This is a genomic window from Pseudoxanthomonas winnipegensis (assembly GCF_004283755.1).
Lineage (GTDB): Bacteria > Pseudomonadota > Gammaproteobacteria > Xanthomonadales > Xanthomonadaceae > Pseudoxanthomonas_A > Pseudoxanthomonas_A winnipegensis.
In genome coordinates this window covers 1-225,448 of the sequence record NZ_SHMH01000008.1, presented here as the reverse complement: position 1 = coordinate 225,448, position 225,448 = coordinate 1, and the positions used below count along the sequence as shown (strand labels likewise).

At 69.4% G+C, this 225,448-nt stretch carries 206 protein-coding genes, 10 tRNA genes, 1 other RNA gene and 3 pseudogenes (1 of these 220 cut by a window edge); 83 read left to right on the top strand and 137 right to left on the bottom strand.

Going from position 1 to position 225,448, the window contains the following annotated elements; all coding sequences use genetic code 11:
- The 3 genes from EAT51_RS16360 to EAT51_RS16350 form a co-directional block, all read right to left on the bottom strand.
- A protein-coding gene (locus tag EAT51_RS16360) for a hypothetical protein (RefSeq protein ID WP_130519194.1) crosses the window boundary here: on the bottom strand, positions 1-329 show its 5' portion. 313 nt of this gene lie to the left of the window's left edge; only the first 329 of its 642 coding nucleotides appear in the window; it begins with the start codon at positions 327-329; the stop codon falls past the left edge of the window.
- A gap of 124 nt (positions 330-453) precedes the next feature.
- On the bottom strand, positions 454-1,125 hold the full coding sequence (gene msrA / locus EAT51_RS16355) for a peptide-methionine (S)-S-oxide reductase MsrA (RefSeq protein WP_130519196.1): 672 nt from the start codon (positions 1,123-1,125) through the stop codon (positions 454-456).
- Positions 1,126-1,217: 92 nt separating this feature from the next.
- Positions 1,218-1,484: a putative signal transducing protein gene (locus EAT51_RS16350; RefSeq protein WP_130519198.1), complete on the bottom strand. Its 267-nt coding sequence runs from the start codon at positions 1,482-1,484 to the stop codon at positions 1,218-1,220.
- Positions 1,485-1,893: 409 nt separating this feature from the next.
- Here EAT51_RS16350 and EAT51_RS16345 point away from each other — a divergent pair, with 409 nt between their 5' ends.
- From EAT51_RS16345 to EAT51_RS16320, 6 genes are all read left to right on the top strand, one after another.
- Positions 1,894-3,672, top strand: coding sequence for a glutamine--tRNA ligase/YqeY domain fusion protein (locus EAT51_RS16345; RefSeq protein WP_130519199.1), 1,779 nt, complete (start codon positions 1,894-1,896; stop codon positions 3,670-3,672).
- Positions 3,672-4,115 carry a hypothetical protein gene (locus EAT51_RS16340; protein WP_130519201.1) on the top strand — a complete coding sequence of 148 codons (444 nt, stop codon included), beginning with the start codon at positions 3,672-3,674 and terminating at the stop codon, positions 4,113-4,115. The genes EAT51_RS16345 and EAT51_RS16340 overlap by 1 nt, the downstream gene beginning before the upstream one ends.
- A complete protein-coding gene (locus EAT51_RS16335; RefSeq protein WP_130519203.1) occupies positions 4,115-4,672 on the top strand; it encodes a nucleoside deaminase in 558 nt (185 codons plus the stop codon). The genes EAT51_RS16340 and EAT51_RS16335 overlap by 1 nt, the downstream gene beginning before the upstream one ends.
- Before the next feature lie 53 nt (positions 4,673-4,725).
- On the top strand, positions 4,726-5,235 hold the full coding sequence (locus EAT51_RS16330; RefSeq protein WP_228257968.1) for a GNAT family N-acetyltransferase: 510 nt from the start codon (positions 4,726-4,728) through the stop codon (positions 5,233-5,235).
- A 49-nt stretch (positions 5,236-5,284) separates the two neighbouring features.
- A complete protein-coding gene (gene rlmM / locus EAT51_RS16325) occupies positions 5,285-6,337 on the top strand; it encodes a 23S rRNA (cytidine(2498)-2'-O)-methyltransferase RlmM (protein ID WP_130519207.1) in 1,053 nt (350 codons plus the stop codon).
- A 151-nt stretch (positions 6,338-6,488) separates the two neighbouring features.
- Positions 6,489-7,208 carry a hypothetical protein gene (locus tag EAT51_RS16320; RefSeq protein WP_130519209.1) on the top strand — a complete coding sequence of 240 codons (720 nt, stop codon included), beginning with the start codon at positions 6,489-6,491 and terminating at the stop codon, positions 7,206-7,208.
- 481 nt (positions 7,209-7,689) lie between these two features.
- Here the strand turns inward: EAT51_RS16320 and EAT51_RS16315 are convergent, their stop codons facing one another.
- From EAT51_RS16315 to EAT51_RS16280, 9 genes are read right to left on the bottom strand one after another with little or no spacing between them, the layout of a single operon-like run.
- A complete protein-coding gene (locus tag EAT51_RS16315; RefSeq protein WP_130519210.1) occupies positions 7,690-8,868 on the bottom strand; it encodes a UbiH/UbiF family hydroxylase in 1,179 nt (392 codons plus the stop codon).
- Positions 8,865-10,082, bottom strand: coding sequence for a 2-octaprenyl-6-methoxyphenyl hydroxylase (gene ubiH, locus EAT51_RS16310; RefSeq protein ID WP_130519212.1), 1,218 nt, complete (start codon positions 10,080-10,082; stop codon positions 8,865-8,867). The genes EAT51_RS16315 and ubiH overlap by 4 nt, the downstream gene beginning before the upstream one ends.
- Before the next feature lie 45 nt (positions 10,083-10,127).
- Positions 10,128-10,541, bottom strand: a complete 414-nt coding sequence (locus EAT51_RS16305; RefSeq protein WP_130554036.1) for a type IV pilin protein — start codon at positions 10,539-10,541, stop codon at positions 10,128-10,130.
- An 18-nt stretch (positions 10,542-10,559) separates the two neighbouring features.
- Positions 10,560-12,086 carry a pilus assembly protein gene (locus EAT51_RS16300; protein ID WP_165421966.1) on the bottom strand — a complete coding sequence of 509 codons (1,527 nt, stop codon included), beginning with the start codon at positions 12,084-12,086 and terminating at the stop codon, positions 10,560-10,562.
- A complete protein-coding gene (locus EAT51_RS20340) occupies positions 12,083-15,271 on the bottom strand; it encodes a pilus assembly protein (RefSeq protein WP_165421967.1) in 3,189 nt (1,062 codons plus the stop codon). Before EAT51_RS20340 ends, EAT51_RS16300 begins: the two co-directional genes overlap by 4 nt.
- Positions 15,268-15,747, bottom strand: a complete 480-nt coding sequence (locus tag EAT51_RS16295) for a pilus assembly PilX family protein (protein ID WP_130519218.1) — start codon at positions 15,745-15,747, stop codon at positions 15,268-15,270. The genes EAT51_RS20340 and EAT51_RS16295 overlap by 4 nt, the downstream gene beginning before the upstream one ends.
- A complete protein-coding gene (locus EAT51_RS16290; protein WP_130519220.1) occupies positions 15,737-16,930 on the bottom strand; it encodes a PilW family protein in 1,194 nt (397 codons plus the stop codon). The genes EAT51_RS16295 and EAT51_RS16290 overlap by 11 nt, the downstream gene beginning before the upstream one ends.
- On the bottom strand, positions 16,927-17,412 hold the full coding sequence (gene pilV, locus EAT51_RS16285) for a type IV pilus modification protein PilV (protein ID WP_228257966.1): 486 nt from the start codon (positions 17,410-17,412) through the stop codon (positions 16,927-16,929). The genes EAT51_RS16290 and pilV overlap by 4 nt, the downstream gene beginning before the upstream one ends.
- The gene (locus EAT51_RS16280) at positions 17,409-17,987 is read right to left on the bottom strand and encodes a GspH/FimT family protein (RefSeq protein ID WP_130519222.1); all 579 of its coding nucleotides are present in this window, start codon (positions 17,985-17,987) and stop codon (positions 17,409-17,411) included. Before EAT51_RS16280 ends, pilV begins: the two co-directional genes overlap by 4 nt.
- Before the next feature lie 246 nt (positions 17,988-18,233).
- Between EAT51_RS16280 and EAT51_RS16275 the strand changes: the two genes are divergently transcribed.
- From EAT51_RS16275 to EAT51_RS16235, 9 genes are all read left to right on the top strand, one after another.
- Positions 18,234-18,854, top strand: a complete 621-nt coding sequence (locus tag EAT51_RS16275; RefSeq protein ID WP_130519224.1) for a hypothetical protein — start codon at positions 18,234-18,236, stop codon at positions 18,852-18,854.
- 16 nt (positions 18,855-18,870) lie between these two features.
- Positions 18,871-19,434, top strand: coding sequence for a cob(I)yrinic acid a,c-diamide adenosyltransferase (locus EAT51_RS16270; protein ID WP_130519226.1), 564 nt, complete (start codon positions 18,871-18,873; stop codon positions 19,432-19,434).
- The gene (locus EAT51_RS16265; protein WP_130519228.1) at positions 19,431-20,339 is read left to right on the top strand and encodes a histone deacetylase family protein; all 909 of its coding nucleotides are present in this window, start codon (positions 19,431-19,433) and stop codon (positions 20,337-20,339) included. The genes EAT51_RS16270 and EAT51_RS16265 overlap by 4 nt, the downstream gene beginning before the upstream one ends.
- 113 nt (positions 20,340-20,452) lie before the next feature.
- Positions 20,453-22,882, top strand: coding sequence for an LPS assembly protein LptD (gene lptD / locus EAT51_RS16260; protein ID WP_130519230.1), 2,430 nt, complete (start codon positions 20,453-20,455; stop codon positions 22,880-22,882).
- A gap of 8 nt (positions 22,883-22,890) precedes the next feature.
- Positions 22,891-24,324 carry a peptidylprolyl isomerase gene (locus EAT51_RS16255; protein ID WP_130519232.1) on the top strand — a complete coding sequence of 478 codons (1,434 nt, stop codon included), beginning with the start codon at positions 22,891-22,893 and terminating at the stop codon, positions 24,322-24,324.
- Between the two features lie 10 nt (positions 24,325-24,334).
- On the top strand, positions 24,335-25,315 hold the full coding sequence (pdxA, locus tag EAT51_RS16250) for a 4-hydroxythreonine-4-phosphate dehydrogenase PdxA (RefSeq protein ID WP_205953571.1): 981 nt from the start codon (positions 24,335-24,337) through the stop codon (positions 25,313-25,315).
- Between the two features lie 282 nt (positions 25,316-25,597).
- On the top strand, positions 25,598-26,410 hold the full coding sequence (rsmA, locus tag EAT51_RS16245) for a 16S rRNA (adenine(1518)-N(6)/adenine(1519)-N(6))-dimethyltransferase RsmA (protein ID WP_130519234.1): 813 nt from the start codon (positions 25,598-25,600) through the stop codon (positions 26,408-26,410).
- Between the two features lie 20 nt (positions 26,411-26,430).
- Positions 26,431-26,811 carry a Co2+/Mg2+ efflux protein ApaG gene (gene apaG, locus EAT51_RS16240; RefSeq protein WP_130519236.1) on the top strand — a complete coding sequence of 127 codons (381 nt, stop codon included), beginning with the start codon at positions 26,431-26,433 and terminating at the stop codon, positions 26,809-26,811.
- A gap of 5 nt (positions 26,812-26,816) precedes the next feature.
- Entirely contained in the window at positions 26,817-27,662 is an 846-nt protein-coding gene (locus EAT51_RS16235) for a symmetrical bis(5'-nucleosyl)-tetraphosphatase (RefSeq protein WP_130561839.1), read from the top strand.
- 141 nt (positions 27,663-27,803) lie between these two features.
- Here the strand turns inward: EAT51_RS16235 and EAT51_RS16230 are convergent, their stop codons facing one another.
- From EAT51_RS16230 to EAT51_RS16190, 9 genes are all read right to left on the bottom strand, one after another.
- Positions 27,804-28,340, bottom strand: coding sequence for a dihydrofolate reductase (locus tag EAT51_RS16230; RefSeq protein WP_165421968.1), 537 nt, complete (start codon positions 28,338-28,340; stop codon positions 27,804-27,806).
- Positions 28,337-29,131 (bottom strand): thymidylate synthase, encoded by a 795-nt coding sequence (locus EAT51_RS16225; RefSeq protein WP_130519240.1) that lies wholly within the window; start codon positions 29,129-29,131, stop codon positions 28,337-28,339. The genes EAT51_RS16230 and EAT51_RS16225 overlap by 4 nt, the downstream gene beginning before the upstream one ends.
- A complete protein-coding gene (lgt, locus tag EAT51_RS16220) occupies positions 29,131-30,030 on the bottom strand; it encodes a prolipoprotein diacylglyceryl transferase (protein WP_130519243.1) in 900 nt (299 codons plus the stop codon). Before lgt ends, EAT51_RS16225 begins: the two co-directional genes overlap by 1 nt.
- A gap of 108 nt (positions 30,031-30,138) precedes the next feature.
- Positions 30,139-30,708, bottom strand: coding sequence for a hypothetical protein (locus EAT51_RS16215; protein ID WP_130519245.1), 570 nt, complete (start codon positions 30,706-30,708; stop codon positions 30,139-30,141).
- A 368-nt stretch (positions 30,709-31,076) separates the two neighbouring features.
- Positions 31,077-31,565, bottom strand: coding sequence for a TPM domain-containing protein (locus tag EAT51_RS16210; RefSeq protein ID WP_130561838.1), 489 nt, complete (start codon positions 31,563-31,565; stop codon positions 31,077-31,079).
- Entirely contained in the window at positions 31,565-32,467 is a 903-nt protein-coding gene (locus EAT51_RS16205) for a TPM domain-containing protein (RefSeq protein ID WP_130561837.1), read from the bottom strand. Before EAT51_RS16205 ends, EAT51_RS16210 begins: the two co-directional genes overlap by 1 nt.
- Before the next feature lie 19 nt (positions 32,468-32,486).
- Positions 32,487-33,155, bottom strand: a complete 669-nt coding sequence (locus EAT51_RS16200) for a LemA family protein (protein WP_130519249.1) — start codon at positions 33,153-33,155, stop codon at positions 32,487-32,489.
- A 94-nt stretch (positions 33,156-33,249) separates the two neighbouring features.
- Complete coding sequence (locus EAT51_RS16195; RefSeq protein ID WP_130523597.1) at positions 33,250-33,987, bottom strand: TerC family protein; 738 nt, start codon at positions 33,985-33,987, stop codon at positions 33,250-33,252.
- A 16-nt stretch (positions 33,988-34,003) separates the two neighbouring features.
- Positions 34,004-34,405, bottom strand: coding sequence for a diacylglycerol kinase (locus EAT51_RS16190; protein ID WP_130519253.1), 402 nt, complete (start codon positions 34,403-34,405; stop codon positions 34,004-34,006).
- Positions 34,406-34,673: 268 nt separating this feature from the next.
- Between EAT51_RS16190 and EAT51_RS16185 the strand changes: the two genes are divergently transcribed.
- Entirely contained in the window at positions 34,674-35,417 is a 744-nt protein-coding gene (locus EAT51_RS16185) for an SGNH/GDSL hydrolase family protein (protein WP_425599586.1), read from the top strand.
- Positions 35,418-35,421: 4 nt separating this feature from the next.
- Here EAT51_RS16185 and EAT51_RS16180 read toward each other — a convergent pair whose 3' ends face one another.
- The 8 genes from EAT51_RS16180 to nudE form a co-directional block, all read right to left on the bottom strand.
- On the bottom strand, positions 35,422-36,351 hold the full coding sequence (locus EAT51_RS16180) for an isoaspartyl peptidase/L-asparaginase family protein (RefSeq protein WP_130561836.1): 930 nt from the start codon (positions 36,349-36,351) through the stop codon (positions 35,422-35,424).
- A gap of 12 nt (positions 36,352-36,363) precedes the next feature.
- Positions 36,364-37,626, bottom strand: coding sequence for a sensor histidine kinase (locus EAT51_RS16175; protein WP_130561835.1), 1,263 nt, complete (start codon positions 37,624-37,626; stop codon positions 36,364-36,366).
- 60 nt (positions 37,627-37,686) lie between these two features.
- Positions 37,687-38,388, bottom strand: a complete 702-nt coding sequence (locus EAT51_RS16170; protein WP_014159900.1) for a response regulator transcription factor — start codon at positions 38,386-38,388, stop codon at positions 37,687-37,689.
- 179 nt (positions 38,389-38,567) lie between these two features.
- Positions 38,568-38,870 (bottom strand): Mpo1-like protein, encoded by a 303-nt coding sequence (locus EAT51_RS16165; RefSeq protein ID WP_130519258.1) that lies wholly within the window; start codon positions 38,868-38,870, stop codon positions 38,568-38,570.
- Positions 38,871-38,943: 73 nt separating this feature from the next.
- Complete coding sequence (locus EAT51_RS16160) at positions 38,944-39,267, bottom strand: YnfA family protein (RefSeq protein ID WP_130561834.1); 324 nt, start codon at positions 39,265-39,267, stop codon at positions 38,944-38,946.
- Positions 39,264-40,085: a nucleoside triphosphate pyrophosphohydrolase gene (gene mazG, locus EAT51_RS16155; RefSeq protein WP_130561833.1), complete on the bottom strand. Its 822-nt coding sequence runs from the start codon at positions 40,083-40,085 to the stop codon at positions 39,264-39,266. The genes EAT51_RS16160 and mazG overlap by 4 nt, the downstream gene beginning before the upstream one ends.
- A 39-nt stretch (positions 40,086-40,124) precedes the next feature.
- Positions 40,125-40,919, bottom strand: coding sequence for a 3'(2'),5'-bisphosphate nucleotidase CysQ (cysQ, locus tag EAT51_RS16150; protein WP_130519264.1), 795 nt, complete (start codon positions 40,917-40,919; stop codon positions 40,125-40,127).
- Positions 40,916-41,464, bottom strand: a complete 549-nt coding sequence (gene nudE / locus EAT51_RS16145) for an ADP compounds hydrolase NudE (protein ID WP_130519266.1) — start codon at positions 41,462-41,464, stop codon at positions 40,916-40,918. The genes cysQ and nudE overlap by 4 nt, the downstream gene beginning before the upstream one ends.
- Positions 41,465-41,582: 118 nt before the next feature.
- Here nudE and EAT51_RS16140 point away from each other — a divergent pair, with 118 nt between their 5' ends.
- Positions 41,583-42,317 carry a 16S rRNA (uracil(1498)-N(3))-methyltransferase gene (locus tag EAT51_RS16140; protein ID WP_130561832.1) on the top strand — a complete coding sequence of 245 codons (735 nt, stop codon included), beginning with the start codon at positions 41,583-41,585 and terminating at the stop codon, positions 42,315-42,317.
- Positions 42,318-42,568: 251 nt separating this feature from the next.
- Here the strand turns inward: EAT51_RS16140 and EAT51_RS16135 are convergent, their stop codons facing one another.
- From EAT51_RS16135 to pilG, 8 genes and pseudogenes are all read right to left on the bottom strand, one after another.
- Positions 42,569-43,039, bottom strand: coding sequence for a chemotaxis protein CheW (locus EAT51_RS16135; protein ID WP_130519269.1), 471 nt, complete (start codon positions 43,037-43,039; stop codon positions 42,569-42,571).
- A gap of 4 nt (positions 43,040-43,043) precedes the next feature.
- The gene (locus EAT51_RS16130; protein ID WP_228257965.1) at positions 43,044-44,591 is read right to left on the bottom strand and encodes a chemotaxis protein CheB; all 1,548 of its coding nucleotides are present in this window, start codon (positions 44,589-44,591) and stop codon (positions 43,044-43,046) included.
- Positions 44,578-51,120 carry an Hpt domain-containing protein gene (locus EAT51_RS16125; protein ID WP_486659960.1) on the bottom strand — a complete coding sequence of 2,181 codons (6,543 nt, stop codon included), beginning with the start codon at positions 51,118-51,120 and terminating at the stop codon, positions 44,578-44,580. Before EAT51_RS16125 ends, EAT51_RS16130 begins: the two co-directional genes overlap by 14 nt.
- Positions 51,094-51,456 (bottom strand): annotated as a pseudogene (locus tag EAT51_RS20955) (FimL-related protein); the annotation flags it as partial. The pseudogene EAT51_RS20955 and the gene EAT51_RS16125, both read right to left, overlap by 27 nt.
- Positions 51,428-51,933: pseudogene (locus EAT51_RS20925) on the bottom strand (Hpt domain-containing protein); the annotation flags it as partial. The pseudogenes EAT51_RS20925 and EAT51_RS20955, both read right to left, overlap by 29 nt.
- A 60-nt stretch (positions 51,934-51,993) precedes the next feature.
- Entirely contained in the window at positions 51,994-54,027 is a 2,034-nt protein-coding gene (locus tag EAT51_RS16120; RefSeq protein WP_130519273.1) for a methyl-accepting chemotaxis protein, read from the bottom strand.
- Between the two features lie 76 nt (positions 54,028-54,103).
- Complete coding sequence (locus EAT51_RS16115; RefSeq protein WP_130519341.1) at positions 54,104-54,634, bottom strand: chemotaxis protein CheW; 531 nt, start codon at positions 54,632-54,634, stop codon at positions 54,104-54,106.
- Between the two features lie 348 nt (positions 54,635-54,982).
- On the bottom strand, positions 54,983-55,384 hold the full coding sequence (pilG, locus tag EAT51_RS16105) for a twitching motility response regulator PilG (RefSeq protein ID WP_130561830.1): 402 nt from the start codon (positions 55,382-55,384) through the stop codon (positions 54,983-54,985).
- A 196-nt stretch (positions 55,385-55,580) separates the two neighbouring features.
- On the opposite strand from pilG, the gene gshB reads away from it, so the two are divergent.
- Both gshB and EAT51_RS16095 read left to right on the top strand, forming a co-directional pair.
- Positions 55,581-56,531, top strand: coding sequence for a glutathione synthase (gshB, locus tag EAT51_RS16100; RefSeq protein ID WP_130523588.1), 951 nt, complete (start codon positions 55,581-55,583; stop codon positions 56,529-56,531).
- An 8-nt stretch (positions 56,532-56,539) separates the two neighbouring features.
- The gene (locus EAT51_RS16095) at positions 56,540-57,415 is read left to right on the top strand and encodes an energy transducer TonB (RefSeq protein WP_130519280.1); all 876 of its coding nucleotides are present in this window, start codon (positions 56,540-56,542) and stop codon (positions 57,413-57,415) included.
- A gap of 287 nt (positions 57,416-57,702) precedes the next feature.
- On the opposite strand, the gene tsaB is transcribed toward EAT51_RS16095, so the two are convergent.
- From tsaB to sucC, 3 genes are all read right to left on the bottom strand, one after another.
- Positions 57,703-58,422 (bottom strand): tRNA (adenosine(37)-N6)-threonylcarbamoyltransferase complex dimerization subunit type 1 TsaB, encoded by a 720-nt coding sequence (gene tsaB, locus EAT51_RS16090; protein ID WP_130561829.1) that lies wholly within the window; start codon positions 58,420-58,422, stop codon positions 57,703-57,705.
- A 400-nt stretch (positions 58,423-58,822) separates the two neighbouring features.
- Positions 58,823-59,698 (bottom strand): succinate--CoA ligase subunit alpha, encoded by an 876-nt coding sequence (gene sucD / locus EAT51_RS16085; protein ID WP_130519284.1) that lies wholly within the window; start codon positions 59,696-59,698, stop codon positions 58,823-58,825.
- Between the two features lie 23 nt (positions 59,699-59,721).
- Positions 59,722-60,891 carry an ADP-forming succinate--CoA ligase subunit beta gene (sucC, locus tag EAT51_RS16080; protein ID WP_130519285.1) on the bottom strand — a complete coding sequence of 390 codons (1,170 nt, stop codon included), beginning with the start codon at positions 60,889-60,891 and terminating at the stop codon, positions 59,722-59,724.
- Between the two features lie 188 nt (positions 60,892-61,079).
- On the opposite strand from sucC, the gene EAT51_RS16075 reads away from it, so the two are divergent.
- The 6 genes from EAT51_RS16075 (at position 61,080) to EAT51_RS16050 (ending at position 69,265) form a co-directional block, all read left to right on the top strand.
- A complete protein-coding gene (locus EAT51_RS16075; RefSeq protein WP_130561828.1) occupies positions 61,080-62,708 on the top strand; it encodes a sensor histidine kinase in 1,629 nt (542 codons plus the stop codon).
- Between the two features lie 91 nt (positions 62,709-62,799).
- Positions 62,800-64,263 carry a sigma-54-dependent transcriptional regulator gene (locus EAT51_RS16070; protein WP_130561827.1) on the top strand — a complete coding sequence of 488 codons (1,464 nt, stop codon included), beginning with the start codon at positions 62,800-62,802 and terminating at the stop codon, positions 64,261-64,263.
- 351 nt (positions 64,264-64,614) lie between these two features.
- A complete protein-coding gene (locus tag EAT51_RS16065) occupies positions 64,615-65,061 on the top strand; it encodes a pilin (RefSeq protein ID WP_130561826.1) in 447 nt (148 codons plus the stop codon).
- A 208-nt stretch (positions 65,062-65,269) separates the two neighbouring features.
- Positions 65,270-66,994 (top strand): type IV-A pilus assembly ATPase PilB, encoded by a 1,725-nt coding sequence (gene pilB / locus EAT51_RS16060; RefSeq protein ID WP_130561825.1) that lies wholly within the window; start codon positions 65,270-65,272, stop codon positions 66,992-66,994.
- Positions 66,995-67,135: 141 nt separating this feature from the next.
- Complete coding sequence (locus EAT51_RS16055) at positions 67,136-68,398, top strand: type II secretion system F family protein (RefSeq protein ID WP_130561824.1); 1,263 nt, start codon at positions 67,136-67,138, stop codon at positions 68,396-68,398.
- Positions 68,399-68,401: 3 nt separating this feature from the next.
- Positions 68,402-69,265 (top strand): prepilin peptidase, encoded by an 864-nt coding sequence (locus tag EAT51_RS16050; protein WP_130561823.1) that lies wholly within the window; start codon positions 68,402-68,404, stop codon positions 69,263-69,265.
- Positions 69,266-69,502: 237 nt separating this feature from the next.
- Here EAT51_RS16050 and EAT51_RS16045 read toward each other — a convergent pair whose 3' ends face one another.
- The 6 genes from EAT51_RS16045 to gap form a co-directional block, all read right to left on the bottom strand.
- Positions 69,503-70,507: a class I fructose-bisphosphate aldolase gene (locus EAT51_RS16045; protein ID WP_130561822.1), complete on the bottom strand. Its 1,005-nt coding sequence runs from the start codon at positions 70,505-70,507 to the stop codon at positions 69,503-69,505.
- 70 nt (positions 70,508-70,577) lie between these two features.
- Positions 70,578-72,047 carry a pyruvate kinase gene (gene pyk / locus EAT51_RS16040; RefSeq protein ID WP_130561821.1) on the bottom strand — a complete coding sequence of 490 codons (1,470 nt, stop codon included), beginning with the start codon at positions 72,045-72,047 and terminating at the stop codon, positions 70,578-70,580.
- 185 nt (positions 72,048-72,232) lie between these two features.
- Positions 72,233-72,895, bottom strand: a complete 663-nt coding sequence (locus EAT51_RS16035) for an HAD-IA family hydrolase (protein ID WP_130561820.1) — start codon at positions 72,893-72,895, stop codon at positions 72,233-72,235.
- 75 nt (positions 72,896-72,970) lie between these two features.
- Positions 72,971-74,146, bottom strand: coding sequence for a phosphoglycerate kinase (locus tag EAT51_RS16030; RefSeq protein WP_130561819.1), 1,176 nt, complete (start codon positions 74,144-74,146; stop codon positions 72,971-72,973).
- Positions 74,147-74,864: 718 nt separating this feature from the next.
- Positions 74,865-75,377, bottom strand: a complete 513-nt coding sequence (locus EAT51_RS16025) for a hypothetical protein (RefSeq protein ID WP_130520191.1) — start codon at positions 75,375-75,377, stop codon at positions 74,865-74,867.
- A gap of 230 nt (positions 75,378-75,607) precedes the next feature.
- A complete protein-coding gene (gap, locus tag EAT51_RS16020; RefSeq protein ID WP_130520189.1) occupies positions 75,608-76,612 on the bottom strand; it encodes a type I glyceraldehyde-3-phosphate dehydrogenase in 1,005 nt (334 codons plus the stop codon).
- Between the two features lie 224 nt (positions 76,613-76,836).
- Here gap and EAT51_RS16015 point away from each other — a divergent pair, with 224 nt between their 5' ends.
- From EAT51_RS16015 to amaB, 3 genes are all read left to right on the top strand, one after another.
- Entirely contained in the window at positions 76,837-77,460 is a 624-nt protein-coding gene (locus EAT51_RS16015; RefSeq protein ID WP_130529316.1) for an OmpW/AlkL family protein, read from the top strand.
- A 194-nt stretch (positions 77,461-77,654) separates the two neighbouring features.
- Positions 77,655-78,482 (top strand): S1/P1 nuclease, encoded by an 828-nt coding sequence (locus EAT51_RS16010; protein ID WP_228257972.1) that lies wholly within the window; start codon positions 77,655-77,657, stop codon positions 78,480-78,482.
- 337 nt (positions 78,483-78,819) lie between these two features.
- Complete coding sequence (amaB, locus tag EAT51_RS16005) at positions 78,820-80,352, top strand: L-piperidine-6-carboxylate dehydrogenase (protein ID WP_130561818.1); 1,533 nt, start codon at positions 78,820-78,822, stop codon at positions 80,350-80,352.
- An 81-nt stretch (positions 80,353-80,433) separates the two neighbouring features.
- Here the strand turns inward: amaB and galA are convergent, their stop codons facing one another.
- From galA to EAT51_RS15985, 4 genes and pseudogenes are all read right to left on the bottom strand, one after another.
- Positions 80,434-83,001 (bottom strand): beta-galactosidase GalA, encoded by a 2,568-nt coding sequence (gene galA / locus EAT51_RS16000; protein ID WP_130561817.1) that lies wholly within the window; start codon positions 82,999-83,001, stop codon positions 80,434-80,436.
- A gap of 11 nt (positions 83,002-83,012) precedes the next feature.
- Positions 83,013-84,140 (bottom strand): annotated as a pseudogene (locus tag EAT51_RS15995) (glycoside hydrolase family 53 protein); the annotation flags it as partial.
- A 13-nt stretch (positions 84,141-84,153) separates the two neighbouring features.
- Complete coding sequence (locus tag EAT51_RS15990; RefSeq protein ID WP_205953591.1) at positions 84,154-86,835, bottom strand: TonB-dependent receptor; 2,682 nt, start codon at positions 86,833-86,835, stop codon at positions 84,154-84,156.
- Between the two features lie 301 nt (positions 86,836-87,136).
- The gene (locus EAT51_RS15985; RefSeq protein WP_130520181.1) at positions 87,137-88,054 is read right to left on the bottom strand and encodes a LysR substrate-binding domain-containing protein; all 918 of its coding nucleotides are present in this window, start codon (positions 88,052-88,054) and stop codon (positions 87,137-87,139) included.
- 284 nt (positions 88,055-88,338) lie between these two features.
- On the opposite strand from EAT51_RS15985, the gene EAT51_RS15980 reads away from it, so the two are divergent.
- From EAT51_RS15980 to EAT51_RS15920, 13 genes are all read left to right on the top strand, one after another.
- Positions 88,339-89,079: an SDR family oxidoreductase gene (locus EAT51_RS15980; RefSeq protein WP_130561816.1), complete on the top strand. Its 741-nt coding sequence runs from the start codon at positions 88,339-88,341 to the stop codon at positions 89,077-89,079.
- Between the two features lie 4 nt (positions 89,080-89,083).
- The gene (locus EAT51_RS15975) at positions 89,084-89,710 is read left to right on the top strand and encodes a 2-dehydro-3-deoxy-6-phosphogalactonate aldolase (protein ID WP_130534396.1); all 627 of its coding nucleotides are present in this window, start codon (positions 89,084-89,086) and stop codon (positions 89,708-89,710) included.
- Complete coding sequence (gene dgoD, locus EAT51_RS15970; RefSeq protein ID WP_130561815.1) at positions 89,707-90,855, top strand: galactonate dehydratase; 1,149 nt, start codon at positions 89,707-89,709, stop codon at positions 90,853-90,855. Before EAT51_RS15975 ends, dgoD begins: the two co-directional genes overlap by 4 nt.
- 4 nt (positions 90,856-90,859) lie before the next feature.
- Positions 90,860-91,759 (top strand): SMP-30/gluconolactonase/LRE family protein, encoded by a 900-nt coding sequence (locus EAT51_RS15965; RefSeq protein WP_235872449.1) that lies wholly within the window; start codon positions 90,860-90,862, stop codon positions 91,757-91,759.
- Positions 91,756-92,631 carry a 2-dehydro-3-deoxygalactonokinase gene (locus EAT51_RS15960; protein ID WP_130520172.1) on the top strand — a complete coding sequence of 292 codons (876 nt, stop codon included), beginning with the start codon at positions 91,756-91,758 and terminating at the stop codon, positions 92,629-92,631. The genes EAT51_RS15965 and EAT51_RS15960 overlap by 4 nt, the downstream gene beginning before the upstream one ends.
- Before the next feature lie 82 nt (positions 92,632-92,713).
- Positions 92,714-94,276, top strand: coding sequence for a sodium/sugar symporter (locus EAT51_RS15955; protein WP_130520170.1), 1,563 nt, complete (start codon positions 92,714-92,716; stop codon positions 94,274-94,276).
- A gap of 272 nt (positions 94,277-94,548) precedes the next feature.
- Entirely contained in the window at positions 94,549-95,322 is a 774-nt protein-coding gene (locus tag EAT51_RS15950) for a class I SAM-dependent methyltransferase (protein ID WP_130520168.1), read from the top strand.
- A gap of 12 nt (positions 95,323-95,334) precedes the next feature.
- Positions 95,335-95,619 (top strand): DUF4190 domain-containing protein, encoded by a 285-nt coding sequence (locus EAT51_RS15945; RefSeq protein WP_130520166.1) that lies wholly within the window; start codon positions 95,335-95,337, stop codon positions 95,617-95,619.
- Between the two features lie 17 nt (positions 95,620-95,636).
- Positions 95,637-96,692 (top strand): quinone-dependent dihydroorotate dehydrogenase, encoded by a 1,056-nt coding sequence (locus EAT51_RS15940; RefSeq protein WP_130520220.1) that lies wholly within the window; start codon positions 95,637-95,639, stop codon positions 96,690-96,692.
- Entirely contained in the window at positions 96,689-97,732 is a 1,044-nt protein-coding gene (gene murB / locus EAT51_RS15935) for a UDP-N-acetylmuramate dehydrogenase (RefSeq protein WP_130520164.1), read from the top strand. Before EAT51_RS15940 ends, murB begins: the two co-directional genes overlap by 4 nt.
- Positions 97,732-98,643: a DMT family transporter gene (locus EAT51_RS15930; protein ID WP_265937038.1), complete on the top strand. Its 912-nt coding sequence runs from the start codon at positions 97,732-97,734 to the stop codon at positions 98,641-98,643. Before murB ends, EAT51_RS15930 begins: the two co-directional genes overlap by 1 nt.
- Positions 98,644-98,862: 219 nt before the next feature.
- A complete protein-coding gene (locus tag EAT51_RS15925; protein ID WP_165421865.1) occupies positions 98,863-99,927 on the top strand; it encodes a TPM domain-containing protein in 1,065 nt (354 codons plus the stop codon).
- Positions 99,928-100,013: 86 nt separating this feature from the next.
- On the top strand, positions 100,014-100,703 hold the full coding sequence (locus tag EAT51_RS15920) for an aspartate/glutamate racemase family protein (RefSeq protein WP_130520161.1): 690 nt from the start codon (positions 100,014-100,016) through the stop codon (positions 100,701-100,703).
- Here the strand turns inward: EAT51_RS15920 and EAT51_RS15915 are convergent, their stop codons facing one another.
- On the bottom strand, positions 100,704-101,420 hold the full coding sequence (locus EAT51_RS15915; protein ID WP_425478177.1) for a phosphatase PAP2 family protein: 717 nt from the start codon (positions 101,418-101,420) through the stop codon (positions 100,704-100,706).
- Entirely contained in the window at positions 101,398-102,675 is a 1,278-nt protein-coding gene (ispG, locus tag EAT51_RS15910; protein WP_425478153.1) for a flavodoxin-dependent (E)-4-hydroxy-3-methylbut-2-enyl-diphosphate synthase, read from the bottom strand. The genes EAT51_RS15915 and ispG overlap by 23 nt, the downstream gene beginning before the upstream one ends.
- A 244-nt stretch (positions 102,676-102,919) precedes the next feature.
- Between ispG and xseA the strand changes: the two genes are divergently transcribed.
- Entirely contained in the window at positions 102,920-104,260 is a 1,341-nt protein-coding gene (gene xseA / locus EAT51_RS15905; RefSeq protein WP_130520157.1) for an exodeoxyribonuclease VII large subunit, read from the top strand.
- Here xseA and EAT51_RS15900 read toward each other — a convergent pair.
- The gene (locus EAT51_RS15900) at positions 104,232-105,461 is read right to left on the bottom strand and encodes an AcvB/VirJ family lysyl-phosphatidylglycerol hydrolase (RefSeq protein WP_130561814.1); all 1,230 of its coding nucleotides are present in this window, start codon (positions 105,459-105,461) and stop codon (positions 104,232-104,234) included. The genes xseA and EAT51_RS15900 overlap by 29 nt on opposite strands.
- Positions 105,462-105,613: 152 nt before the next feature.
- Entirely contained in the window at positions 105,614-106,852 is a 1,239-nt protein-coding gene (locus EAT51_RS15895; RefSeq protein ID WP_130561813.1) for a virulence factor family protein, read from the bottom strand.
- 177 nt (positions 106,853-107,029) lie between these two features.
- Here EAT51_RS15895 and EAT51_RS15890 point away from each other — a divergent pair, with 177 nt between their 5' ends.
- Positions 107,030-108,769 carry a vWA domain-containing protein gene (locus EAT51_RS15890; protein ID WP_130561812.1) on the top strand — a complete coding sequence of 580 codons (1,740 nt, stop codon included), beginning with the start codon at positions 107,030-107,032 and terminating at the stop codon, positions 108,767-108,769.
- On the opposite strand, the gene EAT51_RS15885 is transcribed toward EAT51_RS15890, so the two are convergent.
- Positions 108,766-111,666 (bottom strand): EAL domain-containing protein, encoded by a 2,901-nt coding sequence (locus EAT51_RS15885; RefSeq protein ID WP_130520149.1) that lies wholly within the window; start codon positions 111,664-111,666, stop codon positions 108,766-108,768. The two genes, EAT51_RS15890 and EAT51_RS15885, sit on opposite strands and share 4 nt — an antisense overlap.
- 234 nt (positions 111,667-111,900) lie before the next feature.
- Here EAT51_RS15885 and EAT51_RS15880 point away from each other — a divergent pair, with 234 nt between their 5' ends.
- From EAT51_RS15880 to nfi, 7 genes are all read left to right on the top strand, one after another.
- Positions 111,901-112,455: an RNA polymerase sigma factor gene (locus tag EAT51_RS15880; protein ID WP_130520148.1), complete on the top strand. Its 555-nt coding sequence runs from the start codon at positions 111,901-111,903 to the stop codon at positions 112,453-112,455.
- Positions 112,452-113,618, top strand: a complete 1,167-nt coding sequence (locus EAT51_RS15875; protein WP_130520146.1) for a hypothetical protein — start codon at positions 112,452-112,454, stop codon at positions 113,616-113,618. Before EAT51_RS15880 ends, EAT51_RS15875 begins: the two co-directional genes overlap by 4 nt.
- Positions 113,615-114,211 (top strand): IMPACT family protein, encoded by a 597-nt coding sequence (locus tag EAT51_RS15870; RefSeq protein ID WP_130520144.1) that lies wholly within the window; start codon positions 113,615-113,617, stop codon positions 114,209-114,211. Before EAT51_RS15875 ends, EAT51_RS15870 begins: the two co-directional genes overlap by 4 nt.
- Before the next feature lie 150 nt (positions 114,212-114,361).
- A complete protein-coding gene (locus EAT51_RS15865; RefSeq protein WP_130520141.1) occupies positions 114,362-116,149 on the top strand; it encodes an ABC transporter transmembrane domain-containing protein in 1,788 nt (595 codons plus the stop codon).
- 99 nt (positions 116,150-116,248) lie between these two features.
- Positions 116,249-116,440, top strand: coding sequence for a DUF3606 domain-containing protein (locus EAT51_RS15860; protein WP_130520139.1), 192 nt, complete (start codon positions 116,249-116,251; stop codon positions 116,438-116,440).
- A 61-nt stretch (positions 116,441-116,501) separates the two neighbouring features.
- Positions 116,502-117,014 carry a histidine phosphatase family protein gene (locus EAT51_RS15855; RefSeq protein WP_130520137.1) on the top strand — a complete coding sequence of 171 codons (513 nt, stop codon included), beginning with the start codon at positions 116,502-116,504 and terminating at the stop codon, positions 117,012-117,014.
- A complete protein-coding gene (nfi, locus tag EAT51_RS15850; RefSeq protein ID WP_130520135.1) occupies positions 117,011-117,715 on the top strand; it encodes a deoxyribonuclease V in 705 nt (234 codons plus the stop codon). Before EAT51_RS15855 ends, nfi begins: the two co-directional genes overlap by 4 nt.
- Positions 117,716-117,981: 266 nt before the next feature.
- Here the strand turns inward: nfi and EAT51_RS15845 are convergent, their stop codons facing one another.
- Both EAT51_RS15845 and EAT51_RS15840 read right to left on the bottom strand, forming a co-directional pair.
- Positions 117,982-120,258, bottom strand: coding sequence for a CocE/NonD family hydrolase (locus EAT51_RS15845; protein WP_130520133.1), 2,277 nt, complete (start codon positions 120,256-120,258; stop codon positions 117,982-117,984).
- A gap of 150 nt (positions 120,259-120,408) precedes the next feature.
- Positions 120,409-121,311, bottom strand: a complete 903-nt coding sequence (locus tag EAT51_RS15840) for a LytR/AlgR family response regulator transcription factor (RefSeq protein WP_205965177.1) — start codon at positions 121,309-121,311, stop codon at positions 120,409-120,411.
- Between the two features lie 198 nt (positions 121,312-121,509).
- Between EAT51_RS15840 and EAT51_RS15835 the strand changes: the two genes are divergently transcribed.
- Positions 121,510-122,373 carry a pirin family protein gene (locus EAT51_RS15835; RefSeq protein ID WP_130520131.1) on the top strand — a complete coding sequence of 288 codons (864 nt, stop codon included), beginning with the start codon at positions 121,510-121,512 and terminating at the stop codon, positions 122,371-122,373.
- Positions 122,374-122,624: 251 nt separating this feature from the next.
- Entirely contained in the window at positions 122,625-123,083 is a 459-nt protein-coding gene (locus tag EAT51_RS15830; protein ID WP_130520129.1) for a hypothetical protein, read from the top strand.
- Between the two features lie 88 nt (positions 123,084-123,171).
- Here EAT51_RS15830 and EAT51_RS15825 read toward each other — a convergent pair whose 3' ends face one another.
- From EAT51_RS15825 to rlmD, 7 genes are all read right to left on the bottom strand, one after another.
- Positions 123,172-124,026 (bottom strand): pirin family protein, encoded by an 855-nt coding sequence (locus EAT51_RS15825; RefSeq protein ID WP_130561811.1) that lies wholly within the window; start codon positions 124,024-124,026, stop codon positions 123,172-123,174.
- Between the two features lie 720 nt (positions 124,027-124,746).
- Complete coding sequence (locus EAT51_RS15820) at positions 124,747-124,953, bottom strand: cold-shock protein (RefSeq protein ID WP_130520125.1); 207 nt, start codon at positions 124,951-124,953, stop codon at positions 124,747-124,749.
- A gap of 91 nt (positions 124,954-125,044) precedes the next feature.
- The gene (locus EAT51_RS15815; RefSeq protein WP_130520123.1) at positions 125,045-125,791 is read right to left on the bottom strand and encodes an S-methyl-5'-thioinosine phosphorylase; all 747 of its coding nucleotides are present in this window, start codon (positions 125,789-125,791) and stop codon (positions 125,045-125,047) included.
- Entirely contained in the window at positions 125,788-126,354 is a 567-nt protein-coding gene (locus EAT51_RS15810) for a hypoxanthine-guanine phosphoribosyltransferase (RefSeq protein ID WP_130520121.1), read from the bottom strand. Before EAT51_RS15810 ends, EAT51_RS15815 begins: the two co-directional genes overlap by 4 nt.
- Positions 126,354-127,355, bottom strand: a complete 1,002-nt coding sequence (gene nagZ, locus EAT51_RS15805) for a beta-N-acetylhexosaminidase (protein WP_130520120.1) — start codon at positions 127,353-127,355, stop codon at positions 126,354-126,356. The genes EAT51_RS15810 and nagZ overlap by 1 nt, the downstream gene beginning before the upstream one ends.
- Before the next feature lie 103 nt (positions 127,356-127,458).
- The gene (locus EAT51_RS15800) at positions 127,459-127,986 is read right to left on the bottom strand and encodes a CYTH domain-containing protein (RefSeq protein WP_130520118.1); all 528 of its coding nucleotides are present in this window, start codon (positions 127,984-127,986) and stop codon (positions 127,459-127,461) included.
- A gap of 201 nt (positions 127,987-128,187) precedes the next feature.
- Positions 128,188-129,528: a 23S rRNA (uracil(1939)-C(5))-methyltransferase RlmD gene (rlmD, locus tag EAT51_RS15795; RefSeq protein WP_130520116.1), complete on the bottom strand. Its 1,341-nt coding sequence runs from the start codon at positions 129,526-129,528 to the stop codon at positions 128,188-128,190.
- Between the two features lie 92 nt (positions 129,529-129,620).
- On the opposite strand from rlmD, the gene EAT51_RS15790 reads away from it, so the two are divergent.
- Positions 129,621-130,322 carry a response regulator gene (locus tag EAT51_RS15790; protein WP_130520114.1) on the top strand — a complete coding sequence of 234 codons (702 nt, stop codon included), beginning with the start codon at positions 129,621-129,623 and terminating at the stop codon, positions 130,320-130,322.
- A gap of 156 nt (positions 130,323-130,478) precedes the next feature.
- Here the strand turns inward: EAT51_RS15790 and recO are convergent, their stop codons facing one another.
- The 9 genes from recO to rpoE form a co-directional block, all read right to left on the bottom strand.
- The gene (gene recO / locus EAT51_RS15785) at positions 130,479-131,228 is read right to left on the bottom strand and encodes a DNA repair protein RecO (RefSeq protein WP_130520113.1); all 750 of its coding nucleotides are present in this window, start codon (positions 131,226-131,228) and stop codon (positions 130,479-130,481) included.
- Between the two features lie 128 nt (positions 131,229-131,356).
- The gene (gene era, locus EAT51_RS15780) at positions 131,357-132,265 is read right to left on the bottom strand and encodes a GTPase Era (RefSeq protein WP_130520111.1); all 909 of its coding nucleotides are present in this window, start codon (positions 132,263-132,265) and stop codon (positions 131,357-131,359) included.
- A 104-nt stretch (positions 132,266-132,369) separates the two neighbouring features.
- On the bottom strand, positions 132,370-133,050 hold the full coding sequence (gene rnc / locus EAT51_RS15775; protein ID WP_130520109.1) for a ribonuclease III: 681 nt from the start codon (positions 133,048-133,050) through the stop codon (positions 132,370-132,372).
- Positions 133,037-133,420, bottom strand: coding sequence for a DUF4845 domain-containing protein (locus EAT51_RS15770; protein ID WP_130520107.1), 384 nt, complete (start codon positions 133,418-133,420; stop codon positions 133,037-133,039). The genes rnc and EAT51_RS15770 overlap by 14 nt, the downstream gene beginning before the upstream one ends.
- A 29-nt stretch (positions 133,421-133,449) precedes the next feature.
- The gene (gene lepB, locus EAT51_RS15765; RefSeq protein ID WP_130520105.1) at positions 133,450-134,244 is read right to left on the bottom strand and encodes a signal peptidase I; all 795 of its coding nucleotides are present in this window, start codon (positions 134,242-134,244) and stop codon (positions 133,450-133,452) included.
- A gap of 109 nt (positions 134,245-134,353) precedes the next feature.
- Positions 134,354-136,147 carry a translation elongation factor 4 gene (gene lepA / locus EAT51_RS15760; protein WP_130520104.1) on the bottom strand — a complete coding sequence of 598 codons (1,794 nt, stop codon included), beginning with the start codon at positions 136,145-136,147 and terminating at the stop codon, positions 134,354-134,356.
- Between the two features lie 139 nt (positions 136,148-136,286).
- Complete coding sequence (locus EAT51_RS15755; RefSeq protein WP_130520102.1) at positions 136,287-137,825, bottom strand: Do family serine endopeptidase; 1,539 nt, start codon at positions 137,823-137,825, stop codon at positions 136,287-136,289.
- Positions 137,826-137,897: 72 nt separating this feature from the next.
- A complete protein-coding gene (locus EAT51_RS15750; protein WP_130520100.1) occupies positions 137,898-138,731 on the bottom strand; it encodes an RseA family anti-sigma factor in 834 nt (277 codons plus the stop codon).
- The gene (rpoE, locus tag EAT51_RS15745) at positions 138,728-139,345 is read right to left on the bottom strand and encodes an RNA polymerase sigma factor RpoE (protein ID WP_130520214.1); all 618 of its coding nucleotides are present in this window, start codon (positions 139,343-139,345) and stop codon (positions 138,728-138,730) included. Before rpoE ends, EAT51_RS15750 begins: the two co-directional genes overlap by 4 nt.
- Positions 139,346-139,578: 233 nt before the next feature.
- On the opposite strand from rpoE, the gene EAT51_RS15740 reads away from it, so the two are divergent.
- Complete coding sequence (locus EAT51_RS15740) at positions 139,579-141,642, top strand: 3-hydroxyacyl-CoA dehydrogenase NAD-binding domain-containing protein (protein WP_130520098.1); 2,064 nt, start codon at positions 139,579-139,581, stop codon at positions 141,640-141,642.
- 368 nt (positions 141,643-142,010) lie between these two features.
- Positions 142,011-142,184 (top strand): hypothetical protein, encoded by a 174-nt coding sequence (locus EAT51_RS20335; protein WP_165394575.1) that lies wholly within the window; start codon positions 142,011-142,013, stop codon positions 142,182-142,184.
- A 134-nt stretch (positions 142,185-142,318) separates the two neighbouring features.
- Here the strand turns inward: EAT51_RS20335 and EAT51_RS15735 are convergent, their stop codons facing one another.
- From EAT51_RS15735 to EAT51_RS15670, 14 genes are all read right to left on the bottom strand, one after another.
- Positions 142,319-142,666, bottom strand: a complete 348-nt coding sequence (locus tag EAT51_RS15735) for a PilZ domain-containing protein (protein ID WP_130520096.1) — start codon at positions 142,664-142,666, stop codon at positions 142,319-142,321.
- A complete protein-coding gene (locus EAT51_RS15730; RefSeq protein ID WP_130520094.1) occupies positions 142,663-143,622 on the bottom strand; it encodes a DNA polymerase III subunit delta' in 960 nt (319 codons plus the stop codon). Before EAT51_RS15730 ends, EAT51_RS15735 begins: the two co-directional genes overlap by 4 nt.
- Positions 143,619-144,266, bottom strand: a complete 648-nt coding sequence (gene tmk, locus EAT51_RS15725) for a dTMP kinase (RefSeq protein WP_130520092.1) — start codon at positions 144,264-144,266, stop codon at positions 143,619-143,621. Before tmk ends, EAT51_RS15730 begins: the two co-directional genes overlap by 4 nt.
- A complete protein-coding gene (gene mltG / locus EAT51_RS15720) occupies positions 144,263-145,396 on the bottom strand; it encodes an endolytic transglycosylase MltG (RefSeq protein ID WP_425478178.1) in 1,134 nt (377 codons plus the stop codon). Before mltG ends, tmk begins: the two co-directional genes overlap by 4 nt.
- Positions 145,397-145,516: 120 nt before the next feature.
- On the bottom strand, positions 145,517-146,875 hold the full coding sequence (locus tag EAT51_RS15715; RefSeq protein ID WP_130520088.1) for an aminodeoxychorismate synthase component I: 1,359 nt from the start codon (positions 146,873-146,875) through the stop codon (positions 145,517-145,519).
- Positions 146,876-146,956: 81 nt separating this feature from the next.
- A complete protein-coding gene (fabF, locus tag EAT51_RS15710) occupies positions 146,957-148,195 on the bottom strand; it encodes a beta-ketoacyl-ACP synthase II (protein WP_130520086.1) in 1,239 nt (412 codons plus the stop codon).
- Between the two features lie 128 nt (positions 148,196-148,323).
- Positions 148,324-148,563, bottom strand: a complete 240-nt coding sequence (gene acpP / locus EAT51_RS15705; protein ID WP_130520084.1) for an acyl carrier protein — start codon at positions 148,561-148,563, stop codon at positions 148,324-148,326.
- Positions 148,564-148,679: 116 nt separating this feature from the next.
- A complete protein-coding gene (gene fabG / locus EAT51_RS15700) occupies positions 148,680-149,429 on the bottom strand; it encodes a 3-oxoacyl-ACP reductase FabG (protein WP_130520082.1) in 750 nt (249 codons plus the stop codon).
- Entirely contained in the window at positions 149,426-150,373 is a 948-nt protein-coding gene (gene fabD / locus EAT51_RS15695) for an ACP S-malonyltransferase (protein ID WP_130520080.1), read from the bottom strand. Before fabD ends, fabG begins: the two co-directional genes overlap by 4 nt.
- Before the next feature lie 109 nt (positions 150,374-150,482).
- Positions 150,483-151,274, bottom strand: coding sequence for a BUD32 family EKC/KEOPS complex subunit (locus tag EAT51_RS15690; protein ID WP_130520078.1), 792 nt, complete (start codon positions 151,272-151,274; stop codon positions 150,483-150,485).
- A gap of 239 nt (positions 151,275-151,513) precedes the next feature.
- Complete coding sequence (locus EAT51_RS15685; protein WP_130520076.1) at positions 151,514-152,509, bottom strand: beta-ketoacyl-ACP synthase III; 996 nt, start codon at positions 152,507-152,509, stop codon at positions 151,514-151,516.
- Positions 152,510-152,595: 86 nt separating this feature from the next.
- Positions 152,596-152,790 (bottom strand): 50S ribosomal protein L32, encoded by a 195-nt coding sequence (gene rpmF, locus EAT51_RS15680; RefSeq protein WP_130520075.1) that lies wholly within the window; start codon positions 152,788-152,790, stop codon positions 152,596-152,598.
- A gap of 45 nt (positions 152,791-152,835) precedes the next feature.
- Positions 152,836-153,342 (bottom strand): YceD family protein, encoded by a 507-nt coding sequence (locus tag EAT51_RS15675; RefSeq protein ID WP_130520073.1) that lies wholly within the window; start codon positions 153,340-153,342, stop codon positions 152,836-152,838.
- A gap of 160 nt (positions 153,343-153,502) precedes the next feature.
- Positions 153,503-155,368, bottom strand: a complete 1,866-nt coding sequence (locus EAT51_RS15670) for an ArnT family glycosyltransferase (RefSeq protein WP_130520071.1) — start codon at positions 155,366-155,368, stop codon at positions 153,503-153,505.
- A 41-nt stretch (positions 155,369-155,409) separates the two neighbouring features.
- Between EAT51_RS15670 and EAT51_RS15665 the strand changes: the two genes are divergently transcribed.
- From EAT51_RS15665 to EAT51_RS15650, 4 genes are read left to right on the top strand one after another with little or no spacing between them, the layout of a single operon-like run.
- A complete protein-coding gene (locus EAT51_RS15665; protein WP_130520212.1) occupies positions 155,410-156,363 on the top strand; it encodes an AAA family ATPase in 954 nt (317 codons plus the stop codon).
- 9 nt (positions 156,364-156,372) lie between these two features.
- A complete protein-coding gene (locus EAT51_RS15660) occupies positions 156,373-157,329 on the top strand; it encodes a DUF58 domain-containing protein (protein ID WP_425478179.1) in 957 nt (318 codons plus the stop codon).
- Positions 157,330-157,340: 11 nt separating this feature from the next.
- A complete protein-coding gene (locus EAT51_RS15655) occupies positions 157,341-159,308 on the top strand; it encodes a transglutaminase TgpA family protein (protein ID WP_228257970.1) in 1,968 nt (655 codons plus the stop codon).
- Between the two features lie 26 nt (positions 159,309-159,334).
- Positions 159,335-159,862 (top strand): Slp family lipoprotein, encoded by a 528-nt coding sequence (locus EAT51_RS15650; RefSeq protein ID WP_130520067.1) that lies wholly within the window; start codon positions 159,335-159,337, stop codon positions 159,860-159,862.
- A gap of 586 nt (positions 159,863-160,448) precedes the next feature.
- On the opposite strand, the gene EAT51_RS15645 is transcribed toward EAT51_RS15650, so the two are convergent.
- The 4 genes from EAT51_RS15645 to dnaX form a co-directional block, all read right to left on the bottom strand.
- On the bottom strand, positions 160,449-160,805 hold the full coding sequence (locus EAT51_RS15645; protein ID WP_130520065.1) for a histidine triad nucleotide-binding protein: 357 nt from the start codon (positions 160,803-160,805) through the stop codon (positions 160,449-160,451).
- 108 nt (positions 160,806-160,913) lie between these two features.
- The gene (gene recR / locus EAT51_RS15640; RefSeq protein ID WP_130520064.1) at positions 160,914-161,510 is read right to left on the bottom strand and encodes a recombination mediator RecR; all 597 of its coding nucleotides are present in this window, start codon (positions 161,508-161,510) and stop codon (positions 160,914-160,916) included.
- An 89-nt stretch (positions 161,511-161,599) separates the two neighbouring features.
- Positions 161,600-161,920: a YbaB/EbfC family nucleoid-associated protein gene (locus tag EAT51_RS15635; RefSeq protein ID WP_130520062.1), complete on the bottom strand. Its 321-nt coding sequence runs from the start codon at positions 161,918-161,920 to the stop codon at positions 161,600-161,602.
- Between the two features lie 7 nt (positions 161,921-161,927).
- Entirely contained in the window at positions 161,928-163,790 is a 1,863-nt protein-coding gene (gene dnaX / locus EAT51_RS15630; protein WP_130520060.1) for a DNA polymerase III subunit gamma/tau, read from the bottom strand.
- Positions 163,791-163,968: 178 nt separating this feature from the next.
- Between dnaX and EAT51_RS15625 the strand changes: the two genes are divergently transcribed.
- Both EAT51_RS15625 and ffs read left to right on the top strand, forming a co-directional pair.
- Positions 163,969-164,061 (top strand) — tRNA-Ser (locus EAT51_RS15625).
- A gap of 75 nt (positions 164,062-164,136) precedes the next feature.
- Positions 164,137-164,233, top strand: an RNA gene (gene ffs / locus EAT51_RS15620) — signal recognition particle sRNA small type.
- On the opposite strand, the gene EAT51_RS15615 is transcribed toward ffs, so the two are convergent.
- The 9 genes from EAT51_RS15615 to EAT51_RS15575 form a co-directional block, all read right to left on the bottom strand.
- Complete coding sequence (locus tag EAT51_RS15615) at positions 164,220-164,720, bottom strand: GNAT family N-acetyltransferase (protein ID WP_205953589.1); 501 nt, start codon at positions 164,718-164,720, stop codon at positions 164,220-164,222. The two genes, ffs and EAT51_RS15615, sit on opposite strands and share 14 nt — an antisense overlap.
- 142 nt (positions 164,721-164,862) lie before the next feature.
- Positions 164,863-165,717, bottom strand: a complete 855-nt coding sequence (locus tag EAT51_RS15610; RefSeq protein ID WP_130520058.1) for a helix-turn-helix domain-containing protein — start codon at positions 165,715-165,717, stop codon at positions 164,863-164,865.
- Positions 165,714-166,154 carry a molybdenum cofactor biosynthesis protein MoaE gene (locus EAT51_RS15605; RefSeq protein ID WP_130520056.1) on the bottom strand — a complete coding sequence of 147 codons (441 nt, stop codon included), beginning with the start codon at positions 166,152-166,154 and terminating at the stop codon, positions 165,714-165,716. The genes EAT51_RS15610 and EAT51_RS15605 overlap by 4 nt, the downstream gene beginning before the upstream one ends.
- Positions 166,155-166,156: 2 nt before the next feature.
- Positions 166,157-166,399, bottom strand: coding sequence for a MoaD/ThiS family protein (locus tag EAT51_RS15600; RefSeq protein WP_130561810.1), 243 nt, complete (start codon positions 166,397-166,399; stop codon positions 166,157-166,159).
- Complete coding sequence (gene moaC / locus EAT51_RS15595) at positions 166,396-166,884, bottom strand: cyclic pyranopterin monophosphate synthase MoaC (protein ID WP_130561809.1); 489 nt, start codon at positions 166,882-166,884, stop codon at positions 166,396-166,398. Before moaC ends, EAT51_RS15600 begins: the two co-directional genes overlap by 4 nt.
- 25 nt (positions 166,885-166,909) lie before the next feature.
- Positions 166,910-167,290: a nuclear transport factor 2 family protein gene (locus EAT51_RS15590; protein ID WP_228257964.1), complete on the bottom strand. Its 381-nt coding sequence runs from the start codon at positions 167,288-167,290 to the stop codon at positions 166,910-166,912.
- Positions 167,291-167,293: 3 nt separating this feature from the next.
- Positions 167,294-168,319, bottom strand: coding sequence for a GTP 3',8-cyclase MoaA (gene moaA / locus EAT51_RS15585; protein ID WP_130561808.1), 1,026 nt, complete (start codon positions 168,317-168,319; stop codon positions 167,294-167,296).
- 1 nt (position 168,320) lies between these two features.
- Entirely contained in the window at positions 168,321-169,076 is a 756-nt protein-coding gene (locus tag EAT51_RS15580; RefSeq protein WP_130534571.1) for an MBL fold metallo-hydrolase, read from the bottom strand.
- Positions 169,077-169,084: 8 nt separating this feature from the next.
- On the bottom strand, positions 169,085-169,834 hold the full coding sequence (locus tag EAT51_RS15575) for a 3-deoxy-D-manno-octulosonic acid kinase (RefSeq protein ID WP_130523513.1): 750 nt from the start codon (positions 169,832-169,834) through the stop codon (positions 169,085-169,087).
- Between the two features lie 18 nt (positions 169,835-169,852).
- On the opposite strand from EAT51_RS15575, the gene EAT51_RS15570 reads away from it, so the two are divergent.
- The gene (locus EAT51_RS15570; protein WP_130561807.1) at positions 169,853-170,896 is read left to right on the top strand and encodes a glycosyltransferase family 9 protein; all 1,044 of its coding nucleotides are present in this window, start codon (positions 169,853-169,855) and stop codon (positions 170,894-170,896) included.
- A gap of 58 nt (positions 170,897-170,954) precedes the next feature.
- On the opposite strand, the gene EAT51_RS15565 is transcribed toward EAT51_RS15570, so the two are convergent.
- Positions 170,955-171,362, bottom strand: a complete 408-nt coding sequence (locus tag EAT51_RS15565) for a DUF6165 family protein (protein WP_130529152.1) — start codon at positions 171,360-171,362, stop codon at positions 170,955-170,957.
- A 111-nt stretch (positions 171,363-171,473) separates the two neighbouring features.
- A tRNA-Ser gene (locus EAT51_RS15560) sits at positions 171,474-171,563 on the bottom strand.
- Positions 171,564-171,771: 208 nt separating this feature from the next.
- Between EAT51_RS15560 and EAT51_RS15555 the strand changes: the two genes are divergently transcribed.
- Positions 171,772-172,476 carry a PP2C family protein-serine/threonine phosphatase gene (locus tag EAT51_RS15555; protein WP_130520013.1) on the top strand — a complete coding sequence of 235 codons (705 nt, stop codon included), beginning with the start codon at positions 171,772-171,774 and terminating at the stop codon, positions 172,474-172,476.
- 326 nt (positions 172,477-172,802) lie between these two features.
- Here the strand turns inward: EAT51_RS15555 and dnaQ are convergent, their stop codons facing one another.
- The 4 genes from dnaQ to EAT51_RS15535 are packed head-to-tail and all read right to left on the bottom strand — an operon-like array spanning position 172,803 to position 175,140.
- Positions 172,803-173,558, bottom strand: a complete 756-nt coding sequence (gene dnaQ / locus EAT51_RS15550; RefSeq protein ID WP_130520011.1) for a DNA polymerase III subunit epsilon — start codon at positions 173,556-173,558, stop codon at positions 172,803-172,805.
- A 3-nt stretch (positions 173,559-173,561) separates the two neighbouring features.
- On the bottom strand, positions 173,562-174,113 hold the full coding sequence (locus tag EAT51_RS15545) for a GNAT family N-acetyltransferase (RefSeq protein ID WP_165421867.1): 552 nt from the start codon (positions 174,111-174,113) through the stop codon (positions 173,562-173,564).
- Positions 174,110-174,559: a ribonuclease HI gene (rnhA, locus tag EAT51_RS15540; RefSeq protein WP_130520007.1), complete on the bottom strand. Its 450-nt coding sequence runs from the start codon at positions 174,557-174,559 to the stop codon at positions 174,110-174,112. The genes EAT51_RS15545 and rnhA overlap by 4 nt, the downstream gene beginning before the upstream one ends.
- A 17-nt stretch (positions 174,560-174,576) precedes the next feature.
- Entirely contained in the window at positions 174,577-175,140 is a 564-nt protein-coding gene (locus EAT51_RS15535) for a methyltransferase domain-containing protein (RefSeq protein WP_165421868.1), read from the bottom strand.
- Between the two features lie 119 nt (positions 175,141-175,259).
- On the opposite strand from EAT51_RS15535, the gene gloB reads away from it, so the two are divergent.
- The 3 genes from gloB to EAT51_RS15520 all read left to right on the top strand — a co-directional run bounded on the left by gloB (position 175,260) and on the right by EAT51_RS15520 (position 178,065).
- Positions 175,260-176,036, top strand: coding sequence for a hydroxyacylglutathione hydrolase (gene gloB, locus EAT51_RS15530; RefSeq protein ID WP_130520003.1), 777 nt, complete (start codon positions 175,260-175,262; stop codon positions 176,034-176,036).
- Positions 176,037-176,056: 20 nt separating this feature from the next.
- A complete protein-coding gene (locus EAT51_RS15525; protein WP_425478180.1) occupies positions 176,057-177,208 on the top strand; it encodes a lytic transglycosylase domain-containing protein in 1,152 nt (383 codons plus the stop codon).
- Between the two features lie 65 nt (positions 177,209-177,273).
- Positions 177,274-178,065 carry an enoyl-ACP reductase FabI gene (locus tag EAT51_RS15520; RefSeq protein WP_130519999.1) on the top strand — a complete coding sequence of 264 codons (792 nt, stop codon included), beginning with the start codon at positions 177,274-177,276 and terminating at the stop codon, positions 178,063-178,065.
- 262 nt (positions 178,066-178,327) lie between these two features.
- Here the strand turns inward: EAT51_RS15520 and EAT51_RS15515 are convergent, their stop codons facing one another.
- The 9 genes from EAT51_RS15515 to tig all read right to left on the bottom strand — a co-directional run bounded on the left by EAT51_RS15515 (position 178,328) and on the right by tig (position 187,719).
- Positions 178,328-180,298: a SurA N-terminal domain-containing protein gene (locus EAT51_RS15515; protein WP_130519997.1), complete on the bottom strand. Its 1,971-nt coding sequence runs from the start codon at positions 180,296-180,298 to the stop codon at positions 178,328-178,330.
- A gap of 428 nt (positions 180,299-180,726) precedes the next feature.
- Positions 180,727-180,803 (bottom strand) — tRNA-Asp (locus EAT51_RS15510).
- An 84-nt stretch (positions 180,804-180,887) separates the two neighbouring features.
- A tRNA-Asp gene (locus EAT51_RS15505) sits at positions 180,888-180,964 on the bottom strand.
- 27 nt (positions 180,965-180,991) lie between these two features.
- Positions 180,992-181,066 (bottom strand) — tRNA-Val (locus EAT51_RS15500).
- A gap of 16 nt (positions 181,067-181,082) precedes the next feature.
- A complete protein-coding gene (locus tag EAT51_RS15495) occupies positions 181,083-181,355 on the bottom strand; it encodes an HU family DNA-binding protein (RefSeq protein WP_130519995.1) in 273 nt (90 codons plus the stop codon).
- Positions 181,356-181,565: 210 nt separating this feature from the next.
- Positions 181,566-184,007, bottom strand: a complete 2,442-nt coding sequence (lon, locus tag EAT51_RS15490; RefSeq protein ID WP_130519993.1) for an endopeptidase La — start codon at positions 184,005-184,007, stop codon at positions 181,566-181,568.
- 145 nt (positions 184,008-184,152) lie between these two features.
- Complete coding sequence (gene clpX, locus EAT51_RS15485) at positions 184,153-185,439, bottom strand: ATP-dependent Clp protease ATP-binding subunit ClpX (RefSeq protein ID WP_130519991.1); 1,287 nt, start codon at positions 185,437-185,439, stop codon at positions 184,153-184,155.
- Positions 185,440-185,671: 232 nt separating this feature from the next.
- A complete protein-coding gene (clpP, locus tag EAT51_RS15480) occupies positions 185,672-186,298 on the bottom strand; it encodes an ATP-dependent Clp endopeptidase proteolytic subunit ClpP (RefSeq protein ID WP_130519989.1) in 627 nt (208 codons plus the stop codon).
- Positions 186,299-186,426: 128 nt separating this feature from the next.
- Entirely contained in the window at positions 186,427-187,719 is a 1,293-nt protein-coding gene (tig, locus tag EAT51_RS15475; protein WP_130519987.1) for a trigger factor, read from the bottom strand.
- Positions 187,720-187,981: 262 nt separating this feature from the next.
- Between tig and EAT51_RS15470 the strand changes: the two genes are divergently transcribed.
- The 6 genes from EAT51_RS15470 (at position 187,982) to EAT51_RS15445 (ending at position 189,552) form a co-directional block, all read left to right on the top strand.
- Positions 187,982-188,058 (top strand) — tRNA-Pro (locus tag EAT51_RS15470).
- A 44-nt stretch (positions 188,059-188,102) separates the two neighbouring features.
- Positions 188,103-188,179 (top strand) — tRNA-Arg (locus EAT51_RS15465).
- Between the two features lie 36 nt (positions 188,180-188,215).
- Positions 188,216-188,292 (top strand) — tRNA-His (locus EAT51_RS15460).
- A 73-nt stretch (positions 188,293-188,365) separates the two neighbouring features.
- Positions 188,366-188,441 (top strand) — tRNA-Lys (locus EAT51_RS15455).
- Positions 188,442-188,656: 215 nt separating this feature from the next.
- A tRNA-Leu gene (locus tag EAT51_RS15450) sits at positions 188,657-188,742 on the top strand.
- Positions 188,743-188,775: 33 nt separating this feature from the next.
- Positions 188,776-189,552: a Bax inhibitor-1/YccA family protein gene (locus tag EAT51_RS15445; RefSeq protein ID WP_130519985.1), complete on the top strand. Its 777-nt coding sequence runs from the start codon at positions 188,776-188,778 to the stop codon at positions 189,550-189,552.
- A gap of 119 nt (positions 189,553-189,671) precedes the next feature.
- Here the strand turns inward: EAT51_RS15445 and EAT51_RS15440 are convergent, their stop codons facing one another.
- The 3 genes from EAT51_RS15440 to grxC all read right to left on the bottom strand — a co-directional run bounded on the left by EAT51_RS15440 (position 189,672) and on the right by grxC (position 192,191).
- Complete coding sequence (locus EAT51_RS15440; RefSeq protein WP_130519983.1) at positions 189,672-190,679, bottom strand: isocitrate dehydrogenase; 1,008 nt, start codon at positions 190,677-190,679, stop codon at positions 189,672-189,674.
- Positions 190,680-191,529: 850 nt separating this feature from the next.
- Positions 191,530-191,925 (bottom strand): carboxymuconolactone decarboxylase family protein, encoded by a 396-nt coding sequence (locus EAT51_RS15435; protein ID WP_130519981.1) that lies wholly within the window; start codon positions 191,923-191,925, stop codon positions 191,530-191,532.
- Positions 191,922-192,191 carry a glutaredoxin 3 gene (gene grxC, locus EAT51_RS15430; RefSeq protein WP_130519979.1) on the bottom strand — a complete coding sequence of 90 codons (270 nt, stop codon included), beginning with the start codon at positions 192,189-192,191 and terminating at the stop codon, positions 191,922-191,924. The genes EAT51_RS15435 and grxC overlap by 4 nt, the downstream gene beginning before the upstream one ends.
- Positions 192,192-192,359: 168 nt before the next feature.
- On the opposite strand from grxC, the gene EAT51_RS15425 reads away from it, so the two are divergent.
- The 8 genes from EAT51_RS15425 (at position 192,360) to EAT51_RS15390 (ending at position 202,582) form a co-directional block, all read left to right on the top strand.
- Positions 192,360-194,003, top strand: coding sequence for a M48 family metalloprotease (locus tag EAT51_RS15425; RefSeq protein ID WP_130520203.1), 1,644 nt, complete (start codon positions 192,360-192,362; stop codon positions 194,001-194,003).
- Between the two features lie 96 nt (positions 194,004-194,099).
- On the top strand, positions 194,100-194,789 hold the full coding sequence (gene phoB, locus EAT51_RS15420) for a phosphate regulon transcriptional regulator PhoB (RefSeq protein WP_130519977.1): 690 nt from the start codon (positions 194,100-194,102) through the stop codon (positions 194,787-194,789).
- A gap of 139 nt (positions 194,790-194,928) precedes the next feature.
- On the top strand, positions 194,929-196,263 hold the full coding sequence (gene phoR / locus EAT51_RS15415) for a phosphate regulon sensor histidine kinase PhoR (RefSeq protein WP_130519974.1): 1,335 nt from the start codon (positions 194,929-194,931) through the stop codon (positions 196,261-196,263).
- Positions 196,260-198,341 (top strand): polyphosphate kinase 1, encoded by a 2,082-nt coding sequence (ppk1, locus tag EAT51_RS15410; protein ID WP_130519973.1) that lies wholly within the window; start codon positions 196,260-196,262, stop codon positions 198,339-198,341. The genes phoR and ppk1 overlap by 4 nt, the downstream gene beginning before the upstream one ends.
- Before the next feature lie 58 nt (positions 198,342-198,399).
- On the top strand, positions 198,400-199,932 hold the full coding sequence (gene ppx / locus EAT51_RS15405; protein ID WP_130519971.1) for an exopolyphosphatase: 1,533 nt from the start codon (positions 198,400-198,402) through the stop codon (positions 199,930-199,932).
- Complete coding sequence (locus EAT51_RS15400) at positions 199,836-200,249, top strand: EAL domain-containing protein (RefSeq protein ID WP_228257963.1); 414 nt, start codon at positions 199,836-199,838, stop codon at positions 200,247-200,249. Before ppx ends, EAT51_RS15400 begins: the two co-directional genes overlap by 97 nt.
- Before the next feature lie 658 nt (positions 200,250-200,907).
- A complete protein-coding gene (locus EAT51_RS15395) occupies positions 200,908-202,053 on the top strand; it encodes a glycosyltransferase family 4 protein (protein ID WP_130519967.1) in 1,146 nt (381 codons plus the stop codon).
- Complete coding sequence (locus EAT51_RS15390; protein WP_130519964.1) at positions 202,037-202,582, top strand: phosphatase PAP2 family protein; 546 nt, start codon at positions 202,037-202,039, stop codon at positions 202,580-202,582. Before EAT51_RS15395 ends, EAT51_RS15390 begins: the two co-directional genes overlap by 17 nt.
- Before the next feature lie 16 nt (positions 202,583-202,598).
- Here the strand turns inward: EAT51_RS15390 and hflX are convergent, their stop codons facing one another.
- The 6 genes from hflX to acnD all read right to left on the bottom strand — a co-directional run bounded on the left by hflX (position 202,599) and on the right by acnD (position 210,262).
- Positions 202,599-203,957, bottom strand: a complete 1,359-nt coding sequence (gene hflX / locus EAT51_RS15385; RefSeq protein WP_130519962.1) for a ribosome rescue GTPase HflX — start codon at positions 203,955-203,957, stop codon at positions 202,599-202,601.
- 141 nt (positions 203,958-204,098) lie between these two features.
- Positions 204,099-204,383, bottom strand: a complete 285-nt coding sequence (gene hfq / locus EAT51_RS15380) for an RNA chaperone Hfq (RefSeq protein ID WP_130519960.1) — start codon at positions 204,381-204,383, stop codon at positions 204,099-204,101.
- A 149-nt stretch (positions 204,384-204,532) separates the two neighbouring features.
- Positions 204,533-205,489 (bottom strand): tRNA (adenosine(37)-N6)-dimethylallyltransferase MiaA, encoded by a 957-nt coding sequence (gene miaA, locus EAT51_RS15375; protein WP_130519958.1) that lies wholly within the window; start codon positions 205,487-205,489, stop codon positions 204,533-204,535.
- Positions 205,490-205,768: 279 nt separating this feature from the next.
- Positions 205,769-206,956 (bottom strand): 2-methylaconitate cis-trans isomerase PrpF, encoded by a 1,188-nt coding sequence (gene prpF / locus EAT51_RS15370; protein WP_130519956.1) that lies wholly within the window; start codon positions 206,954-206,956, stop codon positions 205,769-205,771.
- Positions 206,957-206,994: 38 nt separating this feature from the next.
- On the bottom strand, positions 206,995-207,636 hold the full coding sequence (locus EAT51_RS15365) for a 2'-5' RNA ligase family protein (RefSeq protein ID WP_130519954.1): 642 nt from the start codon (positions 207,634-207,636) through the stop codon (positions 206,995-206,997).
- Positions 207,637-207,652: 16 nt separating this feature from the next.
- Positions 207,653-210,262 (bottom strand): Fe/S-dependent 2-methylisocitrate dehydratase AcnD, encoded by a 2,610-nt coding sequence (acnD, locus tag EAT51_RS15360; RefSeq protein WP_130519952.1) that lies wholly within the window; start codon positions 210,260-210,262, stop codon positions 207,653-207,655.
- Positions 210,263-210,469: 207 nt separating this feature from the next.
- On the opposite strand from acnD, the gene EAT51_RS15355 reads away from it, so the two are divergent.
- The 3 genes from EAT51_RS15355 (at position 210,470) to EAT51_RS15345 (ending at position 213,384) form a co-directional block, all read left to right on the top strand.
- On the top strand, positions 210,470-212,155 hold the full coding sequence (locus tag EAT51_RS15355; RefSeq protein ID WP_130519950.1) for an electron transfer flavoprotein-ubiquinone oxidoreductase: 1,686 nt from the start codon (positions 210,470-210,472) through the stop codon (positions 212,153-212,155).
- 161 nt (positions 212,156-212,316) lie between these two features.
- Positions 212,317-213,039, top strand: coding sequence for a glycosyltransferase family 2 protein (locus EAT51_RS15350; RefSeq protein ID WP_130519947.1), 723 nt, complete (start codon positions 212,317-212,319; stop codon positions 213,037-213,039).
- Between the two features lie 3 nt (positions 213,040-213,042).
- Positions 213,043-213,384: a lipid-A-disaccharide synthase N-terminal domain-containing protein gene (locus EAT51_RS15345; RefSeq protein WP_130519944.1), complete on the top strand. Its 342-nt coding sequence runs from the start codon at positions 213,043-213,045 to the stop codon at positions 213,382-213,384.
- On the opposite strand, the gene EAT51_RS15340 is transcribed toward EAT51_RS15345, so the two are convergent.
- The 13 genes from EAT51_RS15340 to EAT51_RS15280 form a co-directional block, all read right to left on the bottom strand.
- Positions 213,344-213,748, bottom strand: a complete 405-nt coding sequence (locus EAT51_RS15340) for a DUF4189 domain-containing protein (RefSeq protein WP_165421870.1) — start codon at positions 213,746-213,748, stop codon at positions 213,344-213,346. The two genes, EAT51_RS15345 and EAT51_RS15340, sit on opposite strands and share 41 nt — an antisense overlap.
- A gap of 160 nt (positions 213,749-213,908) precedes the next feature.
- Positions 213,909-214,424: a DUF4189 domain-containing protein gene (locus EAT51_RS15335; RefSeq protein WP_130519940.1), complete on the bottom strand. Its 516-nt coding sequence runs from the start codon at positions 214,422-214,424 to the stop codon at positions 213,909-213,911.
- A 419-nt stretch (positions 214,425-214,843) separates the two neighbouring features.
- On the bottom strand, positions 214,844-215,356 hold the full coding sequence (locus EAT51_RS15330; RefSeq protein ID WP_165421871.1) for a DUF4189 domain-containing protein: 513 nt from the start codon (positions 215,354-215,356) through the stop codon (positions 214,844-214,846).
- A gap of 91 nt (positions 215,357-215,447) precedes the next feature.
- Complete coding sequence (locus EAT51_RS15325) at positions 215,448-216,554, bottom strand: TrbL/VirB6 family protein (protein WP_130519937.1); 1,107 nt, start codon at positions 216,552-216,554, stop codon at positions 215,448-215,450.
- 57 nt (positions 216,555-216,611) lie between these two features.
- Positions 216,612-217,358, bottom strand: a complete 747-nt coding sequence (locus EAT51_RS15320; protein WP_130519935.1) for a hypothetical protein — start codon at positions 217,356-217,358, stop codon at positions 216,612-216,614.
- A gap of 40 nt (positions 217,359-217,398) precedes the next feature.
- Positions 217,399-219,858 (bottom strand): VirB4 family type IV secretion/conjugal transfer ATPase, encoded by a 2,460-nt coding sequence (locus EAT51_RS15315; protein ID WP_130519933.1) that lies wholly within the window; start codon positions 219,856-219,858, stop codon positions 217,399-217,401.
- Between the two features lie 64 nt (positions 219,859-219,922).
- Entirely contained in the window at positions 219,923-220,234 is a 312-nt protein-coding gene (locus EAT51_RS15310) for a VirB3 family type IV secretion system protein (protein ID WP_130519931.1), read from the bottom strand.
- 3 nt (positions 220,235-220,237) lie between these two features.
- Positions 220,238-220,648: a TrbC/VirB2 family protein gene (locus tag EAT51_RS15305; RefSeq protein WP_228257962.1), complete on the bottom strand. Its 411-nt coding sequence runs from the start codon at positions 220,646-220,648 to the stop codon at positions 220,238-220,240.
- A gap of 80 nt (positions 220,649-220,728) precedes the next feature.
- Positions 220,729-221,574 (bottom strand): lytic transglycosylase domain-containing protein, encoded by an 846-nt coding sequence (locus EAT51_RS20875; RefSeq protein ID WP_425478154.1) that lies wholly within the window; start codon positions 221,572-221,574, stop codon positions 220,729-220,731.
- A 190-nt stretch (positions 221,575-221,764) separates the two neighbouring features.
- Entirely contained in the window at positions 221,765-222,808 is a 1,044-nt protein-coding gene (gene virB11, locus EAT51_RS15295) for a P-type DNA transfer ATPase VirB11 (protein WP_425478155.1), read from the bottom strand.
- Between the two features lie 17 nt (positions 222,809-222,825).
- Positions 222,826-224,049, bottom strand: coding sequence for a TrbI/VirB10 family protein (locus tag EAT51_RS15290; protein ID WP_130519927.1), 1,224 nt, complete (start codon positions 224,047-224,049; stop codon positions 222,826-222,828).
- The gene (locus EAT51_RS15285) at positions 224,046-224,831 is read right to left on the bottom strand and encodes a TrbG/VirB9 family P-type conjugative transfer protein (RefSeq protein WP_130519925.1); all 786 of its coding nucleotides are present in this window, start codon (positions 224,829-224,831) and stop codon (positions 224,046-224,048) included. The genes EAT51_RS15290 and EAT51_RS15285 overlap by 4 nt, the downstream gene beginning before the upstream one ends.
- Entirely contained in the window at positions 224,828-225,310 is a 483-nt protein-coding gene (locus EAT51_RS15280) for a VirB8 family type IV secretion system protein (RefSeq protein WP_130561806.1), read from the bottom strand. The genes EAT51_RS15285 and EAT51_RS15280 overlap by 4 nt, the downstream gene beginning before the upstream one ends.
- Positions 225,311-225,448 lie beyond the last annotated feature (138 nt).

Here is a 225,448-nt window from a genome sequence, read left to right as displayed (position 1 = left end):
AGGCCCGGTGAAAACCGTCGCCACTGCAGCCAGCCGACGCTGCCCGCGAACAGGACCACCAGCGCGATGGAAGCCCAGCCCAGCCAACGGTGCACGCGCGGCCTGCCCGCCTCGATCAGGAAGGGCTGCACGATCAGCAGCGCAAACCAGGCGACGCAGACGAGCGCGTGGAAGTGGACCGCGGCCGGCACGCCCGCGAAGTCCGGCGCGCGACTGAGATAGCCGAAGAACGGCGTGTCCGGGATACGCGGCGTGAAGCCGGCCAGGACCAGTGCCAGCAAGCCCAGGAAGAAGAAGCCAAGGTGGCGGTACGGGCGGCGCGTGGTCATGACGGAGAACTCGAGGGCTCGATGACACCAACGCCGCCTTGAGGCGGCGCAGGTCAGCCCCGGTTGAGCCGCGTCACCGGCATGGGCGGCCGATGACGCGCACGCGATCCGGCCAGCGGACGGATCAGGCCTCCAGGCCGATCGGGCAGCTCACGCCGGTGCCGCCCAGGCCGCAATAGCCGGCCGGGTTCTTGGCCAGGTACTGCTGGTGGTAGTCCTCGGCGTAGTAGAACGGCGGCGCCGGGTAGACGATCTCGGTGGTGATCTGGCCGTAGCCCGCCTCGCCCAGGCGTTGCTGGTAGGCGTCGCGGCTGGCCAGCGCGGCGTCGTACTGGGACTGGGTTTCGCAGTAGATGGCCGAGCGGTACTCGGTGCCGCGGTCGTTGCCCTGGCGCATGCCCTGGGTGGGATCGTGGTTTTCCCAGAACGTGCGCAGCACCTCGTCCAGCGACACCTTGGCCGGGTCGAACACCACCCGCACGACCTCGGCGTGGCCGGTCATGCCGGTGCAGCTTTCCTCGTAGGTCGGGTTGGGCGTGAAGCCGCCCTGATAGCCCACCGCCGTGGTGACCACGCCCGGCAGCTGCCAGAACTTGCGTTCGGCGCCCCAGAAGCAGCCCATGCCGAAACCGATCGTCTCCGTGCCCGGGAACTCGCCCTTGAGCGGCTGGCCGTTGACGAAATGCACATTGCGCAGCGGCAGCGGGGTCTGACGGCCCGGCAGGGCTTCTTCCGCGCGCGGCAGGCGCTGCTTGAACGCGCCGATGCCGAGGCGGCTGGTGAGGGACTCGAGCATGGGAAACCTCCTTGCGACGATGTGGATGGCGGGCGGCGCGGGGCCTGTCTTCGCGCTCCGGGGGCGCCTGGACGCCGCGCGGACGGCCGGCGCTAGGCCGGCAGCAGGTCGGGAGCGTCCAGATCCCCACAGATGGGGTCGGACGGCGGGTCGAGCAAGCCCGCCGCCTGCAGCGCATCGCGGGCCTGCGGCAGGGCCACGTCGGGCACGCACACGCGCAGCACGCCGAACAGCGGCAGTTCGCCGCCGGCGCCCAGCAGCGATTCGCCGAACACGAAGGCCGGAATGCCCGCGTCTTCCAGCGCATGCCGCGCCAGATGGGCATCGAACAGGTTGTCGGCGCGATAGGCCACTTGCATGCGGACCTCCAGCAAGGCGGGATTGGCCGCGAGCATACGCCCGGCGCGGCGGGTGGCCTGTCGATGTGCCGCTCTGTCTCCTCAAACCTCGCAGCGGCCTGCCTGTAGAGCGGAGCTTGCTCCGCTGCTTTTCGTTCGGTTCGCGGGGACAGCCCCAGCGGAGCAAGCTCCGCTCTACAGGTAGGAGCCGCCATGGCGGCGATGGGGCCTTATCGAACGTCTCCAAGCCCTCTGGGTAGAGCCTCATCGCCGCCATGGCGGCTCCCACCGAGCCTCCACCAAGCTCCCGCAGGGCTCAAACAAGGCGTCGACTGCAGCGCCCACGGCGCGCGCAGCGCGAGACTTCAGGCAGAGGGCCTGCGGCCGCTTGGGCTAGACTTGGCGTTTGGATCTCGTCTTGCCGCTGCCCATGTCCGATACGCCTGCCGCTTCCGCCGATTCCGCGCCCGAAACCCGCGCCCCCGACGCCCAGGCGCCGGCGGAGAAGCGCGATTTCATCCGCCAGATCGTGCGCGAGGACCTGGCCCAGGGCCGCCACCAGGGCGTGCGCACGCGCTTTCCGCCCGAGCCCAACGGGTATCTGCACATCGGCCACGCCAAGGCGATCTGCCTGGACTTTGGCGTGGCGGCCGAGTTCGGCGGGGTGTGCAACCTGCGCCTGGACGACACCAATCCGGCCAAGGAAGACCCCGAGTTCGTCGCCGCCATCCAGGACGACGTGCGCTGGCTGGGCTTCGACTGGGCCAACCTGCGCCATGCTTCGGACTATTTCGACGTGCTCTACCTGGCCGCCGAGAAGCTGGTCCAGCAGGGCGACGCGTTCGTCTGCGACCTCAGCGCCGAGCAGGTGCGCGAATACCGCGGCACGCTGACCGAGCCGGGCCGCAACTCGCCCTGGCGCGAGCGCAGCGTGGAGGAGAACCTGGACCTGCTGCGCCGCATGCGCGCCGGCGAGTTCCCCGACGGCGCGCGCACGCTGCGCGCCAAGATCGACATGGCCAGCGGCAACATCAACCTGCGCGACCCGGCGCTGTACCGGATCAAGCACGTCGAGCACCAGAACACCGGCAACGCCTGGCCGATCTACCCCATGTACGACTTCGCCCATTCGCTCAGCGATGCGGTGGAAGGCATCACCCATTCGCTGTGCACGCTGGAGTTCGAGGACCATCGCCCGCTGTACGACTGGTGCGTGGAGAAGGTCGACCTGGTCGGCCACCCCGAGCTGCTGCAGCCGCTGCTGGACAAGGGCTTCCCCAAGGAAGCCGACCGGCCGCGCCAGATCGAGTTCTCGCGCCTGAACATCAACTACACGGTGATGAGCAAGCGCAAGCTGACCACGCTGGTCACCGAGGGCCTGGTCGAAGGCTGGGACGATCCGCGCATGTACACGCTGCAGGGCCTGCGCCGCCGCGGCTACACCCCGGCGAGCCTGCGCCTGCTGGTCGATCGGGTCGGCATCTCCAAGCAGAACTCGGTGATCGATTTCTCGGTGCTGGAAGGCTGCCTGCGCGACGACCTGGACGCCAGCGCGCCGCGGCGCATGGCGGTGATCGACCCGCTCAAGCTGGTGCTGACCAACCTGCCCGAGGACCACGCCGAGTCGCTGACCTTCGCCAACCACCCCAAGGACGAGGCCGTCGGTACGCGCCAAGTGCCGTTCTCGCGTGAGCTGTGGATCGAGCGCGAGGATTTCGCCGAGGTGCCGCCCAAGGGCTGGAAGCGCCTGGTGCCCGGCGGCGAAGTGCGCCTGCGCGGCGCCGGCATCATCAAGTGCGAAGAGGTGATCAAGGACGGCGATGGCCGGATCGTCGCCCTGCACGGCACGCTCGATCCCGAGTCGCGTCCGGGCATGGAAGGCGCCAACCGCAAGATCAAGGGCACGATCCACTGGGTCGATGCCCAGGCGGGCGTGGCGGCGGAAATCCGGCTGTTCGACCGCCTGTTCTCGGTGGCCAAGCCGGACGACGAGAGCGAGGGCAAGACCTACCGCGACTACCTCAACCCCGAGTCCAAGCGCGTGGTCGCCGGCTTCGTGGAGCCGGCCGCGGCCCAGGCCGCGCCGGAGCAGTCGTTCCAGTTCGAGCGCACCGGCTACTTCGTCGCCGACCGCCGCGACCACACCCCGGACAAGCCGGTGTTCAACCGCAGCGTGACCCTGCGCGACACCTGGGCGGCGCAGGCGTGATGCGCACCTGGCGCGCCCTGCTCGCCCCGCTGCTGGCCGCCGCGCTGCTGGCCGGCTGCGCCGCGCCGGCCAATACCCAGGCCGTGCCGGCCAACCGCGCTCCGGCCCCGACTCCCAGCGCGCAGAGCGGCTCGAACGCCACGCCCGCGCCTTCGCGCCCCCCCAGCACGCCGGCCAAGGTCCAGACCCAGTGCACCAGCGATGCGCAGTGCGTGGTCAAGAACATCGGCAGCTGCTGCGGCGAACTACCTGCCTGCGTCAATGTGGACAGCCCCACCGACCCGGCCGCGGTCCAGGCCCAGTGCCAGGCCAGCGGCCGCATGGGCATCTGCGGCTTCCGCCCGATCAGCGCCTGCCAGTGCCAGGCCGGCACCTGCCAGCCGGCGGGCGACGGCGCCGGCAGCCTGAATTCTCCCGCCCCCGCACCGCTGCAGATCCGCTGATGCTTTACGCCCAGGTCCATCTCACCCTGCCCGCCTGGGTCCACGACGCCGTGGACCTGGGTCGCGCCTACGCCAGCGATGCCGACAAGGTGGCGCTGGCCATCACCCTGTCGCGGCTGAACGTCGAGCACGCCAGCGGCGGCCCGTTCGGCGCGGTGGTGTTCGACGGCGACCGCATCGTCGCGGCCGGCGTCAACCGCGTGGTGCCGCACAACACCTCGCTGGCCCATGCCGAGAACATGGCCTACATGCTGGCCCAGCAGCGCACGCAGAGCTTCCGCCTCAACGCGGTGCTGTCCGGCCCGGTCGCGCTGGCCACCTCGGCCCAGCCCTGCTGCCAGTGCTTCGGCGCCACGGTGTGGGCCGGCATCGACCGGCTGCTGATCGGCGCGCGCGCCGAGGATGTCGAATCGCTGACCGATTTCGACGAAGGCCCGCTGCCGGCCGACTGGGTCGGCGAGCTGGGCAAGCGCGGCATCGAGGTCGTGCGCGACCTGCACCGCGACGACGCCCGCGCCGTGCTGGCCCACTACGGCCAGCACGGCCCGCAGTACTGAAGACCATCGCTTCGATGTCCGCGAACGCAGCCGCCGCCCGCGTCCGCTCGGCCGTGACGATCCGCCCCCTCACGGTGGCCGATGCGTCCGCGCTGAAGGCGTGCCGCGTGGCCGGGCTGCAGGAAACGCCCGAGGCCTTCCTGTCGACGGCCGCCGAGATCGAGGCCACGCCGGTGGTGCAGTTCGAGGCTGAGCTGGCCGATGCCGATATCCGCTATGCCGGCGCCTTCGACGGCGAGCGGCTGGTGGGCTTCATGCGCACGGTGCGTTTCTCGCGGCGGGCGCGGCGCCACGTCGCCGAGGTTCGCAGCGTGGTGGTGCGCGCATCGCATCGCCGCCAGGGCATCGCCGGCCGCCTGCTCTCGCACCTGATCGCGCAGGCGCGCGACAGCGGCATCGAGGCGCTGCTGCTGACCGTGGTCGCCGGCAACCTGCCGGCCCGCCGCCTGTACGAGCAGGCCGGCTTCGCTGTCTACGGGATCGAACCGTGCGCCGTGCGCCGGGACGGCGTGGATGAGGACCAGCTCCTGATGCGGCTGGCGCTGCAGGCGCCGGGCCCATGAGCGGCCACGCAACGGCCGGCTCGCAGCCGCGCGCACGCCGGAGGCAGGCATGAAGACCAGCGGCCTGCTGTGCTACTGCCGCCAGGGCTTCGAGCCGGAGCTGGCGGCCGAGCTGACCCAGCGCGCGGCCGAGGCCGGGCTGGCCGGCTATGCGCGCACCCAGCGCAACGACGGCTATGCGGTCTTCGCCTGCGAGGACGCGGGGCTGGCCGAGGCCCTGCCCTGGCGCACGCTGGTGTTCGCGCGCCAGAAGCTGGCGCTGATCGCCGAGCTGCGCGGGCTGGACCCGGCGGACCGCATCACGCCGATGCTGGCCGCGCTGGACGGCCTGCCCCGGCTCGGCGATGTGTGGGTCGAGCACCCCGATTCGGACACCGCCAAGCCGCTGGCCGGGCTGGCGCGCAGCTTCGGCAATGCGCTGCGTCCGGCGCTGCGCAAGGCCGGCCTGCTCAGCCCTAAGGAAGACCCGCGGCTGCCGCGCCTGCACGTGCTGTTCGTCGGCGGCGATCACGCGCTGCTGGGCCTGGCCCGGCCCGGGGACGCCGCGCCCTGGCCGCTGGGCATCCCGCGCCTGCGCCTGCTGCCCGAGGCGCCGTCGCGCTCGGCGCTGAAGCTGGAGGAAGCCTTCCTGGCCCTGCTCGATACCAACGAGCGCGCCGCGCTGCTGCGCGCCGGCATGCGCGCGGCCGACCTGGGCGCCGCCCCGGGCGGCTGGACCTGGGTGCTCACCCGCCAGCAGCTGCAGGTCACCAGCATCGACAACGGCCCGCTGCGCCAGCACGTGCTCGACACCGGCCTGGTCACCCATGTGCGCGCCGACGGCTTCCACTGGAAGCCCGCCCAGCCGCTGGACTGGATGGTCTGCGACATGGTCGAGCAGCCGCGCCGCGTGGCCGAGCGCATGGCCACCTGGCTGCGCGAGGGCTGGTGCCGGCACAGCGTGTTCAACCTCAAGCTGCCGATGAAGAAGCGCTGGGACGAGACGGTGTTGTGCCTGGAGATCCTGCGCACTCAATCCGGCGGCCTGCGCACCCTGCGCGCCAAGCAGCTGTATCACGACCGTGAGGAGATCACGGTGTTCGCCTCCAAGGGCGAGAAGTGAACGCAGCGAGGTAGCAGCGAGCCACGGTGTTTGGCGCGTGGCTTGACGCATTGCCCATTTCGCTCGGCTCCTCATCGCCCGCCCCGACGGTCTCAGCCGCTGCAATCGCCGCATGCGATGCTGGCTTCGACGTCAAAGGGAGGGCCGCGCCATGCAACCGATCCAGCTCAAGGACCCGGCCGGGTTCGCCGAGGAGTTCCTGCGCCTGTCGCTGATGCAGGGCTTCGGCTCGCTGAACAAGCGCGACCTGGAACTGCTGACCTTCGTGCTGCTCGAGCGCGATGGCGCGATCCCGCGCGACAGTTCCAACGCCGCCGCCGCGCTGCAACTGCGCATCACCGCCACGCGGGTCAAGAGCCTGCGCCGCGACGGCTATGCGCGCTGGCGCGCCCTGGTGCCCGAGGAACCGGACGCGGCCCTGCAGCGGATCGTGGCCACGGTGCTGACCGAGGACAACCTGCGCTCGGGCGCCAAGCACGTCAGCGAGCGCGCCAAGAAGGAGGGCTTTCTCGCCATCCGCGTCGAGCATCCCGACGATGCGCAGCAGTTCGAGCAGGCCATCCTCGAGGTCGGCGCGCTGCCGGTGTACGAGCGCAACCGTGAGGTGGTCGCGGTGCGCTTCGACACGCTGCTGAAGATCGCCGAGAAGTGGGGCTATCTGCAGCCCGACCCGGCCGCGATCACGCGCGAGCTGAAGAAGCTGCAGCCGACCGCGGCCGAGGTGGCCGACCTGCTGCAGAAGGACGTCACCAAGCTGCGCTGGGTCGATGCCCGCAACGCGCTCAACAGCCTGGGCGCCAAGGCCATCGCCTCCACCGCCGAGGGCGGGCTGAAGGGACTGCTGAAGCTGGTGTTCCCGTTCCTGCCGTAATTCCAGCGGACGGCAGATGCCAACGCCTGTAGAGCGGAGCTCGCTCCGCTGAGGCTCTCCAAGCGACCTGGCCGAAAAACAGCGGAGCAAGCTCCGCTCTACCAACAGCAACGCCGCGTCAGAGCCCCGCCGCGCCCCGCAACGCGCTCAACAGTCTCGGCGCCGACGCCATCGCCCCCACCGCCGAGGGCAGGTTGAAGGAACTGCCGGTAGAGCGGAGCTTGCTCCGCTGAGGCTTTCCACCTGACCCGGCCGAAAAGCAGCGGAGCAAGCTCCGCTCTACGAACAGCAGCGCCGCGTTGGAGCACTGCCGCGCCCCGCAACGCGCTCAACAGTCTCGGCGCAAAGGCCATCGCCCCCACCGCCGAGGGCGGGTTGAAGGAGCTGCCTGTAGAGCGGAGCTCGCTCCGCTGAGGCTTTTCCAAGCGACCTGGCCGAAGAACAGCGGAGCAAGCTCCGCTCTACCAACAGCAGCGCCGCCTCAGAGCCCCGCCGCGCGTCGCCACAGCAGATCGGTCAGCGGCGGCAGCCTGCCGGCCAGGCCGAGCAGCGGGCCCCGCGCCAGGGTGGTGTGCAGCTCGTCGGTGGAGAACAGGCGGTTGATGCCGTCGAAGGTGTAGGCGGCCAAGGCGTTCTCGCTCAGGCGCATGCGCGCCCAGCGCTGCAGCCGGTGCGCACCGTCCCACGGCGCCTGCCGCGCCTGGGCCTTGGCCACGTTGTCCAGCAGCCCGGCCACGTCGCGCAGGCCCAGGTTGACGCCCTGCCCGGCCAGCGGATGCACCGCGTGCGCGGCGTCGCCGACCAGCAGCAGGCGGCCCTCCACGTACTGGCGCGCCAGCTGCAGCCGCAGCGGGAAGGCCGCGCGCGGCGAGTCGATGACCATCTCGCCCAGCCGCCCGGCGAAGGCCTGGGTGAGCTCGCGCGAGAACGCGTCCTCCTCCAGCGCCAGCACGCGCGCGGCCTCGGCCTGCGGCAAGGTCCACACGATCGAACTGCGCCCCTGGGTGCAGGGCAGCACGGCCAGCGGCCCGGTTGGCAGGAAGCGCTGCCAGGCGGTGTCCTCGTGCGGGCGTTCGGTGCGGATGTAGCCGACCACGCCGCGCTGGCGATAGTCGTGGCCCTGCGTGCCCAGCCCGGCCAGCGCGCGCAGGGTGGAGGCCGCGCCGTCGGCGGCGATCACCAGCCGGGCCTCCAGCCGCGCGCCGTCGTCCAGGGTCAGGCGCACACCGGCCGCGTCCTGTTCCATCGCCTCCACCCGCGCCGGGCAGCGCAGCTGCACGCCGGCCGCGGGCAGCGCGGCCCACAGGCGGTCGGCCAGCAGGCCGTGTTCGATCAGCCAGCCCAGCTCGCGTCGACCCAGGCGGTCGGCGTCGAACATGAGCTCGCCGCCGCCGGCCGCATCCCACACGCGCATGCGGCGGTACGGCTGGGCGCGCGCGCGGCGCACCGCGTCCCAGACGCCCAGGCGCTGCAGCAGGGCCGCGTTGTCCGGGGCGAAGGCGTAGACGCGCAGGTCCGGCGCCTGCGCCGACCAGGGGGACGGCGCCTGGCCTTCGATCAGCACCACCTCCAGCCCGCGCTGGGCCAGGCCCAGCGCGCAGGCCGCGCCGACCACGCCGCCGCCGACCACGATCACATCGCTGCGCGCGCGGCGACTCATGGCGCCGCCTCCCGACACAGCGCCGGCACGTCGCCGGCGAAGCCCATCGCCCCGCCAACGAGCATCGACTGCAGGCTCGGCATCCGGTCGATGGCCAGCAGCCCGGCGCTGCGCAGCGGCCGCAGCAGCGGCGCCGCATTGCTGGTCACCCGCGCCAGGCCATCGGAGAAGCGCAGCGTGCGCTCGCGGTCCGGACCACGCCGCGCGGCGTAGTCGGCCAGCAGCGCGTCCTCGCCCGGGTCGTCGCCGGTGGCGATCAGCTCGGCCAGGGTCAGCGCATCGCGCAAGCCCAGGTTGAAGCCCTGCGCGCCGAGCGGATGGATGGTCTGCGCGGCATTGCCCAGCAGCACGGCGCGCGGCGCGACGGTGCGCTGGGCCAACACGCGCACGATCGGATAGCCGCTGCGCGGTCCGCTGGCCATGAAGCGCCCGGCGCGCCAGCCGAACACCGCCTGCACCCGCGCCAGCCACGCCGCCTCGTCCAGCGCGGCGACCGCCTCGGCGTCGTCTTCGCGCACCGCATGGATCAGCCCGTAATGGCGATCGCCGCGCGGCAGCAGCGCGGTCGGGCCGTCGTCGGTCAGCCGCTCCCAGGCGCTGCCGTCCGGGGCGCGGCTGGTGCGCACGCGCGCCACGAACAGGCGCTGCCCGTAATCGTGACGCTGCGCCTCGATGCCCAGCGCGTCGCGCACGCTGCTGGCGCTGCCATCGGCGCCGACCAGCAGCGGCGTGCGCAGCTCCTGCTCGCCCGCGTCGGTGGCGATGCGCAGCCGGCGCAGGCCGTCGGCCAGGCCGGCCAGGCCGGCCAGGGCGACGAAGCGCGCCGGCCGGTAGCGGGTCACATGCGAACAGGCGTCCAGCGTCTCTTCCAGCGCCTGACCGAAGTCGCGCGCGACCACCACCTGGCCGAAGGCCTCGCGCCCGTAATCGGCCGCGTCCAGCAGCACCCGGCCGAAATCGCCGCGGCGGCTGACGTGGATGCGCCGGATCGCGCCGGTGGGCGCGTGCAGCCGGGACATCACGCCCAGCGCGGTCAGCGCATTGACCGTGGCCGCGGCGAAGCTGAGATTGCGCTCGTCGAACACCGCCGGCATCTGTCCCGACGGCGTCGCCTCGATCAGGGCGACATCGCGCCCCAGCCGGTCCAGCGCGATCGCCAGACTGGCCCCGACCAGGCCGCCGCCGACGATCACCACATCATGTCGTGCACTCATGTCGCCATGATACGACCTGACCCATCCGGGCTTGTGGTGAACCGTTTACCAGCAGTTGGCGACGGTGTCGCCGGAGGCGGTCTTGACGTTGGCCTGGTTGATGCTCAGCGCGCCACAGCTGTCCGCCGCCTGGACCGGCGTGGGCGTGGCGGTGAGCGTGAAGGTATTGGCGCCCTGACCGGACAGCACCAAGGTATAGCGCGGGCTGGTGGCCTCGCGCGGCGAAGCGTTGTTCGGCAGGGCGAAGCCGAGATAGGTGTTGTTGGCGGTATGGAAGCGCTCGGCCAGGCCGGCATACTCGGCCAGATCCGCCTTGGCCTGCGCCCGGTAGCTGCGCAGCACGTAGCGCGTATAGGACGGATAGGCGATCGCCGCCAGGATGGCGACCACCGCCACCACGATCATCAGCTCCACCAGGGTGAAGCCGCGCACGCGGTCGTGCTTGCTGGACATCCTCATTGCGCCTCTCTTCCCGGATTATTTCAGCTGACGCCAGGACTGGCGCCCGCACGGCACGCTGCCGTACAGGCCGGTGACGCTGCCGTTGGCGATGCCGGCGACCGTGCACTGGCCGGTCTGCTGCGTGCCCGCGCTTTCCACGCCGCGCAGCCAACCCAGCGACAGCACCGGCGCGGTCGAGGTGGCCGTGGCCGAGGTGTTGGAGGACGCGCTGGCGCTGACCGCGCCGCAGCTGGCGGTGCAGATCGCGTTGCCGTTGGCGTCGGTCAGTCCCGACATCGCCCCGCCGCCGGTCAGCACGCCCAGCCCGTACAGCCAGTTCTCTCCGCCGCCCGAGCAGTTGTTGCCCACCGTGGGCGTATAGGTGGCGAAATACACCACACCGCTGAGCAGATAGGGCGTGCCGATAAAGCGCTCGCCCTGCGCATCCGAGCCGACCTCCAGGTCCACATACCAACCGCGGCTGTTGGCGTAGTTGACCGGGTTGCTCGATACCGCGCGCGCGGCGTAGTTGGACGAGGGCGAGCTGGTCGCGGTGACGCTCTGCCCGACCAGCGCCGAGCGGCCGCCGACCGGCGTGCTCAGGTTGTCCTGGATGCCGTACAGGCTCTGCACGCTGACGCTGGAGGCATCGCCGTTGACGAAGTAGCGGCCGGTGCCGAAGTACACCATGACCCCGCCGGCGCCGGAGGCGGCCTCCTTCAGCAGCAGATGGCCGGTGATCGGCTGCTCGTTGCCCTGCGCGTCGACGGCGCTGAACAGCGGTTTGCCGCCGAACCCCACCGACCAGGCGGTCGGATCGGTGGCACTGAGATCGAACTTCCACACGTTGCCGCGCAGGTCACCGGCATAGACGGTGTCGGCCAGGCCCTGGCCGTTGCCCAGCGCGGCCACCGCCACGTTGACGATGCCGTTCTTGCCCAGGTACGCGCCCGCGGTCGGGGCCAGCCTGCTGATCACCTGGCCGGTGCCGACATCCACCACGTACAGCACCGGGTTGCCGTTCACCGAATTGGCGCCGTTGCCAAAGATGGCCACGAAGCGCACGCCGCTGCTGGTCTTGACCGGCACCACCACGGCCGACCCGAGCACCTGGCCCAGATTGGCATCGTTCTGGCCGGACAGCTCCCACAGCACGCTGGCCGCGCTGACCGCCGTGGGATCGGTGACGTCCAGCGCAAACACCGAGCCCTGCGGCAGCGTGCCGGCGTTGGTCTCGCTGGCACCGCCCGCGCCGGTCGACCCGATCGCCACGGTGCGCCAGGCGCCGCCGTAGTAGGCATCGCCCACCGACACCGGGCCGTCCACGAAATAGCGATGCTGGAAGCCGCTGGTGGCGTTGGTGGTGCTAGTCACCGGGTCGGCCAGTTCGCCCAGATGCTGGCGTGCGCTGTAGGGCACGAAGCCGAACAGCTCATTGCCGCCGTTGCCGGTGCTGGCGTCGAAGCCGTGCAGCATGCCGTCGTTGGCCCCCACGTACACGGCCGGCGTGCGGCCGGCCTTCCTGGTCAGGAAGGCCTTGTAGCTGGTGGCCAGGCCGGTCACGTGGTCGAGCCCCAGGCCGCGCCATAGCCGTAGTCGTCGGTCGGCAGCGAGACCACCGGGCCGGAATTGACGATGTCGCCCAGCCGCGAGGAACGCGTGCGCAGCGTGCTGTTGCTCTGCCCCTTCAGATACGCCAGCAGGCTGTCGACCGTGGTGCTGCCCAGCCAGGCCTGGGTATCGCTGTCGCCGGTGTTCAGACCCAGGGCCGCCATCTGCGCGGTGCGCGAGCCGCCGGGGATGTTGGTCGAGACCAGCGCGCCGGTCTTGACCGCCATGCTGACGCTGCCATCGCCCCGGATCAGGGTCGGCGCGATCGCGGTGAAGAGGTTGCGGCTGGTGTCCGGGCTGGCGACGGCGTCGAGCTTGTTGGCCGCCGACCACAGCCGGGCCTTGGTCTGCAGCGAGGTGGCGATGACATCGCCGGTCCAGTCGTTGTCGCTGCCCGCCGCGAACGAGGCGTAGACCGAGAACGCGTTGCTGTCGATGCTGCTGCTGGACGAATTGCCGGACACCGCCACCGCGCTGCTGGCGGCCGAATCGAAGATCTGCTGCAGGCGCGTCTTGAGCTTGGTCGGATCGCGCGCGAGGAAGTAACCATCCGGCGTGCCGCTGGTAGCGCTGTCCCATTCGCCCGCGTCGGGCTTGCCGTTGCCGTTGCGGTCGGTGAAGTTGCCGTACTTGGCCGCGAACCACAGCGGGTTCTGTAGCACGCCGGTATTGCCGCTGCCGGTATTGAACAGATAGACCTTGGGCCGGCTCCACCGGCCGTACTGCGCGCTAGTGGCGGTCAGGTAGGAGCCATCGTTGCTGCCCGGGCGCAGCAGATCGCGGTAGGTGCCGTCGGCCCCGGAGCCGGTCACAGTGAAGCCGGAGAGCAGCGCGTTGCCCGCATAGGCCGACAGCAGCTCGACGCGCAGCATCATCTGGCCACCACCCACCGCCGGCTTGTCGCCGCTGCCGGTGCACAGGGTTGAATCCGAGCGCCAGCAGATGTCGTAGCCGGCATAGGTCGCATCGTTGACGCCGCCGGTGCTGGTGCAGGCGCTGCCCACGCAGAAGCTGAGCATGGTGACCACGTCGTTGTCGTGGTCGTTGCCCCACAGCGAGTCCTCCCACACGATCTTGTAGCTGCCGGCGACCAGATTGCCGCTGCCGTCGTACTGCAGGTCGCGGCCATAGACATAGCGCGGCGAGACCTGTGAGGCGGTCTTGCCGGCGCCGATGTTGCCTAGCGTGCAGGTGCGCCAGCCGCTGCTGGTCGCGGTAGCCGAGCCATTGTTGTTGGCCTGGCAAACCGGCGAGATGGTGATGAAGGAGCCACCGACCGGAATCCTGAAGGTGGGCAGGCTCTCGGCCATCTGCACCGCATAGGTGCGCACCACGTTCTTGTAGCTGGCGGTCTTGCCGTTGCTGCCCACCAGGTCCGGACGCAGGTCGGTGGTGGCCGCCTTGAAGGCCAGGCCGGCGATGCGGTAGCTGCCTTCGGTGGAAGGCGCATCCGGGCACAGGCCCAGCACCTTGCCCAGACTGGTCACCGTCTGCGACTGGCAGTAGTCGGCATAGGTGTCCGCGGGCGCGCCCACCGCCAGCGTATTGGTGATGCGACCGGCGAAATAGCTGCCGCCGGTGATGCCCTCGTCATCGCCCACGGTCTTGGTCGCCGAGTCCGCATCCAGGCTGAGGCTGCTGCTCCTGCCGGTGACGGTGGGGATCTCGTCGCTGTCGAACGAAGGCACGCCGGAGGACAGCACCAGGATGCTGCAGCTGGAACAGTAGGAATAGCCCAATCCGTTGCCGGAGGCCGCGCCGTAGGGATCCTTCCAGGTCAGCCCCACCGGAATGCTGCGCGCGCTGTCGGCGCTGCTGTTGGTGCCGAAGGCCGCGGTCTTGCTGCCGCCGGCGATGTACTTGAGCGCCTCGCCGTACATCTCCGCCAGCGGATTGCCCCAGGCGCTGCAGGCGTAGCCGGAACTGTTGCCCGGGTCGTTCAGATAGCCGTTGCCGGCGCCGGCGGGATAGCCGTTGCGGTTGAGGATGCCGTAGGTGCCGCAGTCGTTCCAGACCGAGCCGGTCCAGCCGACCGTGCTGGCGCCGTTCTTGTAGCTGATCGTGAAGTTGTCCACCGCCTTGACGATGCCCTCGTCGCCGGCGGCGGTGCTGATCAGGTAGCAGAAGCGCCCGTTCTGGGTGTTGACCTCATCGCCGGTGGCGCAGGCGCTGGTACCGTTGCCGGCGAAGCGCCCGATGTTCCGGCGCAGCACGCCGCCGGCGCGCGGCTGGTCGTAGGTACCGCTGATCAGGCCGAAGCGCAGCTTGCCGCTCTCCCCGTACTGCTGCAGCAGCCCGGCAGGCCGGTAGTAGGTGTAGGTGCCGTCGCTGTAGCTGCGGCAGAACGATTCGCGCAGGCTGGCATCGCTGTTGTCGCACACGTCCACGCGGACGCTGAAATCCTGCTTCACGCTGCTCGGGTCGTCGGTGGTCGAGCCCACCGTGCACTGGCTGTTCGAGGTGGCCGCCCATTCGGTGTAGCTGCCGGCGGCCGCGCGCATCAGCGGCGCCCCGCCGACCGACAGCGAGGCGTTACAGAAGGACATGGTGGAGGTGTACGGCGTGTACTGGCCGATGTCGCTGCCCGAATACACCTTCACCCAGGCATGCAGGTCGTTGGGCACATAGGAGCGCTCGAGGATGGTCTGGTAGGCGCCCTTGCCGCCGACCGTGTCGGTGCTGCGCTTGCCGCCGTACAGCACATAGCGCAGCAGGTCCAGCCGGCTCATCGTGGCCCAGTTGAGGAAGTTGCCCGACCAGGTCCCCGCGCACTGGTGCGCATTGGCCCCGCTGGCCGCGGCGGTCGCCTTGAACACCGAGCCGGTGTAGGCGTAGCAGAGATTGGGATCGAAGTAGCCGGAATAGCTGAAGGTGTCGGTATAGGTGGTGTCGATCCGCCCGTCGCCATCCAGGTCGGTGTAATCCGAGTAGGCGCGGTTGAACAGCTGCTCGTCGCGCGACATCACCATCATCATCAGCGGCGGCTCGCTGTCGCCCAGATACATCGGGCTCTGCGACATGGCGAAGTCGCTGGTGGACGCCAGCAGCGGCATGAACACCATCAGCAGCAGCGCGATCGCGGCCACGGCGCGCAACAGCCGCAGCGGAGCGCGGGCGGGCAGGTCCGGGGAGGTCATGGGATATAGATCGTCTGGACGACCGCGGTCGCGGCCGGGCTGGAGGGCGTGTCGACGGCCAGCGAGGTGATCTCGTAGGCGCTGCCGACCGAGCTTGCGTCGAGCGTGGCACCCAGGTTGCTCGAGGTGCCGGTGGTGGCGTCGCAGACCAGGCGACGCACGTACACCGCATTGGCGGCGCCCTGCGTGCGCGACCACGCCAGGGCATCGAAGGTGCAGGCCGTGCTGTCCTTGGTTACGGAGAGGGCCGAGGCCTTCAGCGCGGCCTCCTTCTGCCTGGCCTGCGCCTCGGCGTTCTGGAAGGCCAGATCGGACTGGCGGTAGTTGGAGGCCATCTTTTCCTGCATCGAGGCCACCGTCATGCCACTCAGCCCCAGCAGGGCCAGCAGCAACAGCATGACCAGGGCGACATACAGGATCGCGCCGGCCTGCCGGCCCGGCGTGCGCGGCGCACGGAGCTTGCGCTCAGTTTCCATAGAGGCGGTTCCGCAACGTGACGGTGGACTGGTAGACCGAGCGCGCGCGCGCATCGTCCGGCGTGATGAAGGTGACGCCCTGGGTGGTCAGGCGGTTGTCGGCCGTGGCCTGGGTGGCCGACGCAGGTTCCGGGCTGGCCATCACCAGCCCGATCTGCACACTGACCACCCGGCGCCAGGCCTTCTCCGGATCGCCCATCGAGGCATCGACCTGGGCCGAGGTCAGCAGTTGGGTCACCGCACCGCTGGGCGTGGTGCCGGAGGCCTGATCCTGACCGTAGAGCAGCTGCATGTTCTCCACGCCTTCGACCAGTTCCTCGGACTGGGTGGTCAGCGCGCCGCCCGGCGCGGCCGTGAAGCGGACCCGATACAGCGAGGGACGCTGGGTCTGGCTGTTGAGGCCGACGTAGTACACCTCGCTCTCGGCGCGATACAGCTCGGCCCCCTGCGGGAACTTGAAGTTGACGTTGGCCAGGCCGGCATTGAGCGCGGTCGCCCCCACCGACACGCTCGCCGCCGGAGACACGGCGGCGGCCTGGAAGACGATGGCGTTGTCGCAGGTGGTGATGCCGAACAGGCCTGGCGCCGCGATGCCGCCCTTGAACAGCGTCCAGTCCGCGGCGCTGGGCGAGATGGCGAACGTGGGGGTCGCGCCGTTGACCGCCGTGGCGATGGGCAGGCCCTGCCCTTCTAGATAGCGCAGCACCAGGATGTCGCTGCCGGCGACGCGGTTGGTCAAGGCGGCGGCGATCTGCGCGGGCAGCGCCGGGGTGAAGCTGCCGCCCACGGTGGGGGTGCTGCTCAGGGTCACCGTGGTCCCCGGCGTGGTCCCGTTCGCCCCATAGCCGCGCACGGCGAAGTTGAACTGCAGCGCGGCGTCGGCGCCGGCGCCGAAGGTGGTGCGCGTGGTCAGCAGCGAGGATCCGTCGCGGGTCAGGATGGTGTCGCTGCTGCAGCCCATGTGCCCGGCCATGCGCAGGTCCCGGCTCAGGTAGTCCATGGCGAAGCGCCCGCCCTCCTGCAGGCGCGCCTGCGCCTTGGCCAGGCGATAGGCGTTGCTGGAGGCCGAGAAGACCTGCACCACGCCCAGCAGCAGCAGCAAGCCGATCAGCAGGGCGATCATCAGCTCGATCAGCGACAGGCCCGCCTGCCTGGAACGCGATGTCCGGCGAAGGCGGCTCATAGCGTCGTGCTCGTGCTGAAGACCTGCTGGCCAGTCGAGGCGGCGTTGCCGCGATCGTCGGTCCAGCTGATCGACACCGTCAGCGTCGTCGCATCGCCGCTGGGCGTCTGGGTGACGGTGGCCGAGGCATCGGCCCCGAGCGCGCGACCCAGCTGGCATTGCCAGAGCGTCTTGAAGGTCGCCGCGGTCATCGCCCCGGTCGCCAGCGCGCAGGCGCTGGCGTCGGCGGTCCCGGTATACGTGGTGGCGTAGGCCGCGACGGACTTGCGATCCGCGCGCACCTGGTCCACCAAGGTGTCGGCCAGCTGCGTGGCCTTGGTGCGGTAGTTGGCGCTCTCGGTGTAGCGCACGTTGACCACCTGCAGCATCGCGAAGCCGAGCAGCCCGACCGCCAGCACCAGCAGGGCGATCAGGACCTCCAGCAGGGTGAAGCCGCCCTGGTTTCGAGCGCGGGCACTCACCGGAAAGGTCACAACCTTCACGAGCAGGCTCCCGAGACCACCTTCACCGAGCCGGTCGCGGCCACGGTGATGTCGCGGCGCAGTCCCGCCGCGCCGCTCGCGCAGTCCACCGGCTGCAGGCTCAGCACCTGATCCACGCCGGAGGCGCGGCGCCCGCGCGAATCGAAGTTCACCACCGCCCCGCCGGTCCCGCTCAGCTGCAGCCGGTCGTTGCCGGCCTCGTAGCGCACCACCGGCTCGCCCGCGCTCAGGACTCCGTCGCCATTGGTGTCGTCCCACACCAGCCAGCCGCCGGACCAGCTGGCCGCGCAGCTGCTGCCGTCGGTGCTGGGACACAGCCCGGACGCCTGGATCGTGCGGATGGCCTCGGAGCGGGCCAGGGCCAGCCCTGCCACCAGCGAATTGGCCTGGGTCGTCAGCTGGGTCTGCTGGATGACCGACTTGAAGCTGGGAAAGGCGATGGCCGCCAGGATGGCGAGCACCACCACCACGACCATCAGCTCGAGCAGGGTGAAGCCCGCGCTCCCACCGCGCCATCCTCCCGCGCGCCAGGCCCTGGCACCCCTTCCGAACCGTTCGCAAGCATCCACCGGCATGCCCCCCCTGCGCACGAGCCGGGCACCTCCACGGCTTGGCGAGCGCGGGCGCACGCTAATCCCGGCCAGGCCGCGGCCGATGTCCATCTTTTGCGCCATGTGTCGCCGGCACGCAGCGCGGGCAAGCAACGGCAGGAGCGCGCCCGCGACACCGATGAGCGGTCGGCGGCGCGCCGTGAACGGAGGGCGCCCCCACGCCTGGGGACGCTCACGGTAGAATCGCCGTTCATGCACCAGACTGCCACCATGACCCCGCTCCCCACCCGTACCGGCCCGCGCGCGGCCATCCTGGCCTTGCTGGCCGCCGTGATGATCGCCACCCGCCTGCACCTGCCGGCGCTGTCCACGCACATCGGCGCGCTGCCCGACGCCTCCTGGGCGGTGTTCTTCATGGCCGGGTTCTACCTGCGCGGCGGGTCGCGCTGGGCCTTCCCACTGTTCATGGCGCTGGCGGTGGGCGTGGACTACGCCGTCATCACCGGCCAGGGCCTGGAGTTCTGGAAGCACTACTGCGTCTCGCCGGCCTACTGGTGCCTGGTGCCGGCCTATCTGGCCCTGTGGCTCGGCGGCAGCCTGACCGCGCGCGCCGCCGTCCGCCTGCGCCAGGAGCGCACCCTCGGCGTGGCCGTGGTCGCGCTGGTGGCCTCGGTGGCGGTCTGCCACCTGATCAGCCAGGGCAGCTTCTACTGGCTCAGCGACAGCGTGCCGCAGCCGGCGACGCTGGCCGGCTGGTGGAAGAACTACTCCGACTGGTTCTGGCCCTTCCTGCGCAGCACCGCCATCTACGTCGGCCTGGGCGTGATCGTCCATGTGGGCGTGCAGCAGGTCGTGCGCCTGGCCCGACCGCAGGACCGCACCGCCGGCTGAAGCCGGCGCGCCGCGCATGGGACACCGCCTGTCGCGCATCTATACGCGGACCGGAGACGACGGCACCACCGGCCTGGGCGACGGCAGCCGCACCGGCAAGGATTCGGCCCGGGTGAGCGCCTACGGCACCGTGGACGAGGCCAACTCGGCCATCGGCGTGGTGCTGGCCGCGCCCGGCGTGGCCGACGACATCCAGGCCCTGCTGACCACGGTCCAGCACCAGCTGTTCGACCTAGGCGGCGAGCTGTGCATCCCGGGCCATGCGGCCATCACCGCGGCCGACGTGGACGCGCTGGAGCGCCAGCTGGACGGCTACAACGAGCACCTGCCGCCGCTGAAGGACTTCATCCTGCCGGCCGGCGGTGAGGCGGCCGCGCGCTGCCACCTGGCCCGCACCATCGTGCGCCGGGCCGAACGCGAGACCGTGGCGCTGTCGCGCCTGGAGCCGGTGCGGCCGGAGGCGATCGGCTATCTCAACCGGCTCTCGGACCTGCTGTTCGTGCTGGCCCGCGTGCTGGCCCGCGCCGATGGCGCCGGCGAAGTGCTGTGGGACCACCGGCGCCGGCTCGCCGCGCCGTGATCATCCTGACCCACCCGGCCTGCCTGGGCCACGACCCCGGCCCTGAGCATCCCGAACGCCAGGCCAGGCTGGAGGTCGTGCTCGAGGCGCTGCGCCGCGACCACGGCGACCTGGACTGGCGGGAGGCGCCCTCGGCCAAGCTCGGCGACCTGCGCCGGGTCCACACGCCCGAGCACATCCAGGCGGTGATGGAACACGATTTCAGCGGGCATGTGATGCTCGACCCGGACACGGTGATCAGCCCGGGCTCGCGCGCCGCGGCGCTGCGCGCGGCCGGGGCGGTGATCGCCGCGGTCGATGCGGTGATGGACGGGCGCGACCCGGTCGCCTTCTGCGCCGTGCGCCCGCCCGGCCACCACGCCACGGCGAGCACGGCGATGGGCTTCTGCCTGCTCAACAACATCGCCATCGGCGCGGCCTATGCCTGCGAGCACCACCGGCTGGAGCGCGTGGCGGTGGTGGATTTCGATGTGCACCACGGCAACGGCACCCAGGCCATCTTCCAGGACGACCCGCGGGTGGCCTACTTCAGCAGCCACGAGTCGGGGCTGTTCCCCTACAGCGGAGCTCCGTCCGAACGCGGCGTCGGCAACGTGCTCAACGCCCTGCTGCCGCCGGGCAGCGGCAGCTTCGCCTTCCGCAACCTGTGGGAGGACCGGATGCTGCCGGCGATCGAGGCCTTCCGCCCGCAGCTGGTGATGATCTCGGCCGGGTTCGACGCCCATATGCGCGATCCGCTGGCCGACCTGATGCTGGACACCGAGGATTTCGACTGGATCACCCGGCGCCTGCGCCAGATCGCGCAGACCCACGCCGGCGGCCGCATCGTCTCGGCGCTGGAGGGCGGCTACGACCTGGACGCCCTGCGCGAGTGCGCCAGCGCGCACGTGGCGGCGCTGCGCTGACGGCCGCCGGGCCTGCCCTGAACCCGAGCCGGCCGTTGTCGGCGCGTCTTCATTGCCCCGTCCATCCCGATACGGCAAGCTAACGGCCGTTTTTCGTCCGGATTCCCCAACGCGTGCGCCGAGCCTTTCGCCTGCTGCCCATTCCGTTCAGCATTGCCCTGGCCCTGCCGGCCATGGCCGCGGATGAAAAACCCGTCAGCTACGCGCTGTGCCCGGTCCAGGATGCGATCCCCGCCTTCGACGGGGCGCCTGCCGCCGTCGCGCCCAAGGACCAGGCCGCCCAGCGCCAGCAGAGCCAGCTGCTGCCCACCGATGTGACCGGCGACACGCTCAACGGCAACAACATCGACGGCACCGCCAACTACCAGGGCAATGTGCGCCTGATCCGTGGCGATCAGTTCCTCAATGCCGACAACCTCTTCCTCAACCAGGAAGAAGGCACCTACACCGCCGACGGCAACGTGCGCTACCAGGACTCGGGCATCCGCGTCATCGCCAAGCGCGCCAGCGGCAACCAGAACGACGATTCGCATCACATCGAGGACGTGCAGTACCAGCTGATCTCCCGCCGCGGCAACGGCGTGGCCGACACGATCAACATGGTCGGTCCGCAGGGCGAGCTGATGGGCTCGACCTATACCACCTGCGACCCGGAAGACCCGGCCTGGCAGCGCTGGTACCTGCGCTCGCGCGAGATCGACGTCAACACCGACGAAGGCTTCGCCACCGCGCACCACGCGGTGGTGCGCATCGGCAGCGTGCCGATCCTGTACGCGCCCTGGTTCAAGTTCCCGATCGACGACCGCCGCCAGACCGGCCTGCTGTTCCCGCGCGTGGGCCTGTCGGGCAAGAACGGCCTGAGCTACGAGCAGCCGATCTACCTCAACCTGGCGCCCAACTACGACTCCACGCTGTATCCGCGCTACATGAGCGACCGCGGCGTGGTGTTCGGCGGCGAGTTCCGCTACCTCTACCACGGCGGCGAAGGCAAGCTGGAAGGCGCCTGGATGCCCAGCGACGACCTGGTCCGCCGCCGCGCCCGCGACTACGCCAACGCCCTGCCCGGCAGCGGCGACGAGAACATCTACAACGATCCGCTGCAGGACAAGAACCGCGGCTTCTTCCGTTTCCGCGGCCATCACGACCTCAGCAGCACCTGGCAGGCCCGCGCCGACTTCTCCTGGATCAGCGACTCGCGCTATCTGGAAGACAATGGCGGCATCTCCAACGGCACCAACGGCGGCTACGGCTATGCCACCTCGGCCCTGACCAGCACCGTGGGCATCTACGGGCGCTCCCAGTACTGGAACGCCGGCGCCGAGACGATCACCTACACCTCGGCCGACTACACCGTCGACAAGGCCACCCTGCCCTACAACAGCCTGCCGCGGCTGTTCTTCAACTACGACCGGCCGGTGCTGGACTGGCTGACCGTGGGCTTCAAGAGCGACCTGAGCCGCTTCGACCACAGCGAGAAGGATGGCGGCAGCCGCCTGGACCTCAAGCCCTACGTGTCGCTGCCGCTGCGCGGCGCGGCCTGGTTCATCGAGCCCGGTCTGGCCTATCGCTACACCGCCTATCACCTGGAGCAGGGCCTGGCCGACCAGCTCGGCGGCGACCGCTCGCCGACCCGCTCCACGCCCATCGCCACGGTGGACGCCGGGCTGTTCTTCGACCGCGACACGCAGTGGGGCGACACGCCCTACCTGCAGACGCTGGAGCCGCGGCTGTACTACCTCAACGTGCCCTACCGCAACCAGAACAATCTGCCGCTGTTCGACACCGGCGACATGACCTATAGCTGGGGCCAGCTGTTCCGCGACAACCGCTTCTCCGGCGCCGACCGCCAGACCGATGCCAACCAGCTGACCCTGGCGCTGACCAGCCGCAGCATCCGCCAGACCGACGGTCTGGAGAAGTTCAACATCAGCCTGGGCCAGATCCTCTATTTCGAGGATTCCAATGTCCTGCTGAACCCGAACTCGCAGCCGATCGAGAAGGGCAAGTCGGCCTGGATCGTCGACTCCAACTACATGCCCACCGACCGTTGGACGCTGGGCGCGTCCTACCAGTACGACGCCAAGAACAGCCGCGCCGACCTGATCAGCTTCCGTTCGCGTTATCTGATCGGCAACGACGGCGTGGTCAACCTGTCCTACCGCTACCGCCGCGACCTGCTCAAGCAGGCCGACCTGTCCTTCCTCTACCCGATCAACCCGGTGTGGAGCGTGGTCGGGCGCTACTACTACTCCTTCCAGGACAACAAGGTGCTGGAAGCCATCGGCGGCGTGCAGTGGGACAGCTGCTGCCTGGCCGTGCGCCTGCTCGGCCGCCATTACGTGCGCAATCGCCAAGGCGATTCGGACAACCAGATCCAGATGGAGTTCGTGCTCAAGGGCCTGTCCTCGCTGGGCCAGAACACGGACAAGACCTTGCGCCGTGGTATTCTCGGCTATTACCGCGACGACCTGTATCTGGTGCCTCCCAGCGTCGCCGCCCCGGATCTCGACGACAACGACGACACCGGTTCCGATCCGTTCTGAAGACATCCATGACCATTCGATCCCTTTTCGTTGCCGGCCTGCTGGCCGCTACCGTCATCGCGCCGCTGCGCGCGCAGGAATCCCAGCCGCTGGACGGCATCGCCGCCGTGGTCAACGAGGACGTGGTGCTGAAGAGCGAGCTGGACCGCGCCGTGGCCAACGTCCAGGCCCAGTACGCCAGCAACCCCGCCCAGCTGCCGCCGCCTGAAGTGCTGCGCCGGCAGGTGCTCGAGCGCCTGGTGCTGGTCAAGCTGCAGGTCGCCCGCGCCCAGGAAAACGGCATCAGCGTCAGCGACGAGGAAGTCAACAGCGCCGTGGCCAGCGTGGCCCAGCAGAACAACACCACCGTCGACGGCCTGCGCCAGCGCCTGGCCGCCGAAGGCCTGTCCTTCGACGAGTTCCGCAGCTCGCTGCGCGACGAGATCACCGTCCAGCGTCTGCGCCAGAGCTACGGCCAGAGCCGCATCCGGGTCAGCGAGGCCGAGGTCGACGCCGCGCTCAAGGCCCAGGCCAACGGCGGCGTGCAGTACCACCTGGCGCACATCCTGATCGGACTGCCCGAGGGCGCCACCGCCGAGCAGATCGCCACCGGCCAGAAGAAGGCCGAGGGCGTCAAGAGCCTGCTGGACCGCAACGAGATGGACTTCTCGGCCGCGGCCGTGCGCTATTCGGACAGCCCCAACGCGCTGGAAGGCGGCGATCTGGGCTGGCGCAGCCTGGACGAGATCCCGGTGGCCTTCGTCGACACGCTCAAGAGCATGCAGGCCGGCCAGGTGGTCGGCCCGATCCGCGGTCCGTCCGGCTTCCAGCTGCTCAAGCTGGTCGAGACCCGCGACGCCTCGCAGGCGCCCAGCCAGATGACCACCGAGTACCACGCCCGCCACATCCTGGTGCGCGTCACGCCGGTGCAGGACGCCGCGGCGGCCAAGGCCAAGATCGACACCCTGCGCGCCCGCATCGCCGGCGGCGCGGACTTCGCCGAGCTGGCCAAGGCCGACTCCGAGGACGCCAACACCAAAAACGATGGCGGCGACCTGGGCTGGTTCACCGCCGACCAGTTTGGCCCGGACTTCGGCCAGCGCCTGACCGCGCTGAAGGACGGCGAGGTCAGCGAGCCCTTCCGTACCGAGGCCGGCTGGCACATCGTTCAGCGCGAGGGCACCCGCCAGACCGACGTGACCGATCAGAACCGCCGTGCCCAGGTGCGGGACACGATCGGCCGGCGCAAGCTGGAAGAGGAATACAACCGCTACCTGCTGGAGCTGCGCGGCGAAGCCTACGTCAGCTTCCGCACCGGCGACCCGGCGATCGACAACGCCACGCCGGATACCGCGATGAGCGCCCCGGGCGCGGCCGAGGAAGCGGCCCGTGCCGGCAAGAAGCAGCGCGGCGGCGACAACAACGACATGCCCGGCTCGGCCTCGTCCAGCCAGATGCCGTAAGGCAGCCAGGGTGATGCGGCCCGACCTGGCGCTCGTCCCCGGCGAGCCAGCCGGGATCGGGCCGGAACTGTGCATCCGGCTGATCCAGCAGCCGCGCAAGGACTGCCGGCTGGTCGCCTTCGGCGATGCCGACGCCCTGCACGCGGCGGCCCAGGCGCTGGCGCTGCCGCTGAACCTGCTGCCCGCCGACGCGCAGCCCCAGGCGCCGGGCGACCTGGCCTTCGTGCCGGTACCCAACGCGGTGCCCAGCCGCTTCGGCAGGACCGATCCGCGCAACGCGGCCGCGGTGATCGACGCCCTGCTCGCCGCGGCCGATGGCTGCATCGCCGGCCGCTTCGCCGGTGTGGTCACCGGCCCCGTGCACAAGGCGGTAATCAACGAAGGCGGCATCGCCTATACCGGCACCACCGAACTGCTGGCCCACCATGCCGGCCGCGCGGTGGTGATGATGCTGGCCAACCAGATCGTGCGCGTGGCGCTGGTCACCACCCACCTGCCGCTGCGCGCGGTGCCCGACGCGATTACCGAGACCGCCCTGCGCCACGCCGTGCACACCACCGCGCAGGCGCTGCGCGAGGATTTCGGCATCGCCCGTCCGCGCCTGTGCGTGCTCGGCCTGAACCCGCACGCCGGGGAGGAAGGCCATCTGGGCCGCGAGGAGCTGGACCTGATCATCCCGACGCTGGCGCGCTTGCGCGGGGAAGACCTGGAGCTGATCGGCCCGCTGCCGGCCGACACGGCCTTCCTGCCCGACAAGCTGGCCGGCTTCGACGCGGTGCTGGCGATGTATCACGACCAGGGCCTGCCGGTGCTCAAGTACAGCGGCTTCGAGCAGGCCGTGAACCTCACCCTGGGCCTGCCCTACCCGCGCGTGGCGGTCGATCACGGCACCGCGCTGGCGCTGGCCGGCCAGGGCGTGGCCGACCCGTCCAGCCTGTTCGCCGCGGTGCGCACCTGCGCGGCGATGGCCGCGCGCAGGCGCACACGGTGAGCTCAGCGGCAAGCCCCCGCCTGGAAGCACCCGCCCCCCCTGTAGAGCGGAGCTTGCTCCGCTGAGGCCTTCCCACCGATCCCACGGCTGTAGAGCGGAGCTCGCTCCGCTGGGGCTCTCCCACCAATCCCACGGATGTAGAGCGGAGCTTGCTCCGCTGGGGCTTTCCCGATGATCCGGCCGGAGAGCAGCGGAGCAAGCTCCGCTCTACCAGGATGCTGGGACGTGATGCGGCTCCCACGACAAAGAGGACGGCCTGCCCATGCCGGGTAAACTGTCGCAATGACCGCTACCCCCCACTTCAGTGCACCGGCCAAGAAGTCGCTCGGCCAGCACTTCCTGCACGAGCGGCACTACATCGACCGCATCGTGCAGGCGGTCGATCCCAAGCCGGGCGACACCCTGGTGGAGATCGGCCCAGGCCAGGGCGCGATCACCTTCCCGCTGCTGCGCCGGCACGGCGCGCTGACCGCGATCGAGTTCGACCGCGACCTCATCGCCCCGCTCACCGCCGCCGCGCAGGACGTGGGCGATCTGACCATCCTCCACCGCGATGTGCTCTCGGTCGATTTCACCGCGCTGGCGCAGGGCCGCACGCTGCGCCTGGTCGGCAACCTGCCTTACAACCTGTCCTCGCCGATCCTGTTCCATGCGCTGGACCATGCCGCGGCGATCGCGGACATGCATTTCATGCTGCAGAAGGAAGTGGTCGATCGCATGGCCGCAGGCCCGGGCAGCAAGGTCTACGGACGCCTGAGCGTGATGCTGCAGGCCTATTGCGAGGTGACGCCGCTGTTCGTGGTGCCGCCGGGCGCGTTCAGCCCGCCGCCGAAGGTCGATTCGGCCGTGGTGCGCCTGGTGCCGCGGGATCCGGCGCGTATCGACGTACGCGATCCCAAGCGCCTGGAAGCAGTGGTGCGCGCGGCCTTCGGCCAGCGCCGCAAGACCTTGCGCAATGCGCTGTCCAGCGTGTGCGACGTGGCCCAGATCGAGGCCGCCGGCATCCGCCCCGATGCGCGCGCCGAACAGGTGGCCGTGCGCGACTTCATCGCGCTGGCCAATCTGCCGTACGGCGAGGCGGCCGAACCGGGCTGAGGCTTGAGTACACTGTGCGCATGAGCAGCAACGATTACGCCATCGATGTCGATGTCGCCACCCGGTTCCTGGAAGAACGCTCGGAACCTGCCAGCGGTCATTACGTCTTCGCCTACACCATCGTGATCCGCAACCGCGGCACGCAGCCGGCGCGCCTGCTCGCGCGCCATTGGGAAATCACCGACGGCAACGGCAAGACCGAGCGCGTCGATGGCGAGGGCGTGGTCGGCGAACAGCCGCGCCTGCGTCCGGGCGAGCTGTTCCAGTACACCTCCGGCGCGGTGCTGGAGACCGACCACGGCACCATGCGCGGTCGTTACGACATGGTGGCCGACGACGGCACGCACTTCGATGCCCCGATCGCGCCCTTCGCGCTGTCGGTGCCGCGTACGCTGCACTAAGCGCCATGGCGGTCTGGGCGATTGGCGACCTGCAGGGCTGTTACGACGCCACGGCACGGCTGCTGGAAAAACTCGATTTCGATCCCGCGCGCGACCGGATCTGGTTGTGCGGCGATCTGGTCAACCGCGGCGGACAGTCGCTGGAGACCCTGCGCCTGGTGCATTCGCTGCGCGACCACTGCGAGGTGGTGCTAGGCAACCACGACCTGTCGCTGCTGGCCATCGGCGCGCGCACCGAAGAGGAGCAGCGCAAGGTCAATCCGGACCTGGGCCGGATCGTGCAGGCGCACGACCGCGACACGCTGCTGGAATGGCTGCGTCACCGCGAGCTGGTGCACGTGGACCGCGAGCTGGGCTGGATGATGGTGCATGCCGGCCTGGCCCCGCGCTGGAACTGCGCCGCGGCCGAGGGCTATGCGCGCGAGGTGGAGAAGCAGCTGCGCGGCCCGGCTTTTCGCAAGCTGATGCGCAGCATGTACGGCGACAAGCCCAACTGGTCCACCGGCCTGGCCGGCCCGGACCGCTGGCGCGCGATCATCAACGTGCTCACCCGCATGCGCTACTGCACGCCGCGCGGACGCATCGCGATGGAAGAGAAAGGCACACCGGGCACGCAGGCGCAGGGCCTGTATCCCTGGTTCGCCGTGCCCGGCCACGAGCCGCGCGAACTGAAGATCGTCTGCGGCCACTGGTCCACGCTGCGGCTGATGCTGGGCCTGGGCGTGCACGCCATCGACACCGGCGCGGTCTGGGGCGGCAGGCTCACCGCGCTGCAGCTAGATGCCGATGAGCTGCGCGTGGTGCAGGTGCCGGGGCGCGATGTCGACCCGGGCACGGCACGGCGCGATTAGCATCAGGTCGTCGTTCCCGCGAAAGCGGGAAACCATGGACGTTGATTCGGGGAAGCCCCAGAGGCGCTGGGTTCCCGCATTCGCGGGAACGGCGGTAGAGGACTTTTGCAGCGGCTATCGGGCCTGCCTCGATGGCAGCCGCTAGGCCTGCCTGACGTAATCCACGAACTCGAACGCCAGCGCGTGGCGGTCGTCGGCCGCATGCGGCTGGCGCGCCGCGATGCGCCACTGCGCCGGATCGAAATGCGGGAAGAACGCCTCGGCGCCCTGTACTTCGGTGTCCACGTGGGTCAGATACAGCACGTCGGCCAGCGGCAAGGCCAGCGCATAGACCTGGCCGCCGCCGATGACGCACAGCTCCTCGGCCCCCTGCCCGCTCGCCTGGCGCAGCGCGGCATCGAGCGAATCGACCGCGACCATGTCCTCGAACGGCACCTGCCCACCCCGCGTCAGCACCAGGTTCAATCGACCGGGCAAGGCCCGCCCCAGCGACTGCGCGGTCTTGCGCCCCATCAGCACCGGCTTGCCCAGGGTCAGCGCCTTGAAGCGCTTGAGGTCATCGGGCAGGCGCCACGGCAGATCGTTGTCGCGGCCGATGGCGTTGTGGCGGTCGAGCGCGGCGATGAGCGAGATGCGGGGCCTGGAAGATGCCGGCGCCTCGGACGAGGCCTGCGTCATACCGCCACCGGCGCCCTGATCGCCGGATGCGGGTCGTAGCCGAGGATCTCGATGTCCTCGAAGGTGAAGCCGAACAGATCGGTCACCTCCGGATTCAGATGCAGCCTGGGCAAGGCACGCGGCGTACGCGTGAGCTGCTCGCGCGCCTGCTCGAAGTGGTTCGAGTACAGATGCGCATCGCCCAGCGTGTGCACGAAATCGCCGACGCCCAGGCCAGTGGCCTGCGCCACCATGTGGGTCAGCAGCGCGTAGCTGGCGATGTTGAACGGCACGCCCAGGAAGATGTCGCCGCTGCGCTGGTAGAGCTGGCAGCTGAGCTTGCCGTCGACCACATAGAACTGGAACAGGCTGTGGCACGGCATCAGCGCCATCTGCGGCAGCTGCGCCACGTTCCAGGCGCTGATCACCAGCCGGCGCGAATCCGGGTTGCGCTTGATCTCCTGCACCAGCCACTGCATCTGGTCGATGGTCTGGCCGTCGGCGCCCTCCCAGCTGCGCCACTGCTTGCCGTAGACCGGGCCGAGGTTGCCGTCGGCGTCGGCCCATTCGTCCCAGATGCTGACCTTGTTGTCCTTGAGATAGGCGATGTTGGTCTCGCCCTTCAGGAACCACAGCAGCTCATGGATGATCGAGCGCAGGTGCAGTTTCTTGGTGGTGACCAGCGGGAAGCCTTCGCCCAGATCGAAGCGCATCTGCCAGCCGAACACGCTGCGCGTGCCGGTGCCGGTGCGGTCGGACTTCTCCGCGCCGTGCTCCAGCACGTGGCGCAGCAGCTCCAGGTACTGGCGCATCAGTGCGCCTCCGCGGGCGTGGCCTGCGCCGGGGGCACCGGCTGCAGCACCGGCGCGCGACGCGAGCGCCACAGCAGGAACAGGCCCAGCGCCACCAGCGGCAGGCTCAGCAGCTGGCCCATCGTCACCCAGCCGAAGGCCAGGTAGCCCAGCTGCGCGTCCGGCACGCGCACCAGTTCGACCAGGAAGCGCGAGAGGCCGTAGAGCAGCGCGAACAGCCCGGACACCGCGTAGCGATGGCGCGGCCGCATCGAGAACACCCACAGCACCGTGAACATCAGCACGCCCTCGAGCAGCGCCTCGTAGAGCTGCGAAGGATGCCGCGCGTAGCGGTCCAGCGCGCCCGCGGCGTACTGCGCCTGCAGCTGCGCCTGGCTCAGGTGCTGCTCGTAGAGGGCCGGATCGGTGGTCGGGAAGATCACGCCCCAGTTCGTGCCGGTGTACTTGCCCCACAGCTCGCCGTTGACGAAGTTGGCCAGGCGGCCCAGGCCCAGGCCGGCCGGCACCAGCGGCGCCAGGAAGTCCATCGTGTCGAAGAAGTGCAGCCGATGCCGGCGCGACCACAGCCAGGCGGCGGTGAGCACGCCGAGCAGGCCGCCGTGGAAGCTCATGCCGCCCTCCCACACCTTGAACACCTTCAGCGGGTTGTCCAGGTAGACCGGCAGGTCGTAGAACAGGATGTAGCCCAGCCGCCCGCCCAGCACCACGCCGAGCATGGCGTAGAACATCAGGTCGGAGAAATGCTCCAGGTTCACGCCCGGCAGGCGCCCGGCCTGCACGCGACGGCGGCCCAGATACCAGGCGGCGAAGAAGGACAGCGCGTAGGCGATGCCGTACCAGTGCACATCGACCGGGCCGATGGAAAAGGCGATGGGGTCGAGGTGGTGCAGGAAGATCATGCGTAGCCGACGGCGGACGAAACAGCCGACATTCTGACGTACCCGGCTGGCGCGCGCATGCGGCGCGCCGCAACGCGGCGATCCGCGGCCGCGCTCAGCGCCGCCGGATCAGGGCGCCGAGCCCTCTTCCACCGCCGGCATCGGCGGGCGCAGGCGGAACAGGCGCAGGCCCGCCGCGTTCAGCGCGGACTGCGCCGGCCCGGCGAGGTCTTCTTCGCCCGCCAGCCAGGATTCGACCAGCGTGCGGTCGCCGCGGCAGGCCAGCAGCAGCTCGTGCGCCGGCACCGACGGGCTGGCCTGGGCGACGTCGTGCAGGAACACCTGACGCAGCCGCAGCGAGCCGCGCAGCGCCAGCACCGTCTGTACCAGCAGGAAGGCGCCGATGCCCCAGGCCGCATCGCCTACGCCGCGCGCCGTGGTCAGCCAGGCGAAGGCCACGCAGGCCAGGGCACGCACCAGGGTGGCGCGAGTGTTCTCGCCCGGCATCTGCCAGCGCTGGTGATGCAGGTATTCGAACCAGGTCAGCACCAGGGCAAAGGCCGCCAGCGCGTTGCAGCCGGCCAGCACCAGCGCGCTGGACGCGGCCACCGCGATGGCCAGGTCGCGGCGGCGCGGGCGCATGGCGGCGGTGTACAGCCCGGGCAGGCGGGTCAGCGTGGCGGTGAGGGCTGGGTGCATAAGGACATCCTGGCGCGGCGGGCGGGGGCGGCGCAGAGGCCGGCGGCGCGCACGGCGCCTGCCTGGATTTCGCTGCACGGACCCGTGCCTGGCGGCGAAGCAGGTGCCTGGATGATGCCGCAGTGCGGCAGCCCCGTGAAGGGCGCGTGATGAATATCGGCGAGCGGCGGGCATTCCTGTGGTCGAGATCACAGGACGGCATCGGTGGGATGCAGAGCTGGCACGTCGATTCGCCCACCTGTAGAGCGGAGCTTGCTCCGCTGCTCTTCGTCCAATTCGTGGGGGAGGTCCCAGCGGAGCGAGCTCCGCTTCTCCTCGTCCGGTTCGTGGGTAAGGCCCCAGCGGAGCGAGCTCCGCTCTACAGATGCTCAGAGGATTCGCGGCAGATCGGGCAGTTCGTTGTCGCCGCGCTGCCCGGGCACCGCCGGAAACGCGCGGGCCAGCAGCGCCGAGGCGGCCTGCACCCCGGCAACGACCGCGGCCTCCGGATCGCCCTGGCGCATGCCGGCTTCGATCTTCGCGCAGACCTGATGCCATTCCTCGGCGCTGACCCGGCCTTCCAGCCCCCGGTCGGCGACGATCTCGATCTGGTGATCGGCCAGCAGCAGGTAGATCAGAACCCCGTTGTTGGCGGCCGTATCCCAGGTGCGCAGCCGGGCGAACGCCGCATGCGCGGCCGCGCGCGCGTCCACGCCCGCCCAGACCGCAGACGGGTGCAGGCCGGACTCGACCGCGAACATCACCTCGCCGCTGTGCAGGCGCTCGCCTTCGGCGATGGCCTGGGCGATGCGCTGCAGACGATCGGCCGGGAACAGCCGGTGCGCGGAGGGCGCGAACAGGTGCCGCAGCCAGCGCATCACCAGCTCCCCGAGGCGCCACCGCCTCCGGACGAGCCGCCGCCACCGCTCCAGCCACCGCCGCCGCCGAAGCCGCCCCCGCCACCGAATCCACCGCCGCCCCAACCGCCGCCGCCGAGGCCACCGCCCCAGCCGCCGAAGCCGCCCGGCCCGGCGAAGCGCCCGCCTGAACCGCCCAGCAGTCCCATCAGCAGGCCGATCACGCCCGCCAGCCCTCCCACCAGCACGGAGGCCAGCAGCCAGGCCACCGCGCCACCGGCCACGCCGCCGGCCAGCGCACGCAGCGGCCGCGGCAGCGCGCGCAGCACGGTGCGGGCGAAGCCGGCCACGACCAGGCCGGCGACCAGCGCGAACAGCCAGTCGCCGCCGCCCTGGCGACCGCCGGCCGGGTGCGAACTCTCCGGCGCCGGCAGCGGCTCGCCATCGATCAGCTTGACCAGCACCGCCGTGGCATCGGTCAGGCCGCCGGCGTAGTCGCCCTGGCGGAACTTGGGCGCCAGGTATTCCTGGATGACGCGGTTGGCGATGGCGTCGGGGATGGCGCCTTCCAGCCCGTAGCCGGGCTGGATGCGCACGCGCCGGTCGTCCTTGGCCACCACCACCAGCACCGCGTCGTCCACGCCCTTGCGGCCCAGCTTCCACTGGTCGAAGACGCGCTGGGTGTACTGCTCGATCTCTTCGGGCTGAGTGGTCGGCACCATCAGCACCTGCAGCTGGGCGCCCTTGCGCTGCTGCAGGTCCAGCGCCTGCTGGCGCAGCGCGCCGGCCTGCTCGGCCGTGAGCGTGCCGGTGGTGTCGATGACCGGCGAGTCCAGCGTCGGGATGGCCGCCTCCTGCGCCAGCGCCACGGGCGCGAGCAGCAGGACCAGCAGCAGCGCAGCCAGGCGCAGCAGCGGTTTCATCGCGTGTTGCGGCGGCAGCTTACTGGGCCGGGGTCGTGGCCGGCGGCGTCTGCTGCGGCGCCTGCGCCGGCAGGGCCTGCTGCTGCGCCGGCGCGCTCGGCGGCGGCTGGCTGAAGTCCACGGTTGGGGCCTGCGAGATCTGCGCCTCGTTGGCGACCGAGAAGTTGGGCTTCTCCTTGGCGCCGGTCACCTTGGCCGTCAGCGCCTGCGGGAACTGGCGGATATAGGTGTTGTAGTCCTGCACGGCCTGGATGTAGCGGCCGCGGGCCACGGTGATGCGGTTCTCGGTGCCTTCCAGCTGCGCCTGCAGGTCGCGGAAGTTCTGGTCGGACTGCAGGGTCGGATAGTTCTCGCTGACCACCAGCAGGCGGCTCAGCGCACTGCCCAGCTGCCCTTGCGCCTGGGAGAACTGCTGCAGCGAGTTGGCGTCATCGGCGTTGACCTGGATCTGGCCGACCCGGGCGCGGGCGTTGGTGACCTCGGTCAGCACCTGGCGCTCCTGCTGGGCGTAGCCCTGCACGGTGCGCACCAGGTTGGGGATCAGGTCGGCGCGGCGCTGGTACTGGTTGAGCACCTCGGACCAGCCGGCCTTCACCGCCTGATCCTTCTGCTGGATGGTGTTGTATCCGCAGCCGGCCAGCAGCGTCAGGGCCGCGAGCATCAGCAGGGAACGGAAAACATGGCGCATGGCGTGACTCTCCTGAAGGGTCGACCGGCGGCGCGAGGTGCGCACGCCGCGCATCATGAACAGGCTTTCATTAAAACGCTGTGGCCGCCTGCCCTCAGGCATCGACCCCGTGCGCCTGGGCGCGGCGGCGCATCAGCAGGTTGAGCACCTCGACCAGCGCCGAGAAGCCCATGGCGAAATACACGTAGGCCTTGGGCACGTGCACGTCCAGGCCATCCAGCACCAGCACCACGCCGACCAGCACGATGAAGGCCAGCGCCAGCATCTTCACCGTCGGGTTGGCGTCGATGAAGCGGCCCAGCGGATTGGCCGCCAGCAGCATCACCAGCACCGCCAGCACCACCGCCGCGACCATCACCGGGATGTGGCTGGCGAAGCCGACCGCGGTGATCACCGAGTCCAGCGAGAACACGATGTCGATGATCGCGATCTGCGCGATCACCATGCCGAACACCGCCGAGGCCTTGGTCGTGTTGGGATCGCCGTCGTCGCCGCCGGTGATCAGCTCGCGGATCTCGCCGATGCCCTTCACCACCAGGAACACGCCGCCCACGATCAGCACCAGGTCGCGGATCGAGATGCCCATGCCGCCCACTTCGAACAGATCGCTGCTCATGCGCGACAGATAGGCCAGCGACACCAGCAGCGCGATGCGCGTGATGCAGGCCACCGCGATGCCCAGCTTGCGCGCCTTGGAGCGCTGGCTCTCCGGCAGGCGGCTGACCGCGATCGAGATGAACACCAGATTGTCGATCCCCAGCACGATCTCCAGCGTGCTGAGCGTCAGCAGCGTCAGCCAGGTGTTGGGGTCGGCGAGGAAGTCCAGGTTCATGCGCGGGGGAAACCTTCTAGAGCGAGGGAGAGAACAGCAGCCACAGGCGCGGGCCGGCGATCAGCCCCCAGCACAGCAGCACATTGAGCATCGTCATCAGCACCGCGGCCGAGCCCATGTCCTTGGCGCGGCCGGCCAGTTCGTGGAACTCGGCGCCGTAGCGCTCGATCACCGCCTCCACGGCGGAATTGAGCAGCTCCACGGCCAGCACCAGCAGCAGCGAGCCGACCAGCAGCGCGCGCTGCACGCCGTCGCCGCCCAGCCACAGGCCCAGCGGCGCCAGCACCACGAACAGCACCACTTCCAGGCGGAAGGAGGATTCGTGCAGCCAGGCCGCGCACAGCCCCTGCCAGGACCAGCGCGCCGCCTTGAGCAGGCGCGCGGGGCCGCGCGGGGTATGGCCGTACAGGTCGGCCATGGTCAACGCGCGTCCCGCGGGCGGATCGGGGACGACGGAAGCGGCTGGAGCATGGGCCGGGTCGGGAGGGCAGCGGCGGAAAGCGGCGATTTTGCCATAGCCGGCACACGGGCCGGGTTAGCCGCATGCCGGCGGGCCCGTTGTGCGTTTCCGGGCAGGCCGCGCTGGTGCGGCAAGGCGGCGCGCGCCGTCGGGGTGGACGGCAGGCCTCGGGCTGGTTCACTGTGCGCCGCTGTTCGAAGGTTCCGTGGAGGGTTCTACCGTGTCGATCAAGTCGAGTGTTTCCCTTGTGCTGGCCGCCTGCGTGGCCTTGCTGACCGCCTGTGCGCAGACCCAGCTCGCCACCGCGCCCACCCCGCCGCCCGCGACCGCGCCGGCCGCACCGCCCGAAGTGGCCAGCGGCGCGGTGTCCAACCCGGCCTGGGCCAAGGACATGGACGCCTTCGCCGCGCAGGACGCGGCCAACCCGCCGCCCAGGCACGCCGTGCTGTTCATCGGCAGCTCCTCGATCCGCATGTGGAGCACGCTGGCGCAGGACTTCGCTGGCACGCCGGTGATCAACCGCGGCTTCGGCGGTTCGGAGGTGCGCGACAGCACCTATTACGCCGACCGCATCGTGGTGCCCTACCAGCCGCGCGAGATCGTGTTCTACGCCGGCGACAACGACCTGGCCGCCGGCCGCAGCGTGCAGCAGGTGGTGCAGGACACCTTCGCCTTCATCGCCCGCGTGCGCCGCGACCTGCCCGGCGTGCCGGTGGTCTACCTGTCGATCAAGCCCAGCCCCTCGCGCGCGCAGCTGCTGCCGCAGATCCGCCAGGTCAATGCGCAGATCGCCGCCCGCGCCGCGCAGTTGCAGGGCGTGCACTTCGTCGACGTGTTCACCCCGATGCTGGGCGCCGATGGCCAGCCGCGCAGGGAACTGTTCCGCGAGGACATGCTGCACATGACGCCGGAGGGCTATGCCATCTGGACCCGTGCGCTGAAGCCATACGTGGAAGGCAGCGCGCGCTGAGTGCCTAAGCGGCGAAGATCGCGGTGCCGCGCCGGCCGTCGCGATCGATCCAGCCGCGATACATGCCGGCGGTGTTGAACGGCAGCGCCAGCCGGCCCTGCGCATCGACGGCGATCACCCCGCCGTCGCCGCCCAGCGCCGGCAGCGTGCCGAAGATCACCGCGTCGGCCGCCTCGCCCACGCTGGCGCCGCCGTAGGCCACCCGCGCGGCGATGTCGTGCGCAGCCGCGCAGCGGATTAAGGCTTCGCCCCAGCCGGTGGCCGAGACGGCGACCTGCGTATCGGCCCAGGTGCCGGCGCCGATCAGCGGTGAGTCGCCCACGCGGCCCCAGCGCTTGTTGGTCATCCCGCCGGTGGACGTGGCCGCGGCCAGGTGGCCGTGCCGGTCCAGCGCCACCGCGCCGACAGTGCCGAAGTAGCGGCCCGCGGCCGACGCGCCCTCGCGTTCGTCCGCCTGCGCGCGTTGCAGCTGCGCCAGGCGCGCCGGCGTGTCGAACCAGGCGTTATCCACGCGCGCGATCCCGGGCTGGCCATCGGCGAAACGCTCGGCGCCCGGCCCGACCAGCAGCACATGCTGGCTGTGCTCCATCACCGCGCGCGCCAGCTGGACCGGGTTGCGCACCGTGCGCACGCCGGCCACCGCGCCGGCGCGGCGGGTATGGCCTTCCATCAGCGCCGCGTCGAGCTCGTGGTCGCCCTGCGCGGTAAAGACCGCGCCATGGCCGGCGTTGAACCACGGCGCCTCCTCCAGCGCGACCACCGCGGCCTTGACCGCGTCCAGTGCGGCGCCGCCGCATTGGAGCAGCGCGTGACCGGCGTCGAGCGCCTGCGCCAGGGCCGCGTGGATGGCCTGCTCCTGGTCCGGCGCCAGCGCATCGATCACCCCCGCGCCGCCGTGCACGGCCAGGGCGATGGGCGCATCGGGCGCAGGCATGCCGGGCGGCGCTTAGAAGAACCGGACCGTGGCGGTGGTGCCCTGCCCCAGCACGCTGTCCAGCTCGATCTTCCAGCCGAAGCGCTGGCACAGCCGCGAGACGATCGACAGGCCCAGCCCGGTGCTGTGCTGGCGCGTGTCGTCGGCGCGATAGAAGGGTTCGAAGGCGCGCTGCACCGCGTCGGCGGTCATGCCGATGCCGGTGTCGCGCACCACCAGACGGTCGCTCTCCACGCGCACCTCGATCTGGCCCTCGTCGGTATAGCTGCAGGCGTTGCGCAGCAGATTGCTGACCACCACATGCATCACCCGCGGCGGCGCGTGCAGGCGCGGCCTGGCGTTGCAGACCACGGTCAGATCGACCGGCTTGCCGATCAGCAGGTCGCGCGCGCTCTCGGCCTCGTCCAGGACCACATCGACCAGTTCGAAGTCCTCGCTCTGCGGCTCGACGTCCGCCTCGCGCGCCAGGATCAGGAAGGCGTCGATCACCGCCTCCATCTCCCGCGCCGAACGCTGGATGCGCTGCAGCGAGCGCACCGCGCGCGGCGGCAGCTCGCCGGCCAGGGCCAGGTCGGTGGCCACGCGGATCACGGTCAGCGGCGTGCGCAGCTCGTGGCTGGCGTCGCGGGTGAAGTCGCGTTCGCGGGCGACGTGGGCCTCCACGCGCTGCGACAGGCCGTGCAGGGCCTCGGCCAGGCTGCGCGCCTCCCCCTGCACCTCGCGCGGCAGCTTGTCCGAGGCCAGCGCCGAGATGTCAGGCGCGCGCGGATCCCATTGCGAGACCTGGCGCGCCAGCCACGAGGTCGGCGACACCAATGGACGGAAGAAGCGATAGGTCAGATAGGACGCGCCATACAGCGCGCCCAGGCACAGCAGCATCGGCAGCGCGCCGGACCAGAAGAACAGGCGCTCGGCCTGGGTGCCCAGCCAGGCCAGGTAGAGCCGCCCTTGCGGGCGGTCGTCGACCAGCACCACCTCGCTGCCGACGGTATGCACTCCGGGCTCGAGGTTGCGCAAGGGCTCGGGCAGGTTGAGCGTGGACTGGCCCGGCAGGACCAGATAGCCGCGCAGATCGTGCGTATTGGGCGGCGGCTGCGCCTTGGAGGTGGCGTACAGGTCCCAATAATGCGCGGCCTCCTCGTGCAGCATCGTCTGCACCAGGCTGCGCTTGATGACCGCCGAGACGATCAGCACCGACGCGATCACCGCCAGGCTGGCCAGGGCCACCCTGAGGATGAACGCGATGCGGATGCTATGGGGAAGTTCCTGGGGCACGACGCGCGATCAGTCTTCAGGAGAACCGCACGCCACCGCGCCGGAAGGCGCCTGTACGCATCAGGCGATGTCGGCGACGCGGTAGCCGGCGCTCTGCACGGTGTGCAGCAGCGGCTTGTCGAACGGCTTGTCGATCACCTTGCGCAGGTTGTACAGGTGGCTGCGCAGGGTGTCCGAATCCGGCAGTCCGTTGCCCCAGATCTCGCGCTCGATTTCCTGGCGGGTGACCACACGCGGCGATTCGCGCATCAGGATGGTGAGCAGGCGCAGGCCGATCGGCGAGAGCATCAGCTCGGTGCCGCCGCGGGTGACGCGCATGCTGACCGGGTCCAGCACCAGGTCGGCGACCTTGAGCACTTCCGAACCGACCTGGCGGCGCTCGCGGCGGATCAGCGCGCGCAGGCGCGCTTCCAGCTCCTGGATCGCGAAGGGCTTGGTCAGGTAGTCGTCGGCGCCGGTGCCCAGGCCGCTGAGCTTGTCGTCCAGCGTGTCGCGCGCGGTCAGCATCAGCACCGGGGTGGACTTGCGCGCCTCGCTGCGCAGGCGGCGACAGACTTCCAGGCCATCCATGCGCGGCAGCATCAGGTCCAGCACCAGCACGTCGTAGCTGTTCTCGGTGGCCAGGCGGTAGCCATCCAGGCCGTCGGAGGCGTAATCCACCTCGAAGCCCTTGCCCTCCAGATACTCACCGATCATCTCGGAGATGTTGCGGTTGTCCTCGACGACCAGGACCAGTCCCGAGGTTTCCTGTGCATGACGCATAACGTGATCTCCGAAAAAGTGCCCAAACTTTCAGGTTTGTGAAACTATCGGGCGTGGAGTCGACGATGCGTGAAGGCGGTGTCCCGATCACGTGATCGACCGTGATCGGGTACTGGTGCAGGCTCGGGCGACTGCGCGACAGACGCGGTTTTGCGAGATTTCGGCGCGCGCTTGCCCCGCTAGAGGCGCACCTTGCCGCGCAGGATGTCCACGAACATCACCCAGTCACCGGCCAGCGAATAGAACGGATGGCGGAAAGTCGCCGGCCGGTTCTTCTCGAAGAAGAAGTGCCCCACCCAGGCGAAGCCGTAGCCGCACACCAGCGCGGCCAGCGCGAACCCCCAGCGGCCGGTGGCCAGCGCCGCGGCCAGCAGCGCCAGCACGCCGCAGCTGCCCAGGAAGTGCAGCCGCCGCGAGGTGCGGTTGGCGTGCTCGCTCAGATAGAACGGATAGAACGCGCGAAAGGAAGCGAAGCGGCGCATGTCCGGGCGGCACTGACGAAAGACGCGCGCAGTGTCGCGCCCGTGTCCCCGAAGGTCACGCTGCGACGCGGCGTCAGGCGTGGCGCGGCCCGAACATGATCACGGCCATCCCGCACAGGCAAAGGCCCGCGCCAAGCACGTCCCAGCGCGTCGGGCGCACGCCATCGACGGCCCACAGCCAGCCCAGCGCCACGGCGATGTAGACCCCGCCGTAAGCCGCGTACACACGCCCCGAAGCGGCGGGATGCAGGGTCAGCAACCAGGCGAACAACGCCAGGCTCGCCGCGGCCGGCAGCAGCAGCCACGGGCTGCCCTCGCGGCGCAGCCACCGCCATGGCAGATAGCAGCCGAGGATCTCGGCCAGCGCGGTGGCGAAGAACAGCAGGACAGTGGTCATGCGCCAACGCGCTCGTGTCGCTTGATCCGCTGCCAGAGCGCCTCCTGCGCCTCCAGCTCCAGCTCGGCGAAGACCCGGCCCTCGCGCGTGGCTTCGGCCTCCATCGCCCGGAAGCGGCGCTCGAACTTGGCATTGGCATGGCGCAGCGCGCCGCCGGCGTCCACGCCGGCCTTGCGCGCCAGGGTGAGGCAGACGAACAGCACATCGCCGATCTCGTCCTCCAGCCGCACCGCGCGCTGCGGATCGTCCTCGCCGCGCGCCAGTTCGGCCCGCACTTCGTCGATCTCCTCGTACAGCTTGTCCAGCACCGGCGCCGGGCCCGGCCAGTCGAAGCCGGTCCGCGCCGCGCGCGACTGCAGCTTGGTCGCGCGCTGCCATTCGGGCAGACCGCGCGCGATCCCGGCCAGCGCCGAGGGATCGGTCTGCCCCTTGGCCGCGCGCTCCTGGCGCTTGATGTCCTCCCAGTTGGCGCTGACCGCCGCGCTGCCGTCCACCTGGGTCTGCGCGAATACGTGCGGGTGGCGCCGCACCAGCTTGTCGGAGATCGTGCGCGCCACGTCCTCGAAGGCGAACACGCCCTGCTCGGCCGCCATCTGCGCATGGAACACCACCTGCAGCAGCAGGTCGCCGAGCTCGTCCTTCAGGTCGTCCAGATCGCCGCGGTCGATCGCATCGGCGACCTCGTAGGCCTCCTCGATCGTGTACGGCGCGATGGTGGAGAAGTCCTGCTCCAGATCCCAAGGGCACCCGCCGTCGGGATTGCGCAGCTGCGACATGATCGACAGCAGGCGTGCGATCTGCGTGCCCGGCTCGGCCATGGGGTCACCTCTTGCGATGTGGGGAAGATCGGCGGCGCGTCAGAGCCAGTCGCGCCACGGCAGCGCAGGGTCGCCCAGCGCCATGAAGTCGCCGTTGAGCAGGCTCTCGCGTCGGTTGTAGCGGAAGGCGCGGCCATCGGGCGCCAGCAGCGCGCCGCCGGCGGCCTCCAGGATGCATTGCCCGGCCGCGGTATCCCATTCGCAGGTCGGGCCGAAGCGCGGGTACACGTCCAGCGTGCCCTCGGCGATGCGGCAGAACTTCAGCGACGAGCCCAGCGGCACCGGTTCGGCGCCGGGCAGCTGGTCCAGCACCGCCTGGGTGCGCGGATCGCGGTGCGAGCGGCTGGCGGCCACCCGCAGCGGCGCGCGGGCCGGCTGGCGCGTGCGCAGTTCGCGGTCGGTCTGGCCGTCGCGGCGCAGCGCCACCTGCCCGGCCTGGGCGTGCCACAGCGTGCCGGTGACCGGCGCCATGATCACGCCGAACACCGGCTGGTGCGCCTCGATCAACGCGATGTTGACGGTGAATTCGCCGTTGCGCTTGACGAACTCGCGCGTGCCGTCGAGCGGATCGACCAGCCAGTAGGCGTGCCAGTCCTGGCGCGCGGCCCACGGCGTCTTGGCGCCCTCCTCGCTCAGCAGCGGCAGGTCCGGCGTCAGCCGCGCCAGCCCGTCGGCGATGATCCGGTGCGCGGCCAGGTCGGCGCGCGTGAGCGGGCTGTTGTCGGCCTTGTGCTCGACCTCGAAGTCCTCGGCATAGACCTGCATGATCGCGTCGGAGGCGTCGCGCGCGATGGTCAGCACCGCCTCGTGCAGGTCCGCGGTGATGCGACTCATGCCTGGGCCGCCAGCCACTCGCGGGCGATGAACAGCGCCGCCAGTGATCGGCCTTCGGAAAAGTCCTCGCGCAGCATCAACTGGTCCAATGCATCAAGCTTCCACGGCACCACTTCAAGTTCCTCGGGTTCATCGCCCGGCAATCGCTCGGGATACAGGTCGCGCGCGACCACCAGCCAGGACTGGTGGCTCATGTAGGTCGGCGCCAGGGTCAGGGCGCGCAGCACGTCCAACTGGCGCGCGCCATAGCCGGCCTCTTCCTTGAGCTCGCGGTCGGCGGCCTGCAGCGGCGTCTCGCCCGCGTCGATGCGGCCCTTGACCAGGCCCAGCTCGTAACGGTGCATGCCGGCGGCGTACTCGCGCACCAGCAGCACGGTGTCCTTGTCGATCAACGGCACCACCACCACCGCGCCATGGCCGCCGCTGACCTGGCGGTCGAACACGCGCCGCTCGCCGTTGGAGAATTCAAGGTCCAGCTTCTCCATGCGCAGCGGGCCGACCTGGTGCTCGGTCACGCCATGGATCAGCGGCAATCTGCGGCTCACGCGCCCAGCCTGCTGCCGCGCGCGGCAGCGGTCGATATCATGGGCGCATGCGAGTCGATCATCAGCCGCGAATGCTAGCAGAGCAGAACAGCACTGCGCCCGCCTTCAGGCGCGAACCATGCGCGTGACGCGCGTGCACGTGGAGGCGGCGCTGGCACCGGGGCACGAGGTCGCCCTGCCCGAGGACGCCGCCGCGCACCTGGCGCGTGTGCTGCGCCTGCGCGAAGGCGATGCCTGCGTGCTGTTCAACGGCGATGGCCACGACTACCCGGCGCGCCTGGTGTCGCTGGACAAGCGTCAGGTGCGCGCCCGCATCGAGGCCGCGCAGCCGCTGCAGAACGAATCGCCGCTGCGCATCGTGCTGCTGCAGGGCGTCGCCCGCGGCGAGAAGATGGACCTGATCCTGCAGAAGGCCACCGAACTGGGCGTGGCGCAGATCCTGCCGGTCGACTCCGAGCGCTCGGAGGTCAAGCTGTCCGGCGAGCGCCTGCACAAGCGACTGGCGCACTGGCAGGGCGTGGTCGTGGCCGCCTGCGAACAGTCCGGGCGTGCTCGCGTGCCGGAGGTCGCCTCCCCGCAAGCCCTGATCGCCGCCGCCGCGGCCCTGCCCGACGATGCCCTGCGCCTGCTGCTCGATCCGCAGGGCGCACACGCCCTGAGCACGCTGCAGGCCCCGGTCTCGCAGCGGGTGGTGATCGCCATCGGGCCCGAGGGCGGCTGGTCGCCGCGCGACCGCCAGGCGCTGGAGGCCGCCGGCTTCCAGGGCCTGCGCCTGGGCCCGCGTGTGCTGCGCACCGAGACCGCCGGCCTGGCCGCCATCGCCGCACTGCAGGCACGGCTGGGGGATCTGTAAGACAGGCCGCGATCGCGTGGCTGTTTCGGGAGGGTGCGTTTCTCGCGCTGTGCGCGAAAGTCCATGGGTTCCCGCGTTCGCGGGAACGACGGCAGAGACGTTTCAGCGGCTTTAAGCTGACAACCGCTTCAAAAGACGTTCGCTGACGGCTCGCAGTTCATCCTGCACGCGACACTGACACGACGCGCTTTTTCAGGCCTTCAGTGCCATCGCCCTCCGCGCATGAGGCGTGAATCCGCAGGCACAGGACTTCAGGCCGGCTCGGCGATCACCTGGGCGAGCATCGCCTCGATCGCCTCCAGGTCAGGCAGCAGCGCCGCCTCGTCGCCCAGCAGCACCCGCATGTGCACCCCGTGCGGCAGCGCCTCCTCGCTGGCGTCGGCCAACAGGCCATCGCGCGGCACCGAGATCAGGCGCGGGAAGGACTGCGTCAGCAGGCCGATGTACGGCATCCCCTCGCCCCCGGTCAGCGTCTTGAGCACCACGAACTTGCTGGCGGCGTTGACGCTCTCGCGCCCCAGCCCGCCCAGCGCGACCATGGAGAACAGCGGCACCTGCCAGCCGTGCCAGTCGATGGTGCCAGGCAGCCAGTGCGGCGCCTCGGCCACCGGCTGGACCGGCACCCGGGCCAGGACCTCGGCCACGGTCGCGTTGGGCAGCAGCACGCGTTCGTCGCCGGTCTGTACCAGCACGCCGCGGATTTCGTCATTGGCTCGGGACATGGCGTCAGATTCCCAGGTGTTGTGCGACGCGGCGGGCGAGTTCCTCCGGCGCGGCGATGTCGCCGCCGCCGGCTTCCAGGGCGCGCGAGGCCGCCCAGTCGTAGCAGCCCTGCAGCGACTGGCCGCCGATCAGGCCGCCGCGCGCGGCCAGCATCAGCGCGGGCTCGGCGTGGGCCGGGTCGGCGCCGCTGAGCAGCAGCACGGCGGTGCGGTACGGCGGCAGCCCGCCCAGCAGCGCGGTGACATCGACGGCTTCGGCGACGAACTCGACCTTGCCGGCGGTGGCGCGCGCCGACAGATCGTCGGGCACCACGTAGACCACGCCGGCACGGGCGACCATGCCCGCGACCGGGATGCTCACCGGCAGTGGCGAGACGCGCTCGATCTGCCGGACCAGGTTGTCGTAGCGACCGCCATCCAGGCGCAGGTGCACCAGCACGGGCTGCTCGAGCGTGTCGGGCAGCTCGGCCAGTACGCGACGGACCGCGTCGGGCCCGCCGATGCCGGCGAACAGCAGCACCGCGCCGGGCACGATCTCGCCCTTCGGCTGCGGATCGGCCGCCACACCATGCGCCGGGTCCAGCGCCTCAAGCTCAAGGTTCAGATCGCCGAACCCCGGCGGCAGCGGCGGCGGTTCGGCCGGCGCGCGCTTCTCCGGCACCGTGACCTGGAAATCCTCGACCAGCGAGAGCGTGCCGAACGAGGGCCGCGGCGGAGGCGGCGGCGCTTCGATCGCAACCGGCGGCGCCTCCGCGGCCGGCTCGGCCGGTTCGAGCGGCGCCAGCACGGGCGTGTCGACCAGGGCCTGGCGCGTCGGCGTCTCGGGCGGCGTCCAGTTGTCCAGGTCGATGACGAAGGCATCGGCCGGCTGTGCGCCGGCGGCCTCGTCCTCGAGCTCCAGCGGCGGCAGCGTGGCCGGGTCGCGATCGCCGGGCTGCGGATCCGGGACATCCGCCAACGACCAGGACACGGGCGAAGGCGAAGCAGTCTGCGTGTCCACGCCTTCGATTGGGTCGACCGACGCCTCAAGCGCGTCCGTCGGCACGTTCAAGCCCGGATCGACCGGCAGCGCGGCCGACTGCCCGGCGGCTTCGTCCAGATGCAGCTCCAGCCGCGCGCCTTCGTGCAGCTGTTCCGGCGCCGGCGGGCGGCCGGGTTCGGGCGCCTGCGGCGGTTCGATCTCCGCGCCCGGCGGCAGCACGTCGCCGTGGCCATGCAGCTTGGCGCGCAGATGCCTCGCCCAGCGCTGCGCGTCCCAGCCCTCGCGGGCGCTGGCCAGCGCGGCCTCGTCGTAGATCACGGTCAGGGCGGGGTCGGCCAGGACCGCCTCCAGCCGGGCCAGCGCGTCCTCGATGGCCGGCTCCAGCGCCACCAGCACCACCTGTGGGCCGCTGGCGGCCAGCGTGTCGGCATCCAGGCTGTTGGGGTCGTCTTCCAGCGCGATCCGCGCGCCGGCGCCGAGCAGCGCGCCGCGCAGCTGCTCGCGGGCCGCGCCCGGGCGCGCCAGCAGCACCACGCGCGGCGCGGACAGGGCGGCCTCAGTCGCGGACACGGGCGATCCCCAGCAGGTCGTACACGTTGCGCATCAGATCCAGCTCCTGGTACGGCTTGCCCATGTAGCGCTGCACGCCGATCTCCAGCGCGCGCTGGCGGTGCTTGTCGCCGGTGCGCGAGGTGATCATCACGATCGGCACGCCGGCAAAGCGCGGATCGGCGCGCATGGCGGTGGCCAGCTCGTAGCCGTCCATGCGCGGCATCTCGATGTCCAGCAGCATCAGGTCGGGCACGCGCTCCTCCAGCCGCTCCAGCGCCTCGACGCCGTCGCGCGCGGTGGCCACCTCGAAGTTGTGCCGCTCCAGCACGCGTCCGGTGACCTTGCGCATGGTCAGCGAATCGTCGACCACCATCACCAGCGGCACGTGGCGCTGCTCGACCTGGGCCGAGGCCGGCACGGCCGAGACCGGCTGGGCGATATAGCGGCGCACCAGCGGCGCGGCGTCCAGGATCACCACCACGCTGCCGTCGCCGGTGATGGTGGCGCCGTAGATGCCCGGGATCGAGCCGATCTGCGGGCCCACCGGCTTGACCACGATCTCGCGGTTGCCCAGCACCTGGTCCACCGCCACGGCGGCGCGCAGCTCGCCGGCGCGCACCAGCAGCAGCGGCACCTGCGGCTGGCCTTCGGCCTTGGCCGGGGCCTGGCCGACCAGCGTGCCCAGATCGTGCAGGGCGTATTCCTCGCCGCCATAGACGTAGGAGCCGCTGCCGGACTCGTAGCGCTCGCGGCTGATGCGGCCCACGCCGCCCACCGCCGCCACCGGCACGGCGAACTGGGTCTCGCCGATCTGCACGAACACCGCCTGGGTCACCGCCAGGGTCTGCGGCAGGCGCAGGGTGAAGCGCGTGCCCTGGCCCCGGGTCGAGGCGATCTCCAGCGAGCCGCCGAGCTGGCGCACCTCGTTGTGGACCACGTCCATGCCCACGCCGCGTCCGGCCAGCTGGCTGACTTCCTCGGCGGTGGAGAAACCCGGCTCCAGGATCAGCCGCTCCAGGTCGACGTCGGCGATCTCCGCGCCGGGCTGCAGCATCCCGCGCTGTTCGGCGCGGCGGCGGATCGCGGCATGGTCGATGCCGGCGCCGTCGTCGGCCACCTGCAGCACCATTTCCGAACCTTCGCGGCGCAGCACCACGCGCACCGTGCCCTCTTCCGGCTTGCCCGCCGCGCGGCGCGCCTGCGGCGACTCCAGGCCATGGGCCACGGCGTTGCGCAGCAGGTGTTCCAGCGGCGCGGTCATGCGCTCGAGGACGTTGCGGTCCAGTTCGCCGTGGGCGCCTTCCAGCTGCAGCTGGGCCTGCTTGCCGGTGTCGGCTGCGGCCTGGCGCAGCACCCGGCGCAGCCGCGGCACGCTGCCTTCGAAGGGCACCATGCGTGCGCGCATCAGGCCGTCCTGCAGTTCCGAGCTCACCCGCGACTGCTGGCCGAGCAGGCTGTCGTTCTGCCGCGCCAGGTCGTCCAGCACGCCCTGCAGGCCGCTGATGTCGGCGGCCGATTCGGCCAACGCGCGGGACAGCTGCTGCAGCGTGGAGAAGCGGTCCAGCTCCAGCGGATCGAAGGCGGTGTCGCGCGTGTCCTGCTCGCGCTGATAGCGGGCGACGATCTGCGCCTCGGTCTCCAGGTCCAGACGGCGCAGCTGATCGTGCAGACGCGTATTGGTGCGGTCCAGCTCGGCCATGGCCGCGCGGAAGGCACCCATCTGCTGCTCGAGGCGGGCGCGATAGATCGCCACCTCGCCGGCGTGGTTGACCAGCTGGTCGAGCAGATCGGCGCGCACGCGCACCTGCTCCTGGCCGCTGCCCGACGAGGCCTGCTCGTCCTCGCCCTGGCCATGCAGGTCCAGCGGGGCCGACAGCGGCGGCAGGTCCGGGATCGGCTGCGGCACCAGCGGCGCGATGGCCACGGGCGCGGGCGCGAGCGACTCGGCGCTCGTCTCCGCGGCGGGCGGCGTCGGCTCGGCGGCGGCCTCGACGGCCCACGGCGTGCGCGGCTCGGCGTCGACGAAGGCCGCGTCGCTGGCCGGTTCGTCCGAAGACATCGCCGCACGCTCGGCCTCGGCCTGGCGGATGGCGCTGGCGTAGGAGGTGCCCAGGGCCACGTCCAGCGCTGCCAGCAGCTCCGCGTCCAGATAGTCGGCCGACGAGGCAGTGGCCGGCTCGGGTTCTACGCTCGCAGGCTCCTCAGCAAAGCCTGGCTGCGAGGGCGACTGCGTTTCGTCCTGCAGATCCCAGGCCGACGACGCGGCATCGCGATGCTCCTCCGTTGATACCGGCTCGTGCGGCGCCTGGCTCGCATCGGCCTCCGGCAGGAAACCGAAGGCCTCGGCATCCTGGCTGTCCGGCATCGATTCGTCGACGGCGTCCAGCGCGTCGGCGGGTTCGGCCGGCAGCGCATCCTCGCGCTCTGGCGAGACGGTGAAGGCGAACGGCTCGGCTTGCTGGTCGGCGGCGGGTTCCTGGACGCCCGGCTCCTGCTCGTCCAGGGCTTCCGCATCGGCGTCAGCGCCGGACGGGGCCGCTTCGATCGACGGCGGCGCCTGGTCGAACGACGTCGCCTCAGGCGTGGCCGCCTCGGGCGGGGCCACGTCGTCAAAGGACACTTCCTCGATCTGCAGCTCATCGAACGCCGACGATTCGGCCGGCGCGGCCGCACCCTCGTCCGTGGTCACCTCGCCGCGCGCACGCGCGTCGAACTCGGCCACCAGCGCCGGCTGCGGGGCTACGACGCGGTAGGCGGCCGTGCGTCCGAGCATGCCGTGCAGGGCGTCGAAGCCGCGCTCCAGCAGGCCGATCACGCCGCGGTCCACGTCGGTGCGGTGTTCGGCGACCTGCTCCAGCAGCGACTCGATCGCATGGCCGAGGTCGCCGATCGGCTCGATGCCGGCCATGCGCGCGCCGCCCTTGATGGTGTGCAGGTCGCGCTGCAGCCCGATCACCAGGCTGCGGTCGTCCGGCGCCTGGCGCAGGCGCGCCAGCAGGCCGTCGGAGTGGTCGAGCAGGTCGTTGCCCTCCTCGACGAAGATATCGACCAGATCGCGGTCGAGCACGCTGAAATCCAGCAGGTGCTCGGTCTGATCCTTCGCTTCGTTGGCCACCGGCTCGCTCAAAGAGGCCGCATGCGCCTCCTCGTGCGGCGGACCATGGCCCGCCGCACCATCCAGAGCCTCGATGTCCTCGGCCTGGTCTTCGGCGAACAGCGCCTCGGGCGCGTAGTCGTCCTGGGCGTCGGCGATGTGCGTCGGCGCGGTCGGCGTGGCGGCGAACGTGGCGTCCGCCGATTCGGGCAACGGCGCGTCTTCGGCGGTCTCGGCGGCGGCTTCCAGCGCGACCGGGCCGCCCTGCACCACCTCGCTCACCTCGGCGACCGTCGGCTCGCTCGGCTCCGGCGCGGCTGGCGCCTGCGGCGCGAAGGCCTGCGCGTGTTCGTACCAGGCCATGGCCCCGGCCGCCGCTTCCGGCTCGGTCAGGGCGACATCGCCATCGGCCGGTGTCTGCGCCAGCGCCTCCAGCTCGGCCCGCTCCTCCTCGCTGAGCGCATCTTCGTCGTCCAGCGCGCGCACATCGGCGTCGTCGGCGGTGTCGGGCAGGTCCTCGAGGGCGAGCAGGTCCGGATCGATCTGCGGGTCGCGCTCGGCATGGGCCTCCAGCGAGACGTCATCGGCCGCGCCCTCCGGCTGCGGCGCGCCGGTATCGAAAGCGGCCAGTTCCGGCGGCAGCGGCGCCTCGAACGTCGGCACCGGCGGCTCTGCCGTCGCCCTGTTGGGACGCTCGGCCTGATAATCCAGGCGCAGGTCGAACCAGGTCGCCTGGCCGTCGTCGACCGGCGGGGCGTGCGGCGCCGGCGGCTCGAACGCGTCCAGCGTCGGCACGAATTCCACGTGTCCGTCGACGAAGCGCGAGAGGTCCATCGCGCCGGTGAGTTCCAGATCGCCCGGCGTCTCAGGCTTCAATGGCGCCACGGGCGCCAGCCCTGGATAGGTGGCTTGATCCTGATCGTCTACCGAGGCGGTGAACAGGCGCTGGGCCGCGGGCAGGCTGTCGCGCCGCTCCTCCAGCAGCGCACGCAGCACCAGGAACTGCGGGATGCGCGGCTGCGGCTCCTGCAGCGCGGCGATGGTGGCGCGCACGGCCGCGGCGGCCGAGGCCAGCCCTTCGACGCCGGCCGGATCGGCCTGCACCTGGTTGGCCAGCAGCCGCTTGACGTACTGCTCGGCGCGGCCGGTGACCTCGGTGATCTCCGGCACGTCCGCCATCGCGAAGGCGCCGTTGATCGTGTGGAAGGCGCGCAGCAGCGGCTCGCTCGCCGCGGCGGACTGGGCGTTGCGCGCCTGCGCCAGCCAGGCATCGACCACCTGCAGGTGGTTGGCGACCTCGGTTTCCAGGATCTCGCGCAGCACGCTGTCCACGGTGGCGGGCGTGCCGTCGCTTGAAGGCGTGGGCGCTGCGACTTCGCTCTCGTCTTGCGCAGCGGTGGCGGCGGGAACTTCGCTGGCGGGGGCGGCGGCGTACCACGCCTCTTCGCCGCTGGCCAGGCGCTCGGCGATCGCCTCGATCCCGGCCAGGTCGGCCTGCACGCCGGCGCGGCCGCGCAGGGCCGCATCGAGCTGGGGCAGCGTGTCGGTGGCCTGCTGCAGCAGCGTCTGCACGGCCGCGCTGGGCGGACGCGAACCGTCCAGCACGCGATTGAGCATGTTCTCGATCTTCCAGGAGAACTCGCCGAGCAGGCGCGCGCCGACCAGGCGGCCGCTGCCCTTGAGGGTATGGAACACGCGCCGGATCGGACGCAGACGCTCCAGGTCGTCCGGCTTGGCCAGCCACAGCGGCAGCAGCTGGCGCAGGTTGCCGATCTCCTCGTCGAACTCCTCCAGGAAGACATCGCGGATCTCGTCGTCGATATCGTGGCCGGACACGTCGAAGCCGGCGGCCAGCGCGGGCGCATCGGTCGCAGGCGCCAGGTCCTGCGGCGGGAGCGAGGAGACCGGATAGGCGGCGTCCTCGGGCGCGGCGGTCGTCGTCGGCGGCGGCTGCGCGGGCGCGGCGGCCTCGGGCTCGTAGGCGAAGGCCGGCTGGCCGACCGAAGGCAGCAGCGCTTCCAGCGTGGGATCGGGCCGCAGTGCGTCTTCCGGCGCTTGCTCGGGTTCGGGCGAGCGCTCGGTGGGTTGCTCGTTGACGGGCGCCTCGGCGGTGAGATCGAATGCCATCGCGTCCGTGTCTGCCGCGACGTCTTCGTCGGGCGCAGCCAGGGGCGGCACGTCCACGTCCGGCGCCTGATCGCGCAGCTCAAACTCCGCCACGCCGACCGGCGACGGCACCTCGTCGCGTTCACTGGCCACCGGATCGAACACCGAGGCATCGCTGGCCGTCGGTTCGAACGCCGGCAAAGCGTCGGCGTGTTCGAGCGCATCGTGCAGGTCCAGGCGGATCGCCTGCGCCGGCGCATCGTCCTGGCCGTCGAATTCGCTGGCCACCGGATCGAACGCCGAGGCGCTGCTCGCCTGCGGCTCGAACGCCGGCAGCGCCGGCGCACGTTCGATCTCCAGCGCCTCGCCGGCGGGCACGCTGTCGGCGGCCTCCGGCGTCAGACCGACCGACGCCTGCGCGCTCGAATCGTCAGCATCGTGCGCGCCTTCGGCTTCCGCCTGCCGCACCTCCGGCACTTGCGGCACCGGCAGCGGCCAGTAGCGCAGCGTCTCCAGGCTAGAGCGGGTGATGCCGAGGATTTCCTCGCGGTTGGGGCGATGCTCGCGCAGCGCTTCCAGGTAGTACTCCAGGCTGGCCATCGCGTCGGCCAGCGTGTCCAGCTGCGCCCCGCCCGGCACGCGCCGGCGCTCGATCAGCTCGGTGCCGATGTAGCGGCGCACGCCTTCGACATAGTCGGCCGGTTCGGCCAGCTCGAGCATGCGCAGCGCGCCGCCGACCTCGCCCAGCAGGCGCGGCATCGCCTCCAGCTGCGCGTGGTCCCAGCCGGTCTCGATGAAGGCCACGAACTGCTGCCGCGCCTCGGCGAAATTGCGCATCGCCTCGCCGGCCAGCGCCTCGACCGTGCGCCGCGACTCGGCGGCCTGGGCGTCCGGCGCGCCGCCGGCATCGCCCAGGTGCGCGACCTGGTCGTCCAGCGAGGCATCGACGTAGAGCAGCGCCCCGGCGATATCCAGCAGCGCGCTCTCGTCGGGCGCGCGCCGGCCATCGACCAGGTCGGCCAGCGAATCGCGCTGCTGCAGCACCACGTTGCGCGCCAGGCCCAGGCCCATCATGCCGAGCGTGTCGGCCACGCTGCCCAGCTGTGCCACCTGCGGCGCCAGGCCCGCGATCTCCGCGCCGGTGCGCAGCTGCAGATCCAGCGCGTCCTTGACGCGCATCAGCTCTTCCTTGACCACGCCGCCAACGGTGTCCAGCAGCGCGCGGTTGCGCCCGCTCAGGCTGCTGCGGGCGTGGTCGATCTCGGCCTGGCTGGGCGAGGCCGCGGACAGGTCGAAGGCGCGGCGCAGGTCTTCCAGTGCCGGATGCCGCGCATCGGTCTGCGCCACCTGGTAGAGCAGCAGCCGGGTGGGCTCCTGCCCGGGCGTGGCGCCGGGGACCAGCCCCTGGCGCAGCTGACGCACGGCGCGCAGCACCGCGGCGAAGCCCTGGTGCAGCGCCGGGCTGGGCGTCAGCGCGCCATCGCGCAGCGCCTCGGCCACACTGCTGGCCACCCACAGCATGCGCCGGGCGGCGGTGTGCTCGGCCAGGCGCTGCAGCGGGATCAGGGCCGACGCCAGGGCGCCGGCGTCGGCCGGCGTACCGTCCTCGGGCCAGCCGGCGAAGGTGCGTTCGAGATGATCGCCCGCCTGGGCGAAGCGGGCCTCGCGCGTGCTGGAGGGCAGCGGCTCGGTGGCCGGCACGTCCTGCGGCAGCGGGCGGCTCAGATCCGGGGCGAACAGCACGCTTTCGCTCAGGCCGGCCTCGCCGCGCGCGGCGCGGATCTCGTTGAGCAGCGGCAGCAGCACGATCGGGATGTCGCGATGGCCGCTCTGCAGGCGTTCCAGATAGTCCGGCAGCAGCACGGTGCCGCGCATCAGCGTGGCACAGCCCTCGGCCGGATCGGCGACCTGGCCGTCCTGCAGGGCCTGGGCGAGCTTTTCCAGCTCCTCGGCCACCATCGCCGGCGCGTACAGCTCGACCATGTGCAAGGTGCCCTGCACCTGGTGCAGGTAGCCCACGCACAGGTGCATGCGCGAGACATCGGCCGGATGCTCGGCGAAGGACTCGATCTCACCGCGCACCAGGCGCAGGGTCTGGTCCAGCTCGGGCTTGACCCAGCCGAGCACGGCGTGGCTCATCGCCTCGCGCAGCGCGCTCATGGCGAGCCCCGCATGCCGAAGGCCGGGTGGTGGACGATGCTGGTCATGCGTTCAATGTCCTCAGCCCGGCAGCTTGAAGTCGGCCACGGAGCGACGCAAATCCGATGCCAGCTGGGTCAGGTGTCCGATCGATTCGGCGGTCTGCCCGGCGCCCTGCGAGGTCTGCAGGGTGATGCGGCGGATCACGCCCATGGTCTGGGTGATGTCCAGGGCCGCGGTGGACTGCTGCTGGGCGGCGGCGGAGATGTTCTTGATCAGCTCGTTCAAGTCGCTGGACACCCGCTCGATCTCGCCCAGCGCCGTGCCTGCGTCCTCCGCCAGGCGCGCGCCGGAGACCACTTCGGAGGTGGTCTGCTCCATCGAGCTGACCGCCTCGTTGGTGTCGGCCTGGATCGCCTGGACCAGCGATTCGATGCGCTTGGTCGCGCCCGAGGTGCGTTCGGCCAGGCGCTGCACTTCGTCGGCCACCACCGCGAACCCGCGCCCGGCCTCGCCGGCCGAGGCCGCCTGCACCGCCGCGTTGAGCGCGAGGATGTTGGTCTGTTCGGAAATGTCGTTGATCAGTTCCACCACCGAGCCGATCTCCTGCGAGGACTCGCCCAGGCGCTTGATGCGCTTGGAAGTCTCCTGGATCTGGTCGCGGATCTGGTCCATGCCGCGGATGGTCTCGCGCACCACGCCCGCGCCCTCGGTGGCGATCAGCACCGAGCGCTGCGCCACCTCGGCCGAGTCGGTGGAGTTGCGCGAGACCTCCTCGATGCTGACCGCGATCTCGTTGATGCGGTCCGAGGCGGTGGTGATCTGCTCGGCCTGATGGTTGGCCGCCTCGGCCAGCTGCAGCGCGGTGGCCTGGGTCTCCTGGGTCGAGGCGGCCACCTGCACCGAGGTGTCGTTGATCGTGGTCACCAGGTGACGCAGTTCGTCCACCGCGTAGTTGATCGCGTCGGCGATCGCCCCGGTCATGTCCTCGGTGACCGAGGCCTTGACCGTCAGGTCGCCCTCGCCCAGCGAGGAGATTTCGTCGAGCAGGCGCATGATCGCCTGCTGGTTGCGGCTGTTGTATTCGACCTGGGTCTGGTAGCGGATTTCCTGCTCGCGCTGGCGCCCGGCGTAGAGGCTGTAGAGCAGCGCGATCAGCGAGAGCACCAGGATGGCGCCGCCGACGATGGTGTACCAAAGGTTGGGGAACACGCGCGTATCGCGCACCGAGCCGAAGGCGGAGAACGCGTCGAACAGCTTCTTGCTGTCCTCCAGCATCTTGCCCGAGCCCTCGGTGATCGCACCGGAGGCCGACTGCGCGGCGAACAGGCTGCGCGCACTGCCCAGGATCGCGTCCAGGTCGCGCTTCATGCCGGTCCACAGCGTCTGCGACTGCTCCAGCGCCTGCACCGCCGCCGGCACGCGCAGCGGGGCGATGCCCAGCTCCTCGTTGCCGTTGCGCAGGCCTTCGATCACCTGGCCGAACAGCAGCGCATCGCGCGCCAGCGCGTCGCCGGCCATGGTCGCGGTGCTGCCGCCGGCGCGCATCTCGGTGACGTTGCGGGCCATGCGGCCGGCCACCACGACCTGCTGCAGCGCGCTGTAGACCTGCGAGGACGGTGCGCCGCTGGCGGACATGGCGCGCACTACCTCGTTGAGCTGCGCCTGCAGCTGCGGCACCTGCGCGCCGAAGCGGTTGGCGTTGCCGGCCAGCGCCAGCACGGCCGGCTCGGCGTTGACGATCTGGCCGGCGCTGGCGTCCAGCGGCTTCCAGGTGGTCAGCAGCTGCTGCAGCGCGCCCTGCACGCCCGGCTCCTGGCCAAAGCGCTCCTGCAAGCCACTCAGCGTCTTGTTGATCTGGCCGCGGGTGGCCTTGAACGCGGCGTAGGCCGGGGCGTTGCCGCCGACGGCCTCGTTGGCCTGGTTGGCCAGCTGCTGGGACAGCACCTGCAGATCGGCCGCGCCGGTGGCGGCGCCTGACAAACGGCTGCCCTGATAGGTCGACATGGCCGTATTGGCCGTCACCACCAGGAAGGACAGCACCAGCAGGATCGCCCAGAACGTGGTCCCCATGCCGCCCAGCCTGGCCTTGGGCGTTTCCGCGGCAGTACTCATTGCTTGATCCCCGAAAAGAACATCAGTGAATGCACGCGCGCCGCCACCCCAGCGGCGCTGCGTCTCCGGCGCCGCGCTATTGCGCGGCCTGCCGGAACTCCGGCGTTCGCGCCAGCAGCGATAGCGCGAACACCCCCCAATCCTGGCCGTCGCTGGAAAACGCCTGCGAGACGAAATGTCCGAAGCGGCCATCGGCCAGCGCCCCAGGCGCGGTGACCTGGTCGCGGCCGAAGCTGCGCTGCCCGTACAGTTCGTCGATGGTCAGCGCCACATCGCCACCGGCCTGGCGCATCACCAGCACCCGCTGCCCCTCGTGCAGCACGGTCCGCTCGCCCTGGAGGAACTGCTTCAGGTCGATCACCGGGAACAGGTTGCCGCGCAGATTGCCCACGCCCAGCATCCACGGCTGCGCGCCGGGCACCGGCGTCACCGGCGGGATCGGCACGATCTCCACCACCTCATCGAAACTGGACACCAGCCGGCGCGACCCGATCCGGTAGGCGACCCCGCGCCACTGATCCTCCTCGGCGCGCGCCTGCGGCAGGGCCACCGCGTGGGCCAGGCTGCGGCGCTCGTAGTCGGCCAGGATGTCGAAAGGCGTGCGGATCATGCCGACACCTGCGACGAGGCGAGGCCGGAGGCGTGGGCGGCGGGGCGATGGGAAACGGCGTCCATGGCGTTCCCTAGAGCGTGCTATGCACATTGAGATGAGTGCGAAGCGACCTGGGGCGTGTCGAGACAAGGCGTGCGCTGCCGCCCAGGCTGGCCGCCTGGGCAAAGCGCGCAACGCAGTATCGGCGCGCGCCAGGTCGCTTCCCTCCGGGTTGGCCGTCAGCGGCACGGAGCCGGCGCCGCGCGGCTTGCCTTGGCAGCCAGCCAAGGCCGCACCGCGCGACACCACCTCCGCACCGCTGACAGCCAACGCATCTCATCTCAATGTGCATAGCACGCTCTATCAGGCGGCGACGTGGGTGCGGATGGCCTCGAGCAGCTCCTCCCGCGTGAACGGTTTGGTGAGGTACTGCTCGGACCCGACGATGCGCCCGCGCGCCTTGTCGAACAGGCCGTCCTTGGAGGACAGCATGATCACCGGCGTGCGCTTGAAGACCTGGTTGTTCTTGATCAGCGCGCAGGTCTGGTAGCCGTCCAGGCGCGGCATCATGATGTCCACGAAGATGATCTGCGGCTGCTGGTCGGCGATCTTGGCCAACGCCTCGAAGCCGTCGGTGGCGGTCACCACCTCGCAGCCCTCGCGCTTGAGCAGGGTCTCGGCCGTGCGCCGGATGGTTTTCGAATCGTCGATCACCATCACCCGCAGGCCGTCCAATCCACCGGCCTGGCTATCGTTGTCTGTCATGGCGGAGCATTCCCCTGGCGCGCGACGCTTCATCGGCGGCATCGCTGCGAAGCGCCTTATATCCCACCCGTCCACGCGGCCTGTCAAGACGGCGCAGCCGGTGGCGCGCGCTCTGTGACGCCCATTGCAGAACCGTGGGGCGCGGCCGGCGCCTGTTACCATCAAGACCCTGTCGCACCCCCTTCCTGTACGCCTCATGCCTCTCGACGTCATCGTGGTGATGGACCCCATCGGGTCGATCAAGATCGCCAAGGACACCACCTTCGCCATGTTGCTCGAGGCCCAGCGGCGCGGCCACCGGCTGCATTACGTCATTCCGGGCGGGCTGTCGCTGCGCGGCGGTGCGGCCCTGGCGCGCACCGCGCCGCTGACCGTGGCCGACGACAAGGCCGGCTGGTTCACCCTGGGGGCCGAGACCGAGACCGTGTTCGGCCCGGGCCAGGTCGTGCTGATGCGCAAGGACCCGCCGGTCGATCCGGAATACGTCTACGACACGCAGGTGCTGGAGATCGCCCAGCGCGCCGGCGCGCTGGTGGTCAACAACCCGCAGGGCCTGCGCGACTACAACGAGAAGCTGGCCGCGCTGCTGTTCCCGCAGTGCTGCCCGCCCACGCGCGTCAGCCGCAGCGCCGCCGAGCTCAAGGCCTTCGTCCACGAGCACGGTCAGGCGGTGCTCAAGCCGCTGGACGGCATGGGCGGGCGCTCGATCTTCCGCACCGGCACCGGCGATCCCAACCTTAACGTGATCCTGGAAACGCTGACCGACGGCGGCCGCAAACTGGCGCTCGCGCAGAAGTTCATCCCGGACATCAGCGCCGGCGACAAGCGCGTGCTGCTGGTCGACGGCGAGGTGATCGACTACTGCCTGGCGCGCATCCCGCAGGGCGATGAGTTCCGCGGCAACCTGGCCGCCGGCGGCCGCGGCGAGGGCCGCCCGATCAGCGAGCGCGACCGCTGGATCGCCAGCCAGGTCGGCCCGGCGATGAAGGCGCATGGCATGCTGTTCGTCGGCCTGGACGTGATCGGCGACTACCTGACCGAGGTCAACGTCACCAGCCCGACCTGCGTACGCGAGCTGGACGCCCAGTTCGGCCTGAACATCGCCGGCCAGCTGTTCGACGCGATCGAGCGCAAGCTCGCGGCCTGATCCGCGCCATGTCGTCCGCCGCGCTGCCCGCGCCCCCGCTCGACGAGAACGCCCGACTCGGCGCCACCCTGGCGCTGTCGGTGCTGATCCACGGCATCGTGCTGCTCGGGCTGGGCTTCGCGCTGGACGACAACGCGCCGGTGGTGCCGACCCTGGACGTGATCCTCAGCCAGACCAGCACGCCGCTGACGCCCAAGCAGGCCGACTTCCTGGCGGCCGCCAGCCAGCAGGGCGGCGGCGATGCGCAGAAGTCGCGGCGGCCGCGCGAAAGCCAGGCCGGCGTGGTGCCGCAGGCCGAGGCCGGCGTCTCGCCGGTGCCGCTGCGCGCGCAGGCGCCCGACGCCGCCCCACCGCCGCAGACCCGGGTCGTCACCACCGCCGATTCGGACATCATCGTCCCGCCGCAGGAAGCGCATCCGCGTCCGGACCGGCCGGACCTGCCGCCGGGCGAGCAGAAGATCGAGCACGACATGGAAATGGCGCGCCTGGCCGCCGAAATCCATCTGCGCTCGGACCTGTACGCCAAGCGGCCCAAGCGCAAGTTCGTCTCGGCCAGCACCCAGGAGTACGCCTGGGCCAACTATCTGCGCGCCTGGGTCGACCGCGCCGAGCGCGTGGGCAACCTCAACTATCCCGACGAGGCGCGCCGCAAGCGCCTGTCCGGGCAGGTGGTGATCTCGGTGGCGGTGCGCCGCAACGGCACGGTCGAACAGAGCCGGATCATCCAGTCCAGCGGCGTGCCGCTGCTGGATTCGGCCGCCCTGCGCGTGGTCGCGCTGGCCGCGCCCTTCCCGCCTCTGCCCGACACCGACGAGCACGTGGACATCCTGCACGTCACCCGGACTTGGGTGTTCCTGCCGGCGGGTGAGCTGCGCGATCAGTAGGTCCGCGCAAAACACGGGCGGCAGAGCGGACAGATGAGAGCCGGTGGGCGGTGCCGACGGATCCGCCTCGCCACCGTTGACCACCCCCTGTAGAGCGGAGCTTGCTCCGCTGCGCTTGTGCCGGATCGTTGGCAAAGCCTCAGCGGAGCAAGCTCCGCTCTACGAGGCCACGAGTAATGTGAAGATACAGGCGCCCCCCCAGGCACGCTGCGCATCGCATCGTGTGAGCTGCCCTGGCGGCGATCAGGCTTTCCCGAAGAAGCCGCTTCGCACAAGGCCCCACATATTCATCCTCCTGTCTTCGCCGCCTTCGCCGCGCGCAGCGCCTGCTGTTCCTCCAGCGTCAGCGCCACGTTGTTGCGCAAGTAGGCCGGTTCGACGGATTCGGGAGACGGGCGCTCACCGCGCGCCCAGGCCTGCAGCGCCAGGGTGGCCACGTCGGCGGCATGCGGCAGCGCGCCTGCGTCCACGGCGATGAGTTGGTCCTGCAGCCGCGCGGCAAGGGCGCCGTCGACCGCGGCGAATCCGGTGCCCACGGCCTGCCACCCGCCTTCACCATCGGCCAGCGCGACCGCCTCGGGCGCGCCCACCGTCTCGGCATCCAGCGCCTCCAGCACCTCGCCCTGGCGGCGATAGCAGGCGGAATACACCTCACCCATGCGCGCGTCGATCGCGGCCATCACGCGGGTGGCCTCGGCAGGGGCGCGCAGCGCCAGGGCCTGCAGCGTCGACACGGACAGCAGCGGCCGGTCCAGTGCCAGCGCCAGGCCCTGGCCCAGCGCGATCGCCAGGCGCACGCCAGTAAACGCGCCGGGCCCGCGTCCCACCGCGATCGCATCGAGCTGAGACTTGGCCACGCCCGCCTGGTCCAGCAGCGCCTGCGCCCACGGCAGCGCCAGTTCGGCATGGCGACGCGGCGCGAGCTCAAAGCGCTCGATCACCTGACCATCGACGGACAGGGCAACCGAACAGGCTTCGGTGGAGGTTTCAAAGGCGAGCAGGCGCATGCGGCGGATCGGGAGCGAAGAAACAGTGCGCCATTCTGCGCCCTCGCACCGGCGCGGCCAAACGCGCCAAGGTTGCCTGTGCTCACAGGCCTCCCCGTCGCTGCCATGCACACGAGCACAGCTTGCGACTGCTGGGGAAAGTGCTCATTACCGTCGTTCCCGCGACAGCGGGAACCCAGCGACTTACGCGCGCAGGAGCCAGAGGCACTGGGTTCCCGCTTTCGCGGGAAAGACGATAGAAGGTTCGTCGACGGCGCTTGGCCTTCTGCAGCGAAAGCCGAAGCGAAACGCTGACCTCGCGCTTCACTTCGAGCCGCCGTCGGCCGCGCGAAGGCGCCAAAAGCAAAACGGGCCGCCCGAAGGCGACCCGTCGTGTGCAACAAGCAGCTGGCGGCGCTGCTTACTTGACCAGCGCAGCGATCGCGGCACCCAGATCGCCCGGCGAGCGGACAGTCTTGACGCCCGCGGCTTCCATCGCCGCGAACTTGCCTTCGGCCGTGCCCTTGCCGCCCGAGGCGATCGCACCGGCATGGCCCATGCGCTTGCCCGCCGGGGCCGAGGCGCCGGCGATGAAACCGACGACCGGCTTCTTGACGTGCTTGGCGATGTACTCGGCGCCGGCTTCCTCGGCGTCGCCGCCGATCTCGCCGACCATGATGATGCCTTCGGTCTGCGGGTCTTCGTTGAACAGCTTGAGGCAGTCGACGAAGTTCAGGCCGTTGATCGGGTCGCCGCCGATGCCGATGCAGGTGCTCTGGCCCAGGCCGACCTCGGTGGTCTGCTTGACCGCTTCATAGGTCAGCGTGCCCGAACGCGAGACGATGCCGATCTTGCCCGGCTTGTGGATGTGGCCCGGCATGATGCCGATCTTGCACTCGCCCGGAGTGATGACGCCCGGGCAGTTCGGCCCGATCAGCACGGTGTCCGGATGGGCGCGGGTGAGCACGTTCTTGACGCGCAGCATGTCCAGCACCGGGATGCCCTCGGTGATGCACACGATGACCTTGATGCCGGCCGCGGCCGCTTCCAGGATGGCGTCGGCCGCGAACGGCGGCGGCACGTAGATGACCGAGGCGTCGGCGCCGGTGGCCTGCACCGCATCGGCCACGGTGTTGAACACCGGCAGCTCGAGGTGGGTGGTGCCGCCCTTGCCGGGGGTCACGCCGCCGACCACCTGGGTGCCGTAATCGAGCATCTGGGTGGCGTGGAAGGTGCCCTGCTGGCCGGTGAAGCCCTGCACGATCACCTTGGTGTTCTTGTTGATAAGGACAGACATTGGATTTCCTTCGGTGTCGTGGATCAGGCGGCGTTCTTGACGGCTTCAACGACCTTCTTGGCGCCGTCGTTGATGTTGTCGGCCGGGATGATGGCCATGCCGCTGTCGCGCAGCAGCTGCTTGCCTTCCTCCACGTTGGTGCCTTCCAGGCGCACGACCACCGGCACCTTGACGCCCACTTCCTTGACCGCGGCGATGATGCCCTCGGCGATCATGTCGCAGCGCACGATGCCGCCAAAGATGTTGACGAAGATGCCCTGCACCTTGTCCGAGGACAGGATGAGCTTGAAGGCCTCGATCACGCGCTGCTTGTTGGCACCGCCGCCCACGTCCAGGAAGTTGGCCGGCTCGCCGCCGTTGAGCTTGATCACGTCCATGGTGGCCATGGCCAGGCCGGCGCCGTTGACCATGCAGCCGATATTGCCGTCCATGGTCACGTAGTTGATGTCCAGCTCCGAGGCGATCACCTCGGTCGGATCTTCCTGGGTCTTGTCGCGCATGGCGACCAGATCCTTGTGACGGAAGTTGGCGTTGTCGTCGCTGTTGAACTTGCCGTCCAGCGCGTACAGGTTGCCATCGTCCAGGATCGCCAGCGGGTTGATCTCGACCAGCGCCAGGTCCTTGTCGTTGAAGATGCGGTACAGGTTGACCATGATGCTGGCCAGCTGGCCGGCCTGCTTGGCGGTCAGGCCCAGCTTGAAGCCGATGTCGCGGCCGTGGTAGCCCTGCACGCCCTCGACGAAGTCAACGTTGAGCGTATGGATCTTGTCCGGGGTCTCGGCGGCGACCTGCTCGATCTCCATGCCGCCCTCGGAAGAGGCGATGTAGGTGATGGTCTTGGTGCCACGGTCGACCAGAACCGACAGGTACAGCTCCTTGACGATCTCGCCGGCGGTGGTCACCAGCACCAGGCCGATCGGCAGCTCGACGCCGGCGGTCTGGTAGGTCGCCATCTTGGTGCCGAGCATCTTGGCCGCGGCCGCCTTCACATCGTCGGTCGTCTTGCAGAACTTGACGCCACCCGCCTTGCCGCGGCCACCGGCGTGGATCTGGGCCTTGACCATCCAAGGGCCCTGCCCCAGCGACTTGGCCACTTCAACCGCTTCGTCCGGGGTCGCAGCGACCTTGCCGGCCGGGACCGGGATGCCGTATTCGGCAAGCAGTTGTTTTGCCTGGTATTCGTGGAAATTCATGCGTCACCGTATAGATAAGGTCAGTACGCATCGCGCGCGTCGGCGCGCCCTCCTCAAGACGGGGGCAGCCTGGGCGCCGATGGGCCGCACATTGTCGCCCATGGCGCTGTTGCGACGCAAAAGCGGCGGTTTTGGCGCCGGGCTCCTATACTCGGGTTCGTTCCATCCAGTGGAAGGATTCGTCCAACTTGAGTAACGGGCCCGCCAAGACGCCGACCCTGCCACTGGCCTCGGTTCCGCGGCGCGAGCTGTATTCGCTGGCCCTGTACCGGGTCCTGGAGGCCGGCATTCTGGCCGGCATCCTGTTCAGCCCGCTCTCGGACATCCTGGGCGGGGACGACATCCAGTCGCCCTTGCTGGTCACCTGTCTCACCGTGTTCTACCTAGTGTTCTCGGCGGCGATGCTGATCTTCGGCCGCAACGAGAAGCACCTGCTGCCGATCGTGACGATCGGCGTCGGCGTCGACATCGCCGTGGCCTGCGTGGTGACCTCCGCCCTGCCCCCGTCCGCACAGGGCGTGGCCATGCTGCTGCTGTTCAACGTGGCCGCCGCCTGCGCCCTGCTGCCGCTACGCTGGGGCATCGGCGTGGCCGTGGCCGCGACGGCCGCGCACTTTGGTCAGTACCTGGTGGCCGCTTTCGCGCTGAACGCACCCCCGCGGCCTGTGGCCGAGGTCGTGATGTTCTGCATCAGCTACCTGGCCGTGGGCCTGCTGTCGGTGCAGGTCGGCCTGCGCGCGCGGCGCAGCCAACAGTTGGCGGACGAACGGGGGGCCGAGGTCGCCAACCTGGTGGAGGTCAACGAGCTGATCATCCGCCGCATGCGCACCGGCGTGCTGGTGGTCGATGGCGGCGGGCGCATCCGCCTGTCCAACGAGGCGGCGACCGCCCTGCTCGGCGCAGTCGCGGAAGTGCCCGAGGCCAGTGAGGGCAACCTGCTGCAGAACGTGTCGCCGGAGCTGGCCCGGCGCATGCAGCGCTGGCGCAACGGCTGGCAGCAGGACGAGACACCGCTGGCGCTCTCGCCCGACCAGCCGGACATCCAGCCGCGCTTCGCCCGCCTGCTGGCCGGCAGCGACCTCTCGCTGGTGTTCCTGGACGACGCCACGGTGGTCTCGCGCCGGGCCGAATCGCTGACCCTGGCCGCGCTGGGACGCTTCTCGGCCAGCCTGGCCCACGAGATCCGCAATCCCCTGGCCGCCATCAACTACGCCGTGCAGCTGCTGGAAGAGTCGCGCGAGTTCAACGCCAGCGATCGCCATCTGCTGGGCATCATCCATCAGCAGTGCCAGCGCACCAACGGCATCGTCGAAAGCGTGCTCGGCCTGGCCCGGCGCGAGCGCGCCATTCCCGAGCACACCGACCTCAACCTCTTCACCCGCCAGTTCGTCGACGAGTACCAGCAGTCGATGTCGATCGAGACCGACAGCCTGGAAGCGGTTACCGGCAGGCATCAGGTCACCGCCCTGGTCGATCCGCGCCACCTGCACCAGGTCTGCACGGTGCTGGTCCACAACGCCTTCAACTACGGCCGCCTGCCAGGCGAGCCGGCGCGCGTGCGCCTGCGCGTGTTCCAGCTCGACAAGCGTGCCATGATCGACGTGCTTGATCGTGGACCCGGCATTCCGCCCTCGGTCGCGGCGCAGCTGTTCCGGCCGTTCTTCACCACCTCCGAGCACGGCACCGGGCTGGGCCTGTACATCGCCCAGGAGCTGTGCCGGGCCAACCAGGCGACGCTGGACTATGTCTCGGTGCCCGGAGGCGGCAGCTGTTTCCGCATCGCCATGCCCGGGCCCAACGCCCTGCTGACGAACTGACGCGTGAGGGGTTGGGCCGATATCCGCGGCGCGCCTCTCGCTCGCCGGCCCGTTCAGCCGGTAGACTGGCGGCGAACCACGCGAGACCACGATGAGCGACCCCCGAAGCGCCCTGATCGTCGATGACGAACGCGATATCCGCGAACTGCTGACCCTCACCCTGGGCCGCATGGGCATCCGCATCGACACCGCTGCCAACCTGGGCGAGGCGCGCGCGCTGCTGGCCCGCAATGCCTACGACCTGTGCTTCACCGACATGCGACTGCCCGACGGCAACGGCATCGAGCTGGTGGGCGAGATCTCGCGGCAGTTCCCCAAGACGCCGGTGGCGATGATCACTGCATTCGGCAATGTCGAGCTGGCGGTGGAGGCGCTCAAGGCGGGTGCCTTCGATTTCGTCAGCAAGCCGGTGGACATCAACGTCCTGCGCGGCCTGGTCAAGCACGCGCTTGAACTCAACAACGTCGAGCGCCCCTCGCCGGCGCCCGCGCCTGCCCAGCACGCGATGCGCCTGCTGGGCGAGTCGTCGGCGATGCGCGAGCTGCGCGACACCATCGCCAAGGTCGCCCGCAGCCAGGCGCCGGTCTACATCCTCGGCGAATCGGGCGTGGGCAAGGAGCTGGTGGCCCGCACGATTCATGAGCAGGGCGCGCGCTCGTCGGGTCCCTTCGTGCCGGTCAATTGCGGCGCGATCCCGGCCGAGCTGATGGAAAGCGAGTTCTTCGGCCACAAGAAAGGCAGCTTTACCGGCGCACACGCCGACAAGCAGGGCCTGTTCCAGGCGGCCAGCGGCGGCACCCTGTTCCTGGACGAGGTGGCCGAACTCCCGCTGCCCATGCAGGTCAAGCTGCTGCGCGCCATCCAGGAGAAGGCCGTTCGCCCGGTCGGCGCCTCGGGCGAGATCCAGGTCGACGTGCGCATTCTGTCGGCCACCCACAAGGACCTGGGCGAACTGGCCCACGACGGCCGCTTCCGCCACGACCTGTACTACCGCATCAACGTCATCGAACTGCGCGTGCCGCCGCTGCGCGAACGCACCGGCGACCTGCCGCAGCTGACCGGCGCCATCCTTAACCGGCTGGCAGGCAGCCAGGGACGCCCGGCCCCGCGCCTGACCCCAGCCGCGGCGGATGCGCTGTCGCAGTACGCCTTCCCTGGCAACGTCCGTGAGCTGGAGAACATCCTAGAGCGCGCCATGGCCATGGCCGACGAGGACGCCATCGACGCCAGCGATCTGCGCCTGCCGCAGGGTGAGCGCCGATCTGCCGCGGCGCAGCCTCCCCCACAGTCCCCGCCGCCCCAGGACTACGACCCGTTCCGCTCCGCACCCACTCCCCAGTTCGGCCAAGGCCTGCCGTCGCAATCCGGCGCCTCGTCCGCGCCAACGGCCAATGAAGCCGAAGGCCCGCTCCCCTCCTACATCGAACAGATGGAGCGCGCCGCCATTCACAAGGCCCTGGAGGACAACCGCTGGAACAAGACCAAGGCTGCGGCCCAGCTCGGCATCACCTTCCGCGCCCTGCGCTACAAGCTCAAGAAGCTCGGCATCGAATGAGCCCGAGGCCACGCACTGATAGGCAACCCAGAAGTGAGACTTGGTGTGCGACTTGAACTGAGACTTCGCTCAGCTTCTCCCTACAAATCTTTCCCCAGCGACCAACAGCTGACGAGATGCGTCACTTTTTGACGCAGCAAGGCAGAAGCGGATCGATAGCTCATCGCGCAACTGCCTAAACGCGGGTGAGTTGCCCACCGATAGGCCTTGAGGCGATGACGATGTTGGCACGCTTCGTGCTGAGTACCTCCCGCACGTGGGTATCCACGGCGCCCACGGTCCGCGACATCCCAGGGACACGGGGAGACAGTGTCCCTCAACCAGTTCCACCACCCTTCGAAGGAATTGCTCATGAAGAAGAACATGCAGGGCGGCTTCACCCTCATCGAACTGATGATCGTGGTCGCCATCATCGCCATCCTGGCCGCCATCGCGCTGCCGGCGTATCAAGATTACGTTGTGCGGTCGCGCGTTTCAGAAGCTATGGTGCTAGCAGATGGCCTGAAGGTCACTGTCGCCGAGAATGCCGCCCAAGGCGCGGCGGATCTTGGCACCGGCGCAACCTTGACCACCGCGGCTGATAAGTCCCCCAACGTGACCTCCACTGCGATTGCCGCAGCCACAGGCGTGATCACTGTTACAACGACCGCCAAGGCCGGCAATGGTACTGTTGTTCTGACGCCGACCGCCGGCGGGGCCGCTCTTGCTGCCAACACTCCGCCGAACGGCACGATCGTCTGGACCTGCACAGGCACGATCAAGCAGAAGTACCTGCCCAGCAGCTGTAAGGGCGCATGATTCAGCTTAACTAACTTGTTTAAGAGAGCCTCCAAGAGATTGGAGGCTTTTTTTTAGGCGCCAATCCACGTCTGGGCCAGAGCCTGTGGAATTTTCCCTAACCAGCGCGGTCGATCCAGGTCGATCCGATAGTCTTGAGTGAACATCTCTCAGCTAGACGCGAAACGCGCTAATCTGTCGTCAAACAGAAGAGAAAGAATCATTGCGCATGAACGCAATTGCATCTCCTAACCTTGTCGGCATTACTGGAATCGCCCGCCGCCTCGTGATGGATGGCGCGCTTGAAGAAGGCGCCGCTCGCACCGCGATGGCCGAAGCATCTCATGCCAAGATTCCATTGGCGCAGTGGATACAAGAGATGAAGCTTGTAAGCCCTGCCCAGCTTGCTGCTGCCAACGCCATCGAGTTTGGCATTCCTTTGATTGATGCGTCAGCGTTCGACCCTGCTCAAAACGCTCTGAAATTGGTCAGCGAGGAACTGCTGCAAAAGCACCAAATCCTGCCCATGTTCAAGCGTGGCAACAAGCTGTACGTCGGGGTCTCCGACCCGACGCGCATGCAAGGTCTCGACGAAATTAAGTTCCATACGAACCTTGCTGTGGAGCCGATTCTGGTCGCTGATGACCAGCTTAGAAGGACGCTGGAAACATGGAGTAATGCCTCCGACTCGCTCGCCGGGATGGGTGGCGACGACGAGGATTTCGGCAGCCTGGACACGGCGGCAGGCGACGAGGAGAGCGGCGACACAGGCATCGACGCCAAGGGTGAGGATACGCCAGTCGTTAAGTTCGTCAACAAAATGCTGGTCGATGCCATCCGCAAGGGGGCTTCTGACATTCATTTTGAGCCATACGAGACCGACTACCGTGTGCGCTTACGCATCGACGGCATCCTCAAGACCGTCGCGCGGGCCCCGCAGAAGCTCAACCAGCGCATCGCCGCGCGCCTGAAGGTCATGTCGCAGCTGGACATCGCCGAAAAGCGCGTTCCGCAAGACGGCCGCATCAAGCTCAACCTATCCAAGACCCGCCAGATCGACTTCCGTGTCAGCACCCTGCCGACGCTGTTCGGCGAGAAGATCGTGCTGCGTATCCTGGATGGCAGCGCCGCCAAGCTGGGCATCGACAAGCTGGGCTACGAGGAGGACCAGCAGAAGCTGTTCCTGGATGCCATCCACAAGCCCTACGGCATGGTGCTGGTGACCGGCCCGACCGGCTCCGGCAAAACCGTGTCGCTGTATACGGCGCTGGGCATCCTCAACGACGACACGCGCAACATCTCCACGGCCGAGGACCCGGTCGAAATCCGCCTGCCCGGCGTCAACCAGGTCCAGCAGAACAACAAGCGCGGCATGACCTTCGCCGCGGCGCTGCGCTCGTTCCTGCGCCAGGACCCGGACATCATCATGGTCGGCGAAATCCGCGACCTGGAGACGGCCGAGATCGCCGTCAAGGCCGCCCAGACCGGCCACATGGTGCTCTCGACCCTGCACACCAACGATGCACCGCAGACCATCGCGCGCCTGATGAACATGGGCATCGCGCCCTACAACATCACCAGTTCGGTGACCCTGGTCATCGCGCAGCGCCTGGCGCGCCGCCTGTGCCCACGCTGCAAGCGATCCGCCACGATCCCGGCCAAGGCGCTGCTGGCCGAGGGGTTCAGCCAAGCAGAGCTGGACGAGGGGTTTACCGTCTTCGAGGCGGTGGGTTGCGACGAGTGCACTGAAGGCTACAAAGGACGCGTGGGCATCTACCAGGTCATGCCGATGACCGATGAGATCGCCACGATCATCCTGGAGGGCGGTGGCGCCATTCAGATCGCCGAGGCCGCGCAGCGTTCGGGCATCCGTGACCTGCGCCAGTCGGCCCTATGGAAGGTCAAGCAGGGGCTGACCAGCCTGGCCGAGATCAACCGGGTCACCAAGGACTGAGCAAAGTCCGTCCAAAAAGGACGGAGACACTGGACAAATGCCCAGTGAAATCGCGCACTTGCACGTTGTTTTGCCAGCAGAACCCGCTACCATGCGGGTCGAGCTACCCGGCATGGGGATGCCGGCAACTGGGGAACGCACATGGCCGTAAGCCGTTCAGCCGCCAAGAAATCCGTACCGGTCACGCGTGACACCAAGCAGTTGGTCACCTTCGTTTGGCAAGGGACCGACAAGCGCGGCGTCAAGATGAAGGGCGAGCAGGAGGCGCGTAACGCCAATCTGCTAAGGGCGGAACTGCGCGGCAAGGGCATCACGCCTTCCGTCCTCAAGCCCAAGCCCAAACCACTGTTCGGCTCGGCAGGCAAGCCGATCAAACAAGGTGATATCGCGTTTTTCAGCCGTCAGATGGCGACCATGATGAAGTCGGGTGTGCCGATTATCACTTCGCTGGAGATCATCGGCGGCGGACACAAAAACCCGCGAATGAAGAAGATGATCGAAGCGATCAGGACGGACATCGAAGGCGGCTCGTCGCTATCCGAGGCGATCGGCAAGTTCCCCGTTCAGTTCGACGAGTTGTACCGCAACCTGGTTCGGGCCGGCGAAGGCGCGGGCGTCCTGGAGACCGTGCTGGATACGATTGCCACCTACAAGGAGAACCTTGAATCCTTGAAGGGAAAAATCAAGAAGGCGCTGTTCTACCCTGCAATGACGATCGCGGTTGCGCTGATTGTCAGTGCGATTTTGCTCATTTTTGTCGTCCCTCAGTTTGAGGCGGTTTTCGCTGGATTTGGCGCAGATCTTCCCGCCTTCACCAAGCTGATCGTGGCCGCCTCCAGGGTAGCAACCTCATATTGGTGGCTTGCCCTTTTGGTTGTTGGTGGCGGTGGTTTCGCTTTCATCTTCGCGCTCAAGCGCTCCCTTCCAATGCAGCATGCACTCGACCGCGCGCTGCTCAAGGTCCCAGTGATCGGCCAGATCCTCAACAACAGCGCCATCGCCCGTTTTGCGCGCACGTTGGCGGTCACCTTTAAGGCAGGCGTTCCGCTGGTAGAAGCGCTGGACACTGTCGCAGGTGCCACAGGCAGCACGGTCTACGAGAAGGCGGTGTTCCGCATCCGCGATGACGTAGCGGTCGGTTATCCGGTCAACATGGCAATGAAGCAGACCAACCTGTTTCCGCATATGGTGATCCAGATGACCGCAATCGGTGAGGAGGCAGGTGCGCTGGACACGATGCTGTTCAAGGTGGCTGAGTACTACGAGCAGGAAGTGAACAATGCAGTCGATGCGCTGAGCAGTCTGATCGAGCCAGCCATCATGGTGATTCTGGGTGTGCTTGTCGGCGGCATGGTCATCGGCATGTACCTGCCGATATTCAAGTTGGGCGAAGTGGTCGGCTGATCCATGGCGTTTCTCGATCAACACCCCGAGCTGGGGTATCCGGTGGTGGGCGCGCTCGGCCTGATGGTCGGCAGCTTCCTCAATGTCGTGATCCTGCGGCTGCCGCGGCGCCTGGAGTGGCAGTGGCGGCGCGATGCCACCGAGATCCTGGAGCAGCCGGATCTGTACGACCCGCCGCCGCCCGGGATCGTGGTCGAGCCTTCGCATTGCCCGCACTGCAAGCACAAGCTGGCCTGGTTCGAGAACATTCCGCTGTTCAGCTGGCTGGCGCTGCGCGGCAAGTGCCGGTACTGCCATACGCCGATTTCGGTGCAGTATCCGGCGGTCGAGCTGCTGGTCGGACTGCTGGCGGTGCTCTGCGTGTGGCGCTTCGGTTTCGGCTGGCAGGGCTTTGGCGCGGCAGTGTTGAGTTGTTTCCTGGTGGCGCTGTCGGGGATCGATCTGCGCACGCGGCTGTTGCCCGATACCTTGACGCTGCCACTGATGTGGCTGGGGCTGGTCTCCAGCCTGGAGCATCTCTATCTGCCGCCCAAGCCCGCGTTGCTGGGGGCGATGGCGGGCTATGTGTCGCTCTGGTCGGTGTGGTGGCTGTTCAAGCAGCTCACCGGCAAGGAAGGCATGGGCCACGGCGACTTCAAGCTGTTGGCCGCGATCGGCGCATGGGTCGGATTGCGCGGCATCCTGCCGGTGATCCTGTTCTCCTCGCTGATCGGCGCCGTGGTGGGTGCGGCGTGGCTGGCGACGAAGGGGCGCGACCGCTCGACGCAGATCCCGTTCGGGCCTTATCTGGCCGTGGCCGGATGGGTGGTGTTCTTCTGGGGCGACCAGATCATCGACGGATATCTGCGGCTGTCGGGGCTGCGGTAACGCGCGGCCGATTCGACCCTTGATGATGAAACGCCGGCTCGAAGCCGGCGTTTTTCGTTAGGTGCGCTCAAGTGAGTGTGGAGCCCAGGGAGAGCCGCTGGATCCCCGCCTTCGCGGGGATGACGAGCTCACTTTCCGCGCCACCGGCTGCATACCGCGCAAAGGCCATCCTCAACGGCAACGCCAGGTGCCACTTCAGCGCAGATCCGCCGACCCTCATCGCCGCGGGCCCGCGCCCTACCCCTTCCACTTCCCCAGCGCCGCCAGCCCGTTCTCCTTCGCACGCTCCAGCACGATGGCCTGTGCCTTGGCGAAGTTGCCGACCGGGTCCTTGGCCCAGTGAGCCAGCGCGGCCTGCTGCATGGCGCGGCCGTAAGAGAAACTCAAAGGCCATGGCAGGTTGCCGAGGCGGTTCATCGCATCCAGGTGCGCGGTGGCGTCCGCGTCGGACTGGCCGCCGGAGAGGAAGACGATGCCCGGCAGGATCGCCGGCACGGTGCTCTTGAGGCACATCAGGGTCGACTCGGCGACTTCCTCGATGTCGGCCCGCTCCTCGCAGTCCTGGCCCGGCACGACCATCGAGGCCTTGAGCAGCGTGCCCTCCAGCAGCACGCCCTGATCGTGCAGCGCGCCGAACAGCGAGCGCAGCATCGCCTCGGTGACCTCGTAGCAGACCTGGATGTCATGGTCGCCGTCCATCAGCACTTCCGGCTCGACGATGGCGACCAGGCCCTGCTCCTGGCACAGCGCCGCGTAGCGCGCCAGGGCGTGGGCGTTGACCTCGATGCAGGTGCCGGAGGGGATGTCCTCGCCGATGGTGATCACCGCGCGCCACTTGGCGAAGCGCGCGCCCAGGGCGTAGTAGGCCTTGAGCCGGTCGCGCAGGCCGTCCAGGCCCTCGGTCACCAATTCACCCGGGCAGCCGGCTAGGGGCGAAGTGCCCCTATCGACCTTGATGCCGGGGATGAGGCCGTGGCTGTCCATGTACTTGGGGAACGGGGTGCCGTCCTCGGTGCTCTGGCGCAGGGTCTCCTCGAACAGGATCGCGCCGGAGATGTGATCGCTCAGCCGGGGCGTGGTCAGCAGCAGCTCGCGGTAGCGACGGCGATGCGCCTCGGTGTTCTCGATGCCGACCGCGGCGAAACGCTTGCCGATGGTGGCCGTGGATTCGTCGATGGCGATGATGCCCTTGCCGGGGGCGACCAGCGCCTGCGCGGTTTCGGCGAGCGATTCGATGCTCATTGGAGCTCCTGGAGAACGCACTGCGAGGGGGCCGCAGTATAGCGGCGCCCCCTCATCGCCCAGGTGCGGCTTACAGCTCGCCCAGCCCGCTGGCGCGGCCGTCTTCGCCCACTTCCAGCAGGCGCAGGGTGTTGGTGGCGCCGTGGGTCTCCATGTGCTCGCCGCTGGTGAACACCACGCGGTCGCCCGGGCCCAGCGCACCGGCCTTGACCAGCATCTGGATGCTGGCGCGCGCGGCCTCGCGCGGGACCATGCCGCGGCTGTCGAAGGCAATGGGATGGACGCCGCGCATCAAGGCCATGCGCCGGCGCGCGCCGCCATGGCGCGAGAACGCATAGACCGGCACGGTGGAGCGGAAGCGCGACAGGAAGCCCGCCGTGCCGCCGGATTCGCTCAAGGCCACCACGCCGCCCAGCTTGATGTGCTCGGATAGGAACATCGTGGCCATCGCGATGGCATGGTCGGCGCGCTGCAGGTTGCGCTGGGCCGCCTCGAAGTCGGTATCCATCGAGAACGAGCGCTCGGCACCGACGCAGATGCGCGCCATCGCCTCGACCGCGCGCACCGGGTAGGTGCCGGCGGCGGTCTCGGCCGAGAGCATCACCGCATCGGTGCCGTCGATGACCGCGTTGGCCACGTCCATGACCTCGGCGCGGGTGGGCAGCGGGCTCTCGACCATCGACTGCAGCATCTGGGTCGCGGTGATGACGACCTTGTTCTGCTCGATCGACTCGCGAATGATCTGCTTCTGCAGACCAGGCAGTTCGGCATCGCCGATTTCCACGCCCAGGTCGCCGCGCGCGACCATCACCACGTCGCTGGCGCCGACGATCTCCTTCAGGTTCTCGATGGCCTCGGTACGCTCGATCTTGGACACCAGGAAGGCGTCGCTGCCGTGCTTGCGCGCCAGGCTGCGCGCCTCCTCCATGTCGGCCGCGTTGCGGCAGAAGGAGACGGCGATGAAGTCCACGCCGATGTCGGCGACGATGGCGATCAGCTCGCGGTCGCGGTCGCTGAGCGCACCCAGCGACAGCCCGCCGCCCTGCTTGTTCAGGCCCTTGCGGTCGGACAGCACGCCGTCGTTGAGCACCTGGGTGACGATGCGCTCGCCTTCCACGGCGGTGACGCGCAGCTGCATCATGCCGTCGTCCAGCAGCAGCACATCGCCCGGCGCCACGTCGCCCGGCAGGTCGAGGTAGCTCACGCCGACCTGGGTCTCATCGCCGGCCGGCACGCCTTCGCGCGCGATCAGGTCGAAGCGCGCGCCGGTCTTCAACTGCACCTTGCCCTGGGCGAAGCGCTCGATGCGGATCTTGGGACCGGGCAGGTCGGCCAGGATGCCCACTTCCAGGCCGAGCTTGTTGGCGGCGCTGCGCACGGCCTCGGCGCGATCGCGCTGGGCCGACGGGTCGCCATGGGAAAAGTTGAGCCGCACCACGTTCACGCCGGCGCGCAGCAGGTGCTCCAGCACGCCAGGCGGGTCGGTGGCGGGGCCAAGGGTGGCCAGGATCTTGGTGCGGCGGGCGTTGGATTGGGTCATGGCGAGGGTCTCCGTCTTGCCGTAAACGCTACCACAGGACTGGTGGTGGTCCGCTTCTGCACTGCAGCATGGAACAAGGCTGCAGCGCTCCGCAGCGCCCGTCTTTAGCCAACTTATTGATATGAAAAGGCCTTGGCTCCTGCGGCTTCAGAAAGCGAAGAGCTGAAATGGCCTTGTAATGGTATTCAACTGCGCCGCAGCGCGACGCCGAGCGCGCCGGCCAGCGCGGACGGCGTCTCGACCACCTGTCCGGCGCCTGCGGCAAGCAGTTCGTCGCGATCGCCGAAGCCCCACAGCACGCCGATGCTGCGCATCGCGTGCGCCGCGGCACCCTCGATGTCCATGCGGCGGTCGCCGATCATCACGCAGTCGGATGCGGAGACCTGCAGCCGCGTCAGCGCTTCGGTGATCAGGTCGCGCTTGAAGCGGCGGGCCCCGTCGTCGCTGGCGCCGACGATTTCCTCGAACGCCGCGCCGAACGGCAGTGCGCCCAGGATGCGCCGCGCCGCGCGCTCGTTCTTCGAGGTCACCACCGCCAGCCGATGGCCGGCCTGCGCCAGCGCTTCGATCAGCTCAGGAATGCCGGGGTACACAGTCAGCTCGGTCCAGCCCAGCGTGTCGTAACGCTGCCGATAGAGCGTCAGCGCGCGTGCCACCAAATCCTCGTCGCCGAACGCGGCCTGGAAGCTGTCGCGCATCGGCGGCCCGATCCACGCGTGCAGCGCCTCGCGCGACGGCGTCGGCCGCTGCAGGGACGCGAATACATGCGCGATGCCGTTGACGATGCCGGGCTCGGAATCGATCAGCGTGCCATCCAGGTCGAAGAACAGGGTGGGAAGCGGAGTCATGCGGATACCTCGAATAAGAAGCGAAAAGGCCCGGCTTTTGAGGGCCGGGCCTCTGAAGTGACAGCGGCGCGCCGATCAGCCGCCGCGCGCTTCCAGCGCCGCGACCGCCGGCAGGGTCTTGCCCTCCAGGAACTCCAGGAAGGCGCCGCCGCCGGTGGAGATGTAGGACACGTCCTTGGCGATGCCGTACTTGTCCACGGCCGCCAGCGTGTCGCCGCCGCCGGCGATGGAAAACGCCGGCGAGGCGGCGATCGCGCGCGCCAGGGTCTCGGTGCCCTTGCCGAAGGCGTCGAACTCGAACACGCCGACCGGGCCGTTCCACACCACCGTGCCAGCCTTGGCGATCAGTGCGGCGTAGGCCTGTGCGGTATCCGGGCCGATGTCCAGGATCAGGTCATCGGCTTCGACCGCATCGACGCGCTTCACCGTCGCGGGGGCGTCGGGCAGGAACTGCTTGGCCACCACCACATCGGTGGGCAGCGGGATCTCGGCGCCGCGTGCCTTGGCGTCGGCGACGATCTGCTGGGCGGTGCCGATCAGGTCCGGCTCGCACAGCGACTTGCCGACGCTGTAGCCGGCCGCGGCGATGAAGGTGTTGGCGATGCCGCCGCCGACGATCAGCTGGTCGACCTTGCCGACCAGGTTGGACAGCAGCTCGAGCTTGGTCGAGACCTTGCTGCCGGCAACGATGGCCAGCAGCGGCTTGGCCGGGTTGTCCAGCGCCTTGCCCAGGGCGTCCAGCTCGGCCATCAGCAGCGGGCCGCCGGCGGCGACGGGCGCGTACTTGATCACGCCGTGGGTGGAGGCCTGGGCGCGGTGCGCGGTGCCGAAGGCATCCATGACGAACACGTCGCACAGCGCGGCGTACTTCTTCGACAGCGTCTCGTCGTCCTTGGCCTCGCCCACGTTCATGCGGCAGTTCTCCAGCAGCACGATCTGGCCGGGCTTGACGTCCACGCCGTCGACCCAGTCGCGCACCAGCTCGACCTTGGTGCCCAGCAGGGCGGTCAGGCGCTCGGCCACCGGCGCAAGCGAATCCTCCTCGCTCCAGGTGCCCTCCTTCGGCCGGCCCAGGTGCGAGGTGACCATCACCGCGGCGCCCTGCTCCAGCGCGGCCTTGAGGGTCGGCACCGAGGCGGTGATGCGCTGTTCGGAGGTGATCTGGCCGTTCTCGATCGGCACGTTGAGATCCTGACGGATCAGCACGCGCTTGCCGGACAGGTCGAGGTCGCTCATGCGGACGATGGTCATGCTTGGGTCCTGTGCAGGGGAAAGATCAGACGCCCATTGTCCGCGCTGCGTGGGGGTGCGGCAAACCTGCAGCGGCGTTGGGAGGTGCACTGCGGGACGTGTCGGGCCTTGTGCATCGCTTCCCGAGCCGGTCACTGGCCACCTTTGTGCCCAAGTGGGCGCTTTCTTCACCGACGCATCTCAGCGCCTTGGCTGCCCTGCTTCGGAAGGGCAGCGGGCCGGCGGGCGGGGCGTTCGAACCCTCGCGCACAACGCGATCAGTGACGGGAGGGGTTCAATTTGAGGCCCCCTCCCTTTCGCCATAGGCGAAGGGGAGGGCTGGGGAGGGGTCGGGGCTTTACCGATCAAGCCATCGAAGCAAGAGCAAAAGCAAAGGCACCCCACCCCGGCCCTCCCCTTCGCCTGCGGCGAAAGGGAGGGGGCAGAGCGCTTGCTCGATACCTTCGAGTTGTAAGAAGTCCTGATCTATTCGCTGCAGAGCCTCGACCCGGGCGGGCGGGCGAAGAGCGGGCCAGATGACACGCGGCGGCGAGTCCGCCGCAGATGGAGGACCGAGCCGAGGAGCCACCCCCAGCCGGGTCGAGGCTGGTTGTCGAAACCCTTTCGCCGACCTCGCTCACGTCACTCCCGGGTTGACTCACCGCACTGCGGAGGCGATCCCAACGAAAAACCCCGCGCTTTCGGCGCGGGGTCTGAGCGCAAGCAGCCGCAGGGCCCCTCACTCCATATCGAACGAAGTCACCACGCCGCCCTGGATCTGGATGGTGAGCCGCGAGGCGCCATCGGCGCCGGCCGACGCATCGGCGTCGGTGCCCGCGCGCGCGGACAGACGATCGGCGGCGTTGGCGCTGCGCTGGGCGCGATAGCTGTTTGAGGCCACTTCGCCACCGACGTTCTTGCCGGTCAGGTCGGAAACATCGCCCAGCACGCCACGCAGCGAGCCCACCATCTTGCCGAAGCCCGAGCCGGCCGAAGCCGCGGGCTTCTTGGCCGCGCCCTTGATGTAGACGTAGGTCTCGGAGGCGCCGCCGGACGAGCTCAGCTTGGCCTTCTTGGAAGTCGGCTCGCCGAAGCTTTCCAGCACCTGGGCCTTGGTCGTCTTGCCGGCCACCAGGTGGCCCTGCACGTAATCGATGTCGAAGATGTCGGCCGTCTGCGCCCATGCACCCGGCGCCATCAGCACGGCGGCCACTGCAATCAGGCCGCTTCCAAACCATTGCTTGATCTTCATGAAACACTTACCCCTTGAGTGAAATTCGCTTCCCTGCCCACGGCACGGGCCATTGGACGATCCGCGGGTGATTGATAGCACGACACCCGGCCCGAAAAAAGAGCCCTGTACCCCTGCTCGCGCTCCCGCCGGGCTCCGCCGCCCCTTCCGCCGGGAGGACCTACCCGCCTCCCGTGACTGTATCAAGACAAAGGGCGCCCGAAAGGCGCCCTTGTCCTGAATCGCGCGGCTTACTTGCCCGCGACGACCTTGACCATCTCCAGGCACTTGTTGGAGTAGCCCCATTCGTTGTCGTACCAGGACACCAGCTTGACGAAGGTGGAGTCCAGGGCGATGCCGGCCTCGGCATCGAAGACCGAGGTCCGGGTCTCGCCGCGGAAGTCGGTGGCCACGACCTTGTCCTCGGTGTAGCCCAGCACGCCCTTCAGCGCGCCCTCGCTCTGGGCCTTCATCTCGGCGCAGATCTCGGCATAGGTCGCCGGCTTTTCCAGCTCGCAGGTCAGGTCCACCACCGACACGTCGGAGGTCGGCACGCGGAAGCTCATGCCGGTCAGCTTCTTGTTGAGCTCGGGGATCACCACGCCAACGGCCTTGGCCGCACCGGTGGACGAGGGAATGATGTTCTCCAGGATGCCGCGGCCGCCGCGCCAGTCCTTGTTGGACGGGCCGTCGACGGTCTTCTGCGTGGCGGTGGCTGCGTGCACGGTGGTCATCAGGCCGCGCTTGATGCCCCACTTGTCGTTGATGACCTTGGCCAGCGGCGCCAGGCAGTTGGTGGTGCACGAGGCGTTGGAGATGATCGCCTGGCCGGCGTAGGTCTTGTCGTTGACGCCGAAGACGAACATCGGCGTGTCGTCCTTGGACGGCGCGGACAGGATGACCTTCTTGGCGCCGGCGTCCAGGTGCTTCTGCGCGCCTTCCTTGGTCAGGAAGATGCCGGTGGACTCGATGACGACCTCGGCGCCCACCTCGTCCCACTTCAGCGCGGCCGGGTCGCGCTCGGCAGTCAGGCGGATCTTCTTGCCGTTGACGATCAGCGTGGTGCCCTCGACCGAGATGGTGCCCTCAAAGCGCCCGTGCACCGAGTCGTACTGCAGCATGTAGGCCAGGTAGTCGGGTTCGAGCAGGTCGTTGATGGCGACGATCTCGATCTCGCCCTCGAAATTCTGCACGGCCGAACGCAGCACATTGCGGCCGATGCGGCCGAAGCCGTTGATGCCTACCTTGATGCTCATTGCTGGAGGACTCCTGTAAGCGACACGCGGGTGCGCGACGCGGCGGTGAAGGGGTCCGCATTCTAGCAGCGCGCCCCGTTGCCGCCGGGTCGTGACCCGCGCCGGGCTGAACCCGGCGGCGATTGCAGGACGACAGCCGCCCGCCGTTCGCCTTGATCCGGATCAAGGCGGGCGCCCGGGCCCGGTTGGAGCATGTGCGCCACACACAACGGAGCCTCATCGTCATGCGCAAGTCCCTCCTCCCCTGCCTGCTCGCCCTGGCCCTGGGCGGCGTCTGCCTCCAGGCCGCCGCCCAGTCGCGCGGCGATTTCACCGTCGGCGTCGGCATCCACCAGGTCAATCCGAAGTCGGACAACGGCAAGCTGGCCGGCGGCACGCTGCCGGTCAGCGTGGACAGCAGCACCCGCCCCAGCGTCACCGGCGAGTACTTCGTGGCCGATAACCTGGGCCTCGAGGTGCTGGCCGCCTGGCCGTTCCAGCACGACATCAACATCAAGGGCCTGGGCAAGGTCGGCACCACCAAGCAGCTGCCGCCGGTGGTGTCGCTGCAGTACCACTTCAACAGCGCCGGCAAGGTGTCGCCGTTCGTGGGGCTGGGCGTGAACTACACCAAGTTCTTCAGCACCGACGCCAAGGGCGCCCTGGCCGGCAGCGACCTGGACCTGGGCGACTCCTGGGGCCTGGCCGCGCATGCCGGCCTGGACTTCGCGCTGAGCGCGCGCAGCGCCCTGCGCGTGGACGTGCGCTGGGCCGACATCGACACCAAGGTCAAGCTCAACGGGGCCAAGCTGGGCACGGCCAACATCGATCCGATGGTCTACGGCGCCGCCTGGGTTTACCGCTTCTGAGCCAGCGCGCGCTGCGCGCATGCCGGCAACGGACGCGCGCAGCGCGTGCCGGATGGGGACCGGCCAGGGAGGCCGGGTGTGTCGCCGCCACGGAGGGCGGTTCAGGCGCGTCGCCGCGCGGAGGTGACATCGAGCCGGCGCGCAGGCGCGGGTATCATCCGGGCCCTCGTGCTTCGAAAGCCGGATGCTGCGTGTTGAAGATCCCGTTCGTGCGGCCGCTGGCCGCGCTGTTGTCCCTGGGCCTGTTGGCTTACCCCGTTTCAGCCCTCGCCTGGGGCCGCACCGGCCATCGGCTGGTGGCCGAGCTGGCCGAGCCGGACCTCAGCGCGCAGGCGCGCGCGCAGATCGACGCCCTGCTGGCGCTGGAGCCCGGCGCGACGCTGCCCGGCATCGCCAGCTGGCCCGACGAACTGCGCGAGTCCGACCCCGACCTGGGCAAGCGCACCGCCGCCTGGCATTACGTCAATCTGGGCGAGGACGACTGCCATTACGACCCGCCGCGCGACTGCCGCAACGGCGACTGCACGATCGCCGCGCTCACCGCGCAGACCAAGCTGCTGGCCGACCGCAGCGCACCGGCCGCCGCCCGCCTGCAGGCGCTGAAGTTCGTCGTGCATCTGGTCGGCGATGCCCACCAGCCGCTGCACGCCGGCTTCGCCCGCGACAAGGGCGGCAATACCTTGCAGATCAACGTGGACGGCCAGGGCAGCAATCTGCATTCGCTGTGGGACAGCGGGCTGCTGCGCCATACCGGCCTGGACGAGGACGCGCTGCTGGCGCAGATCCGCGCCCTGCCCCGGCCCGCGTCCGGCGCCGGCACCGGCTTCCCGCCGGACGCGACCTCGTGGGCCGAGGCGTCCTGCCGCATCGTCCGCTCGCCGGGGTTCTACCCAGCGCAGGCCAAGCTGGACCCGGCCTACTTCACCACCTGGACACCGGTGGCCGAGCAGCAGCTGCGTCTGGCCGGCGTGCGCCTGGCGGCGGTGCTGAATGCGGCGCTGGGGCAGGCGCAGGGCGGCTGACGAAGCCACTCAAAGCAACGGCAACAGCCAACCCCTCCCCAACCCTCCCCTGCGCTGCGCGCAAGGGAGGGGGCGGCTTTGGTGAGGTCTTGATGTTGGCTGCGAGCCCCTGGTCCCTGGTCCCTGGTCCCGAATCCCGAATCCCGAATCCCGATGATCGTGCGTGCCGACGGCACCTGCCCGCGCGCCATAAATTCACGGCCGGAGCCAGCGACGCAGCTGCCACAAGCTCGCCATCCCTAGCCGCCCCCAGGCCCGCCTGGACGGCCTGCTAAAATTGCCGGCCCTGCCGCGTCCCCCGCCCGCGGCGCATCGCGTCCCCGAACACGGAGCTTCCATGTCTGCTGACCTGCTCAAGGCCCTGGGCCTTGGCCCGACCAATCCCGGCACCTATCTCGGCAACGGCCAGTGGTCCAGCACCACCGATGCCGGCGTGCTGGAATCGGTCAACCCGACCACCAATGCCGTCATCGCCACGGTGCATGCCAGCAGCCAGTCCGACTACGACACGGTCATCGAACGCGCGCAGGCGGCGTTCAAGACCTGGCGCACCACGCCGGCGCCGCGTCGCGGCGAGGCCGTGCGCCTGTGCGGCGAGGCGCTGCGCAAGCACAAGGATCTGCTCGGCTCGCTGGTGGCGCTGGAGATGGGCAAGTCCAAGCCAGAGGGCGATGGCGAAGTGCAGGAAATGATCGACATCGCCGACTTCGCGGTGGGCCAGAGCCGCATGCTCTACGGCTACACCATGCATTCGGAGCGCCCGGGTCACCGCATGTACGAGCAGTACCACCCGATCGGCCTGGTCGGCATCATCAGCGCGTTCAACTTCCCGGTCGCGGTGTGGGCGTGGAATGCGTTCCTGGCCGCCATCTGCGGCGACATCTGCATCTGGAAGCCGTCCAACAAGACCCCGCTGACCGCGCTGGCCACGCAGAAGATCTGCAACGACGCGCTCAAGGACGCCGGCTTCCCCGACTTGTTCTTCCTGATCAACGATGCCGGCATCGAACTGTCCCAGCAGCTGGTGGACGACAAGCGCGTGCCGCTGATCAGCTTCACCGGCTCGACCGAGGTCGGCCGCATCGTCGGCGAGCGCGTGGCGCGGCGCCTGGGCCGCAGCCTGCTGGAGCTGGGCGGCAACAACGCCATCATCCTGGACGAGACCGCCGACCTGAAGCTGGCCGTGCCGGGCATCGTGTTCGGCGCGGTGGGCACCGCCGGCCAGCGCTGCACCACCACCCGCCGCCTGATCGTGCACGCCTCGATCTACGACACCGTGCTGGCCACGCTGGTCAAGGCCTACAAGCAGGTGGAAGGCAAGATCGGCGATCCGCTGGATGCGGCCAATCTGATGGGCCCGCTCAACAGCAAGGCCGCGGTCGATGCCTTCCTGAAGTCCGTCGAGCAGGCCAAGGCCGCCGGGGGCACGGTGGAAACCGGCGGCAAGGCGCTGGAGCGCGCGGGCAACTTCGTCCTGCCGACCATCATCTCCGGCCTCAAGAACACCGACGCCATCGTCCAGCACGAGACCTTCGCCCCGATCCTGTACGTGATGAAGTACGAGACGCTGGAGGAGGCCATCGACATGCAGAACGGCGTGCCGCAGGGCCTGTCCTCGTCGATCTTCACCAACAGTCTGAAGGCGGCCGAGAAGTTCCTCTCCGCGGCCGGCAGCGACTGCGGCATCGCCAACGTCAACATCGGCACCTCCGGTGCGGAGATCGGCGGCGCGTTCGGCGGCGAGAAGGACACCGGTGGCGGGCGCGAGTCCGGCTCGGATGCGTGGAAGGCCTACATGCGCCGCCAGACCAACACGATCAACTACTCCGATTCGCTGCCGCTGGCGCAGGGCATCAAGTTCGATCTTTAAGGGGTCTCAACGGCACTGATCGACCTTGGGACCGATCAGTGCCTGACCTTGCCTTCGCCGCATGCTCGGCGACGGCGTGTCTCAGCTCGCGCGCGCCGACGTAGGCGCGGCCAGGACTTCCAGTTCCAGCGTCGCACCCCGCAGCCCGGGCGCGCTGGCCTGCAGCCGCAGGCGACCCGGCGCACGCGCGCTCTGCACGATCGCCTGGCACAGCCCGTTGAAGGCGCGGCGCCGATCGGCCTTGTCGGCCTCGTGGCTGGCCGGGTCGCCGTTGCCGACGCCGATCAGCGCCCCCGCCCCACTCACCTGGAAGCGGACCTCGTCGGCGGCGGTCGGCACCTGCCGGCCCTGCGCGTCCACGATGGCCACTTCGATCATGCCCACGTCCTGGCCGTCGGCCAGCAGGCTGGCGCGCGCGCAGCGCAGCGCGATGGCGGCCGGCGCGCCGGTGGTCTCGCGCCGCTGCACCAGCACCTGCTCACCGCCGCGATAGCCGCGCGCCTCGATCGCGCCCGGCGCGTAGCGCACGCGCCACTCCACGTGGCCGTAGCGCGGCACGCGACGCCGGCCCTGGCTGACGCCGTTGACCCACAGCTCGACCTCGTCCAGGTTGCTGTGGACCCACACATCCACCATGCCGTTGGCCAAGGCCGGCAGCGCGTCCCAGTTCCAGTGCGGGAACAGGTGCAGCACCGGCGCCTGCGTCCACTGCGCGCGGTAGTACCAGGCGTTGTCCTTGGGGAAGCCGCAGCTGTCGAGCACGCCGAACTGCGAGGCCACGTTGGGCCAGCGGTTGTACAGCGTGGGCTCGCCGCGATAGTCGAACCCGGTCCAGACGAAGCCGCCGGCGATCCACGGCCGCTCGGCCACGAATGCCCACCACGACTCGGACGTGGACGCCCACCACGGGTGGTCGACGTCGTAGGCGCGCGTATAGCCGCGGGCGTCGTCGACGAAATAGTTGCCGCGCACCGACACCGTGCTGGCGGTCTCGCTGCCGTACACCGGCCGCTGCGGATCGCGCGCGTGGAAGGCGTCCATCTGGTTGGTGCGGTAGTTGAAGCCGACCACGTCCACCACCTGCCCCACGCCCTCGCCGAAGCCCTTGTCCATGGCGAAGGTGGTCGGCCGGGTCGGATCGAGCCGGCGCACCAGCGCCTGCATCGTGCCGACGATGCGCGCGCCGCGCGCGGTGACCATCTGCGGCTCTTCGTTGCCCAGCGACCAGGCGATCACGCTGGGCCGGTTGCGGTCGCGCAGCAGCAGGCGCTGCAGTTCGCGCATCGCCTCAGGGTCGGAGGACATGCGCCGGGTCTCGGCGATCACCAGCATGCCCAGGCGGTCGCACAGGTCCATCAGCGCCGGGCTGGCCGGGTTGTGCGCCATGCGCCAGGCGTTGCAGCCCAGGGCCTTGAGCTGCTGCAGGCGCCAGGCGTGCAAGGCGTCTGGGATGGCGGTGCCCACGCCGGCATGATCCTGGTGGTTGCAGGTGCCCTTGAGCTTGTACGGCACGCCATTGAGCAGGAAGCCGCGCTGGGCGTCGAAGGCGATGCTGCGCACGCCGAACGCGACCTGGACCGCGTCGCGTGCGACGCCGTCCACACGCAGTTCGGCCAGCAGCCGGTACAGGACCGGGGTCTCGGGCGACCACAGCTGCGGTGCGTCGAAGGCCAGCGCGTGTTGCACCGTGGTCGCATCGCCCGGCGCCGCCTGCGTTGCCGGCAGCTGCGCCTTGGCGACCACGCGCCCGTCGTCGGCCAGGACCTGCAGCACCAGCACGCAGGCCTCGGCCTGGTCGCCCGCGTTGTGCAGCGTCGCCTCCACCGCGCAGGCGGCCTGCCCGGCGCGGGGTGTGGCCCGCACCACGAGCCCGCCGGCAGGAATGTGCAGCGGATCGGTCCTGCGCAGCCAGACATGGCGGTAGATCCCGGCCCCTTCGTAGAACCAGCCCTCGCCCAGGGTGGCGTCCACGCGCACCGCGATCACATTGCGAGCGCCGTAGTCGACCACATCGGTGATGTCCACCTCGAAGCCGATATAGCCGCTGGCGTTGGTGCCGACGATATGGCCGTTGCAGAACACGATGCAGTCGCGGAACACCCCGTCGAATTCCAGCACCAGGCGCCGGCCCGCATCGCTGGCAGGAATGTCCAGCTCACGCCGGTACCAGCCGATGCTGGTCTCGGGATGGTCGCGGCCCACGGGACGATAGCCATGCGCGGCGGCCGGATCGTCGACGCCGGCGGGCGGATGGGGATTGGGCACGAAGGGCAGTTCCACCGCCCAGTCGTGCGGCAGCGACAGCGCGCGCCAGCCCGCATCGTCGTAAGCGATCAGCGCCGCATCGGCGGTGTCCTTGCCGGCCTTGGCGTAGGTGCGCTGGTAGGTGCCGAAGTTGAAGTCGCGCGCCGGATCGTCGGCGTGGCCGAAGGCGAAGCGCCAGCCGGCATCCAGGCGTTCGCGCTGGCGTGCGCCAGGTGTTGGACGCCCGGCCGGCGTCCGCGGCAACACGAGTGCCGATGACGCCTGCGCGACGGCCGCGTCACCGGCTGCGTTCGCCTTCGCCGCCGCACGACCAGCCGGCACCGTAACCGCCACGCCGCCGGCCATCAGCGCGCGCAGCAATTCGCGGCGGCTCAGCTCGCTCATCGCGGCAGGCGGTAGTCGTGACGCATGAAGTCGATGCCCGGCAGCAGCGCGTTGCCGTGCCGGAAATCGAAGAACGTGGCGTTCTCCCAGGACGAGCCGGTGCCCCAGCGCGTCTTGCAGCGGCTGGTAGTCCACTCCGGCGCCCAATAGACCACGCCGCTGCCGTCGTTGTCGGCCACCAGCTGGGTCAGGTCGGTGAGGTAGCGCAGCTGCCCATCGGGCGTGGCCGGATAGCCCGGAATCAGCGAGTCCTCGCCGAGCAGGTTGTGCGATTCATCGCCCGCCTCCAGCGTCCACGGGTAGGCCGTCTCCACCACCACCACGTCCCTGTCCGGATAGGTCTTGCGCAGGCGCGCGATGGTCTGGCCCAGCTGCGCCATCGTCTGCGTGGACCACTTGCGGTAATAGCTGATGCCGATCAGGTCGAAGCCGCGCACCCCGGCGCGGTCGGCCGCCGCGAACCACGGCTCCACGTTCTCCGGCTGGGCGATATGCAGCATCACCCGCGGCTGGATCCTGGAGTGGGCACCGGCATCGTGGACCGCGCGGATGCCGGCGTTGAACAGGGCCGCGTTGCGCGTCCAGTCGATGCGGTCCTTCCGCTTGTCCCAGACCCTGGAGCTCATCAGCTCGGGATTGGTCTCGTTGCCGACCTGGACCAGCTCGGGCATCAGCCCCTCGCGGTCCAGCGCCATCAGCGTGTCGTAGGTGAAGTTGTAGAGCGTGCGCGCCAGGTCGTCGGTGTCGGCGATATCGGCCCAGGCCTTGGGGATGTACTGCTTGTCGCCGTCGGCCCAGTCGTCGGAGTAGTGCAGGTCCAGCAGCACCTGCATGCCCTGGGCGCGGGCCCGGCGCACGGTCTTCTTGACGTCGGACAGGTCGCTGTAGCGCGTCCAGCGCGCGTCGTTCCACAGCCGCACGCGCACCAGGTTGGCGCCATGGGCGCGGAAGATCGAGAACACGTCCTCGACCTTGCCGCCGTCGCGGTACTGCACGCCGCAGTCCTCCATCTCGTTGGCGAAGGACAGGTCCGCCCCCAGGTAGAACGGCCGCGCGCGCTCCTCGGCGCCGGCCGGCAGCGCGAACAGCACCACCGCCAACATCGCCGCGCGCAGCCAGCCTCTGTTTCGATCGCTCACAGTCATCGCCCTCTCAGAACCGGAACGTGGCTTCCAGCGAGAAACGCCGGCCGAACAACTGGTAGCCACCGTCGTCCATGTTGGCCAGGCGATACGGCAGGTTGTCGGTATAGGCGCGCATGGCCTCGTTGGTGAGGTTGCTGACCTGCAGCTTCACCGCCCAGCGCGGATTGAACTGCCAGCCCAGGCTGGCGTCCCAGGTGCCCATGCTGTCCAGGCGCACCAGATGGGAGGCATTCCAGCCGTACGCCGTGCTGTAGGGGCTGTGGTAGCTGTAGCCCGCGCGCGCCTCCAGCTTGCCGTTGCTGTACCACAGGTCGGCCGAGCCGGTGCGCCGCGCCAGGCCGCTCAGCGGCAGCGGATTGTTGGCCGGCGAGAACTCGTGCAGGTTGGAATCCACCAGCGACAGGTTGGAGTAGATGCCGAAGTTCTCCATGCCCGGGATGAACCAGAACGGCGTCTGGAAGGTCAGCTCGACGCCGTCGATGTAGCCGCCACCGCCGTTGAACGGGCCACTGATCAGATAGTCGCGGCCGTCGATGGTCTCGTGCTCGGTCTTGTAGCCGATGCTCGAATCGACCCACTTGCGGTACACCGCCACCGCGGCCAGCGCCTCCTTGTGGAAGTACCACTCGTAGGACAGGTCGAGCTGGGTGGCGCGGAACGGATCCAGCCGCGGGTTGCCGCCGCTGCCGGTGAGCTGACCGCTGACCGTGGCCGGATTGTCCAGATAGCGGCCGGTGCGCAGTTCGTCCAGCGGCGGCCGCGCGACCACCTTGGCCGCGGACAGGCGCAGGATCTTGTCGTCGGCGATCAGGAAGTTGACCGTCGCGCTGGGCAGCACATCGGTGTAGTCCTTGCTGGCGCTGCTGGGCGCATAGGTATTGCCATCGACAGTGTCGTAGCCATCGCTACGAGTATGCGTGCCGACCACGCGCACGCCGACATTGCCGGTGACATCCACGCCCAGCCAGTTGGAGCTGAAGTTGGCCTTGGCGAAGGCTTCCTTGACCCGCTCCTGCACCTTCCAGTGATCCAGCATCTGCTCGGCCAGCGCCGAGGGGGCGAAGCCACCGAAGCCGCGCCCGGCGATGTCGTCCACGTTGCCGGCATAGACCGGCGGCACGTTCAGGCCGGGAATGTCCAGGGGATGGATCAGGTCGGCATAGGCCGAGATCGGCTGGCTGTAGTCCGAGTAGTTGGCCAGTTCGTGGCGGTTGCGCTTGACCCGGTCGGAGACGCGCGCGCCGAAGGACAGGCGGTTGAACGCGCCATCGAGCGGGCGGCTGGCATCCAGCGCCAGCGCGGCGATGCGGTCGTGCAGCGCCTGCGGCTCGTCGCTGCCGGCGATGCCCCAGGCCGGCGTGGCGCTGCTGGCCGAGATCCAGGGCGCGTGGCCCGGCGCGAAGTCGAAGGACACGCTGTCCGGGTTGAGCCCGAACTGCACCGAGCGCCAGCGGTTCTCGCGCTTGGCCTCCGAGGCCGACAGGTCGGCGCCGAGGGTCCACACCTCGCCGGTCCACTTGCCGTTGAGGCCGCCGGCGGTCAGCGTCTTGACCTCGCTGTACTTGGCCAGCACCTGGTCCATCTCCAGCGGCGTGCCCCACTGCGAGTTGATCAGCGTGCCGCCGACCACGCTGTGGTCGATCATGTGGATCGACGAGCCCGGCTGGCCGTAGGGGTTCCACCACGACCAGATGCTGTCGTCCCAGTTGCGGTACCAGGTCTGCGACTGGTCCTCGTCGATGCGCACCCTCGAATAGAGCGCGTCGGCCTTCAGTTCGAAGTTGCCGCTGCGCCACTGCAGCGCGGCCATCGCGCCGGTGCGGGTCTGGTCGATCAGCTTGAGCTGGTCGGCCGCGCCCCAGGGGGTGTAGTCGCGCGTGCCGTCGCCATCCACGTCCACCGCGCTGGCGTCGTCGGTATAGCCCCAGCTGCCGATCAGCGCGTTGGCGTTCTTCTGCTTCTGGTAGGTCGCGCCGATGGCGATGGCCAGGTCGTCGTTGATCTTGTGCACCCAGCTGGCGCCGAAGCGGCTGCCCCAGGGGCTGTAGCCGTCCACGTCCTTGCCCTGGTCGTAGAACACCGGGCCGGCGCTGGCCACGAACCGCGGGCCGGTATAGGTCAGCGGATCGATCGTGGCGATGTCCACCGTGGCGGCGATGCCGCCGGCGATCAGGTCGGCCGAGGGCGTCTTGTAGACCTTGACGGTGGAGACGATCTCGGTGGGAAAGATCTCCCAGCGCACCGCGCGGTCCGGCTCGGAGGAGGCGATCTCGCGGCCGTTGACCGTGCCCATGGTCATCCGCGGGCCCAGGCCGCGCACGGTGGCAAGGCTGGCGTTGCCGCGGTCCAGCGAGGCGGTCACGCCGGGCAGGCGCGCCAGCGCCTCGGCCACGGTGACGTTGGGCATCTGGCCCATGTTGTCAGCCGAGATCACCTCGACCACGTGATCTTCCATCTGCTTGACCGAGACCGCCTTGTCCAGCGCGGCGCGCTGGCCGGTGACGGTGACGGTGTCCAGACGGGTGACGGCCTCGCCGTCCTGGGCCGCGTCCTGCTTCGCGGCCGCGTCCTGGGCCAGCGCCTGCCCGGCTACGCCACCCAGGATGCCCAGCACGGCAACGGTGAGCAGATGACGGACGAGACGTTCCGACGCGCCGCGTTGCGGGGCGCGCACTTGGTGCATTGGCATGATTTGCTCCCTCCCAAGGACAAATTGGCCGAACTTAAGTTGTGATGTGCACGGGTCGCCCGTGGCGGCCCCACCGTGCGGCAGTCACCCGAAGGCGGTGCCGCGGTGCCGATCGGCCGGACCCTCAGATCCCGCCGGGGGCGCACCCGTGTCAGGGGAGCCTGGCCCGCCACGCTGGGCAGGTTCGGCAGGACCCCGCAGGGCCACGGTGTGTCTGCGGGCGGCAGCATAGGAACGGCAGACATGCCGCACAAATGAAATATTCACAGGGAGCTATCCAGCCCTGGAATACGTGCGCGCCTCAAGCAGGTGCGTCGTAGAGGGTCCGGGCGGTCTCGCGCAGCGCCTCCAGCACGCAGGCCGCCGCGGGCGAGAGCTGGTGGCCGCGGCGGCGCACGATGCCGAAATCCTCCATCTGCACGTCCATGTCGATCGGCAGCACGGCCAGCTGCCCGGCCTGGACGTGGGCGGCCACCGAGCGCGCCGGCAGCACGGTCAGGAAGTCGCTCTCGGCCAGCAGCGCGGTGATCACCGGCAGGGCCGAGGTCTCGATGACGTTGTCCGGCCAGGGCATGCCGTAGCGCATGAAGGCCGTGCCCAGCCGCGCGCGCAGCACGCTCTCGCGCGGCGGGACGATCCAGCCGCATCCGGCCAGGTCGGCGTGCGACAGCGAGCGCCCGCCCAGCGGATGGCCGGCGCGGGCGATCACCGCGTGCGGCTCGTCGGCCAGGCGCTCGAACTCCAGCTCATCGCGCAGCTCGGCATCCATGATCCGCCCCACCACGATGTCCAGCTGGCCATCGAGCAGGCGCGAGACCAGCGGCCGGCTGTAGTCCATCTCCACCCGCACCAGGATGCCGGGGAAGGCGCGCTTGACCCGCGCCACCGCCAGCGGCACCAGGTTGGTGCCCGGGTTGACCACCGTGCCCAGCGCCGCCTGGCCCAGCCGGCCCTCGCGCAGCGCGGCGATCTCATCGCCGGCGTGGGCCAGCTCGGACAGCGCCGCCCGGGCGTGGCGCGCCAGCACCTCGCCGTAGCGGGTCGGTTCGACGCCGCGCGCGTGGCGCTCGAACAAGGGCACGCCGAGCAGGCTCTCCATCTCGGCCAGCAGCTTGGAGGCGGCCGGCTGGGTCATCCGCGTCGCCTCGGCGGCGCGCAGGACCGAGCGTTGCTCGTGCAGGTGCTGCAGGAGCAGCAGGTGGCGCGTCTTCAGCAGCATGGTCCAGCCCCTTTCTCAACCGGCGTCGACGACGCGGACGGTGGCGGACCGTAACGTATTCCGTGGCGAAATAGAACACTCGAAAAATTTCATTTGCCAGGTATAGCTTGGCTTCCAATAATCAGCGCCGCTCCGGCCCCGCATGGTCCGCCGGGGCGTCCAATCCGGTAGCGTCGCGTCCTGACGGACGCACCGGACCATTCCGTCACGGATCGTGATGAACCGAGGAGGGGTTCCATGACGCATTCGCAGACAGACGCCGGCCCATCGCCGGCGCCTTGCGCATGAGCGGCCGGCTGTCCGGCAAGGTCGCGCTGGTCACCGGCGCGGCCAGCGGCATCGGCGCGGCCACGGCCGCGCTGTTCGCCGAGCACGGCGCCACGGTCATCGGCCTGGATCGCAACGCGCCGGCCGCGGCCGACGCGCGCCTGGCGCTGGTGCAGGGCGACATCACCGACGGTGAGGGCGTGCAGGCACTCGTCGCCGACATCCTGGCGCGCCACGGCCGCCTCGACGTGCTGGTCAACAACGCGGGCGCGGATGTGTTCTCCGATCCGCTCCAGCTCACCGACGCCGACTGGCAGCGCTGCCTGGACCTCAACCTCAAGGGCGCCTGGAACCTGTGCAAGGCGGCGCTGCCGGCGATGGTCGCCGCCCGCGCCGGCAGCATCGTCAACATCGCCTCGGTGCACGGCCACAAGATCATCCCGCACGCCTTCCCCTACCCGGTCGCCAAGCACGGCCTGATCGGCATGACCAAGGCGCTGGGCATCGAATACGCCGCGCACGGCGTGCGGGTGAACTCGATCTCGCCCGGCCTGATCCTGGTGCCGCGCATCGAGGCCTGGTTCGAGCGCGAGCCGGGCGCGCGCGAACGCCAGACCGCGCTGCTGCCGCCCGGCCGCATCGGCACGCCGCAGGAAGTGGCCTACACCGCCCTGTTCCTGGCCAGCGACGAGGCCCGTTTCATCAACGCCACCGACATCCTGATCGATGGCGGTCGCTCCCAGCTCTATCACGAGTAAGTCCATGTCCCACGACACGCGCCTGTTCAAGCTGCCGCTGGTCGCGATCCTGCGCGGCATCACGCCGGAAGAGACCGCGGCGCATGTCGACGCCCTGGTCGGCGCCGGCTTCGATGCCATCGAGATCCCGCTCAATTCGCCACGCTGGCGCGACAGCATCGCCCTGGCCCATCGCGAATACGGCGCGCAGGCGCATATCGGCGCCGGTACGGTGCTGCGCAACGAGCAGGTCGATGCGCTGGCCGAGATCGGCACGCGCTTCATCGTCACGCCCAACACCCGGCCCTCGCTGATCCGCCATGCGGTCGAGCGCGGCATGACGGTCGTGGCCGGCTTCGCCACCGCCAGCGAGGCCTTCGATGCGATCGATGCCGGCGCGCAGATCCTCAAGCTGTTCCCCGCCGCCACCTACGGCGCCGGCCATGTGCGCGCGCTGCGCTCGGTGCTGCCGGCGACGGTGCCGGTGTACGTGGTCGGCGGCGTCACCCCCGACACGCTGGCCGGCTTCCTCGCCCAGGGCGCGGCCGGGGCCGGCATCGGCGGCGAGTTGTACCGGCCGGGCCAGACGCCCGAGACCACCGCCGCGCACGCGCGTGCCTTCGTGCAGGCCTATCAGGACGCCCAGGGATGAAGATCACCCGCTTGACCACCTACCACGCCGCGCCACGCTGGCTGTTCCTCAAGGTCGAGACCGACGAGGGCATCACCGGCTGGGGCGAACCGGTCATCGAAGGCAAGGCGCGCAGCGTCGAGGCGGCGGTGCACGAGCTGTCGCAGTACGTGGTCGGCCAGGACCCGGCGCGCATCAACGACCTCTGGCAGACCCTGTACCGCGGCGGCTTCTATCGCGGCGGCGCGATCCTGATGAGCGCCATCGCCGGCATCGACCAGGCGCTGTGGGACATCAAGGGCAAGGCGCTGGGCGTGCCGGTGTACCAGCTGCTCGGCGGCCTGGTGCGCGACCGGATGAAGACCTATCGCTGGGTCGGCGGCGACCGCCCGGCCGACATCGTGGCGCAGATGCAGGCCCACCAGGCGCTGGGCTACGACACCTTCAAGCTCAACGGCACCGAGGAGATGCGGCTGATCGACAGCCCGCGCGCGGTCGATGCGGCGGTGGCCAAGATCGCCGGCATCCGCGCGGCGCTGGGCGATACGGTGGACTTCGGCATCGACTTCCACGGCCGCGTCGGCGTGCCCATGGCCAGGACGCTGCTGCGCGAACTGGAGCCCTACCGGCCGCTGTTCGTGGAAGAGCCGGTGCTGGCCGAACACTACGAGCACTATGCGCGCCTGGCCGATACCACCAGCATCCCGCTGGCCGCCGGCGAGCGCATGTACTCGCGCTTCGAGTTCAAGCACGTGCTGGCCCAGGGCGGCCTGGCGATGCTGCAGCCGGACCTGTCGCATGCCGGCGGCATCACCGAATGCCTGAAGATCGCGGCCATGGCCGAGGCCCACGACGTGGCGCTGGCGCCGCACTGCCCGCTCGGCCCGGTCGCGCTGGCCGCGTGCCTGCAGGTGGACCTGGTCTCGCACAACGCGGTGCTGCAGGAACAGAGCATCGGCATCCACTACAACCAGGGCGCCGACCTGCTGGACTACCTGATCAACAAGGAAGATTTCGCCTGCGTGGACGGCTACATCGCCGCGCTGCCCAGGCCGGGTCTGGGCGTGGAGATCGACGAGGAGCGGCTGATCCACGCCAACCGCACGCCGCCGGACTGGGCCAACCCGCTCTGGCGCCATGCCGATGGCAGCGTGGCCGAATGGTGAGCCAGTGAGCGCCGCGCCCAGCGTCGCCCTGGCGGTGGACAGCCGCTGCACCCACGGCGAAGGCGTGCTGTGGTGCGAGCGCCGGCAGGCCGTGTTCTGGGTGGACATCAGCGGGCAGCGCCTGTGGCGCCACGACCCCGCCGACGCCCTCACCCGCGTCTGGTCGTTGCCCGATCGTCCGGCCTGCCTGGGGCTGATGGAAGACGGCCGGCTGCTGGTGGTGCTGGCCAAGTCGATCGCACTGGCCGACCCGGACGCGCCCGCCGGCGCGCTGCCGTTGCAGACGGTGTGCGCGGTCGAGGCCGATCAGCCGCTTACCCGCAGCAACGATGGCCGCGCCGACCGCCGCGGCCATTTCGTGTTCGGCACCATGGATGAGCGTCCCGACAAGGCAGAACGCGGCGCCTTCTACCAGTTCTCCTTCGCCCATGGTTTGCGCCGGCTGCCGCTGGGCGGGGTGTCGATTCCCAACTCGATCTGCTTCAGCCGCGACGGCCGCACGCTGTACTACTGCGACTCGCTGCGGCCGCGCATCCTGTGCTGCGACTACGATCCGGACCGCGCCTGGACGGCCAATCCGCGCGTGTTCGCGCAGGTCGATGTGCAGGGCGCCGAGCCGGATGGCTCGGTGATCGATGCCGAGGGCCATCTGTGGAATGCGCAGTGGCGCGCCGGGCGCGTGGTGCGCTATGCGCCCGATGGCCGGATCGAACGGATCGTGCCGATGCCGGTCAAGCATCCCACCTGCCCGGCCTTCGGCGGACCTGGGCTGGGGCGCCTGTTCGCGATCAGCTCGCGTCTGGACCACACCACCGAGGAGCTGGAGCGCACGCCGCACGCCGGCGGGTTGTTCGCCTGCGAACCCGGCGTCGTCGGCCTGCCCGAAGGCCGGGTGCGCGCATGATCGCGATCGACTGGGGCAGCAGCAGCCTGCGCGCCTGGCGGCTCGATGCGAACGGCGCGGCCGTGGACACGCGGCGCGCGGATCTAGGCGCGCTCGGCCATGGCGCGGCGACGCCGGCACTGCTGGCCGATGCGCTGCAGGGCTGGGACGATACCGAGCTGCTGCTGTGCGGGATGGTCGGCGCGCGCGGCGGCTGGTCCGACGCGCCCTACCTGCCCTGTCCGGCCACGCCGGGGGCGCTGGCGCAGGCGCTGCAGGAGGTCCCGACGCAGGGCACCGCGCTGCAGGGTCGGCGCGCGCGGATCGTGCCCGGCGTGCGCGGCGGCAGCCAGGCCCTGCCCGACGTCATGCGCGGCGAGGAGACGCAGATCGTCGGCCTGCTCAGCCAATGCCCTGATGCGGCGCAGGTCTGTCTGCCCGGCACCCACAGCAAGTGGGTGTCGCTGCAAGCCGGCGCGATCGCCAGCGTGCACACGGCCATGACCGGCGAGTCCTATGCGCTGTACCGGCAGCACAGCATGCTCGCGCGCAGCATGCCGCCGACGTCCGAGCCGGAGGCCTTCGACGCGGACGCCTTCGCCGCCGGCGTGCGGCGCAGCGGCGAGCCGGGCGGGCTGCTGCATCACCTGTTCGGCGTGCGCACGCTCGGCCTGTTCGACCGGCTCGGGCCGGCGCAGGCGCCCGCCTACCTGTCCGGGCTGCTGATCGGCCATGAGGTCCGCGCGCAGCTGCCGCTGCGGGCGCCGGTGCACCTGATCGGTGGGCCAACGCTCGGTGCGCGCTACCGACAGGCCTTCGACTTACTGGGAATCGACAGCCACCTGCACGGCGAGGATCTTGCCGCCTGCGGGTTGTTCCACCTGACTCGATGAACGTCCGCCGCCCCTGTGCCGCAGCGTCCGCTTCCCACCACCGGTGGCGCGGCCAAGCGGTCCTGCCTGGAACCCGTACACCATGAGCCTGTCCCCTCTCGACACCTGCATCGTCGTCCTCTATGCGATCTTCATCTTCGCCCTGGCCCAGTGGGTCTCGCGCGAGAAGCGCGGCGGGCAGCGCAGTGCGCAGGACTATTTCCTGGCCAGCCGCGCGCTGCCGTGGTGGGCCATCGGCACCTCGCTGATCGCGGCCAACATCTCGGCCGAGCAGATCATCGGCATGTCCGGCTCGGGCTATGTGATCGGCCTGGGCATCGCCTCCTACGAGTGGATGGCGGCGCTGACGCTGATCATCGTCGGCAAGTTCTTCCTGCCGATCTTCCTGAAGAACGGCATCTATACGATGCCCGAGTTCCTGGAGAAGCGGTACAGCCCGACGGTGCGCACGGTGATGGCGCTGTTCTGGCTGGGCGTGTACGTGTTCGTCAACCTGACTTCGATCCTGTGGCTGGGCGCCACGGCGGTGCATACCGTGGCCGGGGTGGACGTGGACGTGGCGCTGGTCGCGCTGGGCCTGTTCGCCGGCGCGTATGCGCTGTATGGCGGGCTGAAGGCGGTGGCGCTGACGGACTTCGTGCAGGTCTCGCTGCTGGTGCTGGGCGGGCTGCTCATCACCTGGATCGCACTGGACAAGGTGGCCGATGGGGCGGGCGTGGTCGCCGGTTTCCAGGTGCTGCTGCAGCGTGCGCCGGAGAAGTTCCACATGATCCTGGACCGCTCCAATCCGCACTACAAGGATCTGCCGGGGCTGTCGGTGCTGCTCGGCGGCATGTGGGTGATGAACGTGTCCTACTGGGGCTTCAACCAGTACATCATCCAGCGCGCGCTGGCCGCCAAGAGCCTGGGCGAGGCGCAGAAGGGCATCGTGCTGGCGGCGTTCCTGAAGCTGATGATGCCGCTGATCATCGTGGTGCCGGGCATCGCGGCGGTGCTGCTGGCGCCGGGCCTGGAGCGCCCCGACGCGGCCTATCCGCATCTGATGAGTCTGCTGCCCAACGGCATCCTGGGCGTGGTGTTCGCGGCGCTGATGGCAGCGGTGATCGCGTCGCTGGGCTCCAAGATCAATTCCATCGCGACCATCTTCACCATGGACGTCTATCGGCCGCTGCGGCGCGGGGCGTCGGAGAAGCAGCTGGTGCGGGTGGGTCGCATCGCCGCGGCGCTGGCACTGGTGCTGGCCATCTTCTCGGCGCGTCCGCTGCTGGGCAGCTTCGATCAGGCGTTCCAGTACATCCAGGAATTCACGGGGTTCTTCACGCCGGGCATCTGCGTGATCTTCCTGCTGGGCATGTTCTGGAAGCGCACCACGGCCACGGCGGCGCTGGTGGCCGCGGTGGCCTCGGCGGTGCTGTCGCTGGCGCTGAAGCTGTGGCTGCCTTCGGTGGCCTTCATGGACCGGGTTGGCCTCGTGTTCCTGGCCTGCGTCGCGCTGGCCGTGGTGATCTCGCTGGTGCAGCGCGGTGGCCAGAGCCGCTACAACGTGGAACTGGACGACATCGACTACACCACCAGCAAGGGCTTCAATCTGGCCGCGCTGCTGGTGGTGGTGATTCTGATCGGTTTGTACGCCGTGTTCTGGTGAGTCTGGAGCCGAGTGGCCAGCGCGTAGACGACGTGCTGGTGTCCGTTCGTTTTCGCTGTTGGCATATCTCGGCTGGAGATTGCGGCGTCTGAGCGTCTTTTGGCCTCGGAGGGGCAACGGTCCGGCGGGCGGTGTCCCAGAACCTGAATCCTCCCGGGTCGAGTCTGGCGAGCGAGGCGAATCCTCCCAGCCCCGCGCGCCGGCGAAAGGCCTAAAATCTGCGGACCGATCGCAGTCCGGACGTTTCCCGGGCGGGTTACCGGGAGATGGGCATGTCGCTGGATTCAACCCAACGTTTCACCTCGCGCGTGGCCGACTATGTGCGCTATCGGCCCGATTACCCGCCGGCGCTGATCGACTGGCTGCATGGGCCGATGGGCGTGGCGCGCGACGCGCCGGTGGCCGACATCGGCGCCGGCACGGGCATTTCCTCCAGGCTGTTCCTCGACGGTGGCCATCCGGTCACGGCGGTGGAGCCCAATGCCGCCATGCGCGCGGCGGCGGTGGAGTGGCTTGGCGGCGATGCGCGCTTCGCCGCGGTGGACGGCACGGCCGAGGCAACCACGCTGGCCGATGCAAGTGTCGGGCTGGTGACCGCGGCGCAGGCGTTCCACTGGTTCGACCAGCAGGCGGTCAGGCGTGAGTGGGCGCGCATCCTGCGGCCCGGCGGGCTGGCGGTGGTGTTCTGGAATTCGCGCCGGCTGACGGGTACGCCCTTCCTGGAAGGCTATGAGCAGCTGCTGCTGGACTACGGTCTGGACTACACCAGCGTGGCCGAGCGCTACAGCGACGATGCGGCGATGACGGCCTGGTTCGGCGGCGGGCTCAAGGGCACGGTGCGCTTCGACCATGGGCAGCGGCTGGACTTCGACGCGCTGCGCGGGCGCCTGCTGTCCTCGTCCTATGCCCCGCAGGCCGGTCATCCGCGCCATGCGCCGATGATGGCCGCGCTGCGCGCGCTGTTCGACGCCACCGCGGTGGACGGAACGGTGTCGTTCGACTACGACACGCGGGCCTTTGCCGGTACCCTTGCGCTCACTTCCTGAAGGAACCGCCGCATGAACGCCATCGCACGTCCCACCAGCAGCCTGGCCGTGGTCTCGCTGGTGTTCGGCATCCTGGGCTGGAGCCTGCTGCCCACCGTCGGCGCGCTCGTGGCGGTCATCACCGGGCACATGGCCCGCGCCGAGATCCGCCGCAGCCAGGGCGCGCTGGACGGCGACGGCATGGCCGTGGCCGGGCTGGTGCTGGGCTGGCTGCACCTGGTGCTGCTGGTGCTGGGCATCGCGGCGCTGTTCCTGTTCTTCGGCGGCATCGCGGCGCTGGCTGCGTACGCCAACTGAAGGACCGCATGATTCCGATGTATTCCCTGGCGCGCCCGTTCCTGTTCGCCCTGGACGCCGAGCAGGCGCACGGCGCCGGCCTGCGGGCGCTGGAGCTGGCCTATCGCAGCGGCACGCTCGGCCTGGCCACACGCCAGCCGGGGCCGATGCCCACGCGCGTGCTGGGGCTGGACTTCCCCAATCCGGTCGGGCTGGCCGCGGGCCTGGACAAGAACGGCGCGCATATCGATGCGCTGCTGGCGCTGGGCTTCGGCTTCGTCGAGGTCGGCACGGTCACCCCGCGCCCGCAGGCCGGCAATCCGCAGCCGCGCATGTTCCGGCTGCCGCAGCACCGGGCGGTGATCAACCGGCTGGGCTTCAACAACGAGGGCGTCGATGCGCTGGTGCGCAATGTGCAGCGCGCGCGCCGCAAGGGCGGCCTGCTGGGCATCAACATCGGCAAGAACAAGGACACGCCCAACGAGGACGCGGCGCAGGACTACCTGTTCTGCCTGGAGCGCGTCTACCCGCTGGCCGACTACATCACCATCAACATCTCCTCGCCCAACACCGCGGGGCTACGCGAGCTGCAGGAGGAGCAGTCCCTGCGCCAGCTCATCGGCACGCTGCGCGAGGCGCAGGAGCGGCTGGGCGCCCAGCACGGCAAGCGCGTGCCGATGCTGGTCAAGGTCGCGCCCGACCTGTCCGACGACGACATCGATGCGGTGTGCCGCGTGCTGGCCGACCTGTCGGTGGACGGTGTGATCGCCACCAACACCACCGTCGATCGCAGCGCCGTGCTCGCCCACCCGCATGCCGGCCAGGCCGGCGGGCTGTCCGGCGCCCCGCTGATGGGCCAGTCCACGCTGGTGCTGCGGCGCATGCGCACGCGGCTGCCGCAGCAGATCCCGCTGATCGGCGTGGGCGGCGTCACCTCCGGCGCCGATGCGGTGGCCAAGATGTCGGCCGGCGCCTCGCTGGTGCAGCTGTATTCGGGCCTGGTCTATCGCGGGCCCTCGCTGGTCCACGAATGCGTGGAAGCCATCCGCCGCCGCCGCGAGCAGCCCAGCCGCGGCCCGGTCGCCCCGGCATGAGCGCATCGCGCTGGCTGCTGACCGAGCACGCCCCGCTCCGCTCCCGCAACACCTTCGGCGTCGCCGCGCAGGCGCGCTATCTGCTGCAGGTGGCCGACCTGGCCGCGCTGCCCGAGGCGCTGGCCCTGCCGGCGATCCAGGGCCAGCCGCTGCTGCCCATCGGCGCCGGCAGCAACCTGCTGCTGGCGGGCGATCTGGACGGCGTGGCGCTGGGCTTCGACGCGCGGCGCATCGACCTGCTCGAAGACGACGAGGCCGGCGTGCGGGTGCGCGCCGAGGCCGGCGTGGTCTGGCACGCGCTGGTGCTGTGGACGCTCTCGCAGGGCGCGTTCGGCCTGGAGAACCTGGCCCTGATCCCCGGCACCGTCGGCGCCTGCGCGATCCAGAACATCGGCGCCTACGGCGTGGAGGTCGGCGAACACATCGACAGCGTCGAGGCCTGGGATACCCGCGCCGCCGACTGGTGCCGGCTGTCGCGGGCCGAGTGCGCCTTCGGCTACCGCGACAGCGTGTTCAAGCGCCAGTCCGGGCGCTGGATCATCACCGCGGTGACCTTCGCCCTGTCGCGCGTGCCTGATCTGCGCCTGGACTACGCCGGGCTGCGCGCCGAGCTGGACGCCATGGGCGTGGCCGAACCCGGCCCGGCCGAGGTGGCGCAGGCGGTGATCCGCGTGCGCAGCCGCAAGCTGCCCGACCCGGCGGTGCTGGGCAACGCGGGCAGCTTCTTCAAGAACCCGATCGTGCCGGCGACGCTGGCCGAGCGGCTGGCGGCCGACTTCCCCGGCCTGCCGGTGTTCCCCGGCGATGCCCAGGACACGCGCAAGCTCTCGGCGGCCTGGCTGATCGAACGGGCCGGCTGGAAAGGCCAGCGCGACGGCGATGCCGGCGTCTCGCCGGACCACGCGCTGGTGCTGGTCAATCACGGCGGCGCCAGCGGCGCGCAGCTGCTGGCGCTGGCCCGGCGCATCGCCGCCTCGGTGCAGGCGCGCTTCGGCGTGGCCATCGAACCCGAGCCGCGCATCGTCGGCGCCGCGTGGTGATCGCCCCGGCGCCGGTCGCGCCGCTGCGCGCGGCGCTGCTGATGCTGGCCAGCACGCTGTCCTTCGGCCTGATGGCCATCAGCATCCGCCTGGCCTCGCAGTCGCTGGGCACCACCGAGATCGCCTTCTTCCGCAACGCCATCGGCCTGGCCGTGCTGCTGCCGATGGTCCTGCGCCCGGGCCGACCGGCGCCGCGCACCGCGCATCTGCCGCACTATCTGGTGCGCACCCTGATCGGGCTGTGCTCGATGCTGTGCGGCTTCTGGGCGATCGCCCATCTGCCGCTGTCGCAGGCGATCTCGCTGTCGTATTCCACGCCGCTGTTCGCGACCATCGCGGCGGTGTTCTGGCTGGGCGAGCGCGTCCACGTGCGGCGCTGGCTGGCGGTCGCGGCAGGCTTCATCGGCGTGCTGGTGATCCTGCGCCCGGGCTCTTCGCAGTTTTCGCCCGGGCTGCTGGTGGCGGTGGCCGCGGCGGTGACCAGCGCGGTGGTGGCGATCCAGATCAAGCAGCTCTCGCGCATCGATCCGCCCGACACGGTGGTGTTCTACACCTACGTGTTCTGGGTGCCGTTGTCGCTGCTGCTGGCGCTGGCGCACTGGCGCTGGCCGCAGGGCATCACCTGGCTGTGGCTGGTGGGCTGCGGTGTGTTCGGTACCGGCGGCCAGCTGCTGTGGACGCGCGCGCTGAAGCTGGGCGAGGTCTCGGCGCTGCAGCCGATCAGCTTCATGCAGCTGCCGCTGGTGATCGTGCTGGGCGGCTGGCTGTTCGGCGAACGCCTGGATGTGTGGACGGCGGTCGGCGCCGGCATCATCCTGGCCTCCACGGCCTACATCGCCCAGCGCGAGGCGACCCTGGCCCGGCGCGCGGCGACCACCGCCCCGGTGGAAGGCGCCAAGCCGGGCGAATGAGCCTCGCCGCCAGCGTTTAGATACAGGACCTCCCGCGAGGCGCCCGAGGTGATGACCGGATCGGCCAGATGGACCACCACGCGGACGCTTGCCGTCGCGGCCAGCGCGCGGGACGATCGCGGCGGCCAGCACGCTGGTTCTGGTTCGGCCGCGATCCTGCGATGATCGCCCTGCCTGCGGCACGCCCGTTCTACGTTCGTCATGCGCCCGAGGACCAAGATGAAACCGCACCGCCTGCTGTGCACCTTGATCCTGGTCCTGCTGCTGGTGCCCCTAGCGGTACGCGCGCTCCAGATTCCTGCGTACACGCCCAATGTGGTCGACCCGGCCGGCCTGCTCAGCGAGGACGACACGCAGCGTATCAACCACGCCCTGGCGGAGATCCGCAACGGCCAGCAGATCTGGGGCGCGGTGTATCTGGCGCCGTCGCTGGAGGGCGAAAGCATCGAGCAGGTGGCGGCCACCGCCTTTGAACAATGGCGGCTGGGAAAGCGCGGCGCGGACAACGGCCTGTTGCTGGTGCTGGCGATCCAGGAGCGGCGCTCACGCTTCGAGGTCGGCTATGGTCTGGAAGGCACCCTGCCGGACCTCGTCGCCAAGCGCGCGCTGGACGATGCCCTGGCTCCGAAGATGCGACAGGGCGATATCGCGGGCGCGATCATCGACGCCTTCGATTTCATGGCCCGCGTGGCGGCGAAGGATCCGGCCACCTTGGAGCTGCTGGCGCAGGCGCAGGCGGAGAAGCGCGGCAAGTGGAACCGTGGTCTGGCGGCCTGGGCCGGATTCGCGGCCCTGGTGTGGCTGTTCCAGCCGCTCGTCCGCTGGCTGGCCAGCCGGCGGCGCGCCCGGCTGATGGCGCGACACCCGGAGCTGATCGGGGAGGATGAAGAAGTCGCCCGCGCCCAAGCCCCTCCCAGACGCTACCTCGGTCTGTTCATCAAGGGATTCATGACCCTCAACCCGGGGTGTTTCGTCCTCATTCTGTCGGCGACGTTCGCGCCCGCCTTCGCGATCATCATCGCGCTGGAACTGCTGTTCTTCATGCTCACCCTCTACCACGCGGGCCGGCGCTACCGCAGCGAAGCCCGTTTCCGTGAGTTTCTCCGCCACGTGGCCAGCGAACGGGAAAGCCTGATCCGCAAGGGCCACGTCGCGCGGACAGAATCTGGCGCGTACGCCTACACCACCGCCTACTACGCCAGCCAGAGTGCGTCTTCTTCGAGCGGCGGTTCCTCCTCCGGCGGTGGCAGCTCCGGCGGCGGCGGCGCCAGCTCCAGCTGGTGAGGCCCAGCCCCGCATGACGGCGACTTGTCGCACCGCCCCCGGCCGCGCAAAGTGACCTTCCACCGGACAACGAGCGCAACGCACGGATGAAGACCATCGGCCTGATCGGCGGCATGAGCTGGGAATCCACCCTGCCCTACTACCGCCTCATCAACCAGACCGTGCGCGAGGCGCGCGGCGGCCTGCACTCGGCCAAGGTGCTGCTGTACAGCGTGGACTTCCACGAGATCGAGGTACTGCAGCACGCCGGCGACTGGGACGCGGCCGGCGCGGCCATGGCCGACGCCGCGCGCCGCCTGCACGCCGGCGGCGCGGACTTCATCGTGCTGTGCACCAACACCATGCACAAGGTCGCCGACGCGATCACTCATGCCACGCCGCTGCCGCTGCTGCATATCGCCGATGCCACCGCCCAGGCCCTGCTCGACGCCGGCATCGACCGCGTCGGCCTGCTCGGCACGCGCTTCACCATGGAGCAGGACTTCTACCGCAAGCGGCTGGAAGCGCGCGGGCTGGAAGTGCTCGTGCCCCCGGCGCCGGATCGCGACGACGTGCATCGGATCATCTACGACGAGCTGTGCCAGGGCGTGATCGACGAGACCTCGCGTTCGACCTATCGCCAGGTGATGGCGCGCCTGGTCGAGGCCGGTGCCCAGGGCATCATCCTGGGCTGCACCGAGATCTCGCTGCTGGTCGGCCAGGACGATGCCACCGTGCCGCTGTTCGACACCACCACCCTGCACGCCCGCGCCGCGGCGCTGCGCGCACTGGACTGATCAGCGCACCGGCGGCTCGACCTGCGGGGTCTTCCACGGCCGCCGCGCGCCGCGGAAGATGGCCGCGTACACGCCCACCGTCCAGGCGATCGCCGCGGCCCAGCCGCCGAGGATGTCCGAGGGGTAATGCACGCCGAGGTAGACACGCGAGGCGCCGACGGCCAGCGCGAACAGCGCGCACAGCACCAGCGCCGGCCAGCGCCCGCGCGTGCCCCAGGCCAGCAGCACCAGCACCGCCATCAGCGTCATCGAGCCCATCGCATGGCCGCTGGGGAAGCTGAAGGTGTCCTCGGGCGAGATCGACTCCCACAGGCTCGGCCGTGCGCGCCCGAACAGCTGCTTGGTGCCCATGTTCAGCAGGGCCGAGCCGACCACGGTCGCGCCGACGAAGGTCGCCTCGCGCCAGCGTCGCGCCAGCAGCAGGCCGGCCACCAGCAGCGCATCGACCAGGATCACGCCCTGGTAGCCGGCCCAGCTGATGCCCAGGAAGGCCTGGTCCAGCCAGGGCCCGGACAGCGCCTTGGCGCGCAGCAGGATCGGATCGTCGAAGACGAAGCTTTCGGCTTGGTGCACCTCCTCGCCCAGCTCGGCGAAGCCCCACAGCGGCAGCAGGATCGCCGCGAACAGCAGGCCCATGCGCCAGCCGATGCGCCGCAGGATGCGGCCGACGACGCCCGCGCCGCCTCCGGGATGCTCAGCCCGCACTGCGCGCGTAATGGCGGTCGACGTACTCGTCAATCAGGGCGACGAACTCGTGCGCGATGTTCTCCCCGCGCAGGGTCACCGCCTTCTCACCGTCGATGAACACCGGCGCCGACGGCGCCTCGCCCGTGCCCGGCAGCGAGATGCCGATGTTGGCGTGGCGCGACTCGCCCGGGCCGTTGACCACGCAGCCCATCACCGCCAGGGTCATGTGCTCGGCGCCGGGGCGGGTGATCTTCCATTCGGGCATCTTGCCGCGCACGTGCTCCTGCACGACCTTGGCCAGCTCCTGGAAGAACTCCGAGGTGGTGCGCCCGCAGCCCGGGCAGGCGGTGACCATCGGCGTGAACGCGCGCAGGCCGGTGGTCTGCAGCAGCTCCTGGGCGACGATGACTTCGTGGGTGCGCGAGGTGCCGGGCTCGGGGGTGAGCGAGATGCGGATGGTGTCGCCGATGCCTTCCTGCAGCAGCACCGCCAGCGCCGCCGAGGACGCCACGATGCCCTTGGAGCCGATGCCGGCCTCGGTCAGGCCCAGGTGCAGGGCGAACTCACTGCGGCGCGCCAGATCGCGATAGACCGCGATCAGCTCCTGCACGCCGGAGACCTTGGCCGAGAGCACGATGCGGTCGGCCGGCAGGCCCAGCTCCACCGCGCGATGGGCCGAGTCGAGCGCCGAGCGGATCAGCGCCTCGCGCAGCACCGCGGTCGCGTCCCAGGGCTGGGCGCGCTGGGCGTTTTGGTCCATCAGCGCGGCGGCCAGCGACTGGTCCAGCGAGCCCCAGTTGGCGCCGATGCGCACCGGCTTGCCGTAGCGGATGGCGAACTCGATCAGTTGGGCGAACTGGGTGTCCTTCTTCTTGCCGAAGCCGACGTTGCCGGGGTTGATGCGGTACTTGGCCAGGGCTTCGGCGCAGGCCGGCTCGCCTGCCAGCAGCTGGTGGCCGTTGTAGTGGAAGTCGCCGATCAGCGGCACCTCGATGCCCATCATCGCCAGCTTGTCGACGATGCGCGGGATGGCGGCGGCGGCCTCGGGCGTGTTCACGGTCAGGCGCACCAGTTCCGAGCCGGCCCGCCACAGCTCGGCCACCTGCTTGACGCTGGCGGCCACGTCGGCGGTGTCGGTGTTGGTCATCGACTGCACCACCACCGGCGCGCCGCCGCCCAGCTGCACCTTGCCCACGTGCACGCCATGGGTGACGCGCCGCGGCTGGCTGCCGGCGGCGATGGGCATGGGTTCGGATACGGGCAGCGGTGTGGGAATGGCGTTCATGGCGCGCATTTTAGCCCGTGCCAGGTGTGGGAGCCGCCACGGCGGCGACGGGGCTTTACCGGGGATAGGGCTAGACGGGCATGCCTCTCATGCCTCTGTAGAGCGGAGCTTGCTCCGCTGAGCCCTTCCGATGATCCGGTCGAAACGCAGCGGAGCAAGCTCCGCTCTACAAGGATGCCGCGGCTTGACCTGAGAGACAGTTGCTCCGACCCAACCACATGCACACCGCTACACTGGCGCGCTGATGAACGACCTGCCCGACCGCGACGTCCTCACCCCGTCCCAGCTCAACACCCTGGCCCGCGACCTGCTGGAAGGTAGCTTCCCGGCGATCTGGGTGGAGGCCGAGCTGGGCAACGTCACCCGGCCGGCGTCGGGACATCTGTACTTCACCCTCAAGGATGCGCGCGCCCAGGTGCGCTGCGCGATGTTCAAGCCCAAGAGCAGCTGGCTGAAGTTCGTCCCGCGCGAGGGCCTGCGCGTGCTGGCGCGCGGGCGGGTGACGCTGTACGAGGCGCGCGGCGAGTACCAGCTGGTGCTGGACCACATGGAAGAGGCCGGCGAAGGCGCGCTGCGGCGCGCCTTCGAGCAGCTCAAGGCGCGGCTGGCGGCCGAGGGCCTGTTCGACCCCGCGCGCAAGCGCCCGCTGCCGGCCTTCCCGCGCCGCCTGGCGGTGGTCACCTCGCCCAGCGGCGCGGCGGTGCGCGATGTGATCAGCGTGCTGGGGCGGCGCTTCCCGCTGCTGGAGGTGGACGTGCTGCCGACCCAGGTGCAGGGCGCCACGGCCGCGGCGCAGGTCGCCGCGCTGGTGCAGTCGGCCGGGGCCAGCGGCCGCTACGACGCGGTGCTGGTCACGCGCGGCGGCGGCTCGATCGAGGACCTGTGGGCGTTCAACGACGAGGCGCTGGTGCGCGCGGTGGCCGCCTGCGCCGTGCCGGTGGTGTCGGCGGTCGGCCACGAGACCGACTTCACCCTGTGCGATTTCGCCGCCGATCTGCGCGCGCCCACGCCCTCGGCCGCGGCCGAGCTGCTGGTGCCGTCGATCGCCGACCTGGGCACCCGCCTGCGCGGCCTGGGCCGGCGCCTGCACACCTTGCACGCCCACCACATGGACCGCGTCCAGCAGCGCGTGGACCGCGCCTGGCTGCGCCTGCAGGCGCAAGGCCCGCAGGCGCGGCTGGCGCTGATGCGCCGCCGCCATGCCGATGCGCTGCGCCACCTGCAGGCGCAGTGGCAGCGCCAGCTGGAGCGGCGCCGCGCGCGGCTGCGCCATGCCGAAGGCGTGCTGCGCGCGCATTCACCGCAGCGGCGCCTGGCCGCGCTGGCCGAGCGTCTGGCCGCCCTGCAGGCGCGCCCGCAGGCGGCCATCGGCCGCCAGCTGCAGCGCGAGGCCCTGCGCCTGACCGGACTGGCCCGCTCGCTGGAGGCCATCAGCCCGCTGGCGACCGTGGCCCGCGGCTACGCGCTGGTCAGCCGCGAGGACGGCACGCTGGTGCGCTCGACTACGCAGGTGGCGGTGGGCGATCGGTTGGAGGCGCGACTGGCCGACGGCGCTCTCAGCGTGCGGGTGCTGCCGCCGAAGTAAGCCCGGCGACCGCCACGCCGGGCGCCGGACCGGTGATCCAGCCGGCGACCTGGCCGGTCTCGAAGTGATGGCCGCCCGGCGCCATGCGCACCTCGACGCCGGTGCCGCGCAGCGACGGACACAGCGTGGCGTCCTCGTCCTCATCCTGGCCGTAGACGCACAGGATCTTCTGCGCGGGGATCCTGGCCAGCTGCGGCTTGATCGGATAGGCGCTGCCCGCGCTCCAGCCCAGCCAGCCGCCGATGCGCACGGTGAAGTTGGCATTGGTCGCCAGCCCCAGCAGCGCCACGCGCCGCACCTGCCCCTGCTGGGCGGCCGGCAGCCGCCCGTACAGGAACGGCAGCACGTCGGCGCCGAACGAATAGCCCACCAGGTCGACCTGCGACACATGCCAGCGGCGCTGGTACTCGGCGATCACCGCCGACAGGTCGGCCGCGGTCCGCTCGGGCGTCTTGGCCTTCCAGAAATAGCGCAGGCTGCTCCAGCCGATCACGGCCGCGCCCTGGTCGTGCAGCGCGGTGGCGATCTGCTGGTCGATGGGCTGCCAGCCACCGTCGCCGGTCATCAGGATCACCAGCCGCTGCGCGTCCGCATGCGGCATCTCCACCAGCGGCAGGCCGCGGAACGGTGCCGCCGGCGGGGCAAAACGCGCGACGCTGGTGGCGACCACGGCATCGGGCGCGGCCTCGACGACTTCGCCCAGGCCCGGCGCCGCGGCTGCCTGGCAGGCGACCGGTGCCGCGCCGGCCACGCGCTCGACCACCCCGGCGCTGACGTCCGGGCTGCGGCTGTGGACCAGCGCCGCCCGCGCCATCTGCGCGCCCTGGCCCACGCCCACCAGCAGCGGCGCGATGTAGTCGTCCACACCGGCGCCGCGCAGCACGCGCTCGCCGAGCCAGTTCAGATCCACCGCGTACTGGGCGCAGTCCTGGCCCGCCCGCGCCAGGTAACGGCTCACATCGACCACGCCGACCACGGCCCCGGCGGCGGTCAGCGCCTGCGCATCGGCCGCCAGGCGCGGGGTGTCGCGGCCTTCGCCCAGCAGCAGGACCAGCGCGCGCGGCGCCGAGGCCGGCCGCTGCACCTGGACCAGGCCGAACGGCCCCCCGACCCGCTTGAGCTGCAGCAGGCGGTAGCCGCCCCATCCCCCCAACACCAGCACGCCCACCACGGCCGCGGCGATCCAGCCAACACGTTTCACATCCCTTCCCCTGCACGACCCCACGGCACGTTCATTCCCCAACAACGCAACGGGCCGCGGCCGAAGGCCAATCGGGCCGGCGCGGACTTGCGGGGATTTCGTCAGCGGGGCCGCGAGGGGCCCGGCGCGGGAAGAGCGCGCCGCTCGAACCCCTACTGGGCCACCCGTGCGCCGGCGGGCGCGTTGCGCTCGAAGTTGGCGCGCAGGCGCTCGACCATGGCCGGGATGTTGTGGTCGAAATGGTGGCCGCCACCGGTCTTGGCCACGCGGATGCCGCGCGCGGCCAGCGCCGGGCACAGCGTGTCCTTCTCTTCCTCGCCGTAGACGCACAGCAGCATGCCGGGCGGCAGCTTGGCCAGCTCCGGCTCCACCGGCGCGTCGTCCGAGGACGGGGTCCCCAGCCAGCCGCCGACCGAGACGCGGAACGAGGCGTCATGGCCCAGTCCCAGCAGCGAGATCGAGCGTACGCTGGCGCGCGTGGCCGGTGGCAGGCGGTTGTAGAGGAAGGGCATGGCGTCGGCGCCGAACGAGTAGCCGATCAGTTCGACCTCGTCGGCATGCCAGCGCTGGCGGTATTCGTCGATCACTGCGGCCAGGTCGGCGGCGGTCTCCTCGGGCGTGCGCCGCGACCAGAAGTAGCGCAGGCTGTCCCAGCCCACCACCGACACGCCCTGCGCGCGCAGGCCGCTGCTCACGCCCTTGTCCAGGCTGCGCCAGCCGCCGTCGCCGGAAATGAAGATCGCCAGACGATGGCTGCCGGCGGCCGGCAGCTCGGTCAGCGGCAGGCCGCGGAACGCCGGCTCCGGCCGCGGCAGGTGCGCCACCACTGTATCGGCCACCGCCTGCGGGCCGGCCTGCTCCAGCACGAAGCCCTGCTCGGCCGAGGACGGCGCCAGCGCACAGCCCGGAGGCGCGGCCGCGGCGGGTCCGTTCAGGACCGCGCCGACCACGGTCTGCGGCAGCGCATTGGCCACCGCCAAGCGCGCCAGCGCGCCGCCCGCCGCGTCGGCGCCGACCAGCATCGGCGCGAAGTAGGCATCCACCCCGCCTTGGCGCATCAGGCGCCGGCCCACGCGCTCCACGCTGTTGGCGACCAGCTCGCAATGATGTGGATCGACGTGCGCCAGCGCCTGGCCGGCCGGCACCAGCGCCACCAGCAGGCCGCGGTCGGCCAGCGACTGCGCCAGCTGCGCCGCCTCGCTGCGCCGTCGGGCACGCTCGGCCATCACCACCACCACGCCGCGCGCCTTGCCGGCCGGTTCGAAGGTCAGCGCCACGCCGAACGGCTTGCCCAGATGATCCCGGCGCAGATGCGAGGCCAGCGCCACGCAGGCGCAGACGCTCAACAGCAGGGCCAGCAGCGTCCAGCGGACCCAGGGTCGGAGGCGCATCGCGATTCCAGACGGCAAAAAAGGTGCCGCAGCCTAGCGAAATGTTGTCGTGGCGTGAAGGCCCGGACCAGGTCCGTTTTGTCGCGGTTGAACCGACCCGGACCGTGCAACGCCGCAACCCCGCTACGTCGGCTGGCGCGTTTGCCTGCCTGTCGTCCAACCCAGGAAGCCACCGCCATGCGCCGCACACCCCGCACCTGCCTGTCCCTGCTGATCGCCGCCGCGCTGGCGGCCTGCTCCTCCACGCCGCCGTCGCCCGCCGCCCAGGAGCGCGCAGTGGCAACCGAGGCCGCCGAGCAGGCCGCTATTGCCGCGGACTCCTACCAGTCCGCCCCCCTGCTCTCACCGCCTGCACCGCCGGCCCCGCCACCGCCACCTCCGATGCCGCAACGCGCCATGCGCATGGCGGCCGCCGGCATCGTGGCGCCCCTGCCCGCCGCCGTGCCGCCACCGCCCGCGGTCGATACCGAGCGCTACGCCCACCAGGACGACAACCCGGTGCGGCGCACCGACGAGCAGCCGGTCTCGACCTTCTCCATCGACGTGGACACCGGCAGCTACAGCAACGTGCGGCGCATGGTCCGCGCCGGCGAGCGCCCGCCGGCCGACGCGGTGCGCGCCGAGGAATTCATCAATTACTTCGACTACCACCATCCCGCACCCGAGAGCCCGCAGGTCCCGTTCCGCGTCACCACGCAACTGGCTCCGGCGCCGTGGAATGCGCAACGCCAGGTGCTGATGATCGGCATCAAGGGCTACGCGCTGCCCAAGCGCGAGCTGCCGCCGTCCAACCTGGTGTTCCTGATCGACACCTCCGGCTCGATGGACGCGCCGGACAAGCTGCCGCTGCTCAAGCAGTCGCTGGCGCTGCTGGTGCCGCAGCTGCGCGCGCAGGATCGCGTCTCGATCGTGGTCTACGCCGGCTCGGCCGGACTGGTGCTACCGCCGACCCCGGGCGACGCCCACGCCAAAATCCTGGCCGCGCTGGACCGGCTGGAGGCCGGCGGCAGCACCAACGGCGGCGCGGGCATCGCGCTGGCCTATGCGATGGCGCGCCAGGCCTTCATCCCCGGCGGCAGCAACCGCGTGCTGCTGGCCACCGATGGCGACTTCAACGTCGGCACGGTCGACCAGCGCGCGCTGGAGACCCTGGTCGGCGATGCGCGCAAGGCGGGCGTGGCGCTGAGCACGCTGGGTTTCGGCCAAGGCAACTACAACGATGAACTGGCCGAGCGCCTAACCGATATCGGCGACGGTCAGCACGCCTACATCGACTCGGACCGCGAGGCGCGCAAGGTGCTCGTGCAGCAGCTGCAGGGCACGCTGCTGACCATCGCGCGCGACGTGAAGATCCAGGTGGAGTTCAACCCGGCGGCGGTGGCCGAGTACCGCCTGATCGGCTACGAGAACCGGGCCCTGGCGCGCGAGGACTTCGCCAACGACAAGGTCGATGCCGGCGACATCGGCGCCGGCCACGAGGTAACCGCGCTGTACGAGCTGACCCCGGCCGGATCGGGCGCGGCGCGCCTGCCGGCGCTGCGCTACGGCGCCTCGTCGAAGCCTTCCGGCGATGCGCGCGAGGTCGCCGACCTGCGCCTGCGCTACAAGCGTCCCGGCGAGGACACCAGCCGCCTGATCGAGGTGCCGATCCTGGCGTCCTCCGCGCAGGCCCAGCCCGGCGCCTCGCTGCGCTTCGCCAGCGCGGTGGCCGGCTATGCCGACCTGCTGCGCGGCGGCACGCGCTTCGACGGCTGGGGCTGGGACCAGGTGATCGCCACGGCGCGCGCGGCCAGCGGCGAGGATGCGGACGGCCTGCGCCGTGAGTTCGTCGAACTCGCGGGCCAGGCCCGCGCGCTGGTGGCACCCGGCCAGGGTAAAGGCATGGCGGTGGCGCCGGTGCCGGCGGTGTTGCGCTAGAGCGCGCGTTCGCCCAGCACCGGCCCGGGGCGGCCGAGCAGATAGCCCTGCGCGTAACTGCAGCCCAGTTCGCGCAGGGCGGCCAGCTGCGGCGTGGTCTCCACGCCCTCGGCGATGGTCTCGATGCCCAGCGTGCCGGCCAGGGCCAGGATGGCGCGCACCAGGGCCAGGCTTTCCTCGCGATGTTCCTCGCCCAGGCCGGCGATGAAGCTGCGGTCGATCTTCAGCGCCGAGATCGGGAAGCGATGCAGATACGACAGCGCCGAGAAGCCGGTACCGAAATCGTCCAGCTGCGCCAGCACGCCGCGCGCACGCAGCTGTTCGAGCATGCGCAGCGCGCGCGGGGCATCGTCCAGCAGCGCGATCTCGGTGATCTCCACGCGCAGCTGCGCCGGATCGGCATGGTGCTGGTCGAGCAGCCGCAGCAGCCGGCTGGCGAAGTCGGGCGAGCGGAAGTGCCGCGGCGAGACGTTGACCGAGACGTAGCCGTCCACGCCGGCGCTGATGCGGCTGACCACCTGTTCGTAGAGCAGCCAGTCGATCTGTTCGATCAGGCCGCTGTCCTCGCCCTGGGCCAGGAACTGCCCCGGCAGCAGCAGGCCACGGCGTTCGTGGTGCCAGCGCAGCAGCGCCTCGTGGCCGACCACCGCGCCGTCGGACACGCGCAGGATCGGCTGGAAATGCGGACTGAAGTGCTGGCTGTTGATCGCGCGGCGCAGGTCGGCCTCCAGGTCCAGGCTCTGCATCGCCGCCTCGCGCATGTGCTCGTCGAACACCGCGCTGCGCTCGCGCCCTTCGGCCTTGGCCCGATACATCGCCGCGTCGGCGTCGCGCAGCAGATCCTCGCCGCGCTGGTAGCGCGGATGCCAGGCGGCGATGCCGATGCTGGCCGCCGGGAACAGCTCGCGCCCGGCCACCCACATCGGCCGGTTGAGCGCTTCGAGCAGGCGCGAGGCGAACTCCACCGCCTCGTACGCGCCGCGCCGGCAGGCGATCACCATCGCGAACTCGTCGCCGCCCAGGCGCGCGACCAGGTCGCCCTCGCGCACCTGCGAGGTGATGCGCCGCGCCACCTCGATCAGCAGTTCGTCGCCGGCGGCATGACCGATGGAGTCGTTGACCAGCTTGAAGCGGTCCAGGTCCATGAACAACACCGCGAAGTGATGCCCCGGATTGGCCTGGGCGCGGGCGATGGCGGCGGTCAGGCTCTCGAGCAGGAAGGCGCGGTTGGGCAGCCCGGTCAGCGCATCGTGCGTGGCCTGGTAGGTCAGGCGCTGCTCGGCGCGCAGGCGCTCGCCGATCTGCGCCATCAGCTTGGCGTTGGCCTCGGCCAGTTCGAAGGTGCGCGCCTCCACGCGCGCCTCCAGCTCCAGGTGCGCGGCGCGCAGCGACTCGCGCGCGCGCTGCCGGGCCAGGCCGGCGCCGAAATGGTGGGCGACGAAGGACAGCAGGTTCTGGTCGTGCAAGGTGTAGTGCACCTCGCTCGAGTAGCTCTGCACCACCACGCAGCCGCGGGTCTCCCCGCCCTGGTCCAGCGGCACGCCCAGCCAGCTGTAGGACGGCGGGCCGTGCTGGATCACCTGCCCGCTGGCCACCAGTTCGGCCACGTCCTCGGCCTCGGCCAGCAGCGGCCGGCTGGTGCGGATGACGTACTCGGTCAGGCCTCGGATCGCGCGCCGCGACCGGCGCGCCGGATCCTGCTGATCGACCGAATACGGGAAATGCAGCGTCTGGCCATCGTCGTCCAGCAGCGCGATGTAGAAGTTGCGCGCCACGATCAGCTCGTCCACCACGCCGTGCACGGCGGCGTAGAAGTCCTCCAGCGAGGCCGAGGTATTGGCCAGCTCGGTGATGCGGAACAGCGCGGTCTGCAGCTTCTCGGCGCGGCGGCGCTCCTGGATCTCGGCCTGCAGCTCGCGGTTGGTCAGCTGCAGCTCGCGGGTGCGCGCCTCGATGCGCGCCTCCAGTTCCTCGTGCGCGTGGCGCCGGTCCAGCGCGGTGAGGATGTGCTGGGCCACGTAGCTCAGCAGCGCGCGGTCCTCGTCGGTGTAGCTGGCCGGGGTGTCGTAGCTCTGCACCACGATCGCGCCGCAGACGCGGTCGTCGCGCCGCATCGGCACGCCCAGCCAGTCCACGCTTTCCGGGCCATGGCTGGCGTCCAGCGTCACTCCCAGACGCTGGCTCACCGCCGCCGACGGCCCGCGCATCGGCTTGCCGTGGTGCAGCAGGGCCAGGGTCATGCTGTTGCGCATCTCCTCCTCGCCGAACTCGCGCTCCGGATCGGCCACGTAGGGGTCGATCAGATCGGCGAAGTAGAGGAAGCGCATCGTGCGGCGCACCTCGTCGTAGAGCACGATGTAGCAGTTCTCCGCGTACATCAGCGTGCCGACCACGGCGTGGATGCGGGCCAGCATCTCGCTCATTTCCAGGTCGGCGCTGGCCAGGTCGGCGATCTCGTACAGCGCCTGCTGCAGGCGCTTGGACTTCTCCAGGGTGACCACGCGGGCGGCGGCGCGCTCGGCCTCGAGCACGGCACCGATCAGCGCCTGGGCGGCCGCCTTCCACGCAGTGACCTGCGCCGGCGTCAGCGGCGCGGCCAGGCTGGCGGCCAGGGACATGCGCGCATTGCCTTCCACGTTGGACCAGGCCAGCAGCAGCTCGTCCTCGTTGCGGACCACGTGCTGGGGGTTGTCCCACAGCGCCTGCTCGGCGCGCCGGCGCAGCGCCGGACCGGCGCCTTCGCTGGCCGCGCCACCGGCGCCGATCGCCCAGTCCCGCCAGCAGGCCACGACCTGCGAGCCGTCGGGCAGCAGGCCGCACAGGACCTGCGCCACGGCGTCCGCCGCCACGGCGCTGATCCCGGCCTGCTGCACGGCAGTGGCGGTCTGGCCCGACATCGATTCCCCCCCAGTCACTGCGATTACACAGAGCAGATGCACACTTCGTGCCAGCTTCCAGCCGGCCGTGTGACGGTGGCGCGACCCCGCACCGGGCACATGGACGTTGCTCCTTCCATGCCTGCGGCCCGACCGAACGCGCGAGTATACGGACGCCCGCCCCGCGCGCGTGGCCGCGGCCCGTGGCGGCCCGCCGACTTTGAGACGCAGGCCTCACCCCGTAGGCTAACGGCGGTGAACGATGCCGCCGAGCCCGCCGACGACGCCCTGATGCTGGCCTACGCCGCCGGCGACGTGCGCGCCTTCGAGCTGCTCTACGCGCGCCATCGCGGGCCGCTGTACCGCTTCCTGCTGCGCCAGCTGCGCGATGGCGCGACCGCCGACGAGCTGTTCCAGGACGTGTGGCAGCGGGTGATCGGCGCGCGCGCCAGCTGGCAGCCGGAGGCGCGCTTCGCGACCTGGCTGTACCGGATCGCCCACAATCGGCTGAACGATCACTGGCGCGCGCTCAAGCATCGTCCGCCGGCACCGCAAGATGCCGACGCGCGCACCGAACGGGTCGAGGACCCGCAGACCCCGGAGCGCCAGCTCAGCGACTTCGAATCGCGCCGGGAGCTGCAGCGCGCGCTGGACGCGCTGCCGGACGAACAACGCGAGGTGCTGCTGTTGCGACTGGAACAGGAACTGACCCTGGAGGAGATCGGCCAGATCACCGGCGTGGGCCGCGAGACGGTCAAGTCGCGCCTGCGCTATGCCATGGACAAGCTGCGCGCGGGGCTGGGCCGATGAGCCGCGAGCCGCTGACGCCGGAAGAGCGCGCCCTGGCCGAGCGCCTGGCCGCCGGCAATGCGCGCGCCGAGCCCGGCCCGACGCTGGACGCGCGCATCCTGGCCGCGGCCCGCGCCGCCGCGGAAGAACCCGCGCCCACGCACGACGCGGGCCCGTCCCTCTCGCCGGCACCCGCGGTCGCCACCGGCGCGGCGCGTGCGCGCCGCCCGCGCCGGCGCTGGTCGCTTGGCCTGGGCGTGGCCGCCTCGCTGCTGCTGGCCGTGACCCTGGCTTGGCAGCTGCGTCCGCAGCGCACCACGCAGGTCGTCTACGAAGAGGCACCGGCCGCGCCCTCGCGCCTCGTCTCGCCGCCCACGTCGCCGCCCGAGCCCGCGGCGGCTGCGGATCGGGTCCAGGCCCTTGATCCCACGCCGGCTCCCGCATCTGCTCCGGCATCGGCCCAAACTCCGGCCCAATCCGAACCAGACGCCGCCCGGCGCCGTGCCACGCGCGAAGCAGCCCCGCCGCCGCTGCCCGCCGCCGTGCCGCCCCCGCCAGAGGCGCCGTTCGTGGCGCCGGCCGAGCAGGCGAACGCCGAGCCCCCGGATGCGGCTGGGCAGGCCGCACCTGCGCCGTCGGCGGATGGCACCCAGACAGAGGCGTACTCGGCCGCGTCCGCACCCCCGCCGGCCTCTGCAACTGCACAGCCGCCAGCGCCGGCACCTGCCGCCGATCTCTACACGCCGCCCGCCCCACCAGCACCGCCGGCGCCTGCGCCGAATGCCGTGGCACCGCCGCCCCCACCCCCGCCGCCCGCCGCCACGCAGGCGCTGTCGCGCAAGGTCCAGCGCCCGACCGAAACCGCCGCCGTACAGGAAGACCGCAGGTCCCAGGCCAAGCGCGCCGCTTCGCCGGCAGGCGAAGCCCTGGGCGCAACCCGGGCACCGGGCGCCGGGGACATTCCGGCGCCGCGCACCATCGACATGCCCGGCGATCAGACGCAGGCGGCGCTGGAACGCGCCCTGGCCGAGGACTGCGCCCTGCCGCCCGCGCAATGGCTGCAGCGCATCCGCCTGCATCGCTTCGAGGGCGAAGGCGCGCTGGCCCGCGCCAGCCTGGCCGCCTTCGTCCAGGCCCATCCCGAGCAGCCGATCCCCGAGGATCTGCGCGCGCTGCTGCCATGAGCGACACCCTGGCCGCGCCGCTGCGGCACGAACAGCTGGTCAAGCACAGCCGTTTCCTGGTCCAGGCCGGGCCGGTGGACTCGGCCGAGGCGGCCATGGCCTTCATCGCCGCGGTCAGCGACGCCGACGCCACCCACAACTGCTGGGCCTGGCGGGTCGGCGCGGCGTTCCGCTCCAGCGACGATGGCGAACCCGGCGGCAGCGCCGGCCGGCCCATCCTGGCGGCGATCGACGGCGCCGGCTTCGACCGGATCGCGGTGGTGGTGACGCGCTGGTTCGGTGGGATCAAGCTGGGCGTGGGCGGGCTGGTGCGTGCTTACGGCGGCAGCACCGCCAGCGCGCTGCGGCAGGCGCCGCGCGTGCCGCTGGTGGCCATGGCCGGGCTGGAGATCGGCTGCGGCTTCGACGACCTGGGCCATGTGCACGCGGCGCTGGCGGCGTTCGCCGCGCAGAAGGACGCCGAGCGCTTCGACAGCGACGGCGCTGTGCTGCAGGTGCAGCTACCGGCCGAGCGGCGCCAGGCGCTGGAACACGCCCTGCGCGAGGCCACCCGCGGGCGCGTGCAGTGCCGCGACGCCGCGCCGGCGCATTGAAAACCCCGCCGCCCACCGCCACCCATGGCAGGATGCGCGCCGGCCCGGCCGCTGCGGCCTGACGCTCCACGCCAGCGCCTGCGCCGACCGCCGGCACGCGTTGGCCGGATCGCCGCCGGCGCCTCCCCTCTCGACTGGTTGTCCGCACCGATGAATTCCCAAGCCCAGACGCTTCCCGCCACCGGCGCGCCCGATGCGCGTCCCAAGGCCCGGCTGGGCAGCCTGCGCGCGCTGTGGCCGTTCGTGCGCGCCCACATGGGGCTGTTCGTGAGCTGGCTGTTGGCCCTGGCGGTGGCCTCGGCGGCGACCCTGAGCCTGCCGTACGCCTTCAAGCAGATGATCGACCAGGGCTTTTCCAGCGGGGCGAACATCGACCGCGCCTTCCTGGGCCTGTTCGGCGTGGCGGTGGTGCTGGCGCTGGCCAGCGCCGCGCGCTTCTACTTCGTCTCGCTGCTGGGCGAACGCGTGGTGGCCGACCTGCGCCGCCAGCTCTATGCGCACCTGCTGGGCCTGGACGCGCAGTTCCACGACCGCACCCGCAGCGGCGAACTGGTCTCGCGCCTGTCGGCCGACTCGGAACTGCTGCGCAGCGTGGTCGGCAGCGCGATGTCGGTGGCGGTGCGCAGCTCGGTCACGGTGATCGGCTCGGTGGTGATGATGTTCATCGCCAGCCCGCACCTGGCCGCGTTCGCGCTGGTCGGCATCCCGGCGGCGGTGGTCCCCATCGTGCTGGGCGCGCGCAGGCTGGGCCGCATCGCGCGCGCCAGCCAGGACCGCGTGGCCGACGCCAACACCCTGGCCAGCGAGTCGCTGGGCGCGGTGCGCACGGTGCAGGCGCATGCGCGCGAGCCCTACGAGCAGGCGCGCTTCGAGGCGGCGGTGCAGGTCTCGGTGCAGACCGCGCGCAAGCGCATCCGCGCCCAGTCGCTGGTGACCGCCGGGGCGATCACGCTGGTGTTCGGCGCGATCACGCTGGTGCTGTGGTCCGGCGCGCACGACGTGATCGCCGGGCGCATGAGCGCCGGCACGCTGGCGCAGTTCGTGCTGTATGCGCTGATCGGCGGCGGCTCGGTCGGTTCGCTGGCCGAGGTGTGGAACGAGCTGCAGCGCGCGGCCGGCGGCATGGGCCGCATCGGCGAACTGCTGGACGAATCGGCGCACGTGCGTCCTCCGGCCCAGCCGCTGCCGCTGCCGCGCCCGCTGCGCGGGCAGGTGCAGTTCGACCACGTCTCGTTCCGCTATCCCACCCGGCCGGACGCGCCGGCGCTGGACGACTTCACCCTGGACATCGCCCCGGGCGAGACGGTGGCGCTGGTCGGCCCGTCCGGCGCGGGCAAGAGCACGGTGCTGTCGATGCTGCTGCGCTTCCACGACGTGGACGCCGGCGCGATCCGCATCGACGGGCTGGACCTGCGCCAGCTGGACACCGCCGCGCTGCGCGAGCAGATTGCGCTGGTGCCGCAGGCGCCGACGATCTTCGCCGCCAGCGCCGCCGAGAACATCCGCTACGGCCGGCTCGAGGCCACCGACGAGCAGCTGCACGCCGCCGCGGTGGCGGCCGAGGCCGACGGCTTCCTGCGCGAACTGCCCGAGGGCTACGACAGCCAGCTGGGCGAACGCGGCGCGCGCCTGTCCGGCGGCCAGCAGCAGCGCATCGCCATCGCCCGCGCGCTGCTGAAGGACGCGCCGATCCTGCTGCTGGACGAGGCCACCAGCGCGCTGGACGCGCAGAGCGAGCGCGCCGTGCAGAGTGCACTGGAGCGGCTGATGGCCGGGCGCACCACGCTGGTCATCGCCCATCGCCTGGCGACCGTGCTCAAGGCCGACCGCATCGTGGTGATGGACCGCGGCCGCATCATCGCCCAGGGCACGCACGAGTCGCTGATGGCCCAGGGCGGGCTATACGCCGAACTGGCGCGGCTGCAGTTCATCGACTGAGGCCGCTGGCGGCGGTGTGCAGATGACGCCGGCGCGGCTCACGCGCCTTTACGGTGCACGTTCCCAGGCTGGTCGCCTGTCTTCCCTCGCGAGATCGCCATGAGTTCCGCCGACAATCCCCGCATCCCGAAGGATATCGCCAAGGTCGAGCTGACCGAGGAATGGGAGCTGGCCTACTGGACCCGGCACTTCAACGTCAACGAGCAGGACCTGCGCGCCGCCGTGCAGGAAGCCGGCACTGCCACCGACCAGGTCAAGCGCCACCTCGAATCGCGCCCGCAGCAGTCCTGATCCGCCGCCGGTGCGCCACGCTCCCACACTCAGGCTTCGCCACGCGCTCGCCGGCTGTCTGATGCTGCTGCTCGTCGGCTGTAGCACCACGCCTTCGATGCGCCCGACGGCTTCCAGCGCGGCGGGCGCGACTTTTCTGCTGGTGCCCAACGCCGACACCGTGGCGGGCAACGACGAAGACCCGCCCCTGTCGCCCGCAGGGCTGGCCCGCGCCCAGCGGCTGGCGCAGGCGCTGGCCGACGCGCCGCTGGCGGCGATCTACACCGACGAGTTCCAGCGCACGCAGCAGACCGCCGCGCCGGTGGCCGCACAGCATCCGCGGGCGCAGCGCCTGCGCTACTTCTCGCGCGGACCGGCCGACGACAGCGCACGCCAGTGGCGGGCGGCGCATCCGCACGACACGGTGCTGGTGGTGGGCCAGCCCAGCACGCTGGCGCCGCTGGCCGATGCGCTGTGCGGGTGCACCGTGCGCCCGCTGCGCGACGGCGAGACCGATCGACTGCTGCGCATCCACCTCTCCGCGCGCGCCGCGGCCCAGGTGCAGGACATGCGCTACGGCGGACCTTCCCCATGACGAGTCATGTCTTCGCCGGCTGGGACGGCAGCATCGCCGGCGCGCGCGCCCTGCAGGAGCGGCTGGCGGCGCGCGTGGTGCTGGAGGACCGCGTGCCCACGGCGCCTCGCACCATCGCCGGCTTCGACGTCGGCTTCGAGGACGAAGGCCACACCACGCGCGCGGCCGCCGTGCTGCTGGATGGCACGAGCCTGCAGCTGATCGCCAGCACGGTCCAGCGCGTGCCGACCTCGATGCCTTACGTCCCCGGCCTGCTGAGCTTCCGCGAGCTGCCCGCGCTGGTGCAGGCGCTGGAGTTCCTGCCGCAGGTACCGGACCTGGTCGTGGTCGATGGCCAGGGCATCGCCCATCCGCGCCGGCTGGGCATCGCCGCGCATTTCGGCGTGGTCACCGGCCTGCCCACGCTCGGCGTGGCCAAGCAGGTGCTGTGCGGACGCTTCGAAGCGCCCGGCCCGCAGCCCGGCGAGCACACGCCACTGATCCATCGCGGCGAACAGATCGGCTGGGCCCTGCGCAGCAAGCTGCGCTGCAATCCGCTGATCATCTCGCCCGGCTTCGGCATGACGATGGACGGCGCGCTCGCCTGGACCCGCGCCCTGCTGCGCGGCTACCGCCTGCCCGAACCCACGCGCCTGGCCGACCGCCTCGCCTCGCGCCGCGGCCCCATGCCCGGCGACACCCCGCAGCTGCCGCTGGCCTAGCCGCGGCCTCGCACTCCGCGGTTGCCCCTCCCCTTTCGCGCAGCGAAGGGGGAGGCTGGGAGGGGGTGCTTTTGCTGTTGCCTTCCCTGCGAAAAGCACCCCTCCCCATCCCTCCCCTTGGCCTGCGGCCAAAGGGAGGGGGCAAAAGCGCGCAGCGCCTCGGGAGACAAGCCGCAAGCCACGCCCTCCCCGCTTCGCGCAGCGAAAAGGGCAACGCGGATCGAGGACCTCGCACGGCGGTCGCAGCGATCCAGCGCAGGCTATCGTCAATCGCGCATCCCATCGGAAGCGACCGATGCAGGCCCTGTGGCCGAGCCGGGCGCGAGATCCGCAGGCTTCTCGCGCACGCCGAGCTCGAAATAGCTCTGCGGCATCAGCCGTATCCGCAGCGGGCGGCCCGCGTCCGCAATGGATTCATCGCTCACCGCGCCGCCGGTGCCGTAGTTGATCTGGACATAGGGGCGCTTGGGCACGCCCACCACCGCCACGATGCGGCTTCCTGGCGCCAGCAGGCGCGCGGTCAGCGTCTGGCTCTGGAAGGACAGCACCTGCGTGCGCCCCGGCCGCAGCAGGTGTCTGCGCGTTCGATCCTGCATATAGCTGGCACGACCCAGATAGGACGCCAGATCCAGGTAGCGACCCTCGGGCGTCTGTTCGTAGAAGTCGACCTGCAGGTCGAAGTCTTCCTTGTTGGTCACCAACTGCAGTGTTGCCTGGAACAGGCCGTCGATTTCCAGAGGCTCTCGCAATCTTTCGGTCCGGAAGACCAGCGCATTTCGCGTATCGGGCACTCCGCGCGGAAGGCTCAGATCCGCATCGCGACGATCCTTGAAGTCGACGGACAGCGTCGGCGCGACTTGTCCGACCGGCAAGGCGCTGAACAGCAGACCGTCCGCATCCCGCGTCCCGGACAGGTAGAGACGTCGACGTTCGGTCGCCATCGCTCCCAGGGTCGCGACGTGTCGCCAGGTGTTCGCACCCATGACCTGGAAATTGATCCGATCACGCAGGAGGTCCGGCAGCGGCGCGCCGCGGAAGACATGATCGAACCAGTCCAGCCGCACCTCCTGCAGATCGATCAGGGCCGCCTGGTCGACCTGCTCGCCATTGATGCTGGCGAGCACGCCGGTCTGCATCGCGATGTGGTGGTAGGGACCGACGAGCAGGCGATGATCGGCGTCGGGCCTGTACCGGTAATGCTGCTCCAGGTAGTAGAGGGCGCCGACCATGCCCCCGTCGTAATACCCGGTCTGCACCAGCACCGGGATGTCGATCGCGGCGAACTCACGACCATAGGGAATGAGCTGCTGCCAGTACCGATCGTAGTCGGGATGGTCCAGCCAGGCATCGAAGACGGGGTTGGGCGTGCCATCGATCCTGTCCAGGTCGCGGTACGGTGCCCCGCTCCGATACCACTGCCGCTGCAGCCGCTCCCAGCGGTCCCGGTCTCCGTAGGTCTGGTCGTCCAGCCACTTGCCCGTGGCGGTGTAGAGCGGCCATGGATAGATGAAGCTCTGGAAGACGCCGCCCTGCATCGGCGTATCGATACCGGGCGCATTGGTCGCATGGGTCGCCAGCGCCTTCAACGCCGGTGGACGATGCTTGGCCGCGGCCCACTGCGTGAATCCGTTGTAGCTGCCGCTGAACATGCCCACCCGGCCATCGCTCCAGGCCTGCTTGGAAAGCCAATCGATGACCGTGTCCGCATCGCGGCCATCTTGGACGTAGGGCACCACCGGGCCCGGGCTGCTGCCCCGCCCCTTGCCCCGCGTGAAGGCGACCACCCCCATATAGCCCCGTCCGGCCATCTGCACCGCATCGTCCAGCGCCCAGTCGTCCCGCGCGTAGATCGTGAAGTTCAGCAGTGCGGTCAACCGCGCACCCTCCAGGTGACGCTGGCGCACCAGCAGCGCGTCGATCCGGGCGCCATCGGGAGTCGGAATCAGGACCCGCTGCATCGAGAAGCGCCGCTCCAGCTCGGCCTTCAGCAAGGTCTCAGACGCAGGCATGAGAAAGCGCCAGGCCGCCGTGGCTGCGCGCGCCGCGATCAGGGCCTCCGGGGCGGCGCACCTCGCTGTCGCCGGATCCGGGCAGGCGCGCGCCTGCTTGGCCTCTTCGGCCTGGAGCGCGTCGAGGTCGACCTGGAACGCAGGAAGAATCCGCGCGATGCGGTCGTCCGGCAAACTGGCGACGAGCTCGTTGAACGCCTGCGCCAATGCCTCGCCGGGCGCCTGACCGTGGGCTTCGTGGCCTTTGGCCCTGGCAAAGAGCTGCCAGGGCACCAAGGCCGGCACGCGCCGCGGCTCGACCGACCGGTACAGGTCGCTCAGCTTCTCCAGCGTCGCCTCTGCCGCACCGTAGCGCCCAGCGGACAACTGCAGCCGGTAAAGCGTCACCAGATCGTCGGGTTGACTGGCGCCTTCGTAACGAGGGATCAGTGCCGCCGCCGCGTCCGTCGCGGCCTGCCCGGGCGGTGCCGCCCAGCCGATGCAACACGCCAACAAGCCTGCGAAGGCCACCCAACGCAAACGGGACAGGATCATGCGGGACCGCTCCTTTCGGACCGGGCCGGGGGCGACGCCTCCCGCTCACCCGATCGTGTTGTGGGCGGCGATCGTCCTGAACCCGCAGGACGCCGTGTCAGAAATTCGGCGAGTGGACACTTCCGGACGGCGAACGGGACCTCGCCGCGGTCAGGGCACCCGGCTCCGCAGCAGGCTCGCGCCTTCCCGGCTGGTCGAGATCGTCTGCCCCGTCTCCAGATGCAGCAGCAACCGCCCGCCGCCCGCCGACTCCAGCCGGGCGATGCGGTCGGTGTTGACGATCCAGGAGCGATGGACGCGGACGTACTTAGCCGGGTCCAGGGAACCGGCGAACTCGGCCAAGGTGACCCGAACCAGATGCTTGCCGGTCAGGGTCGTCACCTCCGCGTAGTCGCCTGCGCCGCCGATGCAGACGACCGATCCGATGTCGAGCGGGCGAAGCTCGTCGCCGATCCTGACGAAGTAGCGGGACAGCGCCGCATCCACCCGAGCTTCGGGTTCCGGCGGCGTGAGGGAGGGCGCCGGTTCCGGCACAGGGTCCAGGGCAGGCGCGCTGTCGAACTCTTGCGCCGTCTCGGCCGCCTGGACCGCGAGGTCGCCGGCCGGTGCCCCTGCGGTCTGGCCAGCACCGGCTGGAGCCGCCACTCGCATCTGCACGGAGAGATAGGAAGCCGCGGCGATCAGCGCGTAGGTCGTGAAGTTCTGAAGCGACTGCCAGGCCGCCCCGCCGCCCTTGAAAGGCCGCACCACGAAACCATCGGGCGCGGCGCCGAAGAAGAAGCCGAGCAGCACGATCAGCAACCAGTACGAGAACAGCATGAACATCGCGCACAGCACGGCATGGGCCAGCAGCTGGACCGTGGCGGGTTTGCCGATCAGGTATCGGACGACGATGCGCCTGACGGCCAGGCCGAAGATGACCACCGGCAGGGTGTTGGCCAGGCCTCCCAGCAGGGATCCGGCCAGATCCAGGCCGAGCGCGAACCGGAGCGTGACCGTATAGGCGACGAAGACCGCCAGGACCGCGCAAAGATCAAAGTTCCGCTGCTTCATCACTCGTTCCGCGCGACAGGCGAGCCCATGCGCCCGGCTTTCTCCCGTGCATCTTAGCGATGGGCCCGGCGGCCGGATGCCGTTCGCCGCGTGACGGACTTGCTACCCGACCTGCAACAATCCGTTGTGCGCGATCGTCAGGCCGAGCTCCCGGCCGGCATGCGATCCTGCCGGCCTTTCGAACCGGAGCAGACGCCAATGACCGCCACCGTCATCGAACCGCGCGTGCACGACCTGGGCGGTTTCCAGGTCCGCCGCGCCGTGCCCACCCTGCAGGCGCGCAGCGTGGGACCGTTCGTGTTCGTCGATCACATGGGGCCGGCCGAGTTCGACGCCGGGCACGGCATCGACGTACGCCCGCATCCGCATATCGGTCTGGCCACGGTCACCTTCCTGTGGGAAGGCGCCATCGGTCACCGCGACACGCTCGGCTCGGACACGGTCATCCGGCCCGGGGACGTGAACTGGATGACCGCCGGCCGCGGCATCACCCATTCCGAGCGCAGCCCGCAGGCCGAGCGCGTGGACCACGCGCCGCTGCACGGCATGCAGACCTGGGTGGCGCTGCCGAAGTCCGATGAGGAAGTCGCGCCGGAGTTCTACCACCATGCCGCCGCCACCCTGCCGCACTGGGACCAGCATGGCGCGCGCCTGCGCGTGATCGCCGGCCGCGCCTGGGGCCGCGAATCGCCGGTGCGCGTGTACTCGGACACCTTCAACGTCGCCCTGGATCTGGCGCCGGAGGCCGAGCTGGCCATCGACGACAGCGCGGTCGAACGCGCGCTCTACATCCTGGACGGTCAGGCCCAGCTGGACGGAAGCGATGTGCCGATGCGCCACCTGATCGTGCTCGAGCGCGGCACCCGCCCGGTGCTGCGCGCCAAGACGCCGCTGAAGGCCATGCTGGTGGGCGGCGAGCCGCTCGATGGCCCGCGCCATCTGTGGTGGAACTTCGTGTCCAGCTCCAAGGAGCGCATCGAGCAGGCCAAGCAGGACTGGCTGGAGGGCCGCTTCGGCCGCATCGCCGGCGATCCGGAGTTCATCCCCCTGCCGGAACGTTGACGCGGCGCACGTTCGGCAGCGCCGAAGCCTTCCGCCGGACCAACACGCGGGGCCGGGTTTGGCTTATGTTGCAGTGCGATGCCGGCGCGCCCGGCATCGCCCACACGACGCGTCGACCGGCGGCCCGCACCAGCGTGCGGGCGCGCAGGGGAGCTCCCAGGGTGCGCAGCACGGCCCGGGCGAGGCGTTCGTCTTCCATCCACCGCGCATCGCCCCTGGCGTGATGCGCCTTGCGCATTGGGGATCGTTCGATGAAAGCCTGCCTTGCCTCCGCCGCCGGCCTGCTGCTGTCGCTGGCCGCCGCCGGCGCGTCCGCCCAGTCCACGGCCGGTTGCCCGCAGTTGCCGGCCGGCACCGGGCTGCACTGGGAACGCAGCGGCACCGCCGCGCTGGTGATCTGCAAGGCCCTCGACGCCGCCGGCCAGCAGGCCTTCGGCGTGATGCTGGCAGCCAAGGAGCCGGACAAGCCGGCCGGCGCGCGCGAGGAGAAGACCGAGATCGACGGCCGCAAGGCGCGCTGGTACCACACCCGGATCGCCAATCGCCCCGACGCGCGCAGCCGCATGGCCGTGATCGAGCTGGGCGATGAGCGCTGGGCGCAGGTCTGGATCGATGCCCCCAGCGAGGCCGCGCTGCAGGCGGCGATGGCCACCGTGGGCACCCTGCGCTTCGACCCTGCCTCGATGGCCGACGCCAACACCCGCCGCTGAGCCATCGTCCCGACGACGAAAAGGCCGCCTCGAGGGCGGCCTTTTCGTTTTGCGGCGGCAGCGCACGCGGCTTTCCGACCGGTTCGCGCTAGAAGCGGCCTTCCTGGAAATCGACGAAGGCCTGCATTAGCTCCTGGCGGGTGTTCATGACGAACGGGCCGTGGCGCACCACCGGCTCGCGCAGCGGCCGGCCGGCGACCAGGATCACGCTTGCGCCCTGCGCACCGGCCCGCAGGACCAGCGACTCTCCGCCGCCGAGCACCGCCAGCGTGCGGCTGGGCAGTTCGCGCGCGCCCTCGCCCTCGCCCACCGTGATCTCGCCTTCGTAGGCATAGGCGAAGGCGTTGTGGCCTGCGGGCAGGGTGTAGGTCCAGCGCGCGCCGGGCGCCAGCGCGATGTCCAGGTAGAGCGGGTCGGTCGCCGGCTGCACGATCGGGCCGGTCACCTCGCCGACCGCACCGGCGATCACCTTGACCTCCACGCCCTCGGCCGGCGTGGCCACCGGGATGCGCTCGGGGGCGAATTCCTGGTACCTGGGCGCGGTCATCTTGTCCTTGGCCGGCAGGTTGACCCACAGCTGGAAGCCGCGCATGCGGCCGGATTCCTGCTCGGGCATCTCCGAATGCACCAGGCCGCGCCCGGCGGTCATCCACTGCACGCTGCCCGGGGTGAGCAGGCCTTCGTTGCCATGGTTGTCGCGGTGGCGCATGCGCCCGTCGAGCATGTAGGTCACCGTCTCGAAGCCGCGGTGCGGGTGCTCGGGGAAGCCGGCCAGGTAGTCCTCGGCCTTGTCGGTGCCGAACTCGTCCAGCATCAGGAACGGATCCAGATCCGGCAGCTCGGGCGTGCCGATCACGCGGGTCAGCTTGACCCCGGCGCCGTCGGAGGCGGGCATGCCGCGCACGGTACGGACGATGCGGGCCGCATGGGCGGTGTCGTTCATGGCGTTACTCCAGAAGGCTTGCGTCTGGCCAGATGATGGCGACGCCGCGCCGCCGACAGTACCGCCACGCCGCGCAACGATCCATTGCGGCTGGCGACGGCCGAAGGTTTCCGGCAACTAGATCTTCTCTCGATCGAGGAACCGCCAGTTCTGAGCGGTCCGGCTTCGGAGGGGCAGCGGTCCGGCGGGCGGTGGCCGCTTTTCCCTCGGTCAGGGCATCCTGCCCTGCCTTAAGGCGCTCGGCATCCTGCCTCGCTAGGCGCGGCCACCGCCCGCCGGCCCGCTGCCGCGCACGTCAGCTCACAGGACTTCGGTTTGCGGGGTCGTGCTAACCCCTCCGTTGCGCACAACGCGATCAGTGACGGGAAGTTATCGACTTGAGGCCCCCTCCCTTTCGCCATAGGCGAAGGGGAGGGATGGGGAGGGGTCGGGGGCTTTACCGGGCAAGCCACCGAAGCGAAGAGCAAAAGCACCCCACCCCCTCAGTCGCTAGTTCGCGACTTCGAGCTCCCCTTCGCCTTCGGCGAAAGGGAGGGGGCAAAGCGCGGCTCGGTCCGCCTTAGATGGCGGACCGAGCCGGGGATCCACGTCCGGCCGGGTCGAGGCTGGTTGGCGAAGTGGTCTTGCCGGCCACGCATTGGTATCAGCCAGACGCAGGAGAACGGCCATAAAAAACCCCGCCGGAGCGGGGTTCAAGAAAACGGTGCGAGATCGGCTTCTTCAGGTGGCCGGGGTGATGTTGGACGCCTGCGCGCCCTTGGGGCCCTGCGTCACCTCGTAGCTCACGCGCTGGCCTTCCTGCAGGGTGCGGAAGCCTTTGGCGTTGATCGCGGTGTGATGCGCGAAGACATCGGCGCTGCCATCTTCCGGCGCGATGAATCCGAAGCCCTTCGCATCGTTGAACCACTTGACGGTACCGTATGGCATAGCTCTTTGTATCCCCAGATTGGATCGGTGGTGTTGCGCTGCCAGGTAGCCGCGCAATTCCGAGTATGCAAAGACGCGGGGAGCTTGACAATCACCCGCGCGCCAGTTCGCCCACCAACTCGGCCATCCCAGCGGACGCCGCCTCCACATTGGCCAGCACCTCGGCCATGGTGATCTCCTCGCCGGTGCCGCAGCCGGCGGCCCAGTTGGCCACGATCGCCAGGCAGGCGTAGTCCAGGCCCAGCTCACGCGCCAGGCCGGCCTCGGGCATGCCGGTCATGCCGACCAGGTCGCAGCCGTCGCGCTTCATGCGCGCGATTTCCGCCTTGGTTTCCAGGCGCGGGCCCTGGGTGGCGCCGTAGCAGCCGCCGTCGACCACCTTCACCCCCGTCACCCGCGCCGCGGCCAGCACCTTGTGGCGCAGCATCGGCGTGTAGGGATCGCCGAAGTCCACGTGCAGCACCTCGCCGCCCTCCTCGCACAGCGTGGAGATGCGGCCCCAGGTGTAGTCGATGAGCTGGTCCGGGCAGGCCAGCACGCGCGGGCCGAAGCGCTCGGTGATGCCGCCGACCGTATTGAGCGCCAGCACGCGCGTGGCGCCGAGCTGCTTGAGCGCGGCCAGGTTGGCGCGGTAGTTGACCTTGTGCGGCGGCAGCGAATGACCCTCGCCATGCCGCGCCAGGAAGGCCACGCGCCGGCCCAGCACCGTGCCCACCCGCACCGGACCCGAGGGCGCGCCGTAGGGCGTGTCGACGTGGCGGGTTTCGACATCGTCCAGCGTGGCCAGCTTGTAGACGCCGGTGCCGCCGATGACGGCCAGGTCGATGTGCTGGCTCACACGTCCTCCTTCATCGCGTAGATGGCCGGCAGGTTGCGCAGGTGCTCGTGCACGTCCATGCCGAAGCCGAACACGTAGCGGTCCGGCACTTCCACGCCGACGTAGTCGGCCGAGACCTCGGCTACCGCGCGGTCGTGGCGCTTGACGGTGAGCGCGGCGATGCGCACGTCGGTGGCGCCCTGCTCCAGGCACCACTGGCGCACGGCCAGCAGGGTCAGGCCCTCGTCGAGGATGTCGTCGACCAGCAGCACGCGGCGGCCGTACAGCGCGGTGGCCGGGCGGTGCTTCCACACCAGCTCGCCGCCTTCGGTCTCGCCGCGGTAGCGGGTGGCGTGCAGGTAGTCGTACTGCAGGTCCAGGCCGCGCAGGCCCAGCTCCAGCGACAGCTGGCCGGCGAAGGGCAGGCCGCCATGCATGATGGTCAGGAACACCGGCACCTCGCCGGCGTAGTCGCGCGCGATGGCGTCGGCCATCGTGGTGATGGCGGCATCGATGGTCGGGCGATCCACCAGCAGGTCGGCGTTGGCCAGGGCCTGGCGGATGGTCGGAGCGGTGTTGGACATCAGGCGGTTCCCTTGGGCAATGACAGGCGCGCGAGCGCGGATTCGTGGCGCGTATCGGCCAGCAGGCCTTCCCACGCGCGCGGGCCGCGGCCGATCAGCCCGATCAGCGCGGCGGTGTTGAGTGAGCGGCCTTCGACGGCGCGCAGCGCCTCGTCGACGACCTCGGGATGGCAGGCCAGCACCACGTCGCAGCCGGCGTCCAGGTGCAGCGCCACGCGCCGGGCGACGCCGCCGGCAGCGTGCGCGGCGGCCATGGAAATGTCGTCGGAGAACACCACGCCGCGGAAGCCCAGCTCCTCGCGCAGCAGGCGCACCCAGCGCGGCGAATAGCCGGCCGGCTCCGGCGCCACCGCCGGGTAGACCACGTGCGCCATCATCACCGCATCGGCCCCGGCATCGATGCCGGCGGCGAAGGGCACCAGGTCCTGCGCCTGCAGTTCGTCCAGCGGGCGCGGATCGGTGGCGACATCGACGTGGGTGTCCTCCAGCACGGTGCCGTGGCCGGGGAAATGCTTGAGCGTGGCGGCCATGTCGGCCGCGTGCATGCCGGCCACGTAGGCGCGGGTGAGCGCGGCCACCACCTGCGGGTCGGCGGCGAAGGCGCGGTCGCCGATGGCGCGGTTGCCGCGGCCCAGGTCGACCACCGGGGCGAAGCTCAGGTCTACGCCGCTGGCGCGCACCTGGCTCGCCATCAGCCAGGCGTGCTCGCGCGCCGCTTCCAGCGCACCGGCCGGATCGGTCGCGTACTGCGCGCCGAAGCTGGCCAGCGGCGGCAGCGCGGCGTAGCCGTCGCGGAAGCGCTGCACGCGCCCGCCTTCCTGGTCCACGCAGACCAGCACCGGACGCGGTGCGGCCTCCCGGATCGACGCGCTCAGCGCCGCGACCTGTTCGCGCGAGGCGAAGTTGCGCGCGAACAGGATCACCCCGGCCACCGCATCGTGCTGCAGCCAGTCGCGTTCCCTGGGGGCCAGTTCGGTGCCGGCCAGGCCGATCACGAGCATTGGGTCGAAACTCCGTGAGCCGCGCTTGCGCGGGGGGTCAAGATTGTCGCAGAAGCACAAGTCGGCGGGCGGCATGGGCGCCGGACGCGGGAGGCGGCCCGGTTCAGCCCGCCGTGCCGGAGCTTTGGGGCGCGCGCTCGGCCTCGCTCCATTGCGCATACGGCCGGTCGGCCAGCGCCAGGTTGTAGTAGCGCGGCTGGTCGGTCACTTCCGCGCCGAGCCAGGCCGGGCGCTCGAACGGTTCATCGGCGTGGGCCAGCTCGATCTCGGCCACCACCAGCCCGGCGTTGTCGCCGGCGAACGCGTCGATCTCCCACAGGTGCGCGCCGACCTGCACCAGGTGCCGGGTCTTCTCCACGCGCCCGCCCACGCACAGCTGCAGCAGGGCCTGGGCGTCGGCGACCGGGATCGGGTACTCGAACTCCTGGCGCGTATGCCCCAGCTGGCGCGACTTGATGTTCAGCGCCGCCGCCTCGCCCTCCAGGCGCACCCGCACCGAGGCCAGCTGCGCGCCGCCGGACACCACCGACAGGTCGTTGAGATAGCCCTGCGCCATCGGGATGGCGCGATGCGCCGCCGCGCGCCACCCCTCGTTAGCCAGCAGGAACTTGCGTTCGATTTCGATGCCCATGGGTTGCCTGTGTGTGGGGGGGACAAGGAGGCGCGTCTGCTCTTGCCCCCTCCCTTTTGCGCGCAGCGCAAAGGGGAGGGTTGGGGTGGGGTTGCTTCTGCTCTTGCTCGTGCTTGCCCGCGAAGAGCGACCCCTCCCCCTCAATCGCTAGCCGCAATTTCGAGCTCCCCTTCGCTGCGCGAAAGGGAGGGAGCGGTGTCACTACCGCTCGAACAACGCGATCGACTCCACATGCGCGGTCTGCGGAAACATGTCCATCGCCCCCGCCGACACCAGCCTGAAGCCGAACTCGTTGACCAGATAGCCCGCATCGCGCGCCAGCGAGCCGGGATGGCAGCTGACGTAGACGATGCGCGAGAACTGTTGCAGCGGCAGCTGCCGCAGCACGTCGATCGCGCCCGAGCGCGGCGGATCCAGCAGCAGCTTGTCGAAGCCGGCGCGCATCCACGGCGCATCGCGCTGGTCGCTGGTCAGGTCGGCGGCGAAGAACTGCGCATTGGACAGCCCGTTGCGCCGCGCGTTCTCCTGCGCGCGCGCCACCAACCCGGCCTCGCCCTCCACGCCGACCACCTCGCCCACCAGCCGCGCCAGCGGCAGGGTGAAGTTGCCCAGGCCGCAGAACAGGTCCAGCACGCGCTCGCCCGGCTGCGGATCCAGCAGCGCGAAGGCATGCGCGATCATCTTCTCGTTGAGCTTGCCGTTGACCTGGATGAAGTCCAGCGGCCGGAACGCCAGCTCGATGTCCCACGGCGCCAGCCGGAAGGACAGCGGCACCTGCGCCGGCCACAGCGGATGCACGGTGTGGTTGCCGCCCGGCTGCAGGAGGATGGCGAAGTCCTGCTCCTGGGCGAAGGCGGTCAGGATGTCCAGATCGTCCTGCACCAGCGGCGCCAGGTGGCGCACCACCAGCGCGATGGCCGCGTCGCCGGCGATGAACTCGATCTGCGGGATGTCCGCGCGCCCGGCCAGGCGGTCGATGCACTGCGCCAGCGCCTCGATGCGGAAACCGATCTGCGGGATCAGCGTATGGCATTGCCGCAGGTCGGCGACGAAGCGCGGATCCTGCTCGCGGAAACCCACCAGGGTCTTGTCCTTCTTCTCCACGCGCCGCACCGAGAAGCGGCCCTTGCGCCGGTAGCCCCAGCTGCCTTCGTGCAGCACCGGCAGCATGCTGGCCGGCGCGACGTGGCCGATGCGCGCCAGATTCTCCAGCAGCGTGTGCTGCTTGTAGGCGATCTGCTTGGTCTCTTCCAGATGCTGCAGCACGCAGCCGCCGCAGGTGCCGAAGTGCGGGCAGCGCGGCGTGACGCGGTCGGGCGAGGCGTCGAGCACTTCCAGCGTGCGCGCCTCGTCGAAGTGCTTGCTGCGCGCGGTCTGCTCCACCCGCACCCGCTCGCCCGGCAGCGCGCCGGTGACGAACACGGCCTTGCCCGATTCGCCGGGTACGGTGGGGGGACGGCGGGCCACGCCGCGGCCGTCGTGGCTCAGGTCGTGGATCTCAAGGTCGAACGGGGTCTTGTCGATGCGCGGGGAACGGGCCACGTGGCGATGAGCTGCGTGCGGGGAATCGCGTATTGTCGCAGAAGCGCCGGGGCCGACGCCCGGCGCGGCCCGCCGCCGCGAAAGGAGCCCGCATGGCCGCCACGCCCCACATCCTGCTGGTCGAGGACGACCCAACCACCAGCGAGTTCATGCGCGCTGCGCTCGAAACGCTGCCGGCCACCGTGGCCGTCGCCCGCAGCCAGTCCGAGGCGCTCGCGACCGAGGGCCGCTTCGACCTGTGCCTGGTCGATGCCAACCTGCCCGACGGCCGCGGCGATGCCCTGCTGGCCCGCCTGCGCGCGCGCCAGCCGGCGCTGCCGGCGCTGGCGCATACCGCCGACCCCTCGCCCAGCCTGCACGCCGCGCTGTGCGCCTCCGGCTTTGCCGCGGTGGTGGTCAAGCCGGTCGGCGCGGCCTCGCTGCGCCAGGCCGCGCGCGATGCGCTGCAGGCGCGCACCCCGCCGGAGACCGCGGCCATCCGCACCTGCAGCGACGAGGTGCCGGTGTGGGACGACGCGGCGGCGCTGTCGGCGCTGGGCGGCAACCACGACCATCTGCAGACGCTGCGCGGGCTGTTCCTGCAGGAGCTCGACACCCAGGCCGCCGCCATCGAGGCCGCCTTGGCCGCCGACGACCTGCCTGGCGCCCACCAGCAGCTGCATCGCCTGCGCGCCAGCAGCGGCTTCGTCGGCGCCGCCCGTCTGCACGCCGCCGCCAAGACCCTGGACGCCAGCCTGCCTGACCGCGCCGCCCAGGCCGAATTCCACGCCGCCTGGCAACAGACGCGCGCCTGAGCCACCGCCTGTCGGTAGAGCGGAGCTTGTGGCAATCCCCTCTTGGGGACTCCGCTGCTCTTCGTTCGGTTCCTCGGGAAGCCTCCAGCGGAGCAAGCTCCGCTCTACAGGGAGGCGGCGATCTGATCGGAAGAGGCAGGCGCTCCCACCAGTGTTTCAGGTGGCATCTTCGCTGGTGGCCGAGGGTGTCGACGGGCGCGGCAGCGCGGCCAGCATGTCCCAGGACTTCAGGCCGCGGGCGCCCAGGTGGTGGGCCAGCAGCTGGCGCATCGCCCGGCGCAGGTCGGCCAGGTCGGCCGCCTCGGGCTGGGCGTCGGAGGCCAGCGCCAGCAGCGCGCGGCCGCTGGGCGCCGAGGCGCGCTCGCCGCTGCGCTCGCTCAGCAGCCGGCGCGGGCCGTGCTCGGGGTCCAGGCGGTAGCGCGCGGCCGGGTCGACCGGCGCGCCGTCGCCATCGTGATCGAGCACCAGGCCGAAACCGATCGCCTCGAGCAGGTCGCGCTCGAAGCGGCGCAACGACCACGCCAGCGGCTCGTCGTGGGCCAGGCGCGCGCGCACCCGGGCATAGGCCAGATACAGGTCCGGCAGCGGGTCTTGGCGCGGGGCCAGGCGCAGCACCAGCTCATTGATGTAGAACGCGGCGAGCATCGCATCGCCCTGCAGGCGCGGCGCGGCGTCCAGCGCCTCGGCGCCGGTCAGCCGCCCCAGTTCACCGCGCAGCTGCGCTTCGAGCCGTATGTGCTGCAGCGGCTGCAGCGCCGCGCGCAGCACCTGCTTCTTCGGCCCCTGCACGCTGCGCGCGACCACGCCCAGCCGGCCATGGCCGGCGCTCAGCACCTCGACCAGCAGACTGGTCTCGCGCCAGGGCCGGGTGTGGAGAACGAAGACCGGCTCGGCGATCAGCTCCATGGAGGCAGACGTGCGCGCAGAGACGTTAGCGATGAGCAAAAGCCAGCGACACCCAAGGCGCCTGAGGTCGCGCAGTGTGTTGTGCGCCCAGGCTGCTCCTCGCTGCTCACTTCGCTTCGCCCACTTCCCTATTCGTACCCGAACGCCTTCAGCGCGGTCTCGTCGTCCGACCAGCCCTCGCGCACGCGGACCCAGGTTTCCAGGAAGACCTTGCGGTCGAACAGATGCTCCATCTGCTGGCGCGCCTTACTGCCGATGTCCTTCAGGCGCGCGCCACTCTTGCCGATGACGATGGCCTTCTGGCTCTCGCGTTCGACCCAGATCACCGCGCCGATGCGCAGCATGTTGCCGTCCACGGTGAAGTGTTCGATCTCGGTGGTGGTGGCGTACGGCAGCTCGGCGCCGAGCTGGCGCATCAGCTGCTCGCGTACCAGCTCGCCGGCCAGGAAGCGCTCGCTGCGGTCGGTGATCTCGTCCTCGCCGTACATCGGCGGCGCTTCGGGCAGCTGCGCCAGGATGTCGCGCACCAGCGCGTCCAGGCCGCTCTTCTTCAGGGCCGAGATCGGGTGCACGGCGGCGAAGCTGCGGCCCTCGCTCACCTGCGCCAGGAACGGCAGCAGCTCGGACTTGTCCTTGAGCCGGTCGACCTTGTTGATCACCAGCACCAGCGGGATCTTGGCGTCGCTGAGCACGTTGTAGGCCAGCGTATCGGTCTCGTCCCAGCGCCCGGCCTCGATCACCAGCAGGCCGGCATCGACGCCTTCGAGCGCGCCGCGCGCGGCGCGGTTCATGACCCGGCTCATGGCCGAGGCCGAATACTTGCCCTGCTGCTTGTGCAGGCCGGGCGTATCGACCAGCACGATCTGCCCTTCCGGAAAGGTCGCGATGCCCAGCAGGCGGTGACGCGTGGTCTGCGGACGGCTGGAGGTGATCGACACCTTGGCGCCGACCAGCGCATTGGTCAGGGTGGACTTGCCGACGTTGGGACGGCCGATGACCGCAACGCTGCCGCTACGGTGGGGCTTGGACTCGTTCATGGGGACAGCTTAGGACGTGTGGGCGGGGGCGGTGTGTACGGAAGTGACGAACGGGGCGGTCGGCCGTTGGAGCGCTGGGCCGAACCGCACGCCGGCCTCGCCGATTATTTGCGCGGCAGCTGGGCGATCACGGCGGCGGCGGCCGCCTGTTCGGCGGCGCGGCGCGAGCCGCCCTCGCCTTCGGCCGACAGCACGGGGTCGGTCAGCACGCAGCGCACCTGAAAATGGCGCGCGTGCTCCTCGCCGCTCTCGGAGACCAGCTCGTAGCTGGGCAGCGCCTTCTGCCGGCCCTGCAGCCATTCCTGCAGGCGGGTCTTGGGGTCCTTCTCCGGCTTGCCGACCGGCAGGGCGGCCAAGGCCGATTCGAACCAGGGCAGCACGCGCGCGCGGCAGGCCTCGAAGCCGGCGTCCAGGTAGATCGCGGCCACGACCGCCTCCAGCGCATCGGCCAGGATCGAATCGCGGCGATGCCCGCCGGACTTCAGCTCGCCCGGGCCCAGGGTCAGACGCGCGCCCAGATCGAGCTCACGCGCCAGGGTCGCCAGCGAGCCTTCGCGCACCAGCTCGGCGCGCGCACGGGTCAGTGCGCCCTCGTCGGCCTTGGGCCAGCGCTGGAACAGCGCTTCGGCGATCAGCAGGTTGACGATGCTGTCGCCGAGGAATTCCAGCCGTTCGTTGTGGACCGCGCCGGCGCTGCGATGGGTCAGCGCCTGGGCCAGCAGCTGCGGATCGGTGAAGACATGACCGATGCCCGCACCGCCGGCCGTCGGCTCAGCCTTCGCCACCACCGCTCCGCACGATGTCCTGCGAGGTCTCGAACTTGCCGACCACGTCCAGGTTGCCGATCATCGGCCGGCGCACTTCGTACTGCACGTGCAGGTTCCAGCCGTTGTTGATGCGCTTGAACTTCACGTTCTCCGGCTTGACGTTCTCGGAGTAGTTGATGTCCAGGCGACGGAAGAACAGGTCCTGCAGCCGCGCCGGATCCATGTCCGCCGAGCCGGACTGCTCGGACAGGCCCTTGGCCGCGGCCTTGACCGAATAGAACTCCTGATACATCGGGAACAGCTTCATGCCGATATAGGCGGCGAATCCGACCACCGCCAGCGTGATCACAAAACCGATCAGCGTCATGCCGCTCTGGTTGCGCTTCATGTCCTTCCCCTCACCCCTGTGGAACCGCGTCACTCGATCCGGGTCCCGATGCGGGAGGGATCGAACCCGTTCTTGCAGAACCAGCCCTCGCAGTTGAGCCAGATCACGAACGCCTTGCCGCGCAGGTTGGACTCGGGCAGGAAGTGCGTGTCAGGCCACAGGCGGCTGTCCTCGCTATTATCACGATTGTCGCCCATCACGAAATAGTGCCCCGGCGGCACCTTCCAGGTGCCCTCGCCGACGTAGTGGCCCAGGTCTTCGTAGATGGTGTGGGTCTTGCCCGGCAGGTCTTCCTGCAGCAGGGTCACCCGGTCGCTGCCCGGCGGCAGGCCGCGGCCGGTATAGGTGCCCAGCGGCTTGTACTGCACCGGCACGCCGTTGATCGCCAGCGTGTTGCCGGAGAAGGTGATGGTGTCGCCCGGCAGGCCGATGATGCGCTTGACCCAGTTGTTCTCCGGATCCATCGGCGGCTTGAACACCACCACGTCGCCGCGCTTGGGCTCGCCCAGCGGCAGGAACTTGGTGTTGGTGATCGGCAGACGCAGGCCGTAGGAGAACTTGTTGACCAGGATGAAGTCGCCGATCAGCAGGTTGGGCATCATCGAGGCCGACGGGATCTTGAACGGCTCGGCCACGAAGCTGCGCAGGATCAGCACGATCGCCAGCACCGGGAAGAACGCCTTGGAGTAATCCACCAGCACCGGCTCTTCGTCCAGCAGGCCGGCCTTGGCGGCGCGGCGCTTGGCCAGAAACAGCTTGTCCAGCAGCCAGATGAAGCCGGTCAGCAGGGTGAGCACGACCAGGATTGTTTCGAACCAGACCATCGCTTGTCCTTATCGCGCGATGCGGCGGGCATCGCGCGTACTTGCACAAAACTAGGGCGGGCCATGCGACCCGCCCCGCCTGCAGCCGGCGCCAGGGCCGGCCTGCCTCTTACTTGCTGTCCACCTGCAGCACGGCCAGGAAGGCCTCCTGCGGAATCTCCACGCGGCCGACCTGCTTCATGCGCTTCTTGCCTTCCTTCTGCTTTTCCAGAAGCTTCTTCTTGCGCGTGATGTCGCCACCATAGCACTTGGCCAGCACGTTCTTGCGCATGGCCTTGACCGTGGAACGGGCGATGATCTGCGCGCCGACGGCGGCCTGGATGGCCACGTCGAACATCTGCCGCGGGATCAGTTCCTTCATCTTCTCGCACAGCTCGCGGCCGCGGCGATCGGCCTGGCTGCGGTGCACGATCAGGCTCAGCGCGTCGACCTTGTCGCCGTTGATCAGCGTGTCCAGGCGCACGAACGGGCCGGCCTGGAAGCGCAGGAACGAATAGTCCAGCGAGGCATAGCCGCGCGAGACCGACTTGAGCTTGTCGAAGAAGTCCAGCACCACCTCGGCCATCGGCAGCTCGTAGCTGATCTGCACCTGGCTCGCCAGGTACTGGATGCCGATCTGCACGCCGCGCTTTTCCTCGCACAGCTTGATGATGTTGCCGATATAGGCTTCCGGCGTGAGGATGTTGGCGCGGATGATCGGCTCGCGCACCTCCTCGATCAGGTTGGACTGCGGCAGCTTGGCCGGGTTGTCCAGCGAGACTATGCTGCCGTCGGTCTTGAGCACCTCGTAGACCACCGTCGGCGCGGTGCTGATCAGGTCCAGGTCGTACTCGCGCTCCAGGCGCTCCTGCACGATTTCCATGTGCAGCATGCCCAGGAAGCCGCAGCGGAAGCCGAAGCCCATCGCCTCGGAGCTTTCCGGTTCGAAGCGCAACGCCGCATCGTTCAGGCGCAGCTTCTCCAGCGCCTCGCGCAGGGCCGGATAGTCCTCGGCATTAGTCGGGAACAGGCCGGCGAACACGCGCGGCTGCATCTCCTGGAAGCCCGGCAGCGGCCCCGGGGCGGGGTCCGAGGCCAGGGTCAGCGTGTCGCCGACCGGCGCGCCGTGCACGTCCTTGATCGAGGCGGTGATCCAGCCCACCTCGCCGGCGCCCAGCTTGGGCAGCTCCTTGCGCTTGGGCGTGAACACGCCGACCTTGTCCACCTCGTGTGTGCGGCCGGTGGACATCACCAGGATCTTGGACTTCGGGCCGATCTCGCCCTGCATCACGCGCACCAGCGAGACCACGCCCAGGTAGTTGTCGAACCACGAGTCGATGATCAGCGCCTGCAGCTTGTCGGTGTCGCGCGGCTGCGGGGGCGGGATGCGGTGGACGATGGCCTCCAGCACCTGCTCGACGTTCAGGCCGGTCTTGGCGCTGACCGCGACCGCGTCGGTGGCGTCGATGCCGATCACCGCCTCGATCTCGGCCTTGGCCTTCTCGATATCGGCTGTAGGCAGATCGATCTTGTTGAGCACCGGCACCACTTCCAGGCCCTGCTCGACGGCGGTGTAGCAGTTGGCCACCGACTGGGCTTCCACGCCCTGGGCGGCATCGACCACCAGCAGCGCGCCCTCGCACGCGGCCAGGGAGCGGCTGACCTCGTAGGAGAAGTCCACGTGGCCGGGGGTGTCGATGAAGTTCAGCTGGTAGGTCTGGCCGTCCAGCGCCTTGTACGGCAGCGAGACGGACTGGGCCTTGATGGTGATGCCGCGCTCGCGCTCGATCGGGTTCGAGTCGAGCACCTGGGCCTCCATCTCACGGGCCTGCAGACCACCGCACAGCTGGATGATGCGGTCGGCCAGGGTGGATTTGCCGTGGTCGACGTGGGCGATGATCGAGAAATTGCGGATGTTCCGCATCGAAGCGGGCGTTTCAGGCGGCATGGGGGCGGCGGGCGGGGGCCGTCGAAGGGCAAACGGAGATTATCGCATGGCCGCCGTCGCCCCGCCGTCCGGCCCCGGCACCGGGATCGCCCGGTGCGCCAGGACCGGGGCGCGCTCAGCGCGCGCCGCCGACGGTGACTGCGACGAACTGGCGCACGCCGCTGCGGCCGCTCTCGACCAGCAGCATCAGCACCTCGCCCTTCTTCAGGCCGGCGGTGGCCTTGTTGAAGTCCTCCAGGCTGCCGATGTCGCGGCGGTTGGCCTGGACGATGGCCAGCCCCGGCTCCAGGCCGGTGTCCTGGCTGACCGCCGGGCTGACGCCCGCGATCACGACCTTGCCGCGCCCGTCGGCCTGCACCGAGAAGCCCAGCTCCTTGGCCGTCAGCGCCGGGGACGCGCGGCTGCCGCCCTCCTCGTCCTGGCCGCCGGGACCGCCGCGGGCGCCCATGGCCAGCTTCGGGTCCAGCTCGGTCAGGGTGACGTCGACCTTGCGCGGCGAGCCGTCGCGGATGACCGTCAGGGTGACCTTGGTGCCAGGCGGCAGCGGCGCCACGCGCGAGGGCAGATCGGAGTAGTCGGTGATCTTGGCGCCATTGAACTCGGTGATCACGTCCATCGGCTTGAGGCCGGCCTTGGCCGCGCCGCTGCCCGGGGTCACCTGGGTCACCAGCACGCCGTTGGTATCGGGCAGCTTGAGCGTCTTGGCCATCGCCTCGCTGATGCGCTGGTTCATGCTCACGCCCAGCATGGCGCGGCTGACCTTGCCGGTCTTCTTCAGCTGGTCGGCGGCGCTGACGGCCAGGTCGATCGGGATCGCGAAGCTGATGCCCATGTAGCCGCCGGACTGGGAGAAGATCTGCGAATTGATGCCGACCACCTCGCCGGAAGTGTTGAGCAGCGGGCCGCCGGAGTTGCCCGGGTTGATCGCCACGTCGGTCTGGATGAAGCGCACGTAGTTGCTGCCGCCCATCCCGGCCTGGGTGCGGCCGGTGGCGCTGACCACGCCGGCGGTCACCGAATGATCCAGGCCGAACGGCGAGCCCATGGCCACCACCCACTGGCCGGGCTTGAGGTTGTTGGACTCGCCCATGCGCAGCGACGGCAGGCCGGTGGTGTCGATCTTCAGCAGCGCCACGTCGTAGCCCTGGTCGGCGCCGACGACCTTGGCTTTGAACTCGCGGCCATCCGAAAGCTTGACCTTGACGTTCTTGGAGCCGTCGACCACGTGGTTGTTGGTCAGGATGTAGCCGTCGGGCGAGATGATGAAGCCCGAGCCCATCGACTCGCCGCGCGGACGGCCGCCGCCGCCGCGACCGGGCCCCGGAATCTGCATGCCAGGGCCGAAGATCTGGCGGAAGATTTCCGGGATCTGCGACTGGTCCATGCCCTGTTCGTCGTCATCGTCCTGGGTGATCTGATCATCGGCGCTGCTGCTGTCGTCGCCGATGGTGGCATCGACATTGACCACGCCCGGGGCGACCTGCTCGACCAGCTTGGTGAAGTCCGGCAGGCCGGTGACGATCTGCGGTGCGCTGCTCTGGGCGATGGTGGGCGCCACTGCGGCGGCGCCGCTGCCGCCCTGCTGCGCGCAGGCGGACAGCGGGACGGTGAGGGAAACCAGGCCGATCAGGCCCATGCGGAGACGTGGATTCATCGACTGCTCGCCTTTTGCGTCGGAAGAAGAAGTGGGAATGAGGCGGCAGCCCAGCGCGGGCCGCCGCCGGACTTACGGCTGCGCCGGGGTTGGCTGCGCCGAGGGCGCCGGCTCTGCCACCGGCAGGCGCGGCTGAAACGGGTAGTACGAGCTCTGCTCGCCGGGCGCGTAACCGGTGGCGTAGGCACCGTTGCCGCGCAGCTGGGACAGGCTGGAGCGCGGCCACGGCCGGGCCGCCGGCTGGCCCAGGCGGGTGCCGGCGAACGGATCCTGCGAGCTGGCCGCAATGGGCGGTGCCGGCGCGTTCACCGCGGCCAGGGCCTGCTGGGTGATCGCCGCGGTCGCCCGGGCGGCCTGCTGGTTGCGCGTGGCGCTGCCCCGGCGGCTGTCCTCGGCCCGGCGCGGCAGGCTGGCCACGGCCATGCCCGAGGCGAGCAGCGCCGATCCGGCCGCGGTCGAAGCATCGGCGTGAGCCGGCGCTACGGGCGAAGGCGCCGGCCCTGGCGCGCTCGCGCTGGCCAGCGCCGGTGTCTCAGGCGAGGCCGAAGGCCGGCCGCTCTGCTGCCCGGCCATGAAGACCGCCACCAACGCCACGGCGGCGGCGACCGCACCGCCGCCCCAGCGCAGCACGCGCCCGCCGCGGGCCGGCGCCTGGTTCGCGGCCGGCTGCACCGGCTGGGCCGCGATGGCGGCGGCCACCCGCTCGGCGAAGCCGTGCGGCGCCGGCGCCTGGGCCTGGCCGCGCAGCACGTCGCCGCACAGCTGCCAGCGCTCCCAGGTCGCGGCCAGGGTCTCGTCGTCGGCCATGCGCTTCATCAGGAAACGCGCCTGGTCGGGGGCCAGCGCGCCGTCCATCAGCGCGGACATCTGCTGGCGGTAATGCTGCTGGAACTTGTCGTCGATCATCGTTTCTGCTCCCGGGTGGCGCTGCCGGTGTCCAGCAGCGGCCGCAGCTCGGCATCGATGGCGTCGCGGGCACGGAAGATGCGCGAGCGCACCGTGCCGATCGGACAGCCCATCTTCGTGGCGATCTCCTCATAGCTCAGGCCCTCGACCTCGCGCAGGGTGATGGCCGTGCGCAACTCCTCGGGCAATGCATCGACCGCGCGCATCACCGACTGCTCCAGCTGCTGGCGCATCAGTTCGCGCTCGGGCGTGTCGGTGTCGCGCAGCCGCGCGCCGGCGTCGTACTGCTCGGCGTCGGCGGCGTCCACATCGTCGGTGGGCGGGCGTCGGTTGTGGGCGACCAGATGGTTCTTGGCGGTATTCACGGCAATCCTGTGCAGCCACGTATAGAACTGCGCGTCACCACGGAAATTCCCCAGCGCGCGATAGGCCCGCATGAAGGTTTCCTGCGCCACGTCCTGGCACTCGCTCCAGTCGTGCACGTAGCGACCGATCAGCGCCAGGATCCGATGCTGGTACTTGCGCACCAGCAGATCGAAGGCGGCGCTGTCTCCGCGCTGGACGCGCTTGACCAGCTCGAGATCCAGCTCGATGGGTGGATCAGCGTCGCGCATGCCGGGCCGCACGGAAGTGGGCGTCGTCATGAGCCGGATCCTGAGACCGCGGCGACGCAAAAAAGTTCACCGGCGGCATGGCAGTCCTGCTGCAAGGGGTTCGGAGCGGAAAAGTAACGCATCGCGCGTGGCAGGCCTGTCGGCGGTGGAGCCTCGAACGTGGGGATTTGACGCGACCCAGACAAGCTCCCGATCATAACGGTCTTCCCATACTGCAACGGATGGTCCCGCTCATGGCAGCCAGCTTCGATGGGCTTCGATTCAGTCACTGGCGCACGGAGAGCCGTCCGGAAGGTGTGGTCGTCCTGTGGCTGGATCGTCAGGATGCCTCGGTCAACGCCTTCTCGCAGGACGTGCTGATCGAGCTGGGCGACATCATCGAACGCCTGGCTATCGACCCCCCCAAGGGCGTGGTGGTGGCCTCGGCCAAGGCCAGCGGCTTCATCGCAGGCGCCGATCTGAAGGAGTTCCAGGAGTTCGACCGCCGCGGCACGGTCAACGACGCGATCCGGCGTGGCCAGATGGTGTTCCAGAAGCTGTCCGAACTGCCCTGCCCGACCGTGGCGGCCATCCATGGCTTCTGCATGGGCGGCGGCACCGAGATCTCGCTGGCCTGCCGCTATCGCGTGGCGTCCAACGATGCGTCCACGCGCATCGGCCTGCCCGAGACCAAGCTCGGCATCTTCCCCGGCTGGGGCGGCAGTGCGCGCCTGCCGCGCCTGATCGGCGCGCCGGCGGCGATGGACCTGATGCTCACCGGCCGCACCGTCTCGGCCAGCGCCGCGCGCGGCCTGGGCCTGGTCGACAAGGTCGTGGACAAGGCGGTGCTGATCGATACCGCCGTGTCGCTGGCGCTCAAGGGCACGGTGCGCCCGTTCAAGCAGCGCGCCACCGCTTGGGCCACCAACACTTGGCCGGCGCGCAAGCTGCTGGCGCCGCAGATGGCCAAGCAGGTCGCGCGCAAGGCGCGCAAGGACCAGTACCCGGCGCCATACGCGCTGATCAACGTGTGGGAGCGCAGCGGCGGCCAGGGCATCGGCGCGCGCCTGGATGCCGAGCGCCGCGCGGTGGTCAAGCTGGCCGGCACGCCGACCGCGCGCAACCTGATCCGCATCTTCTTCCTCACCGAACGCCTCAAGGGGCTGGGGGGCAAGGAGCATGGGATCAAGCACGTGCATGTGGTCGGCGCCGGCGTGATGGGCGGCGATATCGCCGCCTGGTCGGCCTACAAGGGCTTTGAGGTCACCCTGCAGGATCGCGAGCAGCGCTTCATCGACCCGGCCATGACCCGCGCCCAGGCGCTGTTCGAGAAGAAGGTCAAGGACCCGGCCAAGCGTCCGGCCGTGGCCGCGCGCCTGAAGGCCGACCTGGCCGGCGCGGGTGTGGCCAGCGCGGACCTGGTGATCGAGGCCATCATCGAGAACCCGGAAGCCAAGCGCGCGCTGTACGAAACCCTGGAACCCAATCTCAAGCCCGACGCGCTGCTGACCACCAACACCTCCTCGATCCCGCTGGTCGAACTGCGCGAGCACATCGACAAGCCGGCGCAGTTCGGTGGCCTGCACTACTTCAATCCGGTGGCGATGATGCCGCTGGTGGAGATCGTCCAGCACGACACCATCGCGCCGGAGACCGTGCAGCGCCTGGCCGCGTTCTGCAAGGCGCTGGACAAGTTCCCGGTGCCGGTGGCCGGCACGCCGGGCTTCCTGGTCAACCGCGTGCTGTTCCCGTACATGCTCGAGGCGGCCAACGCCTATGCCGAAGGCATCCCCGGCCCGGTGATCGACAAGGCGGCGGTGAAGTTCGGCATGCCGATGGGCCCGATCGAACTGATCGACACCGTCGGCCTGGACGTGGCCGCCGGCGTGGGCAAGGAGCTTTCGCCCTTCCTCGGCCTGCAGGTGCCGGCGGCGCTGGCCACGGTCGAGCCGGACAAGCGCGGCAAGAAGGACGGCCAAGGCCTGTACAAGTGGGAGAACGGGCGCGCGGTCAAACCCGAAGTGCCCAAGGACTACCAAGCCCCGGCCGATCTGGAGGATCGCCTGATCCTGCCGCTGCTCAACGAGGCGGTGGCCTGCCTGCACGACGGCGTGGTGGCCGATGCCGACCTGCTGGATGCCGGCGTGATCTTCGGCACCGGCTTCGCGCCTTTCCGCGGCGGTCCGATCCAGCACATCCGTGCCGCCGGCGCCGATGCTCTGCTGGAACGCCTGCGCGCCCTGCAGGCCCGCCACGGCGATCGCTTCGCCCCGCGCCCGGGCTGGGACAACCCCGTGCTGCGCGAGCCGGTGGCGTAAGCCGCTGCGGCGGTGGGTGTCCTAGCGCGGCACTGTGCCGGATAGAACGACCTAAAAACTCATCATTCCCGCGAACGCGGGAGGGGCTCTTGGCAGACGCGTGTCTGACCATCCAGCGCTTCTGACGCTCGCTGCGAAAGCCACTGGGTTCCCGCCTTCGCGGGAACGACGGTAGTGGTGTTCTTGATGGCGTCGAGTGCAAAGCGGATCGGTCAGCAAAGCACGCAGCAAGGCTGGGCTCGGCGCCTTCTTAAGCGCCTTCGAATGCATCTCCAAGCTTTGAGCATCAAGCCAAGCCCTGCCGCCCGGCGGCGCGTTGCGGCATCATGGCGCCTCAGCCCTGACGAAAGACCGCGAGCCGATCGCCCATGTTCAATCTGTCCCCACCGACCTCCGGCATGTTCTTCCTCTCGCTGCTGCTCGGGGGCCTGGGCGTGGCGGCCAAGCTGCACTACATCCCGGCGCTGGTGCCGTACGCGTTCTGGCTGGTCTGCGCCGGGCTGGTCGTGCTGCTGATCGGCAACCTGTTCAAGGGGCTGTAGAACAACACAGCGTAGAGCGGAGCTTGCTCCGCTGGGGCTTCCAGACGATCTGGCTGAAGTGCAGCGGAGCGAGCTCCGCTCTACAAGTAGGCCGCGATGCGATGTGAGGCAGGTGCTCCCACCTCGGCGCGCGCTCACATCGTGTGCGTCGGCTTGTCGGCGTTGAGGGTGCCGGCCAGCAGGGTCTCGATGCGGTTGCGGACCGCGTCGCCCTCACCGCCTTCGCTGAACTGCACGCCGATGCCTGCCGTGCGGGCGCCCTGGGCGCCGACCGGCGTCACCCAGATCACCTTGCCGGCCACCGGCAGGCGCTCGCTGGACTCGGGCAAGGTCAGCAGCACGAACACCTCGTCGCCGAGGAAGTAACGCTTGGGCGTGGGCACGAAGATGCCGCCGTTGCGCACGAAGGGAATGTAGGCGCTGTACAGCTGGGCCTTGTCCTTCACCGTCAGCGACAGGATGCCGCCCTTTGTTGCATTCATCCTCGTCCTCCATTCGACGCATCACGCGTGCCGCGCCAGGCAAGCAACAGGTCCACGATCGCCAGGTCGGCGCGCACCGTGGTGCGCAGCAGGTCGCGCGTGCGGTTGGCCGCGTCGAACCACGCGGCCAGCTTGTTCAATCGCGCCGGATCGGTCAAGGCCGCATCGGCCGACTGGGTCAGCGCCAGCTCGGCGGCGAAGCGCAGGCGCAGCGCGGCGTGCTCGTCGCCGGCCCAGCGCTGGGCGGTCTCGACCGCCGACACCTGGCCGCGTTCGAGCTTGGCCAGATCGCTGGCGACCTCGCGGCGCAGCGCCATGCCGCCCTCGGCCAGCCACGACAGCGCCAGGCCGGGATGCCCGCGCGCGGCGTCCAGCGCCTCGGCCGCCGCGCCGTGCGGATAATCCTGCGCCGCCAGCCAGGCCAGCGCCTCCTCGCGCGCCGGCAGGCGGATCTCCAGCCGCTGGCAGCGACTGCGGATGGTGGCCGGCAGGCGCATGGGCTCGGCACTGAGCAACCAAAGATAGCGGCCGGGCTGGGGCTCTTCCAGCGTCTTGAGCAGGGCGTTCCAGGCCGCGGTGTTGACCGCGTCGGCCGGATCGATGATCGCCACCTGCGCGCGGCCGTACTGCGGGGTCAGCGAGAGCTTCTGCGAGAGCTCGCGGATCTGGTCGATCACGATCTCGGTGCGCAGCTTGGTGCCATCGCGCGTGGGGATGAAGGACACCCGCTGCAGGTCCGGATGGGTGCCGGCATCGATCAGCTGGGTGTCGCGGTTGTCGCCATCGGGCGCGCCCGCGCTGAGCACGTAGCGCGCCAGGCGATCGGCGACCGCACGCTTGCCCACGCCCGCCGGACCGGCCAGCACCAGCGCGTGGCCCAAACGCCCGGCCTGCAGCGCGGCCAGCGCCTGATCGTAGGCGCGCTGCTGCCAGGGCGTGAACGCGGCCGCGCTCATGCCTGCGTGTCCAACCACGTCTGCACGGCCTGGCGCACGGCCGCGGCCACGTCCTGCGGCGACTGCGCCGCGTCGATCACGCGGAAACGCTGCGGGAAGGCCTGCGCGCGCCGGCGGTAGCCTTCGCGCACCCGTTCGAAGAAGTCGTCCTGCTCGCGCTCGATGCGGTCCGGCCACAGGTCGCGGCCGGCGGTGCGCGCGCGGCCCACGCGCACGTCCAGGTCCAGCAGCAGGGTCAGCGCCGGCGCCACATGCACCACGCGCTGCTCCAGGTCTTCCACCAGCGCGCGATCCAGGCCGCGCCCATGCACCTGGTAGGCGTAGCTGGAATCGGTGAAGCGATCGCTCACCACCCAGGCGCCACGCGCCAGCGCCGGGGCGATCACGCGCTGCACGTGCTGCGCGCGCGCGGCGAACATCAGCAGCAGTTCGGCCTCCGGCGCCAGGGCTTCGTCGCCCGGCTGCAGCACGATGTCGCGCATGCGCTCGGCCAGCGGCGTGCCGCCCGGTTCGCGGGTCAGCAGCACCTCGTGCCCGGCCGCCTGCAGGGTCTCGCGGATCGCGCCCAGCGCGCTGGTCTTGCCGGCACCCTCGCCGCCTTCCAGGCTGAGGAAGTGCCGGTGTTCGAGCGGACGCGCGCTCACGGCTGCCTGGCCTTGGCGTCCTGCGCCGGGGCGGCCTGGGCGTCACCGGGCGCCGTGGCGGCGTCCTCCGGCAGCGGCGGGCGGCGCAAGCGGTCCAGATACTGGCGCACGGCCGCGTTGTGCTGGTCCAGCGTGGCCGAGAACACATGCCGCCCGCTGCCGTCGCCCAGCGCGACGAAGTACAGCGCGTCGCCCTGGGCCGGATGCAGCGCGGCCTCCAGCGCGGCGCGGCCGGGCATGGCGATCGGCGTGGGCGTCAGCCCGGTGCGCGTATAGGTGTTGTACGGCGTATCGGTGGTCAGGTCGCTGCGGCGGATGTTGCCGTCATAGCGGCTGCCGATGCCGTAGATCACGGTCGGGTCGGTCTGCAACTTCATGCCCAACTGCAGGCGACGCACGAACACCCCGGCGATCTGCGCGCGCTCCTCGGCGATGCCGGTCTCCTTCTCGACGATCGAGGCCAGGGTCAGCGCCTGCTCGGGCGAGCCCAGCGGCAGCTCGGGCGCACGGGTGGCCCACAGCGCGGCCAGCGTCTTGTCCATGGCCTCGTGGGCGCGCTTGAGCACCTCCAGGTCCGAATCGCCGCGCGCATAGAGATAGGTCTCGGGCAGGAACCGACCTTCCGGATGCTGTCCGGGGTGGCCGAGCTGCGCCATCAGCGCCGCGTCGTCCAGCTGCATGGTCTGGTGACGCAGCGGCGTGGCGGCGTTGAGCGCGGCGCGCAGCTGGCGGATGTTCCAGCCTTCGACGATGGTGAAGCGGTACTGGATCGTGCGGCCGGCGCGCATGGCCTGCAGCAGCGAACGCGGCGTGGTCACGCCGGGTTCGAGCGCGTACTCGCCGACCTTGAGCTTGCCGGCCGCGTCGAGCTGACGCGCCAGCAGCTGCCACTCGATGTCGGCACCGGTGGTGATGCCCTGCGCGCGCAGGTGCGCCAGCACGCCGCGGAAGCTGTCGCCCTGGCGCACCTGCGCCACCTGGTCGGGCTTCAGCCCCGGCAGCGGCTGCGACTGGAAGGCCTGGTAGTGCTGCCAGCCCCACACGCCGACGGCGGCCACGGCCAGCGCCAGCAGCACGAGGAGGAACACGAGGGCGCGGCAACCGCGCTTGCAACCTGACGCCACGGCGATTCGGGGGAATGACGGAAGTGGGCGGCAGGATACCAGCCGGAGAAGTGAGCGCAGCGGAGCGGGGAGCGAGGTGAGCCAGGGCCGGAATTCGGCTTCCGCTCGCTCCTCACCGCTCCTCGCTCACGCCTGCCCCAGCGCCAGCAGCATCCCGCGCGCCTTGGCCCGGGTCTCGTCCAGCTCGGCCTGCGGGTCCGAATCGACCACGATGCCGGCGCCGGTGCGGAAGCGCAGCGTGGTGCCGTGCGCGTCCTGGTCCAGCTGCGCGCTGCGGATCAGGATGTTGAGGTCCATTTCGCCATCGCGCCCCAGCCAGCCGAATGCGCCGGTGTAGGCCCCGCGCGGGGTCTGCTCCAGCTCGGCGATGATCTGCATGCAGCGCACCTTGGGGCACCCGCTGATGGTGCCGCCGGGAAAGGTCGCGGCGATCACCTGCCCCGGCGTGACCCCGGCGCGCAGCCGGCCGCGCACGTTGCTGACGATGTGATGCACGTGGGCATAGCTTTCCACCGTCATCAGCTCGTCGACCTCGACCGTGCCCGGCCTGCACACCCGGCCCAGGTCGTTGCGCTCCAGGTCGATCAGCATCACGTGCTCGGCGCGTTCCTTGGGGTGGCCGACCAGCTCGCGGATGCGCGCGGCATCGTCGTCGCCGGCGAAGCGCGGGCGGGTGCCGGCGATCGGGCGCGTTTCCACCACGCCCTCGCGCACCGACACCAGCCGCTCGGGCGAGGCACTGACCACGGCGTGTCCGTCGTACTGGAACAGCCCGGCGAACGGCGCCGGATTGCTGGCCCGCAGCCGCGTGTACAGCGCGGCCGGCTCCAGCCGCGGCGCGAAGCGCGCCTGCCAGCCGCGCGAGAGATTCACCTGGAACACGTCGCCGGCGACCAGGTAGTCCAGGATGCGGCGCACGCCCTCGGTGAAGCGCTCGGGCGCGTCCTCGTGCAGCACCTCGGGCGCGTGCCAGACCGGCGCCGGCAGCGTCGCCGCCCGCGCCAGATCCGCGGCGATCAGCTCCAGCAGCGCCTCACACCCAGGCTCGGCCACGGCCACGCAGCGGCCGCTCGCGCGATCGCGCAGCACCGCGGCGGGGCACCGCAGCGCCAAGGCCACCGGACCGGCGCCCTCGCCCTGCGGCAGGGCCAGCACCGGCTCGACCTGCGCGGCCAGCTCGTAATCCAGCATTAGCGCCCAGCCGCCGTGGAACGGCCAGGGCGAGGCCGCATGCGCCGTGCGCAGCGGCTGCCACGCGGCATCGAGCAGCGCGAGGAACTCGCCATCCAGCGGCGCGCCGTCCAGCGTGCGGGTCACGCCATCGCCGCCCAGGCGCAGGCCTTCGCCCGTGCTCGCCAGCAGCAGGTCCCAGCGCCCATGCACCGTGCCGGACGCGACCGACTCCATCAGCAGCGGATAGCGCGCCGGCGCGCTGCGCTGCAGAGCCAGCAGGTCAGTATCGCCGGGCAGGTCGTGGATCAGCATGGAAGCATCGTCATCCCGCAATGCACATCGGGAGCGGCCTCAAGGCCGCTCCCGATGCGGGTGTTGCATGGCGCGGCACGCTCAGAGGCGCTTGAACACCAGCGTGCCGTTGGTCCCGCCGAAGCCGAAGCCGTTGGACATGGCCACGTCGATCTGCTTCTCGCGCGCCACGTTGGGCACGTAGTCCAGATCGCAGCCCTCGCCCGGGTTGTCCAAATTGATGGTCGGCGGGATCACGCCCTCGTGCAGCGCCATCACCGAGAAGATGGCCTCCACACCGCCGGCGGCGCCGAGCAGGTGACCGGTCATCGACTTGGTCGAGCTGACCATCATCTTGTAGGCGTGATGGCCCATGGCGCGCTTCATCGCCAGGGTCTCGGCCAGGTCGCCCAGCGGCGTGGAGGTACCGTGCGCGTTGAGGTAGGCCACGTCTTCCGGGTTCACCCCGGCGTCCTTCATCGCCATGGTCATGCAGCGTGCCGGGCCGTCGCCGTTCTCGCTGGGCGCGGTCATGTGCCAGGCGTCCTGGCTGGCGCCGAAGCCGGCCAGCTCGCAGTAGATGCGCGCGCCGCGGGCCTTGGCGTGTTCGTACTCCTCGATCACCAGGATGCCGGCGCCGTCGCCCATGACGAAGCCGTCGCGCTCGGCGTCCCACGGCCGCGAAGCGCGGGTCGGATCGTCGTTGCGGGTGGACATGGCCTTCATCGAGCAGAAGCCGGCCATCGAGGTCGGCGAGGAGCCGCGCTCGGCGCCGCCGCAGACCATCACGTCGGCATCGCCGTACTGGATGGTGCGCATGGCCATGCCGATGGAGTGGTTGGCCGTCGCGCACGCCGACACGGCCGAGAAGCCGGGCCCTTTGAGGCCCTTCATGATGCTCAGGTGGCCCGGCAGCATGTTGATGATCGTGCTGGGGATGTAGAACGGCGAGACCTTGCGCGCGCCGCCCTCCAGGTATTTCTCGGTCTGCTGCTCGATGCCCAGGATGCCGCCGATGCCCGAACCGACCATGGCGCCGATGCGTTCGGCGTTGGCCTCGGTGACTTCCAGTCCCGAGTCCTCGAGCGCCATCAGCGAGGCCGCCATGCCGTAATGGATGAAGGCATCCATCTTCTTGGCTTCCTTGGGATGGATGAACTGGCTGATGTCCAGATCCCGCACCTCGCCGCAGATGCGGGTGGCGAAGGTCGAGGCATCGAACGAGGTCAGCGGGCCGATGCCCGAGCGACCATTCTTGATGCCGTCCCAGCTGGTGACCAGGTCGTTGCCCAGCGGCGAGACCATGCCCATGCCGGTAACGACGACGCGACGTCGGCTCATAACGTTCTACTCCGCAATGCTGCAGGCCGGTCCAGAACCGGCGTTGACAGGGATGTCGGCGCACCTGCGACCAGATGCGCGCGGGGCCGCAAGCGCGGCCCCGGCGTGATGCATGGCGTCAGCGCCGATCAGGCCTTGACGTGGGCCTTGACGTAGTCGATGGCCTGCTGGACGGAGGTGATCTTCTCGGCCTCTTCGTCCGGAATTTCGCACTCGAACTCTTCTTCCAGCGCCATGACCAGCTCGACGGTGTCCAGCGAGTCGGCGCCCAGATCGTCCACGAACGATGCGTTGGTGGTGACTTCTTCTTCTTTGACGCCAAGCTGTTCGACAACAATCTTCTTGACGCGTTCTTCAATGCTGCTCATGGATTCGCTCCAGACGGAGGTGGGTAGTAAACACGGGATAGTGTAGTGGAAACAGGACGTTACGCGCGCGTGTGCGTATCGCCCCGCGAATCAGCCACTTAGGGCGGATTTTTGCCTTACGGCATGTACATGCCGCCGTTGACGTGCAGGGTCTCGCCGGTGATGTACTTGGCGCCCGGCCCGGCCAGGAAGGCCACGGCGTTGGCGATGTCGGCCGGCTCGCCCAGCTGGCCCAGCGCGATCTGGCCCAGCAGGGCCGCGCGCGCGTCCTCGGGCAGCGCCTTGGTCATGTCGGTATCGATGAACCCGGGCGCCACCACGTTGACGGTGACCCCGCGCGAACCGATCTCCTTGGCCAGCGACTTGGAGAAGGCGATGATGCCGGCCTTGGCCGCGGCGTAGTTGGTCTGGCCCGGGTTGCCGGTCACGCCGACCACCGAGGCGATGTTGATGATGCGGCCGCGGCGCGCCTTCATCATGCCGCGCATCACCGCCTTGGAGGTGCGGAATACGCTGGACAGGTTGGTGTCCAGGATCGCGTTCCAGTCCTCGTCCTTCATCCGCATCAGCAGGTTGTCGCGGGTGATGCCGGCGTTGTTGACCAGGATCGAGACCGGGCCGAACTCCTTGGCGGTGGCATCGATCAGCGCCTCGACCGCCTCGGCGTCGGTGACGTCCAGGGTACGGCCATGGCCGCCCAGGGTCTCCATGCGCTGGGCGATGGCCTGCGCGCCGGCGTCTGTGGTCGCCGTGCCGATGACGGTGGCGCCCTGCGCGGCCAGCGTGTCGGCGATGGCCGCGCCGATGCCGCGGCTGGCGCCGGTCACCAGGGCGATCTCGCCGGCCAGGGGGAGTGCTGCGTTCATGCGGTCTTCCAGGTCTCGAGCGCCGAGGCGAAGTCGGCCGGGGTGGACAGCGCGCGGCCGTCGAGGGACTTGTCGATGCGCTTGACCAGGCCGGTCAGCACCTTGCCCGGCCCGCATTCGGCGATGCGCGTGGCGCCGCCGGCGGCCAGCGCCTGCACACAATCGGTCCAGCGCACCGGCAGATACAGCTGGCGCACCAGCGCCTCGGCGATCGACTCGATCGAATCGTGCACCTGGGCATCGACGTTCTGCACCACCGGCAGCGCCGGCAGATGCCAGGACAGGCCCTTGATGGTCTCGGCCAGGCGGTTGGCGGCCTCGCGCATCAGCGGGGTGTGCGAGGGCACGCTGACAGCCAGCTTGACCGTCTTGCGGATGCCGCGCGCGTTGAGTTCGGCGATGGCCGCATCGACCGCCTCGGCGTCGCCGCCGATCACGATCTGGCCAGGCGAGTTGTAGTTGGCCGGCACCACGACCTTGCTGCCGGAGACCTGCGTGCAGACCTCGGCCACCAGCGCGTCCTCGGCGCCGAGCACGGCGGCCATCGCGCCGACGCCGGCCGGCGCGGCCTCCTGCATCAGCTGACCGCGGATGCGCACCAGGTGCGCGCCATCCCGCAGCGACAGTGCGCCGGCGGCGACCAGCGCGGTGTACTCGCCCAGGCTGTGGCCGGCCAGCCGGGCCGGCGTCGGGCCGCCTTCCTTGCGCCACAGGCGCCACACCGCGATGCCCGCGGCCAGCAGGGCCGGCTGGGTGTATTCGGTGCGATTGAGGAGTTCTTCCGGGCCGCCCTGCGAGAGCGCCCACAGGTCCGTGCCGGCGCCGTCGGAGGCCTCGTTGAAGGTGTCGCGCACCTGCGGGTGCAGCTCGGCCAGTTCGGCCAGCATGCCGATCGACTGCGATCCCTGGCCGGGAAACACGAAGGCAAGTGAGGTGTCAGTCACGCGCAAAAACGCCCTGCTGGGAAAAACGAGCGGCGATGATAAGCGTGAAAGGCGCGCGCCGTCTGTACTGGGGCGTATGCCAGCGGTCGGCCTCGCGATGGCGCGCGGCTCATCCCAGCAGCAGACGCAGCACGTCGAGGTCGCCGTCGCTGAACCAGTCGATGGCCAGCGTGCCGATGATCAGCATGCTGAAGGTGCTGGCCGCATGCAGCACCAGCAGCGCATGCGCCAGCCGGCGCGACTTGCGCCCCAGGCGATTGCACACCGCCGCCAGCCGCTGCAGGCGGCCGGTGACCCGATGGGTCTGCTGCTGCACGTCGCTGGCGTCGCGCGCCATCGCCTCGTGCATCAGCGCCTGCAGCGCCTCGGGCCGGTGCTCGTAGTAGCGCGCCACGCCATAGCCGAACATCAGCCAGTCGCGCGCCTGCGCCTGGGCCAGGTTCATCACCTCCAGCGGATCTTCCTCGAAGTCGATGAAGCCGATGCGCTGGCCGTCGTAGGTCATGTTGCGCGGCAAGGGCTGACCGAGATAGGCGCCCTGCGCATGCGCCTTGGCCATGGCCTCCAGGGCCAGGCGCACCAGTTGATCGCACTGCGCATCGTCGCGCGCATTGCGCAGCCAGCTGGCCAGCGACTTGCCGTTGTCGCTGAGCACCAGCGAGGCGCGGCCGCGGCCGATCACTTCGGGCACGTGCACGCGTTGCGCGGCCAGCTCGCTCAGGCGGCGGGCCTCGGTATCCAGCGCGCCGGCGCCGACGTGGTGCGGCGGCGGGCGCAGGGGATCGATGCCGAGCTTGTCGGCGATGAACTTCAGCGCGCCCAGCGACAGCAGGCGGCTGCCTCCGTCGCGGTAGTGCTTGAGCCAGGCTTGCCGGCCGTCGATGAGGATGGGTTCGACCATGGGGGTTTCTCGCGCCTCGGGCTTGGACCCGATATGTCGGAAACATGTTAAACCCGAAGCGTTAACGCAATTACAACTTGGGGTCGGACGCAAGCCACGTTGCGTTCAGCACAGACGGGCCGAAGGCATGCCTGACAACACGCACCATGCGTCAAGGCCGGCTTGCGCCGGCCCTGGATCGCTGAAGAAATCGGGTGGCTGGCGGACGGGCGACCTGGCGCCGGCCCAGCAAGCACGGCTCAGAAGCGCAGCAGCACCGAGCCCCAGGTGAAGCCGCCGCCGAAGGCTTCCAGCAGCACCAACTGGTCGCGCTGGATGCGGCCATCGCGCACGGCCTCGTCCAGCGCGATCGGCACCGAGGCCGAGGACGTGTTGCCGGTGCGGTCGACGGTGACCACCACCTGCTCCATCGACATGTCCAAACGCTTGGCGGTGGCTTCGATGATGCGCAGGTTGGCCTGGTGCGGCACCAGCCAGTCCAGGTCGGTCTTGTCGAGCTGATTGGCCGACAGGGCCTCGTCCACGACCGCGTCCAGCGCCTTGACGGCGTACTTGAACACGTCGTTGCCCTTCATCAGGATGCGCGAGCCGTTATTGGGCTCTTCCGGCTTAAAACCGGAGGACACGCCGACCGGATTCCACAGCAGCTCCTTCTTGCTGCCGTCGGCATGCAGGTGGGTGCTGAGGATGCCGGTGGTCGCATCGGCCTTGAGCACCACCGCGCCGGCACCGTCGCCGAACAGCACGCAGGTGGTGCGATCGCTCCAGTCGGTGATGCGGGTCAGGGTCTCGGCGCCGACCACCAGCACCGTGCGGGCATCGCCGGTGCGGATGAACTTGTCGGCCACCGACAGGGCGAAGACGAAGCCCGAGCAGGCCGCGTTGACGTCCAGCGCCATGCAGCCTTCGGCGCCCAGCTTGGCCTGGATCAGGCAGGCGGTGGAGGGAAACACCAGATCCGGCGTGGTGGTGCCCACCACGATCATGTCCAGCTCGGACGGCGCCACGCCGGCGGCTTCCAGCGCGCGCAGGGCGGCCAGGTGCCCCAGCGAGGCGCTGGTCTCGCCTTCGCCGGCGATGCGTCGCTCACGGATGCCGGTGCGGGTGCGGATCCACTCGTCGCTGGTGTCCACGATCTTGGACAGATCGTCGTTGGTCACCACCTTGTCCGGCAGGCAGCTGCCTGTGCCTGCGATACGCGAGTAGATACGACCGTTCGTCACCGGCTGGCTCATCGTGATTCCCGTTGCGCGACCCGCAAGACGGGCCTGAATGATGCGGCGATCGGGCGCGCGTGCTTAAACGACGCGCGCCGTCAGGCTCATTCTTCGTCGACGACAGCCGACTTGGTCGCGATGACCTTCTTGCCGCGGTAGTAGCCGTCAGCCGTCACGTGGTGACGGATGTGGGTCTCGCCCGTGGTCGGGTCGGTGGCCAGCTGCTTGGCGGTGAGGGCGTCATGGGCGCGGCGCTGACCGCGACGGGACGGGGTGACGCGGGATTTCTGAACTGCCATGGTCTTGCTCCAAACGTGTCTGCGATTCAACCGCCTGCGGGGCGGTCAGTTCTTCTTGAGCGAGGCCAGGCCCGCGAACGGGTTGGCCTTCGCCAGTTCTTCCTGCTGCGGGGCAGCGTCAAGCTCCACCGCGGGCAATTCCGGATCCATCGGCACGGCGGGAACCGCCAGCACCAGCTCGTCCTCCACCAGGTCCAGCGTGCGCAGGATGCCGTCCTCGGGCACCAGCAGCGCTTCCATCTCCGGCGGCAACGCCGCTTCCTCGGCCTCGTCCCGGATCAGGCCGAGCCGCTGCACCATCGACACCGGGAACAGGAACCGCTGCAGGCTGCGCTGGCATTCCAGCGGCAACGCGGCATCGATCGTCAGTTCCACATAGGGCACCTGCAGCGCATCGCGATCGAACTGCATCGTGAAGCCCACCTCGCCCTGTGCATCGGTCAGCAGCCCGTCCAGCCGGCGGAAGGCCGCCAGCGGCACCCTGCCTTCGAGACTGCGCCGCCCGGCCACCATGCGCCAGATATCCAGGGTTTCGGGCACGTGCGCGGACATAAGCCGCAAAATGTTAAAGAGCCGGCCTGGTCATGTCAAATGCGCCGGACCGGCGCCCGGCCTGGACCGCCGATCGCCGCCGCCCTGCCCCGCTCCATCACCCCCCGGCCTTGGCAGATGGCCGCCGAGCGGCCTGACCGTTCGGCCGGCGCCGCCGGCCTCAAGGCTTCCGCACGCGGATCGGCTGCTCGGACCAGTCCTCCACGCTGCCGTCGCGCCCGTGCAGGCGCAGTCCCAGCCAGTGCTGGCCCGGCGCAAGACCGCTGGCATCCAGCCGCACGCGGAACCCCACGTCCGGATGCTGCGGGTCGTTGGAGATCTTCCAGTAGGTGGCCACGCCCGGCGCGGGCAGTCCGTAGCGGGCGCGGGCCACGACCCGGCCATCGATCAGCACCTCGACCGCATCCAGCCCGACCCCGTCCTTGAACGCCCACCCCGCCACGTCGAACACGCCCGACACGTCCGCGCCGCCCACCGGCGTATCGATCCAGGCCATCGCCGGGGTCACGCACGGCTGCGCGCAGGCGGCCTCCAGCGCCGCCGCATCGCGGCGCGGCAGGCGGAACAGCAGGAAGCGCTGACGGCCGTGGTCGACATTGATCACCCGCGGCGGCGGCAACGGCCCGACCTGCGAGCACAGGAAGTGGTACTGCACCAGCAGATCCTTGTAGGACACCTCGCTGGCGCCGACCACCAGCAGCTGTGCGGTCGGGCTGGCGCCGTCGCTGTGCAGGCCCCACAGGCGCAGCTGTGGTGCGCGGCCGTGCTTGATGTTGAGCGGATGGTCGAGCACCGGGATCGCATCGTCGCCCAGCGCGAAGCCCAGCTCGGCGCCGACCTTGAAGTTGTCGGCGAGCATGCCGGTCGGCTCCGGCGCGCGCGCCAGTTCCTCGCGCACCGCGTCGGCCAGCACGTTCCAGCCGGCGAAGTTGTAGGGATAGAACTTCTGCCCGGCCAGGTCGGCGCGCCAGCGCGGTACCGAGGCGATCAGGTAATAGCCCAGCACGCTGGCCAGGCCCAGCCCGCACAGCGTCCAGGTCGCGCGCCGCAGCCACGGCGACCAGGTGCGCAGCAGCACCGGCACGGCCAGCAGCAGGGGGAGATAGCCGGGCAGCGGCCAGTGGAAGCTGACGCGTTCGACATCGGCGAAGAAGCCCAGCACGAAGAAGCCGATCGTCGACACCGCGCCCAGCAGCCCGAAGTAGCGCCGCTGCGGCGGCAGCGCGTCGCCCTTGCGCAGCGCGCGGGTCAGCACCGCGATCAGGGCGAAGAACAGCAGCGGCGTCACCAGCGCCGCCTGCACCAGCAGGAACCACAGCCCGGTCCACTGGAAGGTCCACGGGTGGCGCTCGACCAGCTGGAAGCGCAAGCCCGCGTCGGCGTTCTCGATGTTCCAGGCGATCAGCGGCGCCCAGGCCGCCACGCCCAGCGCCAGCGCCACCCACACGCGCACATCGCGCAGCACGCGCCGGCCTTCGGGAATCAGCAGCAGCGCGATCAGCCCGGTGCCGATCACGCCGACGAAGCGATAGTGGCTGAGCGCGCCGATGGCCAGGCCGAGCGCGAGCTCGGCTGCGCCGGCCGCATCGATCTGGCGCAGCAGGCGCGCGCCGGCATCCAGGCACAGGACCGTGGCGAAGGCCATCGGCACATCGGGAATGGCCAGGATGCCCAGGCTGCCCGACAGCGGCATCAGCAGCAGCAGGCTGCCCGCGCGCCAGCCGGCCACCGCGCTGAACCAGCGCGTGCCGATGCCGACCAGCAGCCACGGCAGCAGCGCCGACAGCAGCAGGAACGGCAGGCGGATGGCTAATACATGCTGTCCACCGATCAGCGTGCCCAGACGCGTCATCCACGCGGTCAGTCCAGGCAGGTCCGAATACGCCGCGGCCAGGTGGCGTCCTTCCTGCCAGTAGAACGCCTCGTCGACGAACAGCGGCAGGCGCGCGGCGATCATGACCTTGATGACAGTCAGGACGATCCACAGCGCCAGGAACGTGCGCTGTGCGCGCGCTTCTTCATTCATATAGCCGCTACACTCGAAAAAAAGGACAACGTGGAGCCATGATGCAGCTCAGGTCTTCAGCACGCCCCATGCTACCCGAGGCCTTGTCGACGGCTCTGCAGCAGGCCCAGGCGCAGGTCAATGGACTGGTGCTGGGCAAGCCGCGCCAGGTGCGCCTGGCCTTCGTCGCGCTGCTGGCCGATGGCCATCTGCTGATCGAAGACCTGCCCGGCCTGGGCAAGACCACGCTGGCGCATGCGCTGGCGGCCACGCTGGGATTGAACTTCCAGCGCGTGCAGTTCACCTCCGACCTGTTGCCCGGCGATGTCCTGGGCGTGTCGATCTACGATGCGCAGGCGCGCCGCTTCCAGTTCCATCCCGGCCCAGTCTTCACCCACGTGCTGCTGGCCGACGAGATCAATCGCGCGCCGCCGCGCACGCAGAGCGCGCTGCTCGAGGCGATGGCCGAACACCAGGTCACGCTGGACGGCACCACGCACCGTCTGGAAGAGCCGTTCTTCGTCATCGCCACGCAGAACCCGGTCGATCTTTCGGGCACCTATCCGCTGCCGGATTCGCAGCTGGACCGCTTCCTGCTGCGCATGGCGCTGGGCTATCCCGAGCCCAAGGACGAACGCGCGCTGCTGGCCGGTAGCGACCGGCGCGAACTGATCGCCCAGGCGCGTCCACTGCTGGGTGTGGAGCAGGTGCTCGAACTGCGCGCCGCCGTCGCCCAGGTGCATGCCAGCGATGCGCTGCTGGACTACGTGCAGGCGCTGGTGAACCGCAGCCGCCGCCAGCCCGGCGTGCGCGTGGGCCTCTCGCCCCGCGCCGGCCTGGCGCTGCTGCGCGGCGCGCGTGCGCATGCGCTGCTGCTGGGCCGCGACCATGTGATTCCCGAGGACGTGCAGGCCTTGTTCGCCGCCGTGGCCGCGCATCGCCTGGTGCCCGACGCCGAAGGCGTCTCGGCCACCGAGCTGGCCCAGGCCATCGCCCAAGCCGTCGCGGTGGACTGAGGCGTGGCGTTGCTCGCGCGCCTGCGCAGCAAGGCGGCGCTGATGGCCAGGCCGCAGGCGCCCGAATCGCTGCCGGTCAGCCTCGACCGACGCCGCGTCTATGTATTGCCGACCGGCTTCGGCCTGTTCGCCGGCGGCCTGGTCGGCGTCATGCTGCTGGGCGCGCTGAACTACAACAACAACCCGGCCCTGCTGCTGGCGCTGCTGCTGGCCGCGACGCTGATGGCCAGCCTGATGGCCGCGCACCTGCAGCTTTCGGGTCTGCGCGCCGACGCGATCGGGGCCGAGCCGGTGCATGCCGGCCAGCCGCTGCAGCTGCAGCTGGCCGTGTCCGCGCGCGATGCGCGCCCGCGCATCGGCCTGCGCCTGCGCGCCGGCCAGGACGAGGCGCTGGTGCCGGCGCTGCACGAGGGCCAGCAGGTCATCGCCACGCTCGACTATCCGACCGCCACGCGCGGCTGGCTCACGCTGCCGCGGCTGCGCCTGTCCACTACCCAGCCGCTGGGCGTGGCGCGCGCGTGGTCGTGGGTGTGGCCCGAGACGGCGCTGCTGGTCTATCCGGCCGTGGAAGTCGACGGCCCGCCCCTGCCCGAGCCCGGCGGCGCGTCGCGCCAGACGCGCGTGGACGCGGCCGGCGAAGAGCTGCACCACCTGCGCGCCTATCGTCCCGGCGATGCGCAGCACACCATCGCCTGGAAACCCTCGGCGCGCCGCGACACCTTGCTGGTGCGCGAGTACGAACGCCCGGTCGGCCGCGAGGTCGTGCTGGACTGGTCCGCGCTGGCCGCCCTGCCGCAGGAGGCGCGCATCGCGCGGCTGACGCACTGGATCGAGCTGGCCGAACGCCAGGCGCGGCGCACGCGCCTGCTGTTGCCGGGCCAGCCGCCGATCGGGCCGGCCAGCGGGCCGACCCATCGCCACCAGTGTCTGCGCGCGCTAGCGCTGCTACCCAGGAGCAGGACGTGATCGGCCGCCGCGTGCGCGCCGATTCGCCCGCGCTGGACGCACGCAGCCGACTGTGGACGCTGGCCTCGGCCGGCTTCGGCCTGCTGCCGCTGCTGCTGCAGCTGCCAGGCGGCACGGCGCTGGCGATCGGGGCGATCGGCGTGCTCAGCGCGGGCGCCTCGTGGAAGCGGCGCATCCCGCTGCCGCTGCGCGTGCTGCTGGCGCTGGCGGCGCTGGCCGCGGTGCTGTGGTCGGCCGGACCGCGCGTCGGCCGCGATACCGGCTGCGCGCTCCTGGCAGCGATGCTGGCGATCAAGCCCACCGAGACCACCACGCTGCGCGATGGCCGCAGCCTGGTGGGCTTTGCGCTGTTCGCGCCGTTCGCCGCGTTCCTGCTCGATCAGGGTCCGCTGACGATGGCGCTGGGGCTGGTCTCGGTGCTGTGCGCGCTGGTGGCCATGCTGCGCCTGGCCGCGCTGGAGTCCGGCCTGCTCGACGCCAGCGGCGCCAGCGCGGCGCGCATCAGCCCCTGGCAGCTCGGCCGGCTTGTGTTGATGGGCTTGCCGCTGGTCCTGCTGACGTTCTGGCTGTTCCCGCGCCTGGGCAGCCCGCTGTGGGGCCTGCCCGACCGCGCGGTCGGCCGGCCAGGCCTGTCCGACGACATGCGGCCGGGCGAGTGGATCGACCTGTTGGCCGACGACACGCCGGCCGCGCGCGTGACCTTCTTCGGCGCCACGCCGCCGCCTTCGCAGATGTACTGGCGCGGGCCGGTGCTGGACGACTTCGACGGCCGCGTGTGGCGCCGCGGCTGGAGCGGTGGGCGCGCGCCGGCCGAGGTGCCGCGTCAGGGTCCGCGCTACGAATATCAACTCGACTACGAACCCACCGACCGTAGCCAGCTCATCGCGCTGGACCTACCCTTCGCGGCGCCCGAAGGCGCGCGGCTGTCGGCCGACTACGAACTGAGCGCGCAGCGCCCGCTGGCCTCGCTGACGCGCTGGCGCATGCAGGGCCAGGCGCCGGCGCGCTTCGATGCGCAGCTGCCGCCGCAGGCGCTGCAGCGCGATCTGCGCCTGCCGCCGGGGCTCAATCCCCGCACGGTCGCGCTGGGCCGGCAGTGGCGCGGCGAAGCCGGTGCCAACGGCGATGCGGCCATCGTCCAGCGCGCGCTGACCTGGATCCGCAAGGACTTCGGCTACACGCTGGACATCCCGTTGCCGGGACGCGACATGGCCGACGAGTTCCTGTTCCAGACCAGGCAGGGCTTCTGCGAGCAGTTCAGTTCGTCCTTCGTGATCCTGATGCGTGCGGCCGGCATTCCCGCGCGGGTGGTCACCGGTTACGTGGGCGGGGTGCGCAATCCGTTCGGCGGCGGCTACTGGATCCTGCGCCGCCAGGACGCGCACGCCTGGGCCGAGGTGTGGCTGCCGCAGCGCGGCTGGGTGCGGGTGGACCCCACCGCCGCGGTGGCGCCCGAGCGCATCTACGACACGTTGGACGACCGTGCCCAGGCCGGTGGCGACGGGGGCGAGAGCCTGCTCGGCCTGAGCCGCTACGCGCAGGTCAGCGACTGGCTGCGTCGCGGCTGGAACGATCTGGTGCTGGGCTTCGATGTCGAGCGCCAGCGCCGGCTGCTGCAGCCCTTCGGCATCGAGCGCCTGGACGAAGGGCGCCTGGGCCTGCTGTTCGCGCTGGCCGGCGGTGGCACGCTGCTGGGCATGGCCTGGCTGCTGGCGCGCGGCGAACGCGAGCGCGATCCGCTGCTGCGGCAGTGGCATGCGCTGGGGCGGCGCTATCGCCGCTTCGATCTGGCGCCCCGCGCGGACGAGCCGGCGCAGCGCTGGGCGCAGCGTGTGGCGGGCGTGCGACGCGACGCCACCGCAGCGCACAAAAACGAGGAACTCATCTCACTCAGCCAGCGTTTCGCACAGGCACGCTACGCTGCCGATCACGCGGACGTCCGGGCGCTGATACGCGATCTTCGCCGGCACCGTCCGTGATCCATTCCGAGGCCCGTATGAAGCGCATGTCTTTTCTCCGTCCGCTGGCCGTGACCGGCCTTGCGATCGCCCTAGGCGCCTGCGCGACCGCGCCCAAGCCGCTGCAGGGTCAGTTCCCCGGTGTGACGCCGCGCGATGCGGTGGTCGGCGTGCAGACCGGCGCGCAGGTGCGCTGGGGTGGCCGCATCGTCGAGACCAAGCCGGGTGCGAATAGCACGTGCTTTGAGATGATCTCCGCGCCGCTCAGCGCCACCGGCCGTCCGCAGAGCGATACGCCGGATGCCACCGATGGGCGCTTCATCGCCTGCCGCGCGGGCTTCTACGATCCGGCGATCTTCTCCAAGGGCCGTGAGGTGACCTTCGTCGGTCGCGTGTCCGGCACCGAGACCACGCGCATCGGCGAGTACGACTACCGCCTGCCCAAGGTCGACGCCGATGTGGTCTATCTGTGGCCGAAGGTGCGCGAGGTGCAGGTGCGCCCGTATCCGTACTACGACCCGTTCTGGGGTCCTGGCCCGGGCTGGGGCTGGGGTCCGCGCTGGGGCTGGTGGTAAGTCTGTTCCAGTAGCTGCTTAGTAAAGAAAAGGCCGGCGATTGCCGGCCTTTTCTTTGAAGTGCTTCTGCCTATCAATCGATCGCTGGCGTGGGCATCGGCTTCCTTCCCCGCTGGTCGCGCCCTCGCCCGCCGGCCCGCTGCCGCGCGCGTCATGCCCAAGCACTTCGGGTCGAAAGCAAGGCTTTGGTGGAAGATGAGTTGATCCATCTGCTGCCAGGGCCTCGATCCGAGCGGCTCTGCGGAACGAGCAAGTCGCCGCGTTCGTGTAGAGCGGAGCTTGCTCCGCTGCCTTCCGGCCGGATCATCGGGAAAGCCTGAGCGGAGCAAGCTCCGCTCTACAGGTGGGAGCCGACCTTGTCGCCTGTTTGGCCGATGGCGGCGATGGCGCTTTCCCGGTAGCGCCTCATCGCCCGCCCAAGGGCCAGCGAGGGATGACTGACGAGCCGATGAGCCATGCGCGGCCGGGTCGAGGCGGGTTGGCGAAGCGAGTTCACCGCTGCCGCACGCATGCCATCCCAATGGTTCACGCCCTGCACTCCGGCGAAAAGCCGTTCCAACCGCCCGCGTGGGCAGTCCCGCGGGCTTCAGCCGCCCGGCGCGCCGAAGTGGCCCAGCGCCGCGCCGGCCAGCAGGTGCAGGTGGATGTGATAGACGGTCTGCCCGGCATCGTCGCGGCAGTTCATGACCACGCGATAGCCCTTGTCAGCGAAGCCTTCCTGGCGGGCGTAATGCGCCGCGGCCAGCACCAGCTTGCCCACCAGCGTGGCCTGGTCCGGCGTCAGGTCGTCCAGCGTGGGCACGTGCACCTGCTTGGGAATGAACAGCACGTGCACCGGCGCCTGTGGCGCGATGTCCTTGAAGCCCAGCACCTCATCGTCCTCATAGACGATGGTGGCCGGGATCTCGCGCCGGATGATCTTGCCGAAGATGGTGTCGTTCATTGGAGGAGTGAGCGCAGTGAAGTCAGGAGTGGGAAGAGCTTAGCGCGATGCGCAAGAAGGGAGTTCCGGCTTGCGCTCACTGCTCACTTCTCTCCACTCACGCCTACCTCAACTCATCTCGCTGCGCGAACCGAACGCGTGCGAGAGCGTGCCGCGATCGACGTACTCCAGCTCCCCACCCAGCGGCACGCCGTGCGCCAGGCGCATCGGCTTGACGTCCGCCTGGCGCGCCAGCTGCGCCAGATAGTGCGCGGTGGCCTCGCCTTCGACGGTGGGATTGGTGGCGATGATCAGTTCGGCGACCTCGCCCTGGGCCAGGCGCTGGGACAGCTGTTCCAGGCCGAGCTCGCGCGGGCCGATGCCGTCCAGCGGCGAGAGCCGGCCCTGCAGGATGAAGTACAGGCCGCGATAGCCGGTGGCCTGTTCGATGGCCAATCGGTCGGCTGGGGATTCGACCACGCACAGCTGGTGGCGGTCGCGGCTGGGGCTGGCGCAGATGGCGCACAGCGGGCCTTCGGTGAAGTCGCGGCACTGCTGGCAGTGGCCGATGTGCTCCATGGCCTCGGCCAGCGCGGACGACAGCCGGCGGCCGCCGGCGCGATCGCGCTCCAGCAGCTGGTAGGCCATGCGCTGGGCGCTCTTGCTGCCCACGCCGGGCAGGACCTTGAGCGCGTCGATGAGCTGTTCGAGCAGCGAGGAAGTCAAAGGAGATGGGGCCGGGGATCAGGGACCAGAGGCCAGGGAAAACGCAGGGACATACCGGCCCCTGGTCCCTGGCCTCTGGCCCCTGCACTTCAGAACGGCAGCTTCATGCCGGGCGGCAGCTGCATGCCGGCGGTGGCCGAGCCCATGCGCGTCTTGGATTCGGCGTCGATCTTGTTGGAGGCGTCGTTGAACGCCGCGGCGATCAGGTCCTCGAGCATTTCCGCATCGGACAGCAGGGTCGGGTCGATGCGCACCTTGCGGCACTCCTTGGCGCCGGTCAGCGTCACGCTGACCATGTTGCCGCCGGCGTTGCCGGTGACTTCCAGCTTGGCCAGCTCTTCCTGCGCCTTCTGCAGGTTTTCCTGCATCTTCTGCGCCTGCTGCATGAGTTGGGCGATGTTTCCACGCATGGTCTGGTTACTCGTCGAAAGGTCGGATGGAATCGGGCACCACGCGCGCGCCGTGCTGCTGGATCAGCCGCTGCACGTCGGGGTGGTTCATGAACTGTTCTTCGGCCGAGGCGCGGCGCGCGTCCTGCTGGCGCGCATCGCGCATGGCCAGCGTCTCGGCGCCTTCGCCGGCGACCACGCCGGTGTCGAACACGATCTTGGGCACGCGCCCCAGCGAGGCGGACAGCGCATCGGCCAGGTCGCCCACCGAGCGCTCGGTGCGCAGATAGTCCAGGCCGGGCGCCAGGGACAGGCGCAGCACCGCATCGCCGTAGCTGGCGAAGGCGACGTTGGCGGCGAGCTGGCGCGAAGGCCCGCTCAGCTTGGCCGAGGCGACCAGCGCCAGCCAGTGATCGGTATCGGCGATGCCGTCGCTGGTCGGCGGCGGCGCAGACGGCGCGCGTGCGGGTGCGGCAGGCGCGGCGATGGCGGCCGGGGCTGCCTGCACCGGCTCGGCGACGCTAATCTTCTGCGCCGGCACTTCCCACGGCGGGACGTCGTCCATGGCTGGTGCTGGTGCCGGCGTTGGCGCGGCATGGACCGCAGGCGCAGCGGCGAAAGGCGCGGGTTCCGGCTCGCTCACCACCGATGGCTTCGGCGCGGGCGCGGGCACGGGTTCGACCGGCGCATGCGGGGCCGTCGCCATCTCCGGCATCAGCGGAGCCGCGGCGGCGCGTCCGCTTGCAGTCTCGTCCACGGTGCCCGCGGTCGGCTTGGCCGGTGCGGCGGAGGCCGGCGCGACATCACCGGCTCCGGCCGGACGGAAGGCCAGCATGCGCAGCAGGCTCATTTCGAACCCGGCGCGCGGGCTCGGTGCCAGGTAGAGATCGCGGCGACCGTTGAGCGCCATCTGGTACCAGAGCTGCACCACTTCCGGGCGCAAGCGCTGGGCGAAGCCTTCGGCGTCGACGCCTTCGGCCTCGATCGCCACGCCCGGCACCAGCTGGCGCACCTGGATGCGATGCAGCGCCTCGGCGAAGGCCTCCAGCACCCCGCCCCAGTCCGGCGAGAACTCGGCCAGGGTGGCGATGGTGGCCATCAGCCGCGCGCCGTCGCCGTCGGCCAGCGCATCGAGCAGCGCGCCGACCTGGGTGCGGTCGACCGTGCCCAGCATGGTGCGCACGCCGGCATCGCTCAGTTCGCCGGCGGTGTAGGCGATGGCCTGGTCCAGCAGCGACAGACCATCGCGCAACGAGCCATCGGCGGCCTTGGCGATCTGGCGCACCGCGCCGTCCTCCGAGGGGATCTGCTCGGCGCCGAGGATCTTGGTGATCTGCCCGCCGATCTGCGCCTCGTCCAGGCGCTTGAGGTTGAACTGCAGGCAGCGGCTGAGCACGGTCACCGGCAGCTTCTGCGGATCGGTGGTGGCCAGCAGGAACTTCACGTGCTCCGGCGGCTCCTCCAGCGTCTTGAGCAGCGCATTGAACGCCGCCTTGGACAGCATGTGCACTTCGTCGATCAGATAGACCTTGAACTTGCCGCGGCTGGGCATGTACTGGGCGTTCTCGATCACCTCGCGCACATCGTCCACGCCGGTGTTGGAGGCCGCGTCGATCTCCAGCAGGTCGATATAGCGCCCGGCGTCGATGTCCAGGCAGGCCGCGCACTGGCCGCACGGATCGGCGCTGGTGCCGGTCTCGCAGTTCAGCGACTTGGCGAAGATGCGCGCGATGGTGGTCTTGCCCACCCCGCGCGTGCCGGTGAACAGGAAGGCGTGGTGGATGCGGCCGCTATCGAGCGCGTTGGACAGCGCACGCACCACGTGCTCCTGACCGACCAGTTCGGCGAAACGCTTCGGGCGCCACTTGCGGGCCAGGACGAGGTAGGACATGCGGTCATTGTGCCGCGCCAGGGGGGGCGTTCCAAGGACGAACGTAGGGAAGCGACCCTCCAGCGTCCCGGCATGAACGGCCCGTCGCACAGGACAGGTCCGCGGGACTCGCAATAAATCCGGCGCGCGGCTAGAATCTGCGCCCCTGAGCGCGGCCCCGCGGCCGTGTTCAGGTCCCGGAGAGGTGTCCGAGTGGTTGAAGGAGCACGCCTGGAAAGTGTGTAAGCGTCTAAACCGCGCTTCGGGGGTTCGAATCCCCCTCTCTCCGCCAGTTACAGGTCATCGCCTCCAACGATGACGCAACGCACCCGGGCCGCGCGATGCGCGGCCCGCGTCCATGGTGGCCCCGTCGGCCCCTCGCGACGCTAGGTCGAAAATCCCGCCAGGGCCGGAAGGCAGCAACGGTATCGACTGACGCGGGCGCCGAGGTCAGCCGGCGGGGCCGCCACCTTTTTCCAGCCCCGCGATCTGCGCATCGGACAACGCCGGGCGCGACAGGACGGTGGACGTCTCGATCTGTCGCTGCGGCACGTTCCAGTACCCCCGCAGCAACGGGGCGATGCGCGCGTCCGGCACGCTGGCAAAGCCATTGCGTCGATAGAAGCCGATGGCCCAATGCGCCGCCGCCCAGGTCCCGACCAGGATCACCGCGTGCGCATGCGCGTCGCACAGCCGCTCGAGCAGGGCCGAACCCACGCCGTGCCCTTGGTAGCCAGGCAGCACGTAGGCATGGCGGATCAGACACACGTCGCCGAACCGCTCCATGCCCATGATGCCCACCAGCGCACCGTCCAGCGCGATGCCGCTGAACTGCACGCCGCGCGCCATTTCCTCACTCAACGCCGCGCGCGACATGTAAGGGGCATGCCAGCAGTCGGGCGGGATCACGCCTTGGTAGGCGACAGCGGCGCGGTTGACGATGTCCAGCATGGCGTCCAGGTCGGCGCGCAGGCAGGGGCGGACGTGCATGGGGGATTGGGCATACGGAGCGTCGGACATGGTGAGGACTCGGTGTCGAAGGACACGGTCAGGATGTCCGGGGCAGCGGCCTCGGGTCTTGGACGATCTTGCATCAGCGCCGCACGGCGAGCGCCCGCGCGAAGGCGCCGGGCGTGAAGCCGAACTGGCGGACGAACGCGCGGTGGAAGTGGCTCTGGTCGCTGAACCCGGCCGCCACCGCAGCCTCGGCCAAGGGCACACCGGCACGGACGGCGGCACGTGCATGCTCGAGCCTGCGCAAGGTGAGATAGGCGTGCGGCGTCAGCCCGGTCGATCGCTGGAATCCCCGCAGTGTCTGGTAGCGGCTCAGACCTGCCTCCCGGGACAGGCTTTCCAGCGAGTGCGTGGAGAGCGGCATGTCATCCAGCAGTTGACGCACGCGTGCCAGACGCGCCGGCAGGGGTGCAGGGCCCGGCTCGCGCACGGCAAGCAAGGCCGCCAGGACGGGCAACAGGCGCGCCTGCTGATGATCGCCGGAGGAGTCGGGGTCGATCGCGGCCCGGTACAGCGCCGCGACCAGCCGTGCCAACCGGGGACGGGCCAAAACCGGGGCGAGGAATTCCGAATCCGTCCTCAGGTCCGTGCGCAGATCCTCGACCAGCACGCTGAGCGTCTCCGGTGAGAAATACAGCATCGACCAGGTGCGCCTCTCACCGATCGGCGCACCGTCGTGCACCTCGCCGGGATTGACGGTGATGACATCGCCCGCCCGTGCCTCGACCTGACCACGTCCGCTCCAGGAGACCTGCGCGCCGGAGGTGAGCAGGCCGATGCCGAAGGCGTCATGGGCATGCCGTGGGAAGCGGTGGCCGGAACACGCCTCGACCGCCATGCTCCCCGGCAACCAGGTTCCTCGCGCGACGAATCCGGCGCCTTCGGCCCGCCGCGAGCGCAATGCACCGCGCGAAGAGCCGAGCGCCTGGTTCATCTCTTGGCCGCGCCGCGATCCGCATGCGGATGCAGCCAGCTCTGCGCGCCGTCGAGATAGCGCTCCTGCTTCCAGATGGGCACGCGTGCCTTGGTCTCATCGATGATCCAGCGGCAGGCGGCGAAGGCGCCGTCGCGGTGGCCGGCCGACACGCCGACCCAGACCGCCATCTCGCCCACGGCCAGCTCGCCGACGCGATGCACGCAGCGCGCGTCGACGATGGCGAACCGCGTCAGCGCCTCATCGAGGATCTTCTCGCCCTCGACGCGCGCCAGCTCGGCATAGGCCTCGTAGTGCAGGCCCGACACGCCCTGCCCTTCGTTGTGGTCGCGCACCCAGCCTTCGAAGCTGGCGAAGGCGCCGGCGCGCGCGCTCAGCAGCTGCGTGCGCAGCGGCGCAGGCTCGATCGGCTGGTCGGTGATGTCGAAGCGGGTCATCCTCAGCCTCCGCTGACCGGCGGGATAAAGGCGATGTGCGCGCCTTCGGCGATCGCATCGTCCCAGCGCGCGAAGGCGCCGCCCTGGGCCACACGCAGATGCGCCGGTTCCCAGGCGAAGCCATGGCGCTGCTTCAGCTCGGCATACAGGCCGGCCAGGTCCGAGGCCGTGGTCTGCACGCTTTCGCGCTCCACGCCGGCGGCCTGGCGCAGGCTGGCGAAGTACAGCACCTGCACGCCGGTCATGCCGACACCCCGAAGTCGCGCTTGCCGCCATGCTTGCCCAGCAGCCGCGCCGGGCCCAGCACGATGGCGTGCGAGAGCGCCTTGCACATGTCGTAGACCGTCAGCGCCGCGACGGTGGCACCGGTCATCGCCTCCATCTCCACGCCGGTGCGATGGGTGGTACGCACGCTGCATTCGATGCGCAGCGTGTCGGCGTCGTGCCAGTCGATGGCCAGCCGGCAGCCGTCGATGGGCAGCGGATGGCAGAACGGGATCAGCTCGTGGGTGCGCTTGACCGCCATGGTGCCGGCGATCACCGCGGTCTCGACGATGCCGCCCTTGGCGCTGCGCAGCGCATCGCGGCGCAGCTGATCGGCGACCTCGCGCGGGAACGCCACCAGGCATTCGGCCGTGGCCTGGCGCGCGGTGACGGCCTTGCCCGAGACATCGACCATGGCCGGCTGGCCGGAGGCATCCAGATGGGTAAGCGTGCGCGGTGCATTCATCGCGCAAGCGTAGTGCAAGTCGCGCTCAGCCGGCGTCTAGAGCGTCCGGCAGCGGCGTACCCTGGTGGAACACCATGCGCCAACCCGCCGTCTCCTGACGCCAGAGCGAGCTGCGCCGGGCCAGGCGCACGCCAGCGGCATCCTCGCGTCGGGAGACGTAGCGCAGCTGGGCCAGCCCCGGCGCCAGTTCGACGCATTCGAAGGCGTCGGCGCTGTAGCGGGTCTCGTCGGATTCCTGCGCCAGTTCGGCCATGATGTCCTGGCGCGTGTAGTGCCGGCCCGAGGCGCCGAACTCGACGAAGTCCTCGGCCAGCAGCACCTGCAGGCGCGCGGCGCTGGCACGCACCTGGGCCGTGAGCAGCGCGCGCTCCTGCGCGATCAACCAGGTGCGCAACGCGGCGTCCACGCATCAGCCTCCGATCAGGAACATCTCCACGCGCTTGCGCGGCGGCTGGACCGGCTGGCCGCGCAGCTCGCTGTAACGATCCGCACGGCGCGACCACAGCCCGGCCAGGCGCTCGGCCAGCGGCAGCTCGCCCTGGGCCAGGCTCGGGCGCAGGTCGGTGGAGGCGCCGGAGAACAGGCAGGTGTAGAGCCGGCCATCGGCCGAGACGCGCGCGCGCTGGCAATCGCCGCAGAAAGGCGCGCTGACCGAGGACACGAAGCCGATCTCGCCGCCGCCATCCTCGAAGGCATGGCGCACCGCGACTTCGCCGCGGTAGTGCGCATCCAGCGCATGCAGCGGCCAGCGCGCGTGGATGGCGTCGCGCAGCTCGCGCGAGGTCACCACCTGGGCCGCGCGCCAGTCGTTGCAGGTGCCCACGTCCATGAATTCGATGAAACGCAGCACGTGGCCGCTGCCGCGGAAGTGTTCGACTAGCGGCAGCACCTGATCCTCGTTGACGCCGCGCTGGACCACGCAGTTGAGCTTGAGGCTGGCAAAGCCGGCCGCATGCGCGGCGTCGATGCCGCGCAGCACCGTGGCGATGTCGCCGCGTCCGCCGGACATCTGCGCGAAGCGCTGCGGATCCAGCGCGTCCAGGCTGACCGTGATGCGATGCAGGCCGGCATCGCGCAGCGCCTGGGCATGGCGTGCGAGCAGGGCGCCGTTGGTGGTCAGCGCCAGGTCGTCGATGCCGGGAACGCGCGCCAGCCGCGCGATCAGCGCCGGCAGGTCCTTGCGCAGCAGCGGCTCGCCGCCGGTGATGCGCAGCTTGTTCACGCCCACCCGCGCAAAGCCGCGCACCAGCGTCTCGATCTGGTCGAAGGACAGGCGCGAGGCCGCGTCCAGTCCGTAGTCGTCGGGGACCTTGTCGGCCGGCATGCAGTAGCCGCAGCGGAAGTTGCAGGCCTCAATCACCGACAGGCGCAGATCGCGCAGCGGCCGGCCGCGCTGGTCCAGCGGCAGTTCCGGCGTGCGTGGCAAGGCGTTCATGTCAGGACGGCAAGGGGCCTGGGATCGGGTCCGGCAACGCTAACACCTGCCCCGGCAAGGCGACGCGATGGCCGCGCCCGGCCAGGGCGCGCGCGTCCTCGGCGCTGGCGTGGTGGTAGAGCACGCAGCGCGCCAGCAGCGCGCGCGGGTACTCGCGCTCCAGGTCCTCGATGCCGCTGTGCGAGGGATTGCCGTGCAGCGCGCAGTCGTGGGCGATCAGCTCGCCGGCGTCGGCGTACTGCGCCAGCATCTCCGGAATCGGCCGGGTATCGCCGGTCCACACCAGCGCGCCGGGCAGGCGCAGGCCGAAGGCCGTCTGCGGCCAGTGGTGGCGCACCGGGAACGCCTCCAGCCGCACCCCGTCGTGCCAGAACGCCTCGCCCACCGGCACCAGGCGGAAGGCGTCCCAGAAGTTCGCCCCGCCCTCGGCCAGGACGTTGGGATACTCGGCCACGCGCTGGTGCAGCAGCGGCACGACCGGCGCGGGCACGTACAGCCGCACCTGCCCGCGCCGCGCCGGATCGAAATAGGCGCTGCCGAACAGGCGCTCGAAACCGCCGACATGGTCCAGGTGCGTATGGGTGACGAACACCGCCGACGGCGCCTGCCCGTACTGGCGGATGTAGGCGTCCAGGCCCTCGCTGCCGCAGTCGATGGTCAGCCACGGCGCGCCATCGCGCTCGATGGTCGCCATCGCCGAGCCCAGCTCGACCGCCGAGGCATTGCCCACGCCCTGAAAACGCAGCGACCAGCGCATGTCGGCCCTCAGAAGCCCCGTTCCCAGGCGCGGTCATAGGCCTTGCGCAGGCGCGCGAAGTCCTCCTGCACCTGCTGGCTGCTGCGCTGCCCGCGCAGTTTCATCAGCGAGCGCAGCAATCGGGCCAGGTTGGCCTCGCGCCAGCGCGTGGCCGGGATGCGCAGCACGCCGCGGTCGAAGTCGATCAGCCAGCCGCGCCCCTGCGCATCGAACAGGATGTTGTGCGCGTTGAGGTCGGCATGGTCCAGGCCGGCGCGGTGGAAGCGCGCGATCAGGCGCCCGGTTTCCTCCAGCGGGGCGCTCTGCCCGGCCACCTGGTAGCGGTCGGCCAGCGAGCGCACGTCGGCCAGGCGTTCCATCAGGATCGCGGCGCGGTAGGTCAGGCCCTGGCGCAGATAGCGGGCCACGAACGGCTGCGGCACCGGCAGGCGCATGCGGTGCAGGGCGCGGGTCAGGCGGAACTCGGCGAAGCTGCGTGTGCGGTTGGCGCCGCGCCACAGGTAGCGATCGCTGCTGACGCTGGCGGCCAGGCCGCCGCGCTTGTACTGGCGCAGCAGGCTCTGCCCGAACGGCGCATCGACGAACCAGGCCCCGCCGCGGCCGCCGCTGTCCACCGGCCGGGCCTGGTCGCCCCAGTGCGCGGGGTCAAGCCATTCGGGCTGCGCTTGCCGCAGGCGCTGGCGGTCGAACAGAATCGCCCCGTCACCGCGCGCATCGCGGTACGGCATCAGCACTTCCGTCGCGTCAAAAGCGGCCATCGCGCGAGTCTAACAATTTTGTCCAACGCCCCTGAGTCCCTGTGCCTGCTGCGCCTGTCCGCGCTGGGCGATGTCACCCACGTGGTGCCGCTGGTGCGCACGCTGCAGCGCGCCTGGCCGCAGCTGACGCTGGACTGGATCATCGATGGCGGCGGGCGCAAGCTGCTCGACGGCCTGCCGGGGGTGCGCTTCCACGTCTACGACAAGAAGACCGGGCTGGCCGGCGTGCGCGCCCTGCGCGCCACCCTGCCCGGCCGCTTCGACGTGCTGCTGCAGATGCAGGTCGCGCTGCGCGCCAATGTGCTGTCGGCCTTCGTCCCCGCGCGCCGCCGGATCGGCTACGACCGCAGCCGCTCCAAGGATCTGCATGGCCTGTTCGTCAACGAGCGCATCGCCGACCGGCCGGGCATCCATGTCCTGGATGCCATCGGCAGCTTCTGCGAACCGCTGGGCCTGCGCCAGGACGTGGTGACCTGGGACCTGCCGGTCCCGCCCGAGGCCTGGGACTGGGCCCGCGCGCAGTGGCCGGACGATGGCCGACGCGTGCTGATGATCTCGCCCTGCTCCAGCCATGTGCGCCGCAACTGGTATGCCGACCGCTACGCGGCGCTGGCCGACCACGCCATCGCCCAGGGCTGGCGCGTGGTGCTGTGCGGCGGGCGCAGCGCGCTGGAGCGGCAGACCGCCGACGCCATCGCCGCGCAGATGCGCGGCCCGGTGCTGGACCTGGTCGGCAAGGACACGCTCAAGCAGCTGCCGGCGCTGCTGGCCCGCGCCGACCTGGTGGTCACCCCCGACTCGGGCCCCATGCACATCGCCAACGCCATGGGCACCAAGGTGCTGGGCCTGCATGCGGCTAGCAACCCGCGCCGCAGCGGGCCGTACTCGGATGTGCGCTACTGCGTGGACCGCTACGACGCCGCGGCGCGGCGCTACCTGCACAAGCCGGCGAGCGAGCTGAAATGGGGCACCAAGATCGAGTTCGACGAGGTGATGGCGCTGGTCACCGTCGACGACGCGATCGCCGCCTTCGAGCACTATCGCGCCGACACGGCGGGCTGATCGAAACGGACGCGGCGGCCGCGCAGGCCGCCGTCACGCCCACTGCCCCGGCGACGCGTCAGGGCGCGGCGCCGCTGCCGTAGTCCTCGTAGGACTTCTCCTCGACATAGGCCGAGCCCAGCGCCAGGTTGATGTCCTTCTTGATCCGCGCGCGGGTGTCGTTCTCGAAGTAGACGCTGCGCGCCAGGCGGATGAACTCCTCGTCGAAGGCCTGCGCCTTCTCCTTGAGCCGGATGTCGTCCTCGATCACCCACAGCCGCTCGTTGACCGCCTTGAGCTCGGCGCGCAGGCGGGCGATGTCCTGCACCGCCGCCGGATGGGCCATCCAGGTCTGCTCCAGCGCCGAGAGCTCCTTGCGCACGTTGGCCAGCTTGGCCGCGTCGGTCATGCGCTCGGACTTGATCTGCAGGATCGAGATCTTGTCCAGCAGCTCGCCGAAGGAGACCGGAGTGAGGATTTCGGACATGGCGCACCATCGCGATGAAAGGCCGCAAGTGTACCGGCGTCGCCGTGGGCGCGAGGCCACGCAGCGCAGGGCGGACAAGCAAACGGCCCCATCGGGGCCGTTTGCGGAACATGGCGGAGAGGGTGGGATTCGAACCCACGGTACGCTTACACGTACGCCTGATTTCGAGTCAGGTACATTCGACCACTCTGCCACCTCTCCGGGTGTCGCACCGCCTGTGGGCGGTCCCCGGGGGTCGATCCGGGGTTGCGCATGATACGGGCCGCGCCGGCCCGGGACAAGCACCACGCGGCGGGGCGCCGGACCGGATGTTGGCGGACGCCGCCGATGCACTGCAGCTTGTCCCCTGTCCGCTTCGACGCGATCATGGCGTTCATTTTTCAATGCAACCGGGGACGTCAGGCGCCACATGATCGAGTTCGGACACCTCAGCCACGTCGGCCTGCGGCGCGCCCTGAACGAAGACACCTATTACGGCGACAGCGCGCTCGGCCTGTGGCTGGTCGCCGACGGCATGGGCGGCCACGCCTGCGGTGAAGTCGCCAGCGCCCTGGCGCGCGAGACCATCGTGCGCGAGATCAACGCCGGCGCCGCGCTCGGCCAGGCCATCCGCGTGGCCGACGAGGAAATCATCCGCACCTCGCGCCGGCGCAACGACTCCCTGCCGATGGGCACCACCGTGGTGGCCGCGCGCGTGCAGGGCAACCGCTTCGAGGTGGCCTGGGTCGGCGACAGCCGCGCCTACCTGTGGCGCGACGGCCAGCTGGCCCAGCTCAGCCAGGACCACAGCTACGTGCAGGAACTGATCGCCCAGGGCGCGCTGACCAGCGAGCAGGCGCGCTCGCATCCGCATCGCAACGTGGTCACCCAGGCGCTGGGGGTGACAGACCCGGCGCAGCTCAACGTCGAGACGCTGACCGGCGAGTTCCGCCCGGGCATGCAGCTGCTGCTGTGCAGCGATGGCCTGACCGAGGAAGTGGACGACCGCGGCATCGCCGCGATCCTGCGCCAGGACGACTGCAGCGCGCAGGAATGCGTGGACGCGCTGATCGCCGCCGCGCTCGACGGCGGCGGCTCGGACAACGTCACCGCGATCCTGGTGCGCTGCGGCTGAGCTGGGCGAGGCAGCACCGGCCGGGCCTGGCGTCTCGCTGCGCGTCCTGGACTTTGAAGTGAGGCGCAGCCGCCTCAGGAAGTTCCGCCTCTCCGCCGTGCCTCGCAGGAGCGGCCGCGCATTTCGAGCCACCCAAGCGCCCACCCACCGCCGTCATTCCCGCGAAGGCGGGAATCCAGTGGCTTTCACCTGCAGCGCCACAGGCGCTGGGCTTTCGCGGGAATGACGGAAGGGTTGGTCCTCTCTACGTTTGGACCTGCAGACCCGCCTCGAGGCAAGACCCGCCTCGAGGCATTCGCCGCCCTGCCCCAGGCCTCCCAGCCCCCTCAGGCGACCGCAGCGGCCTCGGCGTTGGCCGGCGCCGGCGGCGCCTCGATCAGATCCCACAGGCACGGTCCGCCGGCCTTGGCGCGCAGCTTCTCCAGGCGCTTGGCGTGCGCCTCCAGCTCACCCGCGGTCGGCGTCACCCGCGCGCGCAGGCCGACATTGCTGGCATCGAAGGCGTGCACCACCGGCGCGGCATGCCCGCCGCCCTCGTCGAAGCTGCCGAAGCCGATCTCCTCCTGCCCCGAGGTCAGCGCGATGTAGACATCGGCCAGGATCTGCGCGTCGAGCAGGCCGCCGTGCAGGTGGCGGTGGGTGTTGTCCACCCCCAGGCGCTTGCACAGCGCATCGAGCGAGTTGCGCTGGCCCGGGTAGCGCTCGCGCGCCATGGCCAGGGTGTCCACCACGGTGCAGTAGTCGGTGAAGCGGCCGTACTGCGCGCCGAGCCGCGCCAGCTCGCTGTCCAGGAAGCCCACGTCGAACGAGGCGTTGTGGATGATCACCTCGGCGCCGCGCACGTAGTCGAGGAACTCCTCGACGATCTCCTCGAACGCCGGCTTGTCGGCCAGGAACTCCAGCGTCAGCCCGGTCACTTCCTGGGCGCCGGGTTCGAACTCGCAATCGGGCCTGAGGTACTTGTGGAAGTTGTGGCCGCTGGGGCGGCGCTCGATCAACTCGACCGCGCCGATCTCGACGACGCGGTTGCCCTTCTTCCATTCCAGGCCGGTGGTTTCGGTGTCCAGGATGATCTGGCGCATGGCCTAGCGGTCCTCGTGCAGCGTGATGGAGAACTGCCGCAGCGGATGGTCCAGGCCGGGCAGCTGGGCCATTGTCTCAAACACGAAGCCCAGGCGGTCCATCACCGTCAGCGATGCGGTGTTGGTGGGATTGACCAGCGCCAGCACGCGCGGCAGGCGCAGCACGTCGCGCGCGTGGTCCAGCACCGCGCGCGCGGCCTCGGTGGCGTAGCCCTTGCCGCGCGCCTCGGGCAGCAGCGCATAGCCCAGGTCCGGCGCGGGCAGATATTCGCGCGTGACCAGGCCGGCCTGGCCGATGTCGCGGCCGCTCGCGGTTTCCACCACCCGGCACAGGCCCAGGCCGTTGGCAGCGCGATACGCCAGCGGCCCGCGCCGCACCGCCTCGCGTGCCGTGGCCAGGTCGCGCACGCCGGCGTCGCGGACCTGGGCGATGAAGTCGGCATCGTTGAGCACGGCCAGCATCAGCGCCGCATCGCGCTCGCTGTCGGTGGGCAGGTGCAGGGTCACGCGCGCGCTGCGCAGCGCCGACGCCTGCTCGGGCGAGGAGGCACTCACGCCGCCGCGCCGTCGCGCACGGCGATGGCCGCGTTGCGCGCCAGCACGTCCACGCGCTCGTTGTCGGCGTCGCCCGAATGGCCCTTCACCCAGCGCCAGTCGATCTGATGGCGCTGGGTGGCCGCGTGCAGGCGCTCCCACAGCTCGCGGTTCTTGACCGCGCCACCAGCGGCGGTCTTCCACTGCTTGCGGATCCAGCCGGGCATCCATTCGGTGATGCCCTGGCGCACGTACTGCGAGTCGGTGATCAGGATCACCTGGCAGGGCTCGGTCAGAGCCTCCAGCGCCATGATCGCGGCCATCAGCTCCATGCGGTTGTTGGTGGTATGCGCCTCGCCGCCGAACAGCTCGCGTTCGATGCGGCCGTAGCGCAGCAGCGCGGCCCAGCCGCCGGGCCCGGGATTGCCCAGGCACGAGCCGTCGGAATGGATGGTGATCTGTTTCATGGAGCGGTCCGTAGGAGTCAGGCCGGCACCGCGCCGGGCTGCCATCGCGGCGGCCGGGCGGGCGAGAGGATCAGGTCGGGGCCGCGCTTGTCGGCCTGCAGCAGGCACACCGCCCGCATCATGTCCGGCGCGCGGCCGTCGTTGCGCCAGGCCGGCCCCAGCCACTGCGGGGGATGGGCCTCGCAGTCCAGCCCGGCCTGCTGCAGCAGCCGGCGCCAGCGCCCGGGGTTGCGCACCGACAGGCCGGTGCGGCGCCAGCGCAGGCGGTATGGGCTGACCGGATTGAGCGTGAACAGCCACAGCCGGCCGCCCGGCTCGAGCACGCGCGCGCATTCGGCCAGCACGCCGCGCGCACCGTTCTCCGGCACGTGCTGCACCACCACCGCGCTGAAGCTGTCCGAGGCCAGCGGCAGGCTGGGCCCGCAGCGCAGCGGCCCGTCGAAGCCGCCGCCGGAGGCCTGCAGCGCCAGGCCGGCGGCCACTACCGAGACGCCCGCGCCGGCGCCGGGATGCAGCCACAGCGTGGGCGTGGCGGCCTTGGCGGCCAGCAGGGAGGCGATGCGTGGCTGTTCAGCCGCCAACAGGCGCTGTCCGTCCGCGGTCCCGAACCACGCCAGGGGCTCGGGTTGACGTTGGGAGGCGGCGGCAGGCATGGTCGGGGATTGTAGAGGACGCCCCCGCGTCTGCCGACCGATTCACGATGCCGAGCCTGACCGCGCTGCGCGCCTTCGACGACAACTACATCTGGGTGCTGCGCGGCGATGCCGGGCAGTCCCTGATCGTCGACCCGGGCCAGGCCGCGCCGGTGCTGGAGGCCGCCGCACAAGGCCTGACGCCGGCCGCGATCCTGCTCACCCACCACCATGACGACCATCTCGGCGGCGTGCCCGAACTGCTGGCGCGCTGGCCCGGGCTGCCGGTGATCGCCGCCGACGATGACCGCATCGTCACCGCGACCCACCGCGTGGGCGATGGCGAGACCTTCGAGGCCGCGGGCATGAGGTTCCAGGCGCTGTTCGTACCCGGACACACCCGCAGCCATGTCGCCTTCCACCGGCTGGCCGAGGGCGGCGAGCTGTTCAGCGGCGATACCTTGTTCAGCCTGGGCTGCGGGCGCCTGTTCGAAGGCACGCCGGCGCAGATGCTGACCTCGCTGGACCGGCTCGCCGGGCTGCCCGGGGACACGCCGGTGTGCTGCGGCCACGAATACACCGCCAGCAACGCCGCCTTCGCGCTGGCGGTCGAACCGGGCAACGCGGCCCTGCGGCAGCGTGCCGACCAGGTCCGCGCCCTGCGCGCCCAGGGCCGGCCGAGCCTGCCGGTCAACCTGGCCGAGGAACGCGCGACCAACCCGTTCCTGCGCGTGGACGTCCCCGAGGTCGCCCAGGCGGTGGACGCCTGGCTGGGGCATCGGGCCGGCGACCGGGTGGAGACCTTCGCCGGGCTGCGGCGCTGGAAGGACGGCTTCCGCGCGTGAGGCGGGGGGCGGCCGTGTGTCTGCTGGCCCTGGCTGGCGGCGTCTCCCCGGGCTGGGCGCAGCAGGCGACCGACGCGCCGGCCGAGGCGCGCGGGGCCGGGACTGCGCCGGCCGATGCAGGCGTCGATCCGGCGCAGCAGAGCGTGGATGGCGGCGAGATCTTCCGCCAGTTCCGCGAGGGGCTGGCCGAACCCAGCTGTACCGCGCAGGCCAGCGATGGGCAGTACCGGCGCAACTTCGCCCACGCGCCGAACCGGCTGGCAGATCGCGACGACGACATCCTGCCGCTGTTCGGCTACGTGGTCGGCGCGATGCGCCAGGCCGGCCTGCCGACCGAGTACGCGCTGATCCCCTTCGTGGAAAGCGGGTACCACCCGGGCGCCGCCAACGGCGCGGGCCCGGCCGGCCTGTGGCAATTCGTCTCGCTGACCGCGCGCAACCACGGCGTACGCATGCGCAAGGGCTACGACGGGCGGCTGTCGCCGGTGGAATCGACCCAGGCGGCGGTGCGCTATCTCAAGACGCTGCACGACATGTTCGACGGCAACTGGCGTCTGGCGATCATGGCCTACAACGCCGGCGAGAACCGCATCGTGCAGGCGGTGCGTCGCGCCGGCCGCGGCACGGCGATGGAACGGCCCACGACGCTGCCCGGGGTCTCGCGCAACACCGCCGCCTACGTGGACAAGCTGCACGCGCTGGCCTGTGTGCTCGAGGATGCGGGGGAGCGCCCGGAGTGGCTGGCCTCGCTCGCGCGGCCGGTCGCGCATCTGCAGGCCACGGCGCTGCCGGCCGACTACGGCTCGCTCTCGGCCTGGGCCGCGCGCGAGGGCCGCGACGTGGACCAGATCGCCGGCCTCAATCCGGCGGTGTCGCGCCTGCGCGGCGGCCTGGGCGGCGAGACGATGTGGGTGCTGGCCGGCCCGCGCACCGGCACGCCGGCGGTGGCCGCGGATCTGCGCGCGCTGGGCGGCGGCGACGCGTCTCCCGCGTCGTCCAGTGCGCCGGCCGAACCGCCGGCCACGCACACGGTGGTGCGCGGCGAGACGCTCTCGGCCATCGCCCGCCGCTACGGCCTGGCCACCGCGCAGCTGATCCGCTGGAACGCGCTGGGCAAGCGGGCGCTGATCAAGCCGGGCATGGTGCTGAAGCTGGCCGATCCGCTGCGCTGAGACCCGCATCCTTGGGGCGATGGCAGAATGGGCGCTTGGTTTTCGGCTCGCACGCGAGAGGCGCAATGGGGTTCCTGCAAGGCAAACGTGTCCTGATCACCGGCATCGCGTCGGATCGCTCCATCGCCTGGGGCATCGCCGAGGCCATGCATCGCCAGGGGGCCGAACTCGCGTTCACCTACCAGAACGACAAGCTCAAGCCGCGCGTCCTGCAGGCGGCGACCACCTTCGGCAGCGAGATCGCGCTGCCGCTGGACGTGGCCGACGATGCGCAGATCGATGCCTGCTTCGAGGCCCTGGCCGAGCACTGGGACAGTCTGGACGTGCTGGTGCATGCCATCGCCTTCGCGCAGGGCGAGGCCATCGCCGGTGAGTTCCTCGATGGCCTGACGCGGGAGAACTTCGCCGAGGCCCACGACATCTCGGCCTATTCGCTGGCCGCCCTCGCCCACGCGGCGCGGCCGCTGATGCGGGGCCAGCAGGGTGCGATTTTGACGCTGAGCTATCTCGGCGCGCAGCGTGCGCTCTACAACTACAACCTGATGGGCGTGGCCAAGGCCAGCCTGGAGGCGACCGTGCGCTATCTGGCGCTCAACCTCGGCCCCGAGGGGACGCGGGTCAACGCCATCTCCGCCGGGCCGATCAAGACGCTGGCCGCTTCGGGCATCGCGGGCTTCCGCAAGACGCTCAGCTATGTCGAGGAACATGCGCCGCTGCGCCGCAATGTCTCCATCGACGATGTGGGCAATGCGGCGGCGTTCCTGTGTTCGGATCTGGCCGCCGGCATTACCGGTGAGATCACCTATGTGGATGCCGGTTACAACATCCTGGGGATGAGTGGGGTCGATGGCGGCTGAGCTCATGCTTCAAGGAGCTCATCTGCCGATTTAGGATCGCGGCGCACTGATGCGTTGGCTTCGGAAGCGCAGCGGCGAGTTCGCCATGGAGGGCGGGCCGAGCCGAGGAGTGACGTCTGGCTGGGTCGAGCCACGTTGGCCAAGTCAGTTCATCCGCTCCTCATTGGAGCCGATCGGTGCACGCCCCAACACACCGGCGAGAACGAAAAAGCCGCGCCTGTCAGCCAGGCGCGGCTTTCGATGTCATGCGACGAAGACGCGCTTACAGCTTGTCTTCGTGCACCACGACCTTGAACTTGCGGCGCGTGTCCTTGACGTACTGCTGCACGTCCGCGCCCGCGTAGAGCTGGGTGAGCTGCTGGCGCAGCTGTTCGCGCTGGTCCTCGGGCAGCTTGTTGGGATCGCCCGGGGTGACCTTGTCCACGGTGAAGACCACGAAGCGGCCGTCTTCCATGCGCACCTTGCCCGGAGTGACCTTGCCGGCCTCGGGCGCGGGCGCGGCGAACAGGGCCTGGCTGCCTTCGCGCCAGGGAATCTGCGCACCGCGCGGCAGGCCCGGGATCTGCCCGAACTGGTAATGCGCCGCGTCGGCGATGGCCTTGAGGCTCTCGCCCTTTTTCACCCGCGCCAGCACGTCGTCGGCCAGCTTTTCGGCGGCCTTCTCGGCGCGGTCAGCGCGCACGGCAGCAATGACCTGGTCCTTGACCTTGTCCAGCGGCTGCTCGGTCGCCTCGCTGTGGTCGGTCACGCGCACCACCAGAGCGTGCGTATCGTCGATCTTGATCAGCTGGCTGGCGGTGCGGTCGGCGATCTGCTGTTCGTCGAACACCACGCGCAGCACCTGCGGGTTGGCCAGCAGGCCCGGCGCGTCGCCACGCGAGAACGGGCCGGCCTTCTGCACCTGCAGGCCGGCGGCCTGGGCGCCGGCGGCGAGCGAATCCGGGTTGTCCAGCGTGGCGGTGACCAGCTTGCCGGCCACGTCGTTGTAGTGCTTGGCGTCGGCTTCCTTCTGCGCCTCGGCGGCCAGCTGCGCGCGCACGTCCTCGAACGGCTTGGCGGACTGGCCCTTGACCTCGCGCAGCTTGATCACGTGGTAGCCGAACTCGCTCTTGATCGGGCCCACCACCTCGCCCGGCTTGGCGATGCCGAACAGGGCCTGTTCGAACGGGCCGACCATCATCCCGCGCGTCACCCAGCCCAGGTCGCCGCCGTTCTCGGCCGAGCCCGGGTCCTGCGAATTGGCCTTGGCCAGCGCGGCGAAGTCCGCGCCCGGCGCCTTGGCCTGTTCGGCCAGCTTGGCGGCCTTGTCCTCGGCCGCCTTTTGCGTGGCCGCATCGGCGCCGGCGGGCACCGAGATCAGGATGTGCGAGGCCAGGCGCTGCTCGGTGGAGAAGCGCGCGGTATCGGCCTCGTAGCGCTTGCGCAGCTCGGCCTCGTCGACGGCCGGCGCGGGCGGCAGCTTGGACGCGTCGACCTCGACGTACTCCACGCTGACCTGTTCGGGCTTGCGGAAGTCGGCGCGGTGGGCGTCGTACCACTGCTTGGCCTGGGCATCGGTGACCGGCGCGGTGTCCGGGGTCGGCGCCGGCAGGGTGGCCAGGGTCACATCGCGCGTCTCGCCCATCAGCTTGAAGAACTGGTCCATCTGCTGATCGGTGACGAAGCTGCTCATCGCCAGGCCCTGCGGCACCAGGGAGATGGTCATGTCCTGGCGCAGCTGCTGCTGGTAGGTGGTCGGGGTCAGGCCGTTCTGCTGCAGGATCGCGGCGTAGGTGGCGCCGTCGAACTTGCCGCCCTGCTGGAAGCTGGCGTCGGAGGCGATCGCCTCGCGCAGCGCGGCATCGCTCACCGCCACGCCGTCTCGCGTGGCGGCCAGCTCGACGACCTTGCGGTCGATCAGGTCGTCCAGGATCTTGCGCTTGTTGGCGGCCGAGTCGAACTCGCGGGCGTCGAAGGCATCGCGCTGCTGCGCCTGCTGGCGGCGGCGTGCGTCGCTCACGGCGCGCTGATAGTCCTGCACGCTGATGTCGGCGTGCTGCCACAGCAGCGAGAGCGGCGGCCACGACGGGGCCGAGGGCCACCAGGTCGGCGGGGCCTGCACGCGTGCCACGGAGGAATCCGGACCACCGCTCATGTACTCGTTCACGCCCACGAAGGCGAACGGAACGATCAGCAGGCCCATCACCACGGTGGCGATCCAGCCTGAGGTCTTTTCGCGAAGAGTCTGCAGCATCGAGTCGTTAGGTCAGGTTCGGCAAGCCGCGCAGTTTAGCGTGGTTCCACGCGCAATGCCGCCGGCTAGGCCGCGCCCCTGACACGATGCTCAGGCACGGGAAAAGGCTCCGCGGGATCGCGGCGCCTGGGCGTTCCGGCTTCGGAGGGGCAGCGGTCCGGCGGGCGGTGGCCGCTTGTCCCTCGATCAGGGCATCCTGCCCTGACTCGGGCGCTCCGCGTCCTGCTTCGCTAGTCGCGGCCACCGCCCGCCGGCCCGCTGCCTCACGCGTTACGCCTTAAGACTTCGGGTGGAGAAAAATCCCAGTCATCTGCCGAGTAAACGCGCCCGATCGTGTCGAGGCTGGCGAAACGTATTTGCCCGCGCCGCGTGCGGTGAAGCACAAAAGAAAACGCCCGCCGGGGTCGCCGGCGGGCGCTTTGAACAACTGGCGGAGTGGACGGGACTCGAACCCGCGACCTCCGGCGTGACAGGCCAGCATTCTAACCGACTGAACTACCACTCCGCGCTTGAAACGCTTTGCACAACATCTGCCTTTACCCTTCGGGGAAAGCAAAGCCCCCAATCGCTCGGGGGCTTTTGGAACAACTGGCGGAGCGGACGGGACTCGAACCCGCGACCTCCGGCGTGACAGGCCAGCATTCTAACCGACTGAACTACCGCTCCGCGCTTGAAACTCTTGGCTGTGGTGCTTGGTGGGTGCTGAGGGTTTCGAACCCCCGACCCTCTCCGTGTAAAGGAGACGCTCTACCGCTGAGCTAAGCACCCTGGCGAGCTGAGCGGATTAGTTTACAGCGTCCTTCAGAGCCTTGCCAGCCTTGAATGCAGGATTCTTCGAAGCGGCGATTTCGATGTTCTCGCCGGTCTTCGGGTTGCGGCCCGTACGCGCAGCGCGGCCACGCACCTGGAAGGTGCCGAAGCCCACGATGGTGACCGAGTCGCCACCCTTCAGCGCTTCGGTGATGCTGGCCACGACGGCGTCGACGGCACGGGTGGAATCAGCCTTGCTCAGGTCGGAACGGCTGGCGACAGCCTCGATCAATTCGGCTTTGTTCATTGCGATAACTCCATGTGCGGTATGCAACCGCTGAATGTGTGACCGGCCCGGGGCTTGCGCCACGTCGGGCCGGTTGGATCCCACTGCGAACGACCGTTGGGGACGTCCTTGGGTGCGGCTTTTATACCAGCCGCACCCCGGTGCCGCAACCAAAAAACCTAATAACGGCGCGGGTTTCAGCGCGTTTTAGGTTTCATGAAGCGCGCAAAGTCAATGCTTGACATCGCGCTGCGGCGCACGCTTGGCCGGCTGCGGCACCTCCACGCCCTTGTCGCCTTCCGAGCCACCGACCGGTCCGACCGGGCGCTCCAGCGCCAGGTCCAGCACCTCGTCGATCCACTTGACCGGCACGATCTCCATGCCCTTGAGCACCGACTCGGGGATGTCCGCCAGGTCCTTGCGGTTCTCCTCGGGGATGATCACGGTGGTGATGCCACCGCGCATGGCGGCCAGCAGTTTTTCCTTCAAGCCACCGATGGCCGAGACGCGGCCGCGCAGGGTGATCTCACCGGTCATCGCCACTTCGGCCTTGACCGGATTGCGCGTCAGCGTGGACACCAGCGCGGTCACCATCGCGATGCCGGCGCTCGGGCCGTCCTTGGGCGTGGCGCCATCGGGCACGTGCAGATGCACGTCCTGCTTCTGCAGGAACTCGGTGTCGATGCCGAGGCTCTCGGCGCGCGAACGCACTACCGACAGCGCGGCCGAGGCCGATTCCTTCATCACATCGCCCAGCTGACCGGTTAGCGTCATGCCGCCCTTGCCCGGCACTAGCGTGACCTCGATCTGCAGCAGGTCGCCGCCGACCTCGGTCCAGGCCAGGCCGGTGACCAGGCCGATCTCGTTGGCTTCCTCGGCGCGGCCGAAGTCGAAGCGGCGCACGCCCTGGTACTTCTCCAGGTTCTTCTCGGACACCACGATGCGCGCCTGGCCCTTCTTGGCCTTCTTCTCCGGCTGCGGGCCGGCCAGCGCGATCTCCTTGACCACCTTGCGGCAGATCTTGGCGATCTCGCGCTCCAGGCTGCGCACGCCGGATTCGCGCGTGTAGTAACGCACGATGTCGCGCACCGCGCTTTCCTCGATCTTCAGCTCATCGGGCTTGAGGCCATTGGCCTTGAGCTGCTTGGGCACCAAGTAGCGCTGGGCGATGTTGAGCTTCTCCTCCTCGGTATAGCCGGGGATGCGGATCACTTCCATGCGGTCCAGCAGCGGGCCGGGGATGTTGAGCGAGTTGGAGGTCGCCACGAACATCACGTCCGACAGGTCCAGGTCCACTTCCAGGTAGTGGTCGTTGAAGGTGTGGTTCTGCTCGGGGTCGAGCACTTCCAGCAGGGCCGAGGACGGGTCGCCACGGAAGTCCATCGACATCTTGTCGATCTCGTCCAGCACGAACAGCGGGTTCTTGGTGCCGACCTTGTTGAGGTTCTGCACGATGCGGCCCGGCATCGAGCCGACATAGGTGCGGCGGTGACCGCGGATCTCGGCCTCGTCGCGCACGCCGCCCAGCGCCATGCGCACGAACTTGCGGTTGGTGGCCTTGGCGATGGACTGGCCCAGCGAGGTCTTGCCCACGCCCGGCGGCCCGACCAGGCACAGGATCGGGCCCTTCATCTGCTTCACGCGCGACTGCACGGCGAGGTATTCCAGGATGCGCTCCTTGACCTTCTCCAGTCCGTAGTGGTCGGCATCCAACGTTTCCTGGGCGACCTTGAGGTCCTTGCGCACCTTGGAGCGCTTCTTCCACGGCACGCCGAGGATCCAGTCCAGGTAGTTGCGCACCACCGCGGCCTCGGCCGACATCGGCGACATCTGCTTGAGCTTGTTGAGCTCGTTGCGCGCCTTGGTCTCCACGGCCTTGGGCATGCCGGCCGCGGCGATCTTGCGGGTCAGCTCCTCCAGTTCGTTGGGCGCGTCGTCCAGCTCGCCCAGCTCCTTCTGGATCGCCTTCATCTGCTCGTTGAGGTAGTACTCGCGCTGGGACTTCTCCATCTGCGACTTGACCCGGCCGCGGATGCGCTTCTCCAGCTGCTGCACGTCGATCTCGCCGTCGACGAAGCCGACCAGCAGCTCCAGCCGCTCGCCGACCGGGATGGTCTCCAGCAGGCGCTGCTTGTCGCTCAGGCGCACGCCCAAGTGCGCGGCGATGGTGTCGGCCAGGCGGCCGGGCTCATCGATGCCGGCCAGGGTCTGCAGCAGCTCCGGCGGCAGCTTGCGGTTAGTCTTGACGTACTGCTCGAACAGGCTCATCAGCGAGCGCGCGACGGCCTCGATCTCGCGCGATTCGGCGGCCTCGTCGGTGTCGATCTCCTCGCCCTGCCCGTACAGCGACTGCTCGCGTTCGACGATCTCGCTGACCGCCACGCGCGCGATGCCCTCGACCAGCACCTTGATCGTGCCGTCGGGCAGCTTCAGCAGCTGCAGCACCTGGGCCAGGGTGCCGATCTGGTAGAGGTCGGCCGCGGTCGGGTCGTCGGTGTCGGCCGACTTCTGCGCGACCAGCAGGATGCGCTTGTCTGCGGCCATGGCCTGCTCCAGCGCGCGCATCGACTTGTCGCGGCCGACGAACAGCGGGATGACCATGTGCGGGAAGACCACCACGTCGCGCAGCGGCAGCACGGGCAGGTCCAGGATCTGGGGTTCGGTACGGGCCATGGGGGCTCCAGGAAAGTGCGGGGAGGCAGGCTTGGAAGCAGTGCGAACACGTGCCGCAAAAATGCCAATGGCCCCGTTATGGGGCCATTGGCTGGGCGATGCAAGCGAGAATCCGGAGCCCTTTGGCGATCAAGGACTTACCCGATCATTCGGCCGATGCGACCTTGGGCGCGGCCGGCGGATTCTGGTAGATCAGGTAGGGCTCGGACTTGTGCTCGATCACCGACTCGTCCACCACCACCTTGCCGACGTTTTCCAGCGACGGCAGGTCGTACATGGTGTCCAGCAGGACCGACTCGACGATGGTGCGCAAGCCGCGGGCGCCGGTCTTGCGCTTGAGCGCCTTGCGCGCGATCGCCGACAGCGCGTCGGGGCGGAATTCCAGTTCCACGCCCTCCATGTCGAACAGCCGCTTGAACTGCTTGGTGATGGCGTTCTTCGGCTCGGTGAGGATCTTCACCAGCGCCGGCTCGTCCAGCTCCTCCAGCGTGGCGACCACCGGCAGGCGGCCGACGAACTCGGGGATCAGGCCGAACTTGATCAGGTCCTCCGGCTCGACCTCGGACAGCACCTTGCCGATTTCCGGCTTCTTCTCCGAGGACTTGACCTTGGCGCCGAAGCCGATGCCGCTGGCCTCGGTCGAACGCGCCTGGATGATCTTGTCCAGGCCGGCGAAGGCACCACCGCAGATGAACAGGATGTTCTTGGTGTCCACCTGCAGGAATTCCTGCTGCGGGTGCTTGCGGCCGCCCTGCGGCGGGACGCTGGCCACGGTGCCTTCGATCAGCTTCAGCAGCGCCTGCTGCACGCCTTCGCCGGACACGTCGCGGGTGATGGACGGGTTTTCGCTCTTGCGCGAGATCTTGTCGATCTCGTCGATGTAGACGATGCCCTGCTGCGCCTTGTCGACGTCGTAGTCGCACTTCTGCAGCAGCTTCTGGATGATGTTCTCCACGTCCTCGCCGACGTAGCCGGCCTCGGTCAGCGTGGTCGCATCGGCGATGGTGAACGGCACGTTGAGCAACCGCGCCAGCGTCTCGGCCAGCAGCGTCTTGCCCGAGCCGGTCGGCCCGGCGAGCAGGATGTTGGACTTGGCCAACTCGACGTCGTCGCTCTTCTGGCGGCTCTCGATGCGCTTGTAGTGGTTGTACACGGCCACGGCGAGCGTGCGCTTGGCGCGCTGCTGGCCGATCACGTACTGGTCGAGCACCTCGAGGATCTCGCGCGGCTTGGGCAGCGAACTGCGCGCCGACTGCGCCTTCTCCTCGAGTTCCTCGCGGATGATGTCGTTGCACAGCTCCACGCATTCATCGCAGATGAACACGCTCGGGCCGGCGATCAGCTTGCGGACCTCGTGCTGGCTCTTTCCGCAGAACGAGCAGTACAGGATTTTGTTGCTCTCGCCGGAACGGCCTTGGCGGTCTTCGCTCATGCTTGTTTTACCCACTCACAGCTGCCCCCGCGGGGGCATTCGATTTCGAGAATAGCACCGGATCGGCGCCGTTGGCGTCTGCCCGGCGCCGCGCCCGGAACGCAGAAATCCGTCTGCAAGTTCCGGGCCCCGGGCCGCCCCGGGCGGCTGGACCGGCTTGAAACGACGCGCGCCGGGTCGTTGCCGCCCGGCGCGCGAGGGCCGAAAGGATCCCGGCCAGCCGGCCGTTCGTTCAGGCAGACTGGATCGACTCGTCCGGACGGCGCTCCAGCACCTCGTCCACCAGGCCGTAGGCCTTGGAGTCCTGGGCGCTCTTGAAGTTGTCGCGCTCGGTGTCGCGGGCGATGGTCTCCAGCGACTGGCCGGTGTGCTTGGCCAGGATCTCGTTGAGCTTGTGGCGCAGGGTCAGGATCTCGCGGGCATGGATGTCGATGTCCGTGGCCTGGCCCTGGAAGCCGCCCAGCGGCTGGTGGATCATCACGCGCGAGTTGGGCAGCGCATAGCGCTTGCCGGCCGCACCGGCCGCCAGCAGCAGCGCGCCCATCGAGGCGGCCTGGCCGACGCAGATGGTGCTCACGTCCGGCTTGATGTACTGCATGGTGTCGTAGATCGCCATGCCGGCGGTGACCACGCCACCGGGCGAGTTGATGTAGAAGCTGATGTCCTTTTCGGGATTCTCGGCCTCGAGGAACAGCATCTGCGCCACGATCACGTTGGCCACGTGGTCGTCGACCGGCCCGACCAGGAAGATCACGCGCTCCTTGAGCAGGCGGGAATAGATGTCGTAGGCGCGCTCGCCGCGGCTGGTCTGCTCGACCACCATCGGAACGAGATTCAAGGCCTTGGTCAGGTTATCCATGGAGTGAGGCACCTTATCGTTGTTGGATCCGTCTCCCCGGGAGGGGACACGTGGATTGCGCTGGATCCCGCCTCACCGCACCGGCCGGCGCCTTTGGGGCGCCGGACCGATGGCGAAACCGGGGACCGTTACTGCCGGATCGCGTCCTGGAAGGACAGGCCCTGTTCGGTGTGCTGGGCGCGCTCGGCGATCCAGTCGATCACCTGCTCCTCCATCACACGGGACTGCAGCCCAGCCATCATCTGGGGGTCGTTGCGGTACAACTCAATGACCTGCTCGGGCTCCTCGTAGGTGGAGGCGATCAGGCGCAGGGTTTCCTGCACGCGCTTGGGGTCCAGGCGCAGCTCGTTGCGGCGGGCGACCTCGCCCACCAGCAGGCCGACCAGCACGCGCTTGCGCGCCGGGTCCAGGAAGCCCTGGTATGCGTCGTCGGGCACCTGCACGTTCTGGCCCTGGCGGCGGGCCTGCTCGACCTGCTGGGCCAGCATGGCGCGGGCCTCGTTCTCGACCAGGCGCTCGGGCATCTCGACCGAGGCGTAGGCGGCGATCAGCTGCTCACCCACCTCGCGGCGCAGGCGGTTGGCCAGGGCGCCCTTGAGCTCGCGCTCCAGGTTGGTGCGGATGTCGGCGCGGAACTGGGTCTCGTCGCCGCTCTTGACGCCGAAGCTCTTGATGAAGTCCTTGTCCACCGGCGGCAGCACCGAGGCGGCCACGTCGGTGACCTTCAGGTGCACCTGGACGCTCTTGCCGGCCAGCTGCGGCACGCGCCAGTCGGCCGGGAAGGCGACGGTGATCTCCTTGTCCTCGCCCTTGGACATGCCGACCAGGGCCTGCTCGATGTCGGCGAACATCACGCCCGAGCCGATCAGGGTGGCGCCGGTCTCCACGCTCTCGGCGGGCAGGCGCTCGTCGCCGGCCTGCGACCAGGTCTCCAGCGCGACGCGGTCGCCCTCGGCGGCGGGGCGATCCACCGCCTCGAAGGTGCGGCGCTGCAGGCGCAGGTTCTCGATCATCTGGTCGATGTCGGCGTCGGTCACCTGCGCGGTATGGCGCACGACGTTGAGCTTGGAGACATCGATCTCGCCGAAGTCCGGCACCACCTCGAAGGTCGCGACCCACTCCAGCTCGCCCTCGCCGGCCGGCTCGAGGCGCGGGTTGCCGGCCAGCTGCAGGGCCTGTTCGCGCACGGCCGAGTCGAAGGTCTCGCGCAGCAGCCCGTCCAGGGCCTCGGCGCGCACCTGCTTGCCGAAGCGCTGCTCGATCACCTTGGCCGGCACCTTGCCCGGGCGGAAGCCCTTGATGCGCACGGTGCGGCTGAGCTCGCGCAGGCGGCCGCCGATGTGGTTGTCCAGGCGCTCGGCCGGCAGCGTGAAGCTCATGCGGCGCCCAAGGCTGCCGGTCGATTCGACGGAAACGGTCATCTCACTTAGCTCCTGCAACCGCGACGCAAGGCTGGTCGCGGGTCATCGTTGTTGAAGGTTGAAGGGGTTGCTTCGGACGCGGGCCGCGGATGCCGCGGTCGGGCCCCTTGCCGAACGCGCTAGTTTCGCCGATCGGGCGCGGTTTGACCACAAATGCGTCCAGGCGCGTTGACAGGTGCACCTCGCATCCAGACAATACGCGTCCTTTCCGGCGGGCAACGTCGGTCAGGGACCGGCGAGTCGCCGGCCCGCACACGGTTTCCGGGGTATAGCGCAGTCTGGTAGCGCGCCTGCTTTGGGAGCAGGATGTCGGGGGTTCGAATCCCTCTACCCCGACCATCCAACGCGGTCCGATCGATGTAGTCCGGATGCGATCCAGCCGGGCGCCCGTAGCTCAACTGGATAGAGCACCGGCCTTCTAAGCCGGCGGTTACAGGTTCGATTCCTGTCGGGCGCGCCAATTCACCGGTGCACGAGGCTGGATGCGGTATCAGTGGTGGCTGTAGCTCAGTTGGTTAGAGTACTGGATTGTGATTCCAGATGTCGGGGGTTCGAGTCCCCTCAGCCACCCCAATCCGCAGCGGTTTTCTTCGACAAGGGTGTTGCACAAACCGAATCATCGCGTATACTGCGCGACCAGTTTTCGGGGCCGTTAGCTCAGTTGGTAGAGCAGTTGACTCTTAATCAATAGGTCCAAGGTTCGAATCCTTGACGGCCCACCAAACAAGAAGGCGTCCAGTGCTCTGGGCGCCTTCTTTCTTTTCCGGCTTCGCAAAGCCGCCCGCCCGCGCTCCGATGTGACGGAAGGCAGCGCGGCGACTTCCCCGCCCGCTGGACCCGGCCAGCACCGCTGCCGCAACGATCGGGCAAACCGAGCACTAACAGCATCGTCAGCGCCTACTGTCGCGATGGACAGGTAGAATGCGCGCGACCTCATGCGAAAGTGGCGGAACTGGTAGACGCACTGGATTTAGGTTCCAGCGGGTAACCCCCGTGCGGGTTCGAGTCCCGCCTTTCGCACCAGCATCATTCGAAGGTATCGCCCAGGGAGGCACCATGATCCGCAGCGGCAATCCGGCTCTGAAAGAGTCCACGTTCCTCGACCTCGGCACCGGCGCGGTGGTCACCCGCGACGGCGGGGCGATGACCCTGAACGGCACGGTCAACAAGACCGGCTTCCTGCTGCTGCTGAGCCTGCTGACCGCGGCCTTCGCCTGGAACCAGTCCACCGTCGCCCTTCCCAACGGCGAGATGACCGCAGCCGCCGGCGCGGCGGTCTACGTGATCGGCGGCGCGATCGGCGGCTTCGTGCTGGCGCTGGTGACGGTGTTCAAGAAGGAATGGTCGCCGGTCACCGCGCCGCTGTACGCGCTGGTGGAAGGCTTTTTCCTCGGCTCGGTCTCGGCCCTGTACGAAATGCGCTTCCACGGCGTGGTGTTCCAGGCCGTGCTGCTGACCTTCGGCACGCTGTTCGCGCTGCTGATGGCCTATCGCAGCGGCCTGATCAAGGCGACCGAGAACTTCAAGCTGGGCGTGGTCGCGGCCACCGGCGGCATCATGGTGATGTATCTGGTCTCGATGGTGATGCAGCTGTTCGGCGTGAACGTGTCCTATCTGCACGGCTCGGGCGTGGTCAGCACCGGCATCAGCCTGGTCGTGGTGGTGGTGGCCGCGCTGAACCTGGTGCTGGATTTCGACTTCATCGAGTCGGGCGTGGACGCCGGCGCGCCGAAGTACATGGAGTGGTACGGCGCCTTCGGCCTGATGGTCACGCTGGTGTGGCTGTACGTGGAATTCCTGCGTCTGCTGTCCAAGCTGCAGTCGCGGAACTGACGGGAATGGGGAATCGGGAGTGGGAAATGGTGAAAGCCCCTCCTCCCGGCCACTGATCGACCCGCATAACGAAAAAGGGCGCCGCGAGGCGCCCTTTTTCGTTGCGGGGTCGGCGGGGCTCAGAGGCGGCTGGCGATGGCCTGGGCGAAGCCCATAGTGTTGCCGGTGCCGCCCAGGTCCGGGGTGACCGAGTCCTTGGCTTCCAGCGTGGCCACGATCGCCTTGCGCAGGCGCGTGGCGTTGTCCGGCTGGCCGATGTGGTCGAGCAGCTGCGCGGCGGCGAGCAGCAGCGCACAGGGGTTGGCCTTGCCCTGCCCCGCGATGTCCGGCGCCGAGCCGTGCACGGCCTCGAAGATCGCGGCATTGGTGCCGATGTTGGCGCCCGGGGCCAGGCCCAGGCCGCCGACCAGACCGGCGCACAGATCCGAGAGGATGTCGCCGAACAGGTTGGTGGTCACGATGATGTCGAACTGCTCCGGACGCATCACCAGCTGCATGCAGGTGTTGTCCACGATCATCTCGTTGCACTCGATGTCGGGGTAGTCCTTGGCCACTTCACGGCCGACCTTGAGGAACAGGCCCGAGGTCGACTTGATGATGTTGGCCTTGTGCACCAGGGTGACCTTCTTGCGGCCGGTGGCGCGAGCCAGGTCGAAGGCGTAGCGCACGATGCGCTCGGAGCCCTTGCGGGTCACGCGCGCCATCGACACGGCGGTTTCGCCGTCGGCGGAGACTTCCTGGCCTTCGCTCAGGTAGGCGCCCTCGGTGTTCTCGCGCACCGTGATCAGGTCCACGCCGCTGCCGAAGCGCGACTTGGTGTTGGGGAAGGAGATCGCCGGACGCACGTTGGCGTACAGGTCGAAGTGGCGACGCATGGTCACGTTGATCGAGGTGAAGCCCTCGCCCACCGGCGTGGTCAGCGGGCTCTTCAGCGCAACCTTGTTCTTCTCGATCGACGCCAGGGTCGAGGCGGGCAGCAGGTCGCCGTGCTTCTCCAGCGCGACCAGGCCGGCGTCGGCTTCTTCATAGGTCAGGCCGGCCTTGAGCGCGTCGAGCACGTGCAGGGTGGCTTCCATGATTTCCGGGCCGATGCCGTCGCCGCGGATGACCGTGATGGTTTGCGTCATTGAGTGGGGATCCAAGCTGTGGCGCGCAGCAGGAGTGCCGCGCGGGGGGCTCGCCAGTATGCAGGGTCGCCCGCTTGCCCTCAAATGCAACCATTGGCGCGGACACCCTAAATTCCTCTAAATCTTCGGAAAGCTCGCGATCTTGTCGCCAACGATCGGAAAACCATGAGTATGTCGATTCAGGTATGCATTAGAAATGCATACCTGAAGGCCCCTGAAAAGTTCCGCCATGCGCAGGATTGGGGTTCCTTTGCCCCCTCCCTTTCGCCGCAGGCGAAGGGGAGGCCCGGGGTGGGTGCTGTTGCTGTTGCTTCGGCGGCTTGACCGGTAAAGCCCCGACCCCTCCCCATCCCTCCCCTGCGCTGCGCGCAAGGGAGGGGCCTCAAGTCGATGATTTCCCGTTACTGGCCGCGTTCTGCGTGAGGAAAGAGATCAAACGATTCCGTAAGCCGAAGCCCTATGACCTGACGCGCGAGGCAGTGGGCCGGCGGGCGGGGGCCGCGACGAGCGAGGCAGGACGCCGAGCGCCCGAATCAGGGCAGGATGCCCTGATTGAGGGATAAGCGGCCCCCGCCCGCCGGACCGCTGCCCTTCCGAAGCCAAGACGCTCGACGGCAACGCGACCCCAGTACTGCGAGAAGCACTCTGATCTTGGTGCTCCGAGCGAAAGTCCCTGGGTTCCCGCGTTCGCGGGAACGACGATAGGGGGATGTAACGCGGGGCAGATGACCCGACCGAGAGAAAGGCGGACACCACCCGACCGGCCGCTGCCCCGTCGAAGCCGAAACGCAGCCCTTGCGAGCGGCGAGGCCCTCGCACCGAGCGCCCCCACCAGCAAAAGAACCGCCCGTCAGCCGTGATCGTGCGCGGCAGGCGCCGGTGCACCGCCTTCGAGCTGGTCGAGGAAATCCACGGCGCGGCGCAGGTGCGGGATCACGATCGACCCGCCCACCACAAGCCCGACCGAGAAGGTCTCGAAGAACTCCTCGCGGGTCACGCCGACCTCCTTGCACTGGGCCACGTGATAGCTGATGCAGTCGTCGCAGCGCAGCACCATCGAGGCCACCAGGCCGAGCAGCTCCTTGGTCTTCACGTCTAGCGCGCCGGCCTGGTAGGTCTGCGTATCGAGCGCGAAGAACCGGCGCACGACCTGGTTGGGCTCGGCCAGGATGCGCTGGTTCATGCGCTGGCGGAACTCGGTGAAGGCCTGGACGCGGTCGGCCTCGGTCTCCCCGCCCCGGCTCATGCCGCGTCTCCGGCCAGCAGCGGCTCGAGCTTGCCGGCACGGTGCAGCGCCATCATGTCGTCGTAGCCGCCGACGTGGGTCTCGCCGATGAAGATCTGCGGCACGCTGGTGCGCCGGGTGCGCGCCATCATCTTCTCGCGCTCGGCCGGATCGGTATCGATGCGCACCTCGGTCCAGGTCTGGCCCTTGGACTTGAGGAAGTTCTTGGCGGCCACGCAGTACGGGCAGACGGCGGTGGAATACAAAGTGATCTGGGGTGCGCTCATGGGGAATTCTCGGCACGTGGGAAGGTCTGAAGACGCATCATGGTGGCATGTCACCGGCGGACCAGAGGGCGCAATGCAACGCTGCGGATTAACCACGGATTCACCCCGGGGCACAGGCGCACCGCCATGCTGCGCGGATTTCCGCCGATGCATCGAGGGATCGACCGCGTGCGCCTGACCCTGCTGGCCACTGCCCTGACCACGCTGATCGCCGCACCGCTGGCGTTCGCCCAGGCCGACAGGCTGCCCGACATCGGCTCATCGGCCGGTGAACTGCTCACCCCCGCCCGCCAGCAGCAGTACGGCGCCATGACCCTGCGCGAACTGCGCAACTACGGCTACCTGCTGGACGACCCGCTGATCGACGACTGGCTGGACCGCGTGGGCGGCAAGCTGGCGGCCAACAGCGATCGGCCCTCGCAGCCCTTCACCTTCTTCATGCTGCGCGACCGGCAGATCAACGCGTTCGCCACCCTGGGCGGCTACATCGCGGTCAATTCCGGCCTGGTGCTGACGGCCGAGCGCGAGGACGAAGTGGCGGCGGTCCTGTCGCACGAGATCGCCCACGTCACCCAGCAGCATGTGCTGCGCAGCGTCGAGCGCGCCCAGCGCGACCAGATCCCGATCCTGCTGGGCATGCTGGGCGCGATCATCGCCGCGCAGGCGGCCGGCGGCCATTCCAGCGGCGATGCGACCCAGGCCGCGGTGGTCAGCGGCATGGGGCTGATGCAGCAGCGCCAGATCGACTACACCCGCTCCAACGAGTCCGAAGCCGACCGCATCGGCATCCAGACCCTGGCCCGCGCCGGCTACGACCCCGATGCCATGGCCGGCTTCTTCAGCCGCATGGACCAGGCCATGCGTGCCAACAAGGGCGGCGAACGCGAGCGCACGCCCGACTATCTGCAGACCCACCCGGTCACCAGTTCGCGCATCAGCGAGGCGCACGACCGCGCCGAGCGGATCAAGCGCGAGAAGAACGTCATCACCACCGTCAGCACCCCGGGCGGCAAGATCGTCGAATCCAGCCCGCGCGAGGGCGACTACGCCGCCGGCGCGCGCAGCAACAACCCGCTGCTGCCCTTCCAGGTGACTCTGCCGCCGGCCAGCTTCGACAATGGCGCGACCGGGCTGTTCCAGTGGGCCAAGGAGCGCCTGCGCGTGCTCAGCGCCAACACGCCCGACCAGGCCATCCGCGAGTACGAGAGCATCCGCCGCAGCACCGGCGAACTGAGCGAGGCCCAGCAGTACGGCCTGGCCCTGGCGCAGCTGCGCAACAACCAGCCCGGCGCCGCCGTGGCCGCCCTGACCCAGCTGCTGCAGCGCTCGCCCGGCAACCAGTGGCTGGGCATCGGCCTGGCCGAGGCGCAGGCCCGGGCCGGCGACGTGCCCGGGGCCAAGGCGCGCTTCAAGGACCTGATGGCGCGCACGCCCAACAGCCGCGCCGTGGCCCTGGGCTACGCCCAGGTGCTCAACGGCCAGGGTGACCGCGCCGGCGGCCAGCAGGCCCAGGCCGTGCTGCAGCCGCTGCTGGACGCCAGCGCGCAGGACCCGATCTTCCAGCAGGCCTACGCCCGCGCCTGCGAGCTGGCCGGCGACAGCGTCCGGGCCGGCGAGGCCTACGCCCAGGTCGCCTACCTCAACGGCCGCCCCGAGCAGGCCCTGACACAGCTCAGCAATCTGAAAAAGCGCGAGGCGCTGGACTATTACGCCCGCGCCCGGATCGACGCCCGCATCGCGGCCATCACCCCGGAGGTGCTGGCCCTGCGCGATGCCGGGGTCAAGGATCCGGACCTGGACCGCAACCGCTGAAGGCCTCGGACGCACCGGTCCGCGGCGGGTGTCACAATCGAGTCACAAAATTGTCGTCTACTGCCGCACGTCCCCAATCCGTCCGGCTCCCGTCCCGTGCAGAAGCGCATCCTGATCGTCGATGATGAACCCGCCATCCGTGACATGGTGGCCTTCGCCCTGCGCAAGGGCGAATTCGAGCCGGTGCATGCCGGCGACGCCCGCGAGGCGCAGGGCGCCATCGCCGATAAGGTGCCCGACCTGATCCTGCTGGACTGGATGCTGCCCGGCACCAGCGGCCTGGAGCTGGCCCGTCGCTGGCGCAAGGACGCGCTGACCCGCGAGGTGCCGATCATCATGCTCACCGCGCGCGGCGAGGAAAACGACCGCGTCGGCGGCCTGGAGGCCGGCGTGGACGACTACGTGGTCAAGCCCTTCTCGGCGCGCGAACTGCTGGCCCGCATCCGCGCGGTCATGCGTCGCTCGCGCGAGGACGAGGAGGACGGCAGCATCGCCCTGGGCGCGCTGCGCATCGACGGCGCTGCCCACCGCGTGTTCGCCGAGGACACGCCGGTGCCGATCGGCCCGACCGAGTACCGCCTGCTGCACTTCTTCATGACCCACCCCGAGCGCGTCTATACCCGCACCCAGCTGCTCGACCACGTCTGGGGCGGCAGCGTCTATGTGGAGGAGCGCACCGTGGACGTGCATATCCGCCGCCTGCGCAAGACCCTCGAGCCGCACGGCGTGGACAACATGGTGCAGACCGTGCGCGGCTCGGGCTACCGCTTCTCGGTGTCCACTTAAGGCCCGTAACGAGGGAAATAGGTAACGAGTGGACCGCCCCGCGACTGGGGCGTCCGCCCCGCTCGTGCCACGCTCCTCCACACGCGTGCCTCGCCTTGCGCTGCTCGCCCTGTCACATGTTCTGACTCACAATCCCCACATGCCTCAGCACCTGCGCTCGGCCTGGAACCGCACTCTGTTCCGCCTCGCCACCCTGCTCCTGATCGTTGCGGTCGCCGGCTGGCTGGCGGGCGCGTTCTGGCCGGTGCTGGCGGTGGGCGCGCTGTGCGTGGTGGCCTGGCAGTTCCTGCGCCTGCGGGCGGTGCTGCGCCGGCTGACGGCGCGCGCGCGGATCAAGCCGGCCGAAGGCGACGGGGTGTGGAACGAGCTGGACCGCCTGTTGCACCGCGGCCAGGTCGAGATGCGCACGCGCAAGCGGCGCCTACTGGCGATGCTGCGCGCCTACCGCGCCGCCGCGGCGGCCCTGCCGGACGCGGTGGTCGTCATCGACCGCAACAGCCAGCGCGTGCAGTGGTTCAACAAGGCCGGCACCACGCTGCTGGGCCTGCGCCATCCGGCCGATCTGCACGCGCCGGTGGTCGATCGCCTGCAGCCGCTGCCGATGGCGCACTGGCTCAGCGCCGGGCGCAACGCCGAGCCGATGCTCGACGCCGCCTCGCCGATCAACCCGGACCTGCGTCTGAACCTGCGCCTGATCCCCTACTCGGACCAGTACTGGCTGCTGGTGGCGCGCGATGTCAGCAAGCTCAACCGGCTGGAGGAAATGCGCCGCGACTTCGTGGCCAACGTCAGCCACGAGCTGCGCACGCCGCTGACCGTGGTGCACGGCTACCTGGACATGCTCGACGCCGACGAGATGCCCGAGTGGAAGCCGATCCTGGACGAGATGCAGAAGCAGTCCGCGCGCATGACCCAGCTGGTCGAGGACCTGCTGACCCTCTCGCGCCTGGAAGTGCAGGACAGCCTGGCCGACGAGGCCATCGCCATGGCGCCGATGCTGGCCACGCTGCGCCGCGAGGCCGAGGCGCTCAGCCGCGGCCGCCAGACCATCGTGGTGGAAGACAGCGGCGACATCGACCTGCGCGGCTCCAACAAGGAGCTGCACAGCGCCTTCTCCAACCTGGTCAGCAACGCGGTGCGCTACACCCCGGCCGGCGGCACGATCACCATCGGCCTGGCACACGAGGGCGCCGGCGCGGTGCTGAGCGTGCGCGACACCGGCTACGGCATCCCGGCCGCGCACCTGCCGCGCATCACCGAGCGCTTCTACCGCGTCTCGACCAGCCGCTCGCGCGAGAGCGGTGGCACCGGCCTGGGCCTGTCCATCGTCAAGCATGTGCTGAACCTGCACCAGGCGCGGTTGGAGATCGAGAGCGCCGTCGGCCAGGGCAGCACCTTCTCGGTCCACTTCGGCCCGGCGCGCGTACAGCCCCGTGAGTCCGCCTTCCCCTTCCCGCAGAGCCTTCCCGCATGATCGCCGCCGTCGAGCCGAACCTTGAAGCCGCAGATCCGTTGCGCGATCCGTCGCTGTACTTCAACCGCGAGCTGTCGCAGCTGGATTTCAACTTCCGCGTGCTGGCCCAGGCGCTGGATGGCAGCGTGCCGCTGCTGGAGCGGCTGCGCTTCCTGTGCATCAGCTGCACCAACCTGGACGAGTTCTTCGAGATCCGCGCCGCGACCGTGCGCCATGCGCAGGACTTCGGCCTGCCGCCGGGCCCGGACGGGCTGACGCCGGCCACCGTGCTGGCGCGCATCCACGACCGCGCCGCCGAGCTGGTCGATGCGCAGTACAAGTGCTGGAACCAGGTGCTGCGCCCGGCGCTGAACGAGGCCGGCGTGCGCGTGCTCAGCCAGTCGGTGTGGAACGCGCGCCAGAAGCGCTGGCTGCGCGCCTACTTCCGCAACGAGATCATGCCGGTGCTCTCGCCGCTGGGCCTGGACCCTTCGCACCCGTTCCCGCGCATCCTCAACAAGTCGCTCAACATCGTGGTGGTGCTCAAGGGCAAGGACGCGTTCGGCCGCGCCGGCCACATGGCCATCGTGCGTGCGCCGCGCTCGCTGTCGCGCATCATCCACCTGCCCCAGCGCGTGTCCGGCGGCGAGCACGACTTCGTGCTGCTCTCCAGCGTGCTGTCGGCGTTCGTGGACGACCTGTTCCCGGGCATGGAGGTCAAGGGCGCCTACCAGTTCCGCGTCACCCGCAACTCCGAGCTGGTGGTGGACGAGGAGGACGTGGAGAACCTGGCCCTGGCCCTGCGCGATGAGCTGGCCGGGCGCGGCTACCGCCCGGCGGTGCGCCTGGAGATCGCCCACGACTGCCCCAAGGCCATCGTCAATACGCTGCTGGAGAACTTCAGCCTGACCGAGAACGCGGTCTACCGCATCGACGGCGCGGTCAACCTCAACCGCGTGATCCAGGTCTACGACCTGGTGCAACGCCCGGAGCTGAAGTACCCGCCCTTCACCCCGCGCCAGCTGCGCGATGGCGATGCGATGTTCGAGACGGTTGCCGACGGCGACGTGCTGCTGAGCCATCCCTTCGATGCCTTCACCCCGGTGCTGGAGCTGCTCAAGCAGGCCGCCACCGACCCCAACGTGCTGGCGATCAAGCAGACGCTGTACCGCACCGGCAAGGACTCGGCCATCGTCGATGCGCTGGTGCTGGCCGCGCGCAACGGCAAGGACGTCACCGTGGTGGTGGAGTTGCGCGCGCGCTTCGACGAGGAAGCCAACCTGGGCCAGGCCGACCGCCTGCAGGCCGCCGGCGTGCAGGTGGTGTACGGCGTGGTCGGCTTCAAGACCCACGCCAAGATGCTGCTGATCGTGCGCCGCGAGGGCCGCAAGCTGCGCCGCTACGTGCACCTGGGCACCGGCAACTACCACGCCGGCACCGCGCGCGCCTACACCGACCTGGGGCTGATCACCGCCAACCAGGACATCGGCAACGACGTGCACCTGCTGTTCCAGCAGCTCTCCGGGCTGGCGCCGACCACCAAGCTCAAGCTGATGCTGCAGTCGCCCTTCACCCTGCACCCGGGGATGATCAAGAAGATCGAGCGCGAGGCGCGCTTCGCCCGCGCCGGGCGGCCGGCGCGGATCATCATCAAGGTCAACGCGATCAATGAGCCGCGCGTGATCCGCGCGCTGTACGCCGCCTCGCAGGCCGGCGTGCAGATCGACCTGATCGTGCGCGGCGCCTGCACCGTGCGCCCGGGCGTGCCGGGCGTGTCGGAGAACATCCGGGTGCGCTCGATCGTCGGACGCTTCCTGGAGCACAGCCGCGTGTACTGGTTCGGCAACGACGGCGATCCGGAGCTGTACTGCGCCAGTGCCGACTGGCTGGAGCGCAACCTGCTCAACCGGGTCGAGGCCTGCTTCCCGATCCTGGACGAGAAGCTGTCCGCGCGCGTGTTCCGCGACCATCTGCAGAACTACCTGGACGACAACACCAACGCCTGGGAGCTGGATACCAACGGGGTCTACCACAAGCTCTCGCCCGGCCCGGACCAGGCGCCGCATTCGGCGCAGGGCACGCTGCTGGCCAAGCTCTGAGGCCGTGCCCGCCGGTCCAGGCACGGACGAGGGAGCGGCTTCGGCTACCATGCGCGCCATGCCTTTCACGCTCCTCGAGACCCTTTCCAGCCCGCTGCAGGACAACGACCAGCTGGCCGCTGTGGACTTAGGGTCCAACAGCTTCCACATGGTCGTGGCCCGCTATACCCAGGGTCAGCTGCGCGTGATCGATCGCCTGCGCGAGACCGTGCGCATGGCCGACGGCCTGGACGCCCGCGGCGGCCTGTCGCAGGAAGCCCACCAGCGCGCGATCGATTGCCTGTCGCGCTTCGGCCAGCGCATCCGCGAGCTGCCCGCATCGCGCGTGCGCGCGCTGGCCACCAACACCGTGCGCCGGCTGGCGCTGCCGCAGAGCTTCCTGGTGCCGGCCGAGGCCGCGCTCGGCCATGCCATCGAGGTGGTGTCCGGCCGCGAGGAGGCGCGTCTGATCTACCTGGGCGTGGCCCAGGCGCAGCCGCCCAAGCCGGGCACGCGCCGGCTGGTGATCGACATCGGCGGCGGCTCGACCGAATTCATCATCGGCAGCGGCCTGCAGACCCTGGAGCGCGAGAGCATCCAGGTCGGCTGCATCGCCAGCACGCGGCGCTTCTTTCCCGGCGGCAAGCTCTCGCGCAAGCGCTGGATGTCGGCGCTGACCGAGATCACCGCCGAGCTGCAGCAGTTCGCCCAGCAGTACCGGGCGCTGGGCTGGCAGGAAGCGATCGGCTCATCGGGCACGGCCAAGGCCATCGGCGACATCTGCGCGGCGATGAAGCTCACCAAGGGCGCGATCACCGCCGAGGCGCTGCCGCAGGTGCGCGAGCGCCTGCTGCAGGCCGAGCGCGTGGACGCGATCGACCTGCCGAGCTTGAGCAAGGACCGCCAGCCGATCATCGCCGGCGGCGTGCTGGTGATGGAGGCCGCGTTCCAGGCGCTGGGCATCGACCGGATGATGGTCAGCAAGGCCGCCATGCGCGAAGGCATCCTGTACGACATGCTCGGCCGCCGCGGCAGCGACGATCCGCGCGAGCTGTCGGTGGCCACGATGATGCAGCGCTATGGCGTGGACATCGATCAGGCCGACCGCGTGGACGCCACGGCGCAGCGGCTGTTCGAACAGGTCGCCAAGGCCTGGGACCTGGGCGAGGACGATGCCCGCCTGCTGCACTGGGCCGCGCGCCTGCACGAGATCGGCCAGGCCGTCGCGCACAGCCAGTACCACGTGCACGGCGCCTATCTGCTCGAGCATTCGGACATCGCCGGCTTCTCGCGCCAGGAGCAGCTGATGCTGGCGGCCCTGGTGCGCACGCACCGCCGCGGCATCCCCAAGGCGGCGTTCGACGCCCTGCCGGACCGCCGCATCCCGGCGATCCGCCGCCTGGCCGCGCTGCTGCGCCTGGCCGTGCTGCTGCACCGCGCGCACGACGCCGCGGCGATCCCGACCCTGGAGCTGACGGCCGAAGGCGACACGCTGCGCCTGCTGCTGGACAAGCAGTGGATCGACGCGCGCCCGCTGCTGCGTGCGGACCTGATCGGCGAATCGGACGACATGCCCGGCCTCGGTGTGGCCTTCAAGCCCTTCGTCACCTGAATTCGGCGACCGACGCGGGCGCCGGTTACTCCAGCATGCGCCACATCCTCACGCTGCACCCCGAGATCATCAAGATGGACATCAGCCTGACGCGCGATATCGACCACGATCGCGCGCGCCAGGCGATGGCCGCGGCGCTGGTCGGCTTCGGCCGCCAGACCGGCAGTCACGTCACCGCCGAAGGCATCGAGACGCGCGAGGAGCTCGAGGCGCTGCAATCGCTCGGCGTCGGCCAGGGCCAGGGCTACTACCTGTCCCATCCGCTCAAGCACGACGATCTGCGCGCACTGCTGCAGCCCGACGCCGTGCTCGGCTAAAGGCCACCGCGACGCTCGCCAGGCGGCTGCGCGCCTGCATCCGCGACGGGGCGATTTCGGGTTCCGCTTCGCTGCGCGAAAGGGAAGAGGTCGGTGGGGGCAACTGTCTCCTCAAATCTCGCGGCGGTCTGCCTGTAGAGCGGAGCTTGTGGCAATCCCCTCTTGGGGACTCCGCTGAGGCCTTTCCCACGAACTGAACGAAGAGCAGCGGAGCAAGCTCCGCTCTACAGGTGGGGGCCGCGCGTGGCGGCGACGGGCTTTCCGCGCTTTCTCGGCCCTCCCAGCTGTACCCAGGAGTCAAACTTTCCTTCCTGAGGAAACCCACACCCGTCGTTCCCGCGAACGCGGGAACCCAGCGCCTCGATCCACCGCGCGAAAGTCCCTGGATTCCCGCCTTCGCGGGAATGACGGTAGGAAGTGGCTGGCGTCTGTCAGTCACCGCCCTTGTGGGAGCCGCCCTTGTGGCCTTTTCGGCCAATGGCGGCGAAGGCTTTACCGGTAAAGCCCCATCGCCGCCATGGCGGCTCCCACAGATCCTACAGATCCCATAGGCCCCACAGGGTCACGGCGACCGTGGCGGCTTTCATGCAACTGACATCGCACTGACATCGACGCTGCATCCGCACCTCCCACCCTGTGTCAAACCCGGGAGGCGCCCATGCGCTATGTCATCGTCACCGAGACCTATCCGCCGGAAGTCAACGGCGTCGCCTTGACCGTGCAGGGCCTGGAAGAAGGCCTGCGCCAGCGCGGCCACCACGTCAGCGTGGTGCGCCCGCGCCAGGACGGCGCGGCGCAGACCGCGCAGGACACCGTGCTGGTGCGCGGTGCGGGCCTGCCGCGCTATCCCGGCCTGCGCTTCGGCCTGCCGGCGCCGCTGCAGCTGAAGGAGCACTTCCGCGCCTTCGCGCCCGACGCGATCTACGTGGCGACCGAGGGCCCGCTGGGCTGGTCGGCGCTGCGCGCGGCCCAGCGTCTGGGCATTCCGGTGGCGACCGGCTTCCACACGCGCTTCGACCACTACATGGGCGACTACGGCCTGCCCTGGCTGCAGCCGGTCGCGCTGGGCTGGATGCGCCGCTTCCACAACCGCGGTGACGCCACGCTGGTGCCGACCCACGAGCTGGCGCAGTGGCTGCAAGGTCAGGGCTTCGGCAAGGTCAAGCGGCTGGCGCGCGCGGTGGATACCGGCCAGTTCCATCCGGGCTTGCGCAGCGACGCGCTGCGCGCGCTGTGGGGCGCCGGCGAGGCCACGCCGGTGCTGCTGTCGGTGGGTCGCATCGCGGCAGAAAAAAACCTGGGCCTGGCGGTCCAGGCCTTCCGCGAACTGCAGGCCCGCGTCCCGCAGGCGCGCATGGTCTGGGTCGGCGATGGTCCCGAGCGGGCGGCGCTGCAGCAGGCCAATCCGGACTTCGTGTTCTGCGGCGTGCAGCGCGGCGTCGAGCTGGCGCGGCACTACGCCAGCGCCGACCTGTTCGTGTTCCCCAGCCGCAGCGAGACCTTCGGCAACGTGACCCTGGAGGCGATGGCCAGCGGCCTGGCCACGGTGGCCTTCGACTCCGGCGCAGCGCACGAGCATCTGCGCAATGGCCTGCACGGGGCGGCGGTCGGCGACGACGCGCAGTTCGTCGCGGCGGTGCTGGAACTGGGCGGCGATGCGCAGCGCCTGCGCGCGATGGGCGCCGCGGCGCACCAGGCGGTCCAGGCGCTGCAGCCGGCCCAGGTGGCCGCGGATTTCGATGCCCTGCTCGCCGGGCTCGCCCATTCCCGCAAGGAGGAGTCCGCCGATGCGCTCGCCGTCTGAACTCTCGTTGCCGCGCGAAGCGCGCGTGTGCCTGCTAGCCAATCGCCTGGGTCGCCGCAGCCATGTGCGGCGCTTCTTCGCCATCGTCAGCCGCCTGGGCGATGGCGTGTTCTGGTACGCGCTGATGGGCGCGCTGATCGTGTTCGACGGCTGGCACGGCCTGGCCGCGGCGGCGCACCTGGCGGCGACCGGCGCGATCGCGCTGGTGCTGTACAAGGGCCTCAAGCGCTGGACCCGGCGGCCGCGGCCGTTCGCCTCGGACGTGCGCATCCAGGCCTGGGTGGCGCCGCTGGACGAGTTCTCCTTCCCCTCGGGCCACACGCTGCATGCGGTGGCCTTCACCGTGGTGGCGCTGGCGCACTATCCGGCGCTGGCGCCGCTGCTGCTGCCGTTCACCGCCTGCGTGGCGACCTCGCGCGTGGTGCTGGGCCTGCACTACCCCAGCGACGTGCTGGCCGCCACGGTGATCGGCATCGGCCTGGCCGCGCTGGCGCTGTGGGTGGTGCCCGGGGTCAGCCTGTTCGTCTGAGCGCGTCTAGCGCCCCTCAGGCTTCCCACTGCTCCACTTCCACCGCCGGCAGCAGCGGGCGCAGGGCCTCGCCGCCGGGCTGGGAGAGCAGCTTCTGCGCGTCGCTGCGCGCCATGTCCAGGGTCAGACGCCAGCCGGCTTCTTCGTGGGCTTCGCCGCGCACGGCTTCCAGGTCGAACAGGCGCGCGCGCAGCCGGCCCGCGCTGGACGGCAGCAGCACCTCGCCGCGGATGCGCTCCAGGCCCAGGCGCTGGGCCAGCGCGTCCTGCAGTAGTTCCAGGCCCACACCATCGCGCGCCGAGATCCACACCCGCTCGCGCGCCAGACCCAGCGTGCCCGGTTCGGTGGTCTCGTCCAGCGCGCCCTCGGGCGCGTCGTGGCGCGGCTGTGCGCCCTCGATGCGGTCGATCTTGTTGAACACCAGCAGCTGGGGGATGTCGCCGGCGCCGATCTCGTTCAACACCAGGTCGACCTGGGCCATGCGCTCCTCGCGCAGCGGATCGGCCGCGTCGACCACGTGCAGCAGCAGGTCGGCCTCGCGCGCCTCGGACAGGGTGGAGCGGAACGCGGTGACCAGCTCATGCGGCAGATCGCGCACGAAGCCGACCGTGTCGGCCAGCACCACCGCGCCGCCGGCCAGATTCACCCGGCGCACGGTCGGATCCAGCGTGGCGAACAGCTGGTCGGCGGCATACGCCTCCGCGCCGGTCAGCGCGTTGAACAGGGTCGACTTGCCGGCGTTGGTGTAGCCGACCAGCGCCACGCGCGGCAGCTCGCTGCGCACGCGCGCCCGGCGCATCTGGGTGTGCTGCACCTCGACCTTTTCCAGCCGCTTCTGCAGCTGGTCCACGCGCTTCTGCAGCAGGCGGCGGTCGGTTTCCAGCTGGGTCTCACCCGGGCCGCGCAGGCCGATGGAGCCACCGCGCTGGCGCTCCAGGTGGGTCCAGCCACGCACCAGGCGCGTGGCGATGTGCTTGAGCTGGGCCAGTTCGACCTGCAGCTTGCCCTCGTGGCTGCGCGCACGCTGGGCGAAGATGTCCAGGATCAGCCCGGTGCGGTCCAGCACGCGGCGCTCCAGGGCCTTTTCCAGGTTGCGCTCCTGACCCGGCGTCAGGGCGTGGTTGACCAGGATCAGATCGGCGCCGGTGGCATCGGCCGCGGCCTTGACCTCGTCCAGCTTGCCGCTGCCGATGAAGGTGGAGGGGCTGGGCCGATCGGCGCGGGCGGTGACCAGGGCGGCGATGGTGGCGCCGGCCGAGCGCGCCAGCTCGGTGAACTCCTCAGCGGCATCCTCGTCGCTGGAGGCGGCGGCGGTTCCGCCGCGCACCGGCTGGATCAGCAGGGCGTGCTCGCCCCGGCGGGAACGTTCGAACAACTCAGTCGGCATCGGTCACGGCAATCACGGGCTAAGGCCACAGGATGGTGGCGACGATGCCCCGCTTCAACCGCTGGCGGACGCGACGCGATGCACGATACGACCAACGGACGCCCGGCCTGAACCGGGCGCCTCTGGCGACTACTCGTCCTCGGCCTCGTCAGACGAGGACTCGGCGCCGTCGGCGCCTGGCTGCACATAGCCGCCGCCAGGCCCCACGCGCACGTTGCGCGCCGGCACCACGGTGGAGATGGCGTGCTTGTAAACCATCTGGCTCACGGTATTGCGCAGCAGCACCACGAACTGGTCGAAGGACTCGATCGTCCCCTGCAGCTTGATGCCGTTGACCAGATAGACCGACACCGGAACCCGCTCGCGGCGCAGCGCGTTGAGGAAAGGATCCTGCAGGGATTGCCCCTTGGACATGCGAATGCTCCCGCCCATTCTTTCGATGGGACTGTTCTTGTAATGGGCCGGCGCGGTGACTGCTCCCCGAACCGCGGCCGGTCACGGGATATTACACAAGGCCGGCGGATTGACCAGACGCCATGTCGCGGTTTTCGCGGCAAGGCGGCTCAGCGGCCCAGGAACAGCGCCAGCGCGTCCTCCAGCCCGGCGCGCTGGGTCGCCGGGTCGAACCAGCGCAGGTCGTGGCGCGCGCGCAGCCAGGTGGACTGGCGCTTGGCCAGCTGGCGGGTGGCGGCGATGGCGCGTTCGCGGAAGTCCTCCGCACTGCCCTGCCCGTCCAGGAATTCCCAGGCCTGGCGATAGCCGACCGCGCGCACCGCCGGCAGGTCCAGGGGCGCCGGGGCGGCCTGCATCTGCGGCAGGGCCCGCAGCGCGCGCACTTCATCGAGGAATCCGGCCGCGAGCATCGCGTCGAAGCGCTGCGCGATGCGCGTGTGCAGTACCGCGCGGTCGGCCGGCGCCAGGGCCAGCTTGAGCAGGCGCACGGGCAGCCGCGCGTCGCCGCGGCCCTCGGCCTGCCAGGCGCTGATCGGCTTGCCGCTGAGGCGGTAGACCTCCAGCGCGCGCTGGATGCGCTGCGGATCGGTCGGCTTGATCCGCGCCGCCGCCAAGGGGTCCACCTGCGCCAGCTGCGCATGCAGCGCGGGCCAGCCCTGCGCGGCGGCCTCGGCGGCAAGCGTGGCGCGCAGCTCGGGATCGGCCTGCGGCATGGCCGCCAGGCCCTCGGTCAGCGCCTGGAAGTACAGGCCGGTGCCGCCGGCCAGGATCGGGATGCGGCCGCGCGCGAGGATGGCCTCAAGCGCGGCGCGTGCCTCGAGCGCGAAGTCCGCCGCCGAGTAAGTCTGCCAGGGATCGCGCACATCGATCAGATGATGCGGCACCTGCGCCCGCTCCTCGGCGCTGGGCTTGGCCGCGCCGATGTCCAGGCCGCGATAGACCAGCGCCGAATCGACGCTGACGATCTCCCCACCCAGCCGCTGCGCCCAGTCCAGGGCCAGCGCGGACTTGCCCGAGGCGGTGGGCCCGAGCAGGGCGATGGCAGGCGGCAGCAGCAGGTTCGACATGCGCGACAGTCTGCGGGGTGTCGGGCGAGGGGTCCATTGCGCCGGCGATGGCTCGCTTCCTGAAGCCGAGGGTTGCGAGACTGAAGTTTTCCGGGGAAAGCCCTTCGCCCCCATTGGCCAAAGAACCATAAGGGCGCCTTCCACCTGTAGAGCGGAGCTTGCTCCGCTGGGGCTTTCCGATGCACCGGCCGAAATGCAGCGGAGCAAGCTCCGCTCTACAGGAAGGCCGCGACATGAAGAGGCGGTTGCGCCGGCAAAAAAAGCGCCGGTGCCCAGGCCTCAGAAGCTGTCGCCGGGGACGCGTACCCAGCCTTCCATCAGCACGCGTGCGCTGCGGCTCATGAGGGCCTTGGTGACCTGCCACTGGCCCTCGACCTGCTGCGCCTCGGCGCCCACGCGCAGGGTGCCGGAAGGGTGGCCGAAGCGCACCGCGCTGCGCGGCCCGCCGCCGGCGGCGAGGTTGACCAGCGTGCCGGGAATCGCCGCTGCCGTGCCGATGGCGACCGCGGCGGTGCCCATCATCGCGTGATGCAGCTTGCCCATCGACATCGCGCGCACGCGCAGGTCGATCTCGCCGGCCTCGACGGTCCTGCCGCTGGAGGCGACGTAGGTATCGGCCGGCGCGACGAAGGCCAGCTTGGGCGTGTGCTGGCGCCGGGCCGCCTCGTCCAGCGTCTGGATCAGGCCCATGCGCAGCGCGCCGTGGGCGCGGATGGTCTCCAGCCGCGCCAGGGCCGCGGCATTCTCATTGATCGCGCCCTGCAGCTCGCTGCCGGTGTACCCCAGCGCCGCGGCGTCGAGGAAGATCGTTGGGATGCCGGCATTGATCAGCGTGGCCTGGAAGCTGCCCACGCCGGGCACCTCCAGGGTGTCGACCACGTGTCCGGTGGGGAACATCGCGCCGCCGTCCTCGCCGTCGTCGGCCGGGTCGAGGAACTCCAGCTGCACCTCGGCCGCCGGGAAGGTCACGCCGTCGAGTTCGAAGTCGCCGGTCTCCTGCACCTGCCCGTCGGTGATGGGCACGTGGGCGACGATGGTCTTGCCGATGTTGGCCTGCCAGATGCGCACCGTGCACAGGCCATCGCGCGGCACCTTCGCCGGATCGATCAGGCCGGAGGCGATGGCGAACGGCCCCACCGCCGCCGACAGATTGCCGCAGTTGCCCGACCAGTCCACGAAAGCGCTGTCGATGGACGCCTGGCCGAACAGATAGTCCACGTCGTGGTCGGCGCGCGCGCTGCGCGAGACGATCACCGCCTTGCTCGTGCTGGACGTCGCGCCGCCCATGCCGTCGATCTGCTTGCCGTACGGATCGGGGCTGCCGATCACCCGCAGCAGCAGCGCATCGCGCGCCGCGCCTGACACCTGCGCGCGCTCCGGCAGGTCCTGCAGGCGGAAGAACACGCCCTTGGAGGTGCCACCGCGCAGGTAGGTGGCGGGGATCCTGATCTGCGGAACATGCGACATGGGGACATCCTTTCAGCGTGCGCGCGGCACGCGTTGCATCAGAGGGAAAAGGCCGCCTGGACGGGCTGCGGCGCGGCGGGCGCCAGCGTCCAGCGCGACAGGGTCCGGTAGCGGTAGGGATCGCCGCTGCCGATGGCCAGCTCGAAACTCTCGATCGGCCAGTCGATCGCGCGGATCGGCTTGATGCGCTGGCGCCGGGCCTCAAGGTCGTAGCGATAGCTCAGCGTCACGTGCGGGCGGTGGCCCTTGCGACTGGTCAACAGGCCCTGGTCGGCGATGGCCAGCTTCAGCGCGAGCAGCAGTTCCTTCAGCGCATCGACCGGCTGCGAACAGCACAGCTCGATATTGGCGCTGGCGCGCGCGTTGGGGCTCACCCGCAGCTGGTCCAGCGACAGCAGGAAGCCGCGCGCCTGCACGGCCTGACCGGCCTGCAGCAGCAGCGCGCGTGTCTGCGGTGAATCGATGAAGCGGTCCGACAGCGTCTGGTGCCAGTTGACCAAGGGGAACATCGCCAGCCCCGTGGCCGCCTGGATGCCCTGCTCGCGCGTGGCGACATCGAAGACCTCGCGCATCGCCGCGTCGGGGCGGGCGATGAACAGCAGGCGGTCGCCGCCCATTTCCTTGCTCCACAGCCGGTCGAGCAGCTGACCTGTGGGCGGCGCGGGAGGCTGCGGTCGCATGGTGGTCAGCACGCGCTCAGGCCGCCTTGGACGACTCGAGGAAGTCCTGGGCGAAGCGCTGCAGCACGCCACCGGCCTCGTAGATGGACACCTCTTCGTCCGAGTCCAGCCGGCAGCGCACCGGCACCTGTTCCGTACTGCCGTCCTTGCGGTGGATCACCAGCGTCAGCGTGGCGCGCGGCGCGCGCTGGCCGAGGACATCGTAAGTCTCGGTGCCGTCCAGACGCAGCGTGCGCCGGTCGGTGCCGGGCAGGAATTCCAGCGGCAGCACGCCCATGCCGATCAGGTTGGTGCGGTGGATGCGCTCGAAGCCCTCGGCCACGATCGCCTCCACCCCCGCCAGACGCACGCCCTTGGCGGCCCAGTCGCGCGAACTGCCCTGGCCGTAGTCGGCGCCGGCGATGATGATCAGCGGCTGGCCGCGCTGCATGTAGGTCTCGATGGCCTCCCACATGCGCACGACCCGGCCATCGGGTTCGATCCGCGCCAGCGAGCCCTGCGTCTCCACCCCGTCGATCACCGCCATCTCGTTGAGCAGCTTGGGGTTGGCGAAGGTCGCGCGCTGCGCGGTGAGATGGTCGCCGCGATGGGTGGCGTAGGAGTTGAAGTCCTCCTCCGGCACGCCCATGCGCGCCAGGTATTCCCCGGCCGCGCTGCTGGCCAGGATGGCGTTGGACGGCGAGAGATGATCGGTGGTGATGTTGTCGCCCAGCAGCGCCAGCGGACGCATGCCGCGCAGCGTGCGCGCGCCGGCCAGCGCGCCTTCCCAATACGGCGGGCGACGGATATAGGTGCTCATCGGCCGCCAGTCGTAGAGCGGGCTGATCTTCTGCCCGTATTCGACGCGCACGTCGAACATCGGCCCGTAGACCTTGCGGAACTGCTCGGGCTTGACGCTGGCCTTGACCACCGCGTCCACCTCCGCGTCCGAAGGCCACAGGTCCTTGAGCGTGATCGGCCGGCCGTCGGCGTCGAAGCCCAGCGCGTCCTTCTCGATGTCGAAGCGCACCGTGCCGGCGATGGCATAGGCGATCACCAGCGCCGGCGAGGCCAGGAAGGCCTGCTTGGCATAAGGATGGATACGGCCGTCGAAGTTGCGGTTACCGCTGAGCACCGCGGTGGCGTAGAGGTCGCGCTCGATGATCTCCTGCTGGATCTTCGGGTCCAGCGCGCCGCTCATGCCGTTGCAGGTGGTACAGGCGAAGGCGACGATGCCGAAGCCCAGCTGCTCCAGCTCGGGCAGCAGTCCTGATTCCTCCAGATACAGCTGCACCGCCTTGGAACCGGGCGCCAGCGAGGTCTTGACCCACGGTTTGCGCGTCAGCCCGCGCGCGTTGGCGTTGCGCGACAGCAGCGCGGCGGCGATGACGTTGCGCGGATTGGAGGTGTTGGTGCAGCTGGTAATCGCCGCGATCACAACCGCGCCATCGGGCATCAGGCCGTTGGCCTCCTCCTCGCGCGCCTTGTCCAGGTCCACCGCGATACCGCGCTCGGCCAGCGCGCGGGTGGGCAGGCGCCGGTGCGGATTGGACGGACCGGCCAGGGTGCGATCGACCGTGGACAGATCGAACTGCAGCACGCGCTCGTACTGCGCGCTGACCAGGTCGTCGACCCAGATGCCGGCGGTACGCGCGTAGGTCTCCACCAGGCGCACCTGTGCCTCTTCGCGGCCGGTCAGGCGCAGATAGTCCAGGGTCTGGTCGTCGATGTGGAACAGCGCGGCGGTGGCGCCGTACTCGGGGCACATGTTGGAGATGGTCGCGCGGTCGCCGATGCTCAGCGTCGCCGCACCCGCGCCGTAGAACTCCAGGTAGGCGCCGACCACCTTCTGCTTGCGCAGGAACTCGGTCAGGGCCAGCACGATGTCGGTGCAGGTGATGCCCTCGCCCGGGCGGCCGGTCAGCTCGACCCCGACGATATCGGGCAGACGCATCCACGAGGCGCGGCCCAGCATCACGTTCTCCGCCTCCAGGCCGCCCACGCCGACGGCGATCACGCCCAGCGCGTCCACGTGCGGGGTATGGCTGTCGGTACCCACGCAGGTGTCGGGGAAGGCCACGCCGTCGCGGGTGTAGATCACCGGCGACATCTTCTCCAGGTTGATCTGATGCATGATCCCGTTGCCGGGGCCGATCACCTCGATGTTGCGGAACGCCTTGGCCGTCCAGTCGATGAAGTCGAAGCGGTCGGCGTTGCGGCGGTCCTCGATGGCGCGGTTCTTGGCGAACGCCTGCGGATCGGTCCCGCCGCATTCCACCGCCAGCGAGTGGTCCACGATCAGCTGCACCGGCACCACCGGATTGACCTGGGCCGGGTCGCCGCCCTGCTCGGCGATGGCATCGCGCAGGCCGGCCAGATCCACCAGCGCCGTCTGGCCCAGGATGTCGTGGCAGACCACGCGCACCGGGAACCAGGGGAAGTCCAGGTCGCGCCGGCGCTCGATCAGCTGGCCCAGGTAGGCCGGCAGCTGCGCGGGATCTGCGCAGCGCACCAGGTTCTCCGCATGGACCCGCGCGGTGTAAGGCAGCCCCGCCCAGGCGCCCGGCACGAGCGCTTCCACCGCGGCGCGGGCGTCGAAGTAATCCAGCGCGGTGCCGGGGAGCGAGGTGCGGTAAGCGGTGTTCATGGCGGGATCCTGCGATCAGATCTGGCGGACGACGTCGGATACGGACGTGGCCCGTACCGGGGCGCAATCTGGCACCGCACGATGCATTGATCAATCTTGAGCGGCAGAATCAACCTGTCTGCGGCGCCCGGGCGTGAATTCAAACGCGCGTTTGGCTTCGCTATGATGACGCCCCTTTCGCCATGCCCCGCCGATGGAGCACAGCCGATGACCCCCGACGCGCTACTCGCCCAGTACGGGCCCCGCGAATCGATGGAATACGACGTGGTGGTGGTCGGCGCCGGCCCGGGCGGCCTGGCCACCGCGATCCGGCTCAAGCAGCTGGCCGCCGAGGCCGGTCGCGACGTGTCGGTGTGCGTGCTGGAGAAGGGCTCCGAGCCCGGCGCCCACATCCTGTCCGGCGCGATCATGGACCCGCGCGCGCTGACCGAGCTGTTCCCCGACTGGAAGGAAAAGGGCGCCCCGCTCAAGCAGCCGGTGACCGAGGACCAGTTCCTGTTCCTCAGCGACACCGGCGCCAAGGCGACCCCGCACGCGCTGCTGCCCGAGTGCTTCCACAACCAGGGCAACTACATCATCAGCCTCGGCGCGCTGACGCGCTGGCTCAGCACCCAGGCCGAAGGGCTGGGCGTGGAGATCTTCCCGGGCTTCGCCGCCACCGAGATCCTCTACACCGACGCCGGCGCGGTGAAGGGTGTGGCCACCGGCAACATGGGCCTGGGCAAGGACGGCGAGCCGACGGTCGAGTTCCAGCTGGGCATGGAACTGCACGCCAAGTACACGATCTTCGCCGAGGGCTCGCGCGGCCAGCTCGGCCGCCAGCTGCTGGCTAAGTTCTCGCTGGACGCCGGCAAGGATCCGCAGGCCTATGGGCTGGGCATCAAGGAGCTCTGGCAGATCGACCCGGCCAAGCACACGCCCGGCCTGGTGGTCCACACCGCCGGCTGGCCGCTGGATGCGGACACCTATGGCGGCTCGTTCCTGTATCACGCCGAAGACGGCAAGGTCGCCATCGGCCTGGTGGTGGGCCTGGACTACAAGAACCCGTGGCTGAGTCCGTTCGAGGAATTCCAGCGCTTCAAGACCCATCCGGCGATCCGCAAGTACCTGGAAGGCGGCAAGCGCATCGGCTATGGCGCCCGTTCGATCACCGCCGGCGGCCTGATGTCGCTGCCCAAGCTGGTCTTCCCCGGCGGCGCACTGGTCGGCTGCGAGGCCGGCACGCTCAACGCCAGCCGCATCAAGGGCAGCCACGCGGCGATCAAGACCGGCATGCTGGCCGCCGAGGCCGCGTTCGCGGCGCTGGGCGAAGGCCGCAGCGGCGATGAACTGAGCGCCTACCCGGCGGCCTTCGAGGCCAGCTGGCTGTACGCCGAGCTGCAGCAGTCCAAGAACTTCAAGCAGTGGTTCAAAAAGGGCCGCACGCTGGCCACGCTGATGACCGGCATCGAGCAGTGGCTGCTGCCCAAGCTGGGCATCCGCAACCCGCCGTGGACGCTGCGGCACAGCACACCGGACCATGCCTGCCTGGAGCCGGCCAACCAGCACCAGAAGATCGCCTACCCCAAGCCCGACGGCCAGCTGACCTTCGACCGACTGTCCTCGGTGTTCCTGTCCAGCACCAACCACGACGAGGACCAGCCGGCGCATCTGACGCTGAAGGACCCGGCCGTGCCGGTGGAGATCAACCTGGCGACCTATGCAGGCCCAGAAGCGCGCTATTGCCCGGCCGGCGTCTACGAGTTCGTCGCCGCCGACGGCGGCGGCCAGCGCCTGCAGATCAACGCCCAGAACTGCGTGCACTGCAAGACCTGCGACATCAAGGATCCGACCCAGAACATCGTCTGGGTCGCCCCGCAGGGCGGCGGTGGCCCGAACTACGCGGGCATGTAGGCCGGAAGCTTAGCGCCGCGACCTCGCGCCGCCGCCGGCGGCGCCTTCGACCGAATTCCGACAGGGCCACACGGCCTACTGCGCCCGGCCCGGCCTGCGCGTGACACGCGCAGGCGGCGTTCCAGTCGTCCCCCGCCGGCAAAAACCGGATAATGCGCCCCATGCAGAACCCCGCCCTGTCCGTCGTCGTGCCCGTCTTCAACGAGCGCGACAACACCGCTCCCCTGGTCCACGAGATCGTCGCCGCCCTGCGCGGCGTGGTGCCGTTCGAGATCCTCTACGTCGACGACCATTCGCGCGACGACACGCTGGCCACGCTGCAGGCGCTCAAGGCGCAGGTGCCCGAACTGCGCGTGCTGCAGCACCAGACCCAGAGCGGCCAGAGCACGGCCATCCGCACCGGCGTCAAGGCCGCGCGCGCGCCGTGGATCGCCACGCTCGATGGCGATGGCCAGAACGACCCGGCCGATCTGCCCAAGCTGCTGCGCGCGCGTGACGCCGGCGATTCGCAGGTGAAGCTTTATGCCGGCTGGCGCGTGGATCGCAAGGACAGCGGCAGCAAGCGATGGGCCTCGCGCTACGCCAACGCCATCCGCGCGCGCATGCTGCACGACGACACGCCGGACACCGGCTGCGGCACCAAGCTGTTCGAGCGCGATGCCTTTCTCGACCTGCCCTACTTCGACCACATGCACCGCTACCTGCCGGCGCTGATGCAGCGCGCCGGCTGGAAGACCGTCAGCGTGCCGGTCAACCACCGCCCGCGCGGCGCCGGCGTGTCCAAGTACAACAACCTGCAGCGCGCCCTGGTCGGCATCCGCGACCTGCGCGGCGTCGCGTGGTTGATCGCCCGCAGCAAGCGCACCGCGGTGAAGGAACTCTAAGGAATGGAAATCCACTGGCTGGACCAGCCGATCCAGGCCCTATTCTGGACCGGCATCCACATCACCGGCTGGAAGCTCATCGGCTACACCGGCGCCCTGATGTTCGGCGGCCGCTGGCTGGTGCAGTTCATCGCCTCCAAGCGCGCCGGCAAGCCGGTGATCCCCCGGCTGTTCTGGTACATGAGCGTCGTCGGCAGCCTGATGACCCTGGCCTACTTCATCTTCTCGGCCAAACAGGACTCGGTCGGCGTCCTGCAGAACCTCTTCCCCGCCTTCACCGCGCTCTACAGCCTGCACCTGGACATCAAGCATCGCGGCTGGAAGCGCGATCGCGCGACGCATTAGGCGCGGGAGATGCCCATTCCCTGTACTTGGGCATGGTGCAGTCGGAGTACACCACCTTACACGACGCACCTGGGCCGGCTTTCTCTCTGCAATATTTGAGGCCGAGTTCACTGGCGAGCTCGATCGAGCCAGCAGTCTGAGCAAAATTGCTAGTGCCTAGAATCTGAGGATCAATCAATGCCATGCATTGGTTGAAATAAGTGAAAGACACCACGCATGAACGCCCACCGCGCTCCTCGCATGCTTCAAGTGCACGTTTTTCAGCGGCCCGCTTTGAAAGTTCGCCTGTCGATACGCCACCGATCAAATTAGGGCTGTCGGCAATCGCGCCCCACGTCTTGTCCCAGTGACCGACGATCTTCAAAATCGTCCTCCCCTGACTAGATCCGGACTGAGGAAGATCGGGCTGGCACAACACTGAGCCCGCTGCCACTCCGCCAGGACAACGCGTCTGCGCATCTGCGCCTGCCGCCATCAGCGTTAGTGCCGCAATCAGGCCCAACCGCGCCATAAATCTTGCACCCTCAGTAGCGCTCGAAAATCGGATCGGTGCAGGCCGTATAAACGATCTTGCAATCGTTTCCGCCGTAATCAGCGCAGTCCTGTAGCGACAAACGACTGGCCAGTTCGATTGACTCCGCAGTAACTGGACCCTCCTGCCATCTGCCGTCGGCTCTACGCCTCGACGCGTAAGCGACGCACTGATTGCGATATGCGAAAATCGCTTTGCAAGTCCTTCCACCCGCAGAGAGGCATTGATTTACCGCCTGCTGCTCCGCTTTGCTTTTACTCAGCTCGCCCGACGAAACTCCTAAATTCGGCCCGTCAAACTCCTTGGCAATTGCGCCCCAAGTTTTGATCCATTTACCCGCAGGTCGTGGCGGCAAGGGAATTCCACTCACCTGGCCATTGTAGTAGCCCAGCCGGTTCTGCTCGGCCTGAAACTGCTGCTGTTGCTGCTGCACCGAATCTTGAGCAAGAGCCGCAGGGCTAAGCGGCAATCCGAAGACCAAGAGCACCGCGATGGCAAATGCTTTCATCTCGTCCACCTCAGGCCGGTAGTGTCTCCAGACCGAAGGGATTTACTTAAGCCCGACGGACTTGAATCCTCTCTAACAATTGCTGATCACCTGCAACGCATTTAAGAAAGATCAGGGTGCTGCCAATTTGATTTTGACCCAAAGGCGCAGTACCTTGAACCAACGAACACCGATACCGATGAGAACTCCATCACACCTCACCAAATGCAAAAAATTCTCTAGATATAAACGCCCACTATCGACCACTAGCTAATCAGGTTTCTCTAGAATTAAGCCACCATATCCAGCCAAAAAATACTCAGCTTGGCTAGGTGGCGTTGTAGCACTGGATCTCGGGCGGCCTAAAGCCGGTAAGCTTGTATAGCCATATGGACGCAAAATCATGGCCACCCTCATGACATCGAGGAGATCTGATCCGTCTAATAGCGCTGGAAGATCGGATCGGTACAGTCCGTATAAAGTATCCTGCAGTCGGACCCTTTTTCCGCACAGCCTTTCAATGCTTCATTGCTGGCAATCTCAATGTTTTTAGCACTTGACTGCACTTCCCAGGCCATGCCATTGGATTGCAAACCCGTGGCGTAAGCTACGCACTGGTTGTAGTATGCGAATCGCGATTTGCAATTCCTGCCCCCTCCCTTAGCACATGCAGTGAGCGCACCCTGCTCCGCTTCGGCCTTGCTTAACTTGCCGACAGCCGCCCCAACTTCCGTTCCATCATTATCCTTGGCAATCGCGCCCCAAGTCTTGATCCACTTTCCCGCAGGCCGTGGCGGCAGGGCAATCTCGCTGCCTTGTTGGTTGTAGTACCCAAGCCGATTCTGTTCGGCCTGAAATTGCTGCTGTTGCTGCTGCTGCACAGGATCCTGGGCAGCAGCTCGCGAACAATACAAAAGTCCGCCAATTATTACCAAAAGCACAATGGATTTCACTGCACCCTCCTTGCACCGAATTATGGCGAATGACCAAGGGACGACATTTAGGGTATTTGACCTGAATGCTCACTAGCCATCGGGGACGGGCCTACGAAAGACCAGAGTTCCGTGGATCTGGATGGGCGCCTTTCGAGCCAGAGGATGTCGCTGGTGTTGAGTTGTCCGATCCCAAGACAGTAACGCCCCGTCCTTGCTGAATTTCATTATACTTAACAGCGTCAAGCTGCGAACTTCTCCCTGCCTGAGCCGGCATGTAACTCCCCGCCGGCTGCCCATTCGGGCCCGGCTGACCGCTCTGCGGAGCATTGGCATTGATCGCCGAGTATGGGCTGAAGCTGGCCAGCATGCCTTGGAAGAATGAAGCCGCCATTGGCGGACAGGTGATCAGCATCGTCGTGAGGATCAATCCCAGTCCAGCCGTCTGCATCGCTGCTTCTCGAAGCCCAGCTGGATTGGCTAGCTGGAACTGCGTCGTCGCCCACTGCACGCCCGCCACCGTGATCATCAGCTTCATCGCGATGTTCGACAACACGTACAGCGTCGCCAGCGAGAACATCATCCCCGCACCGTACATGAGCCAACGCGAGAACAACTGTTTGGTCGCATCGAACATCAGACAAATAATGAACAGCGGCCCCAATCCGACGAACAGCGCCATTCCCACTTCGTACATCAGCACCATTGCGCCACCCGTGATCGCAGGGCCCCCGATCCCCAACATCACCATGACCCGCAGCATCCCCGACTCGCCTTCCAGCGCGCCATCGCCGCCGGTCTGAGCTGAACTGACCGCCGTCAGCGCATTCATCGCAAGCGAGGTCGCGTCCAGGCTCGCGTTGATGCTCTCGAACATGTCCTGGTTACTCTGATCGGCGTTATTGGTCACCATGCCGTAGATGGCCTCGCCCAACCCCGAGGTCAGGCTCTTGTACAAGGCCGACGAATTGCCCGCGAAGCCCGTCGCGATGCCGATCACGAGCATGGCCTTCAGCGTGTCCCCCACCAGAGCCATCATCGGCTCCCGGGAACGCCCGGTCATCACTCTCCAGCCCTGAATAAAGACCCAGATGGTCAGCAGGCTGAGCGCCAACATCCCGAATAGCGTGGCGAACCGGCCAAGCAGACTGGATTGGAAGCCATTGATCTCCTCCTGCAGGAACTCGAAGATAAGAGGAAAGAAAAGAAAGTCGGGCATGGCTAAGGGATGTCCTTGTCTACTTCGTCGAGCGCGCGATCGCCAAGATGACTTGCATCATTCCTGCGCATTTGACTGATATAGGTGCGCGCCGGCCAAAGCCGCTGTCAAGAGCGCGCTTCTGACTGCGCCATCGACAAAGGACGACCCTTTACCGCGCTGGAGGTCTCGCGTCAGATCAGCCAACTTGGCGTTCTGATCGGTGAAATAGCGACTGTAGCTGTCCATGGTCAGCCTCAGATTCATCTGATCGATCTGGATCTGCGTCTGCAGCGCCAGGAGCTTGTTGGTGTTGGACTCGAGGGAGCCGAACTCGGTCTCCGCCCCGGTATCGATTTGCTTGCGCTCCTGAAGAATCGCGTTGAGCTCCTCTTGCCGCTTCTTGGTCAGCTCGAGCATTTTCACCAAGTAGTTGTTGAGCTTGACTTCCTTGGTGACCATATCCGTACAGATCTTATTTTGATCGGTACTGACCGCGTTATCGGGCTGCACGCGGCAGCGCGACGACTGCAGGTCCGAAGCGTCGTTGCGCTCGGACATCTTGCTATCGTTGTCATCCTGAAGGCTGAGCGTCTTGTTCTTACTTGTATCGTAAGCATCGCTTTTCACATGGCTCTGCTTATAGATCTTATCCAGCCGCTCATTGACGTCCTGTTTCAGGTTGTCAATCTTGGTCTGTGTTGTTTCATCGGTGACATGCCATTGCGCGAACGCCGGCGCACCGGCGGCCAAGAGACCGAGGCAGACGCAGGCCCGGAGCGCCTGCTGGAATCGGCGGCGAAGAGGGATAGCGGTCGTGCTCATGGGAACTCCTTGGATCGAGATGCGATTCATCGAATTGTCGTTATGCCAATGCGCTGCGGCCTGTGCGGTGAGCGACACGCCCGCCCTTGCCAGACCCTTTACGGTTTTCATAGAACAGCTCAAGCCACTCTTCCGGCGTCAGATCGGCCGCAGGTTTCTCCAGCTGCATCGAACGCTGCGCCAGCACTTGGTGCATGATCTCGATGTTGTCGGTGGAGGCCGAGATCACCGAAAGTGCATCATCGAGCCCACGCAGGTTCAGCTGGCACACCACCGAGCCGTGGCCTTGCTTGACCAGGAAGCAGCGTGAGCGCTCGTCGAGGCTGACGACGACCTGATACTCGGCCTCGGTGAGCTTGAGCCCCTCGATGTAATCCTCGCGACTGGCGTTCGGATTCGGCAGCAGGATCAGGGTCGCGGTCTGCTCGATCAGCGCGGCGGAAATGTCGCTCGCCAGCGCGTCTTCGGGGCTCTGCGTAGCGAAGATACCCAGGCCATTCTGCTTTCGGATGGTCTTCTGCTTGTTCTTCGCGAACTCCTTCAGCCCGCCCTTGCCGTCCAGGATCTTCCAGAACTCGTCCATGACATAGATCAGCGGACGGCCGTCGATCAACTCCTCCAGGCGGTGCAGGAGATAGTTGATGACCGGCGCGCGGACCTCCGGATTGTCGATGATGTCGGTGTAGTCGAAGCCGATGATGTTGGCTTTCTGCAGATCGATGGTGTCCACCGGGTTGTCGAACACCCAGCCGAGCGAATTGCCTGCCGTCCACTTGCGGATGCGCGCGTACAATCCGTCGTCGCCCATGTTGGGCAGACTCTTCTGGAAGTTGGTCATCGTCCGCAGGTGCGGAGGCGTATCCAGAATGTTCTCGACCGCGCGGAAGATGTCCTCCTCCTCGCGCGCGGTGTAGGCGATCTTGCCGGCCAGCACCTTGACCAGATCGGCCAGGAACTGGACGTTGGCCTCGTTACGCTCGCACTGGAAGGGATTGAATCCGGTCGGCCGCCCGTTCTCCAGCGCCAGATAGTTGCCGCCACACGCGCGGACGAAGATCTCCGCACCGCGATCCTTATCGAAGAAGAAGATCGTCGGCGACGGCGTGTACTTCTGCACTTGGCTCAACAGGAAGTTGATCAGTGCCGTCTTGCCGGTACCCGACTTGCCGATCACCATCGTATTGGCGATGGCCTTCTCGCCGAACGAATTCTCCGCCGGATGCGTGGCGTGGAAATTGAAGTAGTACGGCTGCCCATTGGTGGTCTGCAGCGTGGTGATGCACTCGCCCCAGGGATTGTTGTCCTTCTTACCCGTGGCGAAGTTGTGCAGCGGCGAGAGTCCAAGGAAGTTCAGCGAACTGATGTTGGCCGGCCGCGTCCGATACTTCCAGTTGGCCGGCAGCTGCGAGTAGAACGAGGCGGTCACCGCCAGGTCCTCCTTGGCCGAGACGAAGCCCGCATTGGACAGCTCGGCCCGCGCGGTAGCCACGTTCTGCTGCAGCTGCGCCTGGCTATCGGCATACAGCGCCATCACAAAGTGGTACTCGCCCAGCACGAAGTTGCCCGAGGACAGCTGATCCATCGCATGGTCGAGCTCGGCGATCTGGCTGACCGCCTTGTCGCCGGAGGAAATCATCATGCCCTTGGTCCGGTCGAGCACCTTCAGCGCATCGTGCCTTCCCATCGGGCTGAAGGAATGGCTGATGACGTACTCGAAGTCCAGATACTTCAAGCCATTGAGGATGCCCGGGAAGGTGCCGTCGGGGTATTCCTTCACGTTGAGAATCGCGCCGTAGTGCTTTTCGCCGTTGGGCGTGGCGATGATGTAATCGCCGGTCTTGGCCGAGAACAGATGCTTGCTGACCGGCAGATAGTCCTTGATCGACGCGCCAAGCACCGGCACCGGCTCGGTCACGCGATTCAGGATGTAGCCCAGGAACTCCAGCGTCTCGGAGAACACGATGCCATTGCGCGCTTCGTAGATGCCCAGGCGATACGGCGAATAATCCTTGAGCACCGCCTCCACATTGCCCGCCAGTTCCAGGACCTTGGCGACGGCCTGCTCTTCCATCGCCCTCAATCGTTCCAGATCGCCGCTCTTCTCCACGAAGGCCTTGCCGGCGACGATGGGGCGATAGAGCAACGTCAGATACATCTCGTTGCGCATCACCTTCTGGCTGGACAGGCTCTCGAAGTAATCGTCCGACAGCTGCTGGTTGAACTTCTGCGCGAAGGTGCTGCGCTGGCGGATGCTGCCGCGGCGGCGCACATCGTGCACCCAGAACGCCACGTTCACGAAATCCGGCGCCCTCAGGGTCTGCAGCATCCGGTTGAACGTGTTGTGCCGGTGCTCCAGCTCCCACTCCTCGCGGCCGACGAAGGGCAGACCGCCCAGGTGCCAGGTCAGCAGATAGTCCCCGCCCGTGGTCTTGACCACGGACTGCGCCACATGGCTCGAATAGGGGATGAACTCGCTGACGGGCGAATCGGGGTTGAACATAGGACCTTCCTGGTTTACTGCAACTGCCAGGCGCCGATCGGCGCCTGGCACAAACTCGAACTGCCTACTCGCGCTCGGCAGGCTTCTTCCGGTACGGGTTGGGCGAGAACACCCAGAGCCCGTCGTTGTGCCGGATGTTGCGGGTCCGCATGCGGAACTGCAGACGCAGTCCCATCAAGCGGAAAATCATCTCATCGCGCTTGGCCATCTGCCGCATCACGAAGATCACCACCGGCAAGGCCAGCAGCCAGAGCAGGTTGCCGCTGTACATCGCGAAAAGCAGCGTACCGCCTGCCCCGATGAAAAACGGGACATACGGCACGCCCATGAACATCGCCGGGCGCGTGCAGCCGCGGAACATGATGTTCTTTTGCATGGATCAGCGGATATGGTCGATCGGGAGCACGATCATCGACGCGGTGTCGCCGGTCTTCATGCACTTATCGGAGTTCGTGTTGCTCGGCATGACCATGGCGGCGATCTGACCTGCTGCACCAATCAACAGACCACCGATCAGAATGGGGGCGACATCGCCGATGCGCTTATGGGCGAACGCGATCTGATAGCCGGCGAAGATGACGGCGATGGTCACCACCGCGATCGAGGCGATCGTCAGGATGTTGTTCACGCTACCGAAGAAGCCGCAAACGCTGTTGGCGGTATCGTCGTAACCGCTGTTATCGGCCAAAGCCGGAAGTGCAAATACCACGCCAAACAGAATCGCCGCCTTCAGCAGCCCTTTGCACGTTGCGGTCATCCGGGTCGAGACCAACTTGCCTTGCTTTTCCATGTGACTCTCCTTGCTTCGAGGGTGGGATGGGGGAATGCCTCCCCGGTATCGACGCCGTTCCCTAGAACGGCGCCAGGAACTCAGAACACGAATGCGTTGTCGCCCGCCTGTCCCTGCGCCTTGCCAGCCGCGTCGGCCACCTGAGGCGCGGCCGCCTGTGCGGGCGCGGCGTCCGGCTTCTGGCCTTGCAGGGGCGCGGGAAAGACGGGCCCGTTGCGGGTCAATCGCACCACGCCGCTGGCCGACGGCGCCGCCTGGGCAGGCCCAGGCGCGGCCGCACCAGCAGACGCGGCGACATCGCGGGCCGCGCTTACAACAGGAGCAGCGGCATCCTGCGAGGCGGACCTGGAAAGCGTCTCTTGCCCGTCGTCCTGGCCCACGACCCGGCGCGAGAGCGGCGCTTGCGCGTCCGCCACCGAACCGGCGCGAGAGGCCGACGGCGATACATTCGCCACCACCGGGATGGCGTTGCCGGGGTCTATCCCGGCGCGCTGACCGGCGATGGACGCGAAGATCTTCTGGACGTAGCCGTGCTGGTATCCGGTCGTGAAGTTGCCCGAGTAGTAACAGCTGAACGCGCTACCCCAGTCTCCCTGCGCGCGCGCATGGCACTCGGAAAGGATCCGCGCGCCTGCTCGCAGATTCACGCAACCATCGAAGGCCTGCGCGTACGAGGCGACCCCGTACTTACGCAGGTTGTAGCGATTGACCTGGGCCAACCCGACAGAGAAATTGTAGCCACGGCTCTCGAGCATCTCGGCGGTCGCAACCGCTTCGGCGAGATTACGTGGCTGGCGCACCAGACGCCCGCCCACTACGCCGATGGCATAGGGGTTGGCCGAGGACTCGACCTGCACCACATGATGCATGACGTCCATGGGCACCGCGAGGTTTTGGCACTGCATCATGTCCACGAAGGGAAGCATGCGCACCTCCTTTGCCTGTAGGCACCATCTGTCCGCTTCCCACGGGGCCGGGCGCGCGATCCATGGCGCGGCATCTGCGATACCGCATCTTCTGCCAGCCTCGAAGGCGATGTCAATTCGTTCATCCCTCCTCCTTCGTGATGGAGCGCACGCTAAATTTGGCTTGAAACATGGTCCGTCGCCCGCGTCGTCAGTCAGTGAAAACGCGGTCCGGCGTGAAATCGATCCCAGTGATATACCGCCCACCCGCATGGGCCTTGATATGCACCACGATATCGATCGTCATCATCAGCAACCGCTTGATGACGCTGAATTCGAGGCCCGCGCCCTCCGACGAGGCCTTCACCATCAGCGCGAGCTGGTCCCAGGTCTGACCGATGCTGCCCGCGTGGCAGCTGGTGATCGAACCGGGATGGCCTGATGCGCAGTTGCGGATGAAGTAGAACGACTCATCGCCGCGCAGCTCGGCCAGGATGATGCGGTCGGGCTTCATGCGCAGGCAGGCCTCCATGCAGCTCTTGGCGGTCACGTTACTGGTGCTCTGCCCGCCCTTGGAGTACAGCAGATGCACGACGTTCGGCTGCTCGATGAAGAGTTCACGTGCGTCCTCGATGGTCACCAGACGCTCATCGCGCGGGATGTGATGAACCAGCGCCTTCATGAAGGTGGTCTTGCCGCTGCCGGTGGCGCCGGCGACCACAATGTTCTTCTTGTAGAGCACGGCCTTTCGGAAGAACTCGGCGTAATCGCGGCGCCGGCGCAGCTCAAGCAGTTCCTCGTCGTGCGCGCTCAGCCCGGCGTTCCCTTCCAGAATCTGGTCGAAAAAGCCTTCCTGCTGATACTGGTCGAGCGTGCGCGTCTGGTGCGAAGGCAGGCGGATGGTGATCGAGACCTTGCCCGGATCGCATGCCGGCGGAATCACGAACTGCGCACGCTGCCCGGTCGGAAAAGTCAGCGACACCACCGGATCGGCATCGGTGATGCGCTGGCCGGTGTTGCTCTCGTTGACCACCGCGGTGCAGAACTGACGGGCACGCTCGAAGTTCAGCGACGGAACCTCGATCCGGCGCCAGCCATCCCGCCCTTCCAGATACAGCTCGCCCGGTCGATTGACGCAGATCTCGGTCACGTCGTGGGACGACATGTACTCGCGGATGCCGAGCACCTCGTACTGATAGTCGAGGAACTCGTTGGACACCTGGGCGACCGGCCCTTCGGTGACACCGCCTTCCATGAGTCGTCCCTCCAGCATCACTGGTAGCTTGGGAGCACGCCCGAGAAGTCCACGTCCTTGGCGACGTAGACATTCAGGACCGTGCCCTGGTTGATGGTAATCGTCGGCGACCGCGCCATCTGCTGGCTGATCATCTGTTCGGACAGGCGCTGCATCGTCTGCGCGGTCTCGCTCTCGTACGGCTCGATGTACGTGGTGCCGTTCTCGGTGATGGTGGTCCGCTGCGGGCCGTGCTTCTGGCCTTCGTATTTGAAGGCGTCGGCGATCAGGCTGATCATCAGCGCCGAGGTGATCTTGCTGGCCCAGTGATTGTTCAGATCGCCGGGATGCCCGGCGCCGCCGAGATTGTCCACACCGGGGCTCGACATCATCACGTCGATCCCGGTGGGCGTGGTGATGCGATCCCACACGACGGCCACGCGATTGGTGCGTCCGCCGCCGCCCGAGTAGGTGCCGCTGACCTTCGAACCCTTCGGCAACAGCAGGCTCTTGCCGTTCACCGAATAGACCGGCTCGGTCACGATGCAGCTGGTGAAACCGGACACGTCGGTGACGATATGCGTCTCCAGCACGCAGCGGATATAGGTGCCGCGCAGCAGCAGCGTGTCGGGCTTCTGCAGGTAGCTCGCCGCGGACACATCGCCAAGCTGGGCCTGGATGGGCGGCTGCGTCCCGGGCTCACCGTTCCGGGGCGTCGGCGCGGTGCCGAGGCCATCGGGACCGCCCATCGGCCCACCGCCAGCGTTACCGCCCACGCTTGCGCCGCTGTCGGCGATCCGACGCTCCACCAGCGAAGGACCGGCCGGACGCTGCTCGCGCCGGGCACCGGCCAGGTTCTCGCGGCCGAACTCCTGGGGCTCTTCCAGCGGCAGCGGGGCCACCGGCGTCGCCGGCTCCGCGCTTGCCGCTGGCAGCGCGGGCTCGACCTGCGGCGCGTCCGGGACCAGCGGCCGCTCGACACGCGCCTGCCGGGTGGGCTCGGGCTTGTCCTGGCCGGAGTTGAACATCTTCAGGAACATCGCCGCCATCACCAGAATCAGCAGCAGCGTCGCGCCCATGAACAGCAGCGCACGCCGATTGAGGCGCTGGCCTTCCTCGGAGCGCAGGCTCGGCGCAGCGCTATCGAGATCCTCGACCTCCGGCTGCCTGCTCGAGGAAAAATACGGATTGCCCCTGTCCTCCGGCGGCTCTCCTGCGCCGGGAGGATCGCGATGCTCGGGCGGGATATTGTTCTGGCTCATTTCTGCTGATTCCTCCGCAGCCCAACGACGTTCAGTCCATGACGGATCACCAGGTAGGGATAGGTGCCATGGACGACGATCGTGTTCTTGTCGACGGTGGTATTCACCACGAAATCCTCGCCGTGCTCCTCCTGCCGGCCATAGACGCTGGGAAAGTTTCCGCTAGGAAAGCTCACACCATCATTCATCTTGACGTAGGTGAAGCGTCCATCGTCGTAGACCGTCGTGGGAATCAGCCACTGCGCCTTGCTGCGGGTCGCGTAGGAATAGTCGTAGTAGTAGCGCCGGGACTTGTCGATCCCCAGATCGATCTGCGCCGGGGGCTCGCTCGGTGCCGTCGTCTCGGCCACCGGCGTGGTCGCGAACTGCGTGTCCGGCGAGTAGACGAAGCTGATCTTGTACTGCACGCCGGCGGCGCGCGCCTGGTCGAGCGCCTTCCAGTCCGTGGCGACGACCTTGAGCTCGAAGATGTAGGAGTGGGTGGCCGTGCGCACCATCATGTTGGTGTCCACGTCCGTGTTCTTCGGTTTGAGGTAGAACACGTTCTCGCGGCGCGACAGCTCCCAGCCGCTGCTGAAGCCGGTGCTGTAATCGAGGATCTTTTCGTTGGGGCTCAGCTCGATTTGGGTCGTGATGCCCAGCCCGGTCCTGACCTGGTAGATCGCGTCCGGCTTGTACTCGTAGCGATCGATGACCTGCGCCCCGACGGACGCCGACGCACACAGGCCTGACAGCAGCAGGAAGAAGACCGGCAGCACGCCGGCGCGACGTGGCGCACTCATTGCGAGGTAGCTCCGTTCTGCTCAGTGGTGGAGGGTTGTGTCGGCGCCGGCTGACCATTGGCCAGCGTCGACTCGACGGGAGGATAGGCAACCTGGCCAGGGGCCGCCGCTGCAGCACCGGCGGCTGGCACCGGCGTTTCGGCGACCGGAAGGCTGGCGGCGTCACTATCGACGCGATAGCTGGTGACCTGGAACCCCAGCGGGTTGATCACGCGGTCCTGATCCTCGAACTTGAGGTTCTTGTTGTAGCTGTAATCGATCGTGGCCAGCTTGTTGTCCAGCGGCTGGGTCTGGCCAGTCTTCTTGTCGTACTTGAAGCGCTGGAACCGCACTGTCGCTCCGCGGAACCCCTGCCCGTCCGGCGTGCGCACCAACACCGTGCTGAGGATCTTGACTCGGATGCTAGCGAAGCGACCGTAGGTCTCGATCAGATTGACCGGATTGCTTCGGCTGTAGAGCGCGCGGTACTCGTTGGCCACGGGCGTGGAGGTGGACCGACCAGAGTTCCATAGACACTCAGTCGCCGCTCTGCGCGTAGCGCTTTTCGAACTCTACCGGTGACATGCCGCCAGCGGAACCATGCCGGCGAATCGGGTTGTAGAACATCTCGATGTAGT

Coding starts and splice junctions, on each gene's coding strand:
- msrA (WP_130519196.1), bottom strand. CDS start 1,125: ATGCTCGAGTCCCTCACCAGCCGCCTCGGCATCGGCGCGTTCAAGCAG.
- EAT51_RS16350 (WP_130519198.1), bottom strand. CDS start 1,484: ATGCAAGTGGCCTATCGCGCCGACAACCTGTTCGATGCCCATCTGGCG.
- EAT51_RS16345 (WP_130519199.1), top strand. CDS start 1,894: ATGTCCGATACGCCTGCCGCTTCCGCCGATTCCGCGCCCGAAACCCGC.
- EAT51_RS16340 (WP_130519201.1), top strand. CDS start 3,672: ATGCGCACCTGGCGCGCCCTGCTCGCCCCGCTGCTGGCCGCCGCGCTG.
- EAT51_RS16335 (WP_130519203.1), top strand. CDS start 4,115: ATGCTTTACGCCCAGGTCCATCTCACCCTGCCCGCCTGGGTCCACGAC.
- rlmM (WP_130519207.1), top strand. CDS start 5,285: ATGAAGACCAGCGGCCTGCTGTGCTACTGCCGCCAGGGCTTCGAGCCG.
- EAT51_RS16320 (WP_130519209.1), top strand. CDS start 6,489: ATGCAACCGATCCAGCTCAAGGACCCGGCCGGGTTCGCCGAGGAGTTC.
- EAT51_RS16315 (WP_130519210.1), bottom strand. CDS start 8,868: ATGAGTCGCCGCGCGCGCAGCGATGTGATCGTGGTCGGCGGCGGCGTG.
- ubiH (WP_130519212.1), bottom strand. CDS start 10,082: ATGAGTGCACGACATGATGTGGTGATCGTCGGCGGCGGCCTGGTCGGG.
- EAT51_RS16305 (WP_130554036.1), bottom strand. CDS start 10,541: ATGAGGATGTCCAGCAAGCACGACCGCGTGCGCGGCTTCACCCTGGTG.
- EAT51_RS20340 (WP_165421967.1), bottom strand. CDS start 15,271: ATGACCTCCCCGGACCTGCCCGCCCGCGCTCCGCTGCGGCTGTTGCGC.
- EAT51_RS16295 (WP_130519218.1), bottom strand. CDS start 15,747: ATGGAAACTGAGCGCAAGCTCCGTGCGCCGCGCACGCCGGGCCGGCAG.
- EAT51_RS16290 (WP_130519220.1), bottom strand. CDS start 16,930: ATGAGCCGCCTTCGCCGGACATCGCGTTCCAGGCAGGCGGGCCTGTCG.
- EAT51_RS16280 (WP_130519222.1), bottom strand. CDS start 17,987: ATGCCGGTGGATGCTTGCGAACGGTTCGGAAGGGGTGCCAGGGCCTGG.
- EAT51_RS16275 (WP_130519224.1), top strand. CDS start 18,234: ATGACCCCGCTCCCCACCCGTACCGGCCCGCGCGCGGCCATCCTGGCC.
- EAT51_RS16270 (WP_130519226.1), top strand. CDS start 18,871: ATGGGACACCGCCTGTCGCGCATCTATACGCGGACCGGAGACGACGGC.
- EAT51_RS16255 (WP_130519232.1), top strand. CDS start 22,891: ATGACCATTCGATCCCTTTTCGTTGCCGGCCTGCTGGCCGCTACCGTC.
- rsmA (WP_130519234.1), top strand. CDS start 25,598: ATGACCGCTACCCCCCACTTCAGTGCACCGGCCAAGAAGTCGCTCGGC.
- apaG (WP_130519236.1), top strand. CDS start 26,431: ATGAGCAGCAACGATTACGCCATCGATGTCGATGTCGCCACCCGGTTC.
- EAT51_RS16235 (WP_130561839.1), top strand. CDS start 26,817: ATGGCGGTCTGGGCGATTGGCGACCTGCAGGGCTGTTACGACGCCACG.
- EAT51_RS16230 (WP_165421968.1), bottom strand. CDS start 28,340: ATGACGCAGGCCTCGTCCGAGGCGCCGGCATCTTCCAGGCCCCGCATC.
- EAT51_RS16225 (WP_130519240.1), bottom strand. CDS start 29,131: ATGCGCCAGTACCTGGAGCTGCTGCGCCACGTGCTGGAGCACGGCGCG.
- lgt (WP_130519243.1), bottom strand. CDS start 30,030: ATGATCTTCCTGCACCACCTCGACCCCATCGCCTTTTCCATCGGCCCG.
- EAT51_RS16215 (WP_130519245.1), bottom strand. CDS start 30,708: ATGCACCCAGCCCTCACCGCCACGCTGACCCGCCTGCCCGGGCTGTAC.
- EAT51_RS16210 (WP_130561838.1), bottom strand. CDS start 31,565: ATGCGCTGGCTGCGGCACCTGTTCGCGCCCTCCGCGCACCGGCTGTTC.
- EAT51_RS16205 (WP_130561837.1), bottom strand. CDS start 32,467: ATGAAACCGCTGCTGCGCCTGGCTGCGCTGCTGCTGGTCCTGCTGCTC.
- EAT51_RS16200 (WP_130519249.1), bottom strand. CDS start 33,155: ATGCGCCATGTTTTCCGTTCCCTGCTGATGCTCGCGGCCCTGACGCTG.
- EAT51_RS16195 (WP_130523597.1), bottom strand. CDS start 33,987: ATGAACCTGGACTTCCTCGCCGACCCCAACACCTGGCTGACGCTGCTG.
- EAT51_RS16190 (WP_130519253.1), bottom strand. CDS start 34,405: ATGGCCGACCTGTACGGCCATACCCCGCGCGGCCCCGCGCGCCTGCTC.
- EAT51_RS16180 (WP_130561836.1), bottom strand. CDS start 36,351: ATGCCTGCGCCCGATGCGCCCATCGCCCTGGCCGTGCACGGCGGCGCG.
- EAT51_RS16170 (WP_014159900.1), bottom strand. CDS start 38,388: ATGCGTCATGCACAGGAAACCTCGGGACTGGTCCTGGTCGTCGAGGAC.
- EAT51_RS16165 (WP_130519258.1), bottom strand. CDS start 38,870: ATGCGCCGCTTCGCTTCCTTTCGCGCGTTCTATCCGTTCTATCTGAGC.
- EAT51_RS16160 (WP_130561834.1), bottom strand. CDS start 39,267: ATGACCACTGTCCTGCTGTTCTTCGCCACCGCGCTGGCCGAGATCCTC.
- mazG (WP_130561833.1), bottom strand. CDS start 40,085: ATGGCCGAGCCGGGCACGCAGATCGCACGCCTGCTGTCGATCATGTCG.
- cysQ (WP_130519264.1), bottom strand. CDS start 40,919: ATGAGTCGCATCACCGCGGACCTGCACGAGGCGGTGCTGACCATCGCG.
- EAT51_RS16140 (WP_130561832.1), top strand. CDS start 41,583: ATGCGCGTGACGCGCGTGCACGTGGAGGCGGCGCTGGCACCGGGGCAC.
- EAT51_RS16135 (WP_130519269.1), bottom strand. CDS start 43,039: ATGTCCCGAGCCAATGACGAAATCCGCGGCGTGCTGGTACAGACCGGC.
- EAT51_RS16120 (WP_130519273.1), bottom strand. CDS start 54,027: ATGAGTACTGCCGCGGAAACGCCCAAGGCCAGGCTGGGCGGCATGGGG.
- pilG (WP_130561830.1), bottom strand. CDS start 55,384: ATGACAGACAACGATAGCCAGGCCGGTGGATTGGACGGCCTGCGGGTG.
- gshB (WP_130523588.1), top strand. CDS start 55,581: ATGCCTCTCGACGTCATCGTGGTGATGGACCCCATCGGGTCGATCAAG.
- EAT51_RS16095 (WP_130519280.1), top strand. CDS start 56,540: ATGTCGTCCGCCGCGCTGCCCGCGCCCCCGCTCGACGAGAACGCCCGA.
- tsaB (WP_130561829.1), bottom strand. CDS start 58,422: ATGCGCCTGCTCGCCTTTGAAACCTCCACCGAAGCCTGTTCGGTTGCC.
- sucD (WP_130519284.1), bottom strand. CDS start 59,698: ATGTCTGTCCTTATCAACAAGAACACCAAGGTGATCGTGCAGGGCTTC.
- sucC (WP_130519285.1), bottom strand. CDS start 60,891: ATGAATTTCCACGAATACCAGGCAAAACAACTGCTTGCCGAATACGGC.
- EAT51_RS16070 (WP_130561827.1), top strand. CDS start 62,800: ATGAGCGACCCCCGAAGCGCCCTGATCGTCGATGACGAACGCGATATC.
- EAT51_RS16065 (WP_130561826.1), top strand. CDS start 64,615: ATGAAGAAGAACATGCAGGGCGGCTTCACCCTCATCGAACTGATGATC.
- pilB (WP_130561825.1), top strand. CDS start 65,270: ATGAACGCAATTGCATCTCCTAACCTTGTCGGCATTACTGGAATCGCC.
- EAT51_RS16055 (WP_130561824.1), top strand. CDS start 67,136: ATGGCCGTAAGCCGTTCAGCCGCCAAGAAATCCGTACCGGTCACGCGT.
- EAT51_RS16050 (WP_130561823.1), top strand. CDS start 68,402: ATGGCGTTTCTCGATCAACACCCCGAGCTGGGGTATCCGGTGGTGGGC.
- EAT51_RS16045 (WP_130561822.1), bottom strand. CDS start 70,507: ATGAGCATCGAATCGCTCGCCGAAACCGCGCAGGCGCTGGTCGCCCCC.
- pyk (WP_130561821.1), bottom strand. CDS start 72,047: ATGACCCAATCCAACGCCCGCCGCACCAAGATCCTGGCCACCCTTGGC.
- EAT51_RS16035 (WP_130561820.1), bottom strand. CDS start 72,895: ATGACTCCGCTTCCCACCCTGTTCTTCGACCTGGATGGCACGCTGATC.
- EAT51_RS16030 (WP_130561819.1), bottom strand. CDS start 74,146: ATGACCATCGTCCGCATGAGCGACCTCGACCTGTCCGGCAAGCGCGTG.
- EAT51_RS16025 (WP_130520191.1), bottom strand. CDS start 75,377: ATGAAGATCAAGCAATGGTTTGGAAGCGGCCTGATTGCAGTGGCCGCC.
- gap (WP_130520189.1), bottom strand. CDS start 76,612: ATGAGCATCAAGGTAGGCATCAACGGCTTCGGCCGCATCGGCCGCAAT.
- EAT51_RS16015 (WP_130529316.1), top strand. CDS start 76,837: ATGCGCAAGTCCCTCCTCCCCTGCCTGCTCGCCCTGGCCCTGGGCGGC.
- amaB (WP_130561818.1), top strand. CDS start 78,820: ATGTCTGCTGACCTGCTCAAGGCCCTGGGCCTTGGCCCGACCAATCCC.
- galA (WP_130561817.1), bottom strand. CDS start 83,001: ATGAGCGAGCTGAGCCGCCGCGAATTGCTGCGCGCGCTGATGGCCGGC.
- EAT51_RS15990 (WP_205953591.1), bottom strand. CDS start 86,835: ATGCCAATGCACCAAGTGCGCGCCCCGCAACGCGGCGCGTCGGAACGT.
- EAT51_RS15985 (WP_130520181.1), bottom strand. CDS start 88,054: ATGCTGCTGAAGACGCGCCACCTGCTGCTCCTGCAGCACCTGCACGAG.
- EAT51_RS15980 (WP_130561816.1), top strand. CDS start 88,339: ATGAGCGGCCGGCTGTCCGGCAAGGTCGCGCTGGTCACCGGCGCGGCC.
- EAT51_RS15975 (WP_130534396.1), top strand. CDS start 89,084: ATGTCCCACGACACGCGCCTGTTCAAGCTGCCGCTGGTCGCGATCCTG.
- dgoD (WP_130561815.1), top strand. CDS start 89,707: ATGAAGATCACCCGCTTGACCACCTACCACGCCGCGCCACGCTGGCTG.
- EAT51_RS15960 (WP_130520172.1), top strand. CDS start 91,756: ATGATCGCGATCGACTGGGGCAGCAGCAGCCTGCGCGCCTGGCGGCTC.
- EAT51_RS15955 (WP_130520170.1), top strand. CDS start 92,714: ATGAGCCTGTCCCCTCTCGACACCTGCATCGTCGTCCTCTATGCGATC.
- EAT51_RS15950 (WP_130520168.1), top strand. CDS start 94,549: ATGTCGCTGGATTCAACCCAACGTTTCACCTCGCGCGTGGCCGACTAT.
- EAT51_RS15945 (WP_130520166.1), top strand. CDS start 95,335: ATGAACGCCATCGCACGTCCCACCAGCAGCCTGGCCGTGGTCTCGCTG.
- EAT51_RS15940 (WP_130520220.1), top strand. CDS start 95,637: ATGTATTCCCTGGCGCGCCCGTTCCTGTTCGCCCTGGACGCCGAGCAG.
- murB (WP_130520164.1), top strand. CDS start 96,689: ATGAGCGCATCGCGCTGGCTGCTGACCGAGCACGCCCCGCTCCGCTCC.
- EAT51_RS15925 (WP_165421865.1), top strand. CDS start 98,863: ATGAAACCGCACCGCCTGCTGTGCACCTTGATCCTGGTCCTGCTGCTG.
- EAT51_RS15920 (WP_130520161.1), top strand. CDS start 100,014: ATGAAGACCATCGGCCTGATCGGCGGCATGAGCTGGGAATCCACCCTG.
- ispG (WP_425478153.1), bottom strand. CDS start 102,675: ATGAACGCCATTCCCACACCGCTGCCCGTATCCGAACCCATGCCCATC.
- xseA (WP_130520157.1), top strand. CDS start 102,920: ATGAACGACCTGCCCGACCGCGACGTCCTCACCCCGTCCCAGCTCAAC.
- EAT51_RS15895 (WP_130561813.1), bottom strand. CDS start 106,852: ATGCGCCTCCGACCCTGGGTCCGCTGGACGCTGCTGGCCCTGCTGTTG.
- EAT51_RS15890 (WP_130561812.1), top strand. CDS start 107,030: ATGCGCCGCACACCCCGCACCTGCCTGTCCCTGCTGATCGCCGCCGCG.
- EAT51_RS15885 (WP_130520149.1), bottom strand. CDS start 111,666: ATGTCGGGCCAGACCGCCACTGCCGTGCAGCAGGCCGGGATCAGCGCC.
- EAT51_RS15875 (WP_130520146.1), top strand. CDS start 112,452: ATGAGCCGCGAGCCGCTGACGCCGGAAGAGCGCGCCCTGGCCGAGCGC.
- EAT51_RS15870 (WP_130520144.1), top strand. CDS start 113,615: ATGAGCGACACCCTGGCCGCGCCGCTGCGGCACGAACAGCTGGTCAAG.
- EAT51_RS15865 (WP_130520141.1), top strand. CDS start 114,362: ATGAATTCCCAAGCCCAGACGCTTCCCGCCACCGGCGCGCCCGATGCG.
- EAT51_RS15860 (WP_130520139.1), top strand. CDS start 116,249: ATGAGTTCCGCCGACAATCCCCGCATCCCGAAGGATATCGCCAAGGTC.
- EAT51_RS15855 (WP_130520137.1), top strand. CDS start 116,502: ATGCTGCTGCTCGTCGGCTGTAGCACCACGCCTTCGATGCGCCCGACG.
- nfi (WP_130520135.1), top strand. CDS start 117,011: ATGACGAGTCATGTCTTCGCCGGCTGGGACGGCAGCATCGCCGGCGCG.
- EAT51_RS15845 (WP_130520133.1), bottom strand. CDS start 120,258: ATGATCCTGTCCCGTTTGCGTTGGGTGGCCTTCGCAGGCTTGTTGGCG.
- EAT51_RS15840 (WP_205965177.1), bottom strand. CDS start 121,311: ATGAAGCAGCGGAACTTTGATCTTTGCGCGGTCCTGGCGGTCTTCGTC.
- EAT51_RS15835 (WP_130520131.1), top strand. CDS start 121,510: ATGACCGCCACCGTCATCGAACCGCGCGTGCACGACCTGGGCGGTTTC.
- EAT51_RS15830 (WP_130520129.1), top strand. CDS start 122,625: ATGAAAGCCTGCCTTGCCTCCGCCGCCGGCCTGCTGCTGTCGCTGGCC.
- EAT51_RS15825 (WP_130561811.1), bottom strand. CDS start 124,026: ATGAACGACACCGCCCATGCGGCCCGCATCGTCCGTACCGTGCGCGGC.
- EAT51_RS15820 (WP_130520125.1), bottom strand. CDS start 124,953: ATGCCATACGGTACCGTCAAGTGGTTCAACGATGCGAAGGGCTTCGGA.
- EAT51_RS15810 (WP_130520121.1), bottom strand. CDS start 126,354: ATGTCCAACACCGCTCCGACCATCCGCCAGGCCCTGGCCAACGCCGAC.
- nagZ (WP_130520120.1), bottom strand. CDS start 127,355: ATGCTCGTGATCGGCCTGGCCGGCACCGAACTGGCCCCCAGGGAACGC.
- EAT51_RS15800 (WP_130520118.1), bottom strand. CDS start 127,986: ATGGGCATCGAAATCGAACGCAAGTTCCTGCTGGCTAACGAGGGGTGG.
- EAT51_RS15790 (WP_130520114.1), top strand. CDS start 129,621: ATGGCCGCCACGCCCCACATCCTGCTGGTCGAGGACGACCCAACCACC.
- recO (WP_130520113.1), bottom strand. CDS start 131,228: ATGGAGCTGATCGCCGAGCCGGTCTTCGTTCTCCACACCCGGCCCTGG.
- era (WP_130520111.1), bottom strand. CDS start 132,265: ATGAACGAGTCCAAGCCCCACCGTAGCGGCAGCGTTGCGGTCATCGGC.
- EAT51_RS15770 (WP_130520107.1), bottom strand. CDS start 133,420: ATGAAGCGCAACCAGAGCGGCATGACGCTGATCGGTTTTGTGATCACG.
- lepB (WP_130520105.1), bottom strand. CDS start 134,244: ATGGTCTGGTTCGAAACAATCCTGGTCGTGCTCACCCTGCTGACCGGC.
- lepA (WP_130520104.1), bottom strand. CDS start 136,147: ATGCGGAACATCCGCAATTTCTCGATCATCGCCCACGTCGACCACGGC.
- EAT51_RS15755 (WP_130520102.1), bottom strand. CDS start 137,825: ATGAATCCACGTCTCCGCATGGGCCTGATCGGCCTGGTTTCCCTCACC.
- EAT51_RS15750 (WP_130520100.1), bottom strand. CDS start 138,731: ATGATCGACGACAAGTTCCAGCAGCATTACCGCCAGCAGATGTCCGCG.
- rpoE (WP_130520214.1), bottom strand. CDS start 139,345: ATGCGCGACGCTGATCCACCCATCGAGCTGGATCTCGAGCTGGTCAAG.
- EAT51_RS15740 (WP_130520098.1), top strand. CDS start 139,579: ATGGCAGCCAGCTTCGATGGGCTTCGATTCAGTCACTGGCGCACGGAG.
- EAT51_RS20335 (WP_165394575.1), top strand. CDS start 142,011: ATGTTCAATCTGTCCCCACCGACCTCCGGCATGTTCTTCCTCTCGCTG.
- EAT51_RS15735 (WP_130520096.1), bottom strand. CDS start 142,666: ATGAATGCAACAAAGGGCGGCATCCTGTCGCTGACGGTGAAGGACAAG.
- EAT51_RS15730 (WP_130520094.1), bottom strand. CDS start 143,622: ATGAGCGCGGCCGCGTTCACGCCCTGGCAGCAGCGCGCCTACGATCAG.
- EAT51_RS15715 (WP_130520088.1), bottom strand. CDS start 146,875: ATGCTGATCCACGACCTGCCCGGCGATACTGACCTGCTGGCTCTGCAG.
- fabF (WP_130520086.1), bottom strand. CDS start 148,195: ATGAGCCGACGTCGCGTCGTCGTTACCGGCATGGGCATGGTCTCGCCG.
- acpP (WP_130520084.1), bottom strand. CDS start 148,563: ATGAGCAGCATTGAAGAACGCGTCAAGAAGATTGTTGTCGAACAGCTT.
- fabG (WP_130520082.1), bottom strand. CDS start 149,429: ATGAACGCAGCACTCCCCCTGGCCGGCGAGATCGCCCTGGTGACCGGC.
- EAT51_RS15690 (WP_130520078.1), bottom strand. CDS start 151,274: ATGGTCGAACCCATCCTCATCGACGGCCGGCAAGCCTGGCTCAAGCAC.
- EAT51_RS15685 (WP_130520076.1), bottom strand. CDS start 152,509: ATGAGCCAGCCGGTGACGAACGGTCGTATCTACTCGCGTATCGCAGGC.
- rpmF (WP_130520075.1), bottom strand. CDS start 152,790: ATGGCAGTTCAGAAATCCCGCGTCACCCCGTCCCGTCGCGGTCAGCGC.
- EAT51_RS15675 (WP_130520073.1), bottom strand. CDS start 153,342: ATGTCCGCGCACGTGCCCGAAACCCTGGATATCTGGCGCATGGTGGCC.
- EAT51_RS15670 (WP_130520071.1), bottom strand. CDS start 155,368: ATGAATGAAGAAGCGCGCGCACAGCGCACGTTCCTGGCGCTGTGGATC.
- EAT51_RS15665 (WP_130520212.1), top strand. CDS start 155,410: ATGCAGCTCAGGTCTTCAGCACGCCCCATGCTACCCGAGGCCTTGTCG.
- EAT51_RS15650 (WP_130520067.1), top strand. CDS start 159,335: ATGTCTTTTCTCCGTCCGCTGGCCGTGACCGGCCTTGCGATCGCCCTA.
- EAT51_RS15645 (WP_130520065.1), bottom strand. CDS start 160,805: ATGAACGACACCATCTTCGGCAAGATCATCCGGCGCGAGATCCCGGCC.
- EAT51_RS15635 (WP_130520062.1), bottom strand. CDS start 161,920: ATGCGTGGAAACATCGCCCAACTCATGCAGCAGGCGCAGAAGATGCAG.
- dnaX (WP_130520060.1), bottom strand. CDS start 163,790: ATGTCCTACCTCGTCCTGGCCCGCAAGTGGCGCCCGAAGCGTTTCGCC.
- EAT51_RS15615 (WP_205953589.1), bottom strand. CDS start 164,720: ATGCTGGACATCGTCAACCGCGCCGCTGTCGCCTACCAAGGCGTGATC.
- EAT51_RS15610 (WP_130520058.1), bottom strand. CDS start 165,717: ATGAACCAGGCGCTCGGCTCTTCGCGCGGTGCATTGCGCTCGCGGCGG.
- EAT51_RS15605 (WP_130520056.1), bottom strand. CDS start 166,154: ATGACCCGCTTCGACATCACCGACCAGCCGATCGAGCCTGCGCCGCTG.
- EAT51_RS15600 (WP_130561810.1), bottom strand. CDS start 166,399: ATGACCGGCGTGCAGGTGCTGTACTTCGCCAGCCTGCGCCAGGCCGCC.
- moaC (WP_130561809.1), bottom strand. CDS start 166,884: ATGAATGCACCGCGCACGCTTACCCATCTGGATGCCTCCGGCCAGCCG.
- moaA (WP_130561808.1), bottom strand. CDS start 168,319: ATGAACGCCTTGCCACGCACGCCGGAACTGCCGCTGGACCAGCGCGGC.
- EAT51_RS15580 (WP_130534571.1), bottom strand. CDS start 169,076: ATGCGCTGGTCGCTGCGTTTTCAGGGCGTGGGCAATGCCTCGGCGGTC.
- EAT51_RS15575 (WP_130523513.1), bottom strand. CDS start 169,834: ATGGCCGCTTTTGACGCGACGGAAGTGCTGATGCCGTACCGCGATGCG.
- EAT51_RS15565 (WP_130529152.1), bottom strand. CDS start 171,362: ATGTCCGAAATCCTCACTCCGGTCTCCTTCGGCGAGCTGCTGGACAAG.
- EAT51_RS15555 (WP_130520013.1), top strand. CDS start 171,772: ATGATCGAGTTCGGACACCTCAGCCACGTCGGCCTGCGGCGCGCCCTG.
- dnaQ (WP_130520011.1), bottom strand. CDS start 173,558: ATGCGCCAGATCATCCTGGACACCGAAACCACCGGCCTGGAATGGAAG.
- rnhA (WP_130520007.1), bottom strand. CDS start 174,559: ATGAAACAGATCACCATCCATTCCGACGGCTCGTGCCTGGGCAATCCC.
- gloB (WP_130520003.1), top strand. CDS start 175,260: ATGCCGAGCCTGACCGCGCTGCGCGCCTTCGACGACAACTACATCTGG.
- EAT51_RS15520 (WP_130519999.1), top strand. CDS start 177,274: ATGGGGTTCCTGCAAGGCAAACGTGTCCTGATCACCGGCATCGCGTCG.
- EAT51_RS15515 (WP_130519997.1), bottom strand. CDS start 180,298: ATGCTGCAGACTCTTCGCGAAAAGACCTCAGGCTGGATCGCCACCGTG.
- EAT51_RS15495 (WP_130519995.1), bottom strand. CDS start 181,355: ATGAACAAAGCCGAATTGATCGAGGCTGTCGCCAGCCGTTCCGACCTG.
- lon (WP_130519993.1), bottom strand. CDS start 184,007: ATGGCCCGTACCGAACCCCAGATCCTGGACCTGCCCGTGCTGCCGCTG.
- clpX (WP_130519991.1), bottom strand. CDS start 185,439: ATGAGCGAAGACCGCCAAGGCCGTTCCGGCGAGAGCAACAAAATCCTG.
- clpP (WP_130519989.1), bottom strand. CDS start 186,298: ATGGATAACCTGACCAAGGCCTTGAATCTCGTTCCGATGGTGGTCGAG.
- tig (WP_130519987.1), bottom strand. CDS start 187,719: ATGACCGTTTCCGTCGAATCGACCGGCAGCCTTGGGCGCCGCATGAGC.
- EAT51_RS15445 (WP_130519985.1), top strand. CDS start 188,776: ATGATCCGCAGCGGCAATCCGGCTCTGAAAGAGTCCACGTTCCTCGAC.
- EAT51_RS15440 (WP_130519983.1), bottom strand. CDS start 190,679: ATGACGCAAACCATCACGGTCATCCGCGGCGACGGCATCGGCCCGGAA.
- EAT51_RS15435 (WP_130519981.1), bottom strand. CDS start 191,925: ATGAGCCGGGGCGGGGAGACCGAGGCCGACCGCGTCCAGGCCTTCACC.
- grxC (WP_130519979.1), bottom strand. CDS start 192,191: ATGAGCGCACCCCAGATCACTTTGTATTCCACCGCCGTCTGCCCGTAC.
- phoR (WP_130519974.1), top strand. CDS start 194,929: ATGCCTCAGCACCTGCGCTCGGCCTGGAACCGCACTCTGTTCCGCCTC.
- ppk1 (WP_130519973.1), top strand. CDS start 196,260: ATGATCGCCGCCGTCGAGCCGAACCTTGAAGCCGCAGATCCGTTGCGC.
- ppx (WP_130519971.1), top strand. CDS start 198,400: ATGCCTTTCACGCTCCTCGAGACCCTTTCCAGCCCGCTGCAGGACAAC.
- EAT51_RS15395 (WP_130519967.1), top strand. CDS start 200,908: ATGCGCTATGTCATCGTCACCGAGACCTATCCGCCGGAAGTCAACGGC.
- EAT51_RS15390 (WP_130519964.1), top strand. CDS start 202,037: ATGCGCTCGCCGTCTGAACTCTCGTTGCCGCGCGAAGCGCGCGTGTGC.
- hfq (WP_130519960.1), bottom strand. CDS start 204,383: ATGTCCAAGGGGCAATCCCTGCAGGATCCTTTCCTCAACGCGCTGCGC.
- miaA (WP_130519958.1), bottom strand. CDS start 205,489: ATGTCGAACCTGCTGCTGCCGCCTGCCATCGCCCTGCTCGGGCCCACC.
- prpF (WP_130519956.1), bottom strand. CDS start 206,956: ATGTCGCATGTTCCGCAGATCAGGATCCCCGCCACCTACCTGCGCGGT.
- EAT51_RS15365 (WP_130519954.1), bottom strand. CDS start 207,636: ATGCGACCGCAGCCTCCCGCGCCGCCCACAGGTCAGCTGCTCGACCGG.
- acnD (WP_130519952.1), bottom strand. CDS start 210,262: ATGAACACCGCTTACCGCACCTCGCTCCCCGGCACCGCGCTGGATTAC.
- EAT51_RS15355 (WP_130519950.1), top strand. CDS start 210,470: ATGACCCCCGACGCGCTACTCGCCCAGTACGGGCCCCGCGAATCGATG.
- EAT51_RS15350 (WP_130519947.1), top strand. CDS start 212,317: ATGCAGAACCCCGCCCTGTCCGTCGTCGTGCCCGTCTTCAACGAGCGC.
- EAT51_RS15345 (WP_130519944.1), top strand. CDS start 213,043: ATGGAAATCCACTGGCTGGACCAGCCGATCCAGGCCCTATTCTGGACC.
- EAT51_RS15335 (WP_130519940.1), bottom strand. CDS start 214,424: ATGAAAGCATTTGCCATCGCGGTGCTCTTGGTCTTCGGATTGCCGCTT.
- EAT51_RS15325 (WP_130519937.1), bottom strand. CDS start 216,554: ATGCCCGACTTTCTTTTCTTTCCTCTTATCTTCGAGTTCCTGCAGGAG.
- EAT51_RS15320 (WP_130519935.1), bottom strand. CDS start 217,358: ATGAGCACGACCGCTATCCCTCTTCGCCGCCGATTCCAGCAGGCGCTC.
- EAT51_RS15315 (WP_130519933.1), bottom strand. CDS start 219,858: ATGTTCAACCCCGATTCGCCCGTCAGCGAGTTCATCCCCTATTCGAGC.
- EAT51_RS15310 (WP_130519931.1), bottom strand. CDS start 220,234: ATGCAAAAGAACATCATGTTCCGCGGCTGCACGCGCCCGGCGATGTTC.
- EAT51_RS15305 (WP_228257962.1), bottom strand. CDS start 220,648: ATGGAAAAGCAAGGCAAGTTGGTCTCGACCCGGATGACCGCAACGTGC.
- EAT51_RS20875 (WP_425478154.1), bottom strand. CDS start 221,574: ATGCTTCCCTTCGTGGACATGATGCAGTGCCAAAACCTCGCGGTGCCC.
- virB11 (WP_425478155.1), bottom strand. CDS start 222,808: ATGGAAGGCGGTGTCACCGAAGGGCCGGTCGCCCAGGTGTCCAACGAG.
- EAT51_RS15290 (WP_130519927.1), bottom strand. CDS start 224,049: ATGAGCCAGAACAATATCCCGCCCGAGCATCGCGATCCTCCCGGCGCA.
- EAT51_RS15285 (WP_130519925.1), bottom strand. CDS start 224,831: ATGAGTGCGCCACGTCGCGCCGGCGTGCTGCCGGTCTTCTTCCTGCTG.